General features: G+C 69.2%; 214 protein-coding genes, 2 tRNA genes and 11 pseudogenes (1 of these 227 cut by a window edge). 114 read left to right on the forward strand and 113 right to left on the reverse strand.

Annotated features, from left to right (window positions below; all coding sequences use genetic code 11):
* The first annotated feature begins 313 nt into the window (after positions 1-313).
* Both LNW73_RS03920 and LNW73_RS03925 read left to right on the forward strand, forming a co-directional pair.
* Positions 314-616, forward strand: coding sequence for a hypothetical protein (locus LNW73_RS03920; protein ID WP_250988913.1), 303 nt, complete (start codon positions 314-316; stop codon positions 614-616).
* A gap of 155 nt (positions 617-771) precedes the next feature.
* Positions 772-1,458: a hypothetical protein gene (locus LNW73_RS03925; protein ID WP_250988914.1), complete on the forward strand. Its 687-nt coding sequence runs from the start codon at positions 772-774 to the stop codon at positions 1,456-1,458.
* 382 nt (positions 1,459-1,840) lie between these two features.
* On the opposite strand, the gene LNW73_RS03930 is transcribed toward LNW73_RS03925, so the two are convergent.
* The 4 genes from LNW73_RS03930 to LNW73_RS03945 all read right to left on the reverse strand — a co-directional run bounded on the left by LNW73_RS03930 (position 1,841) and on the right by LNW73_RS03945 (position 4,867).
* Positions 1,841-2,197, reverse strand: coding sequence for an STAS domain-containing protein (locus LNW73_RS03930; protein WP_250988915.1), 357 nt, complete (start codon positions 2,195-2,197; stop codon positions 1,841-1,843).
* Entirely contained in the window at positions 2,194-3,525 is a 1,332-nt protein-coding gene (locus LNW73_RS03935; RefSeq protein WP_250992788.1) for a PP2C family protein-serine/threonine phosphatase, read from the reverse strand. Before LNW73_RS03935 ends, LNW73_RS03930 begins: the two co-directional genes overlap by 4 nt.
* Complete coding sequence (locus tag LNW73_RS03940) at positions 3,525-4,328, reverse strand: alpha/beta fold hydrolase (RefSeq protein ID WP_250988916.1); 804 nt, start codon at positions 4,326-4,328, stop codon at positions 3,525-3,527. The genes LNW73_RS03935 and LNW73_RS03940 overlap by 1 nt, the downstream gene beginning before the upstream one ends.
* Positions 4,329-4,696: 368 nt before the next feature.
* Positions 4,697-4,867, reverse strand: coding sequence for a hydrophobic protein (locus LNW73_RS03945; protein WP_250988917.1), 171 nt, complete (start codon positions 4,865-4,867; stop codon positions 4,697-4,699).
* A gap of 675 nt (positions 4,868-5,542) precedes the next feature.
* Between LNW73_RS03945 and LNW73_RS03950 the strand changes: the two genes are divergently transcribed.
* Both LNW73_RS03950 and LNW73_RS03955 read left to right on the forward strand, forming a co-directional pair.
* Positions 5,543-5,959 (forward strand): CBS domain-containing protein, encoded by a 417-nt coding sequence (locus LNW73_RS03950; protein ID WP_250988918.1) that lies wholly within the window; start codon positions 5,543-5,545, stop codon positions 5,957-5,959.
* Positions 5,960-6,225: 266 nt separating this feature from the next.
* Complete coding sequence (locus LNW73_RS03955; RefSeq protein ID WP_374118031.1) at positions 6,226-6,501, forward strand: helix-turn-helix domain-containing protein; 276 nt, start codon at positions 6,226-6,228, stop codon at positions 6,499-6,501.
* 23 nt (positions 6,502-6,524) lie between these two features.
* Here LNW73_RS03955 and LNW73_RS03960 read toward each other — a convergent pair whose 3' ends face one another.
* Positions 6,525-6,749: a DUF5133 domain-containing protein gene (locus LNW73_RS03960; protein WP_250988919.1), complete on the reverse strand. Its 225-nt coding sequence runs from the start codon at positions 6,747-6,749 to the stop codon at positions 6,525-6,527.
* Positions 6,750-7,194: 445 nt separating this feature from the next.
* Between LNW73_RS03960 and LNW73_RS03965 the strand changes: the two genes are divergently transcribed.
* From LNW73_RS03965 to LNW73_RS03990, 6 genes and pseudogenes are all read left to right on the forward strand, one after another.
* The gene (locus tag LNW73_RS03965) at positions 7,195-8,058 is read left to right on the forward strand and encodes an RNA polymerase sigma factor SigF (protein WP_250988920.1); all 864 of its coding nucleotides are present in this window, start codon (positions 7,195-7,197) and stop codon (positions 8,056-8,058) included.
* Between the two features lie 293 nt (positions 8,059-8,351).
* Positions 8,352-8,540 carry a hypothetical protein gene (locus tag LNW73_RS03970; RefSeq protein WP_250988921.1) on the forward strand — a complete coding sequence of 63 codons (189 nt, stop codon included), beginning with the start codon at positions 8,352-8,354 and terminating at the stop codon, positions 8,538-8,540.
* Between the two features lie 119 nt (positions 8,541-8,659).
* A pseudogene (locus LNW73_RS03975) lies at positions 8,660-8,958 on the forward strand (PIG-L family deacetylase); the annotation flags it as partial.
* A 56-nt stretch (positions 8,959-9,014) separates the two neighbouring features.
* Positions 9,015-9,572: a class I SAM-dependent methyltransferase gene (locus LNW73_RS03980; protein ID WP_250992789.1), complete on the forward strand. Its 558-nt coding sequence runs from the start codon at positions 9,015-9,017 to the stop codon at positions 9,570-9,572.
* Positions 9,569-10,099 carry a glycosyltransferase gene (locus LNW73_RS03985; RefSeq protein WP_250988922.1) on the forward strand — a complete coding sequence of 177 codons (531 nt, stop codon included), beginning with the start codon at positions 9,569-9,571 and terminating at the stop codon, positions 10,097-10,099. Before LNW73_RS03980 ends, LNW73_RS03985 begins: the two co-directional genes overlap by 4 nt.
* A gap of 26 nt (positions 10,100-10,125) precedes the next feature.
* The gene (locus tag LNW73_RS03990) at positions 10,126-10,311 is read left to right on the forward strand and encodes a hypothetical protein (protein WP_250988923.1); all 186 of its coding nucleotides are present in this window, start codon (positions 10,126-10,128) and stop codon (positions 10,309-10,311) included.
* Between the two features lie 28 nt (positions 10,312-10,339).
* On the opposite strand, the gene LNW73_RS03995 is transcribed toward LNW73_RS03990, so the two are convergent.
* Both LNW73_RS03995 and LNW73_RS04000 read right to left on the reverse strand, forming a co-directional pair.
* Positions 10,340-11,452: an AI-2E family transporter gene (locus LNW73_RS03995; protein ID WP_250988924.1), complete on the reverse strand. Its 1,113-nt coding sequence runs from the start codon at positions 11,450-11,452 to the stop codon at positions 10,340-10,342.
* Positions 11,453-11,660: 208 nt separating this feature from the next.
* Entirely contained in the window at positions 11,661-12,197 is a 537-nt protein-coding gene (locus tag LNW73_RS04000; protein WP_308407777.1) for an HAD family hydrolase, read from the reverse strand.
* Between the two features lie 335 nt (positions 12,198-12,532).
* Here LNW73_RS04000 and LNW73_RS04005 point away from each other — a divergent pair, with 335 nt between their 5' ends.
* On the forward strand, positions 12,533-12,769 hold the full coding sequence (locus tag LNW73_RS04005; protein WP_250988925.1) for a hypothetical protein: 237 nt from the start codon (positions 12,533-12,535) through the stop codon (positions 12,767-12,769).
* Between the two features lie 528 nt (positions 12,770-13,297).
* Here LNW73_RS04005 and LNW73_RS04010 read toward each other — a convergent pair.
* A complete protein-coding gene (locus tag LNW73_RS04010) occupies positions 13,298-13,558 on the reverse strand; it encodes a GNAT family N-acetyltransferase (protein WP_250988926.1) in 261 nt (86 codons plus the stop codon).
* Between the two features lie 95 nt (positions 13,559-13,653).
* Here LNW73_RS04010 and LNW73_RS04015 point away from each other — a divergent pair.
* Positions 13,654-14,438, forward strand: a protein-coding gene (locus LNW73_RS04015) for an IS5 family transposase (RefSeq protein ID WP_250992791.1) whose coding sequence is annotated in 2 segments (ribosomal slippage) — positions 13,654-13,963 and positions 13,963-14,438 — 786 coding nt in all. Because the reading frame shifts where the segments join, the coding sequence is not laid out codon by codon here.
* 621 nt (positions 14,439-15,059) lie between these two features.
* Here LNW73_RS04015 and LNW73_RS04020 read toward each other — a convergent pair.
* Positions 15,060-17,414: a non-reducing end alpha-L-arabinofuranosidase family hydrolase gene (locus tag LNW73_RS04020; RefSeq protein WP_250988927.1), complete on the reverse strand. Its 2,355-nt coding sequence runs from the start codon at positions 17,412-17,414 to the stop codon at positions 15,060-15,062.
* A gap of 472 nt (positions 17,415-17,886) precedes the next feature.
* Here LNW73_RS04020 and LNW73_RS04025 point away from each other — a divergent pair, with 472 nt between their 5' ends.
* Together LNW73_RS04025 and LNW73_RS04030 are read left to right on the forward strand one after the other, a co-directional pair.
* The gene (locus tag LNW73_RS04025; RefSeq protein WP_250988928.1) at positions 17,887-18,291 is read left to right on the forward strand and encodes an STAS domain-containing protein; all 405 of its coding nucleotides are present in this window, start codon (positions 17,887-17,889) and stop codon (positions 18,289-18,291) included.
* A gap of 295 nt (positions 18,292-18,586) precedes the next feature.
* A complete protein-coding gene (locus LNW73_RS04030) occupies positions 18,587-20,269 on the forward strand; it encodes an RICIN domain-containing protein (RefSeq protein WP_250992792.1) in 1,683 nt (560 codons plus the stop codon).
* A gap of 340 nt (positions 20,270-20,609) precedes the next feature.
* On the opposite strand, the gene LNW73_RS04035 is transcribed toward LNW73_RS04030, so the two are convergent.
* From LNW73_RS04035 to LNW73_RS04060, 6 genes are all read right to left on the reverse strand, one after another.
* Positions 20,610-20,996, reverse strand: a complete 387-nt coding sequence (locus tag LNW73_RS04035; protein ID WP_250988929.1) for a nuclear transport factor 2 family protein — start codon at positions 20,994-20,996, stop codon at positions 20,610-20,612.
* Positions 20,997-21,433: 437 nt separating this feature from the next.
* Positions 21,434-23,014 carry a sigma-70 family RNA polymerase sigma factor gene (locus tag LNW73_RS04040; protein WP_250988930.1) on the reverse strand — a complete coding sequence of 527 codons (1,581 nt, stop codon included), beginning with the start codon at positions 23,012-23,014 and terminating at the stop codon, positions 21,434-21,436.
* Between the two features lie 220 nt (positions 23,015-23,234).
* Entirely contained in the window at positions 23,235-23,999 is a 765-nt protein-coding gene (locus LNW73_RS04045) for a hypothetical protein (protein ID WP_250988931.1), read from the reverse strand.
* On the reverse strand, positions 23,996-24,526 hold the full coding sequence (locus tag LNW73_RS04050; protein ID WP_250988932.1) for a SigE family RNA polymerase sigma factor: 531 nt from the start codon (positions 24,524-24,526) through the stop codon (positions 23,996-23,998). Before LNW73_RS04050 ends, LNW73_RS04045 begins: the two co-directional genes overlap by 4 nt.
* A gap of 125 nt (positions 24,527-24,651) precedes the next feature.
* Positions 24,652-25,278, reverse strand: coding sequence for an expansin EXLX1 family cellulose-binding protein (locus tag LNW73_RS04055; RefSeq protein WP_308407633.1), 627 nt, complete (start codon positions 25,276-25,278; stop codon positions 24,652-24,654).
* An 816-nt stretch (positions 25,279-26,094) separates the two neighbouring features.
* Positions 26,095-26,421 (reverse strand): MerR family transcriptional regulator, encoded by a 327-nt coding sequence (locus LNW73_RS04060; RefSeq protein WP_250988933.1) that lies wholly within the window; start codon positions 26,419-26,421, stop codon positions 26,095-26,097.
* Positions 26,422-28,498: 2,077 nt separating this feature from the next.
* Here LNW73_RS04060 and LNW73_RS04065 point away from each other — a divergent pair.
* Positions 28,499-28,909, forward strand: coding sequence for a hypothetical protein (locus LNW73_RS04065; protein ID WP_250988934.1), 411 nt, complete (start codon positions 28,499-28,501; stop codon positions 28,907-28,909).
* A gap of 448 nt (positions 28,910-29,357) precedes the next feature.
* The gene (locus LNW73_RS04070) at positions 29,358-30,617 is read left to right on the forward strand and encodes a PP2C family protein-serine/threonine phosphatase (protein WP_250988935.1); all 1,260 of its coding nucleotides are present in this window, start codon (positions 29,358-29,360) and stop codon (positions 30,615-30,617) included.
* An 87-nt stretch (positions 30,618-30,704) separates the two neighbouring features.
* Here LNW73_RS04070 and LNW73_RS04075 read toward each other — a convergent pair whose 3' ends face one another.
* Positions 30,705-32,276, reverse strand: a complete 1,572-nt coding sequence (locus LNW73_RS04075; RefSeq protein ID WP_250988936.1) for a DEAD/DEAH box helicase — start codon at positions 32,274-32,276, stop codon at positions 30,705-30,707.
* A 374-nt stretch (positions 32,277-32,650) separates the two neighbouring features.
* Entirely contained in the window at positions 32,651-32,854 is a 204-nt protein-coding gene (locus tag LNW73_RS04080) for a cold-shock protein (RefSeq protein WP_034275260.1), read from the reverse strand.
* 286 nt (positions 32,855-33,140) lie between these two features.
* Here LNW73_RS04080 and LNW73_RS04085 point away from each other — a divergent pair, with 286 nt between their 5' ends.
* Positions 33,141-33,458, forward strand: coding sequence for an SCO5918 family protein (locus LNW73_RS04085; protein ID WP_250988937.1), 318 nt, complete (start codon positions 33,141-33,143; stop codon positions 33,456-33,458).
* Between the two features lie 81 nt (positions 33,459-33,539).
* Here the strand turns inward: LNW73_RS04085 and LNW73_RS04090 are convergent, their stop codons facing one another.
* Positions 33,540-33,890 carry a hypothetical protein gene (locus LNW73_RS04090; RefSeq protein WP_250988938.1) on the reverse strand — a complete coding sequence of 117 codons (351 nt, stop codon included), beginning with the start codon at positions 33,888-33,890 and terminating at the stop codon, positions 33,540-33,542.
* Positions 33,891-34,213: 323 nt separating this feature from the next.
* Positions 34,214-34,831: a VOC family protein gene (locus LNW73_RS04095; protein WP_308407634.1), complete on the reverse strand. Its 618-nt coding sequence runs from the start codon at positions 34,829-34,831 to the stop codon at positions 34,214-34,216.
* A gap of 780 nt (positions 34,832-35,611) precedes the next feature.
* Between LNW73_RS04095 and LNW73_RS04100 the strand changes: the two genes are divergently transcribed.
* The 4 genes from LNW73_RS04100 to LNW73_RS04115 all read left to right on the forward strand — a co-directional run bounded on the left by LNW73_RS04100 (position 35,612) and on the right by LNW73_RS04115 (position 39,781).
* Entirely contained in the window at positions 35,612-37,381 is a 1,770-nt protein-coding gene (locus LNW73_RS04100) for an MOSC domain-containing protein (protein ID WP_250988939.1), read from the forward strand.
* 409 nt (positions 37,382-37,790) lie between these two features.
* Positions 37,791-38,102, forward strand: coding sequence for a hypothetical protein (locus tag LNW73_RS04105; protein WP_250988940.1), 312 nt, complete (start codon positions 37,791-37,793; stop codon positions 38,100-38,102).
* Positions 38,103-38,123: 21 nt separating this feature from the next.
* On the forward strand, positions 38,124-39,056 hold the full coding sequence (locus LNW73_RS04110; protein ID WP_250988941.1) for a tyrosine-type recombinase/integrase: 933 nt from the start codon (positions 38,124-38,126) through the stop codon (positions 39,054-39,056).
* Positions 39,057-39,394: 338 nt separating this feature from the next.
* A complete protein-coding gene (locus LNW73_RS04115) occupies positions 39,395-39,781 on the forward strand; it encodes a ketosteroid isomerase family protein (RefSeq protein WP_250988942.1) in 387 nt (128 codons plus the stop codon).
* 349 nt (positions 39,782-40,130) lie between these two features.
* Here the strand turns inward: LNW73_RS04115 and LNW73_RS04120 are convergent.
* Positions 40,131-41,329 (reverse strand): annotated as a pseudogene (locus tag LNW73_RS04120) (hypothetical protein).
* 249 nt (positions 41,330-41,578) lie between these two features.
* Between LNW73_RS04120 and LNW73_RS04125 the strand changes: the two are divergent.
* The 3 genes from LNW73_RS04125 (at position 41,579) to LNW73_RS04135 (ending at position 44,566) form a co-directional block, all read left to right on the forward strand.
* A complete protein-coding gene (locus tag LNW73_RS04125) occupies positions 41,579-42,805 on the forward strand; it encodes a glycoside hydrolase family 3 N-terminal domain-containing protein (protein WP_250988943.1) in 1,227 nt (408 codons plus the stop codon).
* A gap of 172 nt (positions 42,806-42,977) precedes the next feature.
* Complete coding sequence (locus LNW73_RS04130; protein WP_250988944.1) at positions 42,978-43,760, forward strand: DUF1906 domain-containing protein; 783 nt, start codon at positions 42,978-42,980, stop codon at positions 43,758-43,760.
* Between the two features lie 353 nt (positions 43,761-44,113).
* Entirely contained in the window at positions 44,114-44,566 is a 453-nt protein-coding gene (locus LNW73_RS04135; protein ID WP_250988945.1) for a hypothetical protein, read from the forward strand.
* 242 nt (positions 44,567-44,808) lie between these two features.
* On the opposite strand, the gene LNW73_RS04140 is transcribed toward LNW73_RS04135, so the two are convergent.
* A complete protein-coding gene (locus LNW73_RS04140) occupies positions 44,809-45,465 on the reverse strand; it encodes a C40 family peptidase (RefSeq protein ID WP_250988946.1) in 657 nt (218 codons plus the stop codon).
* Between the two features lie 205 nt (positions 45,466-45,670).
* Entirely contained in the window at positions 45,671-46,636 is a 966-nt protein-coding gene (locus tag LNW73_RS36265) for a serine hydrolase (protein ID WP_250988947.1), read from the reverse strand.
* Positions 46,637-47,155: 519 nt separating this feature from the next.
* Between LNW73_RS36265 and LNW73_RS04150 the strand changes: the two genes are divergently transcribed.
* The 9 genes from LNW73_RS04150 to LNW73_RS04190 all read left to right on the forward strand — a co-directional run bounded on the left by LNW73_RS04150 (position 47,156) and on the right by LNW73_RS04190 (position 58,967).
* Positions 47,156-47,764, forward strand: coding sequence for a polysaccharide deacetylase family protein (locus LNW73_RS04150; RefSeq protein WP_308407635.1), 609 nt, complete (start codon positions 47,156-47,158; stop codon positions 47,762-47,764).
* A gap of 556 nt (positions 47,765-48,320) precedes the next feature.
* On the forward strand, positions 48,321-49,766 hold the full coding sequence (locus LNW73_RS04155) for a N,N-dimethylformamidase beta subunit family domain-containing protein (RefSeq protein ID WP_250988949.1): 1,446 nt from the start codon (positions 48,321-48,323) through the stop codon (positions 49,764-49,766).
* A 236-nt stretch (positions 49,767-50,002) separates the two neighbouring features.
* Entirely contained in the window at positions 50,003-52,861 is a 2,859-nt protein-coding gene (locus tag LNW73_RS04160) for a terpene synthase family protein (protein ID WP_250988950.1), read from the forward strand.
* A gap of 701 nt (positions 52,862-53,562) precedes the next feature.
* A complete protein-coding gene (locus LNW73_RS04165; protein WP_250988951.1) occupies positions 53,563-54,561 on the forward strand; it encodes an NAD-dependent epimerase/dehydratase family protein in 999 nt (332 codons plus the stop codon).
* A 249-nt stretch (positions 54,562-54,810) separates the two neighbouring features.
* On the forward strand, positions 54,811-56,073 hold the full coding sequence (locus LNW73_RS04170; protein ID WP_250988952.1) for a cytochrome P450: 1,263 nt from the start codon (positions 54,811-54,813) through the stop codon (positions 56,071-56,073).
* Between the two features lie 107 nt (positions 56,074-56,180).
* Positions 56,181-56,804 (forward strand): phosphopantetheine-binding protein, encoded by a 624-nt coding sequence (locus tag LNW73_RS04175; protein WP_250988953.1) that lies wholly within the window; start codon positions 56,181-56,183, stop codon positions 56,802-56,804.
* Positions 56,801-57,598 carry a thioesterase II family protein gene (locus LNW73_RS04180; protein ID WP_250988954.1) on the forward strand — a complete coding sequence of 266 codons (798 nt, stop codon included), beginning with the start codon at positions 56,801-56,803 and terminating at the stop codon, positions 57,596-57,598. The genes LNW73_RS04175 and LNW73_RS04180 overlap by 4 nt, the downstream gene beginning before the upstream one ends.
* Before the next feature lie 383 nt (positions 57,599-57,981).
* On the forward strand, positions 57,982-58,374 hold the full coding sequence (locus LNW73_RS04185; protein ID WP_250988955.1) for a hypothetical protein: 393 nt from the start codon (positions 57,982-57,984) through the stop codon (positions 58,372-58,374).
* Between the two features lie 365 nt (positions 58,375-58,739).
* Positions 58,740-58,967, forward strand: a complete 228-nt coding sequence (locus tag LNW73_RS04190) for a hypothetical protein (RefSeq protein ID WP_250988956.1) — start codon at positions 58,740-58,742, stop codon at positions 58,965-58,967.
* A 195-nt stretch (positions 58,968-59,162) separates the two neighbouring features.
* Here LNW73_RS04190 and LNW73_RS04195 read toward each other — a convergent pair whose 3' ends face one another.
* From LNW73_RS04195 to LNW73_RS04215, 5 genes are all read right to left on the reverse strand, one after another.
* Positions 59,163-59,672 carry a chitin binding peritrophin-A domain-containing protein gene (locus tag LNW73_RS04195; RefSeq protein WP_250988957.1) on the reverse strand — a complete coding sequence of 170 codons (510 nt, stop codon included), beginning with the start codon at positions 59,670-59,672 and terminating at the stop codon, positions 59,163-59,165.
* Positions 59,673-59,903: 231 nt separating this feature from the next.
* Positions 59,904-60,563: a response regulator gene (locus LNW73_RS04200; protein ID WP_250988958.1), complete on the reverse strand. Its 660-nt coding sequence runs from the start codon at positions 60,561-60,563 to the stop codon at positions 59,904-59,906.
* Positions 60,564-60,887: 324 nt separating this feature from the next.
* On the reverse strand, positions 60,888-61,211 hold the full coding sequence (locus LNW73_RS04205) for a hypothetical protein (RefSeq protein ID WP_250988959.1): 324 nt from the start codon (positions 61,209-61,211) through the stop codon (positions 60,888-60,890).
* A 69-nt stretch (positions 61,212-61,280) separates the two neighbouring features.
* Positions 61,281-62,069 (reverse strand): replication-relaxation family protein, encoded by a 789-nt coding sequence (locus tag LNW73_RS04210; RefSeq protein WP_250988960.1) that lies wholly within the window; start codon positions 62,067-62,069, stop codon positions 61,281-61,283.
* 371 nt (positions 62,070-62,440) lie between these two features.
* A complete protein-coding gene (locus LNW73_RS04215; protein ID WP_250988961.1) occupies positions 62,441-62,878 on the reverse strand; it encodes a RapZ C-terminal domain-containing protein in 438 nt (145 codons plus the stop codon).
* Between the two features lie 197 nt (positions 62,879-63,075).
* Between LNW73_RS04215 and LNW73_RS04220 the strand changes: the two genes are divergently transcribed.
* Together LNW73_RS04220 and LNW73_RS04230 are read left to right on the forward strand one after the other, a co-directional pair.
* The gene (locus tag LNW73_RS04220; RefSeq protein WP_250988962.1) at positions 63,076-63,933 is read left to right on the forward strand and encodes a glycine-rich domain-containing protein; all 858 of its coding nucleotides are present in this window, start codon (positions 63,076-63,078) and stop codon (positions 63,931-63,933) included.
* A 1,410-nt stretch (positions 63,934-65,343) separates the two neighbouring features.
* Positions 65,344-66,339, forward strand: coding sequence for an IPT/TIG domain-containing protein (locus tag LNW73_RS04230; RefSeq protein ID WP_250988963.1), 996 nt, complete (start codon positions 65,344-65,346; stop codon positions 66,337-66,339).
* A 188-nt stretch (positions 66,340-66,527) separates the two neighbouring features.
* Here LNW73_RS04230 and LNW73_RS04235 read toward each other — a convergent pair whose 3' ends face one another.
* From LNW73_RS04235 to LNW73_RS04245, 4 genes and pseudogenes are all read right to left on the reverse strand, one after another.
* Positions 66,528-66,875: a hypothetical protein gene (locus tag LNW73_RS04235; protein WP_250988964.1), complete on the reverse strand. Its 348-nt coding sequence runs from the start codon at positions 66,873-66,875 to the stop codon at positions 66,528-66,530.
* Between the two features lie 264 nt (positions 66,876-67,139).
* Positions 67,140-67,739: a hypothetical protein gene (locus LNW73_RS04240; protein ID WP_250988965.1), complete on the reverse strand. Its 600-nt coding sequence runs from the start codon at positions 67,737-67,739 to the stop codon at positions 67,140-67,142.
* A 22-nt stretch (positions 67,740-67,761) separates the two neighbouring features.
* Positions 67,762-68,367, reverse strand: a pseudogene (locus LNW73_RS36615) (replication-relaxation family protein); the annotation flags it as partial.
* 314 nt (positions 68,368-68,681) lie between these two features.
* On the reverse strand, positions 68,682-70,313 hold the full coding sequence (locus LNW73_RS04245) for an ISL3 family transposase (protein WP_250988966.1): 1,632 nt from the start codon (positions 70,311-70,313) through the stop codon (positions 68,682-68,684).
* Between the two features lie 388 nt (positions 70,314-70,701).
* On the opposite strand from LNW73_RS04245, the gene LNW73_RS04250 reads away from it, so the two are divergent.
* Positions 70,702-71,070, forward strand: coding sequence for a hypothetical protein (locus LNW73_RS04250; RefSeq protein WP_250988967.1), 369 nt, complete (start codon positions 70,702-70,704; stop codon positions 71,068-71,070).
* A 200-nt stretch (positions 71,071-71,270) separates the two neighbouring features.
* A complete protein-coding gene (locus LNW73_RS04255) occupies positions 71,271-71,537 on the forward strand; it encodes a hypothetical protein (protein WP_250988968.1) in 267 nt (88 codons plus the stop codon).
* Positions 71,538-71,880: 343 nt separating this feature from the next.
* Here the strand turns inward: LNW73_RS04255 and LNW73_RS04260 are convergent, their stop codons facing one another.
* Positions 71,881-72,183: a hypothetical protein gene (locus LNW73_RS04260; protein ID WP_250988969.1), complete on the reverse strand. Its 303-nt coding sequence runs from the start codon at positions 72,181-72,183 to the stop codon at positions 71,881-71,883.
* Positions 72,184-72,192: 9 nt separating this feature from the next.
* Positions 72,193-72,381 (reverse strand): hypothetical protein, encoded by a 189-nt coding sequence (locus LNW73_RS04265; RefSeq protein WP_250988970.1) that lies wholly within the window; start codon positions 72,379-72,381, stop codon positions 72,193-72,195.
* A 110-nt stretch (positions 72,382-72,491) separates the two neighbouring features.
* On the opposite strand from LNW73_RS04265, the gene LNW73_RS04270 reads away from it, so the two are divergent.
* Positions 72,492-72,704 carry a hypothetical protein gene (locus tag LNW73_RS04270; protein WP_250988971.1) on the forward strand — a complete coding sequence of 71 codons (213 nt, stop codon included), beginning with the start codon at positions 72,492-72,494 and terminating at the stop codon, positions 72,702-72,704.
* A 147-nt stretch (positions 72,705-72,851) separates the two neighbouring features.
* On the opposite strand, the gene LNW73_RS04275 is transcribed toward LNW73_RS04270, so the two are convergent.
* From LNW73_RS04275 to LNW73_RS04300, 6 genes and pseudogenes are all read right to left on the reverse strand, one after another.
* Positions 72,852-73,166: a hypothetical protein gene (locus LNW73_RS04275; RefSeq protein ID WP_250988972.1), complete on the reverse strand. Its 315-nt coding sequence runs from the start codon at positions 73,164-73,166 to the stop codon at positions 72,852-72,854.
* A gap of 501 nt (positions 73,167-73,667) precedes the next feature.
* A pseudogene (locus tag LNW73_RS04280) lies at positions 73,668-73,889 on the reverse strand (hypothetical protein); the annotation flags it as partial.
* Positions 73,890-73,919: 30 nt separating this feature from the next.
* Complete coding sequence (locus LNW73_RS04285) at positions 73,920-74,177, reverse strand: hypothetical protein (RefSeq protein WP_250988973.1); 258 nt, start codon at positions 74,175-74,177, stop codon at positions 73,920-73,922.
* A 134-nt stretch (positions 74,178-74,311) separates the two neighbouring features.
* Positions 74,312-74,485 (reverse strand): antitoxin, encoded by a 174-nt coding sequence (locus LNW73_RS04290; protein WP_250988974.1) that lies wholly within the window; start codon positions 74,483-74,485, stop codon positions 74,312-74,314.
* A gap of 500 nt (positions 74,486-74,985) precedes the next feature.
* On the reverse strand, positions 74,986-75,375 hold the full coding sequence (locus LNW73_RS04295) for a hypothetical protein (RefSeq protein WP_250988975.1): 390 nt from the start codon (positions 75,373-75,375) through the stop codon (positions 74,986-74,988).
* Between the two features lie 64 nt (positions 75,376-75,439).
* Entirely contained in the window at positions 75,440-75,988 is a 549-nt protein-coding gene (locus LNW73_RS04300) for a plasmid pRiA4b ORF-3 family protein (RefSeq protein ID WP_250988976.1), read from the reverse strand.
* A 484-nt stretch (positions 75,989-76,472) separates the two neighbouring features.
* Here LNW73_RS04300 and LNW73_RS35870 point away from each other — a divergent pair, with 484 nt between their 5' ends.
* Together LNW73_RS35870 and LNW73_RS04305 are read left to right on the forward strand one after the other, a co-directional pair.
* Positions 76,473-76,604, forward strand: a complete 132-nt coding sequence (locus tag LNW73_RS35870; protein ID WP_285390582.1) for a hypothetical protein — start codon at positions 76,473-76,475, stop codon at positions 76,602-76,604.
* Positions 76,605-77,564: 960 nt separating this feature from the next.
* Positions 77,565-78,080: a peptidylprolyl isomerase gene (locus LNW73_RS04305; RefSeq protein WP_250992794.1), complete on the forward strand. Its 516-nt coding sequence runs from the start codon at positions 77,565-77,567 to the stop codon at positions 78,078-78,080.
* Between the two features lie 1,154 nt (positions 78,081-79,234).
* Here LNW73_RS04305 and LNW73_RS04310 read toward each other — a convergent pair.
* Entirely contained in the window at positions 79,235-79,408 is a 174-nt protein-coding gene (locus LNW73_RS04310) for a CsbD family protein (protein WP_250988977.1), read from the reverse strand.
* Between the two features lie 274 nt (positions 79,409-79,682).
* Between LNW73_RS04310 and LNW73_RS36620 the strand changes: the two are divergent.
* The 3 genes and pseudogenes from LNW73_RS36620 to LNW73_RS04320 all read left to right on the forward strand — a co-directional run.
* A pseudogene (locus tag LNW73_RS36620) lies at positions 79,683-80,012 on the forward strand (STAS domain-containing protein); the annotation flags it as partial.
* 190 nt (positions 80,013-80,202) lie between these two features.
* Positions 80,203-81,039 (forward strand): DUF1206 domain-containing protein, encoded by an 837-nt coding sequence (locus tag LNW73_RS04315; protein ID WP_374118032.1) that lies wholly within the window; start codon positions 80,203-80,205, stop codon positions 81,037-81,039.
* A gap of 232 nt (positions 81,040-81,271) precedes the next feature.
* Positions 81,272-81,913, forward strand: a complete 642-nt coding sequence (locus LNW73_RS04320) for a hypothetical protein (protein ID WP_250988979.1) — start codon at positions 81,272-81,274, stop codon at positions 81,911-81,913.
* 59 nt (positions 81,914-81,972) lie between these two features.
* Here the strand turns inward: LNW73_RS04320 and LNW73_RS04325 are convergent, their stop codons facing one another.
* The 11 genes and pseudogenes from LNW73_RS04325 to LNW73_RS04375 all read right to left on the reverse strand — a co-directional run bounded on the left by LNW73_RS04325 (position 81,973) and on the right by LNW73_RS04375 (position 89,324).
* Positions 81,973-82,563: a GNAT family N-acetyltransferase gene (locus tag LNW73_RS04325; protein ID WP_250988980.1), complete on the reverse strand. Its 591-nt coding sequence runs from the start codon at positions 82,561-82,563 to the stop codon at positions 81,973-81,975.
* Positions 82,564-82,673: 110 nt separating this feature from the next.
* Entirely contained in the window at positions 82,674-83,084 is a 411-nt protein-coding gene (locus LNW73_RS04330; RefSeq protein WP_250988981.1) for an STAS domain-containing protein, read from the reverse strand.
* A 335-nt stretch (positions 83,085-83,419) separates the two neighbouring features.
* Positions 83,420-83,872, reverse strand: coding sequence for an ATP-binding protein (locus tag LNW73_RS04335; protein ID WP_250988982.1), 453 nt, complete (start codon positions 83,870-83,872; stop codon positions 83,420-83,422).
* A gap of 84 nt (positions 83,873-83,956) precedes the next feature.
* On the reverse strand, positions 83,957-85,243 hold the full coding sequence (locus LNW73_RS04340) for a PP2C family protein-serine/threonine phosphatase (RefSeq protein WP_374118033.1): 1,287 nt from the start codon (positions 85,241-85,243) through the stop codon (positions 83,957-83,959).
* Positions 85,244-85,404: 161 nt separating this feature from the next.
* Positions 85,405-85,575, reverse strand: a complete 171-nt coding sequence (locus LNW73_RS04345; protein ID WP_250988984.1) for a hypothetical protein — start codon at positions 85,573-85,575, stop codon at positions 85,405-85,407.
* Positions 85,548-85,974: pseudogene (locus LNW73_RS04350) on the reverse strand (serine hydrolase domain-containing protein); the annotation flags it as partial. The pseudogene LNW73_RS04350 and the gene LNW73_RS04345, both read right to left, overlap by 28 nt.
* A 136-nt stretch (positions 85,975-86,110) precedes the next feature.
* Positions 86,111-86,857, reverse strand: coding sequence for a GAF and ANTAR domain-containing protein (locus LNW73_RS04355; protein ID WP_250988985.1), 747 nt, complete (start codon positions 86,855-86,857; stop codon positions 86,111-86,113).
* A 5-nt stretch (positions 86,858-86,862) separates the two neighbouring features.
* Entirely contained in the window at positions 86,863-87,597 is a 735-nt protein-coding gene (locus tag LNW73_RS04360; protein WP_250988986.1) for an ANTAR domain-containing protein, read from the reverse strand.
* Between the two features lie 11 nt (positions 87,598-87,608).
* Positions 87,609-87,995, reverse strand: coding sequence for an STAS domain-containing protein (locus LNW73_RS04365; RefSeq protein ID WP_250988987.1), 387 nt, complete (start codon positions 87,993-87,995; stop codon positions 87,609-87,611).
* Positions 87,996-88,388: 393 nt separating this feature from the next.
* The gene (locus tag LNW73_RS04370) at positions 88,389-88,634 is read right to left on the reverse strand and encodes a hypothetical protein (protein ID WP_250988988.1); all 246 of its coding nucleotides are present in this window, start codon (positions 88,632-88,634) and stop codon (positions 88,389-88,391) included.
* A gap of 375 nt (positions 88,635-89,009) precedes the next feature.
* Positions 89,010-89,324, reverse strand: coding sequence for a hypothetical protein (locus LNW73_RS04375; protein ID WP_250988989.1), 315 nt, complete (start codon positions 89,322-89,324; stop codon positions 89,010-89,012).
* A 729-nt stretch (positions 89,325-90,053) separates the two neighbouring features.
* Between LNW73_RS04375 and LNW73_RS04380 the strand changes: the two genes are divergently transcribed.
* The 3 genes from LNW73_RS04380 to LNW73_RS04395 all read left to right on the forward strand — a co-directional run bounded on the left by LNW73_RS04380 (position 90,054) and on the right by LNW73_RS04395 (position 92,937).
* The gene (locus LNW73_RS04380; protein ID WP_250988990.1) at positions 90,054-90,401 is read left to right on the forward strand and encodes a PRC-barrel domain-containing protein; all 348 of its coding nucleotides are present in this window, start codon (positions 90,054-90,056) and stop codon (positions 90,399-90,401) included.
* Positions 90,402-90,746: 345 nt separating this feature from the next.
* A complete protein-coding gene (locus LNW73_RS04385; RefSeq protein ID WP_374118034.1) occupies positions 90,747-91,628 on the forward strand; it encodes a SigB/SigF/SigG family RNA polymerase sigma factor in 882 nt (293 codons plus the stop codon).
* A gap of 859 nt (positions 91,629-92,487) precedes the next feature.
* Complete coding sequence (locus tag LNW73_RS04395; protein WP_250988991.1) at positions 92,488-92,937, forward strand: ATP-binding protein; 450 nt, start codon at positions 92,488-92,490, stop codon at positions 92,935-92,937.
* On the opposite strand, the gene LNW73_RS04400 is transcribed toward LNW73_RS04395, so the two are convergent.
* The 5 genes from LNW73_RS04400 to LNW73_RS04420 all read right to left on the reverse strand — a co-directional run bounded on the left by LNW73_RS04400 (position 92,934) and on the right by LNW73_RS04420 (position 94,929).
* Positions 92,934-93,317, reverse strand: coding sequence for an STAS domain-containing protein (locus LNW73_RS04400; RefSeq protein ID WP_250992796.1), 384 nt, complete (start codon positions 93,315-93,317; stop codon positions 92,934-92,936). The two genes, LNW73_RS04395 and LNW73_RS04400, sit on opposite strands and share 4 nt — an antisense overlap.
* 123 nt (positions 93,318-93,440) lie before the next feature.
* Positions 93,441-93,863, reverse strand: a complete 423-nt coding sequence (locus LNW73_RS04405) for an ANTAR domain-containing protein (RefSeq protein ID WP_250988992.1) — start codon at positions 93,861-93,863, stop codon at positions 93,441-93,443.
* The gene (locus tag LNW73_RS04410; protein WP_250988993.1) at positions 93,814-94,098 is read right to left on the reverse strand and encodes a helix-turn-helix domain-containing protein; all 285 of its coding nucleotides are present in this window, start codon (positions 94,096-94,098) and stop codon (positions 93,814-93,816) included. Before LNW73_RS04410 ends, LNW73_RS04405 begins: the two co-directional genes overlap by 50 nt.
* A gap of 336 nt (positions 94,099-94,434) precedes the next feature.
* A complete protein-coding gene (locus tag LNW73_RS04415; protein WP_250988994.1) occupies positions 94,435-94,608 on the reverse strand; it encodes a CsbD family protein in 174 nt (57 codons plus the stop codon).
* Between the two features lie 96 nt (positions 94,609-94,704).
* Positions 94,705-94,929, reverse strand: a complete 225-nt coding sequence (locus tag LNW73_RS04420) for a DUF5133 domain-containing protein (protein WP_250988995.1) — start codon at positions 94,927-94,929, stop codon at positions 94,705-94,707.
* A 440-nt stretch (positions 94,930-95,369) separates the two neighbouring features.
* Between LNW73_RS04420 and LNW73_RS04425 the strand changes: the two are divergent.
* A pseudogene (locus tag LNW73_RS04425) lies at positions 95,370-96,235 on the forward strand (RNA polymerase sigma factor SigF).
* A gap of 252 nt (positions 96,236-96,487) precedes the next feature.
* Here the strand turns inward: LNW73_RS04425 and LNW73_RS36625 are convergent.
* The 4 genes from LNW73_RS36625 to LNW73_RS04440 all read right to left on the reverse strand — a co-directional run bounded on the left by LNW73_RS36625 (position 96,488) and on the right by LNW73_RS04440 (position 99,641).
* Positions 96,488-97,141, reverse strand: coding sequence for a universal stress protein (locus LNW73_RS36625; RefSeq protein ID WP_374118035.1), 654 nt, complete (start codon positions 97,139-97,141; stop codon positions 96,488-96,490).
* Positions 97,087-97,650 carry an Rv1733c family protein gene (locus LNW73_RS36810; protein ID WP_441349469.1) on the reverse strand — a complete coding sequence of 188 codons (564 nt, stop codon included), beginning with the start codon at positions 97,648-97,650 and terminating at the stop codon, positions 97,087-97,089. The genes LNW73_RS36625 and LNW73_RS36810 overlap by 55 nt, the downstream gene beginning before the upstream one ends.
* Before the next feature lie 51 nt (positions 97,651-97,701).
* The gene (locus LNW73_RS04430) at positions 97,702-98,421 is read right to left on the reverse strand and encodes a CBS domain-containing protein (protein ID WP_250988996.1); all 720 of its coding nucleotides are present in this window, start codon (positions 98,419-98,421) and stop codon (positions 97,702-97,704) included.
* A 494-nt stretch (positions 98,422-98,915) separates the two neighbouring features.
* Complete coding sequence (locus tag LNW73_RS04440; RefSeq protein WP_250988997.1) at positions 98,916-99,641, reverse strand: universal stress protein; 726 nt, start codon at positions 99,639-99,641, stop codon at positions 98,916-98,918.
* Between the two features lie 162 nt (positions 99,642-99,803).
* On the opposite strand from LNW73_RS04440, the gene LNW73_RS04445 reads away from it, so the two are divergent.
* Together LNW73_RS04445 and LNW73_RS04450 are read left to right on the forward strand one after the other, a co-directional pair.
* Positions 99,804-100,706, forward strand: a complete 903-nt coding sequence (locus LNW73_RS04445) for a universal stress protein (RefSeq protein ID WP_250988998.1) — start codon at positions 99,804-99,806, stop codon at positions 100,704-100,706.
* Between the two features lie 71 nt (positions 100,707-100,777).
* Positions 100,778-101,299 (forward strand): flavodoxin domain-containing protein, encoded by a 522-nt coding sequence (locus tag LNW73_RS04450; RefSeq protein WP_250992797.1) that lies wholly within the window; start codon positions 100,778-100,780, stop codon positions 101,297-101,299.
* A 150-nt stretch (positions 101,300-101,449) separates the two neighbouring features.
* Here the strand turns inward: LNW73_RS04450 and LNW73_RS36270 are convergent.
* The 4 genes and pseudogenes from LNW73_RS36270 to LNW73_RS04470 form a co-directional block, all read right to left on the reverse strand.
* Positions 101,450-102,079 (reverse strand): annotated as a pseudogene (locus LNW73_RS36270) (GAF domain-containing protein); the annotation flags it as partial.
* A gap of 1,476 nt (positions 102,080-103,555) precedes the next feature.
* Positions 103,556-104,008, reverse strand: a complete 453-nt coding sequence (locus tag LNW73_RS04460) for an STAS domain-containing protein (protein WP_250988999.1) — start codon at positions 104,006-104,008, stop codon at positions 103,556-103,558.
* Between the two features lie 309 nt (positions 104,009-104,317).
* Positions 104,318-106,078, reverse strand: coding sequence for an oleate hydratase (locus LNW73_RS04465; protein ID WP_285390592.1), 1,761 nt, complete (start codon positions 106,076-106,078; stop codon positions 104,318-104,320).
* A 107-nt stretch (positions 106,079-106,185) separates the two neighbouring features.
* Positions 106,186-107,097, reverse strand: a complete 912-nt coding sequence (locus tag LNW73_RS04470; RefSeq protein WP_250989001.1) for a universal stress protein — start codon at positions 107,095-107,097, stop codon at positions 106,186-106,188.
* 321 nt (positions 107,098-107,418) lie between these two features.
* Between LNW73_RS04470 and LNW73_RS04475 the strand changes: the two genes are divergently transcribed.
* The gene (locus LNW73_RS04475) at positions 107,419-107,877 is read left to right on the forward strand and encodes a pyridoxamine 5'-phosphate oxidase family protein (RefSeq protein WP_250989002.1); all 459 of its coding nucleotides are present in this window, start codon (positions 107,419-107,421) and stop codon (positions 107,875-107,877) included.
* Between the two features lie 33 nt (positions 107,878-107,910).
* On the opposite strand, the gene LNW73_RS04480 is transcribed toward LNW73_RS04475, so the two are convergent.
* On the reverse strand, positions 107,911-109,632 hold the full coding sequence (locus tag LNW73_RS04480; RefSeq protein ID WP_250989003.1) for a sensor histidine kinase: 1,722 nt from the start codon (positions 109,630-109,632) through the stop codon (positions 107,911-107,913).
* Between the two features lie 320 nt (positions 109,633-109,952).
* Between LNW73_RS04480 and LNW73_RS04485 the strand changes: the two genes are divergently transcribed.
* From LNW73_RS04485 to LNW73_RS04500, 4 genes are all read left to right on the forward strand, one after another.
* Positions 109,953-110,666, forward strand: coding sequence for a response regulator (locus tag LNW73_RS04485; protein ID WP_250989004.1), 714 nt, complete (start codon positions 109,953-109,955; stop codon positions 110,664-110,666).
* Between the two features lie 220 nt (positions 110,667-110,886).
* Positions 110,887-111,744 (forward strand): universal stress protein, encoded by an 858-nt coding sequence (locus LNW73_RS04490; protein WP_250989005.1) that lies wholly within the window; start codon positions 110,887-110,889, stop codon positions 111,742-111,744.
* 424 nt (positions 111,745-112,168) lie between these two features.
* Positions 112,169-112,624 carry a universal stress protein gene (locus LNW73_RS04495; RefSeq protein WP_250989006.1) on the forward strand — a complete coding sequence of 152 codons (456 nt, stop codon included), beginning with the start codon at positions 112,169-112,171 and terminating at the stop codon, positions 112,622-112,624.
* Positions 112,625-112,741: 117 nt separating this feature from the next.
* Entirely contained in the window at positions 112,742-113,227 is a 486-nt protein-coding gene (locus LNW73_RS04500; RefSeq protein ID WP_250989007.1) for a general stress protein, read from the forward strand.
* A gap of 166 nt (positions 113,228-113,393) precedes the next feature.
* On the opposite strand, the gene LNW73_RS04505 is transcribed toward LNW73_RS04500, so the two are convergent.
* From LNW73_RS04505 to LNW73_RS04515, 3 genes are all read right to left on the reverse strand, one after another.
* The gene (locus LNW73_RS04505) at positions 113,394-113,858 is read right to left on the reverse strand and encodes a pyridoxamine 5'-phosphate oxidase family protein (protein WP_250989008.1); all 465 of its coding nucleotides are present in this window, start codon (positions 113,856-113,858) and stop codon (positions 113,394-113,396) included.
* Positions 113,859-113,951: 93 nt separating this feature from the next.
* The gene (locus LNW73_RS04510; RefSeq protein ID WP_308407636.1) at positions 113,952-114,293 is read right to left on the reverse strand and encodes a universal stress protein; all 342 of its coding nucleotides are present in this window, start codon (positions 114,291-114,293) and stop codon (positions 113,952-113,954) included.
* Positions 114,294-114,480: 187 nt separating this feature from the next.
* Positions 114,481-115,383, reverse strand: coding sequence for a universal stress protein (locus LNW73_RS04515; RefSeq protein WP_250989010.1), 903 nt, complete (start codon positions 115,381-115,383; stop codon positions 114,481-114,483).
* A gap of 302 nt (positions 115,384-115,685) precedes the next feature.
* On the opposite strand from LNW73_RS04515, the gene LNW73_RS04520 reads away from it, so the two are divergent.
* The 6 genes from LNW73_RS04520 to LNW73_RS04545 all read left to right on the forward strand — a co-directional run bounded on the left by LNW73_RS04520 (position 115,686) and on the right by LNW73_RS04545 (position 120,172).
* A complete protein-coding gene (locus tag LNW73_RS04520) occupies positions 115,686-116,555 on the forward strand; it encodes a universal stress protein (protein ID WP_250989011.1) in 870 nt (289 codons plus the stop codon).
* 231 nt (positions 116,556-116,786) lie between these two features.
* Positions 116,787-117,128, forward strand: a complete 342-nt coding sequence (locus LNW73_RS04525) for an ArsR/SmtB family transcription factor (protein WP_250989012.1) — start codon at positions 116,787-116,789, stop codon at positions 117,126-117,128.
* Positions 117,125-118,852 carry a SulP family inorganic anion transporter gene (locus LNW73_RS04530; RefSeq protein ID WP_441349470.1) on the forward strand — a complete coding sequence of 576 codons (1,728 nt, stop codon included), beginning with the start codon at positions 117,125-117,127 and terminating at the stop codon, positions 118,850-118,852. The genes LNW73_RS04525 and LNW73_RS04530 overlap by 4 nt, the downstream gene beginning before the upstream one ends.
* Complete coding sequence (locus LNW73_RS04535; RefSeq protein ID WP_250989013.1) at positions 118,849-119,298, forward strand: pyridoxamine 5'-phosphate oxidase family protein; 450 nt, start codon at positions 118,849-118,851, stop codon at positions 119,296-119,298. The genes LNW73_RS04530 and LNW73_RS04535 overlap by 4 nt, the downstream gene beginning before the upstream one ends.
* A gap of 32 nt (positions 119,299-119,330) precedes the next feature.
* On the forward strand, positions 119,331-119,711 hold the full coding sequence (locus LNW73_RS04540) for an ATP-binding protein (RefSeq protein WP_250989014.1): 381 nt from the start codon (positions 119,331-119,333) through the stop codon (positions 119,709-119,711).
* Positions 119,712-119,758: 47 nt separating this feature from the next.
* Positions 119,759-120,172 (forward strand): anti-sigma factor antagonist, encoded by a 414-nt coding sequence (locus LNW73_RS04545; RefSeq protein WP_250989015.1) that lies wholly within the window; start codon positions 119,759-119,761, stop codon positions 120,170-120,172.
* A 16-nt stretch (positions 120,173-120,188) separates the two neighbouring features.
* Here LNW73_RS04545 and LNW73_RS04550 read toward each other — a convergent pair whose 3' ends face one another.
* The 3 genes from LNW73_RS04550 to LNW73_RS04560 all read right to left on the reverse strand — a co-directional run bounded on the left by LNW73_RS04550 (position 120,189) and on the right by LNW73_RS04560 (position 122,437).
* On the reverse strand, positions 120,189-121,403 hold the full coding sequence (locus tag LNW73_RS04550; RefSeq protein WP_250992799.1) for a pyridoxal phosphate-dependent aminotransferase: 1,215 nt from the start codon (positions 121,401-121,403) through the stop codon (positions 120,189-120,191).
* Positions 121,404-121,587: 184 nt separating this feature from the next.
* Positions 121,588-121,998 (reverse strand): pyridoxamine 5'-phosphate oxidase family protein, encoded by a 411-nt coding sequence (locus tag LNW73_RS04555; RefSeq protein ID WP_250989016.1) that lies wholly within the window; start codon positions 121,996-121,998, stop codon positions 121,588-121,590.
* Positions 121,999-122,239: 241 nt separating this feature from the next.
* Positions 122,240-122,437, reverse strand: coding sequence for a hypothetical protein (locus LNW73_RS04560; protein ID WP_250989017.1), 198 nt, complete (start codon positions 122,435-122,437; stop codon positions 122,240-122,242).
* A 386-nt stretch (positions 122,438-122,823) separates the two neighbouring features.
* On the opposite strand from LNW73_RS04560, the gene LNW73_RS04565 reads away from it, so the two are divergent.
* From LNW73_RS04565 to LNW73_RS04575, 3 genes are all read left to right on the forward strand, one after another.
* The gene (locus tag LNW73_RS04565) at positions 122,824-123,198 is read left to right on the forward strand and encodes a hypothetical protein (RefSeq protein WP_250989018.1); all 375 of its coding nucleotides are present in this window, start codon (positions 122,824-122,826) and stop codon (positions 123,196-123,198) included.
* 150 nt (positions 123,199-123,348) lie between these two features.
* Positions 123,349-123,711, forward strand: coding sequence for an ArsR/SmtB family transcription factor (locus LNW73_RS04570; protein ID WP_250989019.1), 363 nt, complete (start codon positions 123,349-123,351; stop codon positions 123,709-123,711).
* A 34-nt stretch (positions 123,712-123,745) separates the two neighbouring features.
* A complete protein-coding gene (locus LNW73_RS04575; RefSeq protein WP_250989020.1) occupies positions 123,746-124,135 on the forward strand; it encodes a CBS domain-containing protein in 390 nt (129 codons plus the stop codon).
* Between the two features lie 567 nt (positions 124,136-124,702).
* Here the strand turns inward: LNW73_RS04575 and LNW73_RS04580 are convergent.
* Positions 124,703-124,870, reverse strand: a complete 168-nt coding sequence (locus LNW73_RS04580) for a DUF6126 family protein (RefSeq protein ID WP_250989021.1) — start codon at positions 124,868-124,870, stop codon at positions 124,703-124,705.
* 163 nt (positions 124,871-125,033) lie between these two features.
* Between LNW73_RS04580 and LNW73_RS35875 the strand changes: the two genes are divergently transcribed.
* On the forward strand, positions 125,034-125,168 hold the full coding sequence (locus LNW73_RS35875) for a hypothetical protein (RefSeq protein ID WP_285390602.1): 135 nt from the start codon (positions 125,034-125,036) through the stop codon (positions 125,166-125,168).
* Here LNW73_RS35875 and LNW73_RS04585 read toward each other — a convergent pair.
* Entirely contained in the window at positions 125,158-125,526 is a 369-nt protein-coding gene (locus LNW73_RS04585; RefSeq protein WP_198359569.1) for an ArsR/SmtB family transcription factor, read from the reverse strand. The genes LNW73_RS35875 and LNW73_RS04585 overlap by 11 nt on opposite strands.
* 449 nt (positions 125,527-125,975) lie before the next feature.
* Between LNW73_RS04585 and LNW73_RS04590 the strand changes: the two genes are divergently transcribed.
* The 12 genes from LNW73_RS04590 to ppdK all read left to right on the forward strand — a co-directional run bounded on the left by LNW73_RS04590 (position 125,976) and on the right by ppdK (position 139,042).
* Positions 125,976-126,485 (forward strand): flavodoxin domain-containing protein, encoded by a 510-nt coding sequence (locus tag LNW73_RS04590; protein WP_250989022.1) that lies wholly within the window; start codon positions 125,976-125,978, stop codon positions 126,483-126,485.
* A complete protein-coding gene (locus LNW73_RS04595) occupies positions 126,482-127,063 on the forward strand; it encodes an Rv1733c family protein (protein WP_250989023.1) in 582 nt (193 codons plus the stop codon). Before LNW73_RS04590 ends, LNW73_RS04595 begins: the two co-directional genes overlap by 4 nt.
* A gap of 198 nt (positions 127,064-127,261) precedes the next feature.
* Positions 127,262-127,885, forward strand: coding sequence for a hypothetical protein (locus LNW73_RS04600; RefSeq protein ID WP_250989024.1), 624 nt, complete (start codon positions 127,262-127,264; stop codon positions 127,883-127,885).
* A 99-nt stretch (positions 127,886-127,984) separates the two neighbouring features.
* On the forward strand, positions 127,985-129,001 hold the full coding sequence (gap, locus tag LNW73_RS04605) for a type I glyceraldehyde-3-phosphate dehydrogenase (RefSeq protein ID WP_250989025.1): 1,017 nt from the start codon (positions 127,985-127,987) through the stop codon (positions 128,999-129,001).
* Between the two features lie 74 nt (positions 129,002-129,075).
* Positions 129,076-129,819 carry an HAD family hydrolase gene (locus LNW73_RS04610; protein WP_250992800.1) on the forward strand — a complete coding sequence of 248 codons (744 nt, stop codon included), beginning with the start codon at positions 129,076-129,078 and terminating at the stop codon, positions 129,817-129,819.
* Positions 129,820-129,821: 2 nt separating this feature from the next.
* Positions 129,822-131,900 carry a glycoside hydrolase family 65 protein gene (locus LNW73_RS04615; RefSeq protein ID WP_250989026.1) on the forward strand — a complete coding sequence of 693 codons (2,079 nt, stop codon included), beginning with the start codon at positions 129,822-129,824 and terminating at the stop codon, positions 131,898-131,900.
* Between the two features lie 282 nt (positions 131,901-132,182).
* Complete coding sequence (locus LNW73_RS04620) at positions 132,183-132,674, forward strand: Crp/Fnr family transcriptional regulator (protein WP_250989027.1); 492 nt, start codon at positions 132,183-132,185, stop codon at positions 132,672-132,674.
* Positions 132,675-132,719: 45 nt separating this feature from the next.
* Positions 132,720-133,403, forward strand: coding sequence for a helix-turn-helix domain-containing protein (locus tag LNW73_RS04625; RefSeq protein WP_250989028.1), 684 nt, complete (start codon positions 132,720-132,722; stop codon positions 133,401-133,403).
* A 253-nt stretch (positions 133,404-133,656) separates the two neighbouring features.
* Complete coding sequence (locus tag LNW73_RS04630) at positions 133,657-134,112, forward strand: universal stress protein (RefSeq protein WP_250989029.1); 456 nt, start codon at positions 133,657-133,659, stop codon at positions 134,110-134,112.
* Positions 134,113-134,282: 170 nt separating this feature from the next.
* The gene (locus LNW73_RS04635) at positions 134,283-134,648 is read left to right on the forward strand and encodes an iron chaperone (protein WP_250989030.1); all 366 of its coding nucleotides are present in this window, start codon (positions 134,283-134,285) and stop codon (positions 134,646-134,648) included.
* A 386-nt stretch (positions 134,649-135,034) separates the two neighbouring features.
* Positions 135,035-136,093 (forward strand): zinc-dependent alcohol dehydrogenase family protein, encoded by a 1,059-nt coding sequence (locus tag LNW73_RS04640; protein ID WP_250989031.1) that lies wholly within the window; start codon positions 135,035-135,037, stop codon positions 136,091-136,093.
* Positions 136,094-136,384: 291 nt separating this feature from the next.
* Entirely contained in the window at positions 136,385-139,042 is a 2,658-nt protein-coding gene (ppdK, locus tag LNW73_RS04645; protein WP_250989032.1) for a pyruvate, phosphate dikinase, read from the forward strand.
* 67 nt (positions 139,043-139,109) lie between these two features.
* Here ppdK and LNW73_RS04650 read toward each other — a convergent pair whose 3' ends face one another.
* The 4 genes from LNW73_RS04650 to pflB all read right to left on the reverse strand — a co-directional run bounded on the left by LNW73_RS04650 (position 139,110) and on the right by pflB (position 143,291).
* Positions 139,110-139,604, reverse strand: a complete 495-nt coding sequence (locus tag LNW73_RS04650; RefSeq protein ID WP_250989033.1) for a DUF5994 family protein — start codon at positions 139,602-139,604, stop codon at positions 139,110-139,112.
* A 50-nt stretch (positions 139,605-139,654) separates the two neighbouring features.
* The gene (locus tag LNW73_RS04655; protein ID WP_250989034.1) at positions 139,655-140,143 is read right to left on the reverse strand and encodes a universal stress protein; all 489 of its coding nucleotides are present in this window, start codon (positions 140,141-140,143) and stop codon (positions 139,655-139,657) included.
* A 161-nt stretch (positions 140,144-140,304) separates the two neighbouring features.
* Entirely contained in the window at positions 140,305-141,033 is a 729-nt protein-coding gene (pflA, locus tag LNW73_RS04660) for a pyruvate formate-lyase-activating protein (protein ID WP_250989035.1), read from the reverse strand.
* Positions 141,030-143,291 (reverse strand): formate C-acetyltransferase, encoded by a 2,262-nt coding sequence (gene pflB / locus LNW73_RS04665; protein ID WP_250989036.1) that lies wholly within the window; start codon positions 143,289-143,291, stop codon positions 141,030-141,032. Before pflB ends, pflA begins: the two co-directional genes overlap by 4 nt.
* 231 nt (positions 143,292-143,522) lie before the next feature.
* Between pflB and LNW73_RS04670 the strand changes: the two genes are divergently transcribed.
* Positions 143,523-146,213 (forward strand): bifunctional acetate--CoA ligase family protein/GNAT family N-acetyltransferase, encoded by a 2,691-nt coding sequence (locus LNW73_RS04670; protein ID WP_250989037.1) that lies wholly within the window; start codon positions 143,523-143,525, stop codon positions 146,211-146,213.
* A gap of 142 nt (positions 146,214-146,355) precedes the next feature.
* Here the strand turns inward: LNW73_RS04670 and mgtA are convergent, their stop codons facing one another.
* From mgtA to LNW73_RS04685, 3 genes are all read right to left on the reverse strand, one after another.
* Positions 146,356-149,025 (reverse strand): magnesium-translocating P-type ATPase, encoded by a 2,670-nt coding sequence (gene mgtA, locus LNW73_RS04675; protein WP_250989038.1) that lies wholly within the window; start codon positions 149,023-149,025, stop codon positions 146,356-146,358.
* On the reverse strand, positions 149,022-149,711 hold the full coding sequence (locus LNW73_RS04680) for a CBS domain-containing protein (protein WP_250989039.1): 690 nt from the start codon (positions 149,709-149,711) through the stop codon (positions 149,022-149,024). The genes mgtA and LNW73_RS04680 overlap by 4 nt, the downstream gene beginning before the upstream one ends.
* Before the next feature lie 250 nt (positions 149,712-149,961).
* The gene (locus tag LNW73_RS04685) at positions 149,962-150,357 is read right to left on the reverse strand and encodes a hypothetical protein (protein ID WP_250989040.1); all 396 of its coding nucleotides are present in this window, start codon (positions 150,355-150,357) and stop codon (positions 149,962-149,964) included.
* A 1,000-nt stretch (positions 150,358-151,357) separates the two neighbouring features.
* Here LNW73_RS04685 and LNW73_RS04690 point away from each other — a divergent pair.
* The 3 genes from LNW73_RS04690 to LNW73_RS04700 all read left to right on the forward strand — a co-directional run bounded on the left by LNW73_RS04690 (position 151,358) and on the right by LNW73_RS04700 (position 154,454).
* The gene (locus tag LNW73_RS04690) at positions 151,358-151,693 is read left to right on the forward strand and encodes a MerR family transcriptional regulator (RefSeq protein WP_250989041.1); all 336 of its coding nucleotides are present in this window, start codon (positions 151,358-151,360) and stop codon (positions 151,691-151,693) included.
* A gap of 816 nt (positions 151,694-152,509) precedes the next feature.
* The gene (locus LNW73_RS04695) at positions 152,510-152,857 is read left to right on the forward strand and encodes a Pepco domain-containing protein (RefSeq protein WP_250989042.1); all 348 of its coding nucleotides are present in this window, start codon (positions 152,510-152,512) and stop codon (positions 152,855-152,857) included.
* Between the two features lie 10 nt (positions 152,858-152,867).
* Positions 152,868-154,454 carry a caspase family protein gene (locus LNW73_RS04700; RefSeq protein ID WP_250992801.1) on the forward strand — a complete coding sequence of 529 codons (1,587 nt, stop codon included), beginning with the start codon at positions 152,868-152,870 and terminating at the stop codon, positions 154,452-154,454.
* 341 nt (positions 154,455-154,795) lie between these two features.
* Here LNW73_RS04700 and LNW73_RS04705 read toward each other — a convergent pair whose 3' ends face one another.
* The 3 genes and pseudogenes from LNW73_RS04705 to LNW73_RS04715 form a co-directional block, all read right to left on the reverse strand.
* Positions 154,796-155,329 (reverse strand): hypothetical protein, encoded by a 534-nt coding sequence (locus LNW73_RS04705; RefSeq protein ID WP_250989043.1) that lies wholly within the window; start codon positions 155,327-155,329, stop codon positions 154,796-154,798.
* A 731-nt stretch (positions 155,330-156,060) separates the two neighbouring features.
* A pseudogene (locus LNW73_RS04710) lies at positions 156,061-156,174 on the reverse strand (dihydrofolate reductase family protein); the annotation flags it as partial.
* Position 156,175: 1 nt separating this feature from the next.
* Positions 156,176-156,304 carry a hypothetical protein gene (locus LNW73_RS04715; protein WP_308407637.1) on the reverse strand — a complete coding sequence of 43 codons (129 nt, stop codon included), beginning with the start codon at positions 156,302-156,304 and terminating at the stop codon, positions 156,176-156,178.
* Positions 156,305-157,451: 1,147 nt separating this feature from the next.
* Between LNW73_RS04715 and LNW73_RS04720 the strand changes: the two genes are divergently transcribed.
* Entirely contained in the window at positions 157,452-157,889 is a 438-nt protein-coding gene (locus tag LNW73_RS04720; RefSeq protein ID WP_250989044.1) for a hypothetical protein, read from the forward strand.
* Positions 157,890-158,608: 719 nt separating this feature from the next.
* Here the strand turns inward: LNW73_RS04720 and LNW73_RS04725 are convergent.
* Both LNW73_RS04725 and LNW73_RS04730 read right to left on the reverse strand, forming a co-directional pair.
* Positions 158,609-159,163 carry a hypothetical protein gene (locus LNW73_RS04725; protein ID WP_250989045.1) on the reverse strand — a complete coding sequence of 185 codons (555 nt, stop codon included), beginning with the start codon at positions 159,161-159,163 and terminating at the stop codon, positions 158,609-158,611.
* Between the two features lie 10 nt (positions 159,164-159,173).
* Positions 159,174-159,994, reverse strand: a protein-coding gene (locus LNW73_RS04730) for an IS5 family transposase (RefSeq protein ID WP_374118036.1) whose coding sequence is annotated in 2 segments (ribosomal slippage) — positions 159,174-159,661 and positions 159,661-159,994 — 822 coding nt in all. Because the reading frame shifts where the segments join, the coding sequence is not laid out codon by codon here.
* 880 nt (positions 159,995-160,874) lie between these two features.
* Between LNW73_RS04730 and LNW73_RS04735 the strand changes: the two genes are divergently transcribed.
* Positions 160,875-161,081, forward strand: a complete 207-nt coding sequence (locus LNW73_RS04735; protein WP_441349471.1) for a hypothetical protein — start codon at positions 160,875-160,877, stop codon at positions 161,079-161,081.
* A pseudogene (locus tag LNW73_RS04740) lies at positions 161,069-161,524 on the forward strand (response regulator); the annotation flags it as partial. The gene LNW73_RS04735 and the pseudogene LNW73_RS04740, both read left to right, overlap by 13 nt.
* A gap of 412 nt (positions 161,525-161,936) precedes the next feature.
* Here the strand turns inward: LNW73_RS04740 and LNW73_RS04745 are convergent.
* From LNW73_RS04745 to LNW73_RS04760, 4 genes are all read right to left on the reverse strand, one after another.
* Positions 161,937-163,298: a sensor histidine kinase gene (locus tag LNW73_RS04745; RefSeq protein ID WP_250989046.1), complete on the reverse strand. Its 1,362-nt coding sequence runs from the start codon at positions 163,296-163,298 to the stop codon at positions 161,937-161,939.
* Positions 163,295-163,954 carry a response regulator transcription factor gene (locus LNW73_RS04750; protein WP_250992803.1) on the reverse strand — a complete coding sequence of 220 codons (660 nt, stop codon included), beginning with the start codon at positions 163,952-163,954 and terminating at the stop codon, positions 163,295-163,297. Before LNW73_RS04750 ends, LNW73_RS04745 begins: the two co-directional genes overlap by 4 nt.
* A gap of 112 nt (positions 163,955-164,066) precedes the next feature.
* Complete coding sequence (locus LNW73_RS04755; protein ID WP_250989047.1) at positions 164,067-164,915, reverse strand: COG4705 family protein; 849 nt, start codon at positions 164,913-164,915, stop codon at positions 164,067-164,069.
* Between the two features lie 512 nt (positions 164,916-165,427).
* Positions 165,428-166,258 (reverse strand): ZIP family metal transporter, encoded by an 831-nt coding sequence (locus tag LNW73_RS04760; RefSeq protein ID WP_250989048.1) that lies wholly within the window; start codon positions 166,256-166,258, stop codon positions 165,428-165,430.
* 559 nt (positions 166,259-166,817) lie between these two features.
* Here LNW73_RS04760 and LNW73_RS04765 point away from each other — a divergent pair.
* Together LNW73_RS04765 and LNW73_RS04770 are read left to right on the forward strand one after the other, a co-directional pair.
* Positions 166,818-167,966, forward strand: a complete 1,149-nt coding sequence (locus LNW73_RS04765) for a ferritin-like domain-containing protein (protein ID WP_250989049.1) — start codon at positions 166,818-166,820, stop codon at positions 167,964-167,966.
* A 379-nt stretch (positions 167,967-168,345) separates the two neighbouring features.
* The gene (locus tag LNW73_RS04770) at positions 168,346-169,860 is read left to right on the forward strand and encodes a S1 family peptidase (RefSeq protein ID WP_250989050.1); all 1,515 of its coding nucleotides are present in this window, start codon (positions 168,346-168,348) and stop codon (positions 169,858-169,860) included.
* A 280-nt stretch (positions 169,861-170,140) separates the two neighbouring features.
* Here the strand turns inward: LNW73_RS04770 and LNW73_RS04775 are convergent, their stop codons facing one another.
* A complete protein-coding gene (locus tag LNW73_RS04775) occupies positions 170,141-171,601 on the reverse strand; it encodes an alkaline phosphatase family protein (RefSeq protein ID WP_250989051.1) in 1,461 nt (486 codons plus the stop codon).
* A 457-nt stretch (positions 171,602-172,058) separates the two neighbouring features.
* The gene (locus LNW73_RS04780) at positions 172,059-172,787 is read right to left on the reverse strand and encodes a COG4705 family protein (RefSeq protein ID WP_308407638.1); all 729 of its coding nucleotides are present in this window, start codon (positions 172,785-172,787) and stop codon (positions 172,059-172,061) included.
* A gap of 449 nt (positions 172,788-173,236) precedes the next feature.
* Between LNW73_RS04780 and LNW73_RS04785 the strand changes: the two genes are divergently transcribed.
* The 5 genes from LNW73_RS04785 to LNW73_RS04805 all read left to right on the forward strand — a co-directional run bounded on the left by LNW73_RS04785 (position 173,237) and on the right by LNW73_RS04805 (position 177,999).
* Entirely contained in the window at positions 173,237-174,529 is a 1,293-nt protein-coding gene (locus tag LNW73_RS04785) for an MGDG synthase family glycosyltransferase (protein WP_250989052.1), read from the forward strand.
* A complete protein-coding gene (locus LNW73_RS04790) occupies positions 174,526-175,284 on the forward strand; it encodes a polysaccharide deacetylase family protein (protein ID WP_250989053.1) in 759 nt (252 codons plus the stop codon). The genes LNW73_RS04785 and LNW73_RS04790 overlap by 4 nt, the downstream gene beginning before the upstream one ends.
* A gap of 178 nt (positions 175,285-175,462) precedes the next feature.
* Positions 175,463-175,846: a BlaI/MecI/CopY family transcriptional regulator gene (locus LNW73_RS04795; RefSeq protein WP_250973600.1), complete on the forward strand. Its 384-nt coding sequence runs from the start codon at positions 175,463-175,465 to the stop codon at positions 175,844-175,846.
* A 135-nt stretch (positions 175,847-175,981) separates the two neighbouring features.
* Complete coding sequence (locus LNW73_RS04800; RefSeq protein ID WP_250989054.1) at positions 175,982-176,770, forward strand: M56 family metallopeptidase; 789 nt, start codon at positions 175,982-175,984, stop codon at positions 176,768-176,770.
* An 830-nt stretch (positions 176,771-177,600) separates the two neighbouring features.
* Positions 177,601-177,999: a hypothetical protein gene (locus tag LNW73_RS04805; protein WP_250989055.1), complete on the forward strand. Its 399-nt coding sequence runs from the start codon at positions 177,601-177,603 to the stop codon at positions 177,997-177,999.
* On the opposite strand, the gene LNW73_RS04810 is transcribed toward LNW73_RS04805, so the two are convergent.
* The gene (locus LNW73_RS04810) at positions 177,996-178,913 is read right to left on the reverse strand and encodes an IS5 family transposase (protein WP_250992804.1); all 918 of its coding nucleotides are present in this window, start codon (positions 178,911-178,913) and stop codon (positions 177,996-177,998) included. The two genes, LNW73_RS04805 and LNW73_RS04810, sit on opposite strands and share 4 nt — an antisense overlap.
* 632 nt (positions 178,914-179,545) lie before the next feature.
* On the opposite strand from LNW73_RS04810, the gene LNW73_RS04815 reads away from it, so the two are divergent.
* On the forward strand, positions 179,546-180,754 hold the full coding sequence (locus tag LNW73_RS04815) for a NucA/NucB deoxyribonuclease domain-containing protein (RefSeq protein ID WP_250989056.1): 1,209 nt from the start codon (positions 179,546-179,548) through the stop codon (positions 180,752-180,754).
* A gap of 51 nt (positions 180,755-180,805) precedes the next feature.
* On the opposite strand, the gene LNW73_RS04820 is transcribed toward LNW73_RS04815, so the two are convergent.
* Positions 180,806-181,267 (reverse strand): hypothetical protein, encoded by a 462-nt coding sequence (locus LNW73_RS04820; RefSeq protein ID WP_250989057.1) that lies wholly within the window; start codon positions 181,265-181,267, stop codon positions 180,806-180,808.
* 514 nt (positions 181,268-181,781) lie between these two features.
* Between LNW73_RS04820 and LNW73_RS04825 the strand changes: the two genes are divergently transcribed.
* Complete coding sequence (locus LNW73_RS04825) at positions 181,782-182,558, forward strand: hypothetical protein (protein ID WP_250989058.1); 777 nt, start codon at positions 181,782-181,784, stop codon at positions 182,556-182,558.
* A 146-nt stretch (positions 182,559-182,704) separates the two neighbouring features.
* Here the strand turns inward: LNW73_RS04825 and LNW73_RS04830 are convergent, their stop codons facing one another.
* Entirely contained in the window at positions 182,705-182,842 is a 138-nt protein-coding gene (locus tag LNW73_RS04830) for a hypothetical protein (protein ID WP_250989059.1), read from the reverse strand.
* Positions 182,843-182,913: 71 nt separating this feature from the next.
* Between LNW73_RS04830 and LNW73_RS36275 the strand changes: the two genes are divergently transcribed.
* On the forward strand, positions 182,914-184,422 hold the full coding sequence (locus tag LNW73_RS36275) for a S1 RNA-binding domain-containing protein (protein WP_250989060.1): 1,509 nt from the start codon (positions 182,914-182,916) through the stop codon (positions 184,420-184,422).
* Positions 184,423-186,038: 1,616 nt separating this feature from the next.
* Here LNW73_RS36275 and LNW73_RS04840 read toward each other — a convergent pair.
* Positions 186,039-186,113, reverse strand: a tRNA-Trp gene (locus LNW73_RS04840).
* A gap of 381 nt (positions 186,114-186,494) precedes the next feature.
* On the opposite strand from LNW73_RS04840, the gene LNW73_RS04845 reads away from it, so the two are divergent.
* Positions 186,495-187,040, forward strand: coding sequence for a DUF4262 domain-containing protein (locus tag LNW73_RS04845; protein WP_250989061.1), 546 nt, complete (start codon positions 186,495-186,497; stop codon positions 187,038-187,040).
* A 718-nt stretch (positions 187,041-187,758) separates the two neighbouring features.
* Here LNW73_RS04845 and LNW73_RS04850 read toward each other — a convergent pair.
* Positions 187,759-187,832, reverse strand: a tRNA-Pro gene (locus LNW73_RS04850).
* Between the two features lie 181 nt (positions 187,833-188,013).
* On the opposite strand from LNW73_RS04850, the gene LNW73_RS04855 reads away from it, so the two are divergent.
* The 3 genes from LNW73_RS04855 (at position 188,014) to LNW73_RS04865 (ending at position 189,964) form a co-directional block, all read left to right on the forward strand.
* Positions 188,014-188,304 (forward strand): YiaA/YiaB family inner membrane protein, encoded by a 291-nt coding sequence (locus tag LNW73_RS04855; protein WP_138358286.1) that lies wholly within the window; start codon positions 188,014-188,016, stop codon positions 188,302-188,304.
* A 90-nt stretch (positions 188,305-188,394) separates the two neighbouring features.
* Positions 188,395-189,228 carry a DUF1206 domain-containing protein gene (locus LNW73_RS04860; RefSeq protein WP_250992805.1) on the forward strand — a complete coding sequence of 278 codons (834 nt, stop codon included), beginning with the start codon at positions 188,395-188,397 and terminating at the stop codon, positions 189,226-189,228.
* 274 nt (positions 189,229-189,502) lie between these two features.
* Entirely contained in the window at positions 189,503-189,964 is a 462-nt protein-coding gene (locus LNW73_RS04865) for a hypothetical protein (protein ID WP_250978547.1), read from the forward strand.
* A gap of 237 nt (positions 189,965-190,201) precedes the next feature.
* On the opposite strand, the gene LNW73_RS04870 is transcribed toward LNW73_RS04865, so the two are convergent.
* Both LNW73_RS04870 and LNW73_RS04875 read right to left on the reverse strand, forming a co-directional pair.
* On the reverse strand, positions 190,202-190,831 hold the full coding sequence (locus LNW73_RS04870; RefSeq protein WP_250989062.1) for a hypothetical protein: 630 nt from the start codon (positions 190,829-190,831) through the stop codon (positions 190,202-190,204).
* Positions 190,832-190,924: 93 nt separating this feature from the next.
* The gene (locus LNW73_RS04875; RefSeq protein WP_250989063.1) at positions 190,925-192,316 is read right to left on the reverse strand and encodes a Gfo/Idh/MocA family protein; all 1,392 of its coding nucleotides are present in this window, start codon (positions 192,314-192,316) and stop codon (positions 190,925-190,927) included.
* 231 nt (positions 192,317-192,547) lie between these two features.
* Here LNW73_RS04875 and LNW73_RS04880 point away from each other — a divergent pair, with 231 nt between their 5' ends.
* From LNW73_RS04880 to LNW73_RS04890, 3 genes are all read left to right on the forward strand, one after another.
* Complete coding sequence (locus tag LNW73_RS04880; protein ID WP_250989064.1) at positions 192,548-194,506, forward strand: DUF2264 domain-containing protein; 1,959 nt, start codon at positions 192,548-192,550, stop codon at positions 194,504-194,506.
* A 257-nt stretch (positions 194,507-194,763) separates the two neighbouring features.
* Positions 194,764-197,772 (forward strand): glycoside hydrolase family 2 TIM barrel-domain containing protein, encoded by a 3,009-nt coding sequence (locus LNW73_RS04885; RefSeq protein WP_250989065.1) that lies wholly within the window; start codon positions 194,764-194,766, stop codon positions 197,770-197,772.
* Positions 197,769-198,374, forward strand: coding sequence for a GNAT family N-acetyltransferase (locus LNW73_RS04890; RefSeq protein ID WP_250989066.1), 606 nt, complete (start codon positions 197,769-197,771; stop codon positions 198,372-198,374). The genes LNW73_RS04885 and LNW73_RS04890 overlap by 4 nt, the downstream gene beginning before the upstream one ends.
* On the opposite strand, the gene LNW73_RS04895 is transcribed toward LNW73_RS04890, so the two are convergent.
* From LNW73_RS04895 to LNW73_RS04910, 4 genes are all read right to left on the reverse strand, one after another.
* Positions 198,350-199,621: an MBL fold metallo-hydrolase gene (locus LNW73_RS04895; protein WP_250989067.1), complete on the reverse strand. Its 1,272-nt coding sequence runs from the start codon at positions 199,619-199,621 to the stop codon at positions 198,350-198,352. The two genes, LNW73_RS04890 and LNW73_RS04895, sit on opposite strands and share 25 nt — an antisense overlap.
* 54 nt (positions 199,622-199,675) lie before the next feature.
* The gene (locus tag LNW73_RS04900; RefSeq protein ID WP_250989068.1) at positions 199,676-200,242 is read right to left on the reverse strand and encodes a nuclear transport factor 2 family protein; all 567 of its coding nucleotides are present in this window, start codon (positions 200,240-200,242) and stop codon (positions 199,676-199,678) included.
* Positions 200,243-200,309: 67 nt separating this feature from the next.
* Entirely contained in the window at positions 200,310-201,050 is a 741-nt protein-coding gene (locus LNW73_RS04905) for a helix-turn-helix transcriptional regulator (RefSeq protein ID WP_250989069.1), read from the reverse strand.
* 25 nt (positions 201,051-201,075) lie between these two features.
* Positions 201,076-201,663 carry a GNAT family N-acetyltransferase gene (locus LNW73_RS04910; protein ID WP_308407639.1) on the reverse strand — a complete coding sequence of 196 codons (588 nt, stop codon included), beginning with the start codon at positions 201,661-201,663 and terminating at the stop codon, positions 201,076-201,078.
* A gap of 581 nt (positions 201,664-202,244) precedes the next feature.
* On the opposite strand from LNW73_RS04910, the gene LNW73_RS04915 reads away from it, so the two are divergent.
* From LNW73_RS04915 to LNW73_RS04940, 6 genes are all read left to right on the forward strand, one after another.
* Positions 202,245-203,018: a GntR family transcriptional regulator gene (locus LNW73_RS04915; protein ID WP_250989070.1), complete on the forward strand. Its 774-nt coding sequence runs from the start codon at positions 202,245-202,247 to the stop codon at positions 203,016-203,018.
* A gap of 72 nt (positions 203,019-203,090) precedes the next feature.
* Positions 203,091-203,318 (forward strand): 4Fe-4S dicluster domain-containing protein, encoded by a 228-nt coding sequence (locus LNW73_RS04920; protein WP_250978538.1) that lies wholly within the window; start codon positions 203,091-203,093, stop codon positions 203,316-203,318.
* An 11-nt stretch (positions 203,319-203,329) separates the two neighbouring features.
* Positions 203,330-204,760 carry an ABC transporter substrate-binding protein gene (locus LNW73_RS04925; protein ID WP_250989071.1) on the forward strand — a complete coding sequence of 477 codons (1,431 nt, stop codon included), beginning with the start codon at positions 203,330-203,332 and terminating at the stop codon, positions 204,758-204,760.
* Entirely contained in the window at positions 204,757-205,728 is a 972-nt protein-coding gene (locus tag LNW73_RS04930) for an ABC transporter permease (protein WP_250989072.1), read from the forward strand. The genes LNW73_RS04925 and LNW73_RS04930 overlap by 4 nt, the downstream gene beginning before the upstream one ends.
* Complete coding sequence (locus LNW73_RS04935; protein WP_250989073.1) at positions 205,725-206,519, forward strand: ABC transporter ATP-binding protein; 795 nt, start codon at positions 205,725-205,727, stop codon at positions 206,517-206,519. Before LNW73_RS04930 ends, LNW73_RS04935 begins: the two co-directional genes overlap by 4 nt.
* 77 nt (positions 206,520-206,596) lie before the next feature.
* Positions 206,597-209,329, forward strand: coding sequence for a fumarate reductase/succinate dehydrogenase flavoprotein subunit (locus tag LNW73_RS04940; protein WP_250989074.1), 2,733 nt, complete (start codon positions 206,597-206,599; stop codon positions 209,327-209,329).
* Between the two features lie 18 nt (positions 209,330-209,347).
* Here the strand turns inward: LNW73_RS04940 and LNW73_RS04945 are convergent, their stop codons facing one another.
* A complete protein-coding gene (locus LNW73_RS04945) occupies positions 209,348-211,369 on the reverse strand; it encodes a M3 family metallopeptidase (RefSeq protein ID WP_250989075.1) in 2,022 nt (673 codons plus the stop codon).
* Between the two features lie 155 nt (positions 211,370-211,524).
* Positions 211,525-211,764 carry a DUF5302 domain-containing protein gene (locus tag LNW73_RS04950; RefSeq protein WP_250989076.1) on the reverse strand — a complete coding sequence of 80 codons (240 nt, stop codon included), beginning with the start codon at positions 211,762-211,764 and terminating at the stop codon, positions 211,525-211,527.
* Between the two features lie 114 nt (positions 211,765-211,878).
* On the opposite strand from LNW73_RS04950, the gene LNW73_RS04955 reads away from it, so the two are divergent.
* Positions 211,879-212,916, forward strand: a complete 1,038-nt coding sequence (locus LNW73_RS04955; protein ID WP_250989077.1) for a saccharopine dehydrogenase family protein — start codon at positions 211,879-211,881, stop codon at positions 212,914-212,916.
* A gap of 24 nt (positions 212,917-212,940) precedes the next feature.
* On the opposite strand, the gene LNW73_RS04960 is transcribed toward LNW73_RS04955, so the two are convergent.
* From LNW73_RS04960 to LNW73_RS04975, 4 genes are all read right to left on the reverse strand, one after another.
* Positions 212,941-213,213, reverse strand: a complete 273-nt coding sequence (locus LNW73_RS04960; RefSeq protein WP_250989078.1) for a DUF6126 family protein — start codon at positions 213,211-213,213, stop codon at positions 212,941-212,943.
* Positions 213,210-213,836, reverse strand: a complete 627-nt coding sequence (locus LNW73_RS04965) for a helix-turn-helix domain-containing protein (RefSeq protein WP_250989079.1) — start codon at positions 213,834-213,836, stop codon at positions 213,210-213,212. Before LNW73_RS04965 ends, LNW73_RS04960 begins: the two co-directional genes overlap by 4 nt.
* An 84-nt stretch (positions 213,837-213,920) precedes the next feature.
* Complete coding sequence (locus tag LNW73_RS04970) at positions 213,921-214,943, reverse strand: DUF6745 domain-containing protein (protein WP_250989080.1); 1,023 nt, start codon at positions 214,941-214,943, stop codon at positions 213,921-213,923.
* Between the two features lie 73 nt (positions 214,944-215,016).
* The gene (locus tag LNW73_RS04975) at positions 215,017-215,343 is read right to left on the reverse strand and encodes a hypothetical protein (RefSeq protein WP_250989081.1); all 327 of its coding nucleotides are present in this window, start codon (positions 215,341-215,343) and stop codon (positions 215,017-215,019) included.
* Positions 215,344-215,504: 161 nt separating this feature from the next.
* On the opposite strand from LNW73_RS04975, the gene LNW73_RS04980 reads away from it, so the two are divergent.
* The 6 genes from LNW73_RS04980 to LNW73_RS05005 are packed head-to-tail and all read left to right on the forward strand — an operon-like array spanning position 215,505 to position 221,647.
* Positions 215,505-216,461 carry an STM4015 family protein gene (locus tag LNW73_RS04980; protein WP_250989082.1) on the forward strand — a complete coding sequence of 319 codons (957 nt, stop codon included), beginning with the start codon at positions 215,505-215,507 and terminating at the stop codon, positions 216,459-216,461.
* Positions 216,458-217,408 (forward strand): STM4015 family protein, encoded by a 951-nt coding sequence (locus LNW73_RS04985; protein ID WP_250989083.1) that lies wholly within the window; start codon positions 216,458-216,460, stop codon positions 217,406-217,408. Before LNW73_RS04980 ends, LNW73_RS04985 begins: the two co-directional genes overlap by 4 nt.
* Entirely contained in the window at positions 217,389-218,528 is a 1,140-nt protein-coding gene (locus LNW73_RS04990) for an STM4014 family protein (protein WP_250989084.1), read from the forward strand. Before LNW73_RS04985 ends, LNW73_RS04990 begins: the two co-directional genes overlap by 20 nt.
* Position 218,529: 1 nt before the next feature.
* On the forward strand, positions 218,530-219,342 hold the full coding sequence (locus tag LNW73_RS04995; RefSeq protein WP_250992806.1) for an STM4013/SEN3800 family hydrolase: 813 nt from the start codon (positions 218,530-218,532) through the stop codon (positions 219,340-219,342).
* Entirely contained in the window at positions 219,339-220,736 is a 1,398-nt protein-coding gene (locus tag LNW73_RS05000) for an STM4012 family radical SAM protein (protein ID WP_250989085.1), read from the forward strand. Before LNW73_RS04995 ends, LNW73_RS05000 begins: the two co-directional genes overlap by 4 nt.
* A gap of 38 nt (positions 220,737-220,774) precedes the next feature.
* The gene (locus tag LNW73_RS05005; RefSeq protein WP_250992807.1) at positions 220,775-221,647 is read left to right on the forward strand and encodes an STM4011 family radical SAM protein; all 873 of its coding nucleotides are present in this window, start codon (positions 220,775-220,777) and stop codon (positions 221,645-221,647) included.
* Here LNW73_RS05005 and LNW73_RS05010 read toward each other — a convergent pair.
* From LNW73_RS05010 to LNW73_RS05020, 3 genes are all read right to left on the reverse strand, one after another.
* Positions 221,620-222,426, reverse strand: coding sequence for an SAM-dependent methyltransferase (locus tag LNW73_RS05010; protein ID WP_250989086.1), 807 nt, complete (start codon positions 222,424-222,426; stop codon positions 221,620-221,622). The genes LNW73_RS05005 and LNW73_RS05010 overlap by 28 nt on opposite strands.
* Before the next feature lie 70 nt (positions 222,427-222,496).
* Positions 222,497-222,730 (reverse strand): DUF397 domain-containing protein, encoded by a 234-nt coding sequence (locus LNW73_RS05015; protein ID WP_250978521.1) that lies wholly within the window; start codon positions 222,728-222,730, stop codon positions 222,497-222,499.
* Positions 222,731-222,733: 3 nt separating this feature from the next.
* Positions 222,734-223,600: a helix-turn-helix domain-containing protein gene (locus LNW73_RS05020; RefSeq protein WP_250989087.1), complete on the reverse strand. Its 867-nt coding sequence runs from the start codon at positions 223,598-223,600 to the stop codon at positions 222,734-222,736.
* Positions 223,601-223,835: 235 nt separating this feature from the next.
* On the opposite strand from LNW73_RS05020, the pseudogene LNW73_RS36280 reads away from it, so the two are divergent.
* Positions 223,836-224,060, forward strand: a pseudogene (locus tag LNW73_RS36280) (ATP-binding protein); the annotation flags it as partial.
* A 228-nt stretch (positions 224,061-224,288) separates the two neighbouring features.
* On the opposite strand, the gene LNW73_RS05030 reads toward LNW73_RS36280, so the two are convergent.
* Both LNW73_RS05030 and LNW73_RS05035 read right to left on the reverse strand, forming a co-directional pair.
* Positions 224,289-225,080 (reverse strand): SGNH/GDSL hydrolase family protein, encoded by a 792-nt coding sequence (locus LNW73_RS05030; RefSeq protein WP_250989088.1) that lies wholly within the window; start codon positions 225,078-225,080, stop codon positions 224,289-224,291.
* A 79-nt stretch (positions 225,081-225,159) separates the two neighbouring features.
* Positions 225,160-225,222: the final stretch of an alpha-galactosidase gene (locus tag LNW73_RS05035; RefSeq protein ID WP_250989089.1), read on the reverse strand. It continues 2,037 nt past the right edge of the window; 63 of the gene's 2,100 nt are visible here — the last part of the coding sequence; the start codon falls outside the window, past its right edge — the gene reads right to left on this strand; its stop codon occupies positions 225,160-225,162.

Genomic DNA, 225,222 nt, shown 5'->3' on the forward strand with positions numbered 1-225,222 from the left:
GGAGCAGTGCGGTGAAAGTCGCCGCCACCAGCGCCCCGAACAGCAACCCACCCCAGGACAATCCCCCCACAGGCCGGTGCGCGAACAACCCATACGCCACCATGCCCAGACCACCCCCCACGAAGAAGAACCCACCGCTTCGAAAAGCCAACCACCACCGCGGACGAACTATCCCTGACGTCACGACGCACATCATCCACCCCCGGGCAGCCCCGCTGTCTCCGACCACAGGACCGGGCACCCTCAGCACCCGGGAACCTGGCATGATCACGCCCCGACATGCACGTCGGTTCAACGCAGGGGAAGGATCGCTATGCGCGGCGCTCTATGGGTTCTCCTCAGCGTGTTGGCACTCCTGGAGTACAGCTGCGGCATCGCCGCTCTCGCCACCGGCCGCATATGGGTGCCCTGGGCCCGGCACCGAGTCCTGCGGCCCAAACCGTGGGGATGGGCACAACTCCTGGGAGCCGCCATGCTCAGCATCTACCCCCTGCACTTCGGCCTGGGAGTGAACATCCCGGTGATGGCCGTCCTGGTCCTCTCAGTGATCCTCATGATCGCCTCCACCGTGCTGAACCACTTCGCCCTCAAAGCTCCCCGCACCCCGCCCGGCTGACACCCCGCACCGCCACGCATCACCTGACCCAGCTGCTGAGCCCTAGCCGGTTCGGATCAGCCTTCCGACCCGCGTACCTTGACGCCATGCGACGACACCGACGAGTGAGCAAGGCAGCCGGATGGCTCGCGATCTGGGCTGCGACCACCGTCGCCATGAGCGTCATCACCCAGCTCGCGGACATCTACACGGGCTGGATGCCCACCGGCGCGACGTCACTGGTGCTCGTGGGCTGCTGGTACTGGAGCGTTCGCACCGCATCACGCCGGGCAGCCGAGCTCGGGGGTAACGACCTTTCACCACCCGGGCGATGGTGTGGCAGCTCGCGTGCGAACACGGCGCAAACGCCCGGGAGCGAGTGCAAGGAAGCGTGGCAGGACCTGTTCCTCCGAGACGGTCTGGAGGATTCGTCGGTCGTACGGGCCCACCACGTGGCGCTGCAGGTCCTGCGGGAGAGCATCGACTCCGCGCACCTCGATGCCTACAGCGATGCCCCCTGGCCGCAGCACGTGGTGCCCTCGTATCACCGGGCATTGTCGCTGACCGAGACCACGGACGATGTCCGTTCAAGGACATCCGACACCGGCATGGGGATATCTGTCGACGTCCGCGACGACTCCCAGTTCGATGTGCTCCTTGCCCTGGCCCCCTACACGATCCATGCCGAAGCCTGGTGCCAAGGCCGGCAGATCTTCAGCGCCAGCGACACGGGAACCGCTCTGTGGATCGCCGTCACACCACAGCAAGAACTCCACCTCATCTCCCGACTTCAGGCACTGGGAATCGAACGAACGGCCTTCACGACCCACCCTCGCAGGCGCCAGCGCATGTTCTCTAGATGACCAGGAAAAGCTGGCAACCGAACGGGCTGGTAGTCCATCGGTCGCGTAGCGCGGACCGCACCCGGCGGCGGCTGAGCGCGCGCGGGGGCGGGTGGAGGTGGGAGGTGGTCGAGTTTCTGCGCCGGCCCTCGGTGGGTATCGAGGACGGTGAGGCGATCTTGGAGAATCCGGGCTTTCGTGAAATGGCGGGGAAGGCGCTCAGTGGGCCACCGCTTCGTCCGCCCGGCGGATCCTGCCCCGCCGCCGGCTGCGGAAATGGGATGACGCTGGGGGCTCTCTCCCCTCGTCGTGGCGCCCCGAGCGGCTGCCCGTGCGGGCATAGGAAGAAGCGGGGCCGGCCGAGGTCGGCGAAGCTGCGGCCGGCCCCCTTTTCGCCCCACGCTCAAGGAGACAGTCCCGGGCTGGGGGCGGTGGCCGTTGCGGTGTCCGGGTGGATGGTGAAGACCCGGTCGAGGCCGACGATGCGCAGGATGCGGGCGGTGTTGGCGGGGACCGCGGCCAGGGCGATCCCGCTGCTCTGTTCCATGGCCAGGTTGCGGGCGGCCAGCAGAGTCGTGATGCCGCTGGAGTCGCAGAATTCCAGCCCGGCCAGGTCCAGGACCAGCAGCTCCCCGGCTTTCAGGCTGAGGTTGCCCAGTGCTGTGCGGAGTTCGGGTGCCGTCGCGTAGTCGAGGTCACCGGTGATCTCCAGTACGGGACCGGTCGCGGCGTCTCGGAAGCTGATCGTCAGCGCACTCATGTCAGATGTTCACTCGCGGAGGTGGGATCGGGGGTCGGAAGGATGGTGGGCACGCCGAGGGCGAGCAGCGCGGTGTCGTCGTCGAGTCCGTCGCCGAAGCCGGCGAGGAGCCCGGTCAAGGCGGTGATCAGGTCCTGCGGGCCCGCTGGGGGCCGGGCGGCGGTGAAGTCGCGCAGGGCGTCCTCGCCGTAGAGCTCGCGGTCGGGTCCGGTGCGGGCCTCAGTCAGGCCGTCGGTGTAGAGCAGCAGCGTGTCACCGGGGAACAGTTGGGTGCGGGCGGGGGTGAACTGGGCCTGGGGCAGGACGCCGACGAGCATGCCGCCGGGGGTGGGCAGGTAGTCGGCGGTGCCGTCCGCGCGCTGGATCAGCGCGGAGGGGTGGCCTCCGGAGGCCAGGTCCAGGCCGACCTGGCGGTCGCCGGGTTGCAGGATGCCGAAGATGGCGGTGCAGTAGCGGGTGTCGCCACTGGTGTACCGCTCGTGCAGCACGGTGTTCAACGTGGTCAGGACGGTGACGGGGTCCGGGTCGTGCAGGGCTGCGGCCCGCAGGGTGTAGCGGGTCAGGGAGGTGACGGCTGCGGCTTGGGGGCCCTTGCCGCATACATCGCCGAGGAAGAACGCCCAGCGGTCGGTGTCGAGGGGGAACAGGTCGTAGAAGTCGCCGCCGAGCAGGTCCGGGGAGGCCGTGTGGTAGTACGAGGCGGCTTCCAGGCCCGGAACCGTGGGCAGCGCGGCGGGCAGCAGGTTCTGCTGCAGGACGGCGAGGGCTTCCTGGAGCCGTTCGCGGTCGGCCTCCGCCTGCCGGCGCGCCTCCTCTGCCTGTCGGCGGGCGTCTTCCGCCTGCCGGCGGGCCTCCTCGGCCGCCTGGCGGCCGCGCAGCAGCTCCTTTTCGTAGGCGCGGCGGTCGCGGGCGTCGAAGACGGTGGTGCGGATCAGCAGCGGCTCGCCGTCGTCGCTGGTCTTCACCTTCGAGGTGACCAGTACCGGCATCCGCTGTTTCCCGGCGGCCTTGAGCTCCAGGGCGATACCGCTGACCTCGCCCTGCATCTGCAACATGGGGGCGAAATGCGTCTCGTGGTAGAGCTTGCCGCCCACGGTGAGCAGATCGGTGAACCGCATCCGGCCCACCACCTGCCGCCGGGACAGGCCCAGCCAGCCCAGCAACGTGGTGTTGATCTTCGCGATGGTGCCGTCCATCAGCGTCGACAGGTAGCCGCACGGTGCCTGCTCGTACAGCTCCTCCGCACTGTCCTCCAGCAGCGAGCTGAACACCGCGTCCGTAGCGTCCAGATCCTCCTCCCCATCCGGGTCCTGGCCTGTGCGGCACATCATGGGGCCATTTTGATGAAGTCGACGATCGCCCCCGCGGTGGCCTGCGGTGCGCTCAGCTGCGGGCAGTGCCCTGTCGCCTCCAGCGTGACCAACCGGCTCCCGGGGATCGCCTCGTTGACGTAGGCACCGACCTCGCGAGGGGCAATCACGTCCTGCTTGCACTCCAGCACCAGCGTCGGCACCGTCACCGTCTTGAGGTCCTCGCGGCTGTCGGACAGGAACGTCGCACGGGCGAAGACCCGCGCCATGTCCGGATCGGTCGCACAGAACGACGTCGTCAGCTCCTCGCCGAGTTCCGGCCGGTCCGCGTTGCCCATGATCACCGGAGCCATCGCCGCCGACCAACCCAGGTAATTCGACTCCAGCGACTCCAGCAGCTCATCGATATCGTCCGCGCTGAACCCGCCCTGGTATCCCTCCTCGTCGATGTAGCAAGGCGAGGGAGCCACCATCACCAGGCGCGAGAACCGCTGCGGCGTCCTGGCCGCCGCGAGCACCCCGACCATGGCACTGACCGAGTGTCCTACAAAGGTCACGTCCCGCAGATCCAGCTCCTCGCAGACCTCCAGGACGTCGCCGGCGTAGCCGTCCAGTGAGCTGTAGCGCTGCTCGTTCCACGCAGAAGGGTCCGACCGTCCGGAGCCCACGTAGTCGAAGAGCACCACCCGGAAGTTCTCGGCCAGCCTCGGAAGCACCAGGCGCCACATGTTCTGGTCACAGCCGAACCCGTGCGCCAGCAGGATCACCGGCCCGTCCGCACAGCCGGTGACAGTGATGTTGTTCCTGCGACGGATATCCATACCCACCAGCTTTCCACCCCCACCGGAAGCAGGGGCCCGCGGGCCCCGGTTGGGCCGAGGCCGTCATGGCGGCAGCTGAGCAGCAGGACCGCCGGCAGCAAGGTTCGGGAAGTCGCTCCAGAAGGTGGATTGCTCATTGAGAACCGGCGGACGAACGCGGGGGCGGGTGGAGGTTGCCCACGGATCAGGTCCGCGACGTCCCGCCCCCGACGTCTGCCGCCTACCCCCGGAGCACCGCCGCGACTCGTGTCCGATCGGGCTCCACCTTGCGGGCCCGAGCGATCCGGGGTGGGCGGACGTGGGTCAGGCCCCCGGCGGCGAATGGGTGCCGGGGGCCGGACGGGGTGCGCTGTGCTGCGGTGCGGCCGCTACCAGCGGTACCAGCGGCTGCGGCCGCCGCCGGAGTGCGTGCCGCGCATGACGAAGCCCAGCAGCCAGACCACCAGCACGACGACGGCGACCCACCAAAGGATCTTCAACGCGAAGCCGGCGCCGAACAGAATCAGCGCGAGCAGTAGAACCAAAAGCAACGGACCCATGGTTATCAACCTCCTGACCAGCGGATACCCCAGGTTGCATCGCTCATTCACGCGATTTTCCGCCGGTCGCTGCAGCAGGCGCCCGCACCCCGGCCTGTGGGCGCGCCGCCCCCGAAAAGGGGCGCAAAGGGCAGGTATCGACCTGGGTGGGCTGGGTAGGCGGCCGGATGCACCACCCGCCCTGTTCGGACCCACGCCGGGCCTGATCAGCACGGCGCCGGGATGAGAACAGTCCGCACCGTCCCGGCTGCCGACGGGGGCGCCGCTGCGGGGAGTTGACCGGGGCACGCGCTGCTGTGCCGCCCTGTGGTGGCCTTCGCGACGTGCAGGTTGCCGAGCGGCATCGCAGGCCGGGGGTCTGAGGAGTGCACCGATCGTTGTGCACCGGCGCCGATGAGTGCCAGGTCACGCCTCGGGCCGGGGAGGTGGAGCAGATCCCTCGCGGTCGCCTACAGGGAATGGGATGTGGTCGGGTTCCTGTGCCGGGTGGGCCGCCGCTTCGTAGACCCGGCGGATCCAGCCCCTGGCTGAGGCATCGGGATGACCCAGGGGGTCTCGCGCGTCGTGGTGCCCCGTGCGGCGGTCCGTGCGGGCGTAGGAAGAAGCGGGGCCGGCCGGGGGCGGCGAAGTCTCGGTCGGGTCCCCTTCGGCCCCGCGTTTCAAGGAGACCGTGCCATGACGACCGCACGCGACATCATGACGCCCGGTGCCGCGTTCATCCGCGCGGATGAGACGGTCCTGCGGGCCGCACAGAAGATGACGGAGCTGGGTGTCGGCGCGCTGCCGATCTGCGGGACCCACAACCGGGTGATGGGCATGCTCACCGACCGGGACATCGTGGTGAAGGTCCTGGGTGCGAGCAAGGATCCCGCCACCGTCAGGGCCGGCGACCTCGCCCAGGACGAGCCCGTCACGATCGGTGCCGATGACGACGCCGCCGAGATCATCCGGACGATGACCTCCCACCAAGTGCGACGCCTGCCCGTCATCGTCGGCCATGACCTGGTCGGAGTGGTCGCCCTCGCCGACGTCGCGCACGCCCTGGACGACCCGCAGGTCGCCGAACTCCTGCGAGCGCTGTCCACCGACTGACCGGAACCACGGGTCCCGGAGCGCGGGAAAGCCGCCCTCCGCAGCCCCTAAGTGAGTGCCTGATTGTGATGCCGACATGACCAGCTTGGTCGGTCGGCATAGCAGGTCGGCGGCTGAGCTTGGGGCGGCCCATTTGCACCAGATAGGTGAACTCCGGCAGATGATCACGAGCGACCCCGACAGGGCAGTACAGAATGCGCTCACTGAACCCGATCATGGCAGGCTGCCGACTGGCAGGGGCCCTGTGAGCCGCAGGCGCACCCCCCGTGGCGGCGATCATCAATCCCACCCGCAGGAGAGACCACCTGGGAGCCGAGCTGCGCCGGCTCCGCAAGGCCAGTGGCCTGACCAGCACACAAGCGGCAGAGCGACTTCTGGTATCCCAACCCAAGATGATTCGCCTGGAGCCTGGCCGACGCGCCGTCAACCCCCGCGATGTGCGCGACCTGTGCGCGATCTATGGAGTGACGGACCAGCAAGTCGTCGACGCGCTGATGCGGATGGCTGAGAAGTCACGCGCCGGTGCCCGTCCTCGGCAGTAGCGCCGGGTCCCCGACGACCGACGTCAGGCTGCGGTAGTCATCTGACCTGCGGATGTACCGCAGTAGCAGCGTGCGATGCGCAGCGCGTCGATGATGTTCCGGGTGCCGGTGGAGACGCACAGTGTGTAGGTGGTGTCTTCCAGCCGGCGGCGCTCTTCGGGCGTCGCGCTCTTTGTGGCTTCCCTTGCCTGCAGTTCCTCGTAGCGGTCGATCAGTTGCTGCAGCGTGGCGGGGTGAGGCAGCAGCATGAGGGTGTCTCCTTCAGCGCCGAGTTTTTCGTTTTCCAGCTGCCCCGGCCAGGACGTCGACCGGGGCGGGGGCAGAGAGGGTTACCCGCACGCGCGGCCACCGGGGCTGGTGGTTCCCACGAGTGCATACATCCCGCATGCCGGGTACCCCGCAGGCCGGGCGACATGCAGCCCAGGCAGCAGTCCGTGCGTCGAACGGTAGTCAAGGGATTCCAGATTATCTATTGCGGCCACAACACTTTTTTGCGCATCATGGAACCGTCTCGGCCGGTGCATCGTGCAGGACGCGGGAGCAGCCGTGAGGGCTGATGACCTGCCCGCCGGACCGAAGCCGAGCAGCCCCGCAGACGACGGCCCAGAAAACAAAAGAGGCGGGTGTGCGGTCCAGTGCTCCGGGTATGTGGCGCTCAGTTGCTGGACCGACCGATGAGGATGAGGAGCAGTCATGACGATCACCACAGCAGCACAGACCACCATCACCGCTCCGACCACGACCCCTGAACCGCTGCCGTGGATCGAGGACGCGGGCAAGGTCGCCCCTGCCGATGCACGCGAGCTGTCGAAGCTGTTCTTCGACCGCCTGCAGTCACTTGAGGAGGGCACCCGGGAGTACCAGTACGCCCGCAACACCCTCATCGAGCTGAACATCGCCGTGGTCACGTTCGTCGCGCGGCGCTTCCGCAATCGCCCCGAGCCGCGCGAGGACATCATCCAGGTCGGCACGATCGGCCTGATCAAAGCCATCGACCGGTTCGAACTGAGCCGTGAGGTCGAGTTCACGACCTTCGCCATCCCCTACATCTCCGGCGAAATCAAGCGGTTCTTCCGCGACACCAGCTGGGCCGTCCACGTCCCCCGCCGCCTGCAGGAACTGCGCCTCGAACTCGCCAAGGCCGCGGAAACGCTGTCGGAGCAGCTGGAGCGGGACCCGACCGTCCCGGAACTCGCAGCTTTCCTGGAGATCACTCCGCAGGAGGTCACCGAGGGCCTGGTCGCGTCCAACGGCTACACCGCCGGAACGCTGGACCTGCCCCTCGGCGGCGAGGACAGCGGCGACCACGACCGGGCCCTGGCCGACCGGATCGGCGACGTCGACCCCGCTCTGGAGGGGGTGGAGAACCTCCTCGCACTGAAGCCGCTGATCGCGGCCCTGCCCGAACGCGACCGCAGGATCTTGAACATGCGCTTCGGCCAGGAGATGACCCAATCCCAGATCGGCGCCGAACTCGGCGTGAGCCAGATGCATGTCTCCCGCCTGCTGAACCGCACCCTCAGCCACCTGCGCACCCACCTGACGTCCACGGCCTGAGCGCTGCCGCGGTGCAAAGGAGCGCACGGCGTCCCCCTCGACGTCGCGGGTAGTCGGCGAATGACCAGCATCCTTCCCCCCGGATGCAGCCGCCCGGTGGCCGGGTCAGAGTAGGGTGCGCCGGTTCCTGCCGGACAGTGGTCCGGAGCCCTGAAGTGCACTGTGTCCCCGCCGCTGCCGCATCCGCGTGTGCCGAGCGTCCACCACGGCGCACGCGATCCCCAGCGCCCTACGACCCACACAGCGATCGCCGGCTGTGCGTGGCGCAGGGCCCCCGACGTCGAGGAGTACTGATGCCGGACACGACCTACCCAGCGGCCGGGACGCCGACCGAGGGCTCGCCGGCGGACGGTGCGCCCGCTGCCGGGTTCACGCCCCAAGCCGCCCGGCAGGAGACGGCGCAGGGCTTCTCGCGGCTCGTCGAGTCGCTCGCGACCCGGGGATCTCGAATTTCCGCTGCCCGGGTCGGGACGTACCGGTGACCGCTTCGCCGCCCTGCGCTCCGTCGCCGAGCGGGACTGTGCCTGGCACGGCTGGCCGAGCGGTGGGGCGTGTGGGCCGCGGAGCCGCCGGGCGGGGGCGTGACCGCTACCCGGGTCGGCACGCCGACCACGAGGCGGCCGGGCGGGCGGCCCTGCGGGCGGCTGACGCGGCGGGTGTGCCGTGTCTGCTGTATCCGGTGTGGATGTGGCACTGGGCCCGGCCGGACGATCCGCGGGTGCCGTGGGAGAGCGGCGCCCGCATCGGCCTGCCCCCGGCGGCGCTGGCCCGCAAGACGGCCGCCGTCGAGCGGTTCGCCAGCCAGATCCGCCCCCTGGGACCCGCCCCGAGGACGCGGCCATCCTGCCGCCGGCGGAGACAGCCCACCATCTGCGCGACCTGGAGGTCGTCTTCCGTTGAGTACCGCCGCTTCCTACTTCGATGACATGTACCGCGACTCTCGCGACCCGTGAGGTCTGGCGAGCCGCTGGTACGAGCAGCGCAAGTACGACCTCACCGTGGCCGCTCTCCCGGAGCCCCGGTACCGATCGGCCTTCGAACCCGCCTGCTCCGTCGGTGAGTTGACGGCCCGGTTGGCCGAGCGGTGCGACGCGCTGCCGGCGTGCGACCGGGTCGGGAGCGCGGTGGCCTCCGCCGCACGGCGGACGGCGCACCTGCCCCAGGTGGCCGTCCGGCAGCTGACCCTCCCCGACCAGTGGCCCGACGGAACCTTCGACCTGATCGTGCTGTCGGAACTCCTCTACTACTTCGACACCCCTGACCTGACGCGGCTGCTGGACCGGGCGGTGGAGTCGCTGGAGCCGGGCGGAACACTGGTCACGGTCCACTGGAACCATCCGGTGGAGGAACACCTGCGGACCGGTGCCGACCTGGCCCTGATCCTGTCCGGCATCCCGGAGTTGGCGCTCCTGGCCGACCACCGGGAGGACGACTTCGTCCTGCAGGTCTTCTGCCGCGCACAGGCCGATGGCTCCCGTCCGGCCTCACCCGCCGCACGGGAGGGCCTGGTGTGAAGGTCACCGCGATCGGCGTCGTCGTCCCGGCGCACAACGAGCAGGTGCTGTTGCCCCGCGCCCTCAACGCGCTGGAGGTGGCCCGCCGCCACCCGGCTCTCGCCGGTGTGCGGATCGTGACCGTGGTGGCGGCCGACAGCTGCCGGGACGACACGGCGGCGCTGGCCCGCCGGGCGGGTGCGGAAGTCGTCGAGCTCAGCGGCCGCAACCCCGGCGCGGCCCGTGCCGCGGGGGTCGCCCACGCGCTGGCCGTGCTCAGGACGTCTGCCGCAGAGACGTGGATCGCGACGACCGACGCGGACAGCGCCGTTCCGCCCGACTGGCTGGCGCGGCAGGCCGAGTACGCGGGCGCCGGTTGGGAGGCGGTGGTCGGCACCGTACGGGTGGAGAACTGGCCGCCGCACGCCGCCGGGGTCGCCGCCCGGTTCGAGGAGTTGTACGAGGTCTCCCGACCGGCAGCCGGGCTGCACTGGGAACATCCGCACGTCCACGGCGCCAACCTGGGCGTCGCCGCGGGACCTATCTGAGCATCGGGGGATTCCCGCCGCTGACCGTGGGCGAGGACCGGGGCCTCCTCGCGGCTCTCGAACGCGGTGCCCACCGGGTACTGCGCACGGCGGACTGCGCGGTGGTGACGTCGGCCCGCCTGCGCGCCCGGGCCAGGGGCGGCTTCGGGGACTATCTGATCGGGCTCACGAGATCGGCGGAAGCGGAGGCGGAAGCCGGAACGGCCGGCTGACCCGCCACGCAGCCGATGGGCCGGTGGGTCAGGCCGCGTCGAGTTTGGGGAAGGCGACCTCGTCGAGCACCAGGTTGATCGCCACCGCCACCGGAACCGCCACCAGCGCGCCGATGATCCCGAGCAGCGCGCCCCCGGCCAGCACGGCCACCACCGTGACGACCGGGTGGACGTCGACCGCGAAGCGCATCGCGCGCGGCATGATCAGGTAGTCCTCCAACAGGCGGAAGGCGATGTAGAAGCCCGCGGTCGCCGCCGCGACCGGCCAGGAGACCGACAGCGCGACCAGGCTCACCACGACTCCGGCGATCGTCGAACCCACCATCGGGATCATGTCCATCAGCGCGGTGAAGATGCCCAGCGCCGCCGCGTAGGGCACGCCCATCGGTGCGCACCACGCGAACGTCGCCACTCCCGCGATCGCGGACGTGACCACGTTCCCGAGCATGAACCTGCCGATGCGCACCAGGATCTCCTCGGTGATCTGCTGTGTTCGGGCCCGGCGGCTGCCGGGGACCAGCTGGTAGGCGAAGCGTTTGATGGCGGGCATGCTCACCATGAAGTACACGGTCAGCGTCACCACGACGACCGTGGCCGTGATCGCGCTCACGACGTACAGCCCCGCGCCCAGCAGTCCGCCGAACACGCTGGAGCCACCCGATCCGATCTGCGTCTTGGCCTTGTCGGTGAGGTGGTACCGGTCCTCGAGGCGTCCCAGCGTCGAGTGGTGGTCGTGCAGTTGCTGCAACCAGCCCGGTACCGCGTGTACCAGGGCGTTGGCTTCGGTGACCACCGGCGGGATCACCACCGCGAGGAGCCCCGCGACCAGGACGAAGAACCCGGCGATCACGATCAGGACCGCGCGACCCCGGCGAGTCCCCCGTCCCACCAGCCATCCCACCAACGGCTCCAAGCTGACGGCGATCAGGAACGCCAGAAGTACCAGGAGCAGCACCTGACTGGCCCGGAGCACCGCCTGCGGGACCTGCCAGGCCAGGAACGCCCCCAGCGTGAAGGTGAACCCGGCCACGAACCACGACCGGCGGCGCATCCCGCGCACGCTCAGCGAAGCGCGCCCCGTGCGAACCACGTCCGCCGGTATCCCGGCGGGGTCTTCCGCGGGCCCGATGGTCGACGACACGATGTGTTCCTCCGCTTTCTGCGCCCCCGCACGGCATGCCGTCACCGCGCGGGGATCCCGGCGGCTCGGCGGCGACCGCCGGAGAGGCACAGCGGTCACCGGGTCAGGTTCCCCCTCCGGACCGATCCAGCCCAGCGGGCGCACGGCAGTTGAGCCGTGCGCCCGTGCGGATTGCCGACGCCGGGGGCTCGCCGGCGCGCCGGTGCGGCTACAGCCGGTTCGGGTCGCCCAGCGCGCTGTCGTCGAGCCGGGTCAACAAGTCGTCCGGGCCGTCGTAGACCTGCTCGGCTCCCGCGTCCAGGAGTTCCTGACGGGAGATCCCGCCGGAGAGGACCCCGAGGCAGCGGACCCCCGCCCGCTGTGCGGCCTGGGCGTCCCAGACCGCGTCGCCCACGAAGACGGCCCGGTCGGCCGCCACACCGGCGCGCTTCAAGGCCACCTGCACGAGATCGGGCGACGGCTTGCTGGCGTCCACGTCACCGGCCTTGGTACTCGCGTCGATCGCGTCGTCCGCGTCCAGGGCCTTCTTCATGACGTCGAACTCCCTGCCCGAGGCGGAGCTGGCCAGGACCACAGCCCAGCCTCGTTCCGCGCAGGCGCGCAGCAGCTCGGCCGCGCCTTTCAGCGGAGTCAGCCGCGACCAGTACTGGGCGACTTCCGCCCTGGTGAGGTGATGACCAAAGCCCGATCTGGGACCGCTCCGGCATGGCAGCCGTACTGGGCCGCCGTCCCCTGCCGAATGGATTGCGCCGTGGCGACCGCGATGGAAATGTTCCCAAGGAACGCCGAGGACGAGGCTGCCCGGGCGGGAGGTCTGCCGGCGGGGTCAGCGAGGTGGCCAGCTCACGCGCGGCCCGGCTTCACTTGCAGTAAGGCACGCTTTAGGTGATTTCGTTCTACGCTGCGAGCAGGGCCCCGATTGCTGGGCCAGGCAGTACCGCCGACCGTGCGGCAACCCCCACGGACGAGGCGTCTTGGCGCTTCCGTGACCGTGCCTCGCGGTGCTGTGGGACGACCCGTACAGGTTTCTTCCTCTCCTCGGGCTCTCGAGCCCCGCGAAGGTCTGATTCCGAAAAATTGATGCTCGGCCGTATCGAAGGGTCCGTCGTGACCATTCCTGTTTTTGTCGTGCTCATCGCGTTGGTGTCGGTGCTGCTCGTCGCGGTGATCACGGCACGGCCGGCGGACGTCCCCGCCATCGTGCAGACCGGGCTCACCCGGCTCGCGATTGACGCGATCGTGGGCCTGGTGCTGCTCCGGACCAATCCTGCGGACATCCCGAGGCTTCGGGAGACTCTCGCCGGTCTGTACCGCTGACCTTCTCCGGCGGGGGGCATTCGCCTGGATGCGACGGGTGTGCTGGGTCTGCGCTGGGGCGCGGATCCAGCACACCAGGTCCGGGTGCTGCTCCTCATGGACACGTTCGACAAGGATGAGGCCGGCTCAACGGGTGGCACCTCACAGATCGTTGACCAGGTGATTCACTCGGCGGCCTGCGCCTCACGCGCTATCCTCCTGCTCATGATTCGGACGGGCAGGTACCGGTGGCGTACGCGCATGCGGAGGCACCTGCCATGGTTCCTGCTGAAGTGCGGTCTTGCAGCCAAAGGGAAGCGGGACTGCGGGGCGCACGACTGGTACAACCAGGAACTCACCGCCCGGTGCTACCACTGTGAGGTCGGCGAACAGCCTTGGCCCTCCGGTACCCAAGTTTCGTCAGGTCCAGGATCCGAGCCGAGCCACTAGCCAGGGTCACTGCTGCGGAGCCGGTCCGGAGTCCGCGGAGGACGCGCCAGAGGGAAGTACCCGTTCGGGCCCTTCCCCCCCTTGCTCGATCAAGGACGCCTACGGTGCGCGCGTGTAGGAGTGGAGGCGGTCGATCTCGATGAATCCCGCCGATTCGTAGAGGCGGTTCGCTGCGGCGCGGTCCCTGTCGTCTCCGGCAGGAGCGTCGTCGTCGACGTACAGGATCACCTCGGTGGTATCCAGCCCGGTCAACACGTCCAGGGCGGAGCCCAGCAGGGCGTGCCCCAGCCCTTGGCCGCGTGCGGATGCTGATACTTCGATCCACCACAGGACGCCGATGCCGTGGACGAAGGGGCGCACCTGGCGGGCTTGCTGGGTGAGCAGGCCCCGAGAACGCTGGCGAGCAGAGGGTGTCGAGACTGCGCTACTGGCGCAGGCAGTACACGGCCGAGAACGTGCAGCAGATCGAGGACGACCCGCAGAAGCTGCTGCCGCCCTGGCCCGGGCGGTCGCCGGGGCCGCGGCCGGTGGCAGACCGGCTGTGTCTGCAGGGCATCCTGTATGTCCTCCACAACGACATAGCCTGGCAACTGCTGCCCCTGGAGTTGGGGTTCGGCTCCGGGCAGACCTGCTGGCGGCGACTGGACCGCTGGCAGCAGGCGGGCGTCTTCGACCGGCTGCACCGCATCCTGCTGGCCGAACTGAACGCGGCGCGCGAACTCGACTGGTCTCGTGCGTGCGTGGACGGATCCCACATCCGCGCGAAAAAGGGGGAGCCGACACCGGTCCGTCGCCGGTCGACCGGCGTAAGACGGGCAGCAAACACCACCTGATCTGCGACGGCCGCGGCACCCCGCTCAAGGTCATCACCACTGCGGCCAACGTCAACGACGTCACCCAGACCCTCGCCCTGGTCGACGGAAACCCACCCGTCGCCGGTCGCCCCGGCCGACCGCGCAGGCGCCCTGAAGCCCTGCTCGGAGACAAGGCATACAACTCCAACCCGAACCGCGAAGAGCTCCGCAGACGCCGGATCCTGTCGGTCATTTCCCGCAAAGGTGCCCCGACCATCCAGGGTCTGGGCAAGCTCCGCCATGTCGTGGAGCAGACCTTCGCCCTGCTCCACCAGTTCAAGCGCCTGGCCGTCCGCTGGGAACGCCGCACCGAACTCCACGATGCCTTTGTCTCTCTGACCTGCAGCCTGATCTGCTGGGGACGCTTCAAGAAGGCCCGATCATGATCGTGTTACGAGCTCTAAGCGATCACGCTGGGGGGTGCCGCGTCGTGCTGCGCAGTGACGTTTTTCCTGATCAGAGCATGTTTAGCCGATTGACTCGTACCACCCCGTGACGCACGGTCCAAAGGCGTCCGTCCACCGGCTGTCCACCGGAGGAGCTGAACTGGCGGCCGGCGAGTCCACTGGCCAGGCGCTGGGGCGGATCCTGACGCGGTGGGCGGGACAACTAAGCGGCATGTGCCGAACTCGCACAACACACCGGCGGAGATGGACGGGCAGCGGGAGGTGTCCGCACCTGGCTGACGGCGGCCTCCGCCATCTCACCCCTGGTCGGCCGCTTCTCAGCCGGCGCCCCGAGGGCGGTGGACCATGGACCCACGGGTGGACCCTCGCTGCTGTGGGGCGCCAGGCGGCCGGGGCGCTGCGGCCCGCGGCCACCGCACGATCTTCGGGAGTCCACACAACCCCCTTCGATCACGCGGTGGCCGTTCCGTTCCTGCCCGGTCCGACGCGAGATCGCGATGTCGGACCGGAGTATCAGCAGGTGGAGTTACCGACGCCTCAAACCGCTCGTCTACGCGCCGGTAGAGCGCATCACATCGCGATCACCGTGGATCAGGGGGGTCAGCGCTGCAGGGTAAGGACACCGGGCCGGTACGGCAGTTGGTCGTAGGGGCCGCTCGCGGTGGGGGACTTGCCCTGGTAGAGGAACTGCAGGTTGCAGGGGTCGATGGTCATGGTCTGGTCGGGGTTGTTGCGGACGAGGTCACCGTGGCTGATGTCGTTGGTCCAGGTGGCACCGCTGTTGGCCTTGCCCGCGAAGGGGTTGCTCTCGGTGGCGGCCTGCGGGGTCCACGAACCGCTCAGGCCGGCGGCCGTGAACGAGCGGAAGTAGCGCTGCTCACCGGCACCCCGAGCCTCAACGATCATGAGGTACTGGTTCTGGCCCTGGACCTTGTAGACCTGCGGCGCCTCGAACAGGTTCTTCACCGTGTCGCTCATGACCGTCGTGTACGACGAGCCGAAGTTGCCGGGGAAGTTCCCGATCGGCATGCTCGCCCGGTAAATGCTGCCGTTGTCACCGGCGAAGAACAGGTACATGTTCTGGCCGTCGGCGATCAGTGTCTGGTCGATCGGGGCGGCGTTGGGGATGCCGCCGGTGAACAGCGGCTGCGGCGCGGACCAGCCGTTGGGGTTGGTGGGATCGCTCGACGTGCGGTAGATGAAGGGCCACGCACCCCACTGGTACGCCAGCACCCAGATGTTCTTGGGCGCGAAGTAGAACAGCGTGGGCGCCACCGTGGACTGACTCATCCCGTTCTGGCCGGCCGACGCCATGTCCGACCAGTTCGTGAAGGGACTGAACGCCATCGAGCCGTACGACGATCCGGACACGTTCGACGCGTAGACCAGGTGCTTGCCGTTGTACACCACGTTGGTGAAGTCCTTCAGTGAGGCCCACCCGTTCGCGGGCTGTGCCAACGCACCCGTTGACGTCCACCGGTACGTTGACGGTAGAGCACACGTGCTGCCCGTCAGCGGAGGGGTCGACGTCCCGGACGGGCCGGTCCACTTCTGGTTGCTGCCGGACCAGCAGGAGTACAGCTGGATTTTGGTGCCATTGGTGGTGGCCGCGCCGACGGCGTCGAGGCACAGCCCGGACTGGACGCCGGCGATCGTGCCATCGGTGTTGATGTTCCACTGCTGGTCGACGCCGCCGTTGCAGTCCCAGATGACCACCGCGGTGCCGTTGCTGGTGCCCTTGGCCATGGCGTCCAGGCACTTGTTGCCGTAGATCATCAGTTGCTTGCCGGAGGTGTAGGTCCAGCGCTGGTTGGTCTGTCCGCTGCAGTCCCACAGCTGCGCCTGGGTGCCGTTGACGGTGGTGGAGCCGTTGATGTCGATACAACGACCGGAGGTGATGCCCTTGATCTCCCCCGTACCGGTTCCGCCCGGGGTGGGATCGGGGGCGGCATTGAGGGCGTTCATGACGGCGGTGTAGGCGGCCTTGGGGTTGCCGTTGTTGTCGAACAGCAGGGGGCTCTCGCCGCTGCGCCAGGAGTCGCTGTCCCGGATGCCCCAAACCGTGATGCCGGTGCACCGGGCCACGGACAGGCAGGCGTTGACCGTGTTGGCGTAGTGGGTGGGCGACGCCTGGGCGATGTCCAGCTCGGTGATCTGAACGTCAACGCCCAGGGCCGCGAAGTTGGACAAGGTCGTCCGGAAGCTGGACGGGGGGCCGCCGGTGCCGAAGTGGCTCTGGAACCCGACACAGTCGATCGGCACGCCGCGGGACCTGAAGTCCTTGACCATGCTGTAGACGCCCTGGGTCTTCGCGTCCGACCAGTTCTCGATGTTGTAGTCGTTGTAGCAGAGCTTGGCCGAGGAGTCGGCCGCCCGGGCGGTGCGGAACGCTTCCTCGATGAAGCCGTTGCCCAGCACGTTCTGGAACACCGAGCTGCGGTGCTGGGTGGAGCCGTCGGCGAACGCCTCGTTGACCACGTCCCAGGCGTAGATCTTGCCCTTGTAGTGGGTCATCTCGGTGGTGATGTGGTTGTTCATCACGCTGCGCAGGGTGTTCGCGTCGCCGATGGAGCTGACCCAGGACGGGAGCTGCGAGTGCCAGACGGTGGTGTGGCCGCGCATGCGCTGGCCGTGTGCCATGGCATGGTTGACGATCTGGTCGGCGGGGCCGAAGTTGAAATTGCCGCGGGACGGTTCGATGGCGTCCCACTTCATCTCGTTCTCCGGGGTGATCATGTTGAACTCCCGGTCCAAGATCGCGCTGTACGTCGAGTCGCCGAGCCTGCCGGCGGCCACAGCAGTGCCGAAGTACCTGCCCGAGGGGGCCGCCTGCGTACCCAGCGTTGCGGCTCCCGCGGAGGGGAGGAGCGTCACGACACCGGCCACCACCGCCGCGGCCGACAGTCCTACCGTCACTGTCCGGCGACGCCGGCCGAGCCGGTGCAGGCCCTTCATGATTCTCCTCGGGGGCCGCGGGTCGCCCTGGGTGCCGTGATCGTGCGCGCACCGGCCGGTACGGCCTGATCCGTCGCGGGTCGGGTGCGGTGCAGGACGTGGGCCCGTTCCTGCGTACCGGTCGCCCGGGGTTCGTGGGTGTGTCGCGTCATGGGAGCGGCTTTCTTCTGGGGATACGTCAACGGGAGAAGCCAGGAGGCCTGCCACGCCGGCACGACATGGTGAGCGGCGGGAAAGGCACCTCCACGAAGTGGAGGCCTCCGAACCCTCGGTCCCGTAACAGAAAAGTCGCGCCGTCCGGACGATTGCTCAGTGATGCATCTCGCAGGCAAAAGGCGTTATGCCAAGCCCCGCGGTCTGGTCCAGGGCGATGGCAGAGTTTGATGATCTCGGGTCGGTGCTGGTCAGCGCAGACCCTCGCTGCCGTTACGGGCCAAGCCCTCAATGACGGATGCCGGTGGCTGATTCTGGAATGTTCCGGGCGGCCTTCTGCGACTCTCAGGGCCTCAACCGCTTCCTGCGACTGTGCCTGGCGGCGCAGCGCCACGGCGTGCACCTGGTGCTGGCCACGATCAGCACCCCGCTGCGCCACCTTCTGGAACTCACCGAAACACTTGAAGTCTTTCAGCTCGCCGACACCGTCGAACAAGCAACTGTGCACCACGGATGCGCCCGCCAGCCAGGGCGGGCGTGTCGGTTCGGGCCCTGGGCGCCGGTGGAGCCGCCGTTGAGGCCGCCAGGCGCAGGCGCCTACATCCGCCGCTTGCGCCGCACAGGCTCGGTCGGGCCATGCCGTCGCCGCCGCGTGAATGATTCCGAAGTCGCACGGAACGTGCCGGCCGGTACCGTGCCGCGCTCCACGGCGAACGGGAAGTGATCAAGGCAAAGAAAATCTGTGAATCTTCGCGTGCGCGGCAACCTTCCGGCCTCCCGCGACCACTCAGTGTGGTCCGGCCAGGTGGTCCGGTCAGATGCAACGGCTGAAAGAGAGCACAGACATGTCCCTCGCCCACCCGCGTTCTCGGTGGCGTACCGCGCTGGCGGCCGTCATGCCGGGCAGCCGCGCCCGCGGCAGTCGCCGAGCGCCCCGCCCAGCCGTCACGGGTAAACGAAAAGTGATGCATCGTAGTCGTCGGTTGTTCGCGCGTCGGAGTGTCTGGGCGGCCATCGTCATGGCTGTAGTGGCCGGTTCCGTTGTCGTGATCAACACGGCCTCAGCGGGAACCGTGGATCCGAAGTCCTGGTACGTCCTGGTCAACCGCGACAGCGGCAAGGTGATGGACGGCCGCGGCTTCGCCACGAACGACGGTGCGGCGGTGACGCAGTGGAGCCGTCATGGCGGGGCCAACCAGCAGTGGCGGTTCTTCGACGCGGGTGATGGGTACTACCGGGTGCAGAACCGGAACTCCGGCAAGGTACTGGACGACTACAACTGGTCGAAGACCGCCGGCTCCGGCATCGTGCAGTGGAGCGACCGGAACGGCACCAACCAGCAGTTCCAACTGGCGAAGTCGCCGAACGGCTACGTTCGTTTGATCAATCGCTTCAGCGGCATGGCCGTCGAGGTCCACAACGCCTCCAAGGCTGACGGGGGCGATGTCGTCCAGTACCCCGACTGGGGCGGCGCCAATCAGCAGTGGCAACTCGTCCCGGTCGGGAGCGTCGACAGCGCCGGCACGCCCACGGCGACGGGCGGCAGTGTTCCACCAAGCCAGACTCCGGGTGGCACGCGCCCGTCGACGTCGGCGACGTCTGCTGGGGCCGGTGGTGGCAGCTCGACGACACGTTTCATGGGTAGTGACAGGGTGCTCATCGGCGGTTCGATGTCCGACGAGTCGTCGAACGCCGCGCCGTTCGATGTGCGATACGCCTATGTGCACAGCCAGCCCGCGCCCTCGTCGGACTACTACTCGGCGTCCAAATGCAAGGATGAGTGGAAGAGCTGGTGGGGCTGCTGGCAGGGCAGCACCACGCCGCCCGGCAATTACGTGACCTGGTGGAACAGCCAAGTGTCCAAGGCGACCTACCAGGGCAGCTCGCGCCCGCAGAAGTTCTTCTGGACCTGGTACTCATTGCGCGACCTCGGGGATCTGGCAGGCCATGGCGACGGTCCGGGCGAAGTCGAGGCCATCAACAGGACCGACCTGCTCACCCGGTACATGAACGACTACCGCTTCTTCCTCCAGAAGATCGGCAACGCTGACAATATGATCGACCTCGAGCCTGACTTCTGGGGCTACGTCCGGTCGCTCGGCGATCCGCACAAGGTTGCCGCGAAGGTCTCGGCCGCCAATCCGACGGACTGTGGATCGCAGGAGAACAGCGCCGCCGGACTCTCCCGCTGCATGATCGCGATGGCGCACAAGTACGCGCCGAAGACCACCGTGGGATTCCACCTTTCCTGCTGGGACTGGCAGAGCAACATGCAGGGATGCGTCAAGGACTACGCCAACCTCGGCGCGAAGGACGCCGACTTCCTGGTCGCCGATGTGTCGGACCGCGATGCGGGCTGGTACGCGAAGCCGGAGCACGGCGGTTACAACAACTTCTGGACCGACCAGAAGGCCACCGCCCAGCTGGGCTTCTACAAGACGATGGCCGAGTCCGTGGGCAAGCCGGTGGTCCTGTGGCAGATCCCCGTCGGCAACATGGCGCAGAACAACACCCTCAACCACTACAAGGACGACAAGGTGGATTGGTTCTTCGCGCACATGGACCAGGTGGCGAACGCGCATATCGCCGGCCTGCTGTTCGGTGCAGGACATGGGGAACAGACATCGGTCGAGACCGACGGCGGAAACCTGATCAACAAGACGATCGCCTACCACAACTCGGGTGGTACAGCGCTCAAGTAGGCGGAGGTACGAAGCCGGTCGGCCCTCTCTTCGAGGAGGCCGGGTTCGTCCTCCTCGTCACCGGCCGACGTGCCCGTGTTCGAGTGGGTGTTGGGGCTTGCGGGACGCGATGATCCGTCGCGGCGGTGCCAGCGAGGCTGACTGGTTGGGCTGTAGCCCCTGGTCAGCCTCGCCGTCACTGTCTACGGCCGATCCGCTGCGCCGTACGAGCGGGCCCGCCGGGCGGCCGGAGCGCTGGCCGCCCGCGAGGCACAACGTGACTGATCATCTTGGCGTCGGCGGTCACCAACCCCACCCGGAAACCCCTCATGCCAGCCGGACCACCCTGGACTACCGGCCGTCAGAACATCGTGTTGCCGTTCTTGGAACTGGGTGGAATGACCTGAAGCACATCCCAGTGCTCGACAATCTTGCCATCAGGGTCGAAGCGGAAGATGTCGATGCCAGCATATTCCTCCTCCGGCCAGACCTGATGGCAGTGCAGGACGACGTGGTCGCTCTCGGCGATCACGCGCTTGAACTCCACCCGCTTGCCAGGGTACTCAGCGGCCATCCGCTCGAAGTAATCGATGAAAGCCTGCTTGCCGTCGGCTACCTCCGGGTTGTGCTGGATGTACGTGGCGCCCGCGTACATCTCGAGGGCCTCCGCGGGACGACACTGATTGAACATCAGGTCGTAAAACGCCTTGGCCGTCGCCTTGTTACGTTCGAGATCAGCATCGGACATGACGATCACTATAGGAGGCGCCAGTCTCGCGACAGAACATTCCGACAGCAATTCCTGAAACCAGATCCACAAGTCTTGACGATTGCTCCGCCAAGGCTGGCTCACCGCCGTCGCCCACCTGGCATGGCCATCGAATCACTTCCGTTCGAATTCTGCGCTGGGCAAACGCGCACCGGAACTTTGAACGCAGGCACTTGCCGCAGCTGACACGAGTCCGATCTCCGCCTGCCAAAACTACTCACAGCAACACCCGTTTCCCGGACCGTTCCTCCTCCGCTCCCGGGTACCCCACCGCAGCGGCCTGGATCTCATCTGGCGCAGTGCGATCAGCTTTTGGCCCGGTCAAGCCGCTCGAGGGTCAGGTCACGGCCGGAGGCCACGACCAGATCCTCGGCATGGAAGGGCTTCGGGTCACCTCGGGGTGCGGTAGGCGTCGATCAGCGTCCGGGTGACGCTGGTGCCCTCGGTGTCGACGGCCTCGGGCGCATGATGAAGGAAGCCTGGCCGGCGAAGGCCCGAGTGCCGTCGGAGCCATCGAGCCAGATGCCGTCGTCGCGGTGGCGAAGGACCGATCCGGGATAGTTGTGCGCGTGCAGGGTTATCGACCCGGTGACCGCCCCGGGGTGCGGACAGAAGGTGGCGTCTTCACGGAACAGTTCGCTGCCGTCGTTGGTGCTCAGCCGTAGCCGCAGGTCACGATGGCGCAGATAGCGGCCGTCGGCGGCGCGGAAGGTGACGCACCGTGTGTCGGCCAGCCCCCGGAAGACCGAGAAGGTGACCCGCTGCCGTGTCCGCGCGCTGCTGGACGCGGAGACGGGGCCGAGCGTCGCGAAGTCGCCGGCATACGTGAGGTACAGGGCGGGCTCGTCCACGGACTCCAGTGACTGTGCGCCCAGCGGAACAGTGCCCGCGACGGCGGACGGACTCACTGGGGACGGTCCGGCCGACGTGGTGGTGCGCGATGGGATCGGCGTGGGATCGCCGACTGTGGGAGCGGCGATGACGCCGGGCACCCGGTGCGCCGGTTCGGGCCAGGTCGCGTAGGTGGCGGTCCCGGCGATGAGCACCGCGCCAGTGGCGAGGCCCGCCAGCGGATGAGCGGTCACCGCGTGGAGTTTGCCGATCAGCGAGCTGGGCAGACTGCCTCCCCCCGTCGCCGTGCCGACGGCGACGTGGGCCGTGGCCGGCCCGGCGGCGCTCGCGGCCGTACCCGACAGCAGGCCCTTGGCGGCCAGCGCGGCGATGAGCCCGGCCGGGACCGCCAGCGGCGCGAGGCCGAGGAGCAGTCGTTCGACCGGAACCCGTTCTGTCGTCGTCGCCGCGCAGACCAGGCATCCGCGGGTGTGCCGCCCGATCCGCTTGCGCCACACCGATGTACGGAGACCGTCCCAGCCGACGACGGTCTCGTCCAACTGCGGACACCGCGGGTCGGCCTCCAGCGCGGCGACGATCGTCCGGCTCAGTTCCAGCTGCTCGCGCATTCTTTGCAGGCGCACTCCGACGTGGGCGACCGTGAGCCGCGTCGCGGCGGCGATGTCGTCACGGCTCAGCGAGCCGGCGCCTTCCTGCCACCACAGCGACAGCAGCACCCGGTGGTCCGGGTCGAGCCACCGGCCGGCTTCCACAACCTGACGGCGCTCGTCCGACATCTGCAGACGCAGGATCGTCACGTCCTCAGTCTCGGCGCCGGCGTCCGGTAGCTGGCGTGCCTCGTCGATGACCGCGGTCCGGCCGGCGAAGGCGCGTTGCCGGTGCCGGTGGGTACTGATCTGGCGGAGCGTGATCGACACCAGCCAGGACCGGAAACTCTCCGGGGCACGCAGGGCAGGCAGGTCGCGCACCACGCGCAGCAGGGTTTCCTGGACGACGTCGTCGACGTCGGCATGTCCGCTCAGCGCTCGCCCGACGATGTTGTAGAGCAACGGCAGGTACGCGGCGATCAGGTTTTCGCGCGCCCGATCGTCACCGGCCTGCGCCGCGGCAACCAGCCCCGTGTGGTCCACATCCGTGACCCTCATTCCCACTCCCTCAGGGGAGAACTGCACCGTGCAGCGGGAGCTGCGGCGACGCTGCCCTCGTGTTCCGCACTATTTCTTGATCACGTTCCGGCGTACGTCTCCGCCCTGGCCAAGCACCGCAAAGGATGATCTGGCCGAAGAGGTCAACGGCCGCTCCCCAGCTCTTCGGAGCGCCTGGGCGGGCGGGAGCGGCGGGCTGCTCCCAGGTACCCGGAGCGATTCAACGTGTCGTGGTGAAACCTCCCCAGACCGCGCTGGGGCCTGCCGAAGCCCGTGCGTCAACGCGGTAGCTGTCGCGCGTGGCATTGCGCATGCCGGTGGCGTGGTTGTACTGGCCGGCGAATTCGTGCTGCCCGGGCGGCACGGTACGGCCCGGCTTGAGCACCCAGCGGTAGACCAGCGCACCGCCGACCTGCTGGACGGTGACGGTGAAGTCGTCACTGGGCAGGGTCCGCCAGGCGCCGGTGCTCCGCACACCACCGGTCTGCGCGACGCGCAGTTCGACGGTGAGCGAGGTGAGCTGCTGACTGGCCCTCAGGGTGAGGTTGTTCTGGGCCCAGTAAACGCTGCTGGCCGGATCCACCGAGCCTTCCGACCACAGCGGCCCGCTCTCGACCCGGGTGCCGGCCCACGGAGTCGGGCGCGAGCTGCTCGGAGCGGTGCTCGGAGCGGGAGCGGTGGTGGTACGAGCAGAGGGCGTGGGACTGGGGGTGGCGGTCGGGGACGGGGCGGCGGGAGCGGTGGGGGGGTGCGACGGCGAGGGGGTTCGGACGATGTCGGCGACGGCGAGGCCGCCGGTTGCCAGGATCGCGGCGGCAGCGAGCCCGGCGAGCCCGGCCTTGGGCCACGACCTCGCGATCGACCGTCTGCGGTGAGGGGCGACAGTGCCCGTTGCGCCGCGTTCCACGCGGGCCAGGATCCTCGCACGGTCGGGCTGGTGGGCCTCGGCGGCCTCGCGCAGGCGCCGGGTGGTCTCCTCGTTCACCGTATTCCCCTCCCGGTCGACAGTGCCCCGGTCGTTTCCGCGCCCAGTACCCGTTCCAGCTCCGCCATTCCCTTGGACGTCTGGCTCTTCACCGTACCGACCGATATCCCCAGAGCCGCCGCGGTGTCCTTCTCCGACAGGTCGAAGGCGTGGCGCAGGACCACGCATGCCCGCTTGCGGAACGGCAGCCGGGCGAGCGCCGCGCGTACGTCGAGCACGGCCGCCACGTCCGGCCCCGGCACCTGCTCCGGGCTGCGGGACCAGAACAGCGCGGTCCTGCGTCGCTCGCGAACCGCGCTCCGGATCCGTTGGCGCGCCATGTTGGCCACCACGCCGCGGCTGTAGGCGAGGGGGTGGTCAGCCTCGCGAAGCCGGTCCCAGCGCTGCCACAAGGCAATCAGGGCGTCCGCAGCAAGGTCGTCGGCCGCGTCCGTCTCGCCGGTCAGGAGGTGGGCGAAACGGGCCAGTTCGGCGTAGTGGCGTTCAAAGAAGTCGTGGAACTCCGTGGACGCGTCATCGAGGAACATCTCCCTCGGTCGCCCTCTCGTTGCGATGTGAGCGTTAACAGGATGCCGCAGCGTATCAGCGGGCATCACGAATCCGGTCTGCGGGCACCCCGGGGCCGGGCCGTGACGGCGGGTGGGTGCCACGGTCAATGCCGGGCGAACTGGACGCGTGTGGATTGCACGACGTCCGCCTTCAGCGCGATCCCTTCGATGGTCAGTTGTTCTCCATAGATGTCGGTGACCCTGATCGCCCCACCGCACCCGCTGCCGTCGGTGGAGAGGAAGAAGTTGTAGTCGGTCCGCGACAACTTCCGCCAGCCGGCGGTGGTGCGGACCTCCAGTACCGCTACCGGGTTCCGGTGACCGATCACCTGGATACCGCACCACCAACGGGTGGACCCAGCCTTGTACCGGAGGGAGATCGTGCCCAACGAACCAGGGCTCAACAGCGTCCACGTGATCGGGAGCCGGCCGAGTGAGAGATCCGCCAGCTTGCCGAAGGCCTGGTGACTGAGATCGAGTTGCCCAGGTGCACAGGGCAACGGGCATTCGTTGACGATCCGTACCGTGATGGAGGCCCCGTTGGCGGCGCGGACGCGCACATAGGCCCCGCATGCCTTGGACGACTCGTAGTCGGTGTGGTTCATCGCCGCGATCATGTGATCGCTGGAAGGGTTGTACAGGCAGGCGCCTGAGCCGTCACCCGCGTCATATGCGGTCGCGACACCGTGGTAGGCGACCGCGGGCTTGATCCGCCCCGCCAACGACGCCACGGCGGACGTCGTGCGTGGGGCGCTGGTGGCCGAAGGCTGCGGAGTACCGCCGGCTGACGGCTTCGGGGTGCCCGTTACCGACGGCTGTGCCGCTGTGGTCGTGGCAGCTGCCGACGCAGACGGGGATCCGGCCGCAGACGGGACGTCGGCCGAAGTGGCGCCGGCGGACGCGGCAGCGGGGCGCCCGGCGTCGGCTTCGCTCTCGGGGAGGAACGCGAGGGCCAGACAGGAAAGAACTACGACAGCGACCAGCACCAGCGGAATGCCCACTGTCAGCCCGCGCCTGCGCGGGGACCGCGGAGCGGCGTGCTTCAGAGCCCTCATGACCATCCAATCGGTAGATCGAGTCAACGTTGCAGCACTCAGTTGCCGCAGAAGGCGAAATGGTTGCCGCTTCGCGGCGATGTCGCACCTGGCCCGTGGGTTGGACGGCAAGACCCGGCGCGGAGAATCTCACCGCGATGCAGGAACAGACCCGGCACGGCATCCCCGCCGCCACGTCGGCCATGCCTCTGACGGACTACCTCACCTACTGGCTGGCCGCTGTCGCAGCTATCCGGCTCAAGCCGTCACGCTGATGAGCTATGAGGTCATGGTCCGATCTCCATCGAACCGAAGCTCGGCAGGAAGAAGCTCAACCGCTTCTCCCCCGCGGCTCCGCTCGGCTTGCAGCAGGCCGTCCGTGAAGCACTGATCCGACGGCATCACCGCGGCCCGTAACCGCGACGGAGAGCAGATCGGCGAACACCGTCGGCCGGCTTGCGCACCGGGGATGTGATGCGGTGCGCAGCAGGCGACTGTGTGCGGTCGCTGTGCTCAGGCGGCGGGGTGGGCGGCGGCGGTGCGGAGTTGTTCGTTGAGTGCGAGGGCTTCTTCGAGCTGGTCCTGCAGGGCGACGATGCGGCACGCGTCCTCGATGGCGGTGTCCTGGTCGACGAGTTCGCGGACTCGGGCCGCGATGCGCAGTTGGTAGCGGGAGTAGCGGCGGTGTCCGCCCTCGGAGCGCAGCGGGGTGATCAGGCGCGCTTCGCCGATCGCGCGGAGGAAGGCAGGGCTGGCGCCGATCATTTCGGCGGCGCGGCCGATGGTGTAGGCGGGGTAGTCGTCATCATCAAGGCGGGCGAAGGAGTCGTCTGCTGTCATCTCACCTCACTGGGAAACACGCGAAGGACGAGTAACGAACGCGTGGAGGGGCCCTGGCGCTGTAGCGCCAGGGCCCCGAAGGACGGAAAACACCACCGGCCGGCCCTAGTACTGCGCCGGCCTACTGTGTCCGCACTGCCGACCGTGGTCGGGGGTGCGGGGATCGCGAATGCGTGACCGGAGACCACCTCACTATCGATGTCCTGCGGTACCCGGGCCCAAAGTCTTCCGCCCGGGCGATCCTGATGGCGCTCAACCCCTCCGTTCCCTCTGAACCGAATCACTGACCAAACCGGAACTGCGAACTACTGGTGCTGCTCTCACTACGAGTACTGCGAACTGCTGGTGGCCTTCACCGCACCACCGTCCGGCAGCCAGCCCCGTCGCCCGTTGTGCACCTGCTCTGGCTTAGAACCCCACTGCCGAACCTCTCGGCACGCGCGCCCGCAGCCCGACGCCTTCACCAAGAGACCACTGAACTCACTGCTGGTACTGCAACCGCATCCGGTACTGCTGTCCTGCGTGATGCGGTACTGCTGAACTGCGGTTACTGCGTGTCAGACCTGCACATTCCGTACTGCGGTTTTGCGCGGCGGCCCCTCCCGGGGCGGCCCGGCCCGGCAATCAACCTTGCGACCCACCAACACTGCACTGGCCGCCGGATTCCATCACCGTGCCACCTACTCTGCGCGGCAGTTCATGTCTGCCGCGCCCTGCTTCCTTCTTGGCTACGAGAGGAACACTACCCACACCCAGAAGCGAATGTCTACTTCACAAACAATAGATTTTTGGAGCAACTGCCAACAGGAATCCTGACCCCCGCCCAGCAGGCACCGGGGGCGCGACACGGCACGGAAGGGGCAGGTGAACAGCATGCGCCCGTTCGTGCCCTAGGAGCTGTGGGCCGGGAAGATCCTGCGTGCCCTGGCGCAACAGCACCACGGACTCACCCCCCACGCGTTGTCCGAGGCGACAGGACTGGACGACCTGCAGATCCAACGCGCCATGGAATGGGAACAGCACCGGGCACGGCACCCAGAGGGGTCCTGCGAGCATCGCCTGCACTTCCCCGAGACCGGCTGACGGCCTCGGCCGCCGAGGGGCGGCCGGTCAGGGCAACTGGGCGGTGATGTCGCGCAGGGAGTGTCCGGTGCGGAAGGCCAGGGCGCGCATGAGCGGCGAGGGCTTCATCGAAGGGGATCCCCAGCCGCAAAGCCAGGGCGCCCGTGGCCCGGTGGGTGGCGCCCCAGTAGGCGTCCAGGAGGCGGGCCGGCTCCCACGGCAGATCCGCGCCTTGGGGAGACGCCGTCCGGTAGCTGTCCAGGAGAGCGGCGGCTGCGGTGTCCACAGCGGCAGCGACCTGCCGGATCTGTGCGCATGGGGTGGCGCGGGGTTGGGCGTAAAGCACGGCGGCCGCCCCGAGCCGCTCGTCGGCCCCGCGCAGCGGAAAGGCGTGGATCGCGCCGACCCGAGGCAGCACCTCGCGCGCGACGGTCCCGAAGAAGGGCCACGGGGTGACCTGGTGGCGGAGGTCTCCGATGATCATCGGATGTCCGGTGGGGCTGGCGCTTGACACGGCCCCTCCCCCACCGAAAACTCCAATTCCTCCAGCCGCAACCCCGGCATGCCGCTCACCGCCAGCAACTGGCGACCGGGCGTGTCACAGCGCAGGGACATCACCGCCCAGTCCGCCTTCAACACCCCGCATAACGCATGGCACAGACGTCCCGGAAGACCCGCGATATCACCCGCCGCCGCCTGACACACCCGGCGTAACCCCGGCCACCGCTCCACCACAACCACTGCCATCCGCACAGCAGTTCCCGCTCCAGTCTGATGCAGCACAGACTCCCAATTCCCCCCGCCCGCGCACAGGGCTCGCACTGGAGGCCACCTCGATTCCCGGACCAGAGCCACCGCACCGGGGATACGAGCGCCGGCGTTCGGGGTCGCTCAACCGCACGGCCTACCGGCCGATTCCGCAGCCCTGCCGGGTCGTTGTACGGGGGTGGAGTCGACGGCGGTGGGCTGGGGTCGGGCGGTAATAGCGCTGGGTGCGGGCGATTGGTGGTCGGTGGTGACCGTGCAGCCTCCCGATCAGGCGGCGTACGGGGAGCTGGCGGTGCGCGTGCAGGCGGCCGGACTGGCGCGGATGACGGCTCGTGCGTGGAGCGCGGGGTTGTGGCCGGTGACCAGGTGTTCGGTGACGGTTCAGGACGGGAGACTCACCCAACTGCACACCGGTCGCTCCCGGCTGCTGTGCCCGCAGCAGCGCCCCGTGTCACCCATCTGGCAGGAGGCCGCCGACCGGGGTCTGGTCGCCCTCGCGCTCGTCGGGCCCGGGACCTGGCCCGCCGCCACCCTTGAGGGTGAGAAGGGCTCCCACGAGCAGCGCCGTCTCATGGATGCCGCTTCCGCCGGAGGGATACTGCTCGGAGGCTTGGCGCATCTGCGCGGCGACCCGGAACCCTACGGACACCGCTGGTAGCCCCCACCCGCGTTACAACTCCGGTCGGCGGACCACGAGGCGCCCGGTCTGGCGCTACTGAAACCAGCGCCTTGCCAGGGCCGCTCGCCCAGGCTCCGCCGCCTGCGGGCCAAGGTCATCGTGAAGGCGGCTGCGCAGCCAGAGCAGGGCGGTCGGATCGGCGACCTGCGCAAGGTCCTCGAGCAGGTCCCGCACGCGGGGGCTGTCCGCGGCGCGGACAGCGTCCACGATCCCCTCAATGCTCTCCCCGATGACAGCGGATGGTGGTGGGAAGTGCGGGCCACAGTGCGTACCTCCACCTATCCACAAGATCGGGCCCGGGGTGGTATCGCTCGGCCGGGTGAGAACCCGCTCCTGCAGTGGGGTAGCTTGCGTCTTTGTGCCTGCCCGGAGTGTCGCTCGGCCGGGTCTGTACTGGGGCGGGTGCGGCAGCGGGGAGAGAGCTCTTATGCGGGACAGCGGAACCGACGGTCTAGGTGAGGCGCTGGCTGCGGCGGAGGCCGCGCCGCCGGTGGAGTCCGTCGACGTCATCGCCGCGGCGCTGCGAAGACAGTTCGGGGCCCGTTCGGTGTCGTTCCTGATCACCGACTTCACCGGCGGCGCCGTCGTGCGCCTGGGAGCCGTTGACGACATCGACCTGGACCATTCCGCTGATCCGATCCCGGTGTCTGGCACCGTGTACGACGAGGTGATCCGTACCCAACGACCGCATGTGGAGGGGATCGGGGACGGTGCGTGGACGCGGGTGATCGCACCGGTGACCAACCGTGGGGACGCCATCGGGCTGCTGGAGCTCTACCTGCCCCACCACCCAGGCCCCAATACCTTGGAGAAGATCCGCCGTAGCGCCCACGCGCTGGGGTACATCGTCATCGCGAACCGGCCCTTCACCGACCTGTACCAGTGGGGCCGGCGCACCGCACCGCTCAGCCTGGCCGCCGAAATCCAGCATCGACTACTCCCGGCGTCCCTGGCGTGCGAGGCGGCGCAGTTCGCCGTTGCCGGCGCGCTGGAGCCGGCTGAGTTCGTCGGCGGCGACACCTTCGACTACGTCATAGACCGCGACTATGTCCAGCTGTCCGTCACCGATGCCATGGGCCACGACGTGGACGCCGCCCTGCTGGCGACCCTCCTGGTCGGCGCCCTGCGCCGCGCCCGCAGACAAGGCGCCGACCTCGCCGAACAAGCCCGTCAGGCCGACCAGGCCATGGCCGAGCACAGCGGCGGCCGCTACGTCACCGGCCAACTCCTGCGCATCAGCCTGCACGACGGCCGAACCGAGTTCATCAACGCCGGCCACCCCTGGCCCCTGCGCCTGCGCGCAGGGAAGGTCGAGCAACTCGTGCCGGCCATCGACATGCCCTTCGGCTTCCTGGCCCCACACACCTACGCCGTCCAGCACCTGGACCTGCGGGCCGGGGACCGGCTCGTCATGCTCACCGACGGCATGCTGGAACGCAGCGCCGAGAACCTCGACCTGCCCGCGCTCATCGCCAGCACCCACCACCTGCACCCGCGCGAGGCCGCCCGCGTCCTGATCGAGCACGTCGTCCAAGCCCACGACGGGCAACTGCAGGACGACGCCACCGTGATGTGCCTGGACTGGTACGGCACCGAAGACACCCGACGCCACGCCGACCACGGCGCCGACCTCACCGAAGCCTCCCCCAGCACCCACACCGAAGCCCATACCTCCCCCACAGCCTAGGTGTATGGACCACGACCAACGCCGAGAGCCGTCCCACCCCCGGCATCGGTGATGGGACGGCTCTCGGCGGCGTCGTCGGCCGTGGTGTCACGCAGCGAGGGTCACGCGCGGCGCGGGGCGCTCGCCTGATCCGGAGCGGCGGGCTTGGGCGAAGCGGCTGCGGCGGCCGCGGGTGGCGGAGGCGCTGCGCTTGGCGCGTTCCACGACCGGTGCGGCGATGACGCAGGGGACGCCGCTGGGGACCTGGGCGCCGGTGATCCGGGTCAGCTCGGCCTCGTCGGGGCGGACCTGTGCGGTCTGCGGGGTGATGCCGGCGTCCCGCATCAAGCGGATCATGTCGCGGCGCTGGTTGGGCAGGACCAGGGTGACGACACTGCCCGACTCGCCGGCGCGCGCGGTGCGGCCGCCGCGGTGCAGGTAGTCCTTGTGGTCGCTCGGCGGGTCGATGTTGACGACCAGGTCGAGGTTGTCGACGTGGATGCCGCGGGCGGCGACGTTCGTGGCGACCAGCACGGTGACGTGTCCGGTCTTGAACTGCTCCAGGGTGCGGGTCCGCTGCGGCTGGGACTTGCCCCCGTGCAGTGCCGCGGCCCGCACTCCGCTGTTCAGCAGGTGGTCGGTGAGCTTGTCCACGGCGTGCTTGGTGTCGAGGAACATGATGACCCGGCCGTCACGGGCGGCGATCTGCGTCGTCACGGCGTTCTTGTCCGCACCGTGCACGTGCAGCACGTGGTGCTCCATCGTGGTGACCGCGCCGGCCGACGGGTCGACGGAGTGGACGACCGGGTCGTGCAGGTAGCGGCGCACGAGCAGGTCGACGTTGCGGTCCAAGGTCGCGGAGAACAGCATGCGCTGTCCGTCGGTGCGCACCTGGTCCAGCAGCGCGGTGACCTGCGGCATGAAGCCCATGTCGGCCATCTGGTCGGCCTCGTCGAGCACCGTGATGCCGACCTGGTCCAGACGGCAGGAGCCACGGTCGATGAGGTCCTTCAGCCGGCCCGGCGTGGCGACGACGACTTCGGCGCCACCGCGCAGCAGGTGGATCTGCCGTCCGATGGACATACCGCCGACCACGGTGGCCATCCGCAGCCGCAGTGAGCGGGCGTACGGGGTCAGGGCGTCGGTGACCTGCTGGGCCAGCTCACGGGTCGGGACCAGGACCAGGGCGAGCGGCTGCAGCGGTTCGGCGCGCTGTCCGGCGGTCCTGGCGAGCAGCGCCAGGCCGAAGGCGAGCGTCTTGCCGGAACCGGTACGGCCGCGGCCCAGGACGTTGCGGCCGGCCAGGGCGTTGGGCAGTGTCGCGCCCTGAATGGGGAACGGCACCGCCATGCCCTCATGGGCCAGCGTCTGCAGCAGGGCGGCCGGCATGTCGAGCGCGGCGAAGGTCTCCACCGCGGGCAGCGCCGGAGTGAGGGTGACCGGCAGGGCGAACTCGCCCTGGACGGACGGGCGTCGGCTCGAACCGCCGGACCGGCCCGATCCCGCGTAGCCACCGGAGCGGCCGGAGCCGCCGGAGCCCGCGTAACCGCCGGAACGGCTCGGCGCACCGGAACGGCTCGGGGCCGAACGGCCGTAGCCGCCGGCGCTCGAAGCACCACCGCGACCGCTGGAACCCGAGCTGGAACTGGAATACGAACGGTTGGAACGAACGGGGTTCAAGGGGAACCTTCCTGAACACGGGACGCGCTCAGGAGGCCCCAGCAGCGAACACGCCGCGCGAAGGCATCGCAAGAACGAACCGAAAGAATGAGAAGAACGAGGCGGGACCGAAGCGGCGCGGAAAACCGCGCGAACACACTTCGCCACGAGCGGCACTGCCAAAGATGCAGGCCGGGAGCGGGACCCGCACAGGGCGGGTCCGGGGCAGTGAGCAGAGCGCGGTCGTGGACCGCGGAGCCGCCTGCCGTGCGGCATGGGTACTGATGTCCGCAGCCGCCCCGCCCCGCGATGAGCGGAGCGGGGGGACTTGCGAGCGACGGTCAGGGCCCGCGACCTTGCGGTGCGGGCCCTGACCGTGTGATGCGCGTCAGTGCTTAGGCGGGAACGATGTTCTCCGCCTGCGGGCCCTTCTGGCCCTGCGTGACGTCGAAGGAGACCTTCTGGCCTTCCTGCAGCTCACGGAAGCCCTGAGCGGCGATGTTCGAGTAGTGGGCGAAGACGTCAGCGCCGCCGCCGTCCTGCTCGATGAAGCCGAAGCCCTTTTCCGCGTTGAACCACTTCACGGTGCCAGTAGCCATGTGTGTCTCCTTAAGACAGGGGGCAGAACCGAAAACCGCACTGTGCGGAGTCCGCGTCGCCGCAATGAGCCCATCCGGAGATGACCGGCAAAACAAAAAATGCACCCGCGGGTCACGCCCGTCGAGTGCACACAAAGTTCATGGGTACCACAACTGCAACTGGCAACAACGTAGCACGAATGCTGGCCCTCGGGCCGGATTTCCCATCGGCGGGTTGATCTTCCCGCCGGAGGTCCGGATGTGGGACTCTGGGGGATCCGCCATCCCCTCTCTCTGCTGAGGTCCTATGCGTTGCATCATCGCCGGCTTCCCGTTCGACCTGGTCAAGGGTGAAGTCCAGGACAGAATGCGGGGCATCAAGCCGGAAGCGGTCACCGGAGAATCCGTGATCATCAGCCGCCGCACCTACCCCGTGAAGCAGGTCGGCCAGATCCTCACCCGACAGGACCGGCGTGACTTCACCGCCGAGCAGATCACCCGGGCCATGACCCGACTCGGCTTCACCTGCCGCCCCGCGCCCACGGTCGCCGCAGTGACTGCCACCGCTGTTCTCAGGCCACTCCAGGCCGCGGCAGCGATGCTGGGTACACCCGCCTACAGCTGACCGGCCACCCCTCACCCCCTTTGTGCTTGCCGGAGAACCGCAGGTCGATCTCCCTCCCATTGGTGTGCAGCGTTCTGGCGGCTACGCGGTCGGTCCGGACCAGGGTTCAGTCGAGCAGGAGATGGGTGAGGCCCGCCGCCTGGCGCATTCGATCGCGGTGTGGATGTCGGAGGCCTGGGCGGCGAGGTCGACGGCTTCGAGCAGGCAGTACGTTGCCGGGACGGGTACGGCGCTGTCACGGTCGAGTTGGGAGATCCGGGTGCGGTCGAGGAACCAGCGTAGAGCCAGTACAGCCTGCTTGAAGCAGCCCGGCGAACGGCGGTCCCGGCGGGTGCCCCGGGCCAGACGCTCGCGGAGCAGGGCAGCCATGTCCAGGGCCACGTCACGCGGGTGATGGAGGGCGGCGGCATCTACCACGGCCGCGTCGCTCATCGCGCACATCCTTGTCCGCTGGGAACGTTCGTCACTTCGTCCTGCGTGCTTTCGACTGCCTCCGGCAGCGGGTGAGACTGCCACTGCACCGGTTGACGCTCTCCAGGCAGGTGCACTGCCCGCGATGGGGGCACGCTCTGCGCTCGATCACTCCGCATCCCTGTTGTCCGGCGGACGCCGTGCCCAGGCGATCCGCCGCCGATCGCGATGGGGTCGGAGTCACTGCTCATCCGTCTGTCTCCTGCGCTTTCGCGGCCGTGACGTGCGGTGCCTTTGCCGTCGCTTGGACTCCCCAGTCATCGGGAACTTCTCGCTGCAGGCGCTCACGAAGGCAGTTCGGTTCCGGCCTGCTCGCGCACCATGTAGTCCGCGTACCAGTCCGGCCAGTTCGGGTCCTGCGCACCGGTGCGCGCCTCATGCTCGCCGTGTGCGGCCGCGGCGCGGCGCAGCGCGGCCGCGAGGTCCGGTGAGGAAGAGAAGGTGGTGACCGAGGGGTCCATTCGTCCCGGGAGCCGGGTGGTGATCTCCTGCAGGATCCAGCCGTTGCCGTCCGGGTCGCTGAATGACAGGAACGAGCCGTAGCTGCTGCGTCGCGGATCCGGGCCTGGTACCCGGGCGTCGGTTCCGGCGTGGTGGAAGACGCCGCCTGCGTCGTGGAACACCTCGCTCGGGTCGGCGCCGAGTTGCTTGAGATGGTCGTGGGCGGCGTCGATCGCGTTGACGATCAGGTGGAGTCCCTGAGCCGAGCCAGGTGCCTGGGACGTGACCGAGGTGCCGAAGATGACCGACGCCGGCGAGCCGGGCAGTGTCACCTGCACCACCCGGAAGTTCTCGTCGGTGGCGACGTCGGCGTCGAGCCGCCAACCCAGCCCTGTGTAGAAGTCCTTGGCCCGGTCGACATCGGCCACCGGCACCACGACGACTTCGAGTTTCATGTCCATGACCCGCGCCTCCTGCGCTCGTCCGAAACTGCCGACAAGGCGAGACTCGCACGGCCCGATAGCCGGGGCACCCCCAGGGAATCGCATGGAGCGATGTGGGCCAGGGAAGGCGAGCCGGCCGCGGTGAGGGGGACCGGACGGCGTCGCGATCGCAGCCCGCCGAGCGCCGGCCGGGTCGGCAGCGTCGGGCGGTGTGGGTTCGGCGCCAGCCGCACGCCGAGAGCGCGTTCGAGCGCCTTGATCTGCTGCGGCAGGGGGCCTACAGGGTGAGCTCGACGAGAAGGTCCTGGACACCCTGCCCCTGCGCCCGTGGATGCCCCTCCGTCACTGCCCTCGAGTACTACCTCAAAAGTCACCCGTCCGGCCCATCCGCGGTCGTGGTCACGCACGTGCTGGCGTTCGCTGGTGTGTAGGGACCGGTGCGCCATGCCTTCTGGATTCCGTGCGGCATACGGATGGCCCTCCTCGTCACTGCCTGGGCCCCGCTGAGGCCGGCAGCAGGCTGAACCCGTGCGAGGAGGTTTCCTTGATGGCGCACCACCATCGCCGCGGGCAGTTGCCCGTGACGCCGCAGGGGCGCGCCGACCGGAGAATGGCCGCGCGCTGGCACACGCCCCGCTCGGCTCAGGGCGATTTCGAGCCGCACTCCAGAGAGCAGGGCCCGCTGGAGGTCATCGACGCCGGCCGGGCCGGTCGAGACCCGCGCATGTATACGCCCAGCGGGCGTAATGTCGGTTTCGCGCTCGTACGGCGGCCGCGCTCAAGGAGAATGGATGTCGTATGGCCACTCTGATCGCCGTGAACGTCGGCATGCCGAAAGACGTTGCCTGGCATGGCAGGACCACGCATACCGGCATCTGGAAGCACCCTGTCGCCGGGCCCCTGATGGCGCGGCGGCTCAATCTGGACGGCGACGGGCAAGGCGACCTGTCCGGGCATGGCGGCGAGCAGCGTGCCGTGCTGGTCTACCAGCTAAACTCCTACCGCCACTGGCAGGAGCACATGAAGCGGGACGACTTCACTTACGGCCAGTTCGGCGAGAACTTCACCGTGGAGGGACTCGCCGACGACGAGGTGTGCATCGGCGACCGCTACAGGATCGGCGGTGCGCTCTTCGAGGTCACGCAACCCCGGGTGACGTGCTACCGAGTGGGGTTGCGGCTGGGAGAACCTCAGATGCCCGCCCTGCTCGTGTCCCACCGCCGCCCGGGCTTCTACCTGCGCGTGCTGGCAGAAGGGCAGGTGCAGGCCGGCGACGAGATCGTAAAAGTCGTCTCCGGCCCCGAGGAGATGACGGTCGCGGAGATGGACGCGCTGCTCTACCTACCCGGTCACGCCCGGCCGCAGCTCGAACGCGCCTTGCGCATCCCAGCACTGAGCCCTGGGTGGAAGACGTCGCTGCGAGCCTTGCTCGACGACGCGGATCGCGGTTCTGCCGCCGTGGGCGGCAACAGCGGGCTCACCGCCACCAGCCCGCCTCCGGCATGGCCCGGGTTCCGCCCGCTCAAAGTCGTCCGCATCGAACCGGAGAGCGCGAGTATTTTCTCGCTCACCCTGGCGTCAGTCGACGGTGAACCGCTCCCAGCCGCACTGCCAGGGCAGTTCCTCGGAGTCCGTTTGCGGCCGGACCCACAAGCCTCCCCAGTCATCCGGAACTACTCGCTGTCCGGCCGACCGGGCGCCGAGACATACCGCATCAGTGTCAAGCAGGAACCGCACGGTCTCGCCAGCACCTACCTTTCCCAGCACGTGAAAGCGGACGATGTTCTCGATGTCGCCGCCCCGCGCGGTACGTTCCTGCTGGCGGACGCGGACAGTCCTGTTCTGCTGCTGTCCGCCGGTGTCGGCGCCACTCCGGTCCTGGCCATGCTGCACGCTCTGGCGGCGAAGCCCTCACGGCGCCCGGTGTGGTGGCTGCAGGCGGCTCGAGACGGCGAGAACCACCCTTTCGCCGACGAAGTGCACGCACTGCTCTCCCGGCTGCCCGCGGGCCGGTCATTCGTCTCCTACAGCCGTCCGCGCAGCGTTGACCGCCCCGGTATCGACTACACGATAGAGGGGCGGCTCGGCGTCGAGCGGATCCGTGCCCTCGAACCGCCTCCGGACGCGGACGCCTACATTTGCGGTCCGGGCGCGTTCATGCAGGACGTGTCAGAAGCCCTGGAGGCCTGCGGCCTGTCGTCCTCGCGGATCCACACCGAGATCTTCGGAGCCGCGTCCGCCGTCACCCCCGGTGTGGTGGCGGGATCGGCCCGGGCACCGCACCAGCCGGCTCATCTTCCCGGCGGACAGCCGGGGCCGTCCGTGTCCTTCGCCCGTAGCGGGCTGACCGTCCCCTGGCACCGTGACTACGGGACTCTGCTCGAACTCGCCGAGGCATGCGACGTGCCCGTACGCTGGTCCTGCCGCACCGGGGTCTGTCACACCTGCGAGACGGGGCTGCTCTCGGGCCACGTCGACTACTCCCCCGAACCCGTAGACCTCCCCGCCGAGGGAAGCGCCCTCATCTGCTGTTCGACACCGCCTGCCGACCTGGTCCTGGACATGTGACCGGCTTGTGTGCGCGTCCGCGGCCAAGGGCGTCACGCTGCTGCGCAAGTATCCGTTCCCGGCGTGGCACCGTGCTCGTATCAGATCCGACCCGCGGGCTGCCCCCACGCCGGCAGTGCCATGGTCGCACCTCGTTCCAACGCCCAGCCGGCGCGTACCGCAGCTCGGCGGCACCACCGCCGACAGCGACACGCATGCGAGGCAGCCGAGGCTCCTCGCGAGCGCACAACGCTACTGAGTGGCGAATACGACGCCGCCCACCAGACGGTCAGCTGCAGCGGAGAGAGCATCCGGGTGCGCATGGTCGCGGGCGTGCCTAGAGTGACACAAGGGGGATATCCGGCGGGCGAGTCGGTTTCATGGGTCATCCCACCGAACCCTGGTACGCGGCCGAGAGGAGATCTTTGCCATGGCCAAGGTGCTTTTCATCGTGAGCGGGGCCACCTACTGGGTGTTGAAGGACGGCACGAGGTACCCGACGGGCTACTGGGCCGAGGAGTTCGCGAACCCGTACAAGATCTTGACGGATGCCGGCCACGAGGTCGTCGTCGCGACGCCGAACGGCGTGACCCCCACCGTCGACATGATGAGCCTGCGCCCCGAGATGGTCGGCGGAAACGACAGCGCCCTCGAGTTGGAGGCCATCATCCGTTCCGCGGAGGTGATGCGTCGGCCGCTGCAGCTGTCGGACGTCCGCCTCGAGGACTACGCCGCGGTGTAACTGCCGGGCGGTCACGGTCCGATGTCGGACCTGGCCTGGGACGCCGATGCCGGACGGCTGCTGACGCAGCAGCTGACCTCGGGCAACCCGCTGTTCATCGTCTGTCACGCCCCCGCCGCGATACTGGCCACCAGAATCCACGGCGAGTCACCGTTCAAGGGCTTCAACATCACCTGCTTCACCGACGAGGAGGAGGAAGGCGTCGGCCTGGCCTCCAGGGCGGCCAGGCCCACGCTCATCCCCCGCCCGGCCGCCGCGGAACGCACCATCTGGACCGTCCCCCAGGCCATCCGCTTCCTGGACTTCTACCGCAACGCCGACCTGCTCATGGCCGACCTCGTCGAAGTCCTCATCGGCACCGGCATCCGCAAAGGCGAAGCCCTCGGCCTGCATTGGAACGACGTACACCCCTCCCAAGGCGTCCTCTACATCCGCTACACGCTCTCCGCCGTCGACAACAACCAGCTCGTCCTCACCACGCCCAAGACCCGCACCAGCAAAACCTGGGTCGCGGTCTCCCCACGGGTCGCCAGTGCCCTCCAACGCCGCGCCCACGACAAACCGGCTTCATCGGGGGACGGGTTCCGTGGCGGCCTGGTCTTCCACCAACCGGACGGCCTGCCCCTGCACCCCGGGTACGTCCTCAATCACTTCCACGACCTCAGCCGACAAGCCGATGTCCCCCGCACCACCATCCACGACCTGCGCCACCTCGCCGCGACGATCTCCATCACCGCCGGCGTCCCGCTGACCGTCGTGTCCAAAACGCTGCGTCACTCCATGCTCTCCACCACCGCGAACATCTACAGCCACCTCACCGCACAAGCCGCCTACGACGCCGTCGACAGCATCGACCACACCCTCACCGCAAGCGACCGAACCACCAACCGGCACCGCCGCACCCCCGGCCGCGACCACAACCCGACCACACTCCTCAAGCCCACAACGGCATGAGCATCGTGAAGACCGCACCGCCCAGAGCCGATTGAACCTATGGGGTGCGAGCCGGTCGAAAGGGCACGCCGCACTGCGACCACCACGCGACCACCAGACCTCGAAACGCGGAAAAGGCCGCCTTCGCATTTCTGCGAAAACGGCCTCCGACATGCTAAAACGCTGGTCGGGACGACAGGATTTGAACCTGCGACCCCTTGACCCCCAAGGCCTCGCTTCCAGCCCTACAGCGGATCAGTCCTCGCCATCCAGCGGCATCGGCGAGATGCGCACCTGAGGTGGCTGAATCTTCACAGAGCGTGTGCGCAAACGGTGATCACACTGTTAGGTTCCGTGCCATGGCAACAAACCCGAAATACCACGACATTGGCCGGTCGTTCGTCCAGCAGTACTACACCCTGCTCGACGGGGATGCGCACGCTCGCAGGAGCCTGGCCAACTTCTACACGGCCGACACGTCACTCATGACATTCGAAGGCCAGCAGCTCGTGGGTCAGCGAAAAATCACCGAGAGGTTCGAAACGCTCGACCTCAAAAGCCAGCACACCCTCACCGAAATCGACACACAGCCCACGCAGGAGGGAGGCGTCCTCGTGGTTGTCCTCGGCCAGGTCAAGACCGACGACGATCCGCCCCAGACCTTCAACCAGACCTTCGTACTCAAGCCCTCCGGAGAGAGCTTCTATGTCCAACACGACATTTTCCGTCTCGCCCTCCAATCCTGAATCGGCCAACTTTGCCAGGCGGCCAGGGCGAAGCCGGGGCTGATGGAGGGAAGACGTCCGTCGGGGACTGACGCCAACCGAGCGACTGCGTTGCAGCCCATCCGGTCGTTCAGTCAAAGTTCAGCGGCAAACGGTCAAGGATCATTGTGTGGGCAAGCTTCGACTGCGACGCCCGCAACGGCGGGAACGCCCAGGTGCCGACCGTCGAGCCGGCAGGAGAAGCCTCCGTCCGCGTAGAGCGGAGCATCTCCGTCGAGTAGGCACGGCTGTCGCGGTCGTGCCCGGGGACCGGCATCGCGATGCGCGGGGCTGTGACCAACAGGATCGGACATCAGCGCGATGTTGTGGATCAGGATGAAGGGCGACCCTCAGCCCGACTGGGGGTTGTGTAGTCGCGCCAATCGGCGGGTTTCTCTCCTACGCCCAGGGTTCGCAGCCTCGCCAGCACTCCCTGATCCTGGGCTTCCAGCCAGAGCACCATCTGGCGGAAGGAGACGAGCCGGACGTCCGGCTCGGCCGCGATGGCGCGCAGGGCCTGCTCGACGGCCTTCATGTAGATGCCGCCGTTCCACGTCTCGAAGTGGTTTCCGATGAACAAGGGAGCCCGGTTGCTGGTGTAGGCGCGGTGGAAGCCTGCCATGTAGGTCTCGAACGCCTGACGTTGCCAGACCGGGCGCATCGCCGGGTCACCGTTGACATTGGCTCCCGGGGACTGGTTGGCGAGCATGTTGTAGTCCATCGACAGGACCTCGAAAGTGTGGCCGGAGAACGGGATGGCCTGCAGGGGAAGATCCCACAGGCCGTCCCGCCTGCCGGGCCAGATCTGTCGGCCCGGCGAGCTTGCGTCGTATTTCCAGCCCAGCGATGCTGCCACGGGCCGCAGTCGATCACGTCCCAGCAGGCAGGGGGTGCGGCTGCCGATGAGTTCTCTGCGGTAGTCGAAGGGCAAGGGGGCGAGGTCGGTGAAACCGGTGTTGGTCCTCCAGGTCTGTACGAACCGGACGGCCTGCTCGATCTCGCTGTGCCACTGCTCAGCCGTCCACCTCCCCACGCCGTCCTTCGGCCCGCAGAAGTGCCCGTTGTAGTGGGTTCCGATCTCATGGCCTTCCAGCCACGCCCCGCGCACCTGTTGGAGGGTCGCTCTGATCTCGTCGTCCTTGAGGTAGGCGATGTCGGAGGCGCCTGGCGCGTGGCCCGGGGGCGGTAGAGGTTCTTCTTCCTCTCGGGCAGGGTGTAGATGCCGGAGAGGAAGAAGGTCATGGTGGCGCTGGTCTCCTGGGCGACCTTCCGGAAGTGGGCGAACAGGTTCTTGCCCCGCTCGCCCGCGCCGTCCCAGGAGATCACCACGAATTGGGGTGGCGGTTCACCCGGTTCCAGTCGCTTCGGTACGGGTTGGTGCGGCTGGTGGCCGGTGTAGCTGGTCGAGCCGTCGCCGATCAGCAGTTCAGTGGCGGCGGCCGGCCGGCCAAACGATGTGGGCACGCCAAGAGCAGCCGCCGTTGCCGCAGCCCCACCGGCAAGAATGTTCCTTCGCGAGATCCCACCCATACGGTGCCTTCGCGCCTTCCGCCTCGTTGTGGTGCGCCGGCACGTGTCCGCCCGGCCAATCGTTTTCAACGCATCGTGGTTGGGTGTCGATGAATGGGGCGGCTCCATTTTCCTGTCCCGACGCTCCGAACCTCGGCGCAACACTCTCGGCGAGGACCACGCCGTTCGATCGAGACTCCGCCGATGGAGACGAGCAGCACCTAGCCTGAGCCAGCCGGTAGAACGGATGCAGCTCGAAGGAGAGCAATCGTGGTTTCGCCCGCTCGCTGGACGAGCGCCTGCACGGTGTTGCTGCTGGCCACGTGCGCGGCCGCGCGGCCATCACCGGACCAGGCCCCTCCGGCACCGCCGGCGGTTGCCGTCCCCGCCGCGTGGCAGGCGCCGGCTTGGCCCACGGTAGAACGGCGTTCATCGGCGCCGACCGCCAACGGCTCACTGCCCGCGACGGTGCGGGTGGCCACGGCGGCCGGACTGTCCTCCCAGCAGTTGGCGGGTCAACGGATCATCTTCTCCTATCGGGGTCTCACTCCGCCGAAAGAGCTGTTCCAAGCGATCCGTGCGGGTCGCGCGGGTGGCGTCGTCTTCTTCCGCTCGAACATCACAGGGGCGGCCCAACTGCGTTCGGTGATCGAGCGCCTGAAACAGGCCCAACAGCAAAGTCCCGTGCACGTGCCGCTGCTGCTGATGGTTGATCAGGAGGGCGGCCTGGTGCGACGGCTGCCCGGCGCACCAGTGCTGTCCGAGCGACAGATCGGGCAGGCGGCCGATCCAGCGGCTGCGGCGGCCCAGGCAGGGACCGGAGCGGGGAAGAACCTCTCGGGCCTCGGCCTGAATGTCAACCTCGCACCCGTCCTGGACGCCTACGGCACCGCAGACAACTTCATCGACAAGCCGCAACGCTCCTACAGTCAGAACCCTGCGGTGGTCGCCGCCGCGAGCCGAGCGTTCATCGTCGCCCAGCAGCGTGCGGGCGTGGCGGCGACGGCCAAGCACTTTCCCGGTCTGGGCTCAGCGCCCGCGGGGCAGAACACCGATGAGAGGGCGGTCACGCTGAGCGTCCCGCTCTCCCGACTGCGGGCCGTCGACGAGGCGCCCTACCCCGCTGCCATCAACGCCGGGGTGGACCTCGTCATGCTGTCCTGGGCCGTCTACCCGGCACTCGACGGCCGTCATCCCGCCGGCCTGTCGCGCAAGGTGGTGGAGGGTGAGTTGCGCGGCCGGCTCGGGTACCGAGGCGTCACCGTTACGGACGCCCTGGAGGCCGGGGCGCTCAAAGGCGTCGGGACTGTCGGCGACCGTGCCGTCGCTGCCGCCGCCGCGGGTATGGATCTGCTGCTCTGTTCCGCTCAGGACACCTCTCAGGGCACAGCTGCTGCCGCCGCCCTCACCACTGCTCTGACGTCCGGGCGACTCGACCGCACCACGTTCGCCGACGCCGTTGAGCGCGTCCTCGCGCTACGGGCCGCCCTGCGCTGACCTCGACGCACGCGGATGACCACCTGCTCAGGAAAGGTATGCGGCCGGTGAAGTGAGTTGCCGAAGGTCGGCGGCGCGCCCTCCGGACCCTCGCGTCGCTGGCGTCTCACGATGGCGTATGGTCCTTCGATCGCGATCCACAGCGCTCATCACTTTCGCCGTTGCCCTGCTCATGGCCGCCAACAGCCCTGCCCAGGCCGCGTCTTCTCCTCTGGAGCAGTCCCGGCCGGCGGCCGTCGAGCCGACGGTTTTCATGGGCCGTGGATTCGACGCCTGCTCCGCGCCCTCGCTGAAGGCCATGCGTGCGTGGGCCCACGGGGCCTCGCCCTACGGTGCGGTGGGGATCTATATCAGCGGCCGGCAGCGCGGCTGCGAGCAAACACACCTGACCGCCGACTGGATCAGCCAGGTGCGCGAGCTCGGCTGGCGTCTGATGCCGACGCACGTCGGCCGACAGCCCCCCTGCAGCGAGCGCGCTGACAGTCAGCAGACGATCGATCCCGCCCACGCGACGCAGCAGGGCCGTGAAGAGGCCGCCGAGGCCTTTACCGCCGCGCGGAACCTCGGATTGGGGCGGGGCACCCCGGTCTATCTCGATCTGGAGGCGTACCCGCTGGGCAGCGCCGGCTGCGCGCAAGCGGTGATCGACTTCACCCTCGGTTGGACCCAGGGCCTGCACAGCGCGGGCTACTTGTCCGGCTTCTACTCCAGCACCCTTTCGGGTGTCACCGACCTGCTGGCCGCCCGCCGCGCGGGAGCCGCTCCGATGCCGGACGCGCTCTGGTACGCCCGGTGGAACGACAAAGCGGCCACGGACGGCGACGGCTTGCTCCGCGACAACGAATGGAGCGGACACCGACGGGCCCACCAGTACCACGGGAAGATCAAGGAGAGCCACGGCGGCATCAGCTTGACCATCGACCAGAATCAACTCGACACCATCGTCGCCGGATAAGCCGACAACCCGGCCCGGCGGGACTGTTTGCAGGGTAGTGCGTCATTCGTCGCAGGCGCCCCAGGTATCGCTGCACCGACGCGCATCCAGTTTCCCCGTTCGCCGCGCATGGACAGCAGTTCAACCCTGCCATCCCGTCACGCCAAGATGCACGCGACGCCACGCAATCACTGCGCGCCCATTTGAGGCATGAACCCGCGGATCCAGTGGGGCCATACGTGTGAAGGTGGGCGAAATAATGTTCTCGTAAGAGATGATCATCGAATGTATGTCTCTGTTCGCCATGTAGCTGCCGCCGCGGCAGCCTGAAGAACGGAGCTCTCATGTCACGTCGGACCGCCGTCGCTACCGCGATGGCCCTCAGCGTGGTGTCCGCACTGTCGATTTCCCTGTGCGCCGCACCGGGCGCCCAGGGCGCTACCCCGCCGACCAACACCTGCGGAGGGACGCCGAACGACTACACCACCACGCTGGCCCTCCTGCCGGACGCTCCGTTCATCGGCACCATCAGCGGGACCAACCCCGTCCGCACGATCACCATCGCCCCGGTGGCTCCCAATAGCACCCAGATCCGGGTTGACGTCAATATCCCGGACGGTGACTCCCGCTCTGTATACGGGAACATTCGCGTGCTGGAGAACCCTTTCGGCAAGGGGACTCTCGTCTTCCCCACTCCCCTCGACGGAGCCGGGTCCAGCAAGGACGTGTTCTGCTTGGCGGGGACGACCCGGGTGACCAAGATCCTTGGCCATCTTGAAATCACGGGCGTCAAGGGACTGGTGAACTTCACCGCCACTCGCAGCTGAGTCCCCTTCTTCCCTTGCGTGGCGCCTCCTGAACCCGCGATTTCGTGGTCCGCTCTGTTCCCGAGGGTGACGGACGGGAAGTCTGATGGGCATCGCTGTTTGTCATTGCCGGGTGATCCGGCAATGACAACGGCCACCCGCCGCGCCGTGGCTGGCACCCTGCGCTCGCGTCCGGGGAAGGGCCTTGGCGCCGCTTCGCCGCACCGTGCGCTGTGCTGACGGCACGGTGTCGGTTGCCTCCGTCATGGCGCGGTGGGCCGGGAGGCGCCGACGTAGCGCGGTCCCCACTTCGGATCGTGGAAGACGTCATTGAGGGTATGCACCAGGGTGCCCGTGTGTTCCGCGTGAATCATCGCTCCACCACCCAGGTAGATCCCGACATGGTGGATCGGGCCCTTGGGCTCGGCGAAGAACAGCAGGTCGCCGGGGAGCAGTTCGTTCTGTTTCAGATGCCGGCCGCGGTCCCGTTGCTTGGGGCTGCGATGCGGAAGGTTGATGGTGCCACCGCTGGCTTGGTACCAGGCGTACAGGGTCAGGCCGCTGCAGTCGAAGCCGATGGTGTGATCGGCCTGGCACATACCCTTGAGGTATCCGTTGACCTTGTCGCACGATCCGAGGGTCGGGCCGTGAACGGTGCCGCCGCCCCACGAATACGGCACCCCGAGGCAGGACCGCGCCGCGGCCACCACCGCGCGACCGCGTGCGGCCTCCGTGATCTTGGCGGACTCGTTGCCGCCTCCGCCGCCGGGGGTGCCCGGGACGTCAGGATCCGATTCCGTGACTGCCAGATGATCGGTACAAGTCAGCGGCACAGCGTGCGCTGGTGCGGGCGGAGGTGCCAGCAGGAGCGCCAGCGCCAATGCCGCCGCGCCGAGCAGCCCCGGAAGGTGAGGGGTCATGGGAGCGTGCACCCCGAGCCCGGACGTCGCGGGCCGGCCGCAAGGAACCCTCTTGGCCAACGGCTTGCCGGGCAAAGACTCGTTCATCGGATCCGTTCTCATAGGGGCTCGACGACGGCGGAACACAGGTATCGGGTGTCGAAAGCGCCAGGCGATCCGCTTTTCGATCCCTGCCGCCGAACGGGGCTAGGAGTCTGCGTCAGTGCTACCGCACATTGAGGTCGTGGTGGACGATGGCGGCGATCCGCTGGATGGTGTCGACGCCGTATGCCTTCGTGGCGTTGTTGTCGGTCAGGACCGCCATCCGGTAGTTCCGGCCGGTCCCGGTGAAGACCCCCAGGCTGTGGATCCGCCAGCCGCGAGTGGCACGCGGCGCCCAGCCGTTCTTCACCTGAACGCGGATGCCGGCAGGCACGCCGTGCGGGGCGCCCCAACGCTGGTCGGCCTGGACTTGGCTCATCAGCTTCAGTCCGTATCCCCGGTCCGACGGAGACAGGACGGTGGATTCCGAGGCGAACACGTCGAGCTGTTTCATCTCGTCGATCGCGGTGATCTGGGTCAGACCCCAGGTCTTCCCTGGGGACAATACGGTGTCGCGCATTCCGGCGAGTTGCAGGAATCTACCCAAGCAGGCGGGCCCCAGGCTGTTCCACAAAGTGGTAGCGGCAGCGTTGTCCGACTTGATGATCATCAGCCTGAGGTTCTTCGTCTCCACGGCGGTCAGGAGACGGTGCCCCTCTTCGGCACGGCGCAGCAATGCACCCATGATCGTCACTTTGACGACGCTCGCGGAGTCGAATCGACGGTTGGCGTTGTCCGCACAGGACAACTGCTTTTCGGCGTCCCACAGCGTGAAGGCGATGGTGCTCTTGCGGCCCGCATGTGCGCGGGCGATATCAGCCGAGAGCACAGCCGCCAGGTGCGGGTACAGGGAGGACTGGCAGATGCCCGAGCCGGAAGGGTCTGCGCGCGGCGCCGCTCGCGCGGTACTGCTCAGGGCTGTGAGCGGAAGAACCGCCAGCGTCACCCCGAGGGCGGCCGTCAGTCGTCGGGCAGCGCGACGGCGGAGCACTACCGCCGGATTGCTGCCGGTCGGTACCACTGGCAGTTGGGGAGGCAAGGGCATTCGCGAGTTCGGTTTCCCGCTCGTCAGGGGTGTGGGAATGGGCACCCGACCACCCTTGCAGGTCGCCGTGCAAGGCTTCCGCGTTCCACGCCACACAACTGGCGGGCAACCCGACCTTCACCCGTTCGCCACGCTCACCGCCTCGAACTCACCAGCTCCTGGGGATGATTCGGCCCAGCCAGTTCCAGGCCCGATGCGGTCTGTTGGCTGGGTCATGGCCGCCCTGCGAGGGGCTACCTGGAACATCTGGCGAAAGCGCATCCAGCCGCCCGCGGAAGACGATGCCGGACGGAGCAAACGTCATAGAGTCTGCGAATGCTAAGAAAAGCGACAGGACTGCTCCTCTCGGCTCTTGTTGTCGTCGTGGGGCGCTCAGTGATCACGTCCCCACTCACTGCCCCCACCGCAGAACAGCTCCCGCTTACCACCTTGTCGGCCCAATCAACTACACAGATTGATAAGCCAGTTGGAGATATCCGCTCCACGGCTGCTACGGCCGCCGCGCTGCACAAGTGGAAGATCAAGCCGCTGGCGGCGCCCCCGGCCGCGCCGAAGGTGAAGCCGGTGAAGACCGGCACCGGGACGCCGCCGGTGGTCAGCGACATCCCCACCAAGGAGAAGATCGTCTTCGTCACCTTCGACGACGGCGCGGAGAAGGACCCGAAGTTCGTCACCATGATGGGCGAACTGAAGATCCCCTTCACCATGTTCCTGACCGACGTCAGCATCCGGAGCGACTACGACTACTTCAAGCCCCTCCAGGAGCTCGGCAACCCGATCATGAACCACACGCTGACGCACCCGAACCTGCGCACCGAGTCGGAATCCGCCCAGCGGCACGAGATCTGCACCCAGCAGACGAAGCTGAAGGCCGAATACGGCACCACACCCCGCCTCTTCCGGCCGCCCTACGGCAACCTCAACGAGGCCACCAAGACCGCCGCGAAGTCCTGCGGACTCCAGGCGCTGATCCTGTGGCGCGAGTCGATGCAGATCAAGGGCATGCAGTACCAGCGCGCCGACAAGAAGCTGCACCCCGGCGACATCATCCTGGCCCACTTCCGCGGCCCGTCGGAGCTCAAGGGCACCTCGATGACGGAGATGACGGCGAACCTGCTGCGCGAGATCTCCCACCAGGGCTTCACCGTGGCGCGCCTGGAGGACTACGTCTGACCCATGAGGACGGCGGCCGGGGGCCGGCATCCCGGACGAACTGGCCCGGTGAAACCGGTCAGTCGGCCAGTTCCTCCCCTCATGTCTGCCGTCGTCACGACGGAAATCTGCGATGCCACTCGAATGCCATGGCTGAATCGATCCGCCATCACCTATCGGGCTACTCTCCTGCCTGCCCCTCGGGTGCCGGAAGGAAGATGCAGGACTGGGAAGCGACGATGGGGCCACCCGAGGGGACGACCGTTGGAGGGCACGCGTGGTGGCGCGAGGGATCGATCCGGCCGCTGGAATGAGGGGCGGCGCCGGACGGCGCCGGTTCCTGGCCCTGACCGCGGGTGCGTTGGCGGGCCTCGGGTCCGCGGGCGTTCCGGCCGAAGCACGAGACGCCGCACGCACCCGGACCGCATCCGAATCCGCCGACCCGTTGGACGTGGTGGCGGAAAACGCCCTTCGAGGCGATCCTGACTGGGCCATCACCCGGGCCGGGACAACGCAGGCCATCGAGGGCTTTGCCGACCGGGTCAGTGTCCTGGCAGGCGAACATTTCGGCCTCCATGTGTCCACCGTCGCGTCCGGCTTCACCGTCTCGGCCTACCGGATGGGTTGGTACGGCGGAGCCCGCGCCCGCCTGGTGTGGCGCTCGGCCGTGCTGCCCGGCCACCGCCAGCCCGCTGCCACCGTCGACGCCAAGACCCGTACCGTGCGCACCGGCTGGGCACGCACCACCACCGTCGACACCACGGACTGGCCCGACGGCAGCTACCTGCTCCGGCTGGACGCGCAGGGCGGAGCGGGCCAGCGCTACGTCCCGATCACCGTTCGCTCACCGTCCACCACCGGCAGGACCGTCGTGGTCAACGCGGTCGCCACCTGGCAGGCGTACAACCTGTGGGGCGGCCACAACCTCTACGACGGCCCCACCGGGGGCCGGAAGAACCGTTCGCTGGAAGTCACCTTCGACCGCCCCTACCAGTACGGCCACGGCGCCGGGCAGTTCCTGGTGTATGAGGCCCCGCTGATCGCTCTCGCCGAACAGCTCGGCATCCCGCTGGCGTACACCACGGGCGTCGATCTCGCCCGCGACCCGGATCTGTTGCGCGGAGCTGCCGCCCTGCTCTCCCTGGGCCACGACGAGTACTGGTCCGATTCCCAGCGCCAGCACGTCACCGCAGCCCGTGACGCGGGAACAAACCTGGCGATCCTGGGAGCGAACTGCTGCTTCCGCCGCATCAGATTCGGAGCCTCCGCGTACGGCCCCGATCGGGACATCGCGTGCTACAAAGCCGACTACCGGACGGACCCGGGTTTCCTGGCCGGCGGCGCCGCAACCCAGAAATTCCGCGCCGCACCAGGTGCGAACCCGGAGAGTTCGCTGCTGGGCGTGATCTACGACGACTACCCGGTGGACGCCGCCTACGTGGTGACCAACCCCGGCCACTGGCTCTTCACCGGCACTGATGTCACCTACGGCGACAGCTTCCCCCACCTGGTCGGGGCCGAATTCGACCGGGTGAACACCATCTGGCCCACCCCGCGCCCCCTGGAGATCCTCGCCCACTCCCCCGTCACCTGCGAAGGCCGACCCAGCTTCTCCGATACGGCGTACTACTCCGCACCCGGCGGCGCCGGCGTCTTCGCATCCGGCACCATGCGCTGGGTCGAAGCGCTGGATGCCAAGGGACCAGGCGGCAGAGGAAACCACGGCATGAACGCCGCCGCAGGCGCGTTCGCACGCACCACCACGAAGAATCTGCTCCTCGCGTTCGCCACCGGTCCCGTAGGCCGATCCCGGCCGGCGCACGACAACGTCGACGCCGTCTACGGCGCCGGCTGCACCCTGAAGAACACCCTCGATCTTTGCGTGCCTGCTGTTGAAGGCGCACTGTGTTTCGGGAGTGACGTGGCGGCGGTGCCGATGGGGAGAGCGGAGCCGTCGGGTGGGGTGGTTGGCCTGTCCAGGCGGTGGCCATCTCAGTCCGAGCAGTGGGGCCGACCTGCTTGATGCGGAGTTATGACAAGGGCGGCGCGGGGTCGGCGCCGGGAAGCGGATGTTTCACGCCAGCCCTGGAACCGGCCAATCTTGGGGCGGCTTCCGTGGTGTCCGTGGACACCGTGAATGATCTTGGATGCGAAGGGCGGGTCTTTTCCATGCCCGTCCGCCGCCTTGCCGATTCACCTGATCGGGGGTTCTCGCGCCCGCGTCGCCCGTGGAGCCGGGCGACAGTGCAGGCTGGGGGGATGACGAGTGCCTTCGCCCCCGCCTTCACGCGCGCCGCCTCCGCTGGAGCTGTGGTCCTGGGTGAACCGCTGGCACAGCTCGGTGCCGCGACCGACCGGTTGCGCCGCCGGGTGGAGGAACGGGTGGGGGCGGACGGAGGCCTGCACGAGCCATGCCGCAGCAGGGTGTTGGAGTCGGCCCTGGTACTGGCGTTGATGCGGCGGCTGGCGCACTTCTGCGGCAGCAGGCAGCGGGTCACCGGCTACCTGGGCCGCCAGTGTTCCGCCTCCGATCCGCTGGACCGGTCCCTGGCCCGGGTGGCCAGCGGCAGGGGCCCGGCTCCGGCCGGTGAGGACTTCAGGGAACTCATCCTGGCCCAGGTGCCGTCCTACGTGGCCCCGCGCCGCCGGCTCGTCCTGGACGCGCTCGCCGTGGTGCTCGGCTGCGGTGACGGACCGGGCGACGGCACGCCGCCCACGGGGGCCGCGCGGCGGGCAGGTCTGCACTCCTGGGCCCGGGTTCAGACGGTGGCCGCCGAGGTGATCGTGGCCGCCGCGCAGGGGCGTGCCGGGGAAGCCAGCAGGGACGACATCGCGGTACTGACGGCTACTCAGTACGAGGCCCGGGGCGGGGTGTGGGAGCAGCATCTGCTGGCGCACCTGCTGGTACTGCACGCATTGGCGCGTGTTCCGGGTCATGACCGCCTGGTGCGGGAGGGGCTGCGCGGGCTGCTGCCCCTGCAACGGCACGACGGCGGGTTCCCGTTCGTCTGTGACATCGACACCTGGGCCACGGCCACGGGCGGTCTCGCGCTGGCCGCCGCCGGCGCCCCGCGGCCGGTCTTGCACCGTGTCGCCGCCCACCTCGAACGTGTCCAGAAGCCGTGCGGCGGCTGGTCCATCGCTGACGCCACCGACCTGGCCGACACCGACGACACGTCCGTGGTCCTGGAATTTTTGCAACTGCTGGGTCCAGGACGTCACACCGTTGCGGTCGACGCGGGGCTGGAGCACCTGCGGCGTCTGCGCGGAACCGACGGGGGTTTCCCCACCTACGTGGCGGGCGGACCGTCGGAGGCGTGCATGACGGCGGCCGTCATCAACGCGTTCGCCCACCGAAGTCCGCAGCACGCCGGGCTGCTGGACGACGCCCGCCGGTTCCTCGTCGCCAGCCAGCGCGAGGACGGGTATTTCGAGCCGGGGTGGAGCAACAGCCGGCTGCATGTGCTCTACCGGGCGCGAGCGGCGGCCGGAGCGGGCCCGGCGGGCCTGGAGATGGCCGCCCGTATCGACCAGGTGGTACGGAGCACCCAGAACGCCGATGGCGGGTGGGGGCGTGAGTCCGGGCAGGCCAGCGACCCCATCAGCACCTCGTACGCGCTCCTCGCCCTCGACCGGCACCGTGATCCGCGGCCCGTACAGGGCGCGGCCGTTTACCTGCTGGAACGCCAGCGCGCGGACGGCGGCTTCGACTCCCCGCCCGACATGGTCGGCCCGCGGCCCTTCACCTACCACGTCCCCCTGTTGACCGACATCTGCGTCCTGCGCGCCCTGGGACACCTCTCCCACCCGGCCCTCCAACCGAAGGTGGACCGGGCGGGGACCGGCAGCCCTGTGGCCGGGCGAGGGCACCGGCCAGTTCCGTCCCCCGACGGGTCCGGCGCGCAGGTCCGCAGCGCGCCGCGCGGTCCCGAACGGCCCGCCCACCTGTACGCCAGGCCCCGCGCCGGGCACAACGCCGCCACCGAAACGTTCCCTCAGACGGTGCACCTGCCCGCGCTCGCCCACGCCCTGCCCCGCGCCCTGCACCCCGACAGCGACCGGCTGCTGGCCGAGACCACCGCCTGGGCCCACGAGCACCTCGCCTTCGCATACGACGACGACCACGACAAGATCGCCCACAACGCCGACGGGGCCCTGCTGGTCGCCTTCAGCCTCCCGCACGCCGACTACGACCTGACCCTGACCTGCTGCAAGGTCATGAACTACCTCATCGGCATCGAGAACAGTCTCGTCGACCAAGGAGCCCTGGGCGGCAGCTCGTTCGCCACCCGCGGAGTCTTCTCCCGCACCATGGCCGATCTCCTGGGCTGGCAGGACGGCGCCACCCCGCTCACCGCCGAGTTCCGGCGCCTGCGCCGAGGCATGCCGCGCCCGGCGTGGGAGCGCCTGGTCGCCTACATGGAGGACTTCGCGTACGGCTTCACCATGGAACTGGAGCAGTGGCGGGGCTCGTCCTACACCGGCTACCAGGACTACCTGCGACAACGGCGCAGCAGTCTGGGGGTGCGCTGGCTGTTCGGCTTCGCCGAAGCGGCCCAACCTCGGCTGAGCCTGCCGGAGAACGCCTTCGACCAGCCCGGATTCGCGGCGCTGCACGACCTGGCCGTCGACGGCTACACCCTTATCAACGACCTCGTGTCCTACCGCCGTGAAGCGGCGACGGGCGATGACATGAACCTTGTGCACCACCTGAAGGTCCATGAGGCACTGGGCACCGGTGACGCCATGAACCGGCTGTGCGCGCTGATCGACGAGAACGAGGCCGCCTTCGTACTGCTGCGGGACAAGATCACCAACGGGACCGGTCGGGAGGAACCGCAGCTGGGTGCCTATCTCGACGACATCGGGCACATCATGACGTCCAACCTGTGGTGGGCCACCGTCAGCAACCGCTACGAGCCCGGCGGCCTGGCCTGGGACGGCACCGCCCCCGGAACCCTCACCCTCCACCAGGACCGTGCCGACTTCACCCCCACCCGGCCCACCGGGCTTGATCTTCGTTCTTCCACAGCTCAGACGACAGCATGCCCACGCCCCGGAAACCCGCCTCCACACAACCGGTCCGCCCAAACAACTCCCCGATCAGACAGGTCGTAGGGGCCGTGGGTCCGGTCGATCTCCGGCGACACGGACGGCGCCTCGCTGGAAGGATTTTCCCCCTGCTCCGTCTCTCGGCAGGCCACGGCCACCCTCACTCCCCCACGGCGCTCCCCCTCTCCATCCGCTCCCGTTGCCCGCGCACGGCGGCCGTACTCCTCTCGGCGATCGTCCTCGCCCCGGCCACCCCCGCCGTCGCCGCCGCACGCCCCACCGCTGAGGGCAACCCTTCCGCTAGAAGGGGCCTGGGCAGACCACCACGACTGTGGGATTCGGCGGGAGGGACTGGTGATCGGCCGCAAGCAGACCGAGGAGGTGCAGGCCGGTCAACACGCTGACGATCAGGCCCACGCTCCCAGTCGTCCGCCTCGTCGTGATGCGGCGCAGCCGGGCGGCGCCCGCCCCCGTTGCCCTTGGTCGCGGCGGCCCGCAGCCCGTAGTAGGTGAGTTCCCACTGGAGGTCGCGAACGCGGTTGACGGGTGCAGCAGCATGGGTGAATCGACGGGTTCGGGCCGCGTGTTGGGGAACCCTGCGTTCGCGGGTATGGCAGAACAGTTGTGGTTGACACGCGGAGGGTATCGGTGTGCCGCTTGGTGGTGGCAGACCCGCGCTCGCAGGCGTGAGGCATCGCCTGCTCGCTCCGCAGCGGGCGGACCGGCTCGTCGGGGCCCACGAGAGGTCGAGTCCCCAGGAGACATGGATGCAGGACATCGTTCAACACGGCCGGCCGGTTCTGGTGACCGGTGGCGCGGGATTCATCGGGGGGCACCTGGCACGCGCGATGGCCGCGGGCGGGTGTCAGATCCGGGTGTTCGACGACTTCTCGACCGGGCGCCACGGAGCACTGGTACCGCAGGCCGGGATCGAACTGGTCCGCGGCGATGTCCTCGACCCGGACGCGGTGGCGTCCGCCTCGGACGGCGTCGGGATGGTCATCCACTTGGCCGGGGTGGTCGGGATGCGTCTGGCGGCCGACAGGGCCGCCTACGCTTTCGAGGTTGGCCGGGCCGGGGCGGTGAACGTGCTGCGGCACAGCGGGGATGTGCCCGTGGTGCTCGTGTCCAGTTCGGCCGTGTACGGGCTCTCCGACGGCAGCATGCCTCTTTCTGAGGACGTTGCACTGGACCGTGCCCTGCCGTTCGCCTATGACGGGGGCAAGGACGGCTACGCGAGCGGCAAATGGGAGCTGGAGCAGGCCGGGGCTGCCGCGGCGGGCAGCCGGCCGGTCCTGGTGGTGCGTCCCTTCAACGTGGTCGGCCCCGGTCAGCGCTCCCGCTACGGAATGGTGATCCCGACATTTCTGCGCCAGGCGGCGAGCGGCCTACCACTGACCGTCCACGACGACGGAACCCAGCGGCGCTGCTTCACCGGTGTCACCGAGTTCGTGCGGGTGCTACGGCGCCTGATCGCCGTTCCACAGGCGTGGCGCAGCGACGGGGGTCCCTACAACATCGGGTCGACCAACGAGACCAGCATCGCCGACCTGGCCGCACTGGTCCTCGCCGCCACCGGCAGCACGGCCGGTATCGAGCACATCCCCTACCGGCAGGTCTTCCCGGGGCGTACCGATGTCACCGGGCGAGTGCCCGATCTCAGCCGCCTGGAGGAGATGGTCGGCGCGACCAGCTGGCTTCCGGTGGCGGACGTCATCGACGAGATGTTGCGGAACCCGGGCAGTTGGGAGGGGCCGGGTGACTGACGTTGTCCGAGGTGGCATCTGCGGGACGAGCCCGCCGAGACGGAGATCGACACTGATGCTCTACCTCTTGGGCGCGGCCTGCGGGCGGATGTGTGCGGGCCCTGAACGGCGGTTCTCAAGGCGTCGACGCTCGCCGTGGCGGGCCACTGCTTGTCCAGGGCCGAGCCCGGCCCTGGCACGGGTGGGGTGCGGCGTATGACCCCCTCGCCTCGAACACGGGACGACGTGAGGTCGTTGAGTCTGTACGGGTTGTCGGCGCGAGAGGGGCGGCAGGATGCCCGCGGTCTGTTCGCCCGGCTGAGCGGGCAAGCCCCCGTCCACTGGGACCCGTACGCGGGGACGTGGCTGGTCTCAGGGCGCGCCGAGGTGGCGCGGGTGTGCAGCGGTGAGGAGTACAGCGCGGTTCGGTTGTCGGCGCTGGGCCGCACCGCGGCGCCGGGCGCCGCGGTGGGCGTGCGTGAGCAGGTCGGCGACATGCTGGCCCGCCAGGCGCTCTTTCTGGACGGTGCGGCGCACACCGCGTGGGCGCGTGTCATCCGGCGTGCTCTCGCTCCCGCGAGGATCGACGCTCTCGCTCCGTGGATCCTGCACCGGGTCGGGGAGCTGGCGGGCGCCGGTGGGCACCGGCACCTGGACGTCGCCACCGATCTCGCCCGGCCGCTGCCGCTGGAGGTGATCGCCCGGTTGTTCGGCCTGCCGGGGGCCGATCTTCCGGCGCTGCGGGCATGGTCGGACGCCTACACCCGTATCGTCACCGGGATCGCGCCGGAGACGGACCCCGGCGTGTACGACCAGCTCGCCGAATTCACGGACTACGCGCGCGACCTGATCAGGCACCGCCGGGCGGCGCCCGGCCCCGACAGCCTGAGCGCGCTGATCGCCGGCACGGACGCCACCGTGGCCGCCGATGACACCGACATCGCCGCCAACCTCCTCATGCTCATCGCCGCCGGACACCAGACCACCACCGGCTTCCTCGCAGGAGCGGTCCTCGAACGCGTCCGCCCCTCCTGGGGTCCGCTCCGCGAGGACCTGTCGAGGGAGGACGAGGTGGAAGAACTTCTCACCCGCGTCTCCCCGTCCCGGTTCGTGGGGCGGACGGTCACCAAAGACACCGAGCTCGGCGGGCAGCGGCTGCGGGCGGGGCAGTCCGTCGTGGTGCTGCTCGCCGCCGCGAACTGGAGTGCGCTCACCGACCGCGCCAACGCCAACTCCGCGGGCCCCGCCCGGCACAGTGCGTTCGGCCACGGCAGACACCGCTGCCCCGGCGCCCGCTTGGCTCGCCTCGAAGGGAAACTCGTGCTGGACCACCTCTTCGGAACCGGACGGCATCCGACCCTGTCCCGACCCACCGTGCCGTGGTCGGACAACGTGAACCTGCCGTGCCCGCTGCACGTGCCGCTCTCACTGGACGCCCCCGCCTCGAAGAAAGCACCCCATGACGTCGGCCAAGGACCGCCCGGCCACGCCCCCCGCCGAAGCCCGCAGCACCTGCGTGGCCGACATGATTGAGGAACACGCCCGCCGCACCCCGACAGCCCCGGCCGTCGACGCCGCCGACGGCAGACTCAACTACGCGGCCCTCATGGACCGCGCCCGCCGCCGCCGCGGGCCGCCTGTTGCGTACCGGAGACATCGCCGTCCACGACGGCGCGGGCCGCCTCACGTTCACCGGCCGCGACGACGAACAGGTCAAAATCGGCGGGACCAGGATCGAACCCGGCGAAGTACGCCACACCCTGATCCGCCACCCCACCGTCCACGACTGCGCGGTACGCCCCGACGGCCCCCGCCTGGTGGCCTACGTCGTCCCCAACCCAGACACCGCGATCGACCCGCCCGCCCTGACCCAATGGCTGCGACAACGGCTGCCCGTCCAGATGGTTCCCAGCCTGTACGTCACCATGGCGAGCCTGCCGATGACGTCGTGGGGCAAACTGGACGTCAACGCCCTGCCGGCTCCCGATGCGGAAGCGGCCGCCCCACAGGACCGCACACCCCTCGCGCAGAGTGCAACCGAGTCCTGGCTCACACAGGTCGCAGCGGAACTGCTGGGCGTACCCGCCGTCTCCCCCCGCGACGACCTGTTCCTGATCGGCATGACCTCCATGACCATGGCGCGGTTGCTACGCCGCCTGATCGATGACCGCAGGGCGGACATCAGCCCGGTCGACGTCTTCGAGAACCCGACCCTCGCGGAACTGGCTGCCGTCGTGGACCGCCACACCGCGGCACACACATGAGCCCGTCCACCGGCCGCAGCGCCGTCAACGACCAGGAGTCCTGGTTCAACTACGTCGTCACACAGCCTGAACCCCGCCGGCGCCTGCTGTGCCTGGGCGGCGCCGCAAGCGGCCCCTCCGAGTTCGTGACCTGGAGCGAAGCGCTGCCCCCGGACACCGAACTGTGGCCCGTCCAACTGCCCGGCCGCGAGAGGCGCCTGCGCGAGAAACCGTACACGGACCTGACCGCCCTCCTGACAGGACTGACCGCAGCCCTGGAGAGAACCGACGCCGCCACGCCACTGCCCCTGATCCTCTTCGGTCACAGCTTCGGCGCACTCGTCATGTACGAACTCGCCCGCAGCATCAGCGCCCGCTGGCCGCACCGCCTCCAAGGACTCATCGTTTCGGGCCAGGCCGCACCCGGCCGGCCCGCCCGGCACCAGCAGATCAGCCGCCTCGATGACACCGACCTGCTCCACTGGCTGCGCCACCTCGGCGGAACCCCCTCCGAACTGCTCGACGAGGCCTGGTTCGCCAACTGGCTGCTGCGCGACGTGCGGGCCTCCTACCGCATCGGTGAGGCGTACACGGTCACTCCCGAGCCGCCCCTGACATGCCCCGTCACCGCCCTCGGCGGCCAGGACGACTTCGAGGCCGACGCCGAGGACCTCGCCGCATGGGAACGGCTCACCACCGGCCGGTTCCGCAGCCACATGCTGCCCGGCGGACACTTCTTCCTCCGCACACAGCGCACCCCTCTCCTGCGCATTCTGCGACAGGAGCTACATGAACTGAGCCGAACAGAGACCTGAAGGGCCTACCTGATGGCTTGGTCGAGCCGGCCCGACGACGGGGAAGACCGACGGCTGGACCGCTAGGAGCACGTCGCTCAGCGCCCGGTGTTCGAGCATCGCGGAGCTTCCCCGTTCCAGAAGTGGCAGCGCAACTTCCCGAGGCGCGTCAGCTATGAACAGCCGGTACACCGCGCCACGTCGTCGTCCAGCTGCCCCACCCGGGGCCCCCACCCGAACCGCCGGACGCGTTGGTCCAGGGTGAAGCTGAGGCATCGACCGCTGCGCTGACCGCGACACGCCACCGTTGGAGCGACAATCCCGGGTGGGCCTCGGGGGCAGGAGAACTCTGGGGTGTCCGTCACTGCGTCCGGGCCCTCCCGGCGCCTTCGAGAAGGAGCACCATGACCCGTCTTCCCGCGCTCATCCGGCCCGCTCTTGTCGTGGCGGCAGCAGCCCTTGCCGTCAGCGGGGCCGTGTCAACGGCCCACGCGGCCGAGTCCAAGACCTTCGCCTGCGACGAGCTCGCGGCCGTACCCGGCTTCGATTCGCCCACCGTGTTCACCGTCTCCGGCCGGCGCTGTGATGCACCGGTTGAGTCCACGTACTCGGGGCCGGCCACGGCCAAGGGCGGCGGCAAGACCTACACCTGCGCAAACGTCGAGTTCCGGGGCGACAGGGACTTCAGCCCGAAGGACTCCATGGGTCATTCCCTCACCGACACGGTCAAGGGTGGCCCAGGGCAGGACCTGGATTTCAGCATGCAGCTGCGCGGGACGAACTGCACCCAGTCCTAGGAGACTGGTGTCCCGGACGGAACCGGCGGGGCGCAGCACGTCGATGGCTACTCTTGCGCCCCGCCGAACCCCTTCTTGACCAAAGCACTGGACGAGTGACGCGGTGGCCCGCCCCACCAGTGGAGTGGGCTACCGCCTCATGACCCATCCAGCCCGCATGCGGGCGAGAGCGTCGTCGGTGAACGTGATCGCCCGTCAGTCCCGGCAGGCCCACCACACTCCTTGAACCCGGCACCGGAACGCGGCATCGCCCGGCATTCTGCGATGATCAGACCGCCGCCGATCTCCGACGCCGACGATCCTTCCGAGGCACCACCAGCGTCACCGCCCGCGTCGCGTACGGCACCAAGCAGCTGCTCGCCGGCATGCGGCCGCTGTTCAAGGCCGAGCGGGAACGGGCGCGGGTCCTGTCGAGGACGTCGCACTGGGACTGGGACAGGCTGCCCGGCCGGGAGGCCGCGGCGAAGCGGGCGCAGTGGGCGATGTACCGGGCGCACCTACGCGAGGCCGGAGAGCTGGCCGACACGTCGGACGTGCTGGTGGCGTTCGGGGTGCGGGCGGAGCTGGCGGCCCACGGCTGGGATCGGGAGTAGCTGGTGTTGCCGGCGCAGGCGAAGAACCCGGGCCGTTGGCCCGGCACGCGGGACGGCAGCTGGCCGGAGCGGGTGACGTGCGGCTCCCTGCCCTCGGGGTGAACCGGGTGCTGGCCGCGTGCTGGCAAACCAGCGGGGCCCAGGGGGCTCCAGAGGCTTCAGGCTGAGAACCTTCACATCATCGGCTGGCGGGTTTTAGCCGAGGATGCCGACGGCTTCTGCGGCTTGCCAGCCGCCGCTCTCTTCCGGGTTCGCGGTTCCGCCGGGGAACGTGGCGGTGAAGCTGTTGCCAGAGTTGGCGGGAACGGTATGGCAGGTGGCGACACCCCGGTTGTCGGTGTACTCCTCGCAGAGCACGCGGTCTTCGCTGTCGGCGAAGACGATCCGGGCCGCCTCCACGGGCCGGCCGTCGTTGGTCAGGGTGGCGGTCAGCGCCTTCACCGCGCCCGGGGTGCCCTGCCTGCGGAGGGTGCCCGCAGTCAGGGCGGGCTCAACGGAGGCGACCTCGGGGTAGTCGCACCGGGACGTCTGCGGGTTAGGGCCGCTGTCGGCCACGTAGTACAGACGCTTACCTCCGGGGCCCATCGCGCAGGGCATGGCGTAGGCGTGCTCATGGGCGACACACGCGATATACCCGCTGCTGTCGTTAGGGTCCGGGTAGTTCCCGTCCTCGTTATCGGAGCAGTCGAAGTGGGACACCGTCACCGGGCCTCCCCAGGGAGCGCCACCGGTCCTGCTCGTGGCGCTCCCTGGGGAGAAGGTTCCAGCCTGAGCGGGAGCGACGGTTCCAACGAGGGCGGTCAGGCTGAGGGCAGCGACGGCGATCAGTTTCTTCACGGCATGATCAACGCCGCCCACCACGAACCGTCACGCACGACCGATCCACCTACGGTGACAAACAGTCCAGGTTCGGTGTCAGAGGACAGATCCTGAACCTCAGCGCCTTTCGGCTTGCACCCGGCCCACGGATGCGGCTTCCTGTGAACGACGCTCCATGCCGAGCTTGGAGAACAGACCGGAGACATCGTTCTCGATCGTCGTCTCTGCGAGAGACACACGCTCACCAATTGCCCGGTTGGTCAGGCCCTCACCGATCAGGTCCAGGATCCTGCGCTCCTGCTCCGTAAGAGCAGCCAGGCGGTCATCGCCCCCGGCGTTCTTCCCGTCACGAAGACGCTCCAGCATGCGAGCGACGGCTACCGGATCGAGCAGCGATTTGCCGGCTGCCACGTCGCGGACTGCCGTAAGCAACTCCGCGCCGCGGATCGCCTTGAGCACATAGCCCGCAGCACCGGCCATGAGGGCGTCCAGCTGGGCCGCGTCATCCGCGAACGAGGTGAGGATCAGGGCTTTGACGTCCTCGTTCTGTGAGCGAACTACGCGACAGACCTCGACACCGCTGCGGTCCGGGAGACGCACGTCGATCAAGACCACGTCGGGATCGGTGTCGGGAATCATGACCAGAGCGTCTGCGGCGGTGCCCGCCTCTCCAACGACCTCGATGTCGTCGTCAACTGAGAGCATCTCGCGAACACCCCGCCCTACGACCTCGTGGCCACCCAGCAGGAACACCTTGATCTGTCCGTCTTCGCGCATGCTGGCAGTCTCTCCAACCAAACCCCTGACGATCCAATGGGCTCTCCGCGCGTCAGCCATTTTTGACGCGAAAACGAGCACAGGAAGCGAACGGGACTGCCCCCGACCGTCTCATGTTCGCTCTCACGCCCGGCGCACTTCCCAACTCCGGTGGCAACCGTCCAGGTCGCCCTGTCACACCTCAAGCAGCTGAGACGGCTACAGATCGTTGCGCATCCGGCGCAGCGCACTGCGGAGTCCGCGGTTGCGTGCTGCCTGGTTCTGGCGGCACGACCAGCAGTGGACGCCGTCCTCGGGCGGGACCGCGATGCCGGTCTCCTCAGCTTAGGGGTCGGCCGGCTCGTCGACCGGGATGCTGCAGTGCGGTGTCGCGCAGCGCACTTCCTCCTCCTGTGCGGTGGCAGCGTCGTCCTGGTCGTCCTCGTCCCAGCGCTGCTGCAGTGCGGCGCGTTGTGCTGCCTGCTCGGCTTCCCGGCGGGCCTCGGCTGCTGCACGACGCGGCCGTTCGCGCTGCCAGTAGGCGGCCTGGGTGTGGGTGTCGGTCAGCGCCTGCAGCAGCGGCTCGAACTCACCGCGGCACTGCACGACGCGCCGGAAGGACGGCCCGTGCAGGCCGTGCTGCTGCAACCGCTCCAACGTCGTGAGCACCAGCGGGACCGTGCCGGTGAAGTCGAGGAAACCGTCGTCTTCCTCGCTGAACCAGTACTTCTTCGCCGCTCAGTGCTCGCGGGTGAGCTCAGCCAGAGTCTGCATCCGGTTCGTCAACGCCTTGGGACCGGCCCCGGTGAACACGAACACCAACGGCGGCCAACCCGGCAGGCCGGTGTCGCGGTAGAGCGTCTGCCAGTACGGCACCCCCTCCTCCCCCGCCCGCCGCGACGTCCACGGCACGCCCGGATCAGCTACCTGGCGGCGGTAGCACGCGGCGTACGCGGCCAGCTTGTCCGCGACGCGCTCCACCGGTTCGGTGTGCCTGTCCACTTCCACCATCGGCAGCGGCACCCCGGCCTCCTTCGCGCGCAGCACCGCATCCGCCCGCACGTTCTGCTTGCCCGTGGCGGCGAGCACGTGCGGGACCTCGGTCCGCCACGCGGTGATGTCGCCGATACCGCCCTTGGTGAACGCGATGATCGCGGCGTTCGCGCCCATCGCATGCGGGGCCCCGCCGCGTCCCGCACCCCTCGCCCGGCCGCCCATATCCTCCGGTGCGCGCCCCAGCAGCTTCCCGGCCGCGTCCAGACCGGCCGGGGTCAGACCCCACAGCTTCTGCGACGGCTCCCCCGTCCGGTCCGGCGCACCGAACCTCCCCGCCGGACCCGCCGTGTTCCCCTCCGAGACCACCACACCGGCCACCTGAAGGACCAGCAGGGCGTTGCGGATCGTCTTGTTGTCCGTCAGGTGCGGGCGCACCAGGTGCAGGATCTGCGTGGCGTTCGCGACCTTCAGCACCCCCAGCACCTTCAACGCGTCCGCCTGGTCCCGGACCGTCGATCTCGGCTTCGCCATTTGCTGCCTCCCCGTGCGGCTGCTCGCGGAAGCTGTCCATGGTCGCCTGCCGGTATGACAACCAGCCCTCGGCCCCTTCCCCCTTCGGCCGACGCCACAGCGGCGGCCACGCGGCCCGCACAGGGCCCGCCGCAGGCCAAGGGAACGGCTTTCGAACCCTCGCGTCCCGCCCATCACCCAGCCGTACCCGTCTCTTCTCCACGGGTACAGCAGGGGGTGGGAGGCAAAAGGGTTGTCAGGGTTTCCAGTGACATCAGGACAAGGGGCCTGAACTGCGAAAACACCAGACCTGGACGCACGGCTGTCGGTAGCACTCGCGGGTGCAGGAACGGTATAAGCCGTGGTGGAAGTGTCGGAGGCCGGCTGGCAGTTCAGTTGGCGGCCGACAGGACCGGACGGTCGATGTGGTGATGCTCCACCTCCACCCCGTACGCACCGCCCCAGTCTTCCCAGACACGGTGGGCGACCGCTTCAGCGACCGCCACGGAACGATGCCTACCTCCCTGGCACGCCACCGTCAGGCGCACCAGACGGCCACAGGGGACTTCATCGGCCAGGGCGCGGAGCTGGACGGCGGTCCGGTCGATCAACTCCCGGGCCCCGGGCGTGGCCAGGACATGGGCGTACACGTCGGCGTCCCATCCGGTGCGGTAGCGCATCGCGGGGTCCTTGGCCGGGTTACGCAGCGCCCGGCGAAGGTCGAGGTAGAGGCCGTCGGTGACGAGTTCGTGGGCGCCGTCGTGGCGGACGCCGATGGAGCTGATGACGGCGGTGACGGGACCGATCCCGTCCAGGTATGTGCTCTGCACGCCCACCACCATTCCGACCCGGCCGGTGGGGCGGAAGGAGCTGCCATCGGCCGTTGCATGCTCCAGCTCGGCAGGACGTGCTCGTGCATCAGTTCCCTTGCCGACGGCCATCGGCGCCTCGTGTCCGAACCGTCAGTGGTGACCTTTTCCCGGCCTCCAAGTTGATCCATGCGTTCAGTTCCTCCACGGCGCCGTTCATGGAGGAACTGCGTGGACCCGAACTTGTGATCAACCTGGAGGACTGCTTCATGACGTTCGCTGGCGTGACGGGGTCTCGCACTCGTCTGCTCGTTCTTGCCTCGGCCACCGTGGCGGCTTTGACCGGGACGGTCCTCAGCCCGGCCCAGGCAGCACCCCCCAAGGCCGCTCCCCCGGCCCCCGTGGTGTTCACATCGTCGGGCGGCTACGCCATTCCGAAGGATGTGAAGTCTGTCCTCGTCACGGTGCTCGGTGCAGGAGCGGGGGGTCGGGGCGGGAACGCGGACGTGGATGCCGATCGTGTAGGTCGCGGCGGTCCGGGTGGTGGCGGCGGAGGGATGGCCCAGTGCATCGTCAATGTGGATGGGCGGGCGCTGCAGGCGGGCGAAAAGCTGTCGGTCGCGGTGGGCCGGGGTGGGCTGGGGGGGCGTGGCCAGGATGTGGAGAGGTTGGCCGTTACTACCGGTGGTGACGGAGGGCAGTCCTCGGTGGATCTCCCCGGGTATGCCGAGGGGCGCCAGGGGCCGGCGTGGGTCGCGATTGCCAGCGGAGGATCGCCGGCCCGCAACTTCTCGGGCGGGGAGGGCGGAAAGGGCAGCAAGTGCTACCCCGACTGGAGCACGAAAAGCGCTCTCGCCGACGGAGGGAGCAGCAAGGCGACCTCACCGACGGCCGGCTCCGCTGGAAGCGAGGGCGGCCTCGGAGCCGCCAACGATGTGATCAGGAAGCATTGCCGCCCCGGCGCTGGCAATGGCGGGGCAGGCGGGAACGGCGTCATCCGTAACGGCCTCACTCCGGCTGCGGGCAAGCCCGGAATGTCCGGCATGAGCGGCTGCGTCGTCCTCACCTTCTCCTGAAACTGGGCCCGCCGACGGACAGGACCCGCACCGTTCAACCGCAGGTGCCGACGCCGACGGTCAACGTGGTGCCGCACGGTGTGCGCCTCACATGTTGAACCACAGCGGCAGGAGGAGCCCCTAGGGCCGGGGCGGCCGGGCATGTTGGTGGCCATTGGAAAACCCAGGCCGGTGGCCAACAGCAAGTTCACAGGATCTCGTGACGTAGCGTGACTAGTTCCTGGGTTTCGAGTGGCCGGGATCCGCTGGAGCGCCTCGGGCGGCAGGTCAAGTCGTCGGCGGGCCAGGTTTTGACCGTATATAGACAACTGTGAAGGTTGTGCGGTGGATTGGTCATGCTGCTGGGATGCTCTGAGCGGCTTGCATCGAGGCGCCGCTCAGCGCGGTGTTCGGCGGAGCCGATGGCTGTGGCGGTCCCAAGCGGGCCGCGGCGGTGAGTGATGCACGGGCTGCGTCCCGGTGGTGATCGACTACTCGTGGCCGGGCCCGTGTGCGTGCGGCCGCACCGCTGACGGTTCCTGTGGAGTCCCTCGTCTCCCGCCGCGGCGGTGTGGAACCGAGCGAGGGGAATACCTCTGTGCTTTCGAAAGCCACCCAGCTACATCCACCGCGCGCGCGTTGGCGCCGCCGGTTCACCGCCCTGACCGCGACGTCCGCATTGGCCGCCGGCGGCCTGGTCGTCCTGGCCTCTCCCGCGTTCGCCGCCGGGGTATGCGCCGCGCCGGTGGTCGCGGGCGCCACCACCACGATCACCTGCTCGGGCGACGGAACCGGCAGCATCACCGTTCCCGCCGATGTCTCCAGCGCCCTGGTGACCCTGGACGGGCCCGGCGGCGGCAACGCCTTCGACGGCACCGCGGGCGGCAAGGGCGCCCACATCGTGGCAACCATTCCGGCCACCGCAGGTCAGACCTTCCAGGTCTCGGTCGGCGCCCGGGGCGCCAACGGTGCCGCCAACGGCAATGCCGGTCTCACCAGCGCGTTCGTCACTGCCGTGGAGACCTCCACCGGCGCGCCGCTGCTGACGGCCGGCGGAGGAGGCGGGGCCGGCGGCGCGGGTTACGGCACCCCGTCCTACCCCGGCACCCCGGGCGCCGACAGCGGCAGCCCGGGCACCGCCGGTGCGGGATCGCCCGGCGTGGCGGGCGGCGGGCAAGGCGGCGGCGCGGGCACCGGCACCGCCGGCGGTGCCGGAGGTGCCGGAGGAGTCGGCTCGTCCACAGGCGTGACCGGTGCCTCAGGCGGCTTCCCCAATGCCATGGGCGGCAGCACCGGCCAGTTAGTCCCGAAACCCGCGGCCGCGGGCGGGCGCGGGGCCCCGGCTACGGCGGCGGAGGCCGCGGAGGGTCCGGCGCGGCCAACGGCACGGTCGGCGGTGCCGGCGGTGCTGGCGGCGGCGGGTCCGACTTCGTGTCGGGGACCGTCCCCGGTTCGACGACCACGCTGGTCGACGGCGCCAACGCCGGCAACGGGCAGATCGTATTCACCTTCACCCAGGACGCCCCCACCGTCACCGCCGTCAGCCCGGCCAGCGGCCCGGCCGCCGGCGGCACCGCGGTCACCGTCACCGGCACCAACCTGACAGGCGTCACGGCGATCACCTTCGGGGCCGGGAACCCGGCCACGGCCGTGTCGTGCACCGACACCTCCTGCACCGCCACCGCCCCCGCCGGCACAGGGACCGTGGACGTCCAGGTCACCACTCCGGGCGGCACCAGCGCCACCTCTGCCGCCGATCAGTACACCTATATCCCGGTCCCCGCGGTAACCGCGCTCAGTCCGGCCAGCGGTCCGACCGGCGGCGGCACCGCCGTGACCGTCACCGGCACCGGCCTGGCCGGCGCCACCGCCGTCACCTTCGGCCCCGGTAACCCCGCCACCGCCGTCACCTGCACCGCGACCTCGTGCACCGCCACCGCACCGGCCCACACCGCGGGCACGGTGGACGTGCAGGTCACCACCCCCGGCGGCACCAGTGCCGTCGTCAGCGCCGGCCAGTACACCTACGTGGACCCGAAAGCCGACATCGACGTCGACGTCACCGCGCAACCGCACCTGGGGATCCTGGTCCCTTACCTCACGTACACGCTCAAAGCCCACAACACCGGCCCGAACGCGGTCACCTCGGCCACCCTCACCGCCACACTGCCCGCCGGTGCGAGCGCCACGAACCTGTCCGCCGGCTGCACCACCACGACCGGGACCGTGACCTGCACCTACGGGACCATCGCCAATGGCGCCAGCACCGACAAGACCTTCCGTGTCCCACTGTCGCTACTGTCCCTGGGCCATGTGACGGTCACCGGAGTACGCACCACCTCCGCACCCTCCGACCCCAATCCCGCCAACGACAGCGCGAGCGCCACCTGCACCGTCGTCTCCATCATCCTGGCCACCTGCCCCTAACTCCCTGACCTCCAGCCCCGCGCGAGAGCGTGAACCCCGCGCCCGAAAAACCGCTGCCCTCCGCCGGCCCACAGGCCGGCCGAGGGCAGCGGCGCTGGGCGTGGCCGGGTCATTGACATGGCGGCGGTAACGCACCAGCGGCCCCGGCACCGCCACTCTGGCGGTGCTGGGGCGGTGGTAGGCACGTTCTAGCGCCCGGGGAGCTGGACCGTTTCGCGCTGCACGATTTCATTTTGATCCACGGGCAGGAGGGAACCCCGGGACTTGATGATCAACCCTGCGTTCCCCGCGGAGGCGCCTACCTCGGCAGAGCCGATCGGGGACGTGCCAGCCACCAGGGCGAAGGCCCGGGCGAGGGTTTCGAGACCTTCGGAAGCCTGGCCGGCTCGCTGGTCGGCGAGGAACACAGCCTCCCTGCCGATAGCCTCTACGAGCCGTTCGCGGGCAACGGCGACAGTGGGCGACTCGGTCACGGCAAGCTGCGCCGGGATTGCTCCCAGGTCCGACACCTCGGGCGTTGCTTCGTTCTCAGGCATACCTGCGTCCCCTCCTCGGCCGGCTCCCTGCCGACCGGAACGGACCTGCCCAACATCCACCCGGTTCAAAACCGCGGTGAGCGCCTGGCCCCGAGGACGGCCGGCCCGGTGGAGTAGCGCGCCTGCGCCGCCCAGTCCCCGCCCCGCCAGTCCACCCGCGCCCCCTTCGTTGGTGTGTCGGCCCCTTGTGCAGTTTGCGCTGGCGCGGCGTCCGATATCGGGGGGTCATTGATACTCGAGGTCGTCACGGTCCTGGCGGTCGCCTTAATCCACCTGAAGAGCGCCGGCCGCCTCGTTCCACAGGGCGATCAGCGCCCTCATCCGCTTCTTCTCCTTCTTACGGCGCCGCTCGCGCACGGCGTCCTGCTCGATCTGCCGGTCGCATTCGGCTTGGCGCAGGCGGTCGCGTTCCTCCTCCTGCCGGCGGCGCTCCTGCTCCCGCACCCGGTAGGCGTCCTCGTTGTCGGGGTTGGCCAGGGCGGTGAGGATCGGCTCCCACGCTTCGTGGCCGTAGCGCCACCAGATCGGCGCGTGCGGCCCGCGCTGGGCGAGTTGCTCCAGGGTGGTCACGATGACGGGGATGGCGGTGCGGTGGTCCCAGTAGCCATCGGTGGCCGCTTTCCCGTAGAGGTCGTAGGGCGCGTGGTAGCGCCCTTGCCAGTACTCCTGGCTCAGTTCCTTCACCTGCCGCATCCGGTGGTACAGGGCGTCGGTGCTCATCCGGCCGTTGAAGACCACGGCGATCGGCGGGTAGCCCTCGCGGCCGGTCGCCGCGTACATCGTGCGCCACACCGGGTAATCGATGCCGGCCGCGTCTTTGGTCTGCAGTTGGAAGAACCGCTGGTACTTCGCGAACTTCGCCACCAGCACCCCGGGGGGACTCGGTCCCGTTGTCGACCTCCACGATCAGCACCGGCACCCCGTCGTCCGACGCCTGCAGTACCGCGTCGGCCTGCGCGCCGGTGCGGTTGCGCCCAGCACTGGGCAAGTTGTGCTGCACCTCCGTCGCCCAGGAGCCAATGGTGCCGATACCCCGCGGCCGGGACGCCGCCGCACCGGCGGCCAGGTCCTGGTCGCCCGTGCGGCGGGCGGCGGGGATGACCGGGCGGGTCGGCTGGGGCGGGGTCTGGGTGAAGCCGATGATGGCCTCATTGACGCGGATGGCGTGCTTGGCGCCCGAGCGGGCGGCGCCTCGGGCGATGGAGCCCATCTCCGTCAGCGGCCGCTCCAGCGCTTCGGCCGCCGCCTCCAGGCCGGCCGGGGTCAGGCCCCACAGCTTGTGGCCGTCGCTGGTGCTGCCCTCGGACAGCACTAGCTTGTGCTTCTGCAAGTCCAGGCACGCGTTGCGCACCGGCTTGTTGTCCTTCGTGCCCGGACACATCAACTGCCAGATGTGATCGGCCGTCGCGACCTTCAGCACGCCCAGCGCCGCCAGGACCTCGTCGCGCCTCGTCGACGTCGAACCGTACGGATACGTCTGCGAACCACCCACACCCCTCCCCCACCCTGTCCCGCACGCCGCCGCGCCCTCAGCCCCTGCCGCCGGTCCCGAGCCGGTGGCGCCGTTGAGAAGCCGCGCGCAGCGCTCCCGGCCGGGAACCTGATGAACTCCTCACTCCTCCCCTGTCCTACCACCACCCACAGACACACAAGGGAGAGAAAGAAGGTTGTCGAGGCATCTTGCAACCACCGGAAAATGGGTCTGACCTGCGGGAATGCTGACCGGGTGTCAGGGGGTGCCGGTAGGGGAATCGGCGGGGCCGGCGGGAAGGGCCTGCGGGGTGGCTTCGTATGTGAAGTCAGGGATCAGGCACACATTCCGTGAGGGCGATCACCGGGCCCGTTCTCGGTCACTGAGCGTGTCGGTCGGTGGAGAGCGGTGAGGAGGACGCGCTTTCGGAGCAGGGGGAGCTGCGCGCGGCCGAACATCTGCCGTTTGATCATCTTGATGTGGTTGACGCGGCCTTCGACGGGGCCGGAGTTCCAGCGGGTGGTCAGACCCTGGACGACGGCGTCCCAGTCCTTCTCCAGGCCGTTCGCGAAGCTGTGCAGTCCGGGGAGGTCCGCGGCATGAGCGGCGATGACCCAGTCCTTGAGGTGCTGTCCGGAGCGGTTGGTGAGGATCTCGGCGAAGGATCGCACGAGCCGGTCGGCGGCAGTCAGTTCTGGGCAGCGGGCGAGGATCTCGACGAGCTGGACGCGCTCTTTGTCCCGGAGGCGGTCGGGGTGGCGCATGAGCCAGCCGGTGGCCTGACGGACGCCCGGCGGTGCTGGCCCGACGACACGTATGCGTTGTCGTCGCCGGGGCCGGAGGTAGTCACTGATGGTCTGGTAGTTGCCTTGATAGCCGAGTTTTTGGAGTTCGGCATGCAGGCGGATGGCGTTCGTGAAGCCCTGATCCCAGCGTTTGTCCAGGTGAGACTTGAAAGGATCGAGCTGACTGATCCGGGGCTGATGTCGCCCGTTGAGCATCTGCTCGGGCGTCCGTGCGCGGGCGGCCCGCCGGACGGTGTTGCCGCCCAGATGTAGTTCCCGGGCGATCTCGCGTATGCCGTGGCCCTGGTCGAGGAGCGAGTGAACGGCTGCATGCCGGTCCCGGAAGCGGACTTCGATCGGTGACATCTCCTTCGCCGCGCTCGCCGTGCCGGCGAACGAGAGGCTCGTGGCGCCGTCCGATTCGGCCTCGGTCGGCTGGAGACAGGAGTTGTGCCGGCGCACACAGCGTTCCACAGCGGTGCCGAGGTTCTGCCATAGGTGAAAGGCGTCGGCGACCTGGACGGCATGGGGTGCACCGGTGCGAGCACCATCGGCATAGGAGCCCGCCCGGTCCCGGCATATGATCTCGGCTCCGGGATGGTCTCGCAGCCAGGAGGCCAGGGTCTCGGCGTCCCGGCCGGGCAGCAGGTCAAGGGGCTGGCCGGTCTCGCAGTCGATGAGCACGGTGCCGTAGTGCTGGCCGCGGCGGGTGGCGAAGTCGTCCACGCCCAGGACCTTCGGCATCGTCCAGTCTGGATCGGGCAGGTCCATGACCATCCTGAGCAGCGTCGTCCTGCTGACGAACCCGTGCAGGACCTCCGCGAAGCGGGTCCCGCACCGACCGGCGAGCGCGACTGCCACCGCCTCAAGCACCCCGCGGAACAAAGGGGTCCGCCGGCCGTATCGCACCGTTAGCCCGCCGACCTGCTCAGCGAACGTGCGGCGCGTGCACGCAGCGTTCTCGCAGTACAGACGCCGTACTGTCAGCTCGATGAACACGGGCTGACCGCCCACCGAGCTGTCCGCGAGGCATCTCTCGTAGGTGCTGTGCACCCGTCCCGATGGCACGACGCAGTCCGGACATGTCTCGCTGCGGTCCCGCGTGCGGGCCTGGATACGAACCGCTCCATTCGCCAGGAACACCCGCTTCACCTCGACGCAGCCGAGGTACGGAAACAGCACATCTACGAGGTCATCACACCTCACCACAATCCCAGATGACGGTACGTCACCGCACGGAAAGCCCGGTGATCGCCCTCACGGAATGTGTGCCTGATCCGAAGTCAGAGACCACTTATCAGTCAGTTCTGGCTCCACTTGCTGCCTTGGGCGCCTTTTTGTGTAGGTGGGATTTGACTCCATCCGGTGGCGTAGGGCGTTCTTCGGCAGCTCCGAATGTGGATCATCGACCCTGTCCGAGGAAGTGTCGACGGGGTTGCGGCATCCGTCGCTGAAGATCCCTCAGAAACCCTGCCCTGCACGCAGGTCGGCATCACGCGGGGCTCTTGCTGCCCAAGTACACCTGTGATCTTGTCGTGCCTGAATCACCTTCCGCCCACGAGAGGTCACCATGCGCTCCCCCACCCTCACCGCCGCGATCGGCACCACCGCGACGGCCCTGCTGCTGTGCGGTCTGTCCTCCGGCACCGCTCAGGCCGACGTCGGCGACGTCCTGATCCGGCAGCTCGACGCGAACGGCCAGACCGTCTGCATCCACGACTACCTTGTCGCCAACCTCCTCGACCAGGCATCGGTCACCGACCCGATCTGCCCAGGCGCCACCCGCGAGCGCATCACCAACGCCACCCTGCAGCCCATCACGGACACCTACGGACCCACCACCACGACGATCCAACCGTTCTCCACCGTCGTAACCGATGTGGGCTACAACTTCCTCACCCAGGTCGTCACCTTCAAGGTGACACTCCCGCAGCTCTGAACCACACCCCTTGCGTCGCAGCAGCTGGTCCCACCAAGGAACAGGTCGACAGCCGGGCGGTCCGGTCGTGACCGCTCCAGCCGTGGGTCCGCTGCTCGGCAAGGACGAGGACGATCGTGCGGAAGCTATGCGTGCCGAGGGTAGGTCATGGAAAGATCAACGCGCGTCGGTAGCGAGCCGGCCCGAAGAGGAGGACAGCCATGTCTGACATCACGCCCGAACCCGAGATGACCGACCTGGGACTGATCCCCTCGTCCGAGGCCAAGCCTGAAGCCGTCGGCACGCTGAGTGTGCGCTACGTGGACGGGGCGCCCGTACTGGTCGTCACGGCAGGGACAGTCATGCCCGCAACCATCACTGTCGTCGACGCTGCCGGTATCCCCGTTGCCGCCTACACGGCAGGGCCGCCACCTGCCGTAGCCCAGATCATCATCACCCCCAGGGCCCCGGACCCCGGCTACTTCTAGAACGCCAAGCGGCATCGGCGACCAGACAGTGGGACACACCCCCACCCCGTCGCCAGCGGGCCTCCCAGGCTCGCTCCCACCGCAAGGCCCAGCAGCAACCTTGTCCCGCCCAGCCCAGGCAAATGCTGTGCTGCACCCGCGATGCCATCCTGCTGAAACCAGACGACTACACCCCGCTACCCATCGAGCAGCAACCGCTGCACACCATGGCGAGCAGCACGGCCAGGAGTGGCGGCATCCCGTTGCCGCAGGCCCTCGCCTCACACCTCTCACCCTCACAGCGCGGCTCGCCCACCTGGGGAAATAGGCTGTGTGCCACAGAGGAGCAGCCGCGATCGTCGGGCTACAGGACGGTGCCGTGGAGGGCGCGGCGGTCGGCGGACATCGCGTAGCTGCGGGCGGCGAGTCCGTTCTCCAGGGTCTCGCCGATCTGCTCACACAGCGGGGCCAAGACGTCGGCCGCGTCAGTGTCGGGCAGGTAGGCCGGGGCAATTTCGAGCATCAGCTCCCCGAGCTGATGGGTGATGGCGGCGAGGTCGTCGACGACGCGGCGCAGGTCAGTGAGTGCGGGATCCGCCGGCGGACCGGCGGGTAGCGATGGCGGTGCGGACGGCCTGGCGGACCACGGTGCGCACGGTGGGCTCATCGAGGGCCGTCAAGCCGCTGTGGGCGAGCGTGGCGAGGCGGCGGGTGTCAGCTCCGCGACGTCGCTCATACGGCCGGAGACGGCGATCAGGGCGCGCTGGGACAGGCCGTAGTCGAGCGCGGCCGCGGCGGCCGGGGCGCTGTCTCGCGTGCGAGATGTCTCTGGGCCGGCGACGACGGCGTCGTGGATCGCGGCCAAGGCGCGGGCGACGTCGAGGAGCCGGTACGTCTGGGCACGGCTGATGCCGAACTCCGCACCGCAGTACGACTCCCAGCTGCTGTGCCCGAGCGGGAGCCAGACCGGGCGGCATGGGCGTCGCGGACGCGGGCGGCGAGCACCGCCACGGAGCGCCGGACGTCGTCCATCGCCTCGCGCAGCCCGGCCGTCACCTCCCGGGCATGCGCCGTGGTCAGCGACGTCCGCGCCGGTTCGGCGACGTCGTCCTGGTCCACGTTGTCCTCGCACATGACTCCATCGTCCTCCGCGTCGACGGACCCGAACAGGGTGTCCGGTGCAACTGATTCCTAATGCCTTTTGTCAAGCCGCAAGGGCAGGCACCGCCGTGAATAAATTCAGGCAGCCGGCCGACGCCCCCGTGAACGCGGTGAGCCCGCCTTCCGTGTAGAGGGCGGGCTCGCCGCGTGTGCTGGCGCTGCGGGGGCCGGTCGCTACGGGAGCGGGTTCCACACCAGGGACTCGTGGGAGTCGGACTGCCCGATGGCGGTGAAGCCGGAGCTGTTGGACTGCGCGCTGTTGCTCTGGTTCGAGGCGCCGGAGCTGGAAGCAACCTGCTCGGCGGTGGAGGAGTTGCCGAGATTGCTGCCGTCCACCCCGCCGCCGAAGATGTTCCCGAGGGCAGCGTTCGACGCAGTGCCCACCGCGGCTGCTCCGTTGTCGGCCTGGGCCACGCCGGTGAAGAAGGCAGCAGCGAGGGGGAGCGACGCGAGAGCCGCCATCACACGGATGCTGCGGGTGCTTGCCATGATCTGGTCCTCCACTGATAGAAAGGGGCTGTTCTCCAAGGCGGTTGGCCGACCACGGGGGGTGAAGCAACCTAGCGGCACCACCTATGGCGCATGATAATCAGCAAAAACCAGCCGAGAAGCGGACGCTTCGACACTCCCAACGCCTGCGGCGGCCACGAGTCACACCGGTTGGACCATTCAGGTGTGCATGCGGCTGTTCGGGCCGTCCTGGTCACCGCCTGGCGGTAGATGCCCGTCGAAGTGGCACCGGACATCTACTACTGGTCCCTCGCCTACGGCGGGTGAGGAAGAGCGCGCTCGTCATCTGGTCGGTCAGTCATAGGTATTCCTCATACGCGAGCGATCCCTCACCAAACGACGGACCCGATCCCTCGCCAAACAACGAACATGCGGTTCTGCAGCGGACCGTCCCAGCCTTCGGCGCCGGGTTCTTCGATCCGGGCGAGCAGCACGCGGTCGGCCTAGTCCAAGATGTCGCGGGTCAGACCTCGAAATACCGACAACGACCACGGTCCGCAAAATCGAAACCCAGTACAACAAGCGGACCCGCTCGACGTCGTCGGCGTACTCACGCAGCTGGGGGCCGGCGGTGCTGCCGGGGATCGGCTCGCCGACCTCGGGGTCGACGGAGACGACAACCAGGGCGCGGTCCAGGGCGCGGATGTCCGCCTCGCTGGTGATGTTCTCCAGCTGCTTCGCGACGGAGTCGGAGAACGTGATCCGGGCACGGCGCGGGCCCTGGCCTGGGCATCAGGCGACGGCCGGGCGCTGAGCGGCGAGGCGGGTGAGATGGGCCTCGCGCAGCTCCTCCCACGGGGTGCACTGCTCGGGGTCGGGCACGCCATTGGTGGCAATGTCCTCCAGGACGGCGGCGAACCGGTCAGCGTCGGCCCGGGTCTTGGCCGCATACGCGCGCACCGCTTCAGCGGCCGCGGGCTCCAGCTGCCGGGCGGCGGTCTCAGCGGCGGCCGGCTGTTCGCATCGGCAGGCCGTTAAGGACCCGGCCATCGGCACCCGGGGGTAGACACTTCCCCGCACAGCACTGTCCATGACCGCCCGCCGCGCTACGGGTGACGCAACCCGCTGGACCTGGCTCATCGGTCGGCGCGGCGTCCGGGACCAAGCGGCCATGCCGAGCCGGGCTACTGGTTGGGGTCGTCGTCGATGCCCAGCCGCTGCTCCGTCTGCTGCTGCGCCTTGTCGAGCTGCTCGGCGTACTTGTTGCCGGTCTCCTCGTTGACCTCTTCCTCAAGATTGTCCGAGATATCCCTTCCCTTGGTCTTCGCCTGGTCGTGGAAGTTGTCGAAGACGCCCATGCGCTTCTCCTATCTCTGTTGAGAGGTCGTGAACACCATGCATGTCAGCGAGGGTGGCCGGGCACCCAGACACGCACCACCTTCGAGTGGACTGGCCGCTCATGGAAAAGGTCGCAGCCGTTCGTCAGAATCCGCCGCAGAAGCAACAACCGCCGTTGGCTCACCACGTCCGTCAAGATCAAGTGGCAGAAACCTGGGACAAGTCAAGATCGCCTGGCAATCGTTCAAGATTGCGGAAGCACGGGCGCGAGCCTGTCTCACAGGCTCACAGTTCAGCGCTTCAACCTGGGGAAACGGGGTGTGAGGCTCATGGACCTCACAGGGCGGGGTCCTCTTGCGTGACATCTGTGCTGGGCGGGTCTGGCAGGTGGACCGGCGACGGTGGGCTGTCGCGTCTCGCCGCAGAACCAGAGGGTGCTGACTGGCGAGGAGCCGGCGGGTTGTCACCTCACGGCACGCGCGCCGGGTCGTCGTGGAGGGGGGCATCGGTGAGATCCCTCCTACAGGGATAGCGCCAGGACGTAGGCGCGCTGGCGCGTCTGGTCGTCCTGCTGGTCCCAGGTCCCAGCGATGTGTTCCAGGAGATCGGCAGCCGCGTTGAGCGTCACGCCGGCGGGGTCGCTGTTGAGGTGGGCGCGGAGCTGGCCGACAACATGGAGGATGTCGGCGACCGCGACAGGCGGTCCTTCCAGAACGCCGAGGTCGGGACGAAGGCCGACGGTCAGTTTGAGTGGACGGAGGCGCCGCTGAATCCCGCCGTGGCCCGGCCGAGACGCGTGCGCGGTGCGGGGTGGGTGGATTGTGGGTGCGGGCTCGGGGCGGGGTGCATGTATCTGCGGACGGTGGGGTGGAGTGAAAGCGGCCAGTTGAAATTCCCCGCTGGCGGCCATGTGGGCTCCCCGCCATGGCCACGTCGATTCCCCACTCGTGGCCAGATCAGGCACGCAGCGTGACCTATCCGCGTCCCTGGTCACCCCACCACGGCAGGAGCGGCGGGAGGTCTGCGAGGCCGCCGCGGGAAGGCCGCTTCGGCATACTGGACTCACCGTCGTCCCCATCCCAGCGGCGGGCGTACTGATCCGGCAGACTTCCCCAGCCCCAGTACGGAGCCGGCCGGCCGGGCTCCATGCCCAGCTCGTCCAGGGGATTGATCCGCTTCTCCGCCACGGTGCACAGGTGAGCCCAGCTGTCACCCATATCGAAGACGTAGGCGAATTGCTCGCCAGCTTTCAGCCTGCTCAGCTTGGTCGACCGACCGTCGACCGTGCCATCGGGCGCTTCCCCGTCCCACCAGTCCAGCGGGCTGACGCCGGTACCGTCTCCCAGCGTGAACATGTGCAAGTGAGCCAAGTCCCAGCGACCGAAGGCGACATCGACTGACTCCGCGAGCTGTGCAAAGGAGTGCGAACGCGAAGCAGCGAGCACACGCCCAGGACGCGGCCAGAAATCCGCGCCCCGGCCGGACACCAGCTCTACACGGATCGACAACCACGTACGCGCCACGTTCAGGTCCCTTTCCCCGCCCCAGCCACCGCCGAAGGTCCACTACAGAAAGTTACCTCCAAGTGGGGAGCGAAACTGGCCGTCCGTGGGGATTTTCTGGTGGCCGCCGACAGTGGAGGTGGTCGTCGTAGTTCCCCCGCATCGTGGCGATGTGGGCGTCGGCGACCCGCAGGTACCCCTGTTGCTCCCCGGGCTGTGTGGAGAGCGAGGCCAGCTGGTCTTCGAGCTCGGTGCGGGCTGTGAGGGCACGGGCGAGGTAGGTGTCCGCCAGTTCCTGCGCCCTGCTGATGGCCTCGGGGCGGGGGTGGAGTTGTGGCGCTCGGCGAGGAGCACGAAGTTGTGGTGTCCGCCGGTCGGTTCCTCCTTGTGGCAGGAGAACACGTCGTTGACGATGGCGATCTGATCGGCGACGGCGGCACGCAGGCTGCCGAATCCAGGGAGCCTGCGGATCAGCGGACAGCCCGAGCATCCGGCGGACCGCCCGGTGACCGCGATCCCTCACACGATCAACGCCATCGGCGAAGCTCTCACCGGGGAGAAGCGTGCCCGCTTCTACTCCGAGGTCCTGGCCGCCGAAGAAGGTGAGCCCAACAACGCGGTCATGCGCCGCTGGTGAAGGCCGCCATACTTGACCAGGCCCCCGGCGCCGAGACCAAACGCCTCCGCCTGCCGTCAGCTCGTCGCGACCGATGACCTCGCCCAGCGGCTCCAGGCAGCAGCCGGGTGAGCGAGCCGCGCCGCGGCTGGACCGCGTTCGTGGAGCAGGCCCCGGCCGAGTCCATGCTCAACATGCCGCCCGAGCTGTCCGCACGCCTCACCGACGTCATCATCGCCCTCGCCCGTCAAGCGGGCGAAGCGATCGACGCGGGCAAACGGCCGCCCGGTGACCCGCTGGACGATTCTTGGAGTCGACTACAGCCTCCAGATCGAGGGCGAGCCGATCATCGTCAAATACACGGTCTACCCGTAGCACCGGGAGATCCGGATCCCCCTCATCGTCTGGTTCCACTGACCTCCCGCACGCGAGAAGCGGACCCCGGCAGTCTCAATGCCGGGATCCGCTTTCCTGCCGCACGATACGCCTCACCGGAAGGCATACGGCCGACGCCGAACGCCTCGGGCTTCGTGGCGCCGGCCGCCGTCGACGGTCGGGGTTCGAGTTCCGCAGGATCTCGCCATGCTGGGCGAGCGTCTGACCCTGCTGATCCAACCCCTCGGTTTGGGCTGTGCGGCTCCCACGGCGACCGACGGGCGCGAGCGGCGGTGTGCCGTCCTCACCGAGGAACGTCGCGATCTCCCCCACGGGCAGCGTCCGGCCACTCGTTCGGTGGAGTGTGCGGCGCGCTCCACACCGCTGGCGCCCTGGGGCCGCCAGGCTGGGAACCGATCGCGTCTGCTTCACATGCGGGCGGGTGCCCCGACGGAGATGAGTGTCCCTGTGTTTCGCCGTACCGCTGTCCTGGCTGCTGTTGCAGCCCTGGCCGTCACCGCCCTGCTGCCGTCCGCCGCGCGGGCTGATCTGGAGCCGTCCGACAAGCCCAAGGGTCCCAAGGTCACGGAGAAGGTCTACCTGGACATGACCATCGGCGGTGAGCCGGCTGGCCGGATCGTCGTCGGCTTGTTCGGGCTCACCGTGGCCAAGACGACCAAGAACTTCGCGCAACTCGCGCAACAGCCCGCCGGCGAGGGTTACAAGGGCTCCAAGCTCCACCGCGTCACCGCGGACGTCGATGTGCAGGGCGGGGATTTCACCCGCGGCGACGGCACCGGTGGCCGGAGCATCTACGGCGAGACGTTCGCCGACGAGAACTTCAAGCTCGGTCACTACGGGGCCGGATGGCTGTCCATGGTCAACCGGGACGGCAAGAACACCAACGGCTCCCAGTTCCGCATCACCCTGGCCAGGACCCCGTGGTTGGACGGCAAGAGCGTGGTCTTCGGGAAGGTCCTGGAGGGCATGAGCGTGGTCCGCACGATCGGGGCTGCCAAGACCGACAGCCGCAACCGCCCCGAGAAGGACATCGTGATCGCGGACTGCGGCGCTATCCCCGTCGAGCAGCCCTTCGAGGTGGATCGCGCCGACGCGGTCTGAACGTCCAGCCGACAGCTGCTGCTACCTGGGCCTCGGATTGTTGAGCACGCAGACTCTTTGACACCGTCCCCTCGGACACTTGCGTTCCGGAGGTCGCGGGTCGGCGTCTCTGACTGACCATCATATGAGCTTGTTCATGTATCGGTCGGTTCTTGACGGCAGTGTGCCGCCTCCACCTTGGCGGCTTTTCGGCCGCCGGATGCTGCGGGTGCTGTGCGTCGAGTGGCTGGTCGGGCGGGTGATTGATCTGTTCCGGACACATGTGTGGGTTGTGCGTACAGGGTCGGGTCTGGCTGGAACACTTCAGGTGGCCCTTCCGGGTGCTGCCCGTCAGGGACGCGGTGGGGTGAGGCTGCCGTGGCCCGGTTCCTGCTGCGGCGGTGTGCGAGGGGCGGCTCGTGGGTCTGCGGCCTGAGGGCCGTCGGTGGTGCGGCCTGTCCTGTGTGACCGCACCGCCGCCGGTTCCTGGGGCCCTTCGGTTCCCGCCCTGACGGTGCGGAACCGGAAGGAGAGATCCCCGTGCGATCGCCCCTGCTTCTCAGCCCACCGCGTCACCGATGGCGCCAGCGGTTCACCGCGCCGGGCTGGTCGGCACCACCACCGCGGGCGGCGCCGGGGGCGCCGCCGGCGTGGGCCTGGGCACCTCCACGGCCGGCCTGTCCGGCAGCGTGCCCAACGGCGCTGCCGAACCCAACCTTCAATCCGTGAGCGTGCCGGCCGGTGTGGCGCGGTGTCCACGGGCTCGGTATCGACAACATCACCGCTTGGTGTCGCTGCTATCCCGGGCAGCTGGGACCTCCAGGCGCATGACTGCCATGTCGTTGGGCGGTCGTCGGACCGACGTGAGGGCCCGTCCAGGTGACTGGTCCGCGCGGTTTCCAGCGCCGCTGGATCAGTCCGGCGAGCAGCAGGAGCGCGCCGACCACGCCGATCTCCGGTCTGCGGCTCGATCCAGACCCCGGCGACACAGGGCCGGCGACGCCGGCTATGTCTGGCCTTCGGGCTCAGGTAGCGGGTGGCGAGCACTCCTCGACACCGGCGCGACGACTACTGCGGCCGGGTTCCCATCGGCCTCCTGCCGAGCGACGACTGACGCAGCCGGGCGGACAGCACCCTGCGCGGCCGTTTGGACGTATGTGGTGGTCCGAAGGGCGTCAGTGCTTGAAGGCGTCCCTGGCCTTATCGCCGGACTGTTTCAGGTTTCCCTTGACTCGGTCCGACCTGCCTTCACGCTTCAGCCGCCCGTTTCCGGTGGTGTGGCCGTAGCGTTCCTTGATTCCGCCGGTGAATGCCTGCAGCTTGTGCTTGAACTTCGTTCCGATGCTCATGACAGTGCCTTTCGCGTCCGTGGAGTGGGCGGCCGACACGAGGGTTCACCCCGGTGGCCGGGGTCTTCCGAATGATGCGGGATCAGCGTCGTATGAACATGACGACAAGTACAACGATCACGATGAGCACGACGGTTCCGATGCCTATGTACATCTGAGGTTCCTCTTCCAGTTCCCTGTTCCTGCGGGGTGGAGCGGCGTGTGCCGCCCCAGCCGTTGCACCGGATCCCTCTCGACGACGTAGGAAAGTGCGTGGTCGAAACTGCCCTTGAAGTTGTACCCGGAGGCCGTAACTTCGGCGGCGACGCGCTCGATCGCGCTTCCCATCTACCGACTACCCCCCGGGCCGCCATCAAACGGAATACCCCAGCCCCGACCCCTGCTACCACACCGCCATCTTCGGTGCGCTCGCCCCCACACACCGACCCGGGACCTGCCACTCGTCCTGCCACTCGTCATCGATCGCTCCGGCCTGGGCTTTTGCGACTCCAGCGGTATCACCACACTGCTGACCGCCCACCGCGTCGCAGCTGCGGCCGGCGCCACCTTGGCTCTGGTCCGCCTGATCCTCAACGTGGCCAAGATCTTCCGTCTCACCGGCCTGGACAGGTCTTCCCCATCCACACCTCTGCGGCCGAAGCCAAGACCGGCCGACCGGACTGACGTTCAACGGTGTTCAGGGTGGGATGTGCCCCCACTCAACAGGCCCGGCCTCGCGCATCGGACGCCGGGCGGGGGGCAGACGAGACAGCAGGGCGCGGGCAACGCGACCACTCGTCAGGGAGACCCTTGTGATGTCGTCGCACGCACACGGTCGGAGCCGAGCCTCGCGGCCTTCAACCCGGCGCTCCGTGGAGAAGGACACGTTGACCACCGCGGGACGTGCGGGCTTTGTCGCACGGGGCATCGTGTACGTCCTCATCGGCGTGCTGGCGGTGCGGATCGCCTTCGGGCACGGCGGCGGGGAGCAGGCCGACCGCCAGGGGGCACTGCACCAGATAGCGGCACAGCCCTTCGGGACCGTGATGCTGTGGGCGCTGGTGGTCGGGTTCGCCTGTATGGCGATCTGGCGGGCCGCCCGGGCTTTGCTGGCCAGAGGCCCTCATCGAAAGGTGGGGTCCCGGCTGTTGGACGGTGGGCGAGCGGTGTTCTACGCCTCGGTCTGCTGGGGTATCGCCACCTATGCCGCCGGCAGTGGCGAGTCGTCCGGTGGTAACGCGCAGTCGCAGGACTGGACTGCGTCGGCTCTGAAGATGTCGGGCGGCCGGATCCTGGTGGGGCTCGCGGGCCTCGTCCTGATCGGAGTCGGAACGGTGCTCGCCGTACGGGCGGCACAGCGTCGATTCCTCAAACAGTTGAACACCGGCGTGATGAGTCACCGCACCCGGGAGGTCGTCACCGGGCTGGGTGTAGCCGGAGGCATTGCGCGCGGAACCGTGTTCGCCACGGCCGGGATCTTCGTCCTGGTAGCGGCCGTCCGCTTCGACCCGCATCAGGCCAAGGGCATGGACGCGACGCTTCGCAGCTTCACCGATACCCCGGCGGGCCCCTGGCTCCTGGCCCTCATCGCGGTCGGATTGATCCTCTTCGGCGTCTTCTCCTTCGCCTCAGCGCGCTGGCGCCGCCTCTGAGCGGCGACGTCGGCCACTGTCGGAGGGAATGAGCCCGAAATGCGGTGACCCTGAACCATGAGCGTCGGTCCAGGGCGCGAGGCGCCCTTCGAGTTTAATTGAACTCCGATTCCATTCGATCACCAGCTGGTTCTCAGGCGATGAAGAGGGCGTACAGATGACGCGGAGCCGTGCCGATGCCCGGGTCAGGCATCCCCGGCATGAACGGCGTGGGGAGGCCCGGCTGCCCGCTGTGATCGCGACGCTCGTGGCGATCGGGCTCTACCAGGTCCTGCCGCAGCAGTTGCTGATCGCACCGCGCTATGTGTTGCTGGCCCTGGAACTGCTGCTCCTCGTGCCGTTGATCGCGATCAATCCCAAACGGCTGACCCGTCAGACCAGGTTCTCCCGGATTCTTTCGCTCACGCTCGTCCTGGTCATCGCGGCAAGCAATCTGGTTTCCCTGGGGATCCTGATCCATGACCTGATCTCCACCGGAGTGAAGGATGGGGGCTCCCTGTTGACGGCGGCGTTTCAGGTGTGGCTGACCAACATCATCGTCTTCGGTCTGGCCTACTGGGAGCTGGACCGGGGCGGCCCGGTCAGTCGTACGCAGGTGCCCCGAGAGGAACTGCCGCTGGCGGACTTCCGCTTCTCCCAGGACGAGAACGACGACGCGGTCGAGGAGGTCGCGGACGGCTCCAGCGTCACGTCCGACTGGGTGCCCACGTTGATGGACTACCTGTACGTGTCGGTGACCAATTCGACTGCGTTCAGCCCGACGGACACCATGCCGCTGTCCACTCGCGCGAAACTCATGATGAGTGTGCAGTGCATTGCCGCCCTGATGACCTCACTCCTGGTCATCGCGCGCGCGGTCAGCATCCTGCACTGAGGAGTGGACGGCGGGGTGGCCCCCGTCACCGTTGCGGGTGTGTCGAACTCCGTGGAGTTCTAGCGCCTCATGCCCGGGTCCGGGGCGTCGGCTTCGCGAGGGGGCTCGGTGTCCGCGTTGTGGGCCAGGCCGTCGGGTACCGCCGCCGAGCGCTCCCCGAGGGGAAGCATCAGCACCCGCTGGACCGCTGAGCCGAGTGAGTCACGGATCTGACCGATGTCCTGCCAGCCCCATGATCGGAAGGCCGCCTGCCCGGCATCATCGGTTTGGTCGACCCGGGTGACACCGAGGGATGCCTGGTGCTCGGCGAGCAGCCGTTCCTGCAGGCGGCCGGCGAGGCCCCGGTGCTGTTCGTGCGGATGGACCACGATCTCGGTGATGGCGAAGACGTGTCCGGACGCGGTGAGTTGTTCGATGTCCTGCGGAAACTCACCGTCGAGGCCCTGCCACCACGAACCGTCACGCCCTACGGGGTAGCCGAAGATGCAACCCACCAGGGCGGGTGCCTCGGCCGCCACGGTGGCCTCCGCGACCATCATGTCGAAACCGGGCCGACGTATGTCCTCGGTCAGCCGTTGCAGGAAACGTTCACGGCTTCGGTACTCCTGACCAGGCGCGGTGACGGACGATTCGACGTACAGATCCGCCATGTCCTCACACTGATCCTCCGCCTGCCAGCGGTTGAGCCCGCGCAGATACATCTCGCCGCCCGCTGCGGGCTGGTGACCCTCTACCTTCTGCGCCTGTCCCGGCCCGTACCTCATGCCGCATCACGCGCCGCGGACATCACGGATGCGAGCCGCCGAGGCACCTTGCGGAGCGGAACTGGAGGGGGCAGGGTGTGGCCGGCGGAGGGAGCCAGAAGCAGCGAACTGGTGTCGGTGAGGGAGAACAGCCGGGCCACCGTAACGGGTGGACGGTGCAGGCGCAGGGTTCCTCCGGCAGCGGTGGCGTGCTGCAGGAAGAACAGGAAGGTGTTGAGGCCCGTGCAGTCGCAGAAGGTGACAGCGCTGAGGTCGACGTCGATGGTGCGGCTGCCGTCGCGCAGGCACTGTTCCAGAGCGGCGTTCAGCAAGGGCACCGAATCCAGATCGATGTCACCGGACAGGGTGATCAGCGTCCGCGCCTGGCGGTCGCGACGATGGGCCGTGAGGTGCAGCGGGATGGGCATGATGCCTCGGTTCCAAAGACCGGCCGGTGCTGTGTTGTGCGGCGGTGCCTGATCCCCGGCTCCGCCTGACACTCCCGGGACGGTCACGCTTCGGGTCAGCGGGCGAAAGGCCGGCCCAACAGCCCGATCTCCAGGCCATGGGACGTAGCCGTTTCCCCTCGGTGATGCAGTGACAAACGGAGTGCATCCGGTCCCCACAAGCATCGGTTCGGCGGCACGACAACGCCGGGGTCCGGGACGTCCATACGCCAGAATAGCCCTCCCTCGGCTGCAATGGCCGCGCAGAGGCCGCTCTTCTCACCCCTCGGTCACAAATGGCGCAACCGCGCGGGCTGTCAGGATATGGCGATGACGGCACGGATCCGTTTGCCTACCGGCACCCGCTCGACGATCAGTTCCTGGCAGATCCGTTGGAGGATTTCGATGCCGTGGCCGCCGACCCGCTGCGGGTCGGGGGGAAACGCGCGTGGAAGCGCGGTGCTGCTGTCCGACACGGTGATGATGACGGAGCCGACCGCGCCTTCAAGCTCCAGCAGACACGGGCCGTGCGTGTACCGGTTGGCGTTGGTCACCAGTTCCGTCACCACCAGCTGCACGTCGTAACGGAGCCGGTCGCTCACAGGTACGCCCAGGGCTGCCGCGAGGCGATCCATGAAGGTGCCCGCGCAGTGCCGCGCATCGGCGATGCTGCCGGCCTCACCGGAGCAGTCAGCGGCACAGTACAGCGGCGCCACATGGACGGGCGGGGCTGTCGGCGGCTGAACGGGGTCGGGCAGGTGATACGTCATTGGTCCCCAGCCCTGTGTTGCAGAAGATCCTACGTGCTGGCTTCCCTCCCGACGGCCGCACAGTCCTTCCCCGCGGGCTGCGTTTCATTCGGCGAGATGCCGAGCGTTGCTGGTGGTACGAGGCGGGCCAGCGGGTTCAGGACTCCTGGCCGGTTTTCGGTGCGGGTGGGGTGTGAGGGTGGCAGTGGTGGGGGCGGCCGGTCCGGGAGTGGTCGGGTTGCGGGGGACGGACAGAGCCAGCAGCGCCACGTCGTCACCCGCGCCGCGTGGCAGGTCGTGGAGGAGGTCGATGGTGTCGTTCACGAGCGTGGTGGCGCTGATGGTGCCGGTGCGCCCGGACAAGAAGGTGGTCGGGCCGTCCTCGCCGAGCATGGTCCGGTCGGTGATGCGGGCCTCGGTCAAGCCGTCGGTGGACAGCCGCAGGGTGTGACCGGGAGCCAGGTGGAGGGTCTGGGAAGCGAACTGTGCGTCGGGGAAGGCGCCCACCAGCATGCCGCCCTCGGGGTGGACGGCCTGGACCTGCACGGCGCCGTTGGGTGTTGTCTGCATCAGGTGGAAGAGCGGGGGGTGACCGCCGGTGGCCACGGTGATGGTGAAGCCCCCTTCAGCGGCACGGTTCAGGACACCGAAGACGCAGGTGCAGAAGCGGCTGCCGACCGAGGGGTCCGCCAGCAGGGCGCTGTTGAGCGCGGACAGCACCGTCTGCGGGTCGGTGTGGTGTTGGGCGGCCTCGCGGAGGGTGTAGCGGGTCAGAGAGGTGACGGCGGCGGCTTCTGCGCCCTTGCCGCACACGTCGCCCAGGAAGAACGCCCACCGATCGGCGCCCAGCGGGAAGACGTCGTAGAAGTCTCCGCCGACGTCCCGCGGGGAGTCGGTCTGGTAGTGGCAGGCCAGTTCCAGTCCAGCGATCGTCGGCAGTGCGGGCGGCAGCAGGGTGCGCTGCAGTGCGGTGGCGAAGGCGGTGATGCCCGCCATGTCCCGCTCGGCCCGCTCCCGCGTCTCCTGCTGTTCCTTGTGCCGCGCCTGCTCCTCGCGCAGCAGGCGCAGGGCGGACAGCCGCAGTTCCAGGCTGTCGCGGACGATGGCGGCCAGGTCGGCCAAGGCAGCGGTATCGGCCTCGGTCATCAGGCGGGGGCGGGTGTCGAGGATATTGACGGTGCCCAGCCGGTGGCCGTCGGCCGTGATGATCGGGGCGGCTGCGTAGAAGCGGAGCTGCAGGGCGCCCGCGACCAGCGGGTTGGCGCAGGCCACCAGATCGGCCAGGGTGTCGGGGATCACCAGGGTGGGTTGTTCCACAACTCGCTGGCCTGGACGGATGGCGGGTTTCAGGCGGTCGTCGCACAGGCTAAGCCGGTACGTCAGCACAGCCATTTGTCCGGTTCCAGTTGGATGGATGAGGATGGTGCCGCGGCCGATGATCGGGCCAGCCGTGGGGTGGGTGGCAGACCGGCGGCAGGCAGAGGGGCGGCGTATGGCGAAAGGAGTTGGGTGCGGGCTTCGCGGTGCAGCTGACCACGGGCGGCTCCTGGGGGTCACTGCCCGTCCGGTGCGGCGGCGGTTTCCTCGGCGGCGAGGTGGGCTTCGGCGGTTCCGGCGACGTGGTCGCCGCAGCCGCGGTAGATGACCAGGACCTGGTTCTTGGTGCCGTTCTTGTCGCGGTAGGTGACGGCGGCGGGTCCGGCACCGCTGTGGTGGGCGCGCACCGAGCCGCCACCTCCTGCGGGAGCGGACCGAAGCGGGTGCCGTCCATGCCCAGCGGTTCCCAGACCCGCGTGCGAGCCAGCTCGTCGAGGCTCTGACCGGACAGGTCTTCGGCGAGGTATCCCAGGATGAGGGAAGCCCGGTCGGTGTACTGCCTGCCTGTGCGGGCGGTACAGGGCCTCGTGCAGGGACCCGGAACGAATGGTTTGCGGGTCGGTGCCGTAGGACGCCTTGAGGGCTGCGCGCAACGGCAGTTCGGCGGAGTGGGTCAGCAGCTGACGGACGGTGACACCCCCCAGCGGGCGCCCGGCCACATGCGGCCAGTACGTGCCCAGGACAGCCGCAAGGGGCAGCGGGCCCTCTTCCCACAAAGCGCCGATCACGCTCCAGACGGCGAGGATCCCAACTCACCGACCACCACCAGCACCACCACACCGTCGCACGCACGAAACAGCGGGCCGCCTGGGCCGCGACCTCTCCCCCGTACCGGGCCTTGCCCTTCGCGGGCGTGGGCTGGCCGAGCCGTAGGGGTCCGTTTCAGGGCCGGAGAGTGGTGGCCGGGCGGGACATCTGGTTGGTGTCGAAGGTGCCGTCGGCGATCTCGCGGGCGAGGCTGGTGAGTTGGTAGCTGTGGCTGCGGGCGTAGGTACGCAGCGCGGTGAAGGCGTCGTCGACGCTGGTGTTCCAGCGTTCGGCAAGGATGCCTTTGACTTGTTCGAGGACGATGCGGCTGGTGAGGGCGTACTGGAGTTGGCCACGTTCGAGTTCGCTGTGGGCCAGGGTGCGCTGCTGCAGGATCGCGATGGTCGCGATGTCCGCGAGTGCCTGGGCGAGCGTGAGGTCGGAGGCGGTGAGGGGTTCGGGGTCGGTCTGGAACAGGCCCATCGCGCCGATGGTCCGCCCGCGCAGTCGCAGCGGCAGGGCGTTGGCGGCCACGAAGCCGGTGTCCTGGGCCTGGACGGCGAACTGCGGCCACTTCGCAGCAATCGTCCAGTCGGTCAGGTTGATGTTGGTGCGGGCGGCGCCGCTGTTGTAGCAGTCCACGCACGGCCCCTGATCGTGCTCCTGGGCGAACAGCTCCAGCAGCCGGGTGTGCTCGTCGGAGGCGGCGATGGTTTGCAGGGTGTCGTGGCTGTCGGCCAGCATGATGCCGACCGCCGCGACGTTCAGCAGTTCCATGCAGCGCACCGACAGTTGTTGGAGGAAGTCGATGACGTCGAAGTCGTCGGTCAGGGAGTCGGCGACCTCGACGAAGACCTCGGTCAGGCGTTGCTCTCGGATCATGGGATTCAGTCCTTGTCTACGACGGATGGCGGCGTCGGCGAACCGTTGCCCTGGTCGGTCAGGCGAAGGCGCCGGTCCACGACGTCCTTCGCCACCTCGGTAAGGGAGCGACCGCTGCCGTAAGCATGGCCTTGTAGGCGCGCCAGCGCCTGCGGCAGGGGGACGGACAGCTGGGCGCTGGCCATGCCGGTGGCCTGGTGGATGACGGCGTTCAGCACCTGCGGCGGGCCGTCCGGCCCACCGCCGGCCTCGGTGCCGGGCAGTGCGTGGTGGTTCAGGCAGTGGGCGGTCAGCACCGAGGCCATGGCGATGGCGTCGTCGGCCTGCTGCGCGGACATCGGGCCCGGCATCCGCCGCACGGCGGTCAGCACCCCGACCCGGATCGCGCCGATCCCCAACGGGAAGCAGTACACCGCCCGCGCCTCAAGATCGGGGGCCTCCATGCTCAGGACGGGCCAGCGCTCGGCACGGGTGCGGGCCAGGTCCGGCACCCACACCATCGCACCTGTCCGTACCGCGTCGGGCCCCGGGCCCTCCCCGAGGGTGAGCTGCATTTCCTCGAAGCACCGGGCGATGTCCCCTGAGCACCACAGCAACTCATTCTTCTCGTCCTCGGTCAGCAGGGACACCGACAGCCCGTCGGCGCCCAGGACGTCGGTGGCCGCCGAGATGATCGGGCCGATATCGGTGCTGCTCTTGACTGTTTGCTCCGGCTCCAGCCGACGCAAGATCGCCGCCATGCGGTCACTGATCACCAGGCCGCCGCGCCCAGCGGATCGGCCGTTATGGGGCAGCACGGGCCAGGCACGCGCACCGCGGGCGAGCACAGCAACAGGAAGCACGTGCCGGCCAGTTCGAACACCCGGGTCACGAAGGGAGAGGGGTGGTGCAGCTGGAACGTGCTTCCAACTGCTCGGGCCTGCCGGGCGGCGGTCAGGAAGGCGTTCAGTCCGCTGACGTCGCAGAAGGACAGCTCGCTCAGATCGACGTCGATCGAACGGACACCCTCGTGAAGACAGTGCTCCATTGCCGCGTTGACGGCGGGCGCGGTGTCCAGGTCGAGCACACCGGCCACGGTGATCAACGCCTGGCCATGTCGAATGATGTGAGACAACTCCAGCGCCTGCAGAACAGGCATAACGCCTCAGTCTCTACGGCCTCCCGGTCCAGTGCCGGCGAGCGGGGGTTACCGCTGCGCCTGGCACCTGGTGGGGGCCAAAGCTCATGGATCGGTTAGCTGAACCGTTCGCTCCGCCGCCCTGACAAAGGCTGCGACATGAGTGCGTTCCCTCCACGGTGCAACACCGGCGCGGATCACCGTCTTCCGTTCCTGCGGGCATCTGCTTCACCATCGGATGGGTCACGCCGGGGGCCGGGACGCTACCCGCAGCCTAGTCCCGATGCAGCCCGCCCGACCGAAACGCCCGCAAGATCTACGTGTACACCGCATCGCACGCCCAGAGCAGGCGTCGGTACACGCCGGGCGCACCCCCCTGCGGCCAGCACCATAGTGCGCCACGCACGCCCTCGGTCACCGCAGCCGCGAGCCGCCGCCGGTTTCGTTGCGGAGATAGGTGAAGTGCCGGCCGCGCAGCTCGGCGTAGCGGGGGTCGGCCAGCGCCCGGACCACGCTGTCGCGCATCTGCTGCTCACCGGGGCCGTCCGACCAGCTGACGGTCCATTCATGGCCGTCGATCCAGGTGACCTCCACAGCGACCGAGGCGGTGTCGCTCAAGGTGCGGCCAAGATCCTCAGCCTGGCTGGTGCGGTCATCCATGATCGTCCTCGGTTTCCGCTTGGAGCAACGGACTCAACCGGCATCCTGCCCACGCAGCTGACCCGCGAACAGCTGCGCCATGCTCGCCAGCAGGACCGAAGATGCCTTCTGTCAACTCATCGAAGACTGCAAGCCCCGGAACCCGACCCTGACTCCGAACTCCTTGCAACCCCTGGGCATATACGACGCCTTGGTCAGCACGCTCGGGTCGAAATTCGGCGCGGCGATCTTCGCTGCGCCCACCCCGGCGTGCCGACGACCGGGTCACGGCTGCTGGTGCGCCTGGCACTGGACGCCACGCCGACGCGACGTTCAGATGCACGGTAACCATCGCACCGCGCCACGGACCCCGGGAGTCAGGGCTTCGAGCACGCCTCAGGGCTGGTCTTCGGCACGTGGGGTGCCGCGCTGGTGGGCCGGGCCGGTCCCGTCGTCGTCTGCCTTGGAGGAGCGGCTGACGGACCTCTCGTGCGCAGGTGAGCTGGTCGCACCGCCGGGGGTGTCCCTGGGGTCGGGCGCCTTCATGTCGTCGTCCTCGACGGGGCCGGCCGCGCCGGCTGTCTTCACGCCGCTCTTGACCGACTGCGCCTTGTCACTGCTGACGTTGGCGCTCTTCTTGCGGCCTTCGTAGGGCGGCAGAGTTCTGCCTTCGGTGTCGATCTCATCGGGTTGCTTCGGCTCGCTCATCATGCTCCGCTCATGTGGAGTGCCCTGGTCGGTCCCCGTCATCCGCCGCCGGACTGCAGGTTCGGCGCGTCTGGATCAGAGGGCAGCTGGGGATTGATGCCCGTGTCGGAATCTGCATCCGCGGTACCTGAAGGCCGATCGACTACTCCCCCGGACGGCTCGCTCGAGCCCGTATCGCGTGACCCTTTCCGACCCCGCTCCTCCTGCAGCTCCTCCTTGGAAACCTCATCCGGTGATCTAGCCATCACATCCACTTCCTCATTGTGGACTCGAGCGCATGAACCAGAATTGCAGCCGAGCCACCTTCGACGCCGTCGGGCGCGGTCACGCGCGCCTCCTCGACGAAGGGCAGGTCAGGCGCATGGAAGCGGCCCGTTCCATCTCATCGCGGGGCCGTTCGGCCCATATTTGGGATTTCGCCCTTCTTTACCATCTAGGCCCTATTTATGCACCCTGTCAACATGGCGCATTAGGCCAGTGCCGCGCGGACGGCAACTGGGAGCGCGAGTCGGTTGCCCTGACGGCTCGCAGGGCCGCCGCGAGGCTTCGTCGGCCGACCGATCTGCCGCTCCGGTATCCCGCCTTCGAGGACACGCTTTCGGCCCGCTTTGGCGCAAATTGGAGAGGCTGGTGTGTGCCGGAGGTTGCGGGGCAGGCGCCTTTTGAGAGTTACCCACCGAATTGCCGGACGGGATCTCTCGCACTACCTGCACGGCAACGGAAGGTTTTCTTGTGACGGACAGCATGTGGGGACACCAGGCAGCGTCGGGTTACCAGGCCGGAACGGATCTGACCGGGTTCAAGGTCGAGGCGACCGACGGCAGCATCGGCAAGGTCGACAAGCACTCCGACGAGGTCGGGTCCGCGTACATCGTTGTCGACACCGGAGTGTGGATCTTCGGCAAGCACGTCCTGCTCCCGGCGGGCACGATCCAGTCCATCGACGCCGCGGACCGGAAGATCTACGTCGCCCTCACCAAGGACGAGATCAAGGACTCCCCGGAGTTCGACAAGGACAAGCACACCGGTGACGCGGGCTATCACCAGCAGGTCGAGGGCTACTACGGCAGCCGCGACTGAGCGCGCAGCACCGCCGCACCAGGACGCCCCGCCTCCAGAAGTTCCCCTTCTGGAGGCGGGGCGTTGGCGTGTGCGATGAGGGCAGGGCGCCTCACGGTGGTCGCATCCGGTTGGCTGCGTGATCTTGACCTCTCGCAGTTGATCCACCGGGGTCAAGTCCTCGTGTCCCGAGCCTGACGGGCACTCACCGCGCCCTGGAGGGAACCCGATCCCCACCATCCGAGCCAGAGATGCTTTGCCCCGGTTCCGCGAAGTCCCTGCCGCCTTGGGGACATCGGAGCGGCAGAGGGGGGTAGGTCCGGGAGATGGGAGCCTGATGGTCGGGCGCCTTAGAGGGTGGACTAGATGACCGCACAAACGGACATAGTGGGCCAGCTGGTGGAGTTTCCTACGATGCGGGGCTGCCCGGCCACGGCGGGGGCGCTGCCGTGGATCGAGGACGGGCGCAAGGTCGCTCCGAAGGACGCGCGAGCCCTGTCGAGACTGTTCTTCGACCAGTTGCAGGCCCTGGAGGAAGGAAGCCGGGAGCACCAGTACGCGCGGAACACACTGATCGCGATGAGCCTGTCGATGGTGCGGTTCACCGCCGGGCGCTTCCGTAACCGGCCCGAGGACATGGAAGAGATCATCCAGGTCGGAACGATGGGCCTGATCAAGGCCATCGACCGCTTCGACCTCTCGCGCGAGGTGGAGTTCACCACCTTCGCCATCCCGTACATCGTCGGGGAGATCAAGCGTTTCTTCCGCGACACCAGCTGGGCGGTCCACGTGCCGCGCAGCCTGCAGGAACGGCGCATCGTCCTGGCCAAGGCCCGCGAGACGCTGACCGAACGCCTCAACCGTGAACCCACCACCACGGACCTTGCGCAGTACATGGACCTCACCCGCGAGGAGGTGTCGGAGGCGATGATGGCCAGCAACGGCTACACCGCAGACTCCCTCGACGTCCCCGTCGGTGACGGAACCGAGGACGGAGCCGGAGCCGCGCGGACCGACCGGCTCGGCTCGGACGATCCCGGCATGGCCGCGGTGGAGAACCTCCAGGTCCTCAAGCCGCTGCTCGCCGAACTGGGCGACCGCGACCAGCGCATGCTGCAGATGCGCTTCGGCCAGGAGATGACCCAGTCCCAGATCGGAGCCGTCCTCGGCGTCTCCCAGATGCACGTCTCCCGCCTCCTGACCCGCACCCTGGACCGTCTGCGCGCCGGTCTGCTCACCCAAGCCTGACCGCAGCCCCGCATCGGTGCGGACCGCTCGCGTCGCGGGCCGAGTAAACGGGTGGGCGGGACATGACAGTTTGCTCGGCATCGCAGGTCAGCGGCTGAGTCTGGGGCGGGCCATATGCGCCAGATAGGTGAACTCCGGCAGATGGTCACGAGCGGCCCCGACAGGGCAGTGCAGAATGCGCTCACTGAATCTGATCATGGCAGGCTGCCGGCTGGCAGAGGGCCCTGTGAGCCGCAGGCGCACCCCCCGTGGCGGCGATCATCAATCCCACCCGCAGGAGACACGATCTGGGAGCCGAGCTCCGCCGGCTCCGCAAGGCCAGTGGCCTGACCAGCACACAAGCGGCAGAGCGACTTCTGGTATGCCAGCCCAAGAGGATCCGCTGTGATCAGGCGGCCGCCGCGAGTTGGTCCCGCCGGGGCGCCGACGGTTCGGCCCGGCGGGCTGGCTTGCGGGTGATACGGCGGGGGTCATGAGGGTGATCGCGGCGCCATCACAGGCACCGTTTCGGACAGCAGCACGTCGCTTCCACGCGAATTTCCCCCCGACCCACGGCGGATCGGGAGCCACGGCATCGAAATCCTCCAACTGATCTGCCAGAAACTGATCGTCGAGCGGGCGCCAGTCGGTAAGCGCATCCGTGCCGTCATCGCCAAGGGCAGGGGCCGCGTACGGTTTGTTGATCGTCTCAGGGTCGGGCGCAGCGGTGGTAGCCAGTACGCCGGGCCGTCGGTTGGCGAACCTGGGTTGTCCCTCTCGCTGTCTTTTATGGTGAGGGGACGTGGTTTGGGGTTGCGACAGGACTAAGTGCGCGGATCGGGGAGAGTCGCAGTGCACGGCTACATGCCAGGGGGACGAGATGGTGCAGGATCCGGCGAAGCCGGCCGGGGCTCCGGTGTCAGTGGGGGTGCTGTACCGGGCGGCGCACTACGGGGTGGAGCACAGGGCTGCGGGTGAGGCGCGGCAGATGGCGGACGTGTTCGTGAAGGAGCTCGTCGACCTGCTGGGCGTCCCGGTGTCCGAGCCGTTCGCCTACGACGTGGCGTTGGTGGTGACGGAACTGCTCACCAACGCCAACCGGTATGCACCCGGCCCGTGCCTGCTGGAGCTGGAAGGGCGCCGCAGCGGGGTCACCGTGACGCTCTGGGACAGCAGCACCGCGCTGCCCCGCCTTTTCCCGCGAGACCCCACCCGGATCGGCGGCCACGGCATGGAGATCATCAACCGCATCTGCGCCGAGGTCCGCGTGGAACGCGTGCCGGTCGGCAAACGCATCCGCGCCACCCTCTGCCTGCCGGCTGGCCTCTAGGCTGCAGGCCCGCGCACGCAGGCCCCGCCCGGCCCGGCCGACCGCAGCGCGGCCTCGACGCTATCCGCGAGCACGAAGATCTGGAGGGCATCGGTCAACTCCAGCACATGCCGCAGCGGCGAGCTGATGGCGGCCAGGACCAGCAGACCGTCCCGGCTCTCCAGGTCCAGACGCAGCTGCAGGAAACGGTTCAGGCCCTGGGAATCGCAGAACGCCAGGCCCGCGCAATCCACGATCAGCCGGCGGCACCCCTGATCCAGGAGGCGCTGCGCGGCGTCACCCAGGACACGCTCCGTTCCATAATCCAGCTCGCCGGCCACCGACAGCACGGCCACACCATCCTGCGCCTGCCCCACCGCGCTCACCTGCAACGGCTCCATCGGACCCACTCTCGTCTCCTTCTCCCTCTCTATGAAAGGTGAGAGGGCACCCAACGCACCACCAGCCCGGTCTCTGCCCAGACGCTGGTGGATCGACACACCCTCAATATACGTACGCATGATCTATTCCCGAGAGTGGTGCGCAGGCACCGCCCCCAGACCGTGGTCAGTGCGTACGGCCGCAAACCTTCGGGAGGCGGCGATCTCCCGGGCGAGGCTGGTGAGCTGGTAGCTGTGGCTGCGGGCGTAGGTTCGCAGCGCGGTGAAGGCGTCGTCGACGCTCGTGTTCCAGCGCTCCGCGAGGATGCCTTTGACCTGTTCGATGACGATGCGGCTGGTGAGGGCGTACTGGAGCTGCCCGCGTTCGCGTTCACTGTGGGCCAGGGTGCGCCGGTCCACGACGTCCTTCGCCATCGCGGTAAGAGAGCGCCCGATCGACGTCGATCTGAGCGGGCTGTCCTTTGCGGCGTCAACGGAGTGAAGGGTCAGGAGCCGGTCATCCGGCGAGTCGGTCGGCAGCACGGTCCAGTGCTGCCTGATCGTCAACGGCCTGACTGTAGGTGGCGGGGCGGCCGGGCAATGGATGCTGGTTGCGGTAGGCGAACACGCTGACCAAGGGGACGAAGCGATGCTGCCCTTGGAGGCAGCTCTGCAGGTGACCGGTATCGATAAGTCGCTGAATGGCATCCGAGCTGACGCCCAGCAGGGAGGCTGCCACGGGGACCGGGACGGCCATCTGGTCCCAGGGGTCGTCCCGGTGCTGTTCGGCCGACTGGTTCATGGGTGCCCCGTTCCCGTGCTGAGGTGCTGTCCGCACAGTAGTCGCCGGCCCTGACAGGGGCACGAATTTATGCGAGGCCTGGACGCGGTCAGGGTGTTCTGGAGCTGGGTCAGGCTGTTGTGCACACGCCAGATGCCATCGGCAGCGGCTCCCCCGGCATCGCCGCGGTGCCCACGTTCGACGGGTACCACGGGTGTGGCCGGGGTCTATGGCGATCGTTCCCCGGGTGGGATTCGACGATCCTTGCACAGGGGCGCCGGCGCCTTCGGGCTGACTACGCCCCGGGGCCGCAGCGGTAATCGGCTGCGGCCCCGGGGCGTGGGTGCGCGACAGCGGTCAATGTTTGAAGGCTTCCTTGATGTGTTCGCCGGCCTGCTCCACATCGCCCTTGGCCTGCTCGGCCTTGCCCTCGGCTTCGAGACCCTCGTTGCCGACGGCCTTGCCCACGACTTCCTTGACCTTGCCCTTGGCCTTGTCCGCGGTGTTCTCGGCCTTGTTTTCGGTTCCCATGAGGCCCTCCACGACCGGTGCGAGTGGTGCACCGCCCGCCTACCCAGGCCATCGCAGGCAATACCTGTCCTCTCCAGCACCGCGCCGGGGCCGGCGTCAGGCCGCGGTCGTCATCTGGTCCGCGCAGGTACCGCAATGGCGGCGCGCGATGCGCAGCGTGTCGGTGATGTTCCGGGTGCCGGTGGAGACGCACAGCGTGTAGGTCGTGTCATCCAGCCGACGGCGCTCTTCGGGCGTCGCGGCCCCGGCTGCTTCCCGCGCCTGCAGTTGCTCGTAGCGGTCGATCAGCTGCTGCAGCGTGGCGGGGTGAGGCATCAGCATGACGGTGTCTCCTTCAGCGCCGGATTGTTCGCTCATCAGATGCCTGACTCGGCTGCGGGCGGGTGACCAAGGCGACGTTGCTGGCTGCTGCGCGACGATCCCTGACTGGTTACCACGAATCCGTAGCTTCCGGATCGCGACCATCCAGTCGGCAGGGCGACCCTCCGCCTCCCGCCCCGATCTGCGAACAGAATAATAACCACAGCGTGCGATATTGTCTATTGTGTCCGCAACAGTTTTTTGTGCATCGTGGGATGAATCTTAGTCGTTGCGGCGTGCAGACGCACGAGGCGTGGGCGGGCTGGTGGCACTACCGGTGGGTCGGTCATCGGGTCCTCGCGGACGGCGGGCGCAGGAAGATAAGGAGATGGGTGTGCGGTCCAGCGTTGGGGGTATGTGGCGCCCAGTTGCTGAACCGGCCGACGAGATGTGGAGCAGTTATGACGATCGCCATGGGGGCGCAGGCCGCCACTACCGCTCCGGCATCGTCCCTCGATGCGCTGCCGTGGATTGAGGATGCGGGCAAGGTCGCTCCGGCCGATGCCCGGGAGTTGTCGAGGTTGTTCTTCGACCGCCTGCAGTCACTTGAGGAGGGCACGCGGGAGTACCAGTACGCCCGCAACACCCTCATCGAGCTGAACATCGCCGTGGTCACGTTCGTCGCGCGGCGCTTCCGCAATCGCCCCGAGCCGCGTGAGGAGATCATCCAGGTCGGCATGATCGGCCTGATCAAGGCCATCGACCGGTTCGAACTGAGCCGTGAGGTCGAGTTCACGACCTTCGCCATCCCCTACATCTCCGGCGAGATCAAGCGGTTCTTCCGCGACACCAGCTGGGCCGTCCACGTCCCCCGGCGCGCCTGCAGGAACTGCGCCTCGAGCTCGCCAAGGCCGCGGAAACGCTGTCGGAGCGGCTGGAGCGGGACCCGACCGTCCCGGAGCTCGCGGCGTTCCTGGAGATCACGCCGGAGGAGGTCACCGAGGGCCTGGTCGCGTCCAACGGCTACACCGCGGGCACCCTGGACCTGCCCCTCGGCGGCGACGACAGCGGCGACCACGACCGGGCCCTGGCCGATCGGATCGGCGACATCGACCCCGCTCTGGAGGGGGTGGAGAACCTCCTCGCACTGAAGCCGCTGATCGCGGCCCTGCCCGAACGCGACCGCCAGATCCTGAACATGCGGTTCGGCCAGGAAATGACCCAATCCCAGATCGGCGCCGAACTCGGCGTGAGCCAGATGCATGTCTCCCGCCTGCTGAACCGCACCCTCAGCCACCTGCGCACCCACCTGACCACATCCGCCTAAACAGCCGGGAATCAAAGAGCGGAGCGTCGCCCACCCCTCGCCGGTGGGACCCGTTCCATTGCCCGCCCCACCGGACGTCAGCGGACGGCCCGGCAGCGAGAAGCCGGGCAGGGATGGAACGGGCCCAGCGGGGGCAGCCACCTGACGAGCCCTCTTTGCACCCTGCTGGTTGGGAGTACCCGGTGACAGCACCCGGTCTGCGCATCACCCGCTCCATCGTGCCTGAGCCAGCGGTCAGCCGGCTGGCGCCGTTCATCGCTCGCGTCCACCCGCATCGCCCGCACCACCAGCGTCGGACGGCGCGTGCTGTCCGGAAAGGGGCCATGCGGCCCTCCCCGGAGGACCTGCCGGGCCATCCCCGGTGGCCGGGGCCGGACCAGTGCCGGCCGGCACCGTGACCACAGGACACGGAGACTGGCAAACACAGTCGCGGGCGACCGGGCCCAGCCCCGGCAGCAGGCGCGACGCGCGCACATGGTGCCCCAGCGCCAGCAGGAGTGCATGCTGCGCCTGGGCGAGCAGCACCGGGCTCGCGCGGCCCTCCACGAGTACCAGTGTCACCCCGACCTCGGGCCTGGGGCCAAGAGCCTGCCGTACCGACGCTCGAAGTACTTCCCCCGCTCGCGCCCGTTCCTCCGCCGGGGTGTGACCGACGGGCCGCGGGGCGTATGGAGCGAGGTGAGCGCCGCTCGGCTCCCAGGCATGCACGGCCACGAGCTCTGCCCGTCGGGTTACCGCCTCAGCGGCAGCCCAGCGCAGAACCGTGTAGGAGGAGTCACTGCCGTCGACTCCGACAACGATGCGGTCGTGGACCGGCGATCTGGACATATCCGTCTCCTTCGCCCTATGGGCTACGCCGGGCGGCGTCCCCATCTGGGTCCGACCTGCGACCAAGCCTGTTCCCATTCCGCCATCCGGCCCCGGTCCGCAGCGCGGCGGATCAGACCTCGAACGGTGACCAGGAATACGACTGCCAATACGCCCCCTGTGGTCGCAGCGACCGCGGTGAGTGATGCCACCTGCCCGCGGGACATGGGAGGGGATGTCTGCTGTCCGGAACGACCCAGCCACGCCGTGGTGGTAGAGCCGCGGGGGCTGTCGGCGGCAACCTTGGCCGATCCGGTCCGGGCAGGTCCGCTGGGCGTGCTCCAGCGAACCTTCACGGGAAACCGGTCACCAGAGCCGCTCACTCGGGGCACGGAAACGGGGGCGTTCTCGAGCAGCACGGCCGAAACGGCGTGGCGCGTCTCCTGCTGACCTTTGACCGCCTTCGCGGCAATCGTATGGACGACGGCGGCAGCGGTCACCGCGGCTGCCGGCACCCGAGGAACAGGGCCACCGCCGTCACCAGGTTCACCCATCCTTCGATCCTGTCCGACCGGCGGCGCAGCGGATTGGACCGCCAACGCCACCATCGCCGGGTTCCGTTCACGGTCTCGTCGCCTCTCAGCCCGCTCCGCGGTTCCTCAGAGCCTCCGGACCCAGTCGTCGGCCACACCGTGCAGTGCCGGTTCGGCGATCTTCAGGTGGGAGTCGTCGAGCCGGTACGTGAGCTTGTCGACCACGGCGACCACTCCGTCGATCAGCGGGGTGAGGCGCAGTGCGATGTCGATCTCGCTGCGGCGTTCCAGTCGCCCCTCCAGCGTCACCACCCCGCCGACGACGGTGACGCCGATGGCCTGCGGGACAATCCACAGGGTGCGGACCAGCACCTCGTCGATCACATCGCGGCGTATATCAGGGTCCGGCCGCAGGAAGACCTGGAGCAGGTCGCGGCGGGTGACGATGCCGATCAGGCGGTCCTGCTCGTCGACGACGGGCAGCCGTTCCACCTTGTGCTCCATCATGATGCGGGCGGCCTCGGCGATGGAGTCCTCGGCGTGCGCCGTGACCGCGGGCTGGGACATCAGTTGCCCCGCGGTCCGGGCCCGGACCTTGATTTGCTCCCGGCGGTGGGCTCGGGAGAGTCGGCCCCACCACGAAACGGTATCAGCGACGCTCGCGACCTGGCGCATCATCAGGTCTGTCTCGGAGATGACGCCGATGACCTTGTCGTCGGCGTCGACAACGGGCAGACCGCTGATGTTGTGCCGGGACAACCGTTCGGCAACCACTTTGAACGGCGTGCCGTAAACGGCCTTGACGACATTGCCTGTCATCACGTCTGTGATCCTGTTGTGCCTCATTACTGATTCCCCATCTCGGTGTGAACGCCCTCCTGCGACGACGACTTCAGCGTCCACCCGTGCGAGCCGCCTACCCAGAGGCCGCCCGGCCCTGTGGCATGGGCCGTACGGTCCACTCGTCAGCGACCACCCCGCCGCAGCGGGATCCATCCCGTCCCGATACCGCACGCGAGCACTTGCGCCGGGCGGAGGCGGCTATCGCTGACGCGGTACGGGACGCGGCGGCCCTTGTCCCAAGGTCACCGTGGATCGCGTACCGGTCGAGGGACTGGCCAGAAAGGCTCTGCTGGACGCCGCCGGCACAGCGGACTCCTGGTGGTTGGGGCCCAGCAGCGTCAGGGCCACTCCCTGGGCCTCCAGCTCGGCCTGGTCAACCACGCCCTGCTGCACAACGCGGCCTGCCCGGTGGCGGTCGTCCCCCAACCCTCAGGTCGGGACGCGCAGCTTCGGTGGCAGAGCGGGTATCGAGCCGGATCTGCCACCGTCGACATGCGTCAGGCCGGAACGAACGCCACCGGGCTCTCCGCGAATTCGGCGACCGCGTGCCCCACCCGGCCGAGGCCGGCCGGACCGCGCCCCAAGACCACCAGGCCCGCTCTCGCGGAAGCGTTCACCAGAGCCCACGACGCGGTGAACAGCCGCACATCCGGAAGAACATCCACCTCGGCGTATTTCTCCCGCCAGCCGCGCAGCGCGTCATGGAGGATCAGCACTTCCTCGTCCTCCCACTCGGCCCGGTCCTCCTCCAAGAGCGTGTACCGCGCGCGGCCCCTCGCCGGCGCCGGCAGCCGCCAGGCGTGGACCACACGCAGCCGACGGCCCTGCCGATGCGCGGCGTCGAAGGCGAAGCCGGTCGCGGTCTCCACCGGATGGCGCGCATCGAGACCGAGGACGACCTCGCCGGCCGTGGTTCCTCGCACCAAGACGACGGGGCACTGTGCGCTGGCAGCGATCTCCCTCGCATCGCGGTTCATCGCACTGATCGCGAGCAGGCCGGCACCGGCCGAAGCTGAGAGGAGCGCGGAGTGCGGGCAGTCATCTCGCCAAGTGGTCAGCGACAGCTCGGGATGCCGCAGCCGCACAGCGGCCAGTGCCCCGTCGAGACCACCTGGCATCCCCGAGCCCATCAGCCGTAACGCGGAGCCACGCCGTTGCGCCTCCACCGCCGCCCATTCAGCGGTCTCCAGACCCTGAACGGAACCGTCCACACCAGCGACCACACAACGCTCCCCCATGGAGCTCACCTCCGGATAACCACCTTCGGCTCGTCATGCGCGCTTCCACATGGGCCATTCGGTCCCTGACGCGGGTCCAGCGGCCCCTGCTCGCACGGCTCGATGACGCCGAAGCTGAAGACCAGTCATCCGATCCGGAGGTATTCCATGTCCCGAACCGTCACCGCCGGCCTCGACGGCACCATGGCCAGTGCCGTTGCCGCGGACTGGGCAGCCCGCGAGGCGCTCCTGCGAGGACTTCCGCTGCGCCTGGTGCACGCCTGGCCGTCCGACACAGCCGGCACGGCCTCCACTTCCCCGGACCACGCTGCACTCCACTGGCTGCAGCGTGTCTTGAGCGAAGCCGAGGCCGAACTCGGCGCCGAATACCCCGGTCTGGAGATCAGCACCGAGTACCTGGACGACACCCCGCTGCACGGATTGCTGGCCGTCGCCCAGGAGTCGGAAATCCTTGTGGTGGGATCCCGGGGCATGGGTCCGCTCGCCGGGTTCCTCCTCGGCTCCACCGGCCAGTCGACCGTCGCCCGCGCCGAGTGCCCCGTCGTGCTCGTCCGCTCCGGGCACCATGCCGCGGCGGAGCATCGCCCCGGTCCGGACGGGGCGCCCACCACCAGCACTCCACAGCGCCCCGTCGTGCTCGGCGTGGGCCTGGACCACCCCTGCGACACGGTGCTGGAATTCGCTTTCGACGCCGCCTCCCGGCGCGCGACCTCGCTCCTGATCGTCCACGACTGGGACCGGCCCTACACCTACGGCTACTCCCCCGCATTCATGACCGACACCCTGCTCCAGGAGACCGAGGCGGCCGCTCGGCGCACGCTCTCCGATCTCGTCCAGCCGTGGCGGAACAAGTTCCCGCAGGTCGCAATAACGGAACAGACCGGGTGCGGGGAGGCCGTCTCGCACATCGTGCGGGCGGCGGCCGACGCCTCACTGGTCGTGGTCGGGCGGCGTTCCCGGCATCATGCGGCGGGTCCGAAGCTCGGGCCGGTCGCACACGGGGTACTGCACCACGCCGGGTGCCCCGTCGCAGTGGTCCCACATCTCTGAGGACCAGCCGACCCGCACCACCCGTGAGCACTGCTCCACCACACGGTGTACCCCCCGAGGAGGAACCCCCGATGACCCCAACGAAGTCCCAGCGCACGCTCGTCGCCTACAGCAGCAAGAACGGGTCCACAGCCGAGATCGCCCGGCTGATCGGCGAGACGTTGCACGAACAGCACATCGATGTCGAGGTCGCGCCTGTCTCGGACGTCCCCAGCATCGCGGCCTACGACACGGTAATCCTCGGAGCGGGCCTGTACGCGGGCCACTGGCCGGGGGAAGCGATCCGCTTCGTCCGCCACCACCGCCAGGCGCTGACCGAGCAGGAAGTCTGGCTGTTCAGCAGCGGACCGCTCGACGGTTCCGCCACCGAGCGCACCATCCCCGCAGTACCTTCGGTCGCTCGCATCGCCGCCAAACTGGATGCCCACGGTCACGTCACCTTCGGCGGCCGGCTCACCGATGGGACCCGTGGATTCATCGCCCGCCGGCTCCGAAAGCAAGGCAAGGTCGGTGACTTCCGCGATCGCGAGCAGATCCGCGCCTGGGCCCGAGACATCGCATCCGAACTGACCACTGTCATCACCCAGGCTTGAACCGATGGCCACAGCTGTCCCGCTGGCGGCGGCTGGTGAAGTGGGAGTACTGGTCATCCCGCGCTGGATCGTGCTGGTGAGGGCGTACTGGAGTTGGCCGCGTTCGAGCTCGCTGTGGGCCAGGGTGCGCTGCTGCAGGATCGCGATGGTCGCGATGTCCGCGAGTGCCTGGGCGAGCGTGAGGTCGGAGGCGGTGAGGGGTTCGGGGTCGGTCTGGAACAGGCCCATCGAGCCGATGGTCCGCCCGCGCAGTCGCAGCGGCAGGGCGTTGGCGGCCACGAAGCCGGTGTCCTGGGCCTGGACGGCGAACTGCGGCCACTTCGCAGCAATCGTCCAGTCGGTCAGGTTGATGTTGGTGCGGGCGGTGCCGCTGTTGTAACAGTCCACACACGGCCCCTGATCGTGCTCCTGGGCGAACAGCTCCAGCAGCCGGGTGTGCTCGTCAGAGGCCTGCGGCAAGGGCAGTAGGAGTTGTGCGCTGACCATGCCGGTAGCCTGATAGACGACGGCGTTCAGCATCTGCGGCAGGCAGTCCGGCTGAAAGACGGGTCCGGTGCTGCCACTGGCACCTTCATCGGCACCGATCTCGGGTACTGATAGTCCCTTGCCGTTCAAGCAGTGAATGGTCAGGACCGCGGCCAGCGTGATGGCGTCGTCGGCCTGCTGAGCGCTCATGGGTCCTGCGGTGCGACGGACAGCGGTCAGCACTCCGACGCGGATCGCACCGATGCCGAGCGGAAAGCAGTAGACCGCTCGGGCCTGTAGGTCCGGCGCCTCCATGCTGAGCGCCGGCCATCGCTCGACCCGTACCTGGGCCAGGTCCGGAACCCACCCAATCGCCCCCGTGCGCACCGCATCGGGCCCCGGGCCCTCCCCCAGGGTGTATGCATGTCCTCGAGACACCGGGCGGTGTCGTCGGAGCACCACATCAGCTCGGTCTGATCACCTTTGGTCACCAGTGACACCGACAACCCGTCCACCCCCAGGGCCTCGGCGGCCGCCACGGCGACATCAGTACCGGCCTCGGACGAGCCCCGGGCTGCAGCAGACGCAGCGCCTCCGCCATACGATCACTGATCACAGCAATCACCGCGCATCACGACCCGACCGGCCGGCCGGACCCCGTCGCGGTTTCCATGGTCGTGTCGATTGAAGTACCGGCTGTACAGCACTGGTATGGCGCCTCGGTTCTTGTTGACCGCCTGGTGCACTGCTGGGGCGGACAGGCACGTGGCTCCGCGTGGCAGGCAGATCAGGAGGCCGTCTTGGCGACCGGGACCGGCAGCCGAAGCGTTGGCCAGGCGACCCCCACTCCCAGGACCGCACGATCAACAACTTCGGATCGAAAAGAGTGCCGAGGTGACCAGACGGAAGCGTCCAATCACCTCTCGCACATGGGCGTCAGCACAGGTCATGCCAGGGTCCGGGACGTGCAACCAGCACAGTCCCCGGGCCGACGCCTACTTGGCGCTATTCCAAAAGATCACCAATCGGCTCCGGATGCGGCGTGCGGGCCGTGCAGCTCACCTTCCGCCGGCTCGACCGGTGCCCTGAAATGGCGTGGGCCGGCGAGCACCCCCTTACCCGCCGCCGGTAGCCAGGCAGTCGCAGGGCGCAAGCAAGACCCATAGCCCCGAGGACAGCCGGGCGGAGACAGTGTGCTCAGCCTGTCCCAGGATGGTGGAGGTCCGGGCGCAGGATCGGTCCCCCAAGATCTCCAGGGCGAGTTCAATCCGGTCCACGGGGGACGCGTCCTGAGGACAGCTGCGGTGGGATATTGACCCGGCATCATGACCCTGATCCTGCTGCAGCCGCCGAATGACCCTGTCTGGAGCATCCGCGAGCAGGTCGGCCCAGGCCGAGGCGATGACACCTCGGTGGTCCACCGAAGGCGGTACGAGGCCACACAGAGCCATCAAGTGGCAGTCGCACCATTTGAAGACCGCGCGTCTGCGCGCGATGAGGCCCTCGTCCCGTCTACGGGCAGGATCTCTCGGGGACTTCAGCCGGGGAACGGTCGGCGGGCTCTTGCCCACCGCCGAGGACGCACCACGAGCCTGCGGGTTGACCGGCAGCTGCCGGGGGCCAATGGGTGGTTCGGTTATTGCGTTCACGTATCGCTCCCGGATGCGGACGCGTCCAGTGTGCTGCTGAACGGTGAACACGCCGGGGTCCGGGACGTCGAAGACGAATTTTACTCTCATTGTGCTGACCGGTGGAATCAATGGCGCGATCGCGCCTGTACTGGCTCCTGCCTCACAGCACACCGTGCAGGGCAACAGGCGCTACGTCAGCAAGCTGACATGTCGCCTCGTACAACATGGCCGGACGCAAGGACCGGGAGGACCGACGGTGCCGGACCGGAACAGGGAGCGGAACGAGACCGACCCGCGGGGTCACGAGAAGAGAGGTGAAGCCGGTCAGGGCGAAGAGCCGGGCCACGGACTTACTGAGGTGGCGCAGGCGCAGGGCCCCGCCGGCGGCTGCGGTGCGCCGGCGGGCGGACAGGAGGAGGTTCAGCCCGGTGCAGTCGCAGAACGTGACGGCGCTCAGATCGACGTCGATTGAACGGATACCGTCGAGCAAGCACTGCTCCAAGGACGCGCGCAGCAGGGGCGCAGAGTCCAGGTCGATGTCGCCGACCACCGTGATACGTGTCCGGTTGCCGTACTCGTGACGATGAACATCGAGCAGGGGCGGGACGGGCATGGTGCCTCGGTTCCACGGACCGGCCGGCCAGGGCCGCGGTGGAGCCGGAAACCCGGACCCGCCTGACACTTCCGGTACAGCCGTACTTCGGGATCGGCAGGTGAGAGGGCCACTCAAGCAACCTGTGATGCGGGCGGCGGGACGCACTCGATTCACCTCGGAGATGCGCAAGCCAGTCGGGCACGTGGCCCGGTCCCGCTGTGCATCGGTTCGGTGGCACACAACAACGCAGGGCTCCGGGAATTCGTACTGCCGCCAGCTCTGCGGCTGGTTCCACTCCGACCTCAGCGGCAAACCCATGGCGGCAGGTCATCCCGTATGAGTATCTCGGGAACTGAGGGTCAGCCCCGTCGGCGGCAGAGCGGGGAGCCGTTCCGGGCGTTGCCGCTGATGCATCACGGTCAGCGCGTTCATGAGCACCCGCGGATCGTGCCGCCCCTTGTACACTGGCGGCGGCTCCTTGCCGAGCTGGAGAAGTGTGTTGACGGCGGTCCAGGCGGTGCGTACCGAGTACTCCACCGTGAACACCACGTCGTCGGGAACTTCGGCGAACTGGCCGATGAAGGCCAGGTTGGTGGAACCCTTCGGCACCACCTGCGGCCGGTCGCCGTGCTCGCGGACCAGGAACTGGCTCGTGATGTAGGGCATCAGGCACGGGATGACGGTCGAGGTCTCCGCGATGCGGTCCAGGTTCGCTTCGAACTTCAGGTGGTGCAGGACCTCGCGCAGGATCTCCTGCCCTGTGCAGTCGGTCATCGGCTTGCCGACGTAGTCACCGGGGCGATCCGGGAAGAGACCGTAGCCCCACCAGACCGTGACGCCGTCGGGCTGCTCGCGGTACACCGGCTGGTGGTTCAGCACGATGGTGAGCAGCCAACTGGAGGACGGGAAGGTCATCAGACCGCCCTCGCCGGCCTCGCGCCCGCTCAGCGCCTCCATCAGCTCGATGAACAGTGGGTCCTTGCAGGTGACCGTGAAGGACTCCCAAGTGGAGTCCTTCACGCTCCGGTCGAAGACGTGAGGGTTACCGAAGTCGTCGCGTCCTCGGGCCAGCCACTGCCACAGCCGCCAGGACCCAGGCTGCTCGGAGGCGGCAGTGACCGGTATCGGGGCCGCGGTGTCGGATCCCAGGCTGGAATTGGCGGTCATGGATCCGTTGGTGACGAGGACGAGGTCTTCGGGTGCCACGTCGATGTCTTCTCTGAGGTCACCGCGGGTGTACAGGATCCGCTCGACGGTGGTCGCGTCACCCGGTGCGAACGCCAGGTCGGTGACCAGGCACCCCGTGCGGATGGTCACCCCTTGGTCGTTCAGCCACTCCTGGAGCGGGCGCACGATGGAGTCGTACTGGTTGTACCGGGTCCGGTAGATCCCTGACATGGTGCCGAAAGTCGGGAACAGGTGGACGAAGCGGTTGAGGTAGCGCCGGAACTCGATGGCACTGTGCCACGGCTCGAACGCGAAGGTCGTGCACCACATGTACCAGAAGTTGGTGGTGAAGAACTCTTCGCCGAAGCAGTCGGAGATCCGCTTTCGGTTCAAGAGGCGCTCAGGTGTGGCCATGCAGGCGACCAGTTCTAGGCGGTCGCGTTCGGAGAAGCCCATGGAGCGGACATCGATGATCTTCCCGTCGCTGTCGACCAGGCGGGCAGCGTCGTCCCAGGGAAAGGCGTCGTGAGCAGCGAAGGTGTCCTCGGTGACCGACTTCGACGGGTCGTCGACGGAGGGGATCGACGACAGCAGATCGTAGGTACAACGGAACTGGCCCTCGAACATTCGGCCGCCCCGCATCGAGTACCCGGTCTCCGCGGTGCCGCCCGCATCCAGGCTGCCACCGATATCCTCCTGCTCCTCCAGCAGGTGGATGTCACGGCCCGCGAATCCGCCGTCGCGGATCAGGAAAGCGGCGGCTGACAGTGCAGCGATACCGCTCCCCACAAGATATGCCTTGGCCATAACATGCTCCTCTTCATCGTCAGTGCGCCCGCAGCTGTCACCGGCCGAAACGCCATCTGCTGTGGGCCGCCGGCGGCTCGTCCCCCCGGGATCACCACTCTTCGCGGTGATCAATGCTGCGGCCAGGGCCTATTGGTGACCCCGGCCCGTCCGACCGGCCCAACGGTGTTCAGGAGATCGGGCTGCAGGGCCCGGGGCCGAGCCCGCTCGCGCCAGGGCGCTCAGGCGTGCGGTACCACCGCGACCGGTGCCGAGCAGTGGTGGAGGACGGCCAGTGTGATGGGGCCGATGTGCCGGCCGATCGGTGAGTGGCTGGTGCGCCGTCCGACGACCAGAAGTGACGTGTCCGCGGAGGCTGTCAGCAGGTGCTCCGCAGGCCTTCCCGGCACGGACTCCGCCATCACCTCGACGGCGGGATACTTGTCCCGCCAGGGACGCAGCATCTCGGTCAGAGCATGCGTCTGTTGAGCTGCGAGAGCGGATTCCGGAGTGCTGCCGACCGTTGCGTCGCGGTACTTGTAGGCCGACGGCATCTTCCAGCAATGGATGACGTGCAGCCTCGCGGAGCGTTGCAGCGCGGCATCGAAGGCGAACTCCAGCAGTTCGTCGCATGGCCGCGCGAGATCGAGGCCGAGAACCACATCGCGGTACGGAGTGTCGGTCGACGGCAGCCCGGCTTTGTCGGGTTGATGTTCGTCCTCTGCGGTCTCACCGGCTCGTACGAGAACCACCGGCCGCTCGGCGCAGGCGACCGTTGCCAGCGATGCTGATCCGATGAGGAAGCCCGAAATGCCCTTGATCCGGGGGGACCCGAGGGCCAGGAGTGCGGCCTCTTCCGCGACGACCGGGAGAACCGCCGCGGGTTGCCCTCCCACCTGGTCGATGACGATTTCCAGCGCGGGGTACTGCCGGGTGAGCTCAGCGGCGGCCTCGCGCGGTATCCGCTGGGCCCAGTGGCGTTGTGCTTCCAAGCCGTCAGATGTCTCGCCGGGATGGGGATGCCAGTTCCAGACGTGGACGAGCCGCACTGGCAGGTTCCTGCGCAGCGCGTCCCGGGCTGCCCAGCGAGCGCCGGCCATGCTTTCAGGGGAGCCGTCCAGGCCGACGGCAATGGGAGCGGACACGAGAGCCACCTCCAGAAGAGAGTTCCGGTGAACTCGTTCGACAGCAGCCTCCGGCTCTCCACACGCCCGGTACAGGGGCCGCACGGCCCGCTCCGGGGCCGATCGGCCTTATCCGCCGCCTTCCGGCGCGTGATCACGGGATCACGCGGGGCCGGTCGGGCCCTTGACAGGGCCCTGCGGCCCCTCCCCCGCGGGTTCACGGCCTTCACGCTGGAATGGAGCAGGTCCGCCGACCCCGGCGCTCCGGTGCTGAAAGGAGTCGATCACGATCGACAGCAGAGGTCCGAGGGGCCCATCATCTCTTCCACCGACGCTACTGAGGAGTGAGCGATGCACCGACACAACGGTTTCCGAGAGCTGGATCGCCGGGAGAGTCTGCGTCTGCTGTCTCTGGTGACGATCGGCCGGGTCATCTACACCGAGGATGCCCTGCCCACCGTTCTGCCGGTGCACTTCCTCCTGGACCCGGACGGTGCCGTGCTGTTCCAGGCGTCCGCCGCATCGCACATGGCCCGCGCGGTCCAGGGTGCGGTGGTCGCGTTCGAGGCGGACCACTTCGACGAGGCGGGCCACACCGGATGGAGTGTGGTGGTCACCGGCCGGGCTTCCGTCGTCACGAACCCGGTGAAGGACGCGCGGTTGAGGTCGAGCGGTCCGCGTCCGTGGCTGGAGACCGGCGACGGGATCTTCATCCATGTCGAACCCGAACTCGTGGCAGGGCGCGTCGTCGACCGGAACGGATACGTGCCGGCAGAGCAGGTGAAACTGTCCGCCGCCGACATGCCCTGACAACGGATCGGGAATGCATCCGGCCCGAACCGGCTATCCCCTCGGTACTGGCGTGTGCCAGACGAGGGTGGTCCCGCCGTCCGGCGGGCAGATCAGCTCCATGTCGCCGCCCAGTTGCAGGGCGCGCTCCCGCAGGTTCCGCAGGCCGTTGCCGTCGCCGTCGCGTTCCGCCGGGAGTCCGACGCCGTTGTCGGTGGTCGTGAGGACGACGTGCCGGCCGTCGGTCTCCAGGGCCACCTGCACGCGGGTGGCGTGTGCGTGTTTCGCGACGTTGCTCAGTGACTCCGCCAGCACCGCCAGCACATGGTCGGCGACCTCCCGCGGCACCTGGGTGTCCAGCAGCCCCTCCATCCGCACGCTCGGCGTGAAGCCGAGGACCGCGGAGGCGTCGGATGCGGCACGCACCGTACGGGCCCGGAGGGTGTGTTCGGCGCCGGTCTCACGGGACCGCAGACCGAAGATGGTCGATCGGATGATCTTGATGGTCTCGTCCAGATCGTCGACAGCGCGCCGGACCCGTTCCGAGGCCTCGGGGTGCTCGATGAAGCGGCCCGCGCTCTGCAGCGTCATCCCGGTGGCGAAGAGGCGCTGGATCGCGAGGTCGTGCAGATCGCGGGCGATCCGGTCCCGGTCCTCCAGCAGCGCGATCTGCTCGGCGCCGGCACGCCGTTCGGCCAGCTCCATCGCCACCGCCGCCTGCCCGGCGAAGCCCTGCAGGGGCTCGATCTCCTCCTCGACAAAAGCTGTTCGTGTGGCCCCGCGGGCCAACAGCAGCACACCGCGCAGCCCGTCCCCGATGCCGATGGGAACCGCCACCGCGGCCTCCAGCCCGGCGATGCGGGGCAAATCCACGGTAATCCGCTCGTCAGTGTTGATGTCTGCGCTGGTCAGAGGCTTTCCTGCAGCGTAGGCCGCACCCACCAGACTGCCCTCGATCGGCACCATCAGACCGCGAATCACTTCCGCGTCGCGTCCGATGGCCAACTCGACCGAGAGCATCAACGGGTCCGGGACCGGTAGCGCGATGAGGGCGAGTTCCGCGCCGGTGATCTCTTTGGCCCGCTCTGCGATGAGGCTGATGACCGCGCTGCGCGGACTGCCTGCCATGAGCGTGTGGGTGATCTCCGCGTTGGCCTGGAGCCACCGCTCGCGCCGCCTGGACTCCTCGTACAGCCGCGCGTTGTCGATCGCCACCCCGGCGGCCACAGCCAGCGTGGCCAGGACGGACTCGTCCTCGGCGTCGAACTGCCCACCGCCGCGCTTCTCCGTCAGATACAGGTTGCCGAAGACGTGGTCGCGCACCCGGATCGGTACCCCCAGGAAGGAGTCCATCGGCGGGTGGTTCGGCGGAAAACCGTACGAGGAGGGGTGATCGGAGATCCGCGGCAGCCGCAACGGGTGCGGATCACGGATCAGGACACCCAGGATTCCGTGCCCCGACGGGTACGCGCCGATCGCCGTGATCTGCTCCGGCGTGAAACCGACCGTCAGGAACTCGCCCAGCCGCTCGCCGTCCGGCCCGATCACCCCCAGCGCCGCGTACTCGGCCTTCACCAGCACGGCCGCCGCCTCGACGATATTGCGCAGCACCTGCTCCAGATCCAGCTCACGCCCGACGGAGAGCACCGCCTCCAGCAGGCCGCGGACCTGGTCCCGGGTGCCGCGCGCCACGTCCAGCCGGCTCTGCAACTCCTCGAGAAGCTCATCGAGCCGCAGTTGAGGAGACTGCCCGGTGCCCTCGTCGCCGTTACCCACCGATATGCCTCCAGGTGCACGTGACGGGATGGAGTCGGTCTCTCAGCTCCTTCCACCGTACTCGCCCCTTAATCACCGCAAGGAGCCCTTCGTCCCTTCCTGGAAGCTCCGGGGGAACAGGAAGGGCCCGGCAAGGGCCTCGGTAGGTGATCATGATGCTTTCGGCGCGAAGCGTGGGAGGCCGAGGAGATGGTGACACCATGGAGCCGGGGCCACTTGGCCCCGGTCACAATCTGTGGTGAGCCGCAGACCGCTCGGTGAGCGCGGTTCGGGTGCTGTCCGCTGGACAGTGAGCCCGGCGCAGGATTCAGGAGCTCTTGATGTCCGACAGCGACCCTCCCTCCCCCGCGGCCGGGATCACGGTCTTCCTCCTCGACGACCACGAAGTGGTGCGGCGCGGAGTACGGGACCTGCTGAACGACGAACCGGACATCACGGTGATCGGCGAGGCCGGCACCGTCGAACACGCCCTCATCCGCATCCCCGCGCTCCGCCCGCAGGTCGCCGTGCTGGACGTGCGACTGCCGGACGGAGACGGAGTGACGGTCTGCCGGGAGCTCCGCTCCAAGATGCCCGAACTCGCCTGCCTGATGCTCACGTCCTTCGACGACGAAGAGGCGCTCCTCGACGCGATCATGGCCGGCGCCGCAGGGTTCGTGCTCAAGCAGATCCGCGGCTCCGACCTGGTCTCGGCCGTCCGCACGGTCGCCTCCGGACAGTCGACGCTCGACCCCAGCGCGGCGGCCAGGCTGATGGCCAAGCTGCGCGGCGCGGAAGAGCCGGCACCGGAACTGGTCGCGCTGCCCAGCCTGACCGAACGGGAGCGGGAGATCCTGGCGCTGGTCGGCGAAGGACTGACCAACCGGCAGATCGGACAGCGGCTCTACCTCGCGGAGAAGACCGTCAAGAACCACATCTCACGCCTCCTCGCCAAGCTGGGAGTCGAGCGACGCGTCCAGGCCGCCGTGATCGCGACCCAGGCCCAGGACCGGCTGAACCACGAAGGACATCACGACACCGGCAACCGGCGGTGACCCGCGCACACTGACCGCTCGTCCCGGGGTCGGGCACCGGCCCATGCAAGGGGCCCACTGCGCGGGCGAGCGGGGCCGACCGGCCCTACCGCGTGCGGCACACCGCGTGTGAACTGACCAAAGGTGCCGTTTCGCACCCGCCGACGGATCGAGTCGAGCGACCAGTCGGCAGTCGTCGCACGCATGGCCGGAATCGGCCTGTCGAGGTGTGGAGAAGATCATGAGCATTGCTTGCGTGGTGGCGGCCGTTGACAGCTCGCCGGAGAGTCTGCGAGCCGTGGACTGGGCGGTCGACGACGCCTTCCGCCGCGGAGTGGGGCTGCGGCTCGTTCACGCGTCTGTCTGGGAGCTGTTCGAACAGCAAACCGTGGACGACATGGAACTCGCGCCCGAGCGTAAGGCCATCGAGGAAGTCCTGGACTCCGCGGCCGAGCGGGCGTCCGCGCGCCGGCCCGGCGTAGCGGTGGACACCGAACTGCTCGCCGAAGACGCCCTGTCCGCGCTGCTCGGCCTGCAGCGCTACTCCCCGCTGCTGGTGCTGGGAACCCGTGGCCGCGGCGGATTCCCCGGGTTGCTGCTCGGCTCGGTGAGCCTGCGGGTCGCCGCGAGGGCCGCGTACCCCGTCGTGGTGGTTCGCGGTGAACGTGAACCCGCGGAGGTCGGGCGCGGCCGTGTGGTGCTGGGTGTGGGGTCGCACGATGTTTCAGCGGCGGCGGAGTTCGCGGTCGAGGAGGCGGCGGCGGGACATGCCGATCTGGAGCTCGTGCACGCCTGGCGCCCCGAGATCGACATGTCGGGGGTGTCAGTGGTGATGGACGCCGGTGCGGCGGCCGACCGAGCCCAGAACCTGCTGGGCGCCGTGCCCCTTCCCGAGACGGGAGTCAGCGGTCTGCGAGTACGGCGCAATGCCGTGCAGGGCAGGTCTGCCTCCAACTTGCTGCGTGCAGCCGCCGGAGCAGACCTCCTGGTACTCGGCGCACGCCGCCGGCACGAGCATCCGGGCCTCCAGCTCGGCTCGGTGAACCACGCCATGCTGCACCATGCCCCCTGCCCGGTGGCGATCGTGCCCGCTCGCTGACCGCCGCCGGAGGCGGTCGCCTTGCACCGGGGACGGCCGCTAAGGGGGCGCACACCACGCTGCGGCCGCGATACCGCCCGGTGCATCGCAGGTTCTGCTCCTTGCACGCACGGTTGTCGTCGCCTTTGGAGGGCCCGACCAGACTGATCCACGAGGACCATTCGGCGTTCAGCGGGACCTTCGGCCCCTCACACATCCGGGGACGACAGAGCACGCTGGATGCAGAACAACAGCCACTACACATCGTTGAGTTGGGCCGAGACGCAGACGCGGCGCCCGTCGCCGCACGCACGCAGACCCCGTCGATGCCGTCCGTCCCCCGAACACCCGCGGTGGTCCCATCACGGCGGCAGTCCCTCAGCCCGTCCCCGTAGAGCGCGGTCGGCACGAAAAGCAGGCGGCGAACCAACCTCAGGAGATCGACATGCCGAAGCAGACCCAGGGACCCGCCCGACGTGTGGTCGTCGGGGTGGACGGGTCGGAGTGTTCCACCTCAGCACTGCGCTGGGCGATGGCCTACGCACAGCTGACCGACGCCACAGTCGAAGCCATCACCACATGGCAGAACCCCGACATGTACGCGTACAGCTACGGGTGGGTCCCCGGCGTCATCGACCTCGGTGACATCGCCGCAAGCATCCAGAAGAACCTCGACGAGGTCGTCGCCAACGAGTCGGGGCGCCTCGACCGGCCGGTCGAAGTACTGGCCCGTGTGGTGGAAGGCCATCCCGCAGAGGTCCTGCTGGCCGCAGCAGCGGGAGCCCAGTTGCTGACCGTGGGCACCAGGGGACACGGCACCTTCGCCGGGATCCTCCTCGGCTCGGTCAGCCAGCACTGCGTCCAGCACGCACCGTGCCCGGTCGTCGTCGTTCCTGAATGAGGACCTGCCGGCCGGCTCCTCCGTACCGCCCCGCGAAAGAGAGCCTGGTCGGCCCCAACCCATCGCCACACCGGCGCCATCGGATCCGTACACCATCGATCATGCCGGGAGGCAGCCATGATGAACACGACAGCAGTGAAAGCAGGACGGGGACCCGTCGAACGGCATCCGGGCGAGCAGGTATCACTCGGCTCCTTCGCGACCTACGACGAGGCGCAGAGCGTCGTCGACTACCTCGCCGACCACGAATTCGAAGTGGAGACCACCCAGATCGTCGGAAGCGATCTCCGGATGGTGGAGCAGATCACCGGGCGGCTGAACTGGGGGCGCGCCCTGCTCTACGGAGCCACGAGCGGCGCATGGTTCGGAGTCTTCGTCGGCCTGCTGCTGAGCATCCTGAGCACGACAGCCTTCTGGAAGGCCATGGTCTGGGGGCTGAGCTGGGGCGTGCTGTTCGGCGGGATCTTCGCGCTGTTCCAGTTCGCGATGACCGCGGGACGCCGGGATTTCACGTCCAGAAGCGCCGTCATTCCCAGTCGCTATCAAGTACTGGTCATGGCGTCGCACGGCGATCACGCGCGATCAGTACTCAGCACCCGGTGAGCACCCGGCAGGCCGAGACCACGGCTCGCCGCTGCCCTCGACGCTAGGAGACATCCGGGCTCGACAGAGCCGGCCGACGGGTCCCCCGTCGGCCGGCTCACTGGCGCTTCGAAGTGCACCGGGTGGACGACACACTCACCGTGACCTGGCACCACCCACCTGGTGATCAGGCCTTCTCCAGGCGGAAACCGGTGATGAGGCCGGGCCGAATGCTCAGCACACAGCCCATCGGGCCGCCGACCAACGGACGCCGCAGTTCTCCGTACCGCTGGCCGTCGCGGCCATCCGTTACGGGCAGCGCGTAGCCGGTGACGACCACGCTCCAACCGAGGTCCGTCTTCGGGTCGATGGCATCGGCCTCGTAGGCCACGACAATGCCGGGGCAGTCGTCGGGTGCCGTGAGCGCGGCGATGTCCCCGCCGTCGAACACCCGGAGGACGATGTCCCCGGCGTCGATGATGTGGTTGACCGGGCGTACTGCCGGCAGTGCGTGGCTGGTGAAGACAATGCGGCCGAGGGAGACCGTGCCGAGCAGTCTCAGGGCTTCGTCGGGTTCGAGCATCGCCGTACGCCGCGGCCCGATTGCGGTGCGATCGGCCGTCGGCGTGCTCGGGGTGATCCCCTGGTACATCCTGATCGCCTCCCTCTCCAAATCCCCTGCAGATCACCGCTGTGCAGAACACCGAGTGCTTCCTGTGCGGCTGGGCCATCGCCTTCGCGATCCTCAGCCGAGGGGAACTGCGATCACTGGGCAGTGTGCCCGGTGGAGCAGTCCGTGCACGACGGAGCCGAGCCGCATGCCGGTGTAGCCGCCCCGGCCTCGGCGGCCCACGACCACGGCCAGTGCGTGTTCGGCGGCGCCTGCGAGTTCCTCCACCGGGTGGCCGGTCGGTACCTCGTGCTTCAGCGCGACGTCCGGGTACTGCTGCGAAAAGCCGGCCGTCATCTCGGACAGCATCCGTCGCTGAGCCTGCAGTGCGTCCTCCTGGGAGCCTGCGCTGAAGAACTCCGAGGTACGACTCAGGCGACGCGAGCCCAGCACGATCATGCGAGCCTGCCCGGACATTCACCCGATCACCGGGGTGGGGAACCCATCGACCAGATCCACGGCCGGATCGATCCCGGGGTAGCGCTCCCGGCTCCAGGCGGCGGACGCTCTGAGGACTTCCGATGCGGTCTGGTGCAGCGTGATGCTGCGGGAGGTGTCGTCAACGTGCTGCGTGTCGTGCCGCGGTGTCGTTCGCCGACGCCGGTCATGACGTGCTCCTTTGCTCACGGTCCTGCCGCGGAATGAGCTGCACGGGACAGTGGGCGTGGTGCACCAGGCTGTGCGTCACCCGCCCGAGAGTGGGTCCGATGTCGCCGGGCGACCGCCGGCCACCCATCACCAGCAGGTCCGCGTGTTGCGAGGCCTCGACCAGAACGCCGGCCACGGAAACGCTCTTCTCCGCGTCCAGCTGAACGGTCAGGCAAGGGAACTCCTGACGGATCCGATCCGCCACCGCGGCCAAGTGATGAACCTGCTCGCCGGCCATTTCCCCCAAGCCGTCGACCATGGTCACGACGTTCCCGACGGACTGCAGGACGTTCCACACCTGCAGCATGCGCAGCGAGGCTTTGCGAAGGACAGCCTCGCGCGCCGCGTATCGGGCGACATCAAGGTCGTTCTCGTCGCGGACCGCGGCAAGCACCGTTGCCTTCTCGGCCCCGTTGTCGATCCCTCTGAACACGATGACGGGCGACGTGGCACCCGCCATGACCTTCAGGCCGACGGAGCCCAGCAGGAGGGAAGTGAACCCGCCCAGCCCGCGGTTGCCGACCACAATCGTGCCGTGCGGTCCGGCGAACCGGTGCAGACTCGGGGCGGGTGCACCGCGGCTGAGCTCGGTGCTGATGTCCAGGCCGGGATGCTGTTCCCGGACCACGGCGGCGATGTCGTCCAGTAGTTCGCGGCCTGCTTTGCACTCGCGCTCGATGCCCGCTTCCGAAACGTAGGCCTCTCGGCCGTCCGTGTCGGCGGCGTACACGATGTGCAGGGCGCGCTCACGGTGCACGGCCTCGACCGCTGCCCACAGCGCTGCGTGACGGGCCGACTCCGAACCATCGACGCCGACGATGACGGAGCCGACTTCGGAGCCGCTCGTGGTGCTTTCCATGGTTCCTCCTCACCGAGAACCACCAAGGGTCCAGCTCTCACGCTGCCACAGCGGACTCTCCACGCGGAGGGCCGTTCAGGTCTCAGACGTGGGCCAAGATTCCCCGTGTACACCCTCCTCAACAGCGGGCTGCTGCGTGCGGAGTGCGTGGATCTCGCGTCCCTGGTGGGCGGGGGGCTGGTCGGTCCGGCCAGGGGCCGTTTGGCCCCTCCTCCGCTTCCGTTTCCCGGGCCACTCTGAAAGACCGCAGACCCGCGGCTCCACCAGCTACCGCGGGAACGTGCCCCCAGGAGGTTCCCGCCATGAAACACCATGTGACCGTCGGCATCGACGGGTCACTCGAGAGCCGGGCAGCAGCCATGTGGGGCGCCAGGGAGGCGTCCTTGCGGGGGGTCCCGTTGCGACTCGTCCACGCGGTCGAATGGCCCATGAGCCCTGCCATTCCGCGGTTGGGCCGGGAGAGCGCCGACCGTTGGGCCGACGAGGCCCTCACCGAGGCTTCGGAGGCCGTGCGCCGCCGGTACCCGGGCCTGGAGATCACCATCCGCTGTCTCTCCGGCAGGCCGGCCGCAGCCCTGGCAGCCGAGGCCACCGACGCAGGGCTGCTCGTCCTCGGCTCCCGTGGCCTGGGCGGCCTGGTCGGCTTCTTCGTCGGTTCGGTGGGCATGTCGACGCTCGCGGCCACGGAAACCCCGGTGGCCCTCGTACGGCCGCCGCGGGAAACCGCGGACACGGAGCCCGCCGGTTACGGGGAGATCGTCGTGGGCGTGGACATCCACGAGGCCGCCGACAAAGTCCTCTCCTTCGCCTTCGAGGAAGCCGCCCGTCGCAACTGCGCCCTGCGGGCCGTGCATGGTTGGAAGCTTCCTCCCGCCTACGAGTACATCCCCTTCTTCGACCCCGACAACGAACGGGACATCGGCCGGAGTGTCACGCAGATGCTGGAGGACATGCTGAAGCCGTGGCGTGACAAGTTCCCCTCCGTTCGCGCCGACTCCCAGGTGTTCATGGGACCTGCCGGCAGCCGACTGGTCCAGGCTTCGGTGGGCGCCGACCTCGTCATCGTCGGCCGGCATCTGCGCCGCTCGCCCCTGGGCGCCCATCTCGGGCCGGTCGCCCACGCCGTGCTGCACCACGCCACGGCGCCGGTCGCCGTCATCGCCCACGACTGACACCGCGGAGCACAGCTCCGAACGAAGGCGGTACGTCCACGGCCCAGGCCGTTGAGCTCACAACCGGTGTGCGCTGCGGCTGGTCGCCCTCCAGCTCCGACATCCTCATGCGCTTTGATAGAATTGCAAAAAATGGCAATTCATTACATGCTGTGAGTGCTGTGCCTGCAGTCATCGATGGCACAGGACGAAGCCCAGTCCGGTGGGAGCCGGCGATGAGGAGGGCGCGCTGTGGCGGTTCCGCTGTATCAGGCCAAGGCAGACTTCTTCCGAATGCTCGCGCATCCGGTGCGGATCCGGGTACTGGAGCTGCTGCAGGACGGGCCCGTACCGGTCCGGAAGCTGCTGACGGCGATCGAGGTGGAGCCGTCGAGTCTGTCGCAGCAGCTCGCCGTGCTGCGGCGGTCCGGGATCGTCACGTCCACCCGGGACGGTTCGACCGTGGTGTACGCGCTGGCCGGCGGGGACGTGGCGGTGTTGATGTCCGTGGCGCGCACCATCCTCGCGCAGGTCCTCACCGGTCAGAACGAGCTTCTTGCCGAGCTGCGGCAGAACGAGGTCGTCTCCCGGTGAGTACGGTGCTGCACGATTTCTGGGGTTCGATCCGCTCGCTGCTCCCGATCCGGGCGGACTTCTCCGGGATGCGACGGCAGCCGCGCCGGGACCTGCTGGCCGGGTTGACGGTGGCGATCGTGGCGTTGCCGCTGGCTTTGGGGTTCGGGGTCTCGTCCGGGCTCGGCGCGGAGGCGGGGCTGGCCACCGCTGTGGTGGCCGGCGCGGTGGCGGCCGTCTTCGGCGGGTCGAATCTGCAGGTGTCCGGGCCGACCGGGGCGATGACCGTGGTGCTGGTGCCGATCGTGGCCCGGTACGGGCCGGGCGGGGTGCTCACCGTCGGGCTGATGGCCGGGCTCATCCTGATCGCACTGGCTGTGGCGAAAGCCGGGCGGTACATGAAGTACGTTCCGGCGCCGGTCGTCGAGGGCTTCACACTAGGCATCGCCTGCGTGATCGGACTGCAGCAGGTGCCGGCGGCGCTGGGTGTGGCCACGCCGAAGGGCGAGAAGGTTCTCGTCGTGGCATGGCGCGCGGTGGAGGAGTTCGCGGTGCATCCGAACTGGACGGCCATCGGCCTGTCGGCCGGTGTCGCGGCGCTGATGCTGGCCGGTGCCCGTTGGCGTCCGACGGTGCCGTTCTCCATCGTCGGGGTCATCGCAGCGACCCTCGCGGCACAAGCCGCCCACTTCGACGTGGCTCGGATCGGGCATCTGCCGGCCGGCCTTCCCGCGCCCTCGCTCGGATTCCTGGATCTGTCCACGGTGTCCTCGCTGCTGGCTCCCGCGATCGCGGTGGCCGCGCTCGCCGCGCTGGAGTCGCTGTTGTCGGCGACCGTGGCCGATGGCATGACAGTGGGGCAGAGACACGATCCGGACCGTGAACTGTTCGGGCAGGGGCTGGCCAACCTGGCCGCGCCGCTGTTCGGCGGAGTCCCCGCGACGGCGGCCATCGCGCGCACCGCAGTCAACGTGCGTTCCGGGGCGGGTTCCCGGCTGGCCGCGCTCACCCACGCCGTGGTCCTGGCGGCGATCGTGTTCGCGGCGGCGCCGCTGGTGGCCCGGATCCCGTTGGCCGCGCTGGCGGGGGTGCTGCTGGCCACCGCGATCCGGATGATCGAGGTCGGTTCGCTGCGGGCGATGGTCCGTGCCACGCGGGGTGATGCGCTCGTCCTGATCCTCACCGCGCTGGCGACACTGGCACTCGACCTCGTGTACGCAGTTGTCCTGGGGCTGGTGGTCGCGGCGGTGGTCGCCCTGCGCGCGGTCGCCCAGCACGCCCGGTTGGACCGGGTCCCGTTGGAACACGACCCGGCGGGCGATCACAGCGTCGAGGAGCATGAACTGCTGGCCGAGCACATCGTGGCGTACCGGATCGAGGGACCGCTGTTCTTCGCCGCCGCGCACCGCTTCCTGCTGGAGCTGACCGATGTCGCCGATGTGCGGGTGGTGATCCTGCGACTGTCACGGATCACCGCTCTGGACGCCACAGGGGCACTGGTCCTCAAGGACGCGGTGCACAAGCTGAGCCGTCGCGGGATCACCGTGATGGCATCGGGCATCCAGCCCGGCCAGCGGCAGGCTCTGGACGCGCTCGGTGTGCTGGATCTTTTGTACGCCGACGGCAGAGTCTTCAGCACCACGCCGGAGGCGATCCGCGCGGCCCGAACCCACCTGCAGCGCACGGGAGTTCTGGCGATTCCCGCGCAAGCCGCCAAAGTCCCTACCGAGGAGCCGGCCGGATGACCTCCACGACCCGCAGAATGACGGAAATGATGGGGCCCGAAGCCCTGTGGCTGCTCAGAGGCACCACCGGTGGCCGTCTGGTGTTCGTCCAACGCGGGCTGACCCAGGTGCGGCCGGCGGTCCATGTCCTGGAGAACGGTCGTCTCATCGTCCGCGTCCCGGCGCCCGAAGGCGCCCTCGCGGGACCAGCCGTTGTGACGTACAACGCCGAGGAGATCGATGCGGCACGGCGCAGCGGGTGGTCGATCAGCGTCACCGGACCGGTCGGACTGATCGTTGACGTCGACGAGGCCGCGCACTACCGCCGTACGCTCCCCGGCTGGGTCTTCGGTCCGCATGACACGCTCGCCCACATCAGCCCGCAGACCGTTCGCGGCTATCGGCTTGCCGCTGCTACCGCCGCCGCTGCGGAGATTGCCGGTTCAGGAAGGTCGAACGGTTCGTGACCCGGATCGCTGACTTGCATCACCGGCACGTGATGACCGTTCCCATGGCGCCCGGTGCGGTGGCCCGGGCTCGTGAGGCCGCCGAAGACGTCTACCGCGCCTGGGGCATCAACCGGGCCCACCCGGTCATGGGACCCGCACTGCTCATCCTGAGCGAGCTGGTCGCGAACAGTGTCCGGCACGCCGCTACGGCGTCCCCGCAGGCCACCGTCACGTACGCGGCCGGGGCGGATGTTCTGGCCTTCGCGGTTCACGACCGCCATCCCCATCAGCCGGACCTGGTCGAGTTCGCCGTCGCCGGTGGTGGCCTGGCGATGATCGCCGAGCTGACCGCCGAACTCGGGGGCACCTGCACGGTGCGGCCCGACGCCGACGGAGGCGGGAAGAACATGTGGATCACCCTTCCGCTGTAGAAGCCCGCCCGCAGCGGTCACATCGCAGAAGAAAGCGCGAGACTGACATGACGATCCAATGGCACTACACCACCCTCGATGGTCTGGGGCTCCTGTCCGTCTCCGGCTTCCTGGGCGCCGACTCCGTCTCACGTTTCGGCGGAGCGGTGGGCTGGGTGCAGGCGCGAGGCGCCGGCCCCGTGATTCTCGACCTGGCTCTCCTGCAGGGATGGTCAGCAGCGGGGCAGGAGGCCGTGACCGAAGCGGCCCGCCGCCTCGCTGCCGTCGGCCGGCCGCTGGAACTCGCGGCGATCCCTGCGGACGGGCTGGTCGTCCCCGCCGATTCGCATCCGCCGGTGACCATCCACTGCGACCTGGCTGCGGCTCTGACCGCGCATCAGGTGTCTGCGGAGGACCCGAGCGGCCAGCAGGAGTGGAGGACCACCGGTTGGCCGAACAACGGAGTGCCGGCCACGGCCTGATCCACGGGCCGGCTTGTCAGGGCTGGCTGTATCCGTCCAGGAAGGTGCCGATGCGGGTCACCGCGTCGGCCAGATCAGCGGCGCGCGGCAGCGTGACGAGCCGGAAGTGGTCGGGCTCGGACCAGTTGAAGCCCGTTCCCTGAACCACCAGGATGTGCTGGGCCTTGAGCAGGTCCAGAACCATCAGGGCATCGTCCTTGATCCTGTAGACCTTGGGGTCCAGGCGGGGGAAGGCGTACAGGGCGCCGCGCGGCTTGACGCAGGAGACGCCGGGGATGTCGTTGAGGAGTTTCCATGCGATGTCGCGCTGCTGCCGCAGCCGTCCGCCGGGCAGCAGAAGGCCGCCGATCGACTGGTGGCCGCCGAGGGCCGCGGCGATGGCGTGCTGGGCGGGCACATTGGCGCACAACCGCATGTTGGCCAGGATGTTGAGGCCCTCGACGTAGCTGGCGGCGTGGGCTTTGGGGCCGCTGATCGCCATCCAGCCGGAGCGGAAGCCGGCCACGCGGTACGCCTTGGACAGCCCGTTGAACGTCAGGCAGAGCAGGTCCGGGGCGAGGGATGCGGTGCAGGTGTGGGTCGCGTCGTCGTAGAGGATCTTGTCGTAGATCTCATCGGAATACACGATGAGGTGGTGGCGGCGGGCGATGTCGACCAGGCCGCGCAGGAGTTCGTCGTTGTAGACCGCACCGGTGGGGTTGTTGGGGTTGATGACGACGAGGGCGCGGGTGCGGTCGGTGACTTTGGCCTCGATGTCGGCCAGGTCAGGAAACCAGTCGGCTTGTTCGTCGCAGCGGTAGTGCACGGCGGTGCCGCCGGCCAGTGACACCGCCGCGGTCCACAGCGGGTAGTCCGGGGCGGGGACCAGTACCTGGTCCCCATCGTTGAGCAGGGCCTGCAGGGCCATCTGGATGAGTTCGGAGACGCCGTTGCCGAGGTAGACGTCCTCCGCCGTCAGATCCTCGATTCCTCGCTCCCGGTAGTGGTCCACGACCGCGCGGCGCGCGGCGGGCAGGCCCTTCGCGTCCCCGTAGCCGTGGGCGTCAGCGAGGTTGCCGAGGATCTCCTTCAGGATCTCCGGCGGGGCCTCGAAGCCGAAGGCCGCCGGGTTGCCGGTGTTGAGTTTCACGACGGGGTGCCCCGCGGCCTCCAGCCGCATCGCCTCGTCGAGCACCGGTCCGCGAATGTCGTAACAGACATTCGCCAGCTTGGCGGACTGGGTCACCTGCATGCGCATCGCCTTACGGGTAATCGACGGTCAGGTCACGGATACCCGTGAACAGGTCGCAATGGAGGACGCCGGGCATCGGAACGTCACCTCAAGCCCGTACTCGGGTCGCGTTCGGGCAGGGGGCTGGGTCATCGGGCATTCCCGTTGCTGGACGCCGACCGGTGCAGCGCCCGGAGTGCGCCCGTCACCAGGCGTCGCGGGTGAGGCGGTAGCCCGTGATGCTCCGGGGGTGGATGAGCAGGAAGTGCTCGGCGTGCACCGTTGCCGTTGCACCCAGTCGCGCCCGGTAGTGCCTCAGGCGGGTGCCGGTGATCTGGTCGGCGAGACCGGTGACGATGACGGTCCATCCGGTGTGGTCCCGCATGTTGATCTGGTCGACCTGATACGTGAGCTGCCGGGGGAAGGCGAACCGGGATGCGGGGGCGGGCCGTTGCGCGCGCAGGATGAGCTGTCCGTCGTCGAGCAGGTGATGCTGGACAGGGATGGCCGCCAGGGCAGGATCGCAGCGTGTCAGCCGGCCGGCCCTGTCGGACGCCAGCAGGGACCGGGCCATGTCCGCAGAAACGGGAAGCAGGCGGGGCAGAGCTTGCGTCATCGGTGGGCTCCAATGTGGGAAGCGCTCTGTGGGCATGGGCCGGCCGAGGGCGCCAAGACGCGCGGGCGAGCTCCCACAGCCGGATCGCCTGCGGTGGAACAGGCCGGGCCGAATACCCGCGCCTGCCGTCGCGTACGAGCCCACGCCATGGCTCGGCGCCAGATCCCCCTCGCCCCGGGCCCCGGCACGGGTATCCGCGGTGTGCGGCAGGAGGAGCCCGGGCCACGGCACGACGTCAAGATCACCTCTGCCTCACTGCGGCAGGCTGGACGTGGACCGGCAGTTCGACATCGTGCGCCCGTCCCAGCCGCTGCAGTTCCTCCATGTCGACCGAGTACACGGCGACCATCCAGACGTCTCCCGCCTCGGCGGCATCAGCCAGCGCCTGACACAGCGTGGCCGCCTGCCGCTGCAGAGCGGCCCTGAATCCCTCGCCCATCAGCAACTCCCCTTGTTTTCCGCCCACACCCGGTAGCGGGGAACGACGGACAGGCAACAGCCATCGGCGCACCTGTGCAGTCGGTGAAGTGGCCGCTCCGGATGTCAGGGCCTCGGAGCGGCCACTAGATGACAACCTTAGCACTTGCTAAGATTGGCAACTATGAAGAATGGAATGAAGAGGCGAATGCGGATCACACCCATCCGTGGCGACGAAGCTCCGGTCCTGCTCTGCCCCGCCTGCACCCTGCGCTGCAGGCCCGCCGCCCTCGACGGGAGCAGCCACTGCCCGCGGTGCGGGAACGACCGCATGCTGCACCCGTTCTCCGCCACCGCACGCCGTGCAGGTGCGATCCCCAGCAGCGAGCGACGGGGGCGAAAGTAGCCATGGAGTGGAATTTCGAAGACTACAACGGCACCGGCGTGCTGCATCTGTACGGCCATCTGGGCCGGCGGGTGACCGACCGGTTCACCGGAGCGGTCGGCTGGGCCCGGGCACGAACCACGGGAACGCTGGTACTGGACATGTCCGGGCTGATGGGCTGGAGCCCGGCCGGAGAGGCCGCGATCCTCGCCGCCGCGCCCGCCGGCTTGGCGCTGTGCGGGCTCCGAGGTCGCCCCACACCGCTGCTGACCTCGAATTCCCTGGTCGGCGTCCGAGTCTTCCCCGACCTGAATGCCGCTTTGGCGGCTCTTGCCCCGGCTCCGGAGCCCGCGGACGCCGGCCGACGACGGCAGACGGGGCCCTCGCGCGCCGCCTGAACGAGGAGAGCATCATGGAATTGCTAAAGTCGGCAAGAGATCAGTTCCTTGCTTCGCCCGGGTCGGGACAGGGTGCTCGCACGCCGTTGCTGCCCGGAATCCACCGACCATGTGCCGGGACCCGGCCCCGGAACCCTGGAGGCGGCCCACGTGAGCGCCCCGCTGTACCAGCTCAAGGCCGACTTCTTCAAAACCCTCGGCCATCCGGTCCGCATCCGCGTGCTGGAACTGCTCAGCCAGCGGGAACACGCGGTGGCGGAAATGCTGCCCGAGGTGGGAATCGAAGCCGCCCACCTCTCCCAGCAACTCGCCGTACTGCGCCGCGCGAACCTCGTGGCAACCCGCAAGGAGGGCTCCACCGTCTACTACCGGCTCACCAGCCCCCAGGTGGCCGAGCTCCTGACGGTCGCCCGCACCATCCTCAGCGGCGTCCTGGCCGGCCAGGCCGAGCTCCTGCAGGACCTCCGTGCCACCAATCCCACCCTGACGACCTCGCCACCCGGCCCCTCCTGACCGGGCCGCGGGCCCGAACCTTTCGGAGCCGACCATGACCGATGCCGCCCGCCCGACCGTCGCCGACGCCATGGCGCTCCCCGAGCTGCACGTGAGCGACCACACGACCATCGACCGAGCCCTCGCCGTGCTCCACGGCGCCCGCACCGACCACGTCCTCATCCGCGACGACGAGGGTCACTGCGCCGGCATCGTCACCCGCGATCAGCTCACCGCCCACAGCGCCCAGCCCTGGTATACCGAGGCCACCCGCGTGCGCGACATCCCCCACGACTGCAGTCCCTTCGCCCGCCCCGACATGCCCCTCAGCGAGGCCGAGGCCACCATGCGCGAGAGGTCACTGGCCGTGTGGCCCGTCGTGGACGACGACGGCGTTGCGCTCGGCGTCCTCACCCTCGGTCCGAACCCGAGGACGGCGGCGTGACGGCCACCGGCGCAGCAGCTGGAAGCGGCCCCTCCGAAGAAACGCTCACCTGCCATGCCGTGGCCAACCTGCGGCCCGGGCGGGGAATTGAGCCCTGCGGCCCGCAACATGCCGCCTAGCGGTGCCTGCCCTTGCAGTTCGGTCCCACCGCAGGCACAGCGTGCGCGTTCCCGCTCTCCAGAGGCCCTATAGTTGCTAACATTGGCAATTAACGAGTCTCGTAGATTCAGGTGACCAACGGACCACCCCAGAGGGCCGACTTCCCGCACCTGGTTCAACCTGACACCCACGAACGGCGGCCGCCCCGCAGGAGAACCCCCGCTCCAGCAATGCGGGGTGGCCGCTGCACCACTTGCAAGGCGCCCCATCGATTGACGGGCAAGGGCCTGGATGAGTCCGCGGCGCGGGATCCGCGACACCGGGGGTCACGGAGGCCGCATCGCCACGACCCGGGCAGGAGCCGCACCCAGCACACCGACGTAACCCTGGTCACCGGACCATGACACGGAGCATGGCCGAGCCACTGCACCGAACCGTCACGGCAACGCCCCAGCCCTGACTGACTCATCAGTGCGAGTGGGCCCCCAGGTAGAAGAGCAGCCAGAGGAATCCGGCAAAAAGATGCCCCGCGACGACGTAGACCATCACTCGCAGAACGACTGCTTTCTCCTTGTATTTTTCGCTTCCGTTTCCCGCGGTGCTGGCCTGGGGCCCACCTGTCGTCTCGCCTGTCATATCCGGTCTCCATTCGTCTGCGGGAACGAGCGTCCGAGGTCAACCCCGTCGGGCGCGTTGGCATTCGCTTCTGCGGGCCTGGGCGGATCCGCGGGGCATACCGCCTCTGCAGCACGCACAGCAAACACACCGACTTCCCGGCCCCGCACAGGACTGGTGGCACATGACCGACATGGACAGCGAGCGCGATCTCTACGGCTGCCGACCGTGCTGCGCAATTGCGGACGGCTTCGCAGACCAGCTGACCGACGACCTGCTCTGGCCTGCCGGCGCTCCGCTACGACGCTTCAACGGATGACCTGATCCCCGTTGACTGCGGCATCCGCTTCCTGGTCCGCGTGAAGTTCTGCCAGCAGACCCTCCTGGCCCGCCAGCAACTGCCCCAGGGTCCGCCGTGCGGCTTGCAGCAGATCCGCCACATCCGCGCCCGCCAACTCATAGTTCACGGTTGCCCCCGAACGGCTGGCGACCACGATCCCCGAACGTCGCAGAACAGCCAACTGCTGCGAAAGGTTCGACGGCTCGACCTCAATTGCGGCCAGGAGATCCCGAACCGGCATAGGCCCAGCTTGGAGGAGCTCCAGCACACGGATGCGTACCGGATGTCCCAGCATTCGAAAGAACTCCGCTTTCGCCTGATACAGCGGAATCTGCACGTTCAGCAACGTCTCGTCTCCCACCTTCTGCAGCGTTCGCTTGCGCCGAGCTCCGCCACGAACGCTGGGCAGCGTTCCCGTCCTCCGGCCGCCGCCCTCACGCCACGCGAGTCGACCTGTTCACACCTCACGTCGATGAATGGCCTCGTCACACCTCGCCACTCGATCCTCATCCATTACGCAGTCCGTTAAATGCCAAATTGAAGAACTCTTCAAGCATAAGTCATGTTGGGCCGGCCGGGCGGGCCTGCTGGTCACCCGGCCCGCCCGCCAGGGTTCATGGGGCCGGTCGGGCCCTTGGCAGGGCCCTGCGGCCCCTCCCCCGGCGGGGGCACGGCCTTCACGCTGGAACGGAGCCGGTCCGCCGGCCACCCGGCGACCTCGGGGACGGAACGCTATGCCGCGCCGCACCGAATTCGCCGGCTGTGAAAGCTGTCAGGAGACCTGTGATGACCGAACGCGTACTCGTCGCGTATGCATCGAAGAACGGCTCCACCGCGGGCATCGCCACGATGATCGCCGAGGCGCTGCGCGAGCAGGGTCTGGCGGCGGAGGCCCGGGCTGTCGGTGAGGTGGAGAGCGTCGGCCCCTACGACGCTGTTGTCCTCGGCGGCGCCCTGTACGCGGGCCGGTGGCGCCGGGAGGCGGTCCGCTTCGCCTGGCACCACGAGGCGGATCTGGCCGAACGGCCCGTCTGGCTGTTCAGCAGCGGGCCTCTCGACGCCACAGCCCGTGAAGGCCTGATCCCTCCGGTGCCCGGTGTCCAGCGCCTCGTCGACCGTCTCAAGGCACGCGGACATGTCACGTTCGGCGGCTGCCTGCAGGACGGCTCCAAGGGCCGGATCGCCCGCATGATCGTCAAGTCCGGCCGGGGCGGTGACTTCCGCGACCCGGAGCAGATCCGGCTGTGGGCACGCGGTGTCGCACGCGAACTGGTCAAGGAGGTCGCGACACCGTGAAGAAGCACCTGTGGTGGCGGCAGCGGCGGAGCAATCCGCTGTGCCGTCGCTCGGACGTGATCGAGAGTTGGGTGAACCTGGTAACGGCGCTTGCGCTGTTGCTCCTTCTGCCCGCGGCCGCTTTCACCGCCGGGCGCGCGGCCCACGCCGCCGGTGTCCAGGCGTCGAGGGAGCAGCGGGCGTCGCGGCATCCCGTGGCAGCGGTCCTGCTGGAGAACGCGCCGGAGGCGGTTCCGCGAGCGGGCGGCGGCAGTGTGCACTATGACGTCAAGGTGCGCTGGACCGGTGTCGCAGGAACCGTGGGGACCGGCACGGTGAAGGCGGATTCCGGAAGTCTGCGCGGCTCGAGAGCCACGGTGTGGCTGGACCGGACAGGGCGGCAGGTTCCGGCGCCCGTAGCGGGCGAGGAACTCATGTCGCTGACGTGGGTCGGTGGTGCGCTGGGCGCCGTCTGCTCGGCATTCGCGATCGTCATGGTGCGCGGGCTGGTCCGCCGGGGTGCCGATCGACGGCGCATGGCGGAATGGGAACGGGCGTGGGCGTTGACCGCTCCTGAGTGGGGTCGGCGTCCGGTGTGACGACGAACCGCGCCTCGACGCCAGCACCGAGCAGGTCGGACTTGACGTACCCGGTCGACTGAACGGGCCCTCGGAGTAGGGACGTTCGGCCCGGTCGTCGGGACTGCGGGCCCCTGCGCTCCCGCTCCCGGCGACGGCACATTGGGACCGGACGCGGTTGCCGCGTCCCTCCTCCAGATCCCGGAAGGGATAGCCACCATGGCAGTCCACGAGCACCCGCAACAGCGCACCGGGTTCCACCTGTCGGCACGACACAGGGTCGGGACCTCGGCAGAGTCCGGCACGGCGCAGGCTCTGGCCGCGATGTCGACCAGCGCCCGCGTCCTCGCCGGGATCCGGGTCCTGACCGGGTTCATCTTCCTGTGGGCCTTCCTCGACAAGGCGTTCGGCTGGGGTTACGCGACCTCGTCGGGCAAGGGCTGGGTCGACGGCGGCTCACCGACGAAGGGCTTCCTCAGCGGGGTCTCCGCCGGCCCCATGGAGTCCACGTTCCATTCCTGGGCGGGCGCCGGCTGGGCGAACTGGCTGTTCATGCTCGGTCTGCTGAGCATCGGAGTGGCCCTGACGGCCGGGGTCGCACTGCGGTTCGCCGCCGTGGCGGGCACGGCCATGATGGGGCTGATGTGGATGGCGGAGTGGCCGCCGGCCCGGCATGCCTCCGACGGCTCGCTGAGCATGTCCAGCAACCCGCTCGTCGACTACCACCTGCTGTACGCGGCCGTCATGATCGCGCTCGCCGTCGCCTCCGCAGGCACCGTCTGGGGCCTCGGCCGGATCTGGGCCCGCCTGCCGGTCGTCCGCGACCACCGCTGGCTGCTCTAACCCCCACCCGGCACCCGCCCAGCACCGTTGCGTCCTGCCACGTCGCACGACCCGGCGGGACACGACGGACCATCACCGACCGAACGAGGAGACGTCATCATGGCCATACGTGTGGGCATCAATGGATTCGGCCGCATCGGGCGCAACTACCTGCGCTGTGTCCTGGACCGGGCCGACGGCGGCACCGCCCCGGTCGAGGTGGTGGCCATCAACGACATCGCCCCGGCCGCGACGCTGGCCCACCTTCTGGAGTTCGACTCGACCTTCGGACGCCTCGGACGGGCGATCAGTCACGACGAGGAGTCGATCACGGTCGACGGCAGGCGCATCGTGGTGACCGCGGTCCGCGACCCGTCGGAACTGTCCTGGGGTACCTACGGGGTGGACATCGTCATCGAGTCCTCGGGCCGCTTCCGGACCCGCGACGAGGCAGCGCTGCATCTGAAGGCCGGAGCCCGCAAGGTACTGATCTCCTCGCCTGCCAAGGACGTGGACCTCACCGTCGTCATGGGCGTCAACGAGACCGACTACGACCACGGCCGGCACCACATCGTGTCGAACGCGTCCTGCACCACCAACTGCGTCGTACCGATGGTCCACGTTCTGCACGAACGCTTCGGGATCATCAAGGGCATGATGACCACCGTCCACGGCTACACCAACGACCAGGCACTGCTCGACGGCCCCCACAAGGACCTGCGGCGCGCCCGGTCCGCCGCCGTGAGCATCATCCCGACCAGCACCGGCGCCGCCCGCGCCGTGGGCATCGTGCTCCCCGAACTGGCCGGGGTCCTGGAGGGCATCGCGGTACGGGTTCCGGTGGAGGACGGGTCCCTGACCGACCTGACGGTGCTGCTCCGGCAGGACGTCACTTCCGAGGAGGTCAACGCGGCGTTCGCCGAGGCCGCCGAGGGGCCGTTGCGAGGCGTCCTGCGGGTGACCGACGCGCCGATCGTCTCGCGCGACATCATCGGCGACCCGGCGTCGTGCATCGTTGACGCGGGGCTCACCCAGGCGCAGGGTGACCTGGTGAAAGTCTTCGGCTGGTACGACAACGAGTGGGGTTACAGCAACCGCCTGCTGGACCTCACCACCTACGTCGCGTCCCGGCTGTGACGACGGCGGGCCGCGACGCGGCGCGACGGCCGCGCCCACCGGAGGAAGAGAGCAGCGCAGCGTCAGCGGCGGCGCTGCTGCCGGTCCTCCGGTCGGTGCGGGCCGTGGTGTTCGACACCGACGGGGTGATCACCGATTCGGCCCGGGTGCACGCCGCCGCCTGGCGGACCGCTTTCGACGCCTGCCTGCGGGCAGCGGGACACGACCGCCCGTTCGACCCGGTGGAGGACTATCGCCGCTATGTCGACGGCAGGAACCGGCTCGACGGCGCGGCCGCCTTCCTCGCCTCGCGCGACCTGCGGCTTCCCCTGGGCGACCCCGACGACCCGCCTGGAACGGGCACCGTGCAGGCGGTCGCCGCCCGCAAGGAGCAGCTGTTCACGCGGCAGTTGCGTGCGGGGGGCATCGCCGCCTGGCCGGGCACCGTACGGGTGCTGCACGCGCTGCACGCCGCCGGCGTCCCGTGCGCCGCCGTCTCCGCCTCCCGCCACGCGCCCGAACTCCTCGCGGGCGCGGGCGTACGGGAGTTGTTCCGGACCGTGGTGGACGGCAAGGAGGCGGCCCGGTTGAAGCTGGCGGGAAAACCCGACCCTGCACTGTTCCTGGAAGCCGCCCGGCGGCTGGGCGTACCCGCGGCGCAGGCGGCCGTGATCGAGGACGCTCTGGCGGGTGTGGAAGCGGGCCGCCGGGGCGGCTTCGGCCTGGTGGTCGGCGTGGACCGCACCGCGGGACCGACCAGCGCCACCGACCTGCGCGAGCACGGCGCGAGCATCGTGGTCCGCGACCTGGCCGAGCTGCTGACCGGTGGAGGGAGCTGACGATGCCGGACCGGACCTGGAACTATGAGGGACACGACCCGGCGCAGGAGCGGCTTCGCGAATCCTTGTGCACCCTCGGCAACGGCTACTTCGCCACCCGTGGCGCCGTGCCCGAGGCGACAGCGGGCACCGCGCACTATCCGGGTACCTACGCGGCCGGCTGCTACAACCGGCTGACGTCGACCGTAGCGGGACGGACGGTCGAGAACGAGGACATCGTCAACCTGCCGAACTGGTTGCCGCTGCGCTTTCGCGCCCGCGACGCGACCTCCGACACGGATTCCGACGGCGGCGCCGCGCCCGGCCCCTGGTTCTCCGCCGACGACGGTTCGCTGCTGGAGTACCGACAGGTCCTGGATCTGCGCCAGGGCACGCTGACGCGACGGATGCGGCTGTGTGACGCGCAGGGTCGCCGGATCACCGTGGTGCAGTCCCGACTCGTGCACATGGGCGATCCGCATCTGGCCGCCCTGCGAACCGAGTTCACCGCCGAAGGCTGGGCCGGCGAGCTGGAGGTGGAATCCGCCCTCGACGGAGACATCACCAACTCGGGCGTCGACCGCTACCGCGATCTGAACGGCCGGCACCTCGACCGCTGGCACACCGGGGCCGCCGGGCCGAACACGGTGTGGCTGGAATGCCGCACCAACACCTCCGACATCCTCATCGCGATGGCCGCCCGTACCCAGGTGGCCGGGAGCATCCCCACCTCGGCACGGCTCATCACCGAGGACCGCACCGCCACCCATGCGCTGAGGCTGCCGATCGAGCCCGACAGCGCTGTCGTCGTCGAGAAGACCGTCGCGCTGCACACCTCGCGCGACCCGGCGATCAGCGATCCGCTGCACGCGGCCATCGACCGGGTACAGCAGGCCGGTGACTTCACCGCGTTGCTCGCGTCCCACGAAGCCGCGTGGGAGCGCCTGTGGCAGCGGGCGGAGCTGGAGGTGCCGGGCGAGGCCGGACGGGTACTGCGGCTGCATCTGTTCCATGTGCTGCAGACCCTCTCCCCGCACACCGCCGACCTCGACGTGGGCGTGCCGGCCCGCGGGTTGCACGGCGAGGCCTACCGCGGCCATGTCTTCTGGGACGAACTGTTCGTCCTGCCCTTCCTGAACCTGCACCTTCCGGAGGTCTCCCGGGCCCTGCTCTCCTACCGATACCGGCGCCTGGGCCAGGCGTGCCGGACGGCGACCGCGGCCGGCCGGACCGGCGCCATTGTGACGGCCGCCTGGGTGCTGACCCGCGCTCTGGAACTCGCCGAGGGCCTGCCCGCCCCACGCCGGCAGGCGCTGTTCGAGCGCATCGGGCTGGACGCGGGAGAACTCAAACTCTGGGAGGACGTCTCGCACCGGCTGCGGGTGCCTTTCCACCGCGGGGTCATCAGCCAGTTCGAGGGCTACGGCGACCTCGCCGAACTGGACTGGGACGCCTACCGGGCCCGGCACGGCGACATCCGGCGCCTCGACCGGATCCTGGAGGCCGAGGGCGACACCGTCAACGCGTACCAGGCGTCGAAGCAGGCCGACGTGCTGATGCTCGGCTACCTCTTCTCCCCGGCCGAACTCACCACGCTCTTCCGACGGCTCGGATACGGCCTCGACGACGAGATGTGGCGCACGACCGTCGACCACTACCTGCGCAGAACGAGCCACGGTTCGACACTCAGCGGGCTGGTCCACGGATGGGTACTGGCCCGCGCCCGCCGCGCCGGAGCCTGGAAGTACTGCCAGGAGGCGCTCACCGGAGACGTGGCCGACCTTCAGGGCGGCACCACCGCCGAGGGCATCCACCTGGGCGCCATGGCCGGCACGCTCGACCTCGTCCAGCGCGGCCTGACCGGTCTGGAGGTCCGCGGGGACGAGCTGTCACTCGACCCGGCGCCGCTTCCCGAGCTGTCGGAGTACGGCCTCTCCATCCGCTACCGCGGTCACCGGGGTATCGGACTGACCCTGCACGCCGGAAACCTGAGCATCAGCGTTCCGCCCTCCGACCAGCCGCCCGTCCGCATCCGGCTCGCGGGCCGCTCCCTCACCCTCGCCCCGGGCACCTCCCGTACCCTCCAGCTGCCCACGGAATAGATGGGGTGCGGTGGCGGTGAGACCACCTGTGAGCCCATCGGACATTGAAGGGGCGGTGCGGGTGCGCGTGAGCGACGGGATCGTCACTTTCTGTGGCGTGCCGGCAACAGCATCGTACCCGGGGCCGCCCTGCCGCCGGCTGAGGACGTTCGGCCCCTGCCCGCGTCCGCGCCCCGGGGTGAGGATGGGAGGGCAGGCAGGAACGACGGTCGACCCAAGCGGCGAAGCGCGACCACGTCTGCACACGTCGAAGGCCGCGGAGCCGCGGAAACGGACAGTGCGATGTCCACGACACACTCCATTCTCGACACGCTGACCACCGCACACCGTGACCGGCTGATGGCGTTGTCCACACCGGTCGCCTTTCCCGCGGGCGCACGGATCTTCGACGCCGACCAGGCTGCTGAACGCTTCTGGGTCCTGGACCGCAGCGAGGTGGCCCTGGACCTGCACGTCCCCGGGCGGCAGGCGGCCGCGGTGCAGACCGTCTCGGCGGGCGAACTCCTCGGCTGGTCCTGGCTGTTCCCGCCGTTCCGGTGGCAACTCGGCGCCCAGGCGCACACCGCCGTGCAGGCCACCGAGTTCCCAGCGGCGGCGGTCCGCGACCTGTGTTCCGCCGACCCCGCACTGGGGCATGAGTTCGTCCTGCTCTGCGCCGCGGTCATCGGAGGCCGCCTCACCGCCACGCGCACCCGGCTGCTCGACCTGTACGGCCCGTTCGGCGTGAACCACGGCGCCTCCGTATCGGTGGGCGGCCCGGAGGACGACAGCTGACACCGAACCCGGGACCCACCGACATCACCAGGGAAGCGATTGGCCATGAACCAGCAGACGAGAACAGACGCCGCTTCCGTCCGGCCGCAGCCTGTCGGCGACATGGGACGGCGGCTGACGCTGCGTCGCGAACAACTGGGCCTCACCCGCGAACAGGTGGCCGACCTGGCAGGTATGGCCACGCCTTATCTGGAGTACCTGGAGCAGCAGCCGACCGCTGTCCCCAGCGCGGTCCTCCTCCTCAGCCTCGCCGACGCACTGCAGACCACGGTGTCCGAGCTGCGCGGGGGCGGCACGGATCTGCCGCCCGGGCTCGGAAAGGCGGCCCGCCATCCGGAACTGGTGGAGATGACGCCGGAAGAATGCCGAGCACGGCTGTCCACGCACGGGGTGGGACGTATCGCCGTTACCGGCGACGAAGGTCCCGCCATCGTCCCCGTCAACTACCAGATGGCGGACGGGTCGCTGGTGTTCAGGACCTCGCCGGGATCCGCGCCCGCTCTGTCGATCGGGGCCCGGGTCGCCTTCGAGGTGGATCACATCGACGAGGCGTTGAGCCAGGGATGGAGCGTGCTCGTGGTCGGCAACGCCGAACACGTCACGGACCCGGACACCGTCCGGCACCTCATCGAACAGACCCACAGCGGGCCATGGGCCGGCGGCGACCGCGCCATGTGGGTGCGGATTCATCCGGACCGCATCACCGGACGCCGGATTCACGTCCGCTGACCTGAAGGCCGCGCCACCGACCGTCGCGTCACACACGGCGAGGGTCGTTCGGCCCTATGGATGTCCCTCTTCGGCCCAAGAGCGGGGTCCGCACCGCGTCGCACAGTAGAAGCGACGCCGGTTCGGCGCTCACGAAGGAAGCGAAGATGCCTGGAACCGATCGGTCAGGGCCGAGCCGCTGACCTTGCTCGTCCCGCTCGCAGACCGCCGCCGGCCCGTCGGGTCGGCGGCCCTCGTTCTCAGGAGATCGACAATGCCGCAGCAGACCCCTGAACTTGCACGACGTGTGGTCGTCGGAGTCGACGGATCGGAGTGCTCCAAGTCGGCGCTGAAATGGGCGATGACGTACGCACGGCTGACCGACGCCACCGTTGAGGCGATCGCTACCTGGCAGAACCCCGACACCTACGTCGCCAGCTACGGCTGGACACCCGGGATCGTCGACACCGGTGAGATCGCCGCGAGCGTTCGCAAGAACCTCGACGCGGCCGTCGCCGACGTGTCAGGACAGTTCGACAGGCCCGTCGAGGTACTCGCCCGAGTGGTGGAGGGACATCCGGCAGAGGTGCTTCTGGAGGCCGCGGTCGGAGCGCAGCTGCTGACCGTGGGCAGCCGGGGGCACGGGGCCTTCGCCGGGATCCTGCTCGGCTCGGTCAGTCAGCACTGTGTTCAGCACGCGCCATGCCCGGTCGTCGTTGTTCCCGCCTGAACCGGGGTGTGTTGTTGAACGGGGTCTTCGCCCTGTTCCCGATCAGGAGACCGCCCGGCGGCAGCCCCGCCGGGCGGTCTCCTGACGTCCGGCCGGGCCGGTGGCGGTCACCAGTGCTGAGAAGTGTTTGAAATGTCGATAGGGCGTTGAATCCGGCATAACCTCACGGAATGGTGCAGAGCAAGGCAAGCGACGTCGACGGCTACCTGACCGAGGTTCCTGAGGAACGCAAGGCCGCGCTGACCAAGGTGCGGCAGCTGTGCTGGGAGGAGCTGGTGGGCTTCAACGAGGTCATGGCATACGGAATGCCCGCATACGAGCGGGACGGCGCTTGCGAGATCGCGTTTGCCAGCCAGAAACAGTACATCTCCTTCTACCTCATGCGCAGTGACGTCCGTGAGGCGTTCGAGGAACGGCTGGCCGGACACGACATGGGCAAGGGCTGCCTGCGGTTCCGCAAGCCGGAGAGCATCGACTTCGGCCTGGTGCGGGATCTGCTCAAGGCCACTGCGGCCCGGCCCGGCAGGATCTGCTGACACCGGCAGGCATCGGGGGTGCCGCCCGAGACGAGTCAGCAACATGGAACGATCTTGGGTCGACAAGGAGATCCCGGGCATCCACCACGTCCCCTCCGACCCGAAGACCGCCTTCGAGGCGCTGAAGACCGCTTTCAGCTGAGGAGACGCGGCCGGTTCGGCCAGGCACTCCGCCGTCACGGACCTCTCTCCACGATGCGGGCCGGTTGGACCCCGGTACCGGGTCCGAGTGGCCCAAGCGGCCGGCACCGGTGCCGGGTCAGGCTGTACCTGAGGGACCGCGGAGCGGGCACCGGCCCCGCCGGCCCGTTCCCGCGGCACGCGGCCGAGGGCCCCCGGCGGAAGCCGCAGCAGGACGCCGGACGCATTCGATGAAGGGAACGGCCATGAAGGCATTCGTTTTCCACGGCCCGGGACAGTCGGCATGGGAGGACGTTCCCGACCCGGGGATCCAGGACCCCGATGATGTGATCGTCCGCGTCGATGCCGTCACCATCTGTGGTACGGATCTGCACATCCTCAAGGGCGACGTACCGGAGGTCCCGCCGGGTACGGTCCTGGGCCACGAGGCCGTCGGGGAGGTCGTCGAGGTTGGCAGTGGGGTACGTACGGTCCGGCCCGGCGACCGGGTCCTGGTCTCCTGCATCTCCGCCTGCGGACGCTGCCGCTTCTGCCGGGAGGGCGTCTACGGGCAGTGCCTCGGCGGCGGTGGCTGGATCCTCGGCCACACGATCGACGGCACGCAGGCCGAGTATGTCCGGGTACCATTCGCCGACCTGTCGGTGCACCTGCTGCCCGCCGCTGTGGACAGCCAGGACGCCGTTCTGCTGGCCGACATCTATCCCACGGCGTACGAGGTCGGCGTGCTGAACGGGCGGGTGGGTCCCGGCGACACCGTCGTCGTGGTCGGCGCCGGCCCCATCGGACTTGCCGCGATCACCACGGCTCAGCTGTTCTCGCCGGGCAGGATCATCGCCGTCGACCTCGCGCCGACCCGTCTGGAGGCCGCCAAACGCATGGGCGCCGACACGGTGGTCAACGCCGCGGAGGGCCCTGAGGAACTGGTCTCGGAGCTGACCGACGGCCTGGGGGCCGACGTGGTCATCGAAGCGGTGGGCGTGCCCGCAAGCTTCGAGATGTGCACCCGCATGGTGCGCCCCGGAGGGCACGTGGCCAACGTCGGCGTGCACGGCACGTCCGCGACACTGCATCTGGAATCCCTGTGGAGCAAGAACCTGACGATCCGCACCGGACTCGTCGACACCCACTCGACCCCCGCCCTGCTGCGGATGATGGCTGCCGGAAGGCTGCCCACGTCGTCCCTGGTGACGCACGACTTCGAGCTCCACCGGATGGAGGAGGCGTACGACGTCTTCTCCCGGGCCGCCGACAGCGGCGCTCTGAAGGTCGTCCTGAGCAGCGGACCCGCGAAGGACCGGCCATGACCGCTGGACACATCGTTGTAGGTCTCCGCGGCGGTGGCCGGCGACGCGGTCGAGGCCATCGTGAACCGTGGCCGGAACGCCGCACTCACCGTCGTCGGCACCCGTGATCTGCCCGGTCGCCACCGCGCTGCTGCACTACTCCCACTGCCCGGTCCTGCTCGTCCCCGAGACACCACAAGGCTCGTTCCCCGGCCCGTCACACGGCTGAGCCAGGCCTACTGAACGGCGCATCGACGGCAGGGGCCGGCTCCCGGCCCCCGATTCAATCCTTCGAAGTGAGGCGGCCGCACCATGGTCCAGTACGTGTACGACTTCACCGAGGGTGGCCGTGAGATGGCCGGCCTCCTCGGTGGGAAGGGCGCCAATCTCGCCGAGATGACCCGTATCGGCCTGCCCGTGCCACCCGGTTTCACCGTCACCACCGAGGCCTGCCGGGCCTTCCTGGCCACCGGCGGCGAACCGGACGGCCTCGGCATGCAGGTCGCCGCCCGGCTGGCCGCACTGGAACACGCCGGCGGGCGCAAGCTCGGCCATCCGGACGACCCGCTTCTGCTCTCGGTGCGCTCCGGTGGACGTTTCTCCATGCCGGGCATGATGGAGACGATCCTCGACATCGGTCTGAACGACGACTCGGTGCACGGTCTGGCGAAGGCCACCGGCCGCGAGCACTTCGCCTGGGATTCCTACCGGCGACTCATCCAGATGTTCGGCAGCACCGCGATGGGCGTCGACGGCTCCCTGTTCGCCGACGCTCTGGCGGAGCACCGGGACCCGGACGACCTGCCCGACGTCGTGGAGGAGTTCAAGCGGATCGTCCGTGCCGCGACCGGGGAGGACTTCCCGCAGGACCCCGCCGACCAGCTCAGCCGCGCGATCCTCGCCGTCTTCGAGTCCTGGAACGGCGAGCGGGCCCGGCTGTACCGCAGGCGCGAGCACATCCCCGACGACCTCGGCACGGCCGTCAACATCCAGACCATGGTCTTCGGCAACCTCGGCCCGGACTCCGGCACCGGCGTGGCGTTCACCCGCGATCCGGCCACCGGCCGCCGGGGCATCTACGGCGACTATCTGTCCGACGCCCAAGGCGAGGATGTCGTCGCCGGCATCCGCAATGCTGTTCCGCTGCAGGAGCTGGAGGCCATCGACCCGCTCTCGTACACGCAGCTGCGCGACTACCTGGGAATCCTGGAACACCACTACCGGGACCTGTGCGACATCGAGTTCACCATCGAGCGCGGCCGGCTGTGGATGCTGCAGACCCGCGTCGGCAAGCGCACGGCGGAAGCGGCGTTCCGTATCGCCGCCCAGCTGATCGACGAGGACGTCATCTCCCCGTCGGAGGCCCTGCGCCGGGTGACCGGTGAGCAGCTCACCCATCTGATGTTCCCCCGCTTCGACGACGCGGCAGCGGGAACACCACTGGCGCGCGGTATCCCGGCCTCGCCGGGTGCGGCCGTCGGCGCCGTGGTCTTCACCTCGGCGGAGGCGGTACGCCTGGCTGCCGCGGGCACCAAGACGGTGCTCGTCCGACGGGAGACCACCCCCGACGACCTGCCGGGAATGATCGCCGCGCAAGCCGTCCTCACCAGCCGGGGCGGCAAGACCAGCCACGCGGCCGTGGTGGCGCGAGGTATGGGAAAGGTCTGTGTCTGCGGGGCCGAGGAGATCACGGTCGACGAGACGGCCCGGCACTTCGCCACGCGCGACGGCACCGTGGTCGCCGAGGGCACGGTGGTGTCCATCGACGGCTCGGCCGGCACCGTCCATCTCGGCGCACAGCCGCTGGTCGAGTCACCGGTGATGCACTACTTCGAGACCGGAGAGCGGCCTCCCGGTGTGGTGGACGCGGTGGCCCGCATCCTCGCTCATGCCGACGAGGTGAGCCGGATGGAGACCCGTGCCAACGCCGACACCCCCGAGGACGCCGCGCGCGCCCGGCGCTTCGGCGCCCAGGGCATCGGACTGTGCCGCACCGAGCACATGTTCCTCGGCGACCGCCGTCGGCTGGTCGAGTCGATGATCCTGGCCGACAGCGACACCGGCCGCAAGGACGCCCTGGACGCGCTGCTGCCCCTCCAACGCTCGGATTTCACCGCCATCCTGGCAGCGATGGACGGGCTGCCCGTCACCATCCGGCTACTGGACCCGCCGCTCCACGAGTTCCTGCCCGACCGCGTCGAACTGGCCGTACGGGTCGCATCGGTCCGCGCGACCGGGCAGACTCCGGATCCGCACGACGTCGACCTCCTCGCCGCCGTCGAGCGCATGCACGAACAGAACCCGATGCTCGGACTGCGCGGCGTCCGTCTCGGCCTGGCCGTTCCCGGCCTGGTCGCGATGCAGGTACGGGCCGTCGGTGAGGCGGTCGCACAGCGGCTGAACGACGGCGGAGACCCGCGGGCCGAGATCATGGTTCCGCTGGTCGGTACGGTCGAGGAACTGCGCATTGTGCGCCGGGAGGTGGAAGCCGTCCTCGCACAGGTCTCCCTCTCCGCGGGAGTGACGGTGACGTGCCCCATCGGCACCATGATCGAGCTTCCGAGAGCCGCCCTGACCGCCGACCGGATCGCCGAGCAGGCCGACTTCTTCTCCTTCGGCACGAACGACCTCACTCAGACCACCTGGGGATTCTCCCGCGACGACGTGGAAGGGTCCTTCTTCGCCACCTACCTCGCTCAGGGCATCTTCGCCGCCTCGCCGTTCGAGACGATCGACCGGGACGGTGTCGGCCGCCTGGTGGAGATCGCGGTACGGGAAGGCCGTGCGGCCCGGCCGGCCCTCAAGATCGGCGTCTGCGGCGAGCACGGCGGCGATCCCGACTCGATCGACTTCTTCGAGCGGACGGGACTCGACTACGTCTCCTGCTCCCCGTTCCGCCTGCCGGCCGCCCGCCTGGAGTCCGGACGCGCCGCACTGCGCGTGAACTCGCCCGAGGACAACGGCACATAGCCCTGGAACCACGACAGCCGGGGCCGGCCCGCAGGCCGGCCCCGGCTGTCGTCGACTGCTGTAGCCCTCAGAAGGCTTCCCACGGAGCCGCGTGCGTGGTGGTGTGCCGAACCGACCCCGGGTCGGCCATCAGCTCCCGGACGCTCTGCCGGTTGTCCACGTCCGCCGCGGCGCACATCAGCCACGAGGCGCGCTCGGGGTCGCACTCCGGCGGCACGATCAGCAGGTCCCAGCGCCCGACGGTGTAGGAGAGCAGCAGCAGATCGTCGGGGTCCTGCTCGGCGTCGAACCATCCGACGCTCACGGTGTGGATTCCCGCGGGCACCTTCTTCGGGATCTCCGGCCAGCTGCGGGGATTCACCGCGACCCGGGTGATCCGGCCCCAGTGCTCGTCCAGGACCGCGACCAGGGACGGCAGTTCACGGACCAGGTCACGCGTGCGCGGCCACCAGGCACCGTCGACCATCCCCCGGTCAGCACACTGCGGTTTCAGCAGCATCCGGACCTCGGGGGTGGCGGTCAGGTCCGGGTGCGGAGCCTGCAACAAGCTGATGGTGGTCATGATGCGGAACCTGTCCCCGGGTCCGGGACCCGGTGTCGTTGCGATCGGAGTTACGCGGCGTCGGAGTCGTCGCCGGGGACGACCAGGACCGGAAGGTGTGCGTGGTGCACGACCTCGGTGCTGGTCGAGCCGAGCCTGAGGCGCCCCCAGGAGCTCGCTCCCCGGGTGCCGACCACCAGCAGACTGGCGTCGGCACTGGCCTCGAGCAGCACCTGTGAGGGGCGTCCCGGTTCGACCACGACCTCCACTTCCACCGGGGTGCCGCCGAGCTCCTTCTGGAGTTCGGCGACGGTGTCGGTCACAGCCTGTTCCGCGATGTCACGCAGCTGTACGTACAGGCCGGCGTTGTCCGACGCGGTCAGCCACTCGTAGCCGGCGTAGCGGTCGGGCCCGTAGTCGTAGGCGCAGACGGCCCGCAGTCCGGTGCCGCGCAGCTGTGCCTCGCGCAACGCGACGAGCACGGCGTGGCGGGCGGGCGGTGAGCCGTCCGTGCCCACCACGATGGGGCGGTCGGGAGTGTTCGCGCTCGTGTCGGACATGGAGCCCTCCGGAGAGTCGTCGGACCGCGGTCGATGGGATGTCGCGCGATGTCATGGAGTGATGTGCGGTCTCCCGCTCGCTTCCAGCCTCACAGGCGGAGGGGCCGATACGGAGGGGCCCTGCAGGTCCCTCCGGGGGGCCGAGCGTCCCTGCCTGCGACTTACACGGCCGGCACGCCGTGCTCCCGGAACTGACCTCGCACCCGTTCCAGGAGCGCGGGCCCCGGTGCGGGGGTGTCGCGCAGCACGAAGGGGATGCCGAGGTCGTCGTACTTGTGGGTGCCCATCGTGTGGAAGGGCAGGACGTCCACCCCTTCGACGTTGTCCAGGCCTGCGACGAAGGCGGCCAGGCCGTCCACCGCGGCCCGGTCGTCGGTCAGGCCCGGCACCAGCACGTAGCGGATCCGGACCGGGATTCCCAGTCGGTCGAGTCGGCCGGCGAAGCTCAGGGTGGGGGCCAGGTGGCCGCCGGTGAGCCGGTGGTAGGCCTCGATGTCGAAGGACTTGATGTCGAGCAGGACCAGGTCGGTGTCGGCGAGCAGCGCGTCACCGGCTCGGGCGCCGAGAGCGCCGGAGGTGTCCAGGGCGGTGTGCAGACCCATCTCGTGGCAGCGGTGGAGGACTTCGGCGGTGAAGTCGGCCTGCAGGAGCGGCTCACCTCCGCTGAGTGTGACTCCCCCGCCGGCGGTGTCGATGAAGGAGCGGTATTTTGCGATCTCCTCCATCACCTCGTCGACGGTCATGCTGCGCCCGTCGCGCAGTTTCCAGGTGTCGGGGTTGGCGCAGTACGAGCAGCGCAGCGGGCAGCCGTTCATGAAGAGCACGAACCGGGTGCCGGGCCCGTCCACGCCCGTGGACAGGTCCCAGGAATGGATCCGGCCGGTGCTCACATCGCACCGTGGAAGGTGCGGCTGATCACGTCGAGCTGCTGCTCGCGCGTCAGGCGGACGAAGTTGACGGCGTACCCGGAGACCCGGATGGTCAGCTCGGGATACTTTTCCGGATGCTCCATGGCGTCCTCCAGGGTGGCTCGGTCCAGAACGTTGACGTTCATGTGGAAGCCGCCGGAAGCCGTGTAGGCGTCGAGGATGCCGACCAGGTTGCGGGCACGTTCCGCGGGGTCGTGCCCGAGCCCTTCCGGGGTGATCGTCGAGGTCAGCGAGATGCCGTCACGGGCCTGCTCGTACGGGATCTTGGCCACCGACAGGGCGGAGGCCGCCAGCCCGTGGCGATCGCGGCCGTTCATGGGGTTGGCACCGGGCGCGAAGGGCAGCCCTGCGCGACGGCCGTCCGGGGTGTTGCCCGTGTGCTTGCCGTAGACCACGTTGGAGGTGATGGTGAGCACCGACTGGGTCTGCTCCGCACCCCGGTACGTGGGATGCCGACGCAGCTTGGCCATGAAGGTGTGCACCAGGTCGACGGCGATGCTGTCGGCCCGGTCGTCGTGGTTCCCGTAGGCGGGGTATTCGCCCTCGACCTCGTAGTCCGTGGCCAGTCCGGAGTCGTCCCGGATCACCTTCACCCGGGCGTACTTGACGGCCGACAGGCTGTCGGCGGCCACCGATAGGCCGGCGATTCCGCAGGCCATGGTGCGCTGCACGGGATGGTCGTGCAGCGCCATCTCCAGCCGCTCGTACGCGTACTTGTCGTGCATGTAGTGGATGACGTTGAGAGCGTTGACGTACGTGCCGGCGAGCCAGTCGAGCATCCGGTCGTACGCGGCGGTCAGCTCGTCATGGTCGAGATACTCGCCGGTCAACGGAGTCGACACCGGTGCGACCTGCGCGCCGGTCATCTCGTCGCGGCCGCCGTTGATCGCGTACAGCAGGGCCTTGGCGAGGTTCACCCGGGCGCCGAAGAACTGCATCTGCTTGCCGACCGCCATCGCCGAGACACAGCAGGCGATCGCGGTGTCGTCACCGGTGCGCGGGCGCATCAGCTCATCGGACTCGTACTGGATGGAGCTGGTGTCGATCGACACCTGGGCGCAGAACCGCTTGAAGCCCTCGGGCAATCGCGGGGACCACAGGACGGTGAGATTGGGTTCGGGGGCGGGCCCGAGGTTGGCGAGGGTCCGCAGGAACCGGAAGGAGGTACGGGTGACCAGCGGCCGACCGTCGTCGCCGATGCCGCCGATGGACTCGGTGACCCACGTCGGGTCGCCGGAGAACAAGGTGTCGTACTCCGGGGTGCGCAGGAACCGGACGATGCGCAGCTTGATGACGAAGTCGTCGATCAGCTCCTGGGCGCGGCTCTCGTCGATCCGGCCCTCGGCCAGATCCCGGGCCAGATAGACGTCCAGGAACGTGGAGGTGCGGCCCAGCGACATCGCGGCGCCGTTCTGCTCCTTCACCGCCGCCAGATAGCCGAGGTAGAGCCACTGCACGGCCTCGTGGGCGGTGGTTGCCGGGCGGGTGACGTCGCAGCCGTACGAGGCCGCCATCTGTTCCAGTTCGCCCAGTGCGCGGATCTGTTCGGCGATCTCCTCACGGTCGCGGATGACATCGGATGTGGAGGGCCGGGCGTCCAGCAGGGCCCGCTCGGAACGCTTGACCTCGATCAGCCGCGACGTGCCGTACAGGGCGACTCGCCGGTAGTCGCCGATGATCCGTCCCCGGCCGTACGCGTCGGGCAGGCCGGTGATGAGGCCGGCCTTGCGCGCGCGGAGCATCTCGGGGGTGTAGGCGTCGAAGACGCCGGCGTTGTGGGTCTTCCGGTAGGTGCCGAACACCCTCGTGACGAACGGGTCGGGCTCGTATCCGTAGGCCCGCAGGCTGTTCTCGACCATCCGCAGGCCGCCGTTGGGCATGATCGCCCGCTTCAGCGGGGCGTCGGTCTGCAGACCGACGATCAGCTCACGCTCCCGGTCGATCCATCCGGGACGGTGCGAGGTGATGGTCGAAGGCGTCCGTGCGTCGATGTCGAGGACACCCCGGCGGCGTTCCTCGGGGAACAGCGCGGAGACCTTGTGCCATACCGCGAGGGTGCGCGTCGTCGGTCCCGCCAGGAAGGAGGCATCGCCTTCGTACGGCGTGTAGTTGGTCTGGATGAAGTCGCGCACGTCGATGCGGTCGCGCCAGGACCGGCCGGAGAACCCCCGCCACGCGGCATCGGACACGCCCTTGGTGGATGGCGTTGTCACAGTCATCGTCGCCTCACTCCTTCACAGTTCAGGTGTCTCCATGCTGGTTTGCCGACGAGAATCCGCCCAGGGCCCGCAGGTCCCCGCGGAGCAGCCGTTCGGCCCTGCCCGACGCACAGCTGTCGGGACCTCCGCACCGATCAGGGCCGAACGGCCCTCGCGGCTGCCCCGCCCAGCCCCTGCGCGCTGCCCGCCGTCGGCAGGATCGTGGAACGGAACCCGAGGAGAGGGACCGTGATGACGGACACCGCACACCCCGTGCAGGAGACCCACGCGCTGCTGGCCGACGGCAGGACCGTCGAGATACGGCCCACCCGGCCGGAGGACCATGCCGCCGTGGTGTGGTTGTTCGACCGGTTGTCGGCCGAGAATCTGCGGCTCCGGTTCTTCGGAGCGAGCCGCCGGGCCGGCCGGCAGGCCGCCGACCGCGTCTGCGGTTCCCACACTCCCGGCCACCGGGCGCTGCTGGCCCTGCTCGCGGGACAGGTCGTCGGCCTCGCCGAGTACGAGACCGGGACCGACCCCTGCTCCGCGGAGATCGCCCTGACAGTCGCCGACGACCTCCACCACCAGGGGGTGGGAACCCTGCTCCTGGAGCATCTCGTCGACCGGGCCGGACAGGACGGAATCACCACCTTCACCGCCGAAGCACTGGCCGACAACCATCCCGTGCTGAAGGTCTTCGCCGATCTGGGGCTGAACACCGTTCGCCACTTCGACGGCACCGCTGTGCACTGCGTCATCCGGCTCGAACCGGACGAGTACTACCGGGCCGCGGTCGACAACCGCGGCCGGACCGCGGCCTCCGCCAGCCTGCGAGCACTGCTGCGCCCGGGGTCCATCGCCGTGATCGGCACGGACCATGAGCCGGGGTCCGTGGGACGAACGGTGCTGAAGAACCTGCGCCGTGCCGGATTCCGCGGTCGGCTGCGCGCGGTGGACGCACACGCCCACTCCGTCGAGCGCATCCCCTGCTACCCGTCCGTCGCCGCTCTCCCCCACCCCGTCGACCTCGCGGTCCTCGCCGTGCCGGCCTCCGACGTCGCCGCGACGGCCGAGCAGTGTGGAGTGGCCGGCGTACGAGCTCTGGTGGTCCTGGCCACCGGGCTCGACGCCGAGCAGTCCGCCGAGCTGCTGGCCGTCTGCCGGCGCTATGGGCTCCGGCTGGCCGGCCCGAACAGCATGGGCGTCACCAACACCGAGGAGCCGGTCCGGATGGACGCCACGTTCGCCGCGCACCGGACACTGCCGGGGACGGCCGGAGTCGGCGTGCAGTCCGGCGGGATCGGGATCGCGCTGCTCGCCGGGCTGTCCCGGCTCGGGATCGGCGTGTCCACCTTCGCCTCCCTCGGCGACAAGTACGACGTCAGCGGCAACGACTTGCTGCAGTGGTGGGAAGGGGACGGCCGCACCGATCTGGCCGTGCTGCACCTGGAATCCTTCGGCAACCCGCGGGGCTTCTCCCGTACCGCGCGCAGGGTCGCCCGCCGCATGCCGGTCCTGACCGTCGACACCGGCGGCCCGCACCCCGGCCGGAGTTCGGCCGCCGCCGGCAGTGCGGACCATGACGTCCCGGCCACGACCCGGCAGGCGCTGTTCACCCAAGCCGGAGTCATCGCCACCCGCACCCTTGGCGAACTCCTCGACGCCGCGGCCATCCTGCACTCCCAGCCGCTGCCGCCCGGGACCAACGTCGCCGTGGTGTCGAACTCACGCGGCGCGGGCATCATGGCCGCCGACGCCTGCCAAGCGGCCGGACTGACCGTCCTCGATCTCCCCGCCACCTTGGCCGCCGAGCTCCTCGACCTGCTTCCGCGCGGCGCGCAGGCCGACAATCCCGTCAACGTGACCGCCGCCGTGAGCGAAGCCGCGCTGCGCGCGTGCGTCGACCGGCTCGCCGTACACGGCGCCCTGGACGCCGTCATGGTGGTCCTGGTGCCCACCGCGCTGTCCGAGGCGACCGGCGACGACCTCGTCAGAGCCCTGACACAGTCCACGACGACCCGCCGCTCGCGGACCGTGACCGCCGTCCTCCTCGACCAGCCGGAGCCCATCCGCCTGTTGCACGCGACCGGCGGAGCGGTGCCCGCGTACTCCGCCCCGCACGCCGCCGCCCGAGCCCTGGCACACGCCGCGGCCCGCGGCCGCTGGCTCGCGCAACCCCCCGGCACGATGCCGGAGCTCCCGGACATCGACACCGCCGGAGCGCACGCCCTCGTCGACGCGTTCCTGACCGTCAACCCGCAAGGCGGCCTGCTCGATCCGGAGGCCTGTTCGGAGCTGCTGGACCGCTACGGAATCCCGCGTCCGCCCGAGGCCCGGGCGGACGGCGAGCAGTCGGCCGCCGAGGCGGCCGTCCGGCTCACCGGGCCCCGCGGACACGTCGCACTGACGGCGTACGGTCCCGGTCTTCCGCCCGGGAGCGGCCACGACGGTGTCCTGCTCGGCCTGGTGGGCGAGACAGAAGTGCGGGCCGCGTACCGAGAGCTCAAGAGCCGCTTCGGCGACGCCATGACCGGTGTCCTCGTCCGCCCCATGGTCGAACGCGGAATCGAACTGACCGCCGGAGTCAAACAGGACGACGTGTTCGGTCCCCTCATCCTGTGCGGGCCCGGTGGTATCGCCTGCGATCCGCCCGCCGAACCGGCCACCCGGCTCGCCCCGCTCACCGAGCGTGACGCGCGAGCACTGCTCGCCGACCCACGCTGCTCCTCGCTGCTCCTCGGGCGCCACGGCGGTAGCGCGGACATCGAGGGGCTGAAGACGCTACTGCTGCGATTGTCCCGGATGGCCGAAGATCTGCCACAACTCGCGGAAGCCGCCCTCGACACGGTCGTCGCCGGGCCCAGCGGCGTCACCGCGCTCGACGCCCGCATCCGCCTGCTGCCCCACCGCGTCCACGATCCGTACCTACGCCGGCTGCGCTGAATCCGGGTCCGCGATCCGTACGTGCGCCGACTGCGCTGAATCCGGGTCCACGAAGAGGCACTCCACGGACCTGAGAAGTGCGGCCGGTCAACCTGTGCGGATGAGCCCCGGGGCTCATCCGCACAGATCCGGCCTTCCCTGTTCAGCCGGCCCGTACGAGGTGCCGGCGGTGGCCCAACCGGCCGGGAACACTGAAGCCGGCTCCACGACGCCGCAGACGCCGCCAGGGGTCCCGCCTGCGGATCGGATCGGCCGGAGCGGTCGGAGCGGCGGACTGTTGCCGGTAGAAGAGCCGTTTCCCGATCTCGATGAGACCCAGATAGCAACCCACCATGGCCGCCAGGGCGGCGAAGAAGCCCAGCGGGAGCGGCGCGAAGCCGAGTGTGTGCGCCAGGGGTGTCGCCGGCAGTACCGCTCCCACCGCGACCACCCCGAAGGCGGCCAGTGTCAGCGGCAGGCTGGGTCGGCTGCGCCAGAACGGGCTGCGGCGGGTGCGGATCGCGAAGATCACCAACGCCTGGGTGGCCAGGGACTCCACGAACCAGCCGGTGCGGAACTGGACCGGTCCTGAGTGGAAGACCCACAGCATGACGCCGAACGTGGCGAAGTCGAACACCGAGCTGATCGGACCGAAGCAGACCATGAAGCGGCGGATGAACCCGATGTCCCAGTGCGAGGGCCTGCGCAGCTGCTCCTCGTCGACATGGTCGGTGGGGATCGCCAGCTGGCTGGTGTCGTAGAGCAGGTTGTTGAGCAGGATCTGGGACGGCAGCATCGGCAGGAAGCCCAGGAACAACGACGCACCGGCCGCGCTGAACATGTTGCCGAAGTTGCTGGACGTGCCCATGAGGACGTACTTGATGGTGTTGGCGAAGATCCGCCGCCCCTCCACCACGCCGTCCGCGAGCACGTCCAGGTCCTTCTCCAGCAGGATCACGTCCGCGGCGTCCTTCGCCACGTCGGTGCCGGACTCGACGGAGATGCCCACGTCGGCGGCGTGCAGAGCCAGCGCGTCGTTGACGCCGTCGCCCAGGAACGCGACATCGCCGCCGGTCGTCCGCTGGATCCGGACGATACGTGCCTTGTGCTCGGGGCTGACCCGGGCGAAGACGGTGGTGCGTACGATCGCCGCGGCGAGTTCGGCGTCGTCCAGCGCGTCGAGATCCACCCCGGTCAGTGCCCGTCCGGCAGGCAGTCCGAGGTCGTCACAGACCTTGACCGCGACCGCGGGGTTGTCCCCTGTGACGACTTTGACCGTGATCCCGAGACCGGCCAGCCTCAGCAGCGCCGCGGCCGCGTCGGGTTTGGGCGGGTCGAGGAAGACCAACAGGCCGGCGAGACGCAGGCCTCGTTCATCCGCGGCGGTGGGCCGTTCCCCGCCCACCGGGGTACGGGTGGCCACGGCGACCACGCGGTTCCCTGCGGCGAACTCGGCGGCCAGCGCTTCGCGGGCCGCGTCGGGTACCTCGACGCAGCGCTCCAGCACGCTCTCCGGAGCGCCCTTGGTGACCAGCGTCGTCACACCCGCGCTGTCACGCACCACGGCGGAGACCATGCGCCGGTCATGGTCGAACGGCAGCAACCCGAGCCGAGTACTGCCCGCCAGGGTCCCGCGCAGGCGCTGCGACGCGGCAGACTCCCACAGGGCCGCGTCCAGCGCATTGCCTCCCACCGCCGGACCGTCCGCGCCGCCGCTCTCCGTGCACAGCAGACCCCAGCGCAGCAGCTCGTCCGCGGTGGAGCCGTCGGCGGGCAGCGCCCGCATGAAGTCGATACGGCCGGCGGTCAGCGTGCCCGTCTTGTCGGTGAACAGCACATCGACGTCCCCGAGGTCCTCGATGCACACCAGCCGCTTGACCAGCACCTTCCGCCGGCTCATCCGCCGGGACCCGGCGGCCAGACTCGTCGACACCACGGCCGGCAACAGCTGCGGCGTGATCCCGACGGCGATCGCCAGCGAGAACAGCAGCGCTTCCAACAGAGGTTTGTGCAGCAGGACGTTGACGGCGAAGATCGACGTGGTCAGCGCACCCGCGACGTAGACCAGCAGCATCGAGAACCGGCGCAGTCCGACTTGGAACTCGGTCTCCAACTGGTGCGTGCCCAGGCCCGCCGCGATCTTCCCGAACTCCGTCGCGGCGCCGGTGGTCACCACCACTCCCCGGCCGCTGCCGGCATGCACGACGGTGCCCATCAGGGCGCAGCCCGACAACTCGGCCAGCGGGGTACCGGACGGCACCGCGGACGTGCCCTTGGGCAGCGGCAGCGACTCCCCCGTCAGGACCGACTCGTCACACTCCAGACCCACAACGTCGAGAAGCCGGATGTCAGCCGGAACGATCTCCCCGAGTTTCAGCTCGACGACATCGCCCGGAACCAACTCGGTGACGTCGACCTTGCAGAGCCCGCCGTCCCGAACAGCCACCGCTTCGTGGTGGATCTGGCCGTGGAGCGCCTCGGCGGCCTTCTCCGCGCGGTACTCGTTCACGAACCCGAGCCCCACCGACAGGGCGACGATGGCGCCGATGATCACGGCGTCACCGCGTTGCCCGACGAAGTACGAGGCCGTCGCCGCCGCGAGCAGCAACCCCAGCAAGGGAGAGCGCAGTTGACGCCACAGCACCGCCGGCAGCCTGGCCCGGTGGGAGGTGACCGCGTTCGGCCCCCAGGTGCGCAGCCGCTCGGCGGCCTCGCGCGCTGACAGACCGTCCCGTGTCGTACCCGCCGCCCGGAGGGCGTCGTCGACGGGCCGGCCGGCCGCCGTGGTGATTCCGGAACCGGTGGCCTGCGCTGCGGGTGCGAGAACGGTCACGGGGTCGCCGGCAGCGCGGCCGACGGTTCCGGGAGGGCCGGGGCGTCGTCGACGTCGAAGACCATCAGATCGTGGACGTTCACCACCCCGTCGACGCCCTGCGACAGCCGGACCACGAGCAGACCCAGGCTGCGCAGGCCGAGCGTTCCGCGGAGGGTGACGACGCCCTCCCGCACCTGGACCTGGACCGCGCCCTCGGCGATCCGCAGTGTCCGGCCGAGGACGTCATTGACGATCTCTTCCCGGATGAAGCGGTCGGTGCGCAGGAAGACACGCAGCAGGTCGCTCCGGCTCACGATGCCCGCCAGCCGCCCGATCTCGTCGACGACCACGAGGCGCTTCACTGCGTCACGCTCCATCGCGCGGGCGGCCTCGACGACCGACCATTCCGGCCGGGCGGTGAGCGCAGGGCCGGTCATCAGGCCGACGGCGGTCTCGGGCTGGACACCTGTCCGGTCCGAGGGGCCGGCGAGCTGCCCGTGCCCCAACGGGTCCGGCCGGGAGGCCTGATTCCGCAGCAGATCCCCCTCGGAGACGACACCGACCGGCCTGCCCTGGCCATCGACCACCGGCACAGCGCTGATGTCGTTGTCGGCCAGCATGCCGACAAGCTCCTTGAAGGAGCAGTCTGCGCCGGCGCTCACAACCTGGTGGGTCATGACATCTCGTACGGTGCGGTGCTGCACGGTCTCACGTCTTCTCGGCAGATGGATCAGGGGGCGACACGACCCGGCGGGAACCGGTCCCTGCTTCCACATTGAGGCAGCCGGAGTGGCCACAGCAGGGCCTACCAGGACCCTCCGGAGGTCCGACCGACCCCATCGACGGACGGCAGGATGTTCACCCCCACTCCACAAGCCGCCGCGCCGTCCGCCACGCACCAGCGGCAGCGGCAGCGGCAGCGGCAGCAAGGGATCAGATGGACGGTCGGCTCCTTCAACCGACTTCGGGTGTCTGCGAGTCCTGCTCGTACGGTTGCCGGTCGCGGTGCTTCTTCCAGGCCAGGGCGCGCTGGATTTCCAGGTGGCTGAGGCCGGTGGCCGCCGACAGCTCATCCCGGGTGAGCGCCTGGGGCTGAGGTGCCAGTGCGCGGTCGATCTGCCCGGCCCACAGCTCCTCAGCCACGTACGGGCGGGTGCGGTACTCCTGCTGGAGGATGGCCAAGTGCTCGGGGGAGCAGGCCACGACCAGCCGCCGGCCGTCGCGCGCCGGGCTACGGGCGTGGATCGCGGAGGAATCCGGGACGACGCCCAGCTGGCACCCCTCGGTGAGCCGTCGGGCGCACAGGTCGCAGATGTCCGTCTCCGGAACCGGTGAGCGGTCACTTCGCATGCACGTTCTCCTGCCCCTTCCGTGCCCTGACGCACGTTCTGATCGTGTCGGTGGGGCGCAGTATGCCTGCCCTCCATCGGGACGAAAATCTATCCTGACTGCGGTAGACATTCACGTCGGGGTGTGGGTAGTGTTCCTGTCGTAGCCAAGAAGACAGCAGGGCGCGGCAGACACGAACTGCCGCGCAGAGTGTGTGGCACGGTGATGGAATCCGGCGGCCGTTCAGTGCACGTGGCCGCAGGGTTGGTTGCCGGGCCAGGTGACCCGCACAGGGGTCGCCGTGCAGGACCGCAGTAGGCACAAACGCAGTACAGCAAGTGCAGTTCTGACAGCAGGACCAGCAGGACCAGCAGTGGATGAGTGGTCTCTTGGTGAAGGCGCCGGCTGCGGGCGCGCGCGCCAGGAGGTTCGGCAGTGGGGTTCCAAGCCAGAGCAGTTGCGGGACAGGCGACGGGGCTGGCTGCCGGACGGTGGTGCAGTGAAGGCCACCAGCAGGTCGCAGTACCAGCAGTTCGGTTGTTCGCGTAGGTACGGCACGGCAGTGGAATCCGGCGGCCGCTTCATGCGGGAGGGTCGCAGGGGTTGATTGCCGGGCTGGGCGGCCCAGAAGGGGCCGCCACGCAAGTAGCAGCATTTCAGTTGTGATCGCAGGACCGCAGTATCTGAAGTACCAGCAGGTCAGTAGTTCTTCGTCGTTCAGGTACGAGCAGGAAAGGTTCGGAGCGACACCATCAGGATCGCCCGCACGGCAGGTGTGTGTGGGCACTCGCAAGGCCCCGGATTGGAAGGTGGTCCCCGGTCAAGCATTCAAGATCCCCGCATTCCGTGTTCCCCCGACGCGGACTTGCGAATACGGCAGGACCGGCACGCACACGCCGGTAGCAGAAGTAGATGGTGTTTGAATCCGCCCCATGGGGCCCCGGAAGCCAGGTACGGCTCCCGGGGCCCCTCCACGCGTTTCCCCAGGAGGCCGCATGACCATCAGACACGAAGAGGCGTAATGACCGACCACCCCACCGCGAACCCCGCGAGCCCAGCCGACCGGTTCGACGACGAGGACTACCCCGCCTACACCATGGGCCGCGCCGCCGAAATGATCGGCACCAACGCAGCATTCCTCCGCGCGATCGGCGAAGCCCGCCTGATCACCCCCCTGCGGTCCGAGGGCGGCCACCGCCGCTACTCCCGCTACCAACTGCGCATCGCCGCCCGCGCCCGCGAACTCGTCGACCAGGGCACCGCCATCGAAACCGCCTGCCGCATCGTCGCCCTCGAAGACCAACTCGAAGAAGCCCTCCAACTCAACGAGAAACTCCGCAACAACCCAGCCAACTGACCAGGGTGCCGGCCGAGCGGGCGATGTCCGGGCTGCTGCGGCTGGCAAACGCTCCTCTACTGCGGTATCGCGCTGTTTCGGTCTCGCTTGTGTCCTGACCGGCGAGCCCGTCAAGGAGCGGTTCGCCGCGATCCCCGCGCTGCCGTCGCCTGCCTCGTCCCGCACTGCGGGCCGCTACGCCGCACGACGGGATTTCTCGTCCTCACCCAAGCCGCACTCACCCGATGGACGACTGCTGTCACGGGAACGGGCACGCACAGCACGCGCCACGAGTCCGGGTACCGGGTGAGGTCGAGGCAGCCGATGAACAGCAAGCCCGGTGCTACGGTGCCGGCCCCCGCCCCGGCGGGGCCGTCGTGCGATGAAGGCTGGGGCACCACCTGTTCCGCCTCCCCCGCGTGTACCGGGGGTTGAGGAGAATCCGCGCCAGATCGTACGCCGGGGCCGGATCGGTGTCGGCCCCGGGCTGAGGGGGTTTTGCAGCCAGTCCGGTCGCGGATCTGAGGCGTCCGTGGCTCTTCTCCATCCTCCAATTCTGGCACCGCCGGGATCGGCCCATTAGGCCTGCATACGGCCGTGGGTCCCGCATGGATCCGAACTCGGGGCCCATCAGTGCGTGTCCTGCCGGCGGGGCGAACGTCACGTTCCGGGCTGGTTCTGGGCTGCCATCACCAGTCAGCATTTCGTTCGAGTCGTGGCTGGAGCGGGATCGATTGATGCTGTTGGACATTGACCGGCACCGGATTCTCGCTCCTGACCATGAATCACCCTCCGTCTTCGTACAGTTGACTTGCCGTCACTGACAAAGGGGGATTCGTGAGTTCAGCTGCCGATAAGTCCGAAATAACGGCCTTGTCCTTCTGGGTTTCGTACGACGATCAAGATGGTCAACTCGACGACGACGGCGACTCCATGGGCCTGTTCGGCGGTGGGGACGGTGAGGTTCGGCTGAGGAGCGTACCGCTGGGAGCCTTGCGCAAGAACCTCGCCGAGGCCGTTGACGCGTTGCAGCAGGTGTTCACCGAGGCCGCCGCCCGAGGCGGACCGCTACCGCTGCGGGAGGCACACCTGTCCTTCCAGGTGACGGCGAGCGGGGGTGTGCAGTTCGTCGGTTCTGCGCAGATGCAGCGCAGCCACGGCATCACACTGGTCTTCAAGCAGTGACCGGCGTGTGATGGTACGTCACAGAGCCCTCCTCATCGGGGCCAGCGCCTACGAGATGCGCGGTGTCCCGCCCCTTCCCTTCATTCCGGCCGACCTCGCCCGGCTCGGAACGGCGCTCGAGGACCGTGGTTTCGACGACGTGCAGGTCCTGGCCGGGCGCGAAGGCGGCAAGCAGGTTTCGGCAAACTACGTGAACGCCCGGGTGGTCGGCTTCCTCAGGCGCGCCCGCCCGGGCGACACCTTGCTCATCCTGCTGAGCGGGCACGGCGTGCATGCCAGGGGTCGCGACTACCTCGTACCTGAGGACATCGACGAGGACACGCATCCCTTCGAGTCGGGGTGCGTGGCGATCGACTGGCGTGAGCACCTCGACGAGACGCCTGCCGAGCACGTCGTCTTCCTGATCGACGCCTGCCGGGAGGGCATCGAGCAGGACTCGATGGGCGTCGCGAGTGTCAAGCAGTGGAGCCGGCAGAGGATCAGCGCCGCGCTGCGCCGCAAGGTGGCGTACGTGTACGCCTGCTCGCCGGGACAGTACGCGCTGTTCGTACGCCCGCACGACTCCCCCATCAACCCTGTCACCGGGGTCCGGCTCGGCGATTCGTTCAGCATCTTCTCCCGGTCGGTGTCCGACGTCATCGCCGCGCATCCCGGCGCCGCCACACTCCCCCTCGGGCGGTTCCAGGACGCCGTCCAGGACCGGATGGCCGAGTTGCACCACGGGTACCGCAAGAGCGGGCAGCCACAGTCCCTGCGGGTCATAACCGACATCCCGTCCGACGGCTTTCTCTTCCTGCCGTCGCCGAGCGGGCGGTCGGGGCGTGTCCGTGAGCCCTCCGCCGTGATCCGTGAGCCCTCCACAGCGGGAAGGAACGCCGATACGACGGCGTATGAGAGCGCCGGGATGGGTGTCGAGGCCGGCACTCCCCGACCGGCGCATCCGCAGCACGGCGTTCGGCTGGGCCGACGGGTCTTCTCCGCGCTGACCCTGCTCGGCCTGCTCGGCGTCGCGGCCTGGGCCGCGGCCACCTACAACGGAGATGGCAAGGGAAGCGACGCAAAGTCGAACAAGCCCGGATCGGAGACCTCGCTCACGCCCAACTCCTCCGGGGCGCGGCCTTCCAGCACGAACAGCAAGAACGACAAGAACAGTTCAGGATCAGGGGAGACCAGCACATCCAGCATGTCCCCACTGCCCGACTGCACACCGAGCGCTGCGGAGTTGACCGTGCGCAGCCTTCACAACGCATACGGACCCGATGACATCCCCACCCTGCTGCTGACCGCGAAGAACATCACCGGCAGCGACTGCAAGGTCGATCTCGGGCCTAAGAAGACGGTAGTGACCCTAACGCCAGCCAACAGCGCCGACGTCTATTGGTCCTCTGCCGACTGCCCCATGGGCTCTGGCAGTCGGCTCTTCCTAGCGCCCGCCCACAACGACATCACGTACACCGTGAAGTGGGACCGCAAGCCAAGTGCTCCGCAGTGTGGAACGCCTCCGAAAGGGAACGCAGGCTTCGGCACCTATCTAGCGGAGGTCACAGCACCGGGCTTCGGCAAGGCGCAGACATCATTCGTGCTGTCCAAGAACTGAACACACCCCCGTGGAAAGGCTTTGGAGATGGGTGCGTCTCTTCTGTAGGGAGCTTTGACGTGCGCAGTTGCCGACCGAAGGCCGGGTGCTCGATCGTCGTGTTGTCGGGGGCCTGGTTTCGGGGGTGACGGCGATGGTGTCGTGGCTTGATTCCCCTGCCACCGAGCACTTCGCGATCAAGGCGACCCCCGGCGTCACCAGGGCCAGCGCGACGTGGTCCAGTATGGGCAGGGGGACGTGGTCGCCTCCCGGCCATCACGGGCCGTCCGCAGGCGTGGCGGCTAAACGCCGAGCGGACAGCAGCGCAGGCCGGCGTCTTCGAGGTCCGCACGCACGCTCAATCAGCCGGACGGCGTGGCTGCGGTGGAGATGGCCGGGGCCGGGGCGGCGACGTGGACCGCCGTCAGTACAGCTTGGGTGTAGGCCGTGGTCTGTTCGAAGAGGCCGGTGATCTGTGCGTCGGTCCACGCGGTACGGCTGCTGGCGATCACGCGGACGGAGACCTGCAGGTTGCTGTGCCGGGCGACGAGCTCGACAATGGCTATGCCCGCTCCGGACTGCTTGCGCAGGTACCGGTAAGCCTCGGTGCCGGTGTCCGGCTGGGAAAGGGCCTTCCCGTCCGTGGCATAGTCCTTGGCATCGGTCTCCCTGCTGTAGTTGAACTGCCGCTTCGCCAGATCCACGTCGTGCCAGAACGTGATCTTGGTGTCGATCACGCCGTTGGCCAGTGCGCTGTCGGGCGTCCCGCCGGACTGCTGAGACAGGCTCTGTGTGCAGTTCGCCCCCACGGCCGAAGTCGGGTCCGAGCCGCGGTTCTCGGAGCTGAGTGGGCCGGACGGGGTGCCCAGACCTGCGGCGAACGCCTTGTACGTCAACAGCCGGCACAGGTGCTGGGGATCACCGGGTGCCGCGTACGAGCCCGGACCGCTGCGCTCCGCCGGGTCCGCCGAAGGGGTCGCGGAAGAGGTCGGGGCCGCGGACTGGGCAGCCGAGCTGCAGGCCCCCGTCAGCCCAGCAACGGCAAGGAGTAACACCACAGGACCAAGACGTCGCAGATGCATGCGAGGAGCCTAGTGAGTGCGGGCCCCGGGGCATATCCCCTTTGCCAGGAAGGGAGTTGACCGGCCTGCAGGCGGCGCGTGGGCGCGCGGCACCAGTTCGCGCTGAGCGCCGTCGGCCTGCCCTACAGGAGGGCACCGGAGGCTCGGCCAGGGAATCTCGACGGCTCGATGGCCCGCTCGGCCTCCTGCCGATCATCGGCTTCGACAAGGCCGCCGGTCGCCCCACACCAGGATCCCTCCCACTGCCCTAGCTGACGGGAATCCCGGCGACATCAGCGCCTGCTCCGGCTCGATCGTGGCGGATTCATTCCGGTGACTTGACGGGGAAGGGGTCGGTGTTTGATCATCCGCTCAGGAATTCTGTCGGGGACAGCTGGACAGAGGGATACCGGGTATCTCGGTTGATGTGCCCCCGCACCGGGATCTGGCTCGTGAGAGATAGGATCCAGGTGTCCGCCTTCCCGCATGTCAGCCATGGGCCTCAGGCTCCTGGTGGACGAAGTGCCGGACATCTGCTGCCAGGGCGGCCGATGGCGGGGGCCTTATCAGCGGACTACGTCGAAGACGTTCTTCTGCAGGCCGTTGGCGTACACCTCGTGCTCGACGAGCTTCAGCTTCTGCGTGTCCTTGTCTGTGGCGCTGAACAGACGCTTGTGGGCTCTACCGCGACTCCTCAGCCATCCGCATCAGCCCGTCGACGACCTGCTGCTCCGTCACTCCATAGATCGCGCACAGGTCGCGCACATCGCGGGGGTTGGCGGCGCGCTGGCCGAGCTCCAGGCGACTCACCTAGGGCTGGGATACCAGAAGTCGCTCCGCCGCTTGTGTGCTGGTCAGGCCACTGGCCTTGCGGAGCCGGCGGGGCTCGGCTCCCAGATGGTGTGTCCTACGGGTGGGATTGATGATCGCCGCCACGGGTGGTGCGCCTCCAGCTCGCAGGGCCCTCTGCCAGTCGGCAGCCTGTCATGATCAGATTCAGTGAGCGCATTCTGTACTGCCCTGTCGGGGCCATTCGTGACCAACTGCCGGAGTTCACCTATCTGGTGCAAATGGCCCGCCCCAGACTCAGCCGCTGACCTGCGGCCGACCGACCAAACTGTCATGTCGGCATGTGACACAGGCACTTCGGCCGGCTGGTCCGGTTCGGTCGCGAAGTATCGAACTAGCCATGGCCGGACGGGAACCAACCTCGCGCTTTGGTGAAGCGGACCGTCCGACGGGTGGCAGAACAATCGAGAGTGCCGGTGAACTGGGACGATAGGGCTTGTCGAAAGTCCTGTACGTCGCCCAGTCGAGGGCACTCGCCAGGTGAACACGCGTGGCGGGTCGTACCTGCTTGTCCGTGGAGAGGGCACCCGTGACGAATTGTCGCGCGGGCCGGTGGTCGGTGGTCATCGCAAGTTCAATTCGAAGTCCTTCCAGAAGTAGGCCAGGATCCCGGGGCCGTCGGCACACCCGTCCCTGCGACGGCCGTCCTAGCTCCCGCTTGACTGCCCCTGGTGCCATAGATCCAGGGAGGCGGAGTAGGTCGCTGCCGACCGGCCGGTGCCCCGCGGTCACGTCGAAACGGTCACCGTCGATAGGGACGCGGAATCGGTACCCGTGAAATTGGTCGCATGGGTGTCGAACACCCGCGTAAGGCGGACGTCGGCCGGGCAACCGGTCAGCCAGCCGCAGCAGTCGGGGCGCACAGATCTTCTGCACGGCACCATGTCCGAACAGCGCGACGGGAGCACGACGCTTCCGCGTCAGCCGTCACCCATTTGGGCGATGTTGCCCGTTGGTCCGGTGATACATGGAACGGAAAGACCCATCGAACCCAGCACGTACCAGCAGTTCAGAGGCTGATCGCCCAGCACATCCGGTGGCGCACCATGGCCGGCGGCGGGCGGAGCACAGTGTTTGGAAGGACCGTCGGGCGCGGAAGGCTCCGGGCATGAGACGACAACTGCTGGGCGTTGCCGTGGCTACGGCGCTCGCGTGGGTGACGCTGTCGGCGCCGGCCGCCACGGCTACCCAGTCCACCGACGCCGAAGTACATGCCTTCCTCTACAACAAGACCCGGCACAGTTTGACGCTGAAGGTCGAGCACAATACCCGCGGCTGCACCTACGTCCATCCGACTCAGCAGGTTCCACCGGGCGGCTACACGGCCTGGCTCGTCGAGACCTGCGGCGACATCAACATCGACGGCTACGTCACCTACACGATCGACAACACCGGCGGCCAGGGCTACGCCTACACCCACTGGTTCGCCACCGCGGGCGGCCAACCCTCCTACGACGCCCAGGCCGGCGGCCAGTTCACCATGGGAGTCACGCACCCGGGCAATGAAGTGGACTACACCCTCAACTGCCTGATCCCCCACTGCTGACGGCGCTGGCGCAGTACCGCGCCCGCGAAGGCGCCGACCGCCCCATCAGCGACGAGCACGCGGAAGGGATCGTCATCGACGGCCGGGAGCTGTGCGCATCGCGTCCTTGGGGCGCATCGGGGTCCGAGGAGGAACGGAGGAGCCGCCTGACAGGTGTTCAGCAGCCTGTCCGGCGTGACTGCTCGGGCCCGTGGGTGGTTGTACCGGTCATAAGGATGCGAAGTACTGCCGCTGCTCTGGCCTGCGTGGCCGCTGCGGACTGGGCGCCGGCGCCTTCGTCAAGCAGAAGCCCACGGATGAGGTGCAGCAGGAAGGTAGTGGGCTGAGTCGATCGCGGGCAACTGCTCATCCGCAGACCGGGAAAGGAAGTACGTCCGAACCCGCGGTCCGACTTCCGTCCTGAGCCGCGCCTCGTCCCGGGTCGGTGCCAGCCGAGATCCTCTGCGTACGGGCGCCCCGCTGAGATGAACGGCCCACGTGTCTGTAACGCCGTTGTCCCGCCGATCGTCCACGGTGATCTGCAGTGGTTTCTCTGGGTCGACGGCGTCCGGGTTTTCCCAGAACGCGGCCATTCCGCCATTGTCATCACCCGCTGGACGGTGAGACAGCCGTCCGGGCCCACAGCCCTGCAGTGTGTTGATGCCGCGTGCAGCTACCAGCGATACCTGCGGTAACGACCGCCGCAGGACCCTAAGAGGTCGTTTCTTATGGTGGCGCGTCTATAGAGTCAGCGACCGCTGTGGGCATGCGCACCCGTTCCGGAGGGCTGTGAAGGCCACGCCGGCGGATTCGGCAGGAAACAACAGCAGGACGGTGGCGCGGTCCGGCGACGTGATCACGTAGCGCCGCGCGAGGTAGGAAAGTTCTCCCCAGCGTTCCCGAACATGAGCTCGCATAAGGGCCTGGCCGCACCTCGTGCAGGCAATCCACGGCACGAGGACGAGGTCGGCCAGGTCCTGGCCGCTCCCACCCGTCATCTCTTCGGCCGTGCCGCCGCTGTCCTCGATCAACTTCAGCTGGGTCGGTGCGTCATCCCCGCGGCATTGAAGGATCCGAGGCGTGAGCGCCTCTCTCTCGCCCCATGTCTCCGCGAGTACGGAGATCTCGGCTCTGACGGTTTCACTGAGCGGCATCTGGTGAAGGAGGAGCCCGGAGACGAGCAGGCCGAGTCCGGCCTCCTGCTCCCCAATGTCCCAGCAGTCCCTGACTTCCTGGGCCTCAACCTCCGGCAGCAAGTCAGCGAGCCGGTTCCAGACAACGACGTCATCGGTCACCCAGCAGACGCTACCGGCCGGCGCTGACGCCCAGACGCCGGAGGCAGATGAGCATCACCGCGATCGCCGTGAAGCCCATGAAGTGCTCGGGTTTCCGCTCGTAGCGCCGGTGCAGTCGGCGGCATCCTGACAACCACGACATCGTTCGCTCGACCACCCAGCGGTGATGGCCGAGGCGGGTTGAACTCTCGACTCCGCGGCGCGCGATGCGTGGGACGATGCCGCGTGCCCGCAGCCATCTCCGCAGGTGGTCGTAGTCGTAGCCCTTGTCTCCGTGCAGTCCGGCAGGCCGTCGGCGGCGCGGTCCGCGCCGGGACCGGATGGGCGGGATGCCCAGTACCAAGGACTCCAGAGCTTGGCTGTCGTGCAGGTTGGCTCCCGAGATGGCGACCGAGATCGGCAGGCCGTTACGGTCGCAGATGAGATGAATCTTCGATCCATTCTTGCCGCGGTCGGTCGGATTCGGTCCCGTCAGTGGCCCCCTTTGAGGGCGCGGATGCTCACAGAGTCGATGGCGCACCGCGACCAGTCCAGCTCACCGGTTGCACCGAGTTCGTCCAGGACGACTCGGTGCAACCGGGCCCACACCCGATCTCGGCTCCAGTGCGCAAATCGGCGGTAGACCGTCTGCCAACCGGCGCCGAAGACCGGTGGGAGCTGACGCCATGTACAGCCGGACGTGGCGACGAACACGATGGCGGCCAGTACCTCCCGGTCTTCAGTACGGCGACGACCACCACCCTGCGGCCGTTGCACAACTGTCGGTGGCACCACCCGCCGGAAGAGGTCCCACAACTCGTCCGGAACCAGATGTTCGACCAGTCTCTCCATACACCCCTAACGCCCTCAAAGCACCAAAAGAAACGACCTCTAAGCCGCTACGGCTGGCACGCCCACGAGTCGCAACCGGGGTGACGGACAGCCTTTGTGGATGGCCGCCGCCCCGGTTGCGACATTGGGATTAGCGTTTGCCCGTCATCTCACCAAGACAGAGGGCAGGCGGTTCTCTCGCATGTCACGGACCGTCCGGAGAACCGGTGATCGATGCTTGCCCGTCAGCATCGGTGGCTGGCCGGACGCCCACGGCGCAGTGGTAGCACAGGTACTCGATCTCGTCGTGCCGGTACCACTCATGCGCGCCGCAGGCCTTCGAGCCCTTCGGGAAGAGCCGTCCGAATGCGGAGGGGAGGAGGCTTCTCGCTCTTCTTCGCCATCTGCATTTGGCCATACTGGCTCATTTCCGTATCTGTCGCGAATGGCTGCGGGTCACGTCACCATGAGAAGGCCAGGATCCCAGCGCACCCAATCCCAATCCCGCCCCGACGATTTCGCAACCTCCGAAGAAGCACGCGGCACCGGCTGCTGCGACCCCCAGGGCGCCCAGCCCCCACTTCGCGTAGGTGCGTAGGTGATGATGAGCACGGCGGTGCTGTCGGTTGTTCCGCCCCTGCGACTTCTTCGAGTTGCTGCTACGCGATCCCCTGCTGCCGCGGGCTTTCTGTTCCTTCTTGATTTTCTGCTTCATCGCTTTGGGCGTGCTCGGTTGCCGATAGAAGTGCTCAAGTTCGGTATCGGACCAGTCTTTGAACTCGCTGCTGCGCTGGTTGCCTCAGGCCGTGCGCCCGTCCAGATCGAGCCCGTTCAGCGGATCCTGGTTGGCGTAGTCGTAGGCGTTGGAGCTGCCACCACTGCAACGAAGCACGCCAACGCGATGCGTGCAGAGGTGATAGTCCGTCAGGTCGGCGGGGTGCTGCGAGTGCGCGTCACCGACGACGGGCTGGGCGGTGCCGACGCCGCCGCCGGCACGGGGCTGAGCGGGCTGGCCAAGCGGGTCGGCTCCCTCGACGGGGCCTTCCACGTCAGCAGCCCCGTTGGCGGGCCCACCACCATCACCGCGGAGCTGCCGTGCGCGCGGTGATCGCCGAGGATTCGGTGTTGTTGCGGGTCGGCCTGATCAAGGTGCTGGAGATGGGCGGGTTCCAGGTCGCCGCGGAAGCCGGCGACGCGGAGGGGCGGTTGGCGGCAGTGGCGGAGCACCGGCCCGAACGTGCCTTGATCGACGTCCGGATGCCGCCCGGCTTCACCGACGAGGGGGTGCGGGCGGCGATGGAGACCCGTCGGCGCTGGCCGGGGACGCCGGTGGTGCTGCTTTCGCAGTACGTGGAGGAGCGGTACGCGGCTGACCTGCTGTCTGCGAACACCAGCGCTGTGGGCTACCTGCTCAAGCAGCGGGTCGCCGATGTCGCCGACTTCGTGGCGGCGGTCCGGCGAGTGGCGGACGGGGGCACGGCCCTGGACCCGCAGGTCGTCGCCCAGTTGCTCCTGCGGCGCGACAGCGACCCGCTCGCGCGGCTGACCCCCCCCGTTACCGTCTTCGTGGCTCCGCAACGGGGCTACCGGCCTTCGGGTCCGGCATGACTTCCCCCCTTGTCGCGGTTGATGATCCGGGGGGTGGTGTCACCGGGCCCGGAGTCATCGACGGACCGCTGATGAGGGGCTTGAGCACCGGCTTACCCGAGCCGGAAGAGCTCTCCGTAACGTGGGATCCCTGCCACTGCCCTAGCTGACGGCAATCCCCGGCGACATCAGCGCCTGCTCCGGCTGGATCGTGGCGGATCCCTTCCGGTGAATTGACGGTGAAAGGGTCGGTGTTTGATTATCCGCTCAGGGATTCTCTCGGGGACAGCTGGAACGCTGGAACCCTCTTGTCCGCGAATCGGTGACGCGGCCCGTCACAACCGGCTCCTGGTCACATTGCCCCGGACAATATGCCCTATCCGGCGGGAAGTGAGACCACGAAGCGGGCGCCGGTATCGGCAGGAGACACCGTGATCTCACCCCCTGCCGCCCGCGCGAGGCGGCGTGCGAGTGGCAGGCCCAGGCCGGCTCCGTCGTGGCTGCTGGCGGGAGCGGCCCGGAATCCCGGTTCGAAGACATCTCCCCACAGGTCGGCCGGAATCCCGGGACCGTCGTCGGAGACCCTGACCTCTACGTTCTGTCCCGGAGCTGCCGCATAGTCGATCACCACGCACCGCACCGCGTAGCGGCGGCCATTGTCCAGGAGCGGCGCCAGGATCCGCTCCAGAAGCGGAGCGGAGACGCCTACGGTGGCGGTCTCCCCGTCGATGCCGGTTCGCAGCACAACCGGAGGATCCTGGGGATGATCCTCAGCGCTGCGGCGCGCGATATCCACGATCACCTCATGCAGCGAACATCGTCCGGATGTCTCGGAGCCGCGGGTGCGCGCTTCGGTGAGCAGCGTTTCGACGATGTCGTGCATGCGGGCGGCGCCGGAGGCGATGGCCTGGTGCGCGGTCTCCTGCTCCTCGGTGCCGCGCGGCCTGGCCTGCAGCCATTCGACCTCGGCGGTGAGAGCGGCCAGGGGGGTGCGCAGCTCGTGTGACATCTCTCCGGTCAGCTGCTGCTCGTGCCGGAGCACAGCGGCGAGCCGGTCCAGGAGTCCGTCGAGTGTCCCTGCCAGGTCGGCCAGTTCCGCCGGGCGTCGCTCCGCTCCGAACCGGTGACCGGCGTCCTCCCCGCTCCAGCGTGCCGCTTGCCGGCTCATGACGGACACCGGGCGCAGTGCCCGGGCGACGACCGCGCGGGTCACCGGGTAGACGCCCCCGAGCAGCAGTACGGCCAGTCCGATCGACCCGATGAGTGCGGTCTGGGCCGTGTGGCGGTACGGAGTGACCTCCACCGCGGCGACGACCGTGCCCACCTGTCGGCCGCGGTCCCGGATCGGCAGGGCGTACAGCCGGAACGGTGCGGTGCCGGACGACTCGTCCGCGAACCCTTCCCCGCCGGCGAGCCGGTCGGCCCATGCCTGCGGGCCGCCGGGCGGCGGCGGGCCTTCCACGACGTGCCGGCCCTGGTAGATCCAGATTCCGGTGTCCAGGACATGGTCGTCGGACGGTTCATGGACGGTGAGTGAGCCGTTGGACCGCACTTCGACGGTGGCGGCGACGGCGGCCGCACGCGTGCGGAGCAGATCATCGGCCTGCGCGCGCAGCCGGGCGTCGAGCACCACGTTGAACGCGGTTGTGAGCAGTGCCACCCATATCGCGGTGGTGGCCAGAGCGAGCAGTGCGAGCCGGCCCCGCAGGGTGGCCGGGCGGAGCGTGAGGCGTCTCATGCGAACCGGTATCCGACTCCGCGGACGGTGTCGATGCCTTCGGCCGCGTCCACTTCCCGCAATTTGCGGCGCAGCCGCGCCAGGAACTGGTCGAGCGTGTTGTCGCTGACGCTGGCGCCGTCGGGCCACCCCGTGCGGATCAGGGTCCGCCGGCGCACCACCGCGCCGGGCTCGGCCATCAGGCAGGCCAGGAGCCGGAACTCGGTGGGTGTCAGGGATGCGGTGCGGTCGCGCACCTCGAGCAGATGCCGCGCCGGGTCGAGTCGGATCCCGGCGCCGTGCGCCACGCGTTCGCTTCCGGTGCGCCGCAGGGCCGCCCGCAGTCGCGCGGCGAGCTCGCTCATGTGGAACGGCTTGGACAGGTAGTCGTCGCCTCCCGCGGAGAAGCCCGACAGGCGGTCGGTCAGTCCGTCGCGCGCGGTCAGGAACAGCACCGGTGCGACCAGGCCGCGGGCCCGCATGGCCTGGCACACATCGCGTCCGTCGGAGTCCGGCAGGCCGACATCCAGCACCACGGCGTCCGGGTGGCCGGTGGCGGCAAGGGTTCGCAGCGCGCTGCGGCCGTCGGCGGCGGTCACGACCTCGAAGTCCTCCTCGCGGAGTCCTCGGGCCAGCACGTCCCTCAGCGCGTGATCGTCCTCGACGACCAGCACCAGGGGCCGCGTCCTGCGGGCGGCCGGGCCGGGCGGCGCGCCGGGTTCTTCGGCCGGCTCGGCCCGGCGTTCGGACGGCGCGTCGCGGTGGGAAGGGGTGTGAACGGCCACGGGGTCAGTATTGCCCGGTTTCCGAGGTGCCCCGGACGAGGTCGCGCGCGACGGGTTCTGCGGTTCCGGGGTCCGTCTGGTCCTTGCGGGTGAAGGAGAGGAAGGCGACGAGAGTGGAGATCGTCACGAGGAACAGGGCGCTGGTCCCGACCGTTCCCAGGCCGAGGCCGCCCTCGTCACCTGGCTGCGAAAGGTAGTCACCCAGCGAGGCGCCGAGGGGGCGCGTCAGGATGTAGGCGATCCAGAAGGCCACCACCGCGTTCAGCCTGATGCCGGTGTGCGCAAGCGCGACAAGGGCGATCAGCGCCCCGAAGACGACCGTCGACACCCAGTAGCCCAGACCGAGCTGCTCCGCGGTGAGATCGCCCGCGGCAGTGCCCAAGGCGAAGGTGAACAGAATGGCCGCCCAGTAGAAGGCTTCGCGCCGCACCGTGACGATGCTGTGGATGGACAGCGTCTTCTCACTCGCGAACCAGATCGCGAAGGTGGCGGCCAGCGCGACGGCGAACAGGACGGCGGTGGTCGCGAGCGGAACTCCGAAGTTGTCCGTGAGATTGTCGGTGACCAGCGTGCCGACCACGCTGATCAGAACGACCGCCATCCAGTAGATCGCGGGTACGTACTTCTTCACCATGAATTGGAAGAACAGTGTGATGATCAGCAGGCCGGCCATGATGTAGGTCGTGTTGGTCAGGCCGAGGTCGAGATTGCTGTTCAGGAAATCCGCTGCCGTCTCGCCCACGGTGGTGCAGAGCACTTTGATGATCCAGAAGTAGATCGTGACTTCCGGGACCTTGTTCAACATCTGGCGGCGCGTGGGCGCGGCCCCGGACCATTCCGTCGTGATCGTCATGGCGCGAGGCTGCCACGGCCCACCTGAACACAACCTGACTACGTGGTCCTGCCCGCCGCCGACCGGGTGCAGAACCGCGAACGGAGCGACTCGGCTTCCAGCCAGGCCCGGACCTCCTGCAGCGGGGCGGAGCGCTCCACTGAGCGGCGGCCGTTGACAGTGAGCCAGGAGTCTCTACCGGCTCCCCCGGTCTTTCGAGCCGGTAGCCGTGGCCTCGGAGGGTGGCGATCTCCAGCGGCCGGGTGGGACCGCCGCGGTGAAAGCATCAGGGCACCGATCACGAGAGACGCCGGGCCCTCCGGCGCGGTCGTGGGGCGACGGTGCAGGTGGGCGCGGATCCGGGCGAGCAGAACGGTCAGTTCGAGCGGGCACCACCACCGGGTCCGGGAGCGGCATCGGCTGGCGGTCGCCCGGGAGCTGGCCGAGGCGGCGGGCGGACGGCTCACCGTCGGCGTCACCGCCCCCACGGCCTTCACCCTGCTGCTACCGGGCCCGGAGGCGTAGCGAAAGGGTCATACCCCGGCAGCGGTGACTACGGCGTCGGTCGCGAATCCGAGGAGCAGGCCGAGCAGGATGCACCAGGTCGTCAGTTCCTTCGACGCGGAGGCGCGGCGGGCCACCGCGAGAAGTTCGATGACGACGTAGAGGATGGACCCGGCGGCCAGGCCGAGGAACGCGATCGACAAGGTGTCGTTGACCAGGTGCTGTCCCAGAAGGGTGCCCAGGAACGTCGGCCCTCCGCCGATCAGTCCGAGCCAGAGCAACGTCGTCCACGTCGGACGCTCACCCTCGGCAGCCAGGGGGGCGACGATGCCGAACCCTTCGGTGGCATTGTGCAGACCAAAACCGATGACCAGCAGCACCGCCAGGGAAATCTCACCCTGAGCGGCGGAGTTGCCGATCGCCAGCCCCTCGGCGAAGTTGTGCAGCCCGATACCGGTAGCGATCATCAAAGCGAGCTCACCGGCCTGCGACCGTTTGGCGGGGGCGAGTTCGGCGGTGTCCGCGGCACCGGGGCCGTGCGGGAGGGTGGACTTGGCCCGCCGTGCCGCCGCCCAGCGGTCGTAGTGCACCAACCCGGCGAGTCCGATCGCCAGCCCGGCGGCCAGCACTGTTCCCCCGACGAGCGCGGTGCCCCAGTGCTTGTCGCTCAGCGCCGCGTCCGTGGGCTCCCATGCATGGGTCAGGATGTCCCAGACGAGAAACACCAGGACACCGATCGCGACGGCATTCAAGCCTGCCCTCAAGCGCGGTGCGGCGTTGCGCATTCTGCCCAGCGGAAGGCCGAGGTAGATCGTGAACCCCGCCACCGCGCCGAGCAGAGCGATCTGGGAACTGGACATACGTACTCCATGGCAACGGGCGGACGCGAAGGAACCTGCCGTTTCGCTTAGGCAAGGCTCGGCTAACCATAGAGGTCGATCGGCAAACCGTCTACAACGATGTAGTCGAACATGCCCTACCCGCTGTCGACCCCGCCCGCGACCCAGCCGCTGCGGCGCCCACCTCATGCCACGTGCTGCGACACGGCGACACGGCGACTCGGGGCAGGCCCCGGCCCACGGCCGGCAGATGCGCCCGGCGGTCGAGTTGGTCGGCCATGGGCCGAAGAACCGCGAGAGCCGTGTTGGCGGCGTTGTCACCTAGATGGCCCGTGGTGTGGCCGGGCAGGTCCGACGATAGGACCCGCGCACCCCCGGCCCCGCGGGTTCGCGAGAAGTTGCTTCGGACCTCCCCCGCAAGGGTGCCGCTTCGCCTCGTCTGGGCCGAGCGGGTGGCAATTGCGCCGCGCGGATCCCGCACCTCGGGAACGGTGACAACCGCTGCTAGCTTCGCGAACCTTCGGAAGACCCGAGAAGCCCCGGGAGCAGGCGGGGCCCACCGCGACGAGCGGAGACAACGGTGACAGGTACAACGAGCGACCCGGCCAAGCCGGAGGCTTCCCCGTTCAAGCGCAGGAGCTTCGTGGCGGCGGCAGCCCTGGCGGCCGCGCCGGTCTCGCTGGCCGGGCCCGCCGCAGCGGCGCGCGCGGCCGGGCCGCCGCAGGCCGCAGCGCTCGGGTCGGTCGCACGTCTGATGGCTGTTCCCGCCATCGACCGCGACGTCGGCTGGCTCAGGCAGGCACTTCAGGTTGCCGTGGAACTCGAACTCTCCACCATCCCGCCGTATCTGTGCGGCTGGTGGTCGGTCAAGGACCGCGGCAGTGAGGCCGCGCAGCTGATCCGGCGCATCGTCGGCGACGAGATGTACCACCTGGGAGTGGTCTGCAACCTCCTGGTGGCTGTGGGCGGACGGCCCCGGATCAGCAACGCCGCCCCCACCTACCCCGGCCCGCTACCCGGCGGCGTGCGCCCCGGAGTGAACGTCTACCTGTCGGGCCTGACCAAGTCCGTCGTCCACGACGTGATGATGGCGATCGAGGCCCCCGACGCTCCGCTCACCCGCAGCAGGGCCACCTCACCGAGCGTTGCTGACTTCTACACCACCCTGCAGCAGGCGTTCCGACAGACGGCGCCGGAACTGTCGGCGCGGGGGCAACTGTCCGAACACATCGGCTCCGCCGTGCTGAAGCCGGTCGACAACCTCGATGACGTCGAAGGCTGCCTCGAAGTCATCAAGGAGCAGGGCGAGGGCACGATCACCTCCCCGGACGAGTCCTTCGGCGACGACCACCCGGCGCACTACTACGCCTTCGGTGAGATCTACCACGGACGGCGGCTGCTCAAGGTCGGCGGAACCACGCAGTTCACCGGCGCCCCCGTACCCTTCCCCGACGCCCGCCCCATGGCCAGGGTCCCTGCCGGCGGCTGGCCCCAGGCGTCCGTGCCGGTCCGGCGGCTCCTCGACCAGTTCGACACCACTTACCACGCCGTACTCGACACCCTCGAAACCGCATGGGATGGCGGCGACCCCAGCGCCCTGCGAGCGGCCGTCCACGCCATGCGGGGACTGGAGGCCCCAGCCGTCGAATTGATGGAGATCGGTATCCCCGGCACCCCGGGGAATTACGGCCCACAGTTCCGTCCGCCCCTCTCCCCCCGCCCCACCTGACGACAATCGCCGACATACCGGCAACGGACATGCCCGCACCGGCCCAGCCCCACTGGGCCGCCACCACCCTGCAATGGAGTGCGCGCGTCCGCGGTGGCTCCCGTGGACGGTGGCCGCCCGCCACACCGTCGGAATCGTCGCGGCGTCCCGCCCTGCTCCGGGGACCGGGCGGCCCGGCGAAACGATCACGCACGCCGGTCAACTCTCCTGCGCGCGAGACGAATCGGCGGAGGGTAGGTGCTCACTGCGGCATGTGCCGGAATTCATCACAGCTTGAGTGGCCGTGAGGCCGACCCACACGCAGCTACGTAGTACGGGGTGGCAAGCGTGCACAGGCGTTGAAGGAAAACGCCAGGGCGGACGCCCGTGTGCTTCCTGCGTGATCCAGCTGGAGGTCCTTGAGTTGAGCCACCGACATGTGAACAAGCGGACCGGCGCCATCACCGGCGCTGTGGCGGCAGTCGTCGCGGGGGTGGCGATCCTGCTCCCCCACGCCAACGCGAGTACCAACACGCCACAACCCCCCGAGACGTTCTCCTCGCAGTCGGCCGCGCTGCTCGCGGCATCCCTGAACGCGGACCTCGGCGGCAAGACAGCGGGCTGGTACCTGGACGCTCCCGCCAGGCACCTGGTCGTGAACGTACTGAGCGACGACGACGCCCGGCGGGTCCAGTCCCAGGGGGCCATCGCCAAGGTCGTGCGGAACACCATGCCCGCACTGCGCGACGGCGTCCGCACCTTGAGCGACACCGCCTCGATACCCGGCACCGCCTGGTCCATCGACCCGAAGACCAACCAGATCGTGGTCCTCGCCGACCGGACGGTGACCGGCACGAAGATGGCCACCCTGACACGAGCCACGGACCGGCTGTCCGGTCTGGTGAGCGTCAAACGGACCTCGGGCGAGTTCACACCCAACGACTCAGGCGGCCGCCGCCAAGGCGCGGCCGGCGGCAGCTCCCCGGCGGCGGGAGGGACGGGAGGCCAGACGGGCGGCGCGAACGCCACGACGGGAGCTATCGGCGGATCCGCCATCTTCGGTGGCCGAGCGCAGTGCTCACTGGGATTCAACGTCACCGTGCAGGGAGCGCCCGCCTTCATCACAGCAGGCCACTGCGGCAACGAATCGAAGACCTGGGCGGCCGACCAGGCAGGTAGTCAGCCGCTGGGCACCGTCGCGGACTCCCGGTTCCCCAAAACCGACTTCTCCCTGGTGAAGTACGACGACCCGACCACGAAGCCGTCCAGCACGGTCGACCTCCAAAACGGCAGCACCCAGCAGATCACCCAGGCCGCGGACGCGGCCGTGGGCATGAAGGTGCAGCGATCCGGCAGCAGAACGGGTCTCAAGGACGGCACCGTCACCGGTCTCGACGCCACGGTCAACTACGGCAACGGCGACATCGTCAACGGACTCATCCAGACCGACGTGTGCGCGGAGCCCGGTGACAGCGGAGGCCCGATGTTCGCCGGCGACGCGGCCGTGGGGCTGACCTCCGGCGGCAGCGGTGACTGCACGCAGGGCGGCGAGACCTTCTTCCAGCCGGTCACCGCCGCGCTCGCGGCCACCGGAGCCGTCATCGGAGCGGGCGACGCCGGTGACAACGCCGGCGCGGCCGGCGGTGATGACGCGAACGGCAACGGCGCGAGTGCTGGTTCCGGCAACGCTACTGGTGGCGGTGACGCCAACGGCAACGACGCGAGTGCGGGTTCAAGTGCTGGTTCAACTGCTGGTGCGGGTGACGCGAACGGCACTGACGCGGGTGCTGGTTCCGGTGACGTGAACGGCACTGATGCGGGTGCTGGTTCCGGTGACGCGAACGGCACTGACGCGGGTGCTGGTTCCACCACCGGCGCCACGACCGGCGCGGATGGTGGCGACGGACAACAGTAGGTCCGTGGGGACCACCGGCTCCGGTCACTGGTGACACCGGAGCTCAACCGAACTGGCCGCACCATGGCGCTGCGGTGACCCGCCCCTCCTCCCCTGGCGCCGGCCACCGCAGCGGCACCGTCAACGAGCGCCGCCCCACTGCTCACGACCTGGATCCGGCTGTTGCTGCCCTTCTTGGGCCGGCTGAGCGGCAACCTGGCCAAGTCCTCCTGACTGGGCCCGCTGGGAAACCCGCGGGGCCGGGGCGGCCCTCGAACGGCCGTCCGCGCGGCCGGTGACGCTACCGCTTGGGCAGTACCTGGGTGTGTTCGGCCCGGACCGCGTCGAGGGAGTACGGGTCGAGGCCGAGGAACCGGACGATGGTGGGGGCCACCTGGGTGGTCGTGACCCGGTCGTCGACCTCCTCACCTCGCCGTACTCCAGGGCCCGCTACCAGCAGGGCGACATGGGTGTCGTCCGCGCTGAAGCCACCGTGTTCGGCGATCTTCGTCGCGCCGGGCTTGGCGTAGACGGTCCCGGGCCGCGGAAGCACCAGCACGTCGGGGGTCCTGGAGTCCTTGGCCGGGTTGCCGAACCGGCGGGTGATGTCCTTGCCGACCAGCACCCGGTCGATGTTGAGCTCGTCGGCGTGTGCGCGCAGCGCGGCGGCCGCGGCCTGGGCCTTGCTGTGGTCGGTGAGCCAGAGCAGAGCGACGTCGTCGGCGGTGGTCTGCGCGACGAGGCCCGGGGTGACGCCGTTGACCACGGTCGTCAGCAGCTTCTTGTCGACCGGCTTCAACTGGGCCCGGTCGGTGGGCGACTGGCCGTGCTTGGCGGTGAGTACCACTTGGGTGCTGCGGTCCAGGCCGCGGGCCGTGAGCCGGGCCAGCAGTGTGCCGATGGAGCGGTCGGTGTGCTCCAGGGCGTCGGCCAGTTCGGTGCTCGGAGTACGGCCACCGTCGGTGTAGCCGCCCGCGGCGTCCTTCTGCGCGACGCTGACAGCTTGGAAGTTGAGGCCGAACACCGCTGGGACGCCTACGGAGTGAGTGCCGGTGTGGTCCCGGCCGTCGATCTCGTTGCGGACGGCGGCGGCCTTGAGGTCGTCGTATCCCTCGGTGGCGGCCGTTCCGGCCACCGCGTTGATCTCCGGGTTGTAGGCGTCCTGGACACCCTTGCCCGATGGGCCGTTGACCAGGTCGTATGCGGGGTGCTTGTCGGACCAGGCGGTCCTGAGTCCGGACTGCCGGGCCACCTCGAAGACCGTGTTCGTGCGGAGGAACTGGTGCGGGTAGACCGGCGTGCAGCCCTTCGCCGGGTCGAGCGGCAGCTTGGCCGGGTCGATGCCGCCTCCGCCGTCCAAGGCGTCGGGGTTGCGGTCGATCGACTCGTCGAACACCACCTCGGTGCCGACCGTCGCACAACCGGACCCGGGCGGGGAGAGCTTGCGGTCGTAGGAGTCGTCGTAGTAGACGCCGGTGCTGCGCGGTGTGCCGCCGGTCACCAGGGCGAGCAGCCCGGGGAAGGAGTCGGACGGTTCGGAGCCGCGGGCGTCGGTGTACGTGGTGCCCCGCCGGGACAACGCGGCCAGCGCGGATCCGGGGTGGGTGGCGACATACCGCTGGAGGTCGGCGGCGTGCAGTCCGTCGACGCTGATCACCAGTACGTGGTGGCCGGTGGCCGCTTGGACGGGGCTTGCCGCGGCAATCGCCAGCGGGGTGGCACAGGCAAGAGCGGTCAGTGAGGCAGTGATGCGACGTCTCATCGTGGTCTCCCGTACCTCGTGGATCGGACGCCGCCGAGCGAACCAGCCCCTGCCGTCGGCGGGGGGTACGGGTCATGGCACGTTCGCATCCGCGGTCTGAAGGGCGGGCGGCCAACAGGCCACGGAAGGTTGTGCTCCGGGTCAAGGTCCGTCCACGCCGTGGTCCCACCGGGAGTGTTGAGCGCTCCCGCCCATTTCGCACTCACCGCTCTTCGCTTGGTTGCTCCTCCGAAGCTGCGGGTCCGGTCCGGACCGCCGCGCGAGCCGTGACCGGGCCTGCTGGGCCTGCCGGTGCTGACCGCGCAACGTCGCACGCAATGGCATGCCGTGCGGCCCACAAGCATCAGGCCACCGTGCGGCCTTCCGACGTGGCGTGGCGCCGTCACCTTCGCCCACGACATGGGCTTCAGCGACCCCACAAAGGGCCTCGCCGGCAGCCATCACCACCTGACACTCCTCAACTCCGTGCTTTGACCGGCACGGCGGTGCGCTGATGCGCGACGGCCTGGTACGCGACGAGTGCGGCGATGAGAAGGGCCAGGACCAGGCTGACCGGCCCGGTGCCCCAGCCGAGCCCGCTGCGCCGGGCGGGGACACCCATCCAGTCGGCGAAGGACGCCCCGAGCGGGCGGGTCAGTACGTAGGCCGCCCAGAAGGCGGCGACCGGGTTGAGCCACCGGAGGCGCCAGGCCAGGGCGGGTACGGCGATCAGGGCGGTGAACAGGACGCCTGAGGAGAGGTAGCCGAAGTGGAGGGTGCCAGCGGTGAGGTCGCCGGTTGCCGTGCCCAGCGCGAAGGTCGCCAACACCGTCGCCCAGTAGAACGCTTCGCGGCGCGGGGTACGGATGCTGTGGATGGACAGCGTCCGCTCACTCACGTACCAGGCTGTCAGAATCGCCGCGAGGGCCACTGAGAACACGACGGTGGAGACCGTGTACGGGATACCGACCATCACGTGGGCGACATCGGCGGCCATCGTGCCGAACACACTCACCATGACGATCGCCGACCAGTAGAGCCAGGGCGAGTACCGGGTGGCGCGGAATTGAATCACCAGTAGTGCCACCAGCCCGAACAATCCCAGCGCGCCGGCCATGATCGGGCCGAGCACTCGTGCCAGGAAGTCCGAGGTGGTCTCGCCCATCCCCGTGGTGAGGACCTTGGTGACCCAGAACAGGGCCGTCACCTCAGGGACCTTGCTCCAGGCGGCCGCGTACCGGTGGTGCCCCGGCCCGGATGCGGCAGGCCGGGACGGAGCTCCCGCGCCCGACCCGGTCCTCATCGCGAACCCGTGTCCGGACTGTTCCATGAGTACCGCCACTCTCCCGGCGCCTCGCGCCGTATCCAAGTCTCCGCCCGGTCGACTCCCGGCGGACACAAGATGCATTCCCTTAGTTCTACATCATGTAGTAGCTTCGCCGCATAGCCCCCGGGCTCCGGTCCTCATCTCTGGCCGGACCGGGCGGTATCGACCTCGCGCGCCCGCCAACCAGGGGGTCGGCGTCGTCGCGTCGTCACCGAGTGCGAACCATCCCCCGTCATGCCGCTGCCCGGCAAGGAGGCTGATCGGCTGTGCCTTACCGTGAAGACCCGTCGGAAGCACGGGCGTTGCCGCCACCGTGTTCCCCGCCGCGAATGGCCGCCCGGCGGATCGTCATCATCTCCGCGAGTGTGGGCGCGGGACACGACGGCGCCGCCGACCAACTGGCCCGCCGCCTTCGGTCCGACGGATTCCACGTGGATAGGCATGACTTCCTCGATCTCCTCCCCGCCGGCTTGGGGAAGCTCCTGTCCGGCGGTTACCACCAGCTGCTGACCTGGGCTCCCGACAGCTATCAGCGGATCTACGCGGTGACCGAGCGCACCGGGCGCCCCGGCCCAGCTGTCCGGGCGCTGCTGCGGAGCGCGGAACGCAACATGTTGGGGACCGTCACCCCGGACACCGTCGCCGTTGTCTCCACCTATCCCGGCGCCAGCCAGGTCCTGGGGGCGCTCCGCGCCGGCGGCCGGCTGACGGTCCCGGTCCTCACGTACCTCACCGACTTCTCCGTCCACGCACTGTGGATCGCACCCGGCGTCGACCGCCACCTCGCCGCCCATCCGATACCCGCCGGGCAGGCCCGCGTACAGGGGGCGTCCGGGGTAACGGTGACAGGTCCAGTGGTCGATCCTCGATTCGCCCCGGCGAGCGCACAGCAACGCCAGGCCGCGCGTGAACAGTTCGCACTCCCTCGGCACGCGCCGCTGGCACTGCTGGTCGCGGGGTCGTGGGGGGTCGGGGCGGTGGAGCAGGCCGCAGCCGACATCCACGACAGCGGGGTGGCCGTGCCCGTCGTCGTCTGCGGACGCAATTCGGCGCTCGTCGGGCGACTGCGCGCCCAGGGCATCGAGCACACGTACGGGTGGGTCCCGGACATACCGACGCTGATGCGGGCCTGCGACGCCCTGGTGGAGAACGCGGGCGGCCTCACCTCGCTGGAGGCGTTCGCCAGCGGTCTGCCGGTCACCAGCTACCGCTGCATACCCGGTCACGGGCAGACCAACGCCCAGGCCCTGCAGGATGCGGGACTCGCCACCTGGGTCCGCGAACCGTCCCGTCTGGCAGCCGTACTGGCGGAGCTGATCGACGGACCGGCGGGCCGTGAGCAGCGGGCCCGGGGGCTGGCCTTGTTCCGGACCGACCGCGGTCCGGCCGAGGCCGTCGCCGACGCCGCGGGCCGGCCGTCCGACACCTGGACTTCGCCACCGCGGGCATCACGGTCCCTGCTCCCCCGCGGTCGTGACCGGCGCCGCATCCCGGCCCTGGCCGTGGCGGCCGCCATGGCCGGCACCGTCGCGCTGGGCATCGGCGCTCCGCTCGCCGAGGCTTACGGCGACTCCCCCGCCCACTTCAGGCCGTTCAGTCATGTCCTGGAAGGGGACCGGTGACGACTCGTCCACGGCTGACCCGCATCGTCCTGCGAGCGGGTGCCCTGGCGCTGCCCGCGCTCGCCATCGCCCACGCCGCGCCGGTCGTCTCCTGCTTCGGCCCACTGCGCAACCGGTTCATGCCTGCCCTGTCCGGCCAGGGCAGGCCCGACCACATCGCCCTCACCTTCGACGACGGGACCGACCACCTGTCCACCCCGCACTTTCTGCGGCTGCTGGACAGCCGCAAGATCCGCGCGACGTTCTTCCTGCTCGGCTCCATGGCGGTGCGCTCCCCCCAGCTCGCGAGGGAGATGTCCGACGCCGGACACGAGATCGCCCTCCACGGCTGGGCGCACCGACCGCTGCTGCTGCGCGGGCCACGCGCCACGTACGACGACCTGGCCCGCGCCCGTGACACGCTCGCCGACATCACCGGCGCGCCCCCGCGGCTCTTCCGACCCCCCTACGGCGTCATGACCACCGGAACCCACCTGGCCTGCCGACGCCTCGGGCTCACCCCGGTCCTGTGGACGGCCTGGGGAGAGGACTGGCGGGCCCGCGCAACGCCGCGCACCGTGCACGACACCGTCGCCCGGGATCTGCGCGGCGGCGGCACGGTGCTGCTGCACGATTCCGACTGCACCTCGGCCACCGGCTCCTGGCGCACCACCCTCGCTGCGCTCCCCGGGCTGCTGGACACCTGCGCGGAGCGCGGTCTGAGCATCGGCCCGCTGCGCGACCACGGATGGCAGTCCGGCGCGGGCGGCCGCTGACGGGACACCGCCCGCTGCCGGCGCCCCGTGCCGTCCATGCCCCGTTCGCACCGGCCCTGCCGTACCTCTACGTGCTGTAGTAGTTTGGTCTTGCGGTCACGGACGCCGCTGATTGCGCCGGTACTCCAGGCCGCGGCGGCGATGTGGGCGACGGGCCGGCGACGAAGGAGCGGACAGCGTGGGCGACCAGAAGGACGCGGCAGCCGGGCGGCGCGCGCCGGGCGAGCTGGAGAGCGAAGTCCTGGCTGCCCTGTGGGCGGTCGGGGAGCCGGTTGCCGCGGGAATCGTGCGCGAGCACGTGACCGGCGATCCCGCCTACACCACCGTGCTGACCATCCTGTCCCGGCTGCACGACAAGGGACTGGTCACCCGTGAGAAGGCAGGCCGCGGGTATCTGTACTCCCCCGTGCGGGACGAGGCCGGACACGCCGCGGCGGGGATGCGCGACCTGCTGGAGCACGGCGGGGACCGGGCGGCGGTCCTGGCCCGGTTCGTCTCCGAACTACCGGCCGAGGACGAGAAGTTGCTGGAGCAGCTGCTGCGCGGACACCCGGAGGCGTAGACAGTGTGGATCGGCCTGCCGCTGCTGTTCAGCGCGATCCTGGCGCTGGCCGCACCCTGGACCGGACGCCGGCTGCCTCCCCGAACCGCCGCGTGATCGCTGACCTCAGCCGCGGTCGTCGCCGCGGGCGCCTGGGTGACGGCACTGGCCATGCTGGGCTTCACCCTGATCGGCCAGGTCCCCCAAGTAGCCGCCGAAGGCCGGTGGTCGGCGCGAATCCTGGCCACCGACGCCCCGGTTGACCGCCCGGTGGCCGCCGCCTGCGCCATCGGCGTCCTGTGCTGCGCGCTGGCGCTGACCGTGACCGCCTGGCGGCAGACACGCATGCTGCTCGACGCACGCCGCGAATGCCGCGACCTGGTCGCAGCCGGAGACCTGGCCGTGGTCGACGACCCGGTGCCCACCGCCTTCGCTCTGCCCGGCGCCCCCGGCAAGGTGGTGGTCTCCTCCGGCATGCTGCGCGCCCTCGGTATCGACGAGCGGCGCGCACTGCTGGCACACGAGCGCGCCCATCTGTCCCACCGTCACCATCTCTTCCTCCTCGTCCTCCACCTCGCCGCGGCGGCCAATCCGCTGCTGCGGCCCCTCACCCGCGCGGGCGCGTTCACCCTGGAACGCTGGGCCGACGAACAGGCCGGATCCGTCGTCGGAGACCGGCAACTGGTTGCCCGCGCGGTCGCCCGAGCGGCCCTCGCCGCGAAACGGGCTCCGGTGGCGGCCCTCGCCGCCACCGGAGGCCCCGTGCCCCAACGGGTTCGCGCCCTGCTGGCACCGCCAGTACCTGCACGCCGCAACCTGGTCGCAGCCATCACCACCCTGATGGTGCTCTGCTGCACCAGCCTGGCCGTGGCCGCCCAGGACATGGACGGCCTCTTCGACGCCGCCTCACCCCCGTGCACCACCTCGCACCCGCCCCTCCGCTGACGGCGGAGCCCCGCCGCATGCATCCGGCGGGGCCCTCACCTCTCACACGCGTCTCACCAACAACAGCAACGCCCCGGACCACAAGGCCCCAACCTGGCACTACGCCACTTCCCTATACCCAGTGGACGCCCTTAGACGGTCTCTACGACCTGTGCCATGTAGTACCGCGAGCGGGTCCCGAGACCAGGACTACCGGGACACGCTCCGCCCCTTCAAGTGCCGAGCAGCGTCTTGACCCTGGTGACCGTTCGTCAGCTCGGCCAACGCCAACGGGAGCCGACACCGCTATCTCAGGGACTTCGGAGGGACAAGGTCGTCAGAGCCATCCGTCCCCCACGATGGCCGCGGTCGCGCACGGGGCGACAAAAGCGCGAACGACCCCGCATGGGGCGGGTACCACTCGGTCCGTCCGAGAGCGCATTTCTCCGCCAAGGGGGCGATGCCCAACACGCGGAACATGTCTGCCGCGACCACGCGGCCTGGATACCTTCCGAACGATCCCGGCAACGCACGCCAGCTCGTAACCCACCTTGCCGGAGTCAAGGTGGACTAACCACCCTGACCTGCGAAAACGCGACGATCAACGAGTCTCAGGGACCACTTTGGGACCATGAAAGCCATAGACAAAGACCGCCCCCGCAATGCGGAGACGACCTCTGACCTGGGTAAACACCGTCGGGACGACAGGATGTGAACCTGCGACCCCTTGACCCCCAGCGGTCGACCAAGCTTGACGGACCGTACCAGCTGCTCCGGTCGGTCCAGATCACTCAGACCGCGTTTGAGATCTCTGTGGATCAGGCTCCCAAAGGGTGCTCTACGCTCGGCAGGTGAGCGATGAAAAGTTCCCTATGGTCGGCGACTTCAGAGAGTTGGAGCACGGCAGGCCAGACAGCCCGTCCCTTCGGGCTGCTGTGGGCGCCCGGGGGCCAGCACATGCAGGCGAGCTGATCCGGTACCTCCGCAGCGGTGCGGTACTGGCCGCAACAGCTGGTCTCACACACGATGTCCTCAGCCCGGACAGGACCGTAATCGGCGGGCTCTCCCTGCTGACCGACGGGCGCTGGCTCTGGTACTCCGACCTCGCCCACTACGTCGAACACCATCATGTCGCCCTCGACTCCCGGTTCATCGCCCACGCGCAGAGCCGAGACTGGACTGTGCCGCAGCTCAGTCGCCAAGACCTGCTCGCCATGGAAGCCGCACTATTCGACGGCGTCGAAGACTAAACGCCGGGCTGCGGCTGTACCTCACACCGAAATCCGCGCCAGAGGCCGTGGGCCGGGCCGTGACGCCGACCGACCACGGGCGAGTCGGCGGAGCATGTACCGATCATCGCCCAGCGGATCATTGTCTCGGAGCGGGCGGGGCTGGTCTCGTAGTCCCGGGCCAGACGCCGATGGGCTGTGATCCACGAAAGGGTGCGCTCGACCGCCCAACGCTTGGGCTGGACCTGGAAGCCGCGCTGCCCGGGGTCCTTGCGCACGATCTCCAGTTCACGGCCGAGGATCTGGGTGGTCCAGTCGACGAGCAGGCCTACGAAGCCCTGGTCCGCCCAGACCTTCCGGACGCCAGGGTGGTCGAGCCGGGTCCACAGCAATGGGCGGCGGGCGCCGTCGCGGTCCTGGACGCTGGCCGCGACGACGTGCACGGCCAGAAGCAGGCCGAGCGTGTCGGTGACGATGAACCGCTTGCGGCCCTTGACTTTCTTGCCCGCGTCAAAGCCCCTGCTGACGGCCGGAACGGTGTCAGCGGTACGAACGGACTGAGAGTCGATCAGCCCAGCACTCGGCTCGGCCCTCCGACCGTCGGCCTCGCGGACCCTGTCACGCAGAGCGTCGTGGAGGCGCTCGACCGTGCCGTCATCGTGCCACCAGGTGAAGTACCAGTACACCGTGGGCCACGGCGCGAAGTCCTTCGGCAGTTGGCGCCAGGCGCACGCGGTCCGCACCACGTAGAAGATCGCGTCCACGATCCGCCGCCGCGGGTGCTTCTCCCGACGTCCGCCCTTCGGCCCGACCCGCGCCGGCGGGAGCAGCGGCTCCACCAGCACCCACTGTTCGTCCGTCAGATCCGACGGATACCCACCCTCAGAACCGCTCACACAAGGCCCAACGACCACTCCAGCAAGGGGACACGGCAGATCTCAAACACGGTCTCAGGTCGAGTCCTGTTTCACCGGCGCCGCCATGATGACCTATCGCACCTGGTGACACCCCGTCCGTGAGACGCCCGCGAGAGACAGGTACGTGACGTGACATCAGTCCACTGGCCAGCAGAGGGCATAGCCCAGGCCAGCCTGACCGGGTGTGACGTTGTGGCGATGAGCTCGACATCGAAAACGTCACCGCTTGATGTCGCCGCGATCCAGAGCAGCCGAGCCCTCCAGCCGCCCGACCGCCATGTCATTGGGACGCCGTCAGAGATGATCGGCCAGGCGTTGGTCGAATCAGGACAATGTGCCATCACGGGCTGCTGAATCGATCATTCATTCGATACATCTTGGTTCTGTCAGTCGGCGCACTGCCGAACCTGATCATGTGCCCTGGGGGAACCATCAACACTGCAACACGACTTCGACATGTCCGCAGATTGCTGTTCGCCGTTGCAGCAACGACCCTGCTGTTACCCGTTGCAGCCCCGGCGTCAGCAGCAGACGGATCTGGACCGGCAACAGCCCACACGGTGATGCTGGCCCCAAGCACACCCGTCCCGTCGCTGCCCGAGCTCCGACGCGATGACACGGCCCAGCGGCTGCTCAGTTCGATCCAGCCGGTGAATGCTCCGACCACACCGCTTGAGGTCGTCGGGCCCGCAGCCGGCTACGGCAGGAAGACGACAACACCGGCCGCCGTTCCCGACCGAATATCGGCCCGGTCGCTGATGTCACCCGCCTCTTCCCTGGCCGTGACCTATCCGGAACCCGCCCGGACCATGACTCTGGCCGAGTGCAAACAGAACATGGCGGGCACGGCCCAGGTCTACCTCAAGTCCCGATTCGCGGTCTGCACCGCGCAGAAGGTGGTCACTGTCTGGGCGAAGAACAACGGTGCCATCGGCACCAGTTCCTACACGGTGTACGTGCGGGGATCCGTTCCCAAGGAAGCCGACCGCACGATGTTCTTCGACTACGACATCACTGACTTCGCCCAGACCGGCATCACCGGGGCCGCAGGTCTGAAGATCGGCTTGAAGGGTACTGTCCCTCAGGACTGGCCCGCCGCCGCGACCCCTGTCGTCGGAAGCGCCCTGCCCGTCAGCAAGACTTGGCCGCAGATGCAGGCCAGCCCGCACTACACTCACACCCTCCGCTACGCGCCCGGGCAAGGAACGGGCGCGGGTGCAGGGGACGTCGTCTACGCAGTCTACCAGCCCGAGATCACCTCAACGCTGCCTGTGGGATGGGTGGGTGAGAGTCCTGTGACCGGCAAACCGTTCATGTTCGCCCCGCGCTGGGACGCTGCTTCCTACTTGCGCAACTCCACTGGAGCTGGGAATCCCGCAAACAAGGGCGGCGCGGCCTTCAGCATGATCGCCACCCTCGAGTACAACTCCCAGCAAGGCGCCCCTGAACAGGCGGTCGCGCAACACATCAAGCAGGCGTTCACCAACCCCACCGCAACGAAACCACTGAACGCCCTCAAGAGCGTTCCTGGGGACACCGTCCAGGAACCGCTCCACCGCCTCTTCCTCGACCAGAAACGAAGGGACCGCAACCGCGCGGTCGCCGTTCGCGAGTGCACCCGCTACTGGGGAGCGCATTACACGGACGGCGGAAAGGAATGCGACGAGTTTCCCTTCGCGACCACCTATGAGGGATCGGCCATCGAGGAGTACGACGTCCACGCCGAGCGGATGAACTACTCCGTCATGCCCTTGGACGGAGCCCAGAACGGCGCTGCAGGAAACCTGCTGAGCGGCTTCTACAATGCCAACAGGCTCATCGACGGCGTGGAAGACGGATTCATCGTGAAGATCAACTGACCGACGGAGGGCGGCGGGTGCGGAACGCCGACGCCGCACCCGCCGCCGGGCTCAGGAACCCTTCGGCCAGAACTCCACCACATACCGCTCCACTCCGTGGGCGACACCTTCCACCCGCGTCACCCGCTCGACATCAGCCCGTCCCGTACACCCGACACGGACCCGCCAGACTCCCGCCGCACCCAGGCGGATCAGGTGGTGCGAACGGCCAAGGGTCGTGGTCCACACCGCGACGTCCCCTGTCGTTGTCTCAAAGTCGACCTCACCCTGCTCATCCCAGTCCGTCTTCTCGGGCTCGGGCTCGGCATCCCAGACACGGACCGTCACTGCGGCAGTGTGGGTATGACCTGCGCTGAACAGATCGAACCGGCGCACGTGCTGATTCAGGAAAACACCCCACTCGTAGCCGTCCCCGAACGGAACAGGCACCGCGCTGTCGTCCGACTCCTGAAAACCGAAACCCCTGAAAGCGACCTCAACATCCAGCAGTTCCCGCCGCAACAACTCGGCCACAAGCCACTCCCCAGATTCCCAGACCGAATACTTCGACCAGCCACGCTGCACCCTATTCTGCAACGCAGAGTTGCCACGGCACGTCCCGGCCAAGACAGGCCATGCCACCGGAGTGCGCATAGAGCGAAGGACTCGTCGGCAGGATCGGGTGGACGAGTCGCCGGCGCGAAACACCGCTCGATCGGATACACGACCACCGGCTCGGACTCTGATACGCCCCCAAATCATGAGAGCCCGGGCAGACGCACACCAAGTTTCGGTCACCGTTGACCGACGTGGAGTCGGCTCCTACGAATGCCTGAGAGCTCCTCACAGCAGGCTCGAGAACTGCGCGGGCCTCAGCGACCAGTCCCGGCCGTGCTGCGAGGAGAGCTGCTGCCAGACACACGTTCCGGTCAGTCACGTTCGCCCGAGGATGTCGAAGGGCGCGCAGCGCGGACGCAGGGAATCCGGACACCTCCAGAACTGGGGTTTGCTCAACCACCCACCGTGGCGGGTGGCATGATGCCCGGCCATGGGAAAGCGGGACGACAGCGACGAGGCATACGTCATCGCTCTGTGCAATCAGGTGTTGGGCGAGGTGGCCCTGCCGCAGCACAAGTTCGACTGGCTCGTGGGGGATCCGGGGACGGGTGAGCGGCGGGCCAAGTTGCCGGTCGATGCCTACTGGCCCGGCCACCAGCTGGTGGTCGAGTACCGGGAGCGGCAACATGACCAGCCGACGCCACACTTCGACAAGCCGGACAAGCTGACCGTCAGCGGTGTTCACCGGGGCGAACAACGAGCCCTGTATGACGCCCGGCGCGACACCATGATTCCCGCTCACGGACTGCGTCTGGTGGTGATCCGTCCAGCCGATCTCGATGCGAACAGCCGCGGACGCCTGCGGCGCAACCAGGAGACGGATCTGCCCGTGCTGAGGAAGATCTTGGCGCGTACCAGCGACGAGGACCGGGTCACTGACGCCTTCCGCACATGGCTGCTGGGCCAGGGCTGGACACCAGTCACCCCCGCGGACCGCTGGACCGACCTCGAAGCCGTACGCGGCCACGAGCGGTTGATCTGCGAAGCCAAGGGGCGAACCAGCGAGAAGGGTATCGACGCCGATATCGCCTACGGGCAACTCCTGCGCCGCATGACGAGCGACTCGCCGGACGTAAGGTACGCGCTGGTCGTTCCATCCTCGTCCGTCAAGGCCGCTGAACGCGTCCCCGTACATGTCCGCCGGTTACTGCGGATCGACGTGTATGAGGTCACGGACCACAACCTGGTACGCGCTCTGCCGAAATAGGAAGCTGCAGCGTTCTGCCTCAGGCCATATGGGTCTCGCCTTGCTCGACGACCTTTGAGTGCCTCCATTGCGCACCCGGATGCAAACGTCCTGCGTGCCCCCTTCGTTCGGCGCGGAGCCGATCCGTGACAACTCGGCCATTCATTTCATCCGCCGCTCCACAGCTGGTGATCGTCCAGCCAGGAGCCGGAGCAGTAGGAGAGCATCGACGACGCCTCCGTGATCGCTTGCTTCGCGACCTGTCCGAAGCCCGGTCGGTATCTGTACGCTGCGCGAGTGATCATTTCCCTTGCCCACCCGCGACCGGCCCTCGGGGCAACTTCGAGCCACCCGGGGCGCTGACATGCCGCCCTTCGTGTACCGCGTCACCCCGTACGATCCCGCGGAACAGGACACGGCGGTAGACCGCAGCATCACACGCATCCCATTCGATTCCCGCGAACGCATCGCCAGCGCCATCGTGGCGGCAGTAGCCGGATTCGCACTCGACGCCGGTGTCAGCCGTATGACGCTCGACAACCCCATGATGGAGGGGTTCTACCCTTTCTCCGTTCGCACGGGACGAGGCGGGCGTGGGTTGGCCGGGCTGTTCCCCAAGGGCACCGCCAGCTATCACGACGGCGCGCGAGTCCCACTTGCCACCGGGCTCGGGCTGCTGCGGGCCATGGTGCTGCGCCAAGGTGCCTGGTGTCGGTTGGGATCGGACGACGGGTTCTTTGTCCATGTCGGCGACAAGGACGACATCTACGTCGGCAGTAACCAGTCGCGGGAGACCGCTGTAGCCCATGCGCGCACTCTGGGACTGTTCGTCGAACAGATCGAAAGGTCCCCGTACGACCCCGTCTCCGATGAGACTAGCCACCAACGGCCTGCCGATGAAGCCTTCTGGACCGAACTCGGCGCTCTCGTCGCCGAGCGCGGCGGTGTCCTCCTGGAGGAGCGCTACGTCGGCAACGCCTACCGCTGGCACCGCTTGACCTCCGCGCCCGATATCGAAACCGTGCGCGAGCAGTTGACGCCGCGTGCGCGCCTGGCGGTCTGGCCCGACCTGACCGACGACATCGAGGCCGTCCGTGCCGCCATCACCCGCCAGGAACGCCTTGAACTGCTCGTCCAGCAGTATCCCGGCGGAGGCTTCCACGCTGCCCGAATCGCCGAACCGGGCATGGGCCGCGCCGATGTCCCCAACCCCCATCTCACGGCCAGTCCTGGCCACCGGGCCGCGCTGATCCCGATAGATCCGGCCGATCGCCACCCTCTCCTCGCCGCTGTCCTGCCCGACTCCGACGGCGTCCTGCGCGCCCGGTGGCGAACCAACCGCACGCGAGCCGACGAACGTCGAGCCTTCATGAGTTCACTGCGGGCAGGAGACATCGTCGCCGGCGTCGTCGCAACCGGCCTGGACGACATCGGGGTGCACGTACACCTGAACAACGACGCCGGCCGCGACCTCGGCTTCCTCCGCGTACCGGAAATGTCCTGGAGCAACTTCGACTCGGTGGACGACATCGTCCCCATCGGCCGGAAGATCCGCGCCGAAGTCCTGCACATCGACTGGGCATGGGAGCAGGTGAGTCTGTCCCTCAAAGCACTCCAACCCGACCCCTGGGAGCGGTACACCGACACTCACCGGACCGGAGACATCGTCCCAGGCACCGTAACCCGGCTGCTGCCGTTTGGTGCATTCATCCGCCTCAGTGACGGCGTAGAAGGCCTGATCCACATCACCGAACTGTCCGGCCACGACGTGGACGTTCCTGAAGGGGTGATCTCGGTCGGCGCTGAGGTACTCGTCGCTCTCCTCGACGTTGACCGCGAACGCCGCCGCATCAGCCTCTCACTCAAGCGGGACCACACGGAATGAATACAGGTCCCCATCGACGGAAGCTGACCGCACGCTCGGAAGGTGCGACGCACCAACGCCCAGGCAGTCATCCTCCGGTCGCGATGGGCCCGGGTGAGACAGGTCCACCCCCGCGCGGCGGGGAGCAGTTGCCGGGCGGGCGCTGCGACTGGTGGACTGAGAATGCCTCTTACGAGCGGGGCCCCAGCGGGACTGTCTCTCTGGGCTGGACTGGCACGAGTTCCGCATGCGGAACTGGGTGATCCGATGGCAACTCCGCACCGGATACCGCAGCAAACACTCCAAACACACGCTCGTCATGCGCAACGGATCAAGTGAAGCCCCCAAAAAGTGGCCTTGACCTGCGGAAAGACGGCGGCGCGACGCGCCACTCACAAGCCCTCACTCGTTCACATTCACCCGCTCGTCTGAGCTGGGGTTGTTCAGCAGCGTGCATGGCGTGTGGTCCCAAAGTGGTCCCACCGCAGTCGACTTCACTCAGTCGGCAAGGTTCTCCACGGGCGGTACGCACGCTCTATCTCGCCTGCGTACTGCCCCAGATGGAAGCGCACTTCCACGATAGCCTCGTCCTCGAAGCCTGGGTACATCAAGTCGGTCCAGACAACCGTCTCACCCCGTAGCCGCACTCGTATGCGAAGTTCGCCCAGATCCGATTCGGACTGCCCATGTGATGCCACGCTCACACTTCGAGCAGCGTCCGTCGGATACAGGGGCCCGCCAGCCCGAAGAAGGTTCCTCGGGTGCAAGCCGACCGCCCTGCTGTCGCTACGCGAGATCATGTCGAGGCCATCGACGAAAAGATACGCGTGTACCGCTGTGCACGCTGGTGGCCCAGGACAGCTGCCAATGAGCAGCGTACTGATCGAACCCGGGCTTCGACTATCGGGCCGTGCAGTCCGAAGCTCGTGCGGGGATCTACGAGGCATCTGCCCCTTGCGGCGTCATGTGCTGATCATACTGACCCACGGGCCCTAGTTTGGAAGACCAGGGATGCGAATGTTGGCTGACCTGGCGGTCCTCTGAACTGGGCTGGAGCGGAACCGTCGCCGTGGATCCCCGTGAGTCCCGCCGCTTCCCGCCGGACCGGGCACGCAACGGGCACCCCGCCGTGCCCCCACAAAGGCGCTGGCGACCTCGGATGTACACGCTATGGCGCGAACAACTTCGGGAATGGGCAGGGCTCCAACGGGTCCTCCGGCCGGTCCGCCCACTTCCACCACACGTGCTTTTGCCGACATCCCCACACCATGCGGCAGGTTCGCTTCCCGTCGTCCTCTCGGCCACAGAGTACGAAGCCACCTGCCTGCAGCCGTTGGCCGCAGTCGGGGCAGATCGGCGGGAGTGAGGACATGCCGCGCACGATATCCGACCACCGAACTTGGCTACACCCTGAGCTTGGGAATCGCCGTGTATGAATCCCGCGAATGGCCAGCTGACCTGCTGAAGCGTCGGATAATCGTGGCTCGGGTCAGACGGTCAAGCGACCTGAGTTGACCGCTGCTTACCGCCGGATCGGGCACGTGCGATGGGCACGGGGATCCGAAGTTCATCCATGGAGTCGCTACAGCGAGGTCGGAGGCCCCTTGCTGGGTGAGCCAAGATCAATACGAGGCGGGCGAAGTCGGCCGGATTCGAACCGGCGTCCTCGCGATTTTGGAGACCGCGCGCGACGACCTCTGCGCTACGGCTTCGCCCGGCCGGGACTCTACCCGACTGCCCGACGACCGCGCCCGGATCGATCATTGTCGTCGTCGCTCCGAGGTCATTCACACCCTTGGTGACGGTGCCGTAAACCGTCGTGGCAGCGATGTCACCGTGAGTTCGAATCGCGCATCCTCCGCAGTCAGAGGTACCAAGTCGGCCCCCGACCAGGGATATCAGTCGGGGGCCGCTCTTGTTCGGTCTTGCCTGCCGGTGACCGTGGTCCCCGTGAGCTCCCGACGGATCGGGCACGGGAGGGGCACGGCGCTACTGGGCCTGGCTGGGCGCCGTCGACCACTGCTGAGTAGCGTCGGACGGCCGAGGGACAGGCCGGGTGATCACGCTTCCCAGTCGTGTCTTAACCTCCTCGGATGGATGACTCCCCTTGCTTCTGCCTGCTGTGCTCGCCTCCCAAGGACGGCCCTGCTCGGGATGAGCGGGATCGGCAGGTAGCCAGCAGCGTGAGCGACTTCGGCTGGCATGTGATGGGCGTCGGCGCTCAGAACGAAACCCCCGCCGACTGGGCGTACTCGATCGGCCTATGGCACACCCTCCGCAGTCCCGAGGTCTGCGTCTTCGGGCTACGTGTCGAGACGATGATGCGCATCGTGAACACGGCTGGAGCCGCGATACGGGACGGCCACCCCCTGGCGCCTGATCAGCGGCGGGACGACATTCTCAATGACCTCGACGTGGCGATTCGCCCGGTGGATTCAAGCTGGTACCAGGACTTCTTCGGCGCCGGTATCGACTTCTACCAGGCGCCCCCTCTGCCGGTGACCCAGCTTTTCTGGCCTGACAAGGCGGGGCGTTTTCCGTGGGAAGACGGGGTCGAGGACTACTGCCGGACGAGTCAGCCGTTGCTCTGGATCTCGAAGCAGGAGACCGCTGGGCCTTGGGCCGACGTGACCCCCTGAGGTTGGTGGAGCGGCTTGGCCGGCCCCCGCGCCACGACGTTCCTTGCTGCCATCCCGTCTGCCGTCGTCCCACACTTTGTGGAGCGGGCGTGGTTCAGGGCGTCAAGGTGGAGCGCGCCACTGTACGAACGACCTTGACGCCCTGGGCCGCGACTGCTCGGCTCTGCCTGGGACGACGGCAGGCGGGATGGCAGCCCCTACCTCGACCACGAACTGCCCGCGGTCGCCGTCCGGGTTTCCGCCATCCCAGAGTCGGAGCGCCCCCGCCGGAGGCTGTCTGCGCCTCGATGGCTGGCAATCCGCGCAAACGGCCCTGCCCCCTGCCCGGAATGGAGGCGAGGCCGCGCCAGGCGACGGCCGGCGCCGCCGCCCTGTGCGCGGCCCTCTCTCTGAGAGAAGACTGCTTGCAGACCCTGAGACGCCCGGAGCTACGGGCCAGCGGCGAGCGCAGCGAGTCGCCTTGATCTAGTAGAGAAACTCTGTCCCCAAAGCCAACGGGCCGCCTGGCGCGCGCCGTTGAGAGCGTCCAATGGCTTGGATCGCACGCGATGGTTACCTGCATCGAATCAAGTGGATCCCGACCCGAAGGGGCCCTGACCTGCGAAAAGGCGGCGGCTCGACGCGCCTCTCACAAGTTCTCACATTGTGAATCGGACAATACAGACACCAGAGACCGCCCCCGCAATGCGGAGACGGCCTCTGACCTGCGTAAACACCGTCGGGACGACAGGATTTGAACCTGCGACCCCTTGACCCCCAGTCAAGTGCGCTACCAAGCTGCGCCACGTCCCGGTGCTCGGTCGTTCTGGGGTTGTTTCCCCGGGCTGACCGCGCATGAGAACAATACCGCACTTGGGGCGGTGTCTGCTCACGCCTTGGGGTCGGCGGGGCGATCTTGGTGGAGAGGGGGGTGGGGGGAAGTTTGAGTAGGTGTACTCATGTGGCGTGGGCCACAGTTGTTCAGGCTGGTGGCATGACGAATCCGATTCAGCAGCAGACGACGGCGGCGTACTTCGCGCAGGCGGCCATTTCGTTCGGGATCGCGCTGGGGAGCATGGGGCTGGGGGTGGCGTACCTGCCGGTCGGGGCTTGGGTGCGGGCGTTTCTGGGGGTGGGGCTGATGTATTTGGTGACCTCGGCGTTCACGCTGGCGAAGTGCGTGCGGGACCGGCAGGAGGTGGGGCAGGTGGTCAGCCGGGTGGATCAGGCGCGGCTGGACAAGCTGCTCGCGGAGCATGATCCGTTCCGGGTGGACGGGGTCTGAGGCCGGGCCGCCGCGGGCGGGCGGGCGTTTCCGGGGTGGGGGCAGGGGCAGACGCCCGTTCGACGAGGGAGGTCGGGCGTGGATGCTTCGATACGGCGGGCCCGGACTGCGGGCCGGGCCGCGGCAGGCGGTAGTGCGGTCGAGTGGGCGGCACGGTGGGGGATCGCCACGCGTGGCGTGATCTATGTACTGATCGGCGCGCTCGCGATCCAGGTCGCCCTGGGCGGGAACGGGAAGCAGGCGGACCGCGGCGGCGCCGTCGAGCAGATCGCCGGGCAGCCGTTCGGCAAGGTCATGGTGTGGGTGGTCGGGCTCGGGCTGGTGGGCATGGCGCTGTGGCGGCTGTCCGAGGCGCTCTTCGGGGCCGCCGGTCCCGACGGGCACAAGACGTCGAAGCGGCTCGCCTCGGGCGGGCGGTTCGTGTTCTATGGGCTGGCCGCGTATTCGGTGATCGCTTTCGCACTGGCGAAGAGCGCCTCCGAAGGCGCCAGCCAGGGCGGATCGAGCGACCAGCAGTCCAAGGACTGGACGGCGAAGGTGCTGGACCTCCCCTTGGGCCAGTGGCTCGTGGGCGCCGCCGGGGTGGCGCTCGCCGCGGCCGGTCTGTGGATCGTGGTCCGGGCCGCGCAGCGGAAGTTCCGTAAGCATCTGAAGCTGGGCGAGATGTCCCGGCGGACCCGTCAGGTGGTCGAGTTCCTGGGGGTCGCCGGCGGGGTCTGCCGCGGTGTCGTCTTCGCGACGGCCGGCGGGTTCGCCGTGGCGGCGGCCGTGAAGTACGACCCGGATCAGGCCAAGGGGCTCGACGACACCCTGCGCTCCTTCCGGGAGACGCCGGCCGGGCCCTGGCTCCTCGTCGCCATCGCGGTGGGGCTCGCCCTCTTCGGCGCGTTCTCGTTCGCCATGGCACGGTGGCGCAAGATCTGACATCTCCTCCAAGCCTCCGGCCATCCTCTTGCGAGGCTCTGAGCTGCGGTGATCCATCTTCTAGCCAAGCGTTGCGATCCGGTGCGGGCTTCCGCACCGGATCGCTTCCGCGTTCGCCGCCTGCCCGCCGAGTACCTCTCGTGGCTGACGGCCCTCAGTCTCAAGAGGGGGGTTCCAACCGTTCTCGCGGGCGATCCGGTGGCGGTTCGCGGCGGCCAGGATGGGCAGGAAGAGCCCGGTACCCAGGGCGTCACCCAGGGAAGGACCTCTCCGCATGGCCACCAAGAAGCCCGTCGTCCTCGGACTCGCCGTCGGCGGCCTCGGCCTCCTCGTGGCGGCGGCGCTCACCATGCCGCAGGTTGTGGACTGGTACCAGGGACGCCACCTGGCGGAGGCGGAGTACTCCTCGGGCAGCGAGGCGAAGAAGTCCCGGGACTCGGTTCCGCGCTGGCTGCCGGACGAGGCGACGGCCGTGAAGTACCGGATGTCGACCACGGGCGGCGACCGGCTGCTGAGGGCGACGCTCGCCGACGGGAAGCTGCCGGCCGGATGCAAGCAGGGCGCGGGCAGCGGGCGGGCGCACCTCCGGGCCGACTGGTTCCCGAAGGGGACGGACAAGGAGGGGACCGCGGCGTGCGGGGCCTACAACGTGGTGCTCAAGGGCACCGATCTGTATGCCTGGCAGGACCACGCCGATTGGGTGAAGGCGAAGCAGGCGGGATCCGACGCGCCGTAGGGAGCAGTGATTTCCTGTTTGCGTCGGTATGTCCCGGGGCCATGTGGCCGCCGTCGAGGCGGCTGAAGCACCCGAGGAGTTCCCGATGAGACGCGCACTGGCCGTGGCCGCCGCCCTGACGGCGGGCTGCTGATGCCCGGCACCATCACCTGCGCCAACACCTGCCCGGCCGTCCCACCGTGGATGCGGTGACGGGGGCGGGGGCTGGGGCGGGGGGCCGGGGGCTGGGACGTCTGCTCAGGGTGTTTCCCGTGGGGCCGGGAGCGGCGTGCTTCCCGGTTCCGGCAGCGTCTTCGGGTCGGGTGCGCCAGGCGGAACTGGCGCGCCCGGCGGCTCCGGGGCGGGCGGGCGTATGTCGTCGCCGGTCTGCGGGCCGGCCGGATCCGCGGGGCGGGCCCGCGTGCGGTTCGCGCGGCGGACGGCGTCGTCGGCACTGTTCTGGGCGCCGAGCGAGCCGAAGTAGAAGCCGGCGACGGTGGCGAGCACCGTCATCAGCGACGTGACGATCGTCTTGCGCAGGTCGCCGGAGTCGCCGCCCGAGGAGAGCATCGCGACCGCCAGGGCGAAGCTGACGAGGGCCAGGATCAGTACGGCGATGATGCTGCGGGTCAGGCCGCGCACACCGCGCGGTTCGCGCAGGTCCCGCAGCAGCTCACGGACGTCGCTGCTCGTGGCCGCCTGGCCGATCAGCTCGTCGGTGAGCTGCTGGCGCCAGGCGGTGGCCCGGCGGACGTCGATGATCAGGGGCAGCACCGCGATCACGGCGATGATGATGACGACGACCGCGATGAGAACGAAGGCCCATGGCCCCTTGAGGCCCGGGATCGGTTCGGCGGCCGCGAATTCCGCGCCCGCAAGTCCGTTCATCCGCATACCCGTTGCACCCATGCCCGCCCCATACCCACCGTGATCGAACCCGTACCCCTGGTTCCCGGTGGGGGATGATCCCAGCGGCCGACATCAATCGTCAACCGCGCCACGGGAGTTGGTGAGCGGGTGCTGGCGTGCAGGGGGTTGGTGCGCGGCGAAGTACGCGGCCAGGTCGGCGTCGAGCGGCGGTACGGTGCGCGGGGTGCCGCCGTCCCGGAGCGAGGCGGTGGCCTGGACTCCGGCGGCGACCGCCATACGGGCCGCGACGGGTGAGGTGTCGGTGGGTCCGCCGTCGCGCGCGAAGCGCAGGAACTCGTCGATGAGGAGCGGGTCGGCGCCGCCGTGGAAGGCGTTGTCCTGGAGATCGGGGACGGGGTGGACGGCGTCGGCCTCCGGGCGGTGCCCGGAGCGGCGCGCGTTCCAGACCTTGACCACCGCTCCGGGCCCGTCGCCGAAGTTCTCCAGGCGGCCGGCATCGCCGATGACGGTGTAGTTGCGCCAGTAGTCGGGGGTGAAGTGGCACTGCTGATAGGCGGCCAGGACGCCGTTGTCGAGGCGCAGATTGACGAGGGAGACGTCTTCGACGTCGATCACGGGGTTGAGATTCCGCTGGGAGCGCGGCGGCCAGTTGTCGTCGTCGAGCCAGCCGGCCGCCTTGGGCTCGCCGGGGGCGCGGCGGTCGGCGTCCGGCGCGCCGTAGACCATGAGGTCGCCGAGCGCCTGGACCTGGCGGGTGTAGCCGCCGGCGAGCCAGTGCAGGACGTCGAGGTCGTGTGCGGCTTTCTGCAGCAGCAGACCGGTGGTGCAGCGGCGTTCGGCGTGCCAGTCCTTGAAGTAGAAGTCGCCGCCGTGACCGACGAAGTGCCGTACCCAGACGGTCTTGACCTCGCCGATGTCCCCGCGGGTGATGAGGTCGCGCATGAGCCGGATGACGGGCATGTGGCGCATGTTGTGGCCGACGTAGAGGCGGGTGCCGGTCTCGTACGCCGTGCGCAGGATCGCGTCGCAGCGCTCGACGGTGATGTCCAGCGGCTTCTCGACGAGGACGGGCTTGCCGGCGCGCAGCGCCTCGCAGGCGAGGTCGGCGTGGGTGTGGTCGGGCGTGAGGACGAGGACCGCGTCGATGTCGGCGGAGCCGAGAATCGTACGGTGGTCGTCGGTCACGGCCGCGCCCGGGAAGCGGGCTGCCGCCTCGGCGCGGACGGCGGGGTCGAGGTCGGCGACGGCGGCCACGCGAGCCCCCGCGCCCGGCCGGTGCGCGGTTGCGGCGAGGCTGCCGCGCAGGCCCAGTCCGATGACGCCGATGCGGAGGTCGTCGTCCGGCCGGCGGGACCCAGGAGTCACGTCCGGCCGGCGGGACCCGGGGGCGTTGGCGGGATGCGCGACCAGAGCCGGGGCGTTGGCGGGATGCGCGGCCGGGGCCGGAGCGTTGGCGGGATCCGCGGCGGAGGCTCGATCGCCCGGCGGTTGGGAGTTGGTCATGGGCGGTCCCTTCGGAAGAGCCCCGCGCGAGCCGGGCAGGAACGGGAACGACGAGAGCAGTGACGACGAGAACGACGAGAACGGCGAAGACGAGAGGAGAGGGAACAGGAGGAGCGGGAACAGGAGGGACGGCCCACCCCCGTCCGGCCGCGATTCGCAGTCGGCACATAGGGTTGGCCTCAACCTAGTAACCGCTTACTATCTCGGTCAACACCTCACCTCGGAGCTGATGTGACCTTGCCCCCCTTCCTCACGCTGCCCCCCACCGACCGCGTGCGTTCGCCCCGCACCGGCTGGACCCGCGCGCACTGGGAGGCGGTGGCGGACCGGATGCTCGACGGGCTGGTGCCGTACGCCTCCCCCGGCTTCGCGCAGTACCGGCTGCCCGGCCGCAACAGCTGGTCGGGGGTGGTGTCCGACGGGCTGGAGGGCTACGCGCGCTCCTTCCTGCTGGCCGCGTTCCGGATCGCGGGGGCCGGCGGCGAGGTGGACGCGCGGCTCATCGAGCGGTATGCCGCCGGGCTCGCGGCCGGTACCGATCCGGACAGCGGTGAGGCCTGGCCCGCGCTGACCGACTGCTCGCAGCAGATGGTCGAGGCGGCGTCGGTGGCGATCGCGCTGCACGAGACACGCCCGTGGATATGGGACCGGCTCGACGAACGGGTCCAGGCGCGGGTCGTCGACTGGTTCTCCGGTTTCGTCGGGCACCGCACCCACGACAACAACTGGCGGCTCTTCCAAGTGGTGTCCGAGCAGTTCCTGGCCTCCGTCGGCGCGCCGTTCAGCCAGTCCGACATCGACGGCGGGCTGGACCGCATCGAGGACTGGTACGTCGGCGACGGCTGGTACACCGACGGGGACGGCCGCAACTTCGACTACTACATCGGCTGGGCGATGCATCTGTACCCGCTGCTGTGGGCGCGGATCGCGGGAGAACCGGACGGGGAGCGCGCCAAGGTCTACAAGGAGCGGCTGTCCCAGTTCCTGGCGATCTACCCGCACTTCTTCAGCGGCGACGGCGCCCCGGTCCACCAGGGACGTTCGCTGACGTACCGATTCGCCTCCGTCGCCCCGGTGTGGATGGGGGCGCTCACCGATGCGACCCCGCTGGAGCCGGGGGTGACGCGGCGGCTCGCCTCCGGGGTGCTGCGGCACTTCGTGGAGCGCGGAGTACCCGACGAACGCGGGCTGCTGTCGCTCGGCTGGCACCAGCCGTTCCTTCCCACCACGCAGGGGTACTCGGGTCCCGGGTCCCCGTACTGGGCGAGCAAGGGCTTCCTCGGACTGCTGCTGCCGGCCGATCACCCCGTGTGGACCGAGCGGGAGCTAGCGCTCCCGGTCGAGGAGGCCGACCAGTACACGGCACTCCCCGCTCCCGGCTGGCTGCTGCACGGTACGAAGCACGACGGGATCGTCCGGCTCGTCAACCACGGCAGCGACCACTACGGCTTCGAACCGTCCGGCGGCGCGGACGACCCGCACTACGCCCAGCTCGGCTACACCACGCACACCGCGCCGAACGCCGCCCCGCACGCCTGGCGGCACCGCGTCGACAGCCACCTCGCGCTGGTCTCCCCCGACGGCACGCCCTCCCACCGGGGACGGATCCACCCGCTGACGGCGGCGGGCCGGACCGCGTCCTCCTGGCACACCGTCACCTTCCCGGCGGACGAAGGCGTCCCGGCCGACGGCGGGTCCGGAAGCGAAACCGAGCCCGGAACCGCGGAGTACCGGATCGAGACGGCGAGCGTTCTGCACGGACCGTGGGAGGTCCGCGTGCACCGCGTCGAAGCCCCGGCCGGGGTGACGGTCCGGGAGGGTGGTTACGCGGTCGCGGGGACGGAGCTGCCATGGGGCGAGAGCGGCCGGGGGTGGGCGTGCGCCCGTACCGCGGACGGGCTCTCCAGCGCGCTCGTCGGACTGTACGGCTGGGACGAGGACGGTGACGGGTCCGCCGCGGTGCACCGCGAGGTGGAGGCGAACGCGTTCGGTCCGCACTCGGCCGCCCCGTGCCTGAGCTCCGGGCCGCACCCCGGCGGGAGCAGCGTCCACGCCACCCTCGTCGCGCTGTCGGGCGACTCGGTCCATCCGCGGGCGCTGCGCGAGGCGGTCACCGTGACGGTCCTCGATGGTGACGGCGGCACCGGCGTACGTGTCTCGTTCCCCGACGGAACGGTGCTCACCGTCTGACCCGCCGTCCACCGCACCGCACCGCACCCCGCCCACCCCACCCCAAGCCACCCCACGCCGTCCGGCTCGGCCGCCCGGCCCGCCGATTTCACCATCGGGTTCCGCTGCCGCCGACCGAGGGGGCAGGCTGGTCCTGTGCCCTCGATCGGCGGGCGGCGCGGGGGTCCATGCCCCGGGTCGTGCGCGTCGTGCATGTCCGTTGTCATTGATGTCGATGATGTCGAAGTCCGGTGTCGTCCAGGTGAGGAGCAACTCCCATGCACGAGGCGCTGCGTCCCGCGGCTGTCCCCTACTACGAGGACCCCTCCCCCGGCAGCGGCGCGTTGCCGCCGCGCGCCTGGTGGAGTACGTCGGACGCGCGGTACGTGAGCCTGAACGGGGCCTGGCGGTTCCGGCTGTCGGAGACCGCCGACGCGCACGGAGACGACTTCGCCCGGCCGGAGTTCGACGCCACCCGCTGGGATCTGCTGCCGGTGCCGGCGCACTGGCCGCTGCAGGGGCACGGCTCGCCCGCGTACACGAACGTGGTGTACCCGTTTCCCGTCGATCCGCCGCGCGTTCCGACCGAGAACCCGACGGGCGACCACCGGCGCTCCTTCGACCTGCCGGACGACTGGCCGGGCGGGGCGGCGCTGCTGCGCTTCGACGGTGTGGAGTCGTGCGCGCGGGTGTGGCTCAACGGTACGGAGCTGGGCACGTTCAAGGGCAGCCGGCTGCCCGTCGAGTTCGAGGTCGGGGAGCTGCTGCGGCCGCGGGGGAACGTGCTGGCGGTGCGCGTCCACCAGTGGTCGTCCGGCAGTTATCTGGAGGACCAGGACATGTGGTGGCTCCCGGGGATCTTCCGGGAGGTGACGCTGATCGAGCGGCCGGAGGGTTCGGTCACGGACTTCTTCGTGCACGCCGACTACGACCACACCACCGGCACCGGAACGCTGCGTGTCGACTGCGAGCCCGGTGGCAGCGTCACCGTCCCCGAGCTGGGCCTGGACCTGGCGACCGGGGAGAGCGCGACCGTGCCCGTCGAGCCGTGGTCCGCCGAGATCCCGCGCCTGTACGACGCGGAACTGGCCACGGAGGGCGAGCGGATCCCGCTCAGGATCGGCTTCCGGACGGTGACCGTCGAGGACGGCGTGTTCCAGGTCAACGGCCGCCGGATCCTCCTGCGGGGCGTCAACCGGCACGAGTTCCACCCCGACCACGGCCGGGTGCTGGATCTGGAGACGATGCGGCAGGACCTGGTGCTGATGAAACGGCACAACATCAACGCCGTCCGCACCAGCCACTACCCACCGCATCCGGCCTTTCTCGACCTCTGCGACGAGTTGGGGATGTGGATCGTCGACGAGTGCGATCTGGAGACCCACGGCTTCGAAGTGATCGGCTGGCGCGGCAACCCGGTCGACGACGAGCGCTGGACGCCCGCGCTGCTGGACCGGGCCGGGCGCATGGTCGAGCGCGACAAGAACCATCCGTCCGTCGTGATGTGGTCGCTCGGCAACGAATGCGGGACCGGGCGGGGGCTGTCGGCGATGGCGTCGTGGATCCGCGACCGCGATCCGGACCGTCCGATCCACTACGAGGGCGATCCGTCCTGCGCGGACACCGATGTGTACTCGCGGATGTACGCCGGCCACGCCGAGGTCGCACTCATCGGGAGTCGCACCGAACTCCCGCTCCCTGATGTGGAGTTGGATGCGAAGCGACGCGCCCTGCCGTTCCTTCTGTGCGAGTACGCCCACGCCATGGGCAATGGCCCCGGCGGGCTGAGCGAGTACCAGCGGCTCTTCGAGACGCACGAGCGCTGCCAGGGCGGGTTCGTCTGGGAGTGGATCGACCACGGGCTGCGGCAGCGCACCCGCGCCGGGGTGGAGTTCTTCGCCTACGGCGGCGACTTCGGCGAGGAACTGCACGACGGGAACTTCGTCTGCGACGGGCTGGTGTTCCCCGACCGCACTCCGTCGCCCGGTCTGATCGAGTACAAGAAGGTCATCGAGCCGGTCAGGATCGACGGGGACGGCGCGGCCGGCATCGTCCGGATCACCAACGGGTACGACATCGCGGATCTGTCGTCGCTGTCGTTCCGCTGGACGTACGAGGTGGAGGGCAAGGCCGTCGACTCCGGTGATCTGGAGGTCCCGGCGCTGGCGCCCGGCGCGGCCGTCGAGCTGAAGCTGCCCCGGGCGCCGGGCGGCGGATCCGGCACCCCGGCAGGTGACGGTGAGGCCTGGTGGACGGTGCGGGCGGCGCTCGCCGACGACACGGGCTGGGCACCGGCCGGACACGAGGTGGCCTGGGGCCAGTTCGCCGCAGCGCCGCCCGCGACCCCCGCGGCCCATGCGGCCCCCGCGACCCCCGCGACCCCCGCGGCCCCTGCGGCCCCGACCGAAGCCGCACCGACCGAAGCCGCACGCACCAAGGCACCGCGCCGTGCCGAGGGCGGTGTCGTGCTGCTCGGGCCCGGCACGTTCGACGCCGCCACCGGCGCGCTCAGGTACCTGGACCACTTCCAGATCGCCGGAGCGCCGCGGCTCGACGTGTGGCGTGCGCCGACCGACAACGACGCGGGTTCCGGCCGGCATCCGGACCTGCAGCTGGACCGGCGGTGGCGGGAGGCCGGTCTGCACCGGATGCGGCACCGGCTCGACGGGGTCACGATCGGCGCCGACGCGCTGACCGTCACCACCCGGGTCGCGCCGGCGGCCGGGGACCTCGGCCTGCGCACCGTCTTCACCTGGACGGCGACCGACGACCGGCTGCGGCTCGCGGTGGACGTCACCCCGGAGGGCGACTGGACCGTCCCGCTGCCGCGGATCGGGCTGCGCCTGGGCGTCTGCGGCAGCCTCGGCGGCGTCGAATGGTTCGGCGGCGGTCCCGGCGAGGCGTATCCCGACACGCGGGCCGCGTCCCGGATCGGGCGGTACACGAGCACGGTCGACGCGCTGCAGACGCCGTACGTCAGGCCGCAGGAGAACGGCGCCCGGGCCGATGTCCGCTGGGCGCGGCTGCGCCGCGAGGACGGGCAGGGGCTGCTGATCACCGGTGACCCGGAGTTCTGGTTCACCGCGCGGCGCTGGACCGGGGAGCAGCTCGACACGGCGGAGCACACCTACGACCTCACGCCGTCCGAGACGATCTGGCTCAATCTGGACCATGGGCAGCAGGGCATCGGCAGCGGGTCCTGCGGGCCGGGGGCCCTGCCGCAGCACTGGCTCACCGCTGCCCCGGTGACCTTCTCCTTCACGTTCGGCGCTCTGGAGACCACATGATCCGTCCCTACCGCCCCGCGGACCTGCCCGCGCTCTACGACATCTGCGTACGCACCGGCCAGGAGGGCGAGGACGCGCGGCCGTACTATCCCGACCACGATCTGCTGGGGACGATCTTCGCCGCCCCGTACGCGCGGCTGGAGCCGGAGCTGACCTTCGTGGTGGACGACGGGCAGGGCACCGCGGTCGGCTACATCCTGGGGACGGCCGACACCGCCGCCTTCGTGAAACGGTTCCGCGGCGAATGGCTGCCGGAGGTGGCGGACCGCTACCCGGCACTCACCGGTCCGGTGCCGACCACCCCGCACGAGACGATGGTCGACCTGCTGCACCGGCCGGAGCGGATGCTCGTGCCCGAGCTGGCGCCGTATCCGGCGCATCTGCACATCGATCTGCTCCCCGAGCACCAGGGGGCGGGCCACGGGCGGGCGCTGATGGAGACGTTCCTCGGAGCGCTGGCGGCCGCGGGCGTCGGGTCGGTGCATCTGGGGATGGCCACGGCGAACGTCCGGGCCCGGTACTTCTACGACCGCATGGGCTTCCATGAGATCGCGGTACCGGACCCGGGGCCGCTCACCTACCTGGGGCGTGCCACTTCGTAGTCCTCGGCACCGTCGGCACCATCAGTACCGCCGGAACCGTTAGCACCGCCTACACCTTCAGCGGGTGCCTCGGACACGGCATCCGGTGCGGCATCCGGTGCGGCGTCCCGTGCCGCGTCGGAGGCCGGAGCCGCGTACTGCGGCCAGCCGCCCGCCGGCGGTACCGCGATCGAGCGCCACCACCAGTCGTCCGGGAGATCGGCCGAAGGCTCGAACGGCGCGCCGGGACGCGGGGTGGCGATCTTCGCGCCCCGCTCCCTGGCCGCCGCGAGCGTGCCCTCGGCGGGGTCGGCCCACGGGTGCGGGGCGAGGTTGAACGTGCCCCAGTGGATCGGCAGCATCGCTCCGTGGGGCGTGCCGCCGGACAGGTCCACGTGCGCCTGCATGCCTTCCGCGGGCGTCATGTGGATGTCGGGCCAGAACTCGCTGTAGGCGCCGATCTGGATCATCGTCGCGTCGAACGGGCCGTGCTGCTCGCCGATCTCGGCGAAACCGGGGAAGTACCCCGTGTCGCCGCTGTGATAGATCCGGTGGTCACCGCTGGCCACCACCCAGGACGCCCACAGGGTCTGCTGGCGGCCGCGCAGGCCGCGGCCGCAGAAGTGCCGGGCCGGGGTCGCGGTCAGCGTCAGACCGTCCACCTCGGTCGACTCGTTCCAGTCCAGTTCGTGCAACCGCTTGGGGTCGATGCCCCAGTGCTCCAGGTGGGCGCCGACGCCGAGCGGCACGGCGAAGACCGTGTCCGTGCCGACCAGCGCCTGGATCGTGGGCATGTCGAGGTGGTCGTAGTGGTCGTGCGAAATGACCACCACGTCCACCGTGCCGAGCGACTTCAACGGGACCGGCACCGGGTGCACGCGCTTCGGACCGGCGAACGCGAACGGCGAGCAGCGGTCGCCCCACACCGGGTCGAAGAGCACCCGGCGGCCGTCGATCTCGGCCAGCACCGTCGAGTGGCCCATCCACGTCAGCCGCAGCCCCGACGCCGGCGGCGCCGCCAGGTCGGCGAGCGTCGTCGGATGGACCGGCACGGGGGCGGCGGGCCTGCGCAGCGCCCGCGCCTCCTTGCGCATGTTGCCGGGCAGCGCCTTGAGCAGGCCCCCGCTGGGCGTGGAGCGGGCACCCACCGGGTTCTGGAAGACGCCGTCGGCGTAGTTGGGTGACGCGAGAATCCGCTCCAGTCGCGCGCCGACCGGATCGGCGCCGAAAGCAGCAGGTCGCAGTGCGGTGAGGCGGGAACCGGTCACGGCACCTCCAGCAGGGGGGCGGTCAGTCGATGTCACCCTGCCAATTCTGCCTTGTCAGGCGTCCGTCCCGAAGCGGCGGCTCCCGCCGACCGACCACACATCGGTGATCAGGCCGTCGGAAACGGCCAGAATGTCGATACCGCTCACCGAGATCACTCCCGCGCCGTCCGGGTCGGGACGGGTGGCGCTCCAGCGGCAGCAGACCTGGCCGGCCGGCCCGCCGTCGGCGGTGGCGGCGAAGTCCACGAGCGCCGCGCCGTGCATGCGGTAGACCAGTCCTGGCTTGGCCTCGCGGTGGGCGGCGACGAACGGGACCAGGCCGCCGGGACCGCGCAGAGCGTCGGTGTCCGCTTGCGGAATGGCGTTGCCGAAGTGGATACGGAAGCCGGGGGTGAGGATGCGGTCGGCGACGGGGAAGTCGCCGTTCCACAGGTCCGTCCAGTCCTCGAACAGTCCGATGCCGAGCCGGCGGAAATCGGTGCCGGTGGTGTCGGTGGTTCCATTGGTCGCAGTGGTTCCACTGGTCGCAGTGTTTCCGGTGGCCGCAGTGTTTCCAGTGGTCGCAGTGTTTCCGGTGGTCGCAGTGTTTCCAGTGGTGCTGGTGTTCAGGTCGACGGTCATGTCCGTGCCTTCCTTCTCGGTGTGATCACCATCTTCGAAGGGGCCGGCGACACCGTCCTGTCGGTGTTTACAACGTGCCGTCGGACTTTCCCGGAAGAGCGTCGACCAGGTCCGCGAAGCCTTCGAGACCGATCAGCTCCCAGCCCGGACCGTCCAGCTCCGCGCGGTCGATCCGGCGCGGCGGCGCCGTCTCGTCCAGCGCCCGCACCGCCTGGATCCGGTCCATCCGGAACCCGCGCACCGCCTCGCGCAGCCGGCACCAGGCGATGAGGTACCACTGCTCGCCGCCGAGGAACCCGAGCGGCTCCACCAGCCGCTCGCTGGCCACGCCCTCCCGGTCCTCGTACGAGAGCCGCAGCACGCGGCGGCTGGCGAGCGCGTCCTGCAGGACGCGCGGAACGGTGGCGCGCCGTTCGTCGCGGGCCAGTACGTGCACGCGGTCGGCGAACTCGCCGGTCGCGGCGCGCTCCCGGGCGGGCATGACGGCCAGCACCTTCTGCAGCGCGCTGCGCGCGGCTCCGGCGAACGGCGTGCCGTCCAGCGCGTGCAGACCCACCGCGAGGGCGGTCGCCTCCGCGGGGGTGATGGTCAGCGGCGGGAGCGTCTGCTCCTTGTCCAGGACGTATCCGCCGGTGCGGCCCGGTTCCGCGTAGATCGCCACGCCGGACTGCTGCAGCGCGCTCAGGTCACGTTCGATGGTGCGGCTGCTCACCTCGAAGCGCTCCGCGAGCCACCTGGCGCTGCGCGGGCGGGGCGCGACCGCGCGCAACTCCTCGACCAGGGCGTACAGCCGGTCGGTCCGGTTCACAGCGTGCCGCCCCGTCTCGGAGGTGTCATTCCACCACCGGACTGTAGGTCAGCCCGACATGGTCCTGCACCGGCAGGTAGCCCAGTCGCCGGTAGAGCGCGTTGCTGGTGGCGTTGGCCAGGTCGGTGAAGAGCAGCACCTCGTCCACTCCCGCGTCGCGAGCCGCCCCGCTGACCGCGGCGGTCACTCCGGCCGCGTAGCCGCGGCCCCGGTGCCCCGGCGGGGTGTAGACGGCGACGACGCGGACCATCCCCGCGAGCGGACGGGTGATTCCGGCCATCGCCACGGGAGCGCCGTCGACCTCCCACACCGTGACGCCGCCATGGCTGAGGCGGTCGTCGACGAACGTGGCGGCGTTCAGGCCCTGTTCCTCGATCTCGGCGGCGAAGGCCTCGTACCACTCCACCAACAGCTCCCGGTCGCCCGTACCCGCGGTCCTGGCGCGGCCGGCCGGGGCGGGCTCCGGCGGCGCCAGCTCTCCGAGCCGGAACAGCCGCAGGTTCTTGTCGAGTTCGGCCGCCGCTCCGGTACGGGACCGCCAGGCATCGGCGAAGGCCGCGGCCGTGTCCCGTTCCCCCGGATGCCGGTCAGCGCGCGCCCCGTCCCGTCCCACACGCCCGCCAGCTCCGCGAGGGCCTCCGGCGGTCCCTGGGTCAGGAGCGGCGGCAGCGGCGGGGTCTGCAGGAAGGCTGCGGCGACGGTCCCGCCGGTGTCCCGCCACCAGCCGAACAGCGGCGGGTTCTCCCCGTACGCGTCGAGGCCGCGGTGCCGCAGCCCTTCGGCGACGGTGATCAGTACGGTGTTCTCCACCGCGCGCGCCCGCAGGAAGCTGCTCGCGGCCGTCAGGAACGCGTCGAGATCGTGTGTCGTGTGCCAGCTCATGCCGCATCCTGCCCCGCGTGCCACCACCCCCGCACCACGTTTTCGTTGCGCCGCGCGGTGGCAGATCTTCCGCCGCACCTGTCAAAGGTGCAGGTCAAAGGCGTTCACCCCGGCCGATTGGTGGCGCAACACAACGGCAACACCACTTCGACCCGACCCTCGGTATGGTCCCTGGGAACGCAGCGCACCGACACCGCCGCCGCCACCACCGCCGACACCGACACCGACACCGCGGCCGTCGGACCGCAGACCGCGGACCCCCGGTCCACGGACCGCAGACCCCGGAACCAAGACCTCAGACCGGAGAGCCCGATGCCCGCCGAGCGCACCCGTGAGCACACCGCACCGGTGGCCGCCGCGCGCCGCCGCCGGTTGCGGGCGGACCAGGCCCGGCAACTCGCCGACCTGCTGCGGCGGCAGGTGCTCCTGCAGGGGTTCCCGGCCGGGCTGCTGCCGCACGAGGACGCGCTCGGCGCCGACTACGGCGTCTCCCGCAACACCGTCCGCCAGGCACTCGACCTGCTGCGCGCCGAACAGCTGGTGGAGCGGGTGCCGGGCGTCGGCACCGTCGTGGTCGGCGCCAAGTACCCGCACGGTCTGGACCGGCTGATGGGCCTCGCGGAGACGCTGCACGAGCACGGGCGGGTCACCAACGAGGTCCGCACGATGGCGCCGGTCCCGGCGCCCGCGCCCGTCGCCGAACGGCTGCGCCTGGAGGGTCAGGACCCGGACGTGCTGTACATCGAACGGCTGCGACGGCTCGACGGGCTGCCGCTCTCCCTGGACCTGACCTACGTCCCGATGGACGTCGGCATCGAGCTGCTCAGCGCCGACCTGGAGAACACCGACATCTTCCGGCTGCTCGAGGAGATCACCGGACAGCCGCTGGGCACCGCCGAGATCACCCTGGAGGCCGTCAACGCCGACGCGCACTCCGCCGCCGTGCTCCAGTCCCCGCGCGGCGCCGCCGTGCTGATGCTGGAACGGCTCACCCATCTGTCCGACGGCCGCCCGGTGGATCTGGAGTTCATCCGGTTCCGCGGCGACCGCATCACCATGCGCGGACTGCTGCACCGCTCCGTCTGACCGCCCGCGCCCTTTCATCCTTTTCATCCTTCGTCCATCTTCCTGTTCTTCAGGTCCTCCGAGGAGACAGCCATGCCTGTCGTACCCCAGCGCGCCGACGTACCGGTGACGATCGACGAGTCCAGGTGCATCGACGGCTGCACGCTCTGCGTCGACATGTGCCCGCTCGATTCGCTCGCCATCAATCCGGACACCAACAAGGCCTTCATGCACGTGGACGAGTGCTGGTACTGCGGCCCCTGCGCCGCCCGCTGCCCCACGGACGCGGTCACCGTCAACATGCCGTACCTGCTGCGATGAGGGGTTTCGCGATGAACGGACGGGTCCGCAGGTATCTGACCGCCGTGGCCGGCGCCGGGCTGCTGCTGCCGCTGGCCGGCTGCGGCGGGGACGCGGGCGCGGACGGTGGCAGGACCGTCACCGTCTCCGTCGGCTACCAGTCCAAGACGATCAACACGGTGACCGCCGGCACGCTGCTGCGTTCGCTCGGGTACTTCGAGCGTGCGCTGGGCGAGCTGGGCAAGCGCGACGGCGTGACGTACAAGGTCGACTGGCAGGACTACGCGACCGGTGCGCCGATCACCGCCCAGATGATGGCGGGGAAGGTCGACATCGGCTCGATGGGCGACTACCCGCTGCTGATCAACGCGGCGCGCGGCAAGCAGATGAAGGCGCCGACCAAGCTGGTCTCCGTCACCGGGTACAACCTGCGCGGCGGCCTCAACATGGTGGTCACCAAGCCGGACTCGACACTGTCCTCGCTGGCGGACCTGCGCGGGAAGAAGGTCTCGACGAGCGTGGGGTCCGCCGCCGACGGCACGCTCGTACGGGCTCTGCAGAAGGCCGGCATCGACGCGGACAAGGACCTGCACAAGCTCAACCAGCAGCCCGCGGTGGGCGCGTCCGCCCTGCAGTCCGGCGGCGCCGACGCACTGTCGCAGTTCGTCGCCTGGCCTGGTCTGCTGGTCTTCCAGGGCAAGGCGAAACCGCTGTACGACGGTGCCGCGCTCAACGTGCCGACCCTGCACGGCGTCACGGTCCGCGCGGCCTTCGCCGGCCAACGGCCCGCCGTCGTCGACGCGTTCCTCACCGCGCAGCTCCAGGCGACCCAGTACCTGCACGAACACCCGCTGGCGGCCGCGCAGCAGGTGGCGAAGGCGACCGGGCTGCCGCCCGAGGTCGTGTACCTCTACAACGGCGCCGGCGGTATCGCCACCTTCGACCCGACGCTGAAGCCGCAGCTGCTGAACGCGCTCAAGCAGGACGTGCCGGTGCTCGCCTCCGCCAAGCTCGTCGACTCCGTCGACGTGGACGGCTTCACCGACGACCGCTATCTGCGGCGGGTCTACGGCGCCGGATACGCCAAGTCCCTGGCGTCCGCGGCCAATCCGGCGCCGGTCAGCGGCACCGACCCGGTGTGCGGGGGCCAGGCGAACGATCCGGTGACGGCGAGCGAGAGCTGGCTGTCGGGCGAGGACCGCACGACGGCGTTCACCACGCCGAGCTGCCTGCTGCGGTACGTCAAGCAGCACCCGGGGAAGGTGCGGGCGGGTTACGTTCCGGACGCACTGACCGGCACCCGCTGGTTCGCCGACTCGTCGGTATGGGCCGAGGACCCGGCCGCCGCCCCCAACGCCCGCTTCCAGCCGTTCACCACGCCCGCCAACGCCCATGACTGGATCGCGGGCCACCCCGGCACCCGGCTCGTCAGCTATGACGCCGCGCTGCGGGAGTCGCCATGACGACGGCGACGGCATCCGGGACGACGGCCACGACGAAGCCGAACAGGTCGGGACGAACGCGGGTCGGGCGGCTGCCGTGGGGGCGCTACTGCGTCCGTGTGGCCTCGCTGGTCGCGTTCCTCGGACTGTGGCAGCTGCTGACCGTCCGGCGCGTCCATCTGTGGGTGCACTTCGAGCAGTTGCCGACGGTGGTCCAGGTCGGGCGGGAGTTCGGCACCCGTCTGACGGGCGGACCGTACTGGCAGGACCTCGGCGACAGCCTGGTGCGGATCGTCACCGGTTTCGCCCTCGCCGCCGTGCTCGGTGTGACCGTCGGTACCGCGATCGCACGGTCACGGGTCGCCCGCGACATCCTCGGCCCGGTGCTGGAGGTACTGCGGCCGATCCCGGCGATCGCGCTGGTGCCCGTCGCGATCCTGCTGTTCCCGACCAATGAGCAGGGCATCGTCTTCATCACCTTCGCCGCCGCGTTCTTCCCGATCCTGGTCAGCACCCGGCACGCGGTGCGGGCGCTGACCCCGGTGTGGGAGGAGGCCGTGCTCACCATGGGCGGCGGCCGGTGGCGGGTGCTCGCCCAGGTGGTGCTGCCTGGGGCGCTGCCGGGCATTCTCGGCGGACTGTCGGTGGGGATCGGGGTGTCGTGGATCTGTGTGATCTCCGCCGAGATGATCTCCGGTGAGTACGGGGTCGGCTACCGCACCTGGCAGGACTACACGGTCGTGGATTACCCGGGCGTGCTGGTCGGCATGGCCACCATCGGCGTCCTGGGGTGGATCACCTCCGCCGCCGTGGAACTGCTCGGGCGACGGGTGACGCGCTGGCTGCCGCGGACCGAGTCCGGCGACCACGACCGGGCGGGATACAGGACCGGCTACCGGGCTCCGGGCACCCTGCGGCGGACGGCCGTGTCCGAGCCATCAGTGGCCGAGCCGGAGCCCGAACGTGAGAGCAGGAAGGTGCACCAGTGACCAACACCCGTGTCAGTGCGACCTCGCCGGACTCCCTGCCCAGCCCGGCGCCGCCCGGTGTCCGGCTGACGCTCGACGACGCCACGATCGGCCGCTCCGGCAGGCCCGTCCTGGCCGGGCTCGGGCTGGATGTCGCGCCGGGCGAACTGCTCACGGTCGTCGGCCCGTCCGGCTGCGGCAAGTCCACGCTGCTGCGCACGCTCGCGGGCCTGCTGCCCGTGCTGGCCGGGCGGGTGACGCAGGACGGCGTGCCGGTCGGCCGGCCCGGTGCCGACCGGGCGCTGGTCTTCCAGGAGGACGGCCTGCTGCCCTGGCGGACCGTTCGCCGGAACGTCGAACTGCCGCTCGCCATACGGCGGGTGGGGCGCGCGGAACGCCGCACCCGGGCGGCCGGCTGGCTCGGGCGCGTCGGGCTCACCGGCCGTGAGCAGGAGCTGCCGCACCGGCTCTCCGGCGGGCAGCGGCAGCGCGTCCAGCTGGCCCGCGCGCTGGCGGGTGAGCCGCGGGCGCTGCTGATGGACGAGCCGTTCGGCGCGCTGGACGCGCAGACCCGGGCCGGGATGCAGCAGTTGCTCGTCGAGGTGCTGCGGTCGTCGCAGGCCACCGTCGTCTTCGTCACGCACGACGTGGACGAGGCGGTGTTCCTCGGCGACCGGATCGCCCTGCTCGGAACGGACGCCGACCGTCCGGTGCGGCTCCTGGACGTCCCGCACCCGCGCGAACGCGCCGCCCACGGCGAGCCGGGGACCGTCGCGCTGCGGCGTGAGGTGCTGCAGTCCCTCGGCACGTGAACCCCGCCCGCAACGCCCCCGTACAGCACCCGCCCCGTACCTGAACCGCCCCTGAACCGGCATGTGAAAGGCCCCCGATGGACATCCCCGCACTCCACGACGCCGAGGAACTCCGCTGCGACGTTCTCGTCATCGGCGGTGGCACGGCCGGCACCATGGCGGCCCTGACCGCCGCAGAGAACGGCGCGTCCGTGCTGCTGCTGGAGAAGGCGCACGTCCGGCACTCGGGCGCGCTGGCGATGGGCATGGACGGCGTCAACAACGCCGTCATCCCGGGCAGTGCGGAACCCGACGACTACGTCGCCGAGATCACCCGCGCCAACGACGGCATCGTCAACCAGGTCACCGTCCGGCAGACCGCCACCCTCGGCTTCGCCATGGTGCAGCGCCTGGAGCGCTACGGCGTGAAGTTCGAGAAGGACGAGCACGGCGAGTACGCGGTCCGGCAGGTGCACCGGTCGGGGAAGTACGTGCTGCCGATGCCCGAGGGCAAGGACGTCAAGAAGGTCCTGTACCGGGTGCTGCGGCGGCGCGAGATGCGGGAGCGGATCCGGATCGAGAACCGCGTCATGCCGGTGCGGGTGCTGACGTCCGGTGGCCGGGCGGTCGGGGCCGCCGGGTTCAACACCCGGACCGGGCGGTTCGTGACGGTCAGGGCCGGCGCGGTGATCCTCGCGACCGGCGCGTGCGGCCGGCTCGGCCTGCCGGCCAGCGGCTATCTGTACGGCACCTACGAGAACCCGACGAACGCGGGTGACGGCCATGCGATGGCGTACCACGCGGGCGCCGAGCTCAGCGGGATCGAGTGCTTCCAGATCAACCCGCTCATCAAGGACTACAACGGTCCTGCCTGCGCCTATGTCGCCAATCCGTTCGGCGGTTACCAGGTCAACCGGCACGGTGAGCGCTTCGTCGACTCCGACTACTGGTCGGGCCAGATGATGGCCGAGTTCGCCCGTGAGGTCGCCTCGGAACGCGGGCCCGTCTATCTCAAGCTCAGCCATCTGCCCGAGGAGTCGGTGGCCGCGCTGGAGACGATCCTGCACACCACGGAACGGCCGACCCGCGGCACGTTCCACGCCGGGCGCGGGCACGACTACCGCACCCATGACGTGGAGATGCACATCTCCGAGATCGGGCTGTGCGGCGGCCATTCCGCCTCCGGCGTGTGGGTCGACGAGCACGCCCGCACGACCGTCCCCGGGCTGTACGCGGCCGGTGATCTGGCCTGCGTACCGCACAACTACATGATCGGGGCGTTCGTCTACGGCGATCTGGCCGGCGCGGACGCGGCCACCGCGCACGAGGTCTTCGAGGGCGACCTGCCGGCCGACCAGCTGCGGGCCGCGCACGAGCTGGTCTACCGTCCGCTGCGCCACCCCGACGGGCCGCCGCAGCCGCAGGTCGAGTACAAGCTGCGCCGGTTCGTCAACGACTACGTCGCCCCGCCGAAGAGCGGCGCGCGGCTGTCGCTCGCGGTGGAGACGTTCCAGCGGATGCACGGCGACATCGAGTCGATGGGGGCCAGGACCCCGCACGAGCTGATGCGCTGCGCGGAGGTGTCGTTCATCCGCGACTGCGCGGAGATGGCGGCCCGCTCCTCGCTGGCCCGTACCGAGAGCCGCTGGGGGCTGTACCACGAGCGCACGGACCATCCCGTGCGCGACGACGCGGACTGGCTGCACCACCTCAACCTGCGCAAGGGCGCGCGCGGCGAGATGGAGTTCCTGACCCGGCCGGTCGCTCCGTACCTCGTGCCGGTGGAGGGCTTCGAGCCGGACGGCGAGCGGGCGGTGCGGGTGATCGGCGAGGTGCATCCGGAGCAGGTGGCCACGGCGGGGCCGCGGGACGTGGCACCGGTGGGCTCGGGGGCCGCTCCGGTACGCGCCGGCGGGCCGGTCGTCGCGGCTCCGGCGGCCGGCGGCGGATCGCCCCGGATCCTGGACCTGCTCGCGCTGGCCGACGGGCAGCCCGGGCTGTCCGACATCGAGCCGTATCTGGCGGACCCCGATCCGGCCGTGCGGCGTACCGCCGTCACGACGTTGACCGAGACATCGCCGGACGGCACCGGTCCGGCGCTGGCCCGGGCGCTGGCCGACCCCGACGCGGGGGTCCGGGAGGCGGCGGCCGCGTCGCTGCTGGAGCTGGTCGAGGTCCTTCCGGCGGATGAGCAACTGCGAACGCCGCTGGTGGACGCCCTGGGTGTGGACGATCCGCGGGTCAGGGCGGCCGCACTGTACGTACTGCGGGCGCTGCGGCTCGGCGAGGCGGCGCTGTTCGGCGGCACGCTCGACGACCCGGACATCGAGGTGCGGATCGAGACCGTCCGCGCGCTGCTGTCGGTCGACGCCGTCGACGTCCTGGCGCGCGCCGCCGCCGACCCCTCCCGCGAGGTACGGGTCGCGGTGGCCAAGGGTCTGGGGACGGCCGACGGCGCGCTGCCCACGCTGAAGGGGCTGATCCAGGACGGGGACCCGCTGGTGCGGGCCGCCGCCCTGGAGGCGCTGGCGGGCGCGGGCTGCCCGCCGCCGCTGGACTCCGCGGCGGCGGCCGCCCTCGACGACCCGGCCTGGCAGGTCCGCAGGGGCGCCGCCGCCGCGCTGGGCGCCGCGGATCCCGCGCTCGCGCTGCCCGCCCTGCTGGCCGCCGTCCGCGATCCGCACGCCGACGTCCGCAAGGCCGTCGTCCTCGCGCTGCTCCCGCACGGGGGCGGCCCGGGACCGGTCCTTGCGGCCCTGGCGGCCGCGGCGGACGACACCGACGCCGACGTACGCGCCTACGCCCGGCGGGCGACGGGAGCGGCCGTCTGAAGGTGTCTGCGGAGAGGCCTAGCCCGGCAGCAGTCCCCGGCGCACCAGCAGCGGCTCGATCCTCGGCTCGCGGCCGCGGAAGTTGCGGTAGGTGGTGAGGGAGTCCACGCTGCCGCCCTTGGAGAGCAGTTCCCGCCGGAAGGTGTCACCGTTCGCCCGGCGCATGCCGCCGTTCTCCTCGAACCAGTCGACGGTGTCCGCGTCCAGGACCTCGCTCCAGATGTAGGAGTAGTAGCCCGCGCTGTAGCCGTTCGAGAAGACGTGGGAGAAGTAGGTCGAGCGGTAGCGCGGCGGGATCGCGGGGACGGCGATCCCGGCCGCCTCGAGCGCCGCGGCCTCGAACGCCTGGGCGTCGCCCGGTTCGCTGCCGGCCCCGATCGTGTGCCAGGCCCAGTCGAGCAGGGCGGCGCCCAGGTACTCGACGGTCCTGAAGCCCTGGCCGAACGCGTCGGCCTCCGCCATCCGCTCGATGAGCTCGGCCGGCAGCGGCTCGCCGGTCTCGTGGTGCTTGGCGTAGTTGGCGAGCACCTCGGGCCGCAGCGCCCACATCTCGTTGACCTGGGACGGGTACTCGACGAAGTCCCTGGGGACCGCGGTCCCGGCGAAGAACGGGTACCGGACGTCGGAGAACAGCCCGTGCAGCGCGTGCCCGAACTCGTGGAAGAGCGTGTTGACCTCGGCGAAGGTCAGGAGCGCCGGCTCACCGGGGGCGGGCTTGGCGATGTTGAGGTTGTTCACCACGACCGGGCGGGTGCCGAACAGTCCCGACTGGCCGACCAGCGCGTTCATCCAGGCCCCGCCGCGCTTGGAGCCGCGCGCGAAGAGGTCGGCGAGGTAGAGGCCCAGCGGCGTCCCGTCCTCCTCGGACACCTCGAAGACCCGGACGTCGGGGTGGTAGCCGATGAGGTCGGTGCGCTCGGCGAAGCGCAGCCCGTAGACCTGCGTCGCGGCGAAGAACACCCCGTCGTGCAGGACCCTGTCGGCCTCGAAGTACGGGCGCATGACGGCGGCGTCGAAGGCGTACCGCTCCTTGCGCACCTGCTGCGAGCGGTACGCCCAGTCCCAGGCCTGGATGGGGCCGGTGTCGCTGACGGCGGCCAGTGCGGCGGCCTCCCGCTCGGCCATGGCGACGGCCGGCGGGACGAGCCGGTGCAGCATGCCGGTGACGGCCTCGGTGGTCAGCGCCGTCTGGTCGGCGACGACGTACGCGGCGTGGCTGTCGTAGCCGAGCAGCGCGGCCCGCTCGGCGCGGAGCGTCGCCATGCGGACGGCGAGCTTGCCGTTGCCCTTGGCGCCGCGGCCCAGTGAGCGCTCCAGGAGCCGCTCGCGCACCTCGCGGTCGTCGAGGGAGGCGAGTTCCGTCTGGTTGGAGAAGTTCTTCAGACTGATGACGTACTTGCCGTCGTGTCCGCGGGCCCGGCCGTTCTCGGCGGCGGCCGAGACGGCGTCGTCCGAGAGCCCGGCGAGCTCCTCCGGGCCGTCCAGCACCAGGGCCGCGTCGCGGGTGTCGTCGAAGACGTTCTGCTGGAAGGAGGTGGCGGCGGTGGCGAGTTCGCCGTTCAGCTCACGCAGCCGCTGCTGGTCCTCGGGGGAGAGCTGGGCGCCGGCCCGCAGGAAGGTGGTGTGATACCGCTCCAGCAGCCGCAACGACTCCGCGTCCAGACCGAGTTCGGCGCGGTCGTCGTGGAGCGACGCGACCCGCGCGAACAGTCCGGCGTCGAGGTGGATCGCATCGCTGTGCGCGGCGAGCCGTGGGTTGAGCTGTGCTTCCAGTTCCTGCACGACCGGGTTGGTGTCGGCCGAGGACTGGTTGAAGAACACGTTTCTGACGCGCCGCAGCAGGGCCCCGGATCGCTCCAGCGCCACGATGGTGTTCTCGAAGGTGGGCGGCTCCTGGCTGCCCGACACCGCCGCGACCTCTTCCAGCTGCTCCGCGAGACCTCGCTCGAACGCCGGGAGATAGTGCTCGTCGCGGATCTCGGCGAACGGCGGCAGCTCGTACGGAAGCGGGCTCGGGCTGAAGAATGGATTCGTCGTCACCCGTCCGACCCTACGCCGCCGCCCTGCTTCCCCCGGAGGACGAGGGGGATCGTCCGGACACCCCTGTCAGGCAGATCCCCGACAGCCGTGGGGCGGGCTCGGGAAAACGAGCCCGCCCCACGGCCGTGGGCAAGGAGGGGTGCGGGTCGTACGGATCAGCCGCCGCTCTTGCGGCGGAACTCGCGCTGTCCGCCGGCTCGCCCGTGGGCACCGTGGATCTTCGAGCTGTCCGGCCCGCCGCCGGCGGCAGCGGCGCTCTTGTTGCCGCCGCGCTTGCGCTCCAGGGCTTCACGGAACTTGCGCTTGACCTCGTCCTCGGCCGCGGCGGACGCGTCCGCAGTGTCGGGCACCTCGGTCGCCTCGGTCGCCTCTTGGTCTGATGCCTCGGCAGTCATGGGGGCCTCCTGGTTTCGTTCGGTTACGGCCCAAGCCTCGCATGCCCGGCCGCGTACGACACACTGCAATACCGGCGGCGCGACGCCGGACCGCTCTCAGGAAGGACGTGTTCCATGACCTGGATGCTGTACGGCGCCACCGGATATACCGGACGCCTGATCGCCCGGCGGGCCGCGGCCCGTGGTGAACGGGTGGTACTGGCCGGCCGCAGCATCGCCAAGGTAGCGCCGCTGGCGGCGGAACTCGGCCTCGAACACCGCATTTTCGGCCTTTCCGACCCGGTCGCGCTGCGGCGCGCACTGGAGGGCGTCGAGTCGGTCGCCCACTGCGCGGGTCCGTTCTCGGCGACGGCGCTGCCGATGGCGCTCGCCTGCATCGAGACCGGTACGCACTATCTGGACATCACCGGCGAGATCGATGTCTTCGAGCAGCTGCACGCCCTTGACGGGCGGGCCCGCGCCGCCCAGGTCGTCCTGCTGCCGGGCGCGGGCTTCGATGTCGTGCCGACCGACTGCCTGGCCGCCACCGTCGCCGCGGCCCTGCCCACCGCGAACCGCCTCGACCTGGCGATCCTGGTCGGCGGGACCGCCAGTCCCGGCACCGCCAGGACCGCGATCGAGGGGCTGCCCGACGGTGGACGGGCCCGGATCGACGGCACGATCAGCGCGGTGCCGATGGGCTGGCGCCGGACCAGGGCGGCGTTCCCCTCCGGGCCGCGGATGGTCACCTCCATCCCCTGGGGTGACGTCAGTACCGCCTTCCACTCGACGGACATCCCCAACATCACCACCTACATGCCGCTGCCGCCCGGCGCCGCCGCCTTCAGCAAGGTGATGCGGCTGCGCCCGGCGCGGGTCCTGGCGCACGCCGCCGTCGGTGCTCTGGTGCGCGGACCCAGTGCGAAAGCGCTGGCCGGAACGCGTTCGGAGGCCTGGGCTCGGGCGAGCGACCCGGAGGGGCGCAGCGCTCAGGCGACGGTGACGATGCCGAACAGCTACGAGCTGACCGTCGAGTCGGTGCTGCGGATCATGCCCCGGCTGGCCGGTCTGCCGCACGGGTCGCAGACGCCGTCCCGGGCCCTCGGCGCCGGTTTCATCACCGAGTTCAGCGGCGTCACGCTCACGGAGTCGGGAGCCAAGCGCGGCTGGTGAGGGTGCGGCTGGTGAGGGTGCGGCTCAGTTGCCGTGCGCGCCGAGTACGAACAGCAGCCAGATGAACCCGGCCAGCAGGTGCGCGACGACGACGTAGACGAGGACGCGCAGGACCACGGCCCGTTCCTTGCGCCGCTCGCTGCCCTCGCTGGTACGCAGCTCCGGGGCGAGGGGTTCGTGGCGCGGGCGGCCGGTGGCGGTGTTGGTCGTGGCGTCGGTGGCTGCGGCGCGGACCGGGGTGGCGCCGGGGCCGTCGGTGCCGCTGGGGGTGGTTTCGGTGGGGGCGGTGTCGTTCATTTCGGGGCGTCCGCTCTCTTCGGGTCCTGCGTGTCCTGCGGGGTGATGCACAGGCCGGCCGCCTCGCTCTGCATGAGGGTGTGCAGGAAGAGCAGGTCGACCCCTTCGGGGGAGGCGGCGGCGAGGCGGTGCGGCACCAGCGAGTCGAAGTGCGCCGCGTCGCCGGCGTCCAGCAGGTGGGTGTTCTCCCCGAGGGAGAGCCGCAGCCGGCCGGCGGTGACGTAGAGCCACTCCTCACCGGGGTGCACGCGGACCAGCCGGTCCTGCGCCTCGGGCGGTACATGGACCCGCAGCGCCTGCATGGCCCGGCCGGTGCCGCCGGCCCGCCAGTAGGTCCAGCCTCCGGCGGGCACCGGTGCCATGCTGTCGCCCCGTACGATGGGGAACGGTTCGGCGGTCGTCTCCCCCAGCAGGTCCGAGACGGTCGTGCCGTACAGCCGGGCCAGCCCGAGCAGTACGGGAAGCGACGGCTGCCGGAGCCCGGATTCCATCCGCGACAGATGCGCGGCGGAGAGCTCGAGCCGCCGGGCGGCGGCCTCCAGGGTGAGGCCGGTGCGGCGGCGCTGTTCCTTCAGCCGGGGGGCGAGGACCAGCGTCTCCGCGGACGCGATGTCGGTGTCCATGCCTTTGATGGAACAGCATGCCTTGCCTCTCGGGCAAATCTTTTGCCCGAGAGGCAAATCACCCCCGGTCGCTCCTCAGCCCCCTCAGGTCTGCCGCTCGGGCAGATAGCCGTCCGCGTCCAGCCCGAAGGTCCAGGCGACGCCCTCCCGGGCGGTCCTGGTGCGCGGCGGGACCCGCAGCCAGTACGTGCGGTGGGTGCCGTCCGGCTCGGGGGTGGAGTTGACCACCTCGACCATCACCACCGCCTCGTCGTCGTCCAGCTCGATCCGCCACAGGATCCCGGTCTCGTCCCGGGCCACCGGCCTGGCACCGGACTCCGCGAGATAGCGGTCGTAGCCGTAGTACTCCAGCATCACGCGGCGCAGCTCGGCGTTCTCCTCGGTCCGTATCCGGACCGGGGTGAGGTCCGCGAGGCCGGCGAGGAACGCGGCCGGCACCGGCATACCGCGCCAGGCGTGCAGGGCGAAGCCGTCGGGGAAGGCGAGCGCGGGCCCGTCGCCCCGGTCCAGCCGGCCCGCCTCGTCCCGGTGCAGTTCCACCGGCCGCTCCGCTATCACCACGACCCGCTCGTACGGCCACCACCAGCCGGCGGCGCGGGCCACCGCCGAGACGCCTTCGAGCGTCCCGGCCTCCTCGTCGAAGGCGGCCAGCCACGCCGCGTCCTGCTGGCCGAGCACCGCGTCCAGCAGCACCAGGCGGACGGCGGCCGCGCCGGCCGGCTCCTCGCTGAGCGCCTCCACCACACCGGCGCGGATCCGGTCGGCGAGCGAAGCCGTCGAGTCCCACAGCTGGCCGCCGGTCAGCGCCCACCGCTCGGCCCAGCCCGCGGGGCCGAGCGCCGCGTGCCGGCGCTGCCGCTCCGCCGCCCACGGGCGCGTCCGCACCGCGTCCCGCACGCAGCGTCCCGTACCGTCCTCCGCCACCAGCCGCATCGCGGTCGCGGCGGCCTCCAGCGGCGAGCCGGTCCACACGACGCGCTCGGGTGCCGGGAGTCCGGCCTGCCAGTACGCGAGCTGTATCCCCGCCTCCGCCGCGGCGCGGTCCGCCGCCCCGGTCTCCGCCGCGATCGCCCGCCACCGCGCCGCCGTCTCCAGTGCCGTCGTCATTCCGTCCGTCCCCGCCCCTCGTCCTCGGTCACTTGCACTCCCCCCGCCGGTCGCGCGGCACCGCCGCGCACCGTCAGTCCGCCACGACGCGTACGGCGCCGGGCACGTACTCGCGCTGCCGCACCACCCGGAACCAGCCCTTGGGCAGCGGTATCGCCGCGTGCTCCTCGTGCACCACCCGCCCGCCGTCCGGGAGATGGAGGAACGCGTCGCCGAACGGACCGGGCTCGCGGAGCAGGCTGCCGGGCCCGACGACCGCGTGCGCGTGCCCGGTCACCTCGCCGAGCGCGAGCACCAGCCGCCCCTTTCCGTCCCGTGGCTGGCGCGCCAACGCCTCTGCTCCGCGCGGCGGTTCCCCCGCCTCCAACGGCATGATCAACACGTCCCCCTGCCGGTACACAGCACGCTCCCCTCCGCCGTCCGCACCCTGCGGCCGCCGATGTCCAGAAGCTACGCCGCCGGTCTGACAACGCCCGCCGTCGGCGTTGTCAGTGCGGCTTGGTAGAACTTTTCCCAGATCAGTCGTCAGACCCGTCCCGCCCGTGTCAGGAGACCCGCGTCATGTCAGCCGTAGAGCATCTGCAGGAGTTGCACGGCCTTCCTGCCTTCGACTTCCCCGGGCCCGACAGCAAGGACGAGCTGCCCGCGCCGGAGACCGTCGCCTGGCGGCTCGCCGCGGATCCCTACAACGACGACTCGGACGAGGAGTTCGGGGACGTCTGGGACCGCTTCCTGGACACGGTGGATCCCTCCCGGGTGCGGGCGATCATCATCGGCCAGTGGGGCGAGGCCTACGAGGACGACTCCACCGGGATCGTCGAGGACCTCGTCGACGCCAAGGACCAGCTGACCGCGCTGGAGGCCGTGTTCATCGGTGACCTGGAGCAGGAGCAGGCCGAGATCTCCTGGATCGAGCAGTCCGACGTCACTCCCGTCCTGGCGGCCTATCCGGAGTTGCGGGAGTTCGGCGCCCGTGGCGGCACCGGTCTGCTGTTCCCGGCGGTGCGGCACGAGCACCTGCGCACCCTGACGTTCGAGGCCGGCGGTCTGCCCGCCGAGGTCGTCCGGGGCATCGCGGCGAGCGAGCTGCCCGCGCTGGAATACCTGGAACTGTGGCTCGGCGTCGAGGAGTACAGCGGCACCGCCACCGTCGCCGATCTCGCCCCGATACTGGCCGGCGGCGGCTTCCCCGCGCTGCACCATCTGGGGCTGCGCAACAGTGAGATCCAGGACGAGATCGCCGCCGCGGTCGCCGCCGCCCCGGTGGTGGCCCGGCTCAGCTCCCTGGACCTGTCCCTGGGCGTCCTCACCGACGAGGGCGCGGCCGCGCTGCTGGAGGGCCAGCCCCTCACCCATCTGCAGTGGCTCGACCTGCACCACCACTTCCTCAGCGACCCGATCGCCGCGCGGCTGCGCGACACGCTGGTGCCCGCCGGCGTCGAGGTCGACCTGTCGGAGCCGGGCCGCAGCTGGAACAACGACGGTGTCGTGCACCGCTTCACGGCGGTGGCGGAATGAGGGACACCTTCGCCGGCCTGCCGGTTCACGCCCTGACGAATCCGGCCGGCCCCGCGGACGGCCTGCCGGCCGCGGACAGCGTCGCCTGGGGGCTGGAATGCGGCTACGGCGCCGACACGGCGTTCCCCGAACTGTGGCGCGGCTTCCTGGACGCGGTGGACACCGAGCAGGTCACCTCCCTGGTGATCGGCTCCTGGTGGGACGGCGACTACACGAGCCTGGGCCCGGTGGTGGAACTGATCACCGCCGACGCGGCCCGGCTGCCCGGTCTGCGCGCGCTGTTCCTCGCCGATGTGGAGGGCGAGTCCTGCGAGATCTCCTGGCTGCTGATGGCCGACATCACCCCCGTACTGGAGGCCTTCCCGCTCCTGGAGGAACTGGGCGTGCGCGGCGGTAACACCGGGGACGACGCCCTGGTCCTGGCGCCCGTGCGGCACACCGCGCTGCGCGTGCTGCGGTTCGAGTCCGGCGGTCTGCCGGGGAGCGTCGTGCGTGCCGTGGCCGCGAGTGAGCTTCCCGCCCTGGAACACCTGGAGTTGTGGCTGGGCGTCGAGGAGTACGGCGGGGACTCCACGGTCGCCGACCTCGCCCCGGTGCTGGCCGGCGGCCGTTTCCCGGCCCTGCGCCATCTCGGGCTGCAGAACAGCGAACTGCAGGACGAGATCGCCGCGGCCGTGGCCGCCGCCCCGGTCGTCGCCCAGCTCACCTCGCTCGACCTCTCGATGGGCGTGCTCAGCGACGAAGGCGCCGCCGCCCTGCTCGGCGGGCAGCCGCTCACCCATCTGACCCGTCTCGACCTGAGTCACCACTACCTGAGCGACGCGGTCATGGAGCGCGTCAGCACCGAACTCGGCGCCGCCGGGGTGGCGGTGGACCTCTCCGAGCAGGAGAGCGCGGAGGATGAGGACGAGGACGAGGAGTGGCGCTATGTCGCCGTCTCCGAGTAGCCCCACTGTCCGCTCCGACGTCCGCTTCGCCGTCGTCGGCAATCCCGGCAACCGCCGGGTGACGATGTTCGCCGACGCCGTGCGAGCCGCCGGACTCCCCGCGCCCCGGATCGTGGCCTGGCGCGATGTGCTGCGCGGGGCGTACGGGTTCACGCCGGGCGAGATCGTGCGGGTGGACTCCCCCGGCGAGGACCCGGAGGTCGACCGGGCGCTGCGCGGCGGCGGCGATCCGACCCGTGTCGAGGGCAGTGCCGTCTGGTACCGGCGGTTCACCGGCGCCGTACGGGCAGTGGCGCGGGCCGCGGTGGAGGCGGGCGCCACGCTGCTCGACGATCCGCAGGACGTCGCCGTGCTGTTCGACAAACGGCGCTGCCACGCCCGGCTGCTGGCGGCCGGCGTCCCCGTACCGCCCGCGCTCACCGCGCCCGTGCACGGCTGGGACGACCTCAGGGAGCAGCTGCGCGCGGCGCGCCTGCCGCGCGCCTTCGTCAAGCCCGCGCACGGCTCGTCCGCGTCGGGCGTGCTCGCCCTGGAGTTCGGCGGGCCCGGCCGGCTCCGGGCGACGACGTCGGTGGAGCGGACCACCGACGGACGGCTCTTCAACTCGCTGCGCGTGCGGCGCTACGAGGACGAGCGCGAGGTCGCCGCGCTGGTGGACGCGTTGGCCGGGGACGGGCTGCATGTGGAGCGCTGGCTGCCCAAGGCGGCGCAGCACGGCAGGGCCGCCGATCTGCGGGTCGTCGTGGTGGACGGCAGGGCGACCCACGCGGTGGTGCGCACCAGCCGCTCCCCGATGACCAATCTCCATCTCGGCGGCGCCCGCGGGGACCTCGATGCGGCGCGCGCCGCCACCGAAGCGGCCGGACTCGGCTGGGAGACGGTGACGGGCATCGCCGAGCAGGCCGCGGCCTGCTTCCCCGGAACGCTCTGCGTCGGGGTCGACGTACTGCCCGGCACCGGCTGGCGGCGTTTCGCCGTCGGCGAGGTCAACGCCTTCGGCGACCTGCTGCCCCGTCTGACGGGCCTGCCCGGCAGCGGCGCCGAGGAGCAGGACACCTACGCCGCCCAGGTGGCCGCCGTCCTACGCAGGGAGCGCCACCGTGCCACAGCCGCCGCTTGAGATGAACGAGATCGTGGGCCGTCACGACCTGCTGCTCGTCACTCTGGACACGCTGCGCTTCGACGTGGCCCAGGAGCTGGCGGCGGCGGGCCGGATCCCGCATCTCGCCGCCCGTCTGCCCCCCGGTGGCTGGGAGCGGCGGCATGCGCCGGGCAGCTTCACGTACGCCTCCCACCAGGCCATCTTCGCCGGTTTCCTGCCGACTCCGGCCACCCCGGGACCGCATCCGCGGCTCTTCGCGGCCCGTTTCGCCGGCAGTGAGACGACAGCGGACGGCACCTATGTGTTCGACACACCCGACCTGGTGTCGGGTCTGGCGGCGGCCGGGTACCGGACGGTGTGCATCGGCGGCGTCGGCTTCTTCAACAAGCAGGCGCCCCTGGGGTCCGTGCTGCCCGGGATGTTCCAGGAGAGCCACTGGGAGCCGGAGTTCGGCGTGCCCTCCCCCACCTCCTTCGAGGCGCAGATCACCCGTGCCGAGGAGGTCGTCGCCGGGCTGCCCGACGAGCAGCGGCTCTTCCTCTTCGTGAACGTCTCGGCACTGCACCAGCCCAACTGGTTCCATCTGCCCGGCGCCACCCGCGAGGCGGGCGACTCCCGCGCGACGCACGCCGCGGCGCTGGAGTACGTGGACCGGCACATCGGCCGGCTGTTCACGGCGGCGAGCAGCCGCCGCCGCTGCTTCGCGATCGTCTGCTCCGACCATGGCACCACGTACGGCGACGACGGCTTCACCGGCCACCGGCTCGGCCATGAGGCCGTCTGGACCGTCCCCTACGCCCACTTCTTCCTTGAGGCCGAGGCACAGCGATGAGCACCACGACGATCGACCCCGCGACCTCCACTGCCACCGACACCGGCACCCGGCCGTACGAGAGCTACGTCTACGCCTACCCGCACAAGACCGCGTACCGGAAGCTGCGGGACCGGCCGCCGCTGCGCGACCTGTGGGCGGGCGAACCGGTGGGCGCGCTCTCCCTCTACGCCCACATACCGTTCTGCGAGGTGCGGTGCGGCTTCTGCAACCTCTTCACCCGGATCGGCGCCCCCGAGGGGCTCACCACCCGCTATCTCGACGCCCTGGAGCGCCAGGCGGGCGCGGTCCGCGAAGCGCTCGACGCGTCCGGCGGCGAACCGCGGTTCGCGGCGGCGGCCTTCGGCGGCGGGACACCGACGTTCCTGGACGCCGCAGAACTGGAGCGGCTCTGCGACATCGCCGAACTGCGGATGGGCGCCGACCTGCGGGCGATCCCGCTGTCGGTCGAGGCGTCGCCGGCCACGGCGACCGCCGACCGGCTGGCGGTCCTCGCCGACCGCGGCACGAGCCGACTCAGCCTCGGGGTGCAGAGCTTCGACGACACCGAGTCGCGCGCCGCGGTCCGCCCGCAGCGGCGCGCCGACGTCGAGGCGGCGCTGGCCCGGATCCGCGACGCCCGCATCCCCGTCCTCAACATCGACCTGATCTACGGCATCGACGGCCAGACCGAGCGCAGCTGGCGGCGGTCCCTGGACGCCGCCCTCGCCTGGCAGCCCGAGGAGCTGTACCTCTACCCGCTCTACGTACGCCCGCTGACCGGCCTCGGCCGCCTGAGCACCGGCATGGGTACTGACACGGCCGACGCGGAGACGGCATGGGACGAGCAGCGGCTGCGCCTGTACCGGTTCGGCCGTGACCACCTCCTGGCCCAGGGCTACGAGCAGGTGTCGATGCGGATGTTCCGCCGCCGGGGCGCGCCCGCCACCGGCGGCGAGGACTACGCATGCCAGACCGACGGCATGATCGGCCTCGGCTGCGGCGCCCGCTCGTACACCTCCGCGCTGCACTACTCCTTCGACTACGCGGTCGGCATGAGTGAGATCCGGGGGATCATCGACGACTACACCACCCGCTCCGCCCAGCAGTTCGCCGTCGCCGAGTTCGGCCGGCGGATGAACGGGGACGAGCCCCGCCGCCGCCATCTGCTGCAGTCGCTGCTCCAGGCCGGGGGCATGCCGGTGGACGACTACCGGGCCCGCTTCGGCACCGGCCCTGAGCAGGACTTCCCCGTCGAGCTCGGCCGGTTCGCCACCGCGGGCTGGCTCGACGGTACGGCCGCCCCCGAGCGGCTGCGGCTGTCCGCGGAAGGGCTGGCGCACTCCGACGCGGTCGGCCCCGCCCTCTTCTCGGACCCCGTCCGCGCCCTCATGGCGGGGTACGACGCGAAATGAGCACTCCCACGGCCGACCCGAACGACGCACCGGCCTCGATGGATCTGTCGATCCTCTACCGCGGTCCACTCGCGAGCTGCGACTACGACTGCCCCTACTGCCCGTTCGCCAAGCGCCGCGACAGCCGGGAGCAGTTGCGCGCCGACCGCGCCGCCCTGGAGCGCTTCGCCGGCTGGGCCACGGCACAGAGCGGCGACCGGCTGTCGCTGCTCTTCACGCCCTGGGGCGAGGGCCTGGTGCGCTCCTGGTACCGGCGCACCCTCGCGGAGCTGAGCCACCTGCCGCACATCCGGCGGGTGGCGATCCAGACCAATCTCAGCTGCCGCACCGACTGGCTGGGGGACGCCGACCCCAACACCCTCGCACTGTGGTGCACGTACCACCCCGGCCAGACGCCGTACGACCGGTTCCTCGCCAAGTGCCGGGACCTGGCGGACCGCTCGGTCCGGCACAGTGTGGGCGTCGTCGGCCTCCCGGAGCATCTCGCCGAGGCCCGGCGGCTGCGCGCCGACCTTCCCGCCCATGTCTATCTGTGGATCAACGCGGCCGAGGGGCACACGTACACGGACGCCGAAGCGGACGGGTGGACGGCCATCGACCCGCTCTTCCCCTACAGCCGGCACCCGCACCGCAGCGCGGGACTGCCCTGCCGCACCGGCGAGTCGGTGATCTCGGTGGACGGCGAAGGCACCGTCCGCCGCTGTCACTTCGTACCCGCCGAGCTCGGCAACCTCTACGACGGCTCGTACCGCCGGGCGCTGCGGCCGCGGGCGTGCCCGCTCGCCGTCTGCGAGTGCCACATCGGCTATGTCCATCTGGAGTCGCTACCGCTGTACGACACGTTCGCGGGCGGCGTGCTGGAACGGATCCCCGCGCCACACGTTCAGCTCTTGCGGGCCACTCCGCCGTAGAACCCGACCCGGCTGACCTCATCGGCCGTCGGGCCCGCTCCGTCGGGCCGCCACAACGGGACCTGTACCAGGCCGGGTTCGAGAAGGTCGAATCCGTCGAAGAAGGGCTCGATGTCGACGCGCTTGCGCACGTTCAGGGTGGCGGTGGCCTTTTCGTAGATCTTGCTGACCTCGGGGAAGCTGCCACCGTGGAAGTCCGCCGTGGCGTGCGACATCACCAGGTAGCTGCCCGCGGGCAGTGCGTCGCGCAGGGTGGCCACGATGCCGGCCGGGTCCTCCTCGTCGGTGACGAAGTGCAGGACGGCGATGAGCAGGACGGCGACCGGCTGGTCGAAGTCGATCAGTTTGCCGATGGTCGGGTGGTCCAGGATGGTGCGCGGCCGGCGCACGTCACCGAGGAAGAACTCGGTGTTCCCGCTGCCGGTCATCCTGGCTCCGGCGTGCGTGGCGACGATCGGATCGTTGTCGACGTAGGCCACCCGCACATCGGGCGATACGGCCTGCGCCACCTCGTGGGTGTTCGGTGAGGTGGGAATGCCGGTGCCGATGTCGATGATCTGGCGGATGCCCCGCTCCGCCAGGAAGCGCACGCTCCGGTGGAGGAAGTGACGGTTGGCGCGCGCCCCCGGGATGATGTCGGGGAGGACGTCGATGACCCGCTGCGCGGCCATCCGGTCGACCTCGTAGTTGTCCCAGCCGCCGAGGTAGAAGTCGTACATGCGGGCCGGGTGCGGCATGCTGGTGTCTATCTCGTCGACGGGAAATCCCTGGTCGGTCACGCCGTCCTCCGGTTCGGTTCTGTTCGCCCGGCCGCGGCAGCGACGGCGGTGCGCATGATGGTCACGACCGTCACAGGAGGAAGTCCGCTTCGCCGGCCTTCGCGCCCTGGATGAACGTGGAGATCTCAAGATCGGTGTAGATCAGCGCCGGGCCGTCGGGGTCGGTGGACTGGCGCAGCGCCACCCGGCCGTCGTTCAGTTTCTTGGCCTCGACGCAGCTGCCGCCGTTGCCGCCGCTCCACGGCTTCCGCCAGCCCTCGTGACCGAGGTCCTTCGCGGGCATGCCGTTGTATATGCGACCCATGGGTCAGATCTCCTTGCGAATGCCACCGAGGATGGCCTTGGTGCTCTGTGCCGGCGCAGCCTGCGCGCACATCCGGTCCAGCGCCTCCAGAAAGGCCGACACGTCGTCGCGTTCGTCGAAGTACGCGCCGCCGATCAGGCTCTCGGTGTAGGCGATGTCCGGGAGTTCCTGGATCTCGAACCGGAAGATGTGGAAAGGCCCGTACATCGCGGAGTGCGGGCCCGCCGTGAACGGCATCACCTGCAGCCGGACGTTGGGCAGCTCGGTGAGCTCGGCCAGGTGCGCGATCTGGGCGCGCATGACGTCCACGCCGCCAATGGGACGGCGCAGCACCGTCTCGTCCATCACGACCCACAGCAGAGGTGCCTTCTCCCGGGTGAGCAGCGCCTGGCGCTCCAGGCGCAGTGCCACCAGGCGGTCGATCTCGTCGACGGAGGCGTGCGGCATGCCGGCCCACAGCACCGCACGCGTGTACTCCTCGGTCTGCAGCAGCCCGGGTACGTAGTGCGGCTCGTAGGCGCGGATGATGCTGGCCTCGCCCTCCAGGCTGACGAAGGCGCTGAACCACTCCGGCAGGACGTCACGGAAGCGGTGCCACCAGCCGGGCCGGTTCGCCTCGCGCGTGAGCGCGAGAAAGCCGCTGACCTCGGTGGGAGACGTGACTCCGTAGGTCTGCAGCAGCTTCTCGACGTAGGGCAGTTTGAGGCCGACCTCGGCCTTCTCCATCCTGCGGATCGTGGCATGAGTGACATCGAGAGCCAGACCGGCCTGCTCGTAGGAGAGGCCCGCCTTCTCCCGCAGGTCCTGGAGTCGTTTGCCGAGCACCACCCGCAGTACGGTCGGGGCGCCTCCCGGCCGTGCTTCCGCCACGAGTCTCCTCCTCCAACTTCCCTCGGTGGTACGCAGTGTGCCATGCCGTCAGTGGACCGAACAGACCGTACAGGCGATTGTGTAATTTACAGATCGGACCTTGCCATGTGTTCGGCGCGACCCTCATAGTTGCGGAGTGGCTGCTTCCCAAGACGCTCTCCGGGTAGCACGTCATGACGGCCCGGTCCTTCCCGGCCGCCATGACGTCTTCCGGCTGCCCGCGCAGAACGCCTCAGTGGCGGACGCGCGCGGACGCGTCCGCGCGCGTCTGCGGGACTGGGGTGTGGATCTCGAAGTCACCGACGACGCGGGGCTGGTGGTGACGGAGCTGTTCACCAACGCCGTCCGCCACACCGACAGCGAGAAGATCACCTGCTCACTGCTGGCCCTGGGCCGGGTGCTGCGCGTCGAGGTCACCGACCAGGGGCACGGGCGGACCGAGCCGCGCACCCGCACCGCCGATGTCGACGAGGAGTGCGGGCGCGGACTGCTGCTCGTCAGCGTTCTGGCGCAGTCCTGGGGGTGGGCCCGGCCGAGGACGGCGAGGGGCGCGTGGTCTGGGCCGAGCTGCCCTGCCCGCCCGCCCGCCGGCACCCCTGACCGTCCCCACGCCGCTGCCCGACCGTTCCCGAACCGTCGGCGACGACCGCCCCACTGCCGACGGCCCGTGACGACTCCCGCCCGCTGCCTACAGCGGCAGCAGGTCGGGACGCTTGGGCTCGACGTGGTCGCCGGAGGATTCGCCGCGCAGCCGGCGGCCGATCCACGGCACCAGGTGCTCGCGGGCCCAGTGGATGTTGTCGCGCCGTACCTCGCCCGGTGCGCGCACCGGCTCCGGCTCCCAGACCTGCTCGGGATCGGCGCACACGGGCAGGCCCAGCACCTGCGCCGCGCGCAGCGCGACCAGGGTGTGGCCCTCCGGGGACAGATGGAGCCGGTCGCCGCTCCACGCCCGCCGGTCCTGCACCGAGCGCAGCGACCACAGGTCGAGCACCGGGCAGTCCTGGCGGTCCGCGATCGACCGGACGTGCGCCGTGTACGTCGCGATCTTGCCGCGCAGATGGCGCAGCACCGGGACGTCACGGGTGTCGAAGCCGGTGCAGATCAGCACCGTGCCGACCGAGGAGTTGAGGTCGGCGACGGCCGCCTCCAGCCGCTCGGCCACATCGTCCGGGTCGCTGCCCGGCCGGAGGATGTCGTTGCCGCCCGCGCAGAACGTCACCAGGTCCGGTGCGAGCTCCTTGGCGCGTGGTACCTGCTCGGCCACGATCTGGTCGAGCAGCCGGCCGCGCACGGCGAGGTTGGCATAGCGGAAGTCGTGTTCGGGTCGCCGGTCGCCGAGTTGAACGGCCAGGCGGTCGGCCCAGCCGACGAAGGCGCCGTCAGGACCAGGGTCGCCGACGCCCTCGGTGAAGCTGTCCCCCACCGCGGTGTACGACCCGATCGCGCCACTGTTGTTTGTTTTCGAATCGTCAGCCACGGCAGCCCATACTCCCCTTCCGGAAGTGACCTACGCCATCGTAACCGGGGGTTGACGCGGGGTGATTTAGAACACGAGGTCATATTCCGCGCAGCCGGAATACGGCCGCGTCCAGGTCGCCGGCCAGCCCGGTCCGCAGTCC

This window comes from Streptomyces sp. RKAG337, assembly GCF_023701715.1.
In the GTDB taxonomy this organism is placed as follows: Bacteria; Actinomycetota; Actinomycetes; order Streptomycetales; family Streptomycetaceae; genus Actinacidiphila.

Excerpts from the sequence above, each read along its gene's own strand:
- LNW73_RS03920 (WP_250988913.1), top strand. The coding sequence starts at position 314 with ATGCGCGGCGCTCTATGGGTTCTCCTCAGCGTGTTGGCACTCCTGGAG.
- LNW73_RS03925 (WP_250988914.1), top strand. The coding sequence starts at position 772 with ATGAGCGTCATCACCCAGCTCGCGGACATCTACACGGGCTGGATGCCC.
- LNW73_RS03930 (WP_250988915.1), bottom strand. The coding sequence starts at position 2,197 with ATGAGTGCGCTGACGATCAGCTTCCGAGACGCCGCGACCGGTCCCGTA.
- LNW73_RS03935 (WP_250992788.1), bottom strand. The coding sequence starts at position 3,525 with ATGTGCCGCACAGGCCAGGACCCGGATGGGGAGGAGGATCTGGACGCT.
- LNW73_RS03940 (WP_250988916.1), bottom strand. The coding sequence starts at position 4,328 with ATGGATATCCGTCGCAGGAACAACATCACTGTCACCGGCTGTGCGGAC.
- LNW73_RS03945 (WP_250988917.1), bottom strand. The coding sequence starts at position 4,867 with ATGGGTCCGTTGCTTTTGGTTCTACTGCTCGCGCTGATTCTGTTCGGC.
- LNW73_RS03950 (WP_250988918.1), top strand. The coding sequence starts at position 5,543 with ATGACGACCGCACGCGACATCATGACGCCCGGTGCCGCGTTCATCCGC.
- LNW73_RS03960 (WP_250988919.1), bottom strand. The coding sequence starts at position 6,749 with ATGCTGCTGCCTCACCCCGCCACGCTGCAGCAACTGATCGACCGCTAC.
- LNW73_RS03965 (WP_250988920.1), top strand. The coding sequence starts at position 7,195 with ATGACGATCACCACAGCAGCACAGACCACCATCACCGCTCCGACCACG.
- LNW73_RS03970 (WP_250988921.1), top strand. The coding sequence starts at position 8,352 with ATGCCGGACACGACCTACCCAGCGGCCGGGACGCCGACCGAGGGCTCG.
- LNW73_RS04005 (WP_250988925.1), top strand. The coding sequence starts at position 12,533 with ATGCTCGGCCGTATCGAAGGGTCCGTCGTGACCATTCCTGTTTTTGTC.
- LNW73_RS04020 (WP_250988927.1), bottom strand. The coding sequence starts at position 17,414 with ATGAAGGGCCTGCACCGGCTCGGCCGGCGTCGCCGGACAGTGACGGTA.
- LNW73_RS04025 (WP_250988928.1), top strand. The coding sequence starts at position 17,887 with ATGTTCCGGGCGGCCTTCTGCGACTCTCAGGGCCTCAACCGCTTCCTG.
- LNW73_RS04030 (WP_250992792.1), top strand. The coding sequence starts at position 18,587 with ATGGCTGTAGTGGCCGGTTCCGTTGTCGTGATCAACACGGCCTCAGCG.
- LNW73_RS04035 (WP_250988929.1), bottom strand. The coding sequence starts at position 20,996 with ATGTCCGATGCTGATCTCGAACGTAACAAGGCGACGGCCAAGGCGTTT.
- LNW73_RS04040 (WP_250988930.1), bottom strand. The coding sequence starts at position 23,014 with ATGAGGGTCACGGATGTGGACCACACGGGGCTGGTTGCCGCGGCGCAG.
- LNW73_RS04050 (WP_250988932.1), bottom strand. The coding sequence starts at position 24,526 with ATGTTCCTCGATGACGCGTCCACGGAGTTCCACGACTTCTTTGAACGC.
- LNW73_RS04060 (WP_250988933.1), bottom strand. The coding sequence starts at position 26,421 with ATGACAGCAGACGACTCCTTCGCCCGCCTTGATGATGACGACTACCCC.
- LNW73_RS04070 (WP_250988935.1), top strand. The coding sequence starts at position 29,358 with ATGCGGGACAGCGGAACCGACGGTCTAGGTGAGGCGCTGGCTGCGGCG.
- LNW73_RS04080 (WP_034275260.1), bottom strand. The coding sequence starts at position 32,854 with ATGGCTACTGGCACCGTGAAGTGGTTCAACGCGGAAAAGGGCTTCGGC.
- LNW73_RS04085 (WP_250988937.1), top strand. The coding sequence starts at position 33,141 with ATGCGTTGCATCATCGCCGGCTTCCCGTTCGACCTGGTCAAGGGTGAA.
- LNW73_RS04090 (WP_250988938.1), bottom strand. The coding sequence starts at position 33,890 with ATGAGCGACGCGGCCGTGGTAGATGCCGCCGCCCTCCATCACCCGCGT.
- LNW73_RS04095 (WP_308407634.1), bottom strand. The coding sequence starts at position 34,831 with ATGGACATGAAACTCGAAGTCGTCGTGGTGCCGGTGGCCGATGTCGAC.
- LNW73_RS04100 (WP_250988939.1), top strand. The coding sequence starts at position 35,612 with ATGGCCACTCTGATCGCCGTGAACGTCGGCATGCCGAAAGACGTTGCC.
- LNW73_RS04105 (WP_250988940.1), top strand. The coding sequence starts at position 37,791 with ATGGCCAAGGTGCTTTTCATCGTGAGCGGGGCCACCTACTGGGTGTTG.
- LNW73_RS04110 (WP_250988941.1), top strand. The coding sequence starts at position 38,124 with ATGTCGGACCTGGCCTGGGACGCCGATGCCGGACGGCTGCTGACGCAG.
- LNW73_RS04115 (WP_250988942.1), top strand. The coding sequence starts at position 39,395 with ATGGCAACAAACCCGAAATACCACGACATTGGCCGGTCGTTCGTCCAG.
- LNW73_RS04130 (WP_250988944.1), top strand. The coding sequence starts at position 42,978 with ATGGCCGCCAACAGCCCTGCCCAGGCCGCGTCTTCTCCTCTGGAGCAG.
- LNW73_RS04135 (WP_250988945.1), top strand. The coding sequence starts at position 44,114 with ATGGCCCTCAGCGTGGTGTCCGCACTGTCGATTTCCCTGTGCGCCGCA.
- LNW73_RS04140 (WP_250988946.1), bottom strand. The coding sequence starts at position 45,465 with ATGACCCCTCACCTTCCGGGGCTGCTCGGCGCGGCGGCATTGGCGCTG.
- LNW73_RS04160 (WP_250988950.1), top strand. The coding sequence starts at position 50,003 with ATGACGAGTGCCTTCGCCCCCGCCTTCACGCGCGCCGCCTCCGCTGGA.
- LNW73_RS04165 (WP_250988951.1), top strand. The coding sequence starts at position 53,563 with ATGCAGGACATCGTTCAACACGGCCGGCCGGTTCTGGTGACCGGTGGC.
- LNW73_RS04180 (WP_250988954.1), top strand. The coding sequence starts at position 56,801 with ATGAGCCCGTCCACCGGCCGCAGCGCCGTCAACGACCAGGAGTCCTGG.
- LNW73_RS04185 (WP_250988955.1), top strand. The coding sequence starts at position 57,982 with ATGACCCGTCTTCCCGCGCTCATCCGGCCCGCTCTTGTCGTGGCGGCA.
- LNW73_RS04190 (WP_250988956.1), top strand. The coding sequence starts at position 58,740 with ATGCGGCCGCTGTTCAAGGCCGAGCGGGAACGGGCGCGGGTCCTGTCG.
- LNW73_RS04200 (WP_250988958.1), bottom strand. The coding sequence starts at position 60,563 with ATGCGCGAAGACGGACAGATCAAGGTGTTCCTGCTGGGTGGCCACGAG.
- LNW73_RS04210 (WP_250988960.1), bottom strand. The coding sequence starts at position 62,069 with ATGGCGAAGCCGAGATCGACGGTCCGGGACCAGGCGGACGCGTTGAAG.
- LNW73_RS04220 (WP_250988962.1), top strand. The coding sequence starts at position 63,076 with ATGGAGGAACTGCGTGGACCCGAACTTGTGATCAACCTGGAGGACTGC.
- LNW73_RS04235 (WP_250988964.1), bottom strand. The coding sequence starts at position 66,875 with ATGCCTGAGAACGAAGCAACGCCCGAGGTGTCGGACCTGGGAGCAATC.
- LNW73_RS04250 (WP_250988967.1), top strand. The coding sequence starts at position 70,702 with ATGCGCTCCCCCACCCTCACCGCCGCGATCGGCACCACCGCGACGGCC.
- LNW73_RS04255 (WP_250988968.1), top strand. The coding sequence starts at position 71,271 with ATGTCTGACATCACGCCCGAACCCGAGATGACCGACCTGGGACTGATC.
- LNW73_RS04260 (WP_250988969.1), bottom strand. The coding sequence starts at position 72,183 with ATGAGCCCACCGTGCGCACCGTGGTCCGCCAGGCCGTCCGCACCGCCA.
- LNW73_RS04270 (WP_250988971.1), top strand. The coding sequence starts at position 72,492 with ATGGGCGTCGCGGACGCGGGCGGCGAGCACCGCCACGGAGCGCCGGAC.
- LNW73_RS04275 (WP_250988972.1), bottom strand. The coding sequence starts at position 73,166 with ATGGCAAGCACCCGCAGCATCCGTGTGATGGCGGCTCTCGCGTCGCTC.
- LNW73_RS04285 (WP_250988973.1), bottom strand. The coding sequence starts at position 74,177 with ATGGCCGGGTCCTTAACGGCCTGCCGATGCGAACAGCCGGCCGCCGCT.
- LNW73_RS04290 (WP_250988974.1), bottom strand. The coding sequence starts at position 74,485 with ATGGGCGTCTTCGACAACTTCCACGACCAGGCGAAGACCAAGGGAAGG.
- LNW73_RS04295 (WP_250988975.1), bottom strand. The coding sequence starts at position 75,375 with ATGGCCGCCAGCGGGGAATTTCAACTGGCCGCTTTCACTCCACCCCAC.
- LNW73_RS04305 (WP_250992794.1), top strand. The coding sequence starts at position 77,565 with ATGACCATCGGCGGTGAGCCGGCTGGCCGGATCGTCGTCGGCTTGTTC.
- LNW73_RS04310 (WP_250988977.1), bottom strand. The coding sequence starts at position 79,408 with ATGAGCATCGGAACGAAGTTCAAGCACAAGCTGCAGGCATTCACCGGC.
- LNW73_RS04315 (WP_374118032.1), top strand. The coding sequence starts at position 80,203 with ATGTCGTCGCACGCACACGGTCGGAGCCGAGCCTCGCGGCCTTCAACC.
- LNW73_RS04325 (WP_250988980.1), bottom strand. The coding sequence starts at position 82,563 with ATGGCGGATCTGTACGTCGAATCGTCCGTCACCGCGCCTGGTCAGGAG.
- LNW73_RS04330 (WP_250988981.1), bottom strand. The coding sequence starts at position 83,084 with ATGCCCATCCCGCTGCACCTCACGGCCCATCGTCGCGACCGCCAGGCG.
- LNW73_RS04335 (WP_250988982.1), bottom strand. The coding sequence starts at position 83,872 with ATGACGTATCACCTGCCCGACCCCGTTCAGCCGCCGACAGCCCCGCCC.
- LNW73_RS04340 (WP_374118033.1), bottom strand. The coding sequence starts at position 85,243 with ATGGCTGTGCTGACGTACCGGCTTAGCCTGTGCGACGACCGCCTGAAA.
- LNW73_RS04355 (WP_250988985.1), bottom strand. The coding sequence starts at position 86,857 with ATGATCCGAGAGCAACGCCTGACCGAGGTCTTCGTCGAGGTCGCCGAC.
- LNW73_RS04360 (WP_250988986.1), bottom strand. The coding sequence starts at position 87,597 with ATGGCGGCGATCTTGCGTCGGCTGGAGCCGGAGCAAACAGTCAAGAGC.
- LNW73_RS04365 (WP_250988987.1), bottom strand. The coding sequence starts at position 87,995 with ATGCCTGTTCTGCAGGCGCTGGAGTTGTCTCACATCATTCGACATGGC.
- LNW73_RS04370 (WP_250988988.1), bottom strand. The coding sequence starts at position 88,634 with ATGGATGACCGCACCAGCCAGGCTGAGGATCTTGGCCGCACCTTGAGC.
- LNW73_RS04375 (WP_250988989.1), bottom strand. The coding sequence starts at position 89,324 with ATGATGAGCGAGCCGAAGCAACCCGATGAGATCGACACCGAAGGCAGA.
- LNW73_RS04385 (WP_374118034.1), top strand. The coding sequence starts at position 90,747 with ATGACCGCACAAACGGACATAGTGGGCCAGCTGGTGGAGTTTCCTACG.
- LNW73_RS04395 (WP_250988991.1), top strand. The coding sequence starts at position 92,488 with ATGGTGCAGGATCCGGCGAAGCCGGCCGGGGCTCCGGTGTCAGTGGGG.
- LNW73_RS04400 (WP_250992796.1), bottom strand. The coding sequence starts at position 93,317 with ATGGAGCCGTTGCAGGTGAGCGCGGTGGGGCAGGCGCAGGATGGTGTG.
- LNW73_RS04410 (WP_250988993.1), bottom strand. The coding sequence starts at position 94,098 with ATGAACCAGTCGGCCGAACAGCACCGGGACGACCCCTGGGACCAGATG.
- LNW73_RS04415 (WP_250988994.1), bottom strand. The coding sequence starts at position 94,608 with ATGGGAACCGAAAACAAGGCCGAGAACACCGCGGACAAGGCCAAGGGC.
- LNW73_RS04420 (WP_250988995.1), bottom strand. The coding sequence starts at position 94,929 with ATGCTGATGCCTCACCCCGCCACGCTGCAGCAGCTGATCGACCGCTAC.
- LNW73_RS36625 (WP_374118035.1), bottom strand. The coding sequence starts at position 97,141 with ATGGGAACAGGCTTGGTCGCAGGTCGGACCCAGATGGGGACGCCGCCC.
- LNW73_RS36810 (WP_441349469.1), bottom strand. The coding sequence starts at position 97,650 with ATGGTGGCGTTGGCGGTCCAATCCGCTGCGCCGCCGGTCGGACAGGAT.
- LNW73_RS04430 (WP_250988996.1), bottom strand. The coding sequence starts at position 98,421 with ATGAGGCACAACAGGATCACAGACGTGATGACAGGCAATGTCGTCAAG.
- LNW73_RS04445 (WP_250988998.1), top strand. The coding sequence starts at position 99,804 with ATGTCCCGAACCGTCACCGCCGGCCTCGACGGCACCATGGCCAGTGCC.
- LNW73_RS04450 (WP_250992797.1), top strand. The coding sequence starts at position 100,778 with ATGACCCCAACGAAGTCCCAGCGCACGCTCGTCGCCTACAGCAGCAAG.
- LNW73_RS04460 (WP_250988999.1), bottom strand. The coding sequence starts at position 104,008 with ATGCCCGTCCCGCCCCTGCTCGATGTTCATCGTCACGAGTACGGCAAC.
- LNW73_RS04475 (WP_250989002.1), top strand. The coding sequence starts at position 107,419 with ATGCACCGACACAACGGTTTCCGAGAGCTGGATCGCCGGGAGAGTCTG.
- LNW73_RS04485 (WP_250989004.1), top strand. The coding sequence starts at position 109,953 with ATGTCCGACAGCGACCCTCCCTCCCCCGCGGCCGGGATCACGGTCTTC.
- LNW73_RS04490 (WP_250989005.1), top strand. The coding sequence starts at position 110,887 with ATGAGCATTGCTTGCGTGGTGGCGGCCGTTGACAGCTCGCCGGAGAGT.
- LNW73_RS04495 (WP_250989006.1), top strand. The coding sequence starts at position 112,169 with ATGCCGAAGCAGACCCAGGGACCCGCCCGACGTGTGGTCGTCGGGGTG.
- LNW73_RS04500 (WP_250989007.1), top strand. The coding sequence starts at position 112,742 with ATGATGAACACGACAGCAGTGAAAGCAGGACGGGGACCCGTCGAACGG.
- LNW73_RS04505 (WP_250989008.1), bottom strand. The coding sequence starts at position 113,858 with ATGTACCAGGGGATCACCCCGAGCACGCCGACGGCCGATCGCACCGCA.
- LNW73_RS04510 (WP_308407636.1), bottom strand. The coding sequence starts at position 114,293 with ATGTCCGGGCAGGCTCGCATGATCGTGCTGGGCTCGCGTCGCCTGAGT.
- LNW73_RS04515 (WP_250989010.1), bottom strand. The coding sequence starts at position 115,383 with ATGGAAAGCACCACGAGCGGCTCCGAAGTCGGCTCCGTCATCGTCGGC.
- LNW73_RS04520 (WP_250989011.1), top strand. The coding sequence starts at position 115,686 with ATGAAACACCATGTGACCGTCGGCATCGACGGGTCACTCGAGAGCCGG.
- LNW73_RS04535 (WP_250989013.1), top strand. The coding sequence starts at position 118,849 with ATGACCTCCACGACCCGCAGAATGACGGAAATGATGGGGCCCGAAGCC.
- LNW73_RS04540 (WP_250989014.1), top strand. The coding sequence starts at position 119,331 with ATGACCGTTCCCATGGCGCCCGGTGCGGTGGCCCGGGCTCGTGAGGCC.
- LNW73_RS04545 (WP_250989015.1), top strand. The coding sequence starts at position 119,759 with ATGACGATCCAATGGCACTACACCACCCTCGATGGTCTGGGGCTCCTG.
- LNW73_RS04550 (WP_250992799.1), bottom strand. The coding sequence starts at position 121,403 with ATGCAGGTGACCCAGTCCGCCAAGCTGGCGAATGTCTGTTACGACATT.
- LNW73_RS04555 (WP_250989016.1), bottom strand. The coding sequence starts at position 121,998 with ATGACGCAAGCTCTGCCCCGCCTGCTTCCCGTTTCTGCGGACATGGCC.
- LNW73_RS04560 (WP_250989017.1), bottom strand. The coding sequence starts at position 122,437 with ATGGGCGAGGGATTCAGGGCCGCTCTGCAGCGGCAGGCGGCCACGCTG.
- LNW73_RS04565 (WP_250989018.1), top strand. The coding sequence starts at position 122,824 with ATGGAGTGGAATTTCGAAGACTACAACGGCACCGGCGTGCTGCATCTG.
- LNW73_RS04575 (WP_250989020.1), top strand. The coding sequence starts at position 123,746 with ATGACCGATGCCGCCCGCCCGACCGTCGCCGACGCCATGGCGCTCCCC.
- LNW73_RS04580 (WP_250989021.1), bottom strand. The coding sequence starts at position 124,870 with ATGACAGGCGAGACGACAGGTGGGCCCCAGGCCAGCACCGCGGGAAAC.
- LNW73_RS35875 (WP_285390602.1), top strand. The coding sequence starts at position 125,034 with ATGACCGACATGGACAGCGAGCGCGATCTCTACGGCTGCCGACCGTGC.
- LNW73_RS04590 (WP_250989022.1), top strand. The coding sequence starts at position 125,976 with ATGACCGAACGCGTACTCGTCGCGTATGCATCGAAGAACGGCTCCACC.
- LNW73_RS04600 (WP_250989024.1), top strand. The coding sequence starts at position 127,262 with ATGGCAGTCCACGAGCACCCGCAACAGCGCACCGGGTTCCACCTGTCG.
- gap (WP_250989025.1), top strand. The coding sequence starts at position 127,985 with ATGGCCATACGTGTGGGCATCAATGGATTCGGCCGCATCGGGCGCAAC.
- LNW73_RS04615 (WP_250989026.1), top strand. The coding sequence starts at position 129,822 with ATGCCGGACCGGACCTGGAACTATGAGGGACACGACCCGGCGCAGGAG.
- LNW73_RS04620 (WP_250989027.1), top strand. The coding sequence starts at position 132,183 with ATGTCCACGACACACTCCATTCTCGACACGCTGACCACCGCACACCGT.
- LNW73_RS04625 (WP_250989028.1), top strand. The coding sequence starts at position 132,720 with ATGAACCAGCAGACGAGAACAGACGCCGCTTCCGTCCGGCCGCAGCCT.
- LNW73_RS04630 (WP_250989029.1), top strand. The coding sequence starts at position 133,657 with ATGCCGCAGCAGACCCCTGAACTTGCACGACGTGTGGTCGTCGGAGTC.
- LNW73_RS04635 (WP_250989030.1), top strand. The coding sequence starts at position 134,283 with ATGGTGCAGAGCAAGGCAAGCGACGTCGACGGCTACCTGACCGAGGTT.
- LNW73_RS04640 (WP_250989031.1), top strand. The coding sequence starts at position 135,035 with ATGAAGGCATTCGTTTTCCACGGCCCGGGACAGTCGGCATGGGAGGAC.
- ppdK (WP_250989032.1), top strand. The coding sequence starts at position 136,385 with ATGGTCCAGTACGTGTACGACTTCACCGAGGGTGGCCGTGAGATGGCC.
- LNW73_RS04650 (WP_250989033.1), bottom strand. The coding sequence starts at position 139,604 with ATGACCACCATCAGCTTGTTGCAGGCTCCGCACCCGGACCTGACCGCC.
- LNW73_RS04655 (WP_250989034.1), bottom strand. The coding sequence starts at position 140,143 with ATGTCCGACACGAGCGCGAACACTCCCGACCGCCCCATCGTGGTGGGC.
- pflB (WP_250989036.1), bottom strand. The coding sequence starts at position 143,291 with ATGACTGTGACAACGCCATCCACCAAGGGCGTGTCCGATGCCGCGTGG.
- LNW73_RS04670 (WP_250989037.1), top strand. The coding sequence starts at position 143,523 with ATGACGGACACCGCACACCCCGTGCAGGAGACCCACGCGCTGCTGGCC.
- LNW73_RS04685 (WP_250989040.1), bottom strand. The coding sequence starts at position 150,357 with ATGCGAAGTGACCGCTCACCGGTTCCGGAGACGGACATCTGCGACCTG.
- LNW73_RS04690 (WP_250989041.1), top strand. The coding sequence starts at position 151,358 with ATGACCGACCACCCCACCGCGAACCCCGCGAGCCCAGCCGACCGGTTC.
- LNW73_RS04700 (WP_250992801.1), top strand. The coding sequence starts at position 152,868 with ATGGTACGTCACAGAGCCCTCCTCATCGGGGCCAGCGCCTACGAGATG.
- LNW73_RS04720 (WP_250989044.1), top strand. The coding sequence starts at position 157,452 with ATGAGACGACAACTGCTGGGCGTTGCCGTGGCTACGGCGCTCGCGTGG.
- LNW73_RS04735 (WP_441349471.1), top strand. The coding sequence starts at position 160,875 with ATGCGTGCAGAGGTGATAGTCCGTCAGGTCGGCGGGGTGCTGCGAGTG.
- LNW73_RS04745 (WP_250989046.1), bottom strand. The coding sequence starts at position 163,298 with ATGAGACGCCTCACGCTCCGCCCGGCCACCCTGCGGGGCCGGCTCGCA.
- LNW73_RS04755 (WP_250989047.1), bottom strand. The coding sequence starts at position 164,915 with ATGACGATCACGACGGAATGGTCCGGGGCCGCGCCCACGCGCCGCCAG.
- LNW73_RS04760 (WP_250989048.1), bottom strand. The coding sequence starts at position 166,258 with ATGTCCAGTTCCCAGATCGCTCTGCTCGGCGCGGTGGCGGGGTTCACG.
- LNW73_RS04775 (WP_250989051.1), bottom strand. The coding sequence starts at position 171,601 with ATGAGACGTCGCATCACTGCCTCACTGACCGCTCTTGCCTGTGCCACC.
- LNW73_RS04785 (WP_250989052.1), top strand. The coding sequence starts at position 173,237 with ATGGCCGCCCGGCGGATCGTCATCATCTCCGCGAGTGTGGGCGCGGGA.
- LNW73_RS04825 (WP_250989058.1), top strand. The coding sequence starts at position 181,782 with ATGGGAAAGCGGGACGACAGCGACGAGGCATACGTCATCGCTCTGTGC.
- LNW73_RS04830 (WP_250989059.1), bottom strand. The coding sequence starts at position 182,842 with ATGATCACTCGCGCAGCGTACAGATACCGACCGGGCTTCGGACAGGTC.
- LNW73_RS04845 (WP_250989061.1), top strand. The coding sequence starts at position 186,495 with ATGGATGACTCCCCTTGCTTCTGCCTGCTGTGCTCGCCTCCCAAGGAC.
- LNW73_RS04855 (WP_138358286.1), top strand. The coding sequence starts at position 188,014 with ATGACGAATCCGATTCAGCAGCAGACGACGGCGGCGTACTTCGCGCAG.
- LNW73_RS04865 (WP_250978547.1), top strand. The coding sequence starts at position 189,503 with ATGGCCACCAAGAAGCCCGTCGTCCTCGGACTCGCCGTCGGCGGCCTC.
- LNW73_RS04870 (WP_250989062.1), bottom strand. The coding sequence starts at position 190,831 with ATGAACGGACTTGCGGGCGCGGAATTCGCGGCCGCCGAACCGATCCCG.
- LNW73_RS04875 (WP_250989063.1), bottom strand. The coding sequence starts at position 192,316 with ATGACCAACTCCCAACCGCCGGGCGATCGAGCCTCCGCCGCGGATCCC.
- LNW73_RS04885 (WP_250989065.1), top strand. The coding sequence starts at position 194,764 with ATGCACGAGGCGCTGCGTCCCGCGGCTGTCCCCTACTACGAGGACCCC.
- LNW73_RS04890 (WP_250989066.1), top strand. The coding sequence starts at position 197,769 with ATGATCCGTCCCTACCGCCCCGCGGACCTGCCCGCGCTCTACGACATC.
- LNW73_RS04900 (WP_250989068.1), bottom strand. The coding sequence starts at position 200,242 with ATGACCGTCGACCTGAACACCAGCACCACTGGAAACACTGCGACCACC.
- LNW73_RS04915 (WP_250989070.1), top strand. The coding sequence starts at position 202,245 with ATGCCCGCCGAGCGCACCCGTGAGCACACCGCACCGGTGGCCGCCGCG.
- LNW73_RS04920 (WP_250978538.1), top strand. The coding sequence starts at position 203,091 with ATGCCTGTCGTACCCCAGCGCGCCGACGTACCGGTGACGATCGACGAG.
- LNW73_RS04925 (WP_250989071.1), top strand. The coding sequence starts at position 203,330 with ATGAACGGACGGGTCCGCAGGTATCTGACCGCCGTGGCCGGCGCCGGG.
- LNW73_RS04930 (WP_250989072.1), top strand. The coding sequence starts at position 204,757 with ATGACGACGGCGACGGCATCCGGGACGACGGCCACGACGAAGCCGAAC.
- LNW73_RS04940 (WP_250989074.1), top strand. The coding sequence starts at position 206,597 with ATGGACATCCCCGCACTCCACGACGCCGAGGAACTCCGCTGCGACGTT.
- LNW73_RS04950 (WP_250989076.1), bottom strand. The coding sequence starts at position 211,764 with ATGACTGCCGAGGCATCAGACCAAGAGGCGACCGAGGCGACCGAGGTG.
- LNW73_RS04955 (WP_250989077.1), top strand. The coding sequence starts at position 211,879 with ATGACCTGGATGCTGTACGGCGCCACCGGATATACCGGACGCCTGATC.
- LNW73_RS04960 (WP_250989078.1), bottom strand. The coding sequence starts at position 213,213 with ATGAACGACACCGCCCCCACCGAAACCACCCCCAGCGGCACCGACGGC.
- LNW73_RS04965 (WP_250989079.1), bottom strand. The coding sequence starts at position 213,836 with ATGGACACCGACATCGCGTCCGCGGAGACGCTGGTCCTCGCCCCCCGG.
- LNW73_RS04970 (WP_250989080.1), bottom strand. The coding sequence starts at position 214,943 with ATGACGACGGCACTGGAGACGGCGGCGCGGTGGCGGGCGATCGCGGCG.
- LNW73_RS04980 (WP_250989082.1), top strand. The coding sequence starts at position 215,505 with ATGTCAGCCGTAGAGCATCTGCAGGAGTTGCACGGCCTTCCTGCCTTC.
- LNW73_RS04985 (WP_250989083.1), top strand. The coding sequence starts at position 216,458 with ATGAGGGACACCTTCGCCGGCCTGCCGGTTCACGCCCTGACGAATCCG.
- LNW73_RS04990 (WP_250989084.1), top strand. The coding sequence starts at position 217,389 with ATGTCGCCGTCTCCGAGTAGCCCCACTGTCCGCTCCGACGTCCGCTTC.
- LNW73_RS04995 (WP_250992806.1), top strand. The coding sequence starts at position 218,530 with ATGAACGAGATCGTGGGCCGTCACGACCTGCTGCTCGTCACTCTGGAC.
- LNW73_RS05000 (WP_250989085.1), top strand. The coding sequence starts at position 219,339 with ATGAGCACCACGACGATCGACCCCGCGACCTCCACTGCCACCGACACC.
- LNW73_RS05005 (WP_250992807.1), top strand. The coding sequence starts at position 220,775 with ATGGATCTGTCGATCCTCTACCGCGGTCCACTCGCGAGCTGCGACTAC.
- LNW73_RS05015 (WP_250978521.1), bottom strand. The coding sequence starts at position 222,730 with ATGGGTCGCATATACAACGGCATGCCCGCGAAGGACCTCGGTCACGAG.